Annotated in this window: 201 protein-coding genes and 12 pseudogenes (2 of these 213 only partly in view); 47 read left to right on the forward strand and 166 right to left on the reverse strand. The window is 58.9% G+C overall.

The features are described from left to right. From JW799_RS22350 to JW799_RS22390, 9 genes are all read right to left on the reverse strand, one after another. Window positions 1-792, reverse strand: the 5' portion of a protein-coding gene (locus tag JW799_RS22350) for a 23S rRNA (cytidine(2498)-2'-O)-methyltransferase RlmM (RefSeq protein ID WP_205431752.1). The gene continues 234 nt to the left of window position 1, outside the view; the window shows 792 of its 1,026 coding nt (coding positions 1-792); its start codon is at window positions 790-792; the stop codon falls past the left edge of the window. Window position 793: 1 nt separating this feature from the next. After that, window positions 794-1,567: an ABC transporter ATP-binding protein gene (locus JW799_RS22355; protein ID WP_205431755.1), complete on the reverse strand. Its 774-nt coding sequence runs from the start codon at window positions 1,565-1,567 to the stop codon at window positions 794-796. A gap of 96 nt (window positions 1,568-1,663) precedes the next feature. Beyond that, window positions 1,664-1,987 (reverse strand): thioredoxin family protein, encoded by a 324-nt coding sequence (locus tag JW799_RS22360; RefSeq protein WP_205431756.1) that lies wholly within the window; start codon window positions 1,985-1,987, stop codon window positions 1,664-1,666. Continuing rightward, window positions 1,984-2,337 (reverse strand): cyclic-phosphate processing receiver domain-containing protein, encoded by a 354-nt coding sequence (locus JW799_RS22365; protein ID WP_205431757.1) that lies wholly within the window; start codon window positions 2,335-2,337, stop codon window positions 1,984-1,986. Before JW799_RS22365 ends, JW799_RS22360 begins: the two co-directional genes overlap by 4 nt. Continuing rightward, entirely contained in the window at window positions 2,334-3,176 is an 843-nt protein-coding gene (locus JW799_RS22370; protein ID WP_080839593.1) for a deoxyribonuclease IV, read from the reverse strand. Before JW799_RS22370 ends, JW799_RS22365 begins: the two co-directional genes overlap by 4 nt. 3 nt (window positions 3,177-3,179) lie before the next feature. After that, entirely contained in the window at window positions 3,180-3,998 is an 819-nt protein-coding gene (gene mutM / locus JW799_RS22375) for a bifunctional DNA-formamidopyrimidine glycosylase/DNA-(apurinic or apyrimidinic site) lyase (protein ID WP_080839595.1), read from the reverse strand. A gap of 86 nt (window positions 3,999-4,084) precedes the next feature. Beyond that, window positions 4,085-4,921 (reverse strand): HAD-IIA family hydrolase, encoded by an 837-nt coding sequence (locus JW799_RS22380; RefSeq protein WP_205431761.1) that lies wholly within the window; start codon window positions 4,919-4,921, stop codon window positions 4,085-4,087. A 99-nt stretch (window positions 4,922-5,020) separates the two neighbouring features. Continuing rightward, window positions 5,021-6,394, reverse strand: a complete 1,374-nt coding sequence (locus JW799_RS22385; protein ID WP_205431762.1) for a ribonuclease H-like domain-containing protein — start codon at window positions 6,392-6,394, stop codon at window positions 5,021-5,023. Next, complete coding sequence (locus JW799_RS22390) at window positions 6,391-8,682, reverse strand: DEAD/DEAH box helicase (RefSeq protein WP_275901480.1); 2,292 nt, start codon at window positions 8,680-8,682, stop codon at window positions 6,391-6,393. Before JW799_RS22390 ends, JW799_RS22385 begins: the two co-directional genes overlap by 4 nt. Before the next feature lie 493 nt (window positions 8,683-9,175). Between JW799_RS22390 and tlp the strand changes: the two genes are divergently transcribed. Next, a complete protein-coding gene (gene tlp, locus JW799_RS22395) occupies window positions 9,176-9,400 on the forward strand; it encodes a small acid-soluble spore protein Tlp (protein ID WP_205431763.1) in 225 nt (74 codons plus the stop codon). A 118-nt stretch (window positions 9,401-9,518) separates the two neighbouring features. Here the strand turns inward: tlp and metH are convergent. Beyond that, window positions 9,519-12,955 (reverse strand): annotated as a pseudogene (gene metH, locus JW799_RS22400) (methionine synthase). 170 nt (window positions 12,956-13,125) lie between these two features. Between metH and JW799_RS22405 the strand changes: the two are divergent. Beyond that, the gene (locus tag JW799_RS22405) at window positions 13,126-13,665 is read left to right on the forward strand and encodes a 1,2-dihydroxy-3-keto-5-methylthiopentene dioxygenase (protein WP_080839605.1); all 540 of its coding nucleotides are present in this window, start codon (window positions 13,126-13,128) and stop codon (window positions 13,663-13,665) included. Window positions 13,666-13,786: 121 nt separating this feature from the next. On the opposite strand, the gene JW799_RS22410 is transcribed toward JW799_RS22405, so the two are convergent. From JW799_RS22410 to JW799_RS22420, 3 genes are read right to left on the reverse strand one after another with little or no spacing between them, the layout of a single operon-like run. Beyond that, window positions 13,787-14,584 carry an HAD family hydrolase gene (locus JW799_RS22410; RefSeq protein ID WP_205431765.1) on the reverse strand — a complete coding sequence of 266 codons (798 nt, stop codon included), beginning with the start codon at window positions 14,582-14,584 and terminating at the stop codon, window positions 13,787-13,789. Then, the gene (locus JW799_RS22415) at window positions 14,581-15,138 is read right to left on the reverse strand and encodes a hypothetical protein (protein WP_205431766.1); all 558 of its coding nucleotides are present in this window, start codon (window positions 15,136-15,138) and stop codon (window positions 14,581-14,583) included. Before JW799_RS22415 ends, JW799_RS22410 begins: the two co-directional genes overlap by 4 nt. Before the next feature lie 34 nt (window positions 15,139-15,172). Next, window positions 15,173-15,358 (reverse strand): DUF896 domain-containing protein, encoded by a 186-nt coding sequence (locus JW799_RS22420; RefSeq protein WP_080839611.1) that lies wholly within the window; start codon window positions 15,356-15,358, stop codon window positions 15,173-15,175. A 714-nt stretch (window positions 15,359-16,072) separates the two neighbouring features. On the opposite strand from JW799_RS22420, the gene lexA reads away from it, so the two are divergent. Beyond that, the gene (gene lexA / locus JW799_RS22430) at window positions 16,073-16,696 is read left to right on the forward strand and encodes a transcriptional repressor LexA (RefSeq protein WP_080839614.1); all 624 of its coding nucleotides are present in this window, start codon (window positions 16,073-16,075) and stop codon (window positions 16,694-16,696) included. 100 nt (window positions 16,697-16,796) lie between these two features. Further along, entirely contained in the window at window positions 16,797-17,021 is a 225-nt protein-coding gene (locus JW799_RS22435; RefSeq protein ID WP_080839616.1) for a DUF2905 domain-containing protein, read from the forward strand. A gap of 134 nt (window positions 17,022-17,155) precedes the next feature. Here JW799_RS22435 and JW799_RS22440 read toward each other — a convergent pair whose 3' ends face one another. After that, on the reverse strand, window positions 17,156-18,151 hold the full coding sequence (locus JW799_RS22440; RefSeq protein ID WP_176220881.1) for a metallophosphoesterase family protein: 996 nt from the start codon (window positions 18,149-18,151) through the stop codon (window positions 17,156-17,158). A 150-nt stretch (window positions 18,152-18,301) separates the two neighbouring features. Next, window positions 18,302-18,949 (reverse strand): GntR family transcriptional regulator, encoded by a 648-nt coding sequence (locus JW799_RS22445; RefSeq protein ID WP_080839619.1) that lies wholly within the window; start codon window positions 18,947-18,949, stop codon window positions 18,302-18,304. Between the two features lie 155 nt (window positions 18,950-19,104). On the opposite strand from JW799_RS22445, the gene JW799_RS22450 reads away from it, so the two are divergent. Continuing rightward, complete coding sequence (locus tag JW799_RS22450; protein ID WP_080839621.1) at window positions 19,105-19,281, forward strand: YjfB family protein; 177 nt, start codon at window positions 19,105-19,107, stop codon at window positions 19,279-19,281. A 67-nt stretch (window positions 19,282-19,348) separates the two neighbouring features. On the opposite strand, the gene JW799_RS22455 is transcribed toward JW799_RS22450, so the two are convergent. From JW799_RS22455 to mutS, 18 genes are all read right to left on the reverse strand, one after another. Further along, the gene (locus JW799_RS22455) at window positions 19,349-19,540 is read right to left on the reverse strand and encodes an H-type small acid-soluble spore protein (RefSeq protein WP_205431768.1); all 192 of its coding nucleotides are present in this window, start codon (window positions 19,538-19,540) and stop codon (window positions 19,349-19,351) included. Between the two features lie 136 nt (window positions 19,541-19,676). After that, window positions 19,677-21,005, reverse strand: coding sequence for a type I glutamate--ammonia ligase (gene glnA / locus JW799_RS22460; protein WP_080839625.1), 1,329 nt, complete (start codon window positions 21,003-21,005; stop codon window positions 19,677-19,679). 44 nt (window positions 21,006-21,049) lie between these two features. After that, window positions 21,050-21,466 (reverse strand): MerR family transcriptional regulator, encoded by a 417-nt coding sequence (locus JW799_RS22465; RefSeq protein ID WP_080839627.1) that lies wholly within the window; start codon window positions 21,464-21,466, stop codon window positions 21,050-21,052. A 136-nt stretch (window positions 21,467-21,602) separates the two neighbouring features. After that, window positions 21,603-22,856: a methionine gamma-lyase family protein gene (locus JW799_RS22470; protein ID WP_205431770.1), complete on the reverse strand. Its 1,254-nt coding sequence runs from the start codon at window positions 22,854-22,856 to the stop codon at window positions 21,603-21,605. A 22-nt stretch (window positions 22,857-22,878) separates the two neighbouring features. After that, window positions 22,879-24,213 (reverse strand): GTPase HflX, encoded by a 1,335-nt coding sequence (gene hflX, locus JW799_RS22475; RefSeq protein WP_205431772.1) that lies wholly within the window; start codon window positions 24,211-24,213, stop codon window positions 22,879-22,881. A 133-nt stretch (window positions 24,214-24,346) separates the two neighbouring features. Next, window positions 24,347-25,315: an AAA family ATPase gene (locus JW799_RS22480; protein WP_240353382.1), complete on the reverse strand. Its 969-nt coding sequence runs from the start codon at window positions 25,313-25,315 to the stop codon at window positions 24,347-24,349. Window positions 25,316-25,380: 65 nt separating this feature from the next. After that, window positions 25,381-26,055 (reverse strand): YdcF family protein, encoded by a 675-nt coding sequence (locus JW799_RS22485; RefSeq protein WP_240353383.1) that lies wholly within the window; start codon window positions 26,053-26,055, stop codon window positions 25,381-25,383. Beyond that, the gene (locus tag JW799_RS22490) at window positions 26,052-26,615 is read right to left on the reverse strand and encodes a ribonuclease FAU-1 family protein (RefSeq protein WP_080839633.1); all 564 of its coding nucleotides are present in this window, start codon (window positions 26,613-26,615) and stop codon (window positions 26,052-26,054) included. Before JW799_RS22490 ends, JW799_RS22485 begins: the two co-directional genes overlap by 4 nt. Before the next feature lie 98 nt (window positions 26,616-26,713). Next, window positions 26,714-27,157 (reverse strand): GNAT family N-acetyltransferase, encoded by a 444-nt coding sequence (locus JW799_RS22495; RefSeq protein ID WP_080839635.1) that lies wholly within the window; start codon window positions 27,155-27,157, stop codon window positions 26,714-26,716. An 80-nt stretch (window positions 27,158-27,237) separates the two neighbouring features. Beyond that, window positions 27,238-28,377, reverse strand: coding sequence for a penicillin-binding transpeptidase domain-containing protein (locus JW799_RS29400; protein ID WP_275901547.1), 1,140 nt, complete (start codon window positions 28,375-28,377; stop codon window positions 27,238-27,240). Continuing rightward, window positions 28,284-29,888, reverse strand: a complete 1,605-nt coding sequence (locus JW799_RS29405) for a transglycosylase domain-containing protein (protein ID WP_275901481.1) — start codon at window positions 29,886-29,888, stop codon at window positions 28,284-28,286. Before JW799_RS29405 ends, JW799_RS29400 begins: the two co-directional genes overlap by 94 nt. A 162-nt stretch (window positions 29,889-30,050) precedes the next feature. Then, window positions 30,051-30,293, reverse strand: a complete 243-nt coding sequence (gene hfq / locus JW799_RS22505) for an RNA chaperone Hfq (protein WP_080839638.1) — start codon at window positions 30,291-30,293, stop codon at window positions 30,051-30,053. Between the two features lie 28 nt (window positions 30,294-30,321). After that, window positions 30,322-31,344 carry a tRNA (adenosine(37)-N6)-dimethylallyltransferase MiaA gene (gene miaA / locus JW799_RS22510; protein WP_080839641.1) on the reverse strand — a complete coding sequence of 341 codons (1,023 nt, stop codon included), beginning with the start codon at window positions 31,342-31,344 and terminating at the stop codon, window positions 30,322-30,324. Beyond that, window positions 31,328-32,122 (reverse strand): class I SAM-dependent methyltransferase, encoded by a 795-nt coding sequence (locus JW799_RS22515; protein WP_080839644.1) that lies wholly within the window; start codon window positions 32,120-32,122, stop codon window positions 31,328-31,330. The genes miaA and JW799_RS22515 overlap by 17 nt, the downstream gene beginning before the upstream one ends. Further along, a complete protein-coding gene (gene mutL / locus JW799_RS22520) occupies window positions 32,119-34,266 on the reverse strand; it encodes a DNA mismatch repair endonuclease MutL (RefSeq protein WP_205431774.1) in 2,148 nt (715 codons plus the stop codon). The genes JW799_RS22515 and mutL overlap by 4 nt, the downstream gene beginning before the upstream one ends. Window positions 34,267-34,289: 23 nt before the next feature. Next, entirely contained in the window at window positions 34,290-34,583 is a 294-nt protein-coding gene (locus tag JW799_RS22525; RefSeq protein ID WP_205431776.1) for a hypothetical protein, read from the reverse strand. 2 nt (window positions 34,584-34,585) lie between these two features. Further along, entirely contained in the window at window positions 34,586-35,713 is a 1,128-nt protein-coding gene (locus JW799_RS22530; RefSeq protein WP_205431778.1) for a S41 family peptidase, read from the reverse strand. Next, window positions 35,710-38,508: a DNA mismatch repair protein MutS gene (gene mutS, locus JW799_RS22535; RefSeq protein WP_205431780.1), complete on the reverse strand. Its 2,799-nt coding sequence runs from the start codon at window positions 38,506-38,508 to the stop codon at window positions 35,710-35,712. Before mutS ends, JW799_RS22530 begins: the two co-directional genes overlap by 4 nt. A gap of 208 nt (window positions 38,509-38,716) precedes the next feature. Here mutS and JW799_RS22540 point away from each other — a divergent pair, with 208 nt between their 5' ends. Next, entirely contained in the window at window positions 38,717-39,832 is a 1,116-nt protein-coding gene (locus JW799_RS22540) for a citrate synthase/methylcitrate synthase (protein ID WP_205431783.1), read from the forward strand. Here JW799_RS22540 and JW799_RS22545 read toward each other — a convergent pair. The 3 genes from JW799_RS22545 to JW799_RS22555 all read right to left on the reverse strand — a co-directional run bounded on the left by JW799_RS22545 (window position 39,810) and on the right by JW799_RS22555 (window position 43,847). Continuing rightward, window positions 39,810-41,282: a putative amidoligase domain-containing protein gene (locus JW799_RS22545; protein WP_205431784.1), complete on the reverse strand. Its 1,473-nt coding sequence runs from the start codon at window positions 41,280-41,282 to the stop codon at window positions 39,810-39,812. The two genes, JW799_RS22540 and JW799_RS22545, sit on opposite strands and share 23 nt — an antisense overlap. 249 nt (window positions 41,283-41,531) lie before the next feature. Beyond that, a complete protein-coding gene (locus JW799_RS22550) occupies window positions 41,532-42,095 on the reverse strand; it encodes an outer spore coat protein CotE (RefSeq protein WP_080839660.1) in 564 nt (187 codons plus the stop codon). Window positions 42,096-42,323: 228 nt separating this feature from the next. Continuing rightward, window positions 42,324-43,847 (reverse strand): carboxypeptidase M32, encoded by a 1,524-nt coding sequence (locus tag JW799_RS22555; protein ID WP_080839662.1) that lies wholly within the window; start codon window positions 43,845-43,847, stop codon window positions 42,324-42,326. 127 nt (window positions 43,848-43,974) lie between these two features. Between JW799_RS22555 and JW799_RS22560 the strand changes: the two genes are divergently transcribed. Both JW799_RS22560 and JW799_RS22565 read left to right on the forward strand, forming a co-directional pair. Beyond that, window positions 43,975-44,319, forward strand: coding sequence for an iron-sulfur cluster biosynthesis family protein (locus JW799_RS22560; protein ID WP_139787299.1), 345 nt, complete (start codon window positions 43,975-43,977; stop codon window positions 44,317-44,319). Between the two features lie 45 nt (window positions 44,320-44,364). Continuing rightward, window positions 44,365-44,952, forward strand: a complete 588-nt coding sequence (locus JW799_RS22565) for a beta-class carbonic anhydrase (RefSeq protein WP_080839664.1) — start codon at window positions 44,365-44,367, stop codon at window positions 44,950-44,952. A 390-nt stretch (window positions 44,953-45,342) separates the two neighbouring features. Here JW799_RS22565 and JW799_RS22570 read toward each other — a convergent pair whose 3' ends face one another. Beyond that, window positions 45,343-45,885: a DUF309 domain-containing protein gene (locus tag JW799_RS22570; protein WP_080839666.1), complete on the reverse strand. Its 543-nt coding sequence runs from the start codon at window positions 45,883-45,885 to the stop codon at window positions 45,343-45,345. Window positions 45,886-46,003: 118 nt separating this feature from the next. Here JW799_RS22570 and JW799_RS22575 point away from each other — a divergent pair, with 118 nt between their 5' ends. Beyond that, a complete protein-coding gene (locus tag JW799_RS22575; RefSeq protein WP_080839668.1) occupies window positions 46,004-46,447 on the forward strand; it encodes a hypothetical protein in 444 nt (147 codons plus the stop codon). 6 nt (window positions 46,448-46,453) lie between these two features. Next, a complete protein-coding gene (locus JW799_RS22580) occupies window positions 46,454-46,732 on the forward strand; it encodes a DUF2653 family protein (protein WP_080839670.1) in 279 nt (92 codons plus the stop codon). 200 nt (window positions 46,733-46,932) lie between these two features. On the opposite strand, the pseudogene JW799_RS22585 reads toward JW799_RS22580, so the two are convergent. Further along, window positions 46,933-47,911, reverse strand: a pseudogene (locus JW799_RS22585) (aldo/keto reductase). A gap of 250 nt (window positions 47,912-48,161) precedes the next feature. Between JW799_RS22585 and JW799_RS22590 the strand changes: the two are divergent. Continuing rightward, window positions 48,162-48,800, forward strand: a complete 639-nt coding sequence (locus tag JW799_RS22590; protein WP_205431785.1) for a hypothetical protein — start codon at window positions 48,162-48,164, stop codon at window positions 48,798-48,800. Then, window positions 48,730-49,044 (forward strand): DUF6199 family natural product biosynthesis protein, encoded by a 315-nt coding sequence (locus JW799_RS30435; RefSeq protein WP_476695929.1) that lies wholly within the window; start codon window positions 48,730-48,732, stop codon window positions 49,042-49,044. Before JW799_RS22590 ends, JW799_RS30435 begins: the two co-directional genes overlap by 71 nt. 14 nt (window positions 49,045-49,058) lie before the next feature. Here JW799_RS30435 and JW799_RS22595 read toward each other — a convergent pair whose 3' ends face one another. From JW799_RS22595 to JW799_RS22630, 9 genes and pseudogenes are all read right to left on the reverse strand, one after another. Next, a complete protein-coding gene (locus tag JW799_RS22595) occupies window positions 49,059-50,324 on the reverse strand; it encodes a DinB family protein (protein WP_205431786.1) in 1,266 nt (421 codons plus the stop codon). A gap of 32 nt (window positions 50,325-50,356) precedes the next feature. Continuing rightward, a pseudogene (locus tag JW799_RS30320) lies at window positions 50,357-50,446 on the reverse strand (NAD-dependent epimerase/dehydratase family protein); the annotation flags it as partial. A 21-nt stretch (window positions 50,447-50,467) separates the two neighbouring features. Further along, window positions 50,468-51,064: a hypothetical protein gene (locus JW799_RS22600; RefSeq protein WP_205431787.1), complete on the reverse strand. Its 597-nt coding sequence runs from the start codon at window positions 51,062-51,064 to the stop codon at window positions 50,468-50,470. A 149-nt stretch (window positions 51,065-51,213) separates the two neighbouring features. Continuing rightward, window positions 51,214-51,840 (reverse strand): TetR/AcrR family transcriptional regulator, encoded by a 627-nt coding sequence (locus JW799_RS22605; protein WP_080839678.1) that lies wholly within the window; start codon window positions 51,838-51,840, stop codon window positions 51,214-51,216. A gap of 43 nt (window positions 51,841-51,883) precedes the next feature. Next, window positions 51,884-53,956: an MMPL family transporter gene (locus tag JW799_RS22610; protein WP_080839680.1), complete on the reverse strand. Its 2,073-nt coding sequence runs from the start codon at window positions 53,954-53,956 to the stop codon at window positions 51,884-51,886. A gap of 33 nt (window positions 53,957-53,989) precedes the next feature. Further along, on the reverse strand, window positions 53,990-55,135 hold the full coding sequence (locus tag JW799_RS22615) for an NAD(P)/FAD-dependent oxidoreductase (RefSeq protein ID WP_080839682.1): 1,146 nt from the start codon (window positions 55,133-55,135) through the stop codon (window positions 53,990-53,992). 4 nt (window positions 55,136-55,139) lie between these two features. After that, window positions 55,140-55,871 (reverse strand): methyltransferase domain-containing protein, encoded by a 732-nt coding sequence (locus tag JW799_RS22620; RefSeq protein ID WP_139787300.1) that lies wholly within the window; start codon window positions 55,869-55,871, stop codon window positions 55,140-55,142. Further along, the gene (locus JW799_RS22625; RefSeq protein WP_080839686.1) at window positions 55,864-57,027 is read right to left on the reverse strand and encodes a type III polyketide synthase; all 1,164 of its coding nucleotides are present in this window, start codon (window positions 57,025-57,027) and stop codon (window positions 55,864-55,866) included. The genes JW799_RS22620 and JW799_RS22625 overlap by 8 nt, the downstream gene beginning before the upstream one ends. Before the next feature lie 164 nt (window positions 57,028-57,191). Next, window positions 57,192-58,445: a copper amine oxidase N-terminal domain-containing protein gene (locus JW799_RS22630; RefSeq protein WP_176220883.1), complete on the reverse strand. Its 1,254-nt coding sequence runs from the start codon at window positions 58,443-58,445 to the stop codon at window positions 57,192-57,194. Window positions 58,446-58,700: 255 nt separating this feature from the next. Between JW799_RS22630 and JW799_RS22635 the strand changes: the two genes are divergently transcribed. Both JW799_RS22635 and JW799_RS22640 read left to right on the forward strand, forming a co-directional pair. After that, the gene (locus JW799_RS22635; protein ID WP_139787301.1) at window positions 58,701-60,008 is read left to right on the forward strand and encodes an acetamidase/formamidase family protein; all 1,308 of its coding nucleotides are present in this window, start codon (window positions 58,701-58,703) and stop codon (window positions 60,006-60,008) included. Between the two features lie 257 nt (window positions 60,009-60,265). Next, window positions 60,266-60,475 carry a hypothetical protein gene (locus JW799_RS22640; protein WP_080839690.1) on the forward strand — a complete coding sequence of 70 codons (210 nt, stop codon included), beginning with the start codon at window positions 60,266-60,268 and terminating at the stop codon, window positions 60,473-60,475. Window positions 60,476-61,350: 875 nt separating this feature from the next. Here JW799_RS22640 and JW799_RS22645 read toward each other — a convergent pair. From JW799_RS22645 to JW799_RS22675, 7 genes and pseudogenes are all read right to left on the reverse strand, one after another. Next, window positions 61,351-61,638, reverse strand: coding sequence for an alpha/beta-type small acid-soluble spore protein (locus JW799_RS22645; RefSeq protein WP_080839691.1), 288 nt, complete (start codon window positions 61,636-61,638; stop codon window positions 61,351-61,353). Window positions 61,639-61,840: 202 nt separating this feature from the next. After that, window positions 61,841-63,264, reverse strand: a pseudogene (locus tag JW799_RS22650) (FAD/NAD(P)-binding protein). Window positions 63,265-63,430: 166 nt separating this feature from the next. Then, on the reverse strand, window positions 63,431-64,531 hold the full coding sequence (locus JW799_RS22655; RefSeq protein WP_205431788.1) for a GerAB/ArcD/ProY family transporter: 1,101 nt from the start codon (window positions 64,529-64,531) through the stop codon (window positions 63,431-63,433). Between the two features lie 18 nt (window positions 64,532-64,549). Next, on the reverse strand, window positions 64,550-64,771 hold the full coding sequence (locus JW799_RS22660; protein WP_205431789.1) for a hypothetical protein: 222 nt from the start codon (window positions 64,769-64,771) through the stop codon (window positions 64,550-64,552). Then, on the reverse strand, window positions 64,768-65,976 hold the full coding sequence (locus JW799_RS22665; RefSeq protein WP_205431790.1) for a Ger(x)C family spore germination protein: 1,209 nt from the start codon (window positions 65,974-65,976) through the stop codon (window positions 64,768-64,770). The genes JW799_RS22660 and JW799_RS22665 overlap by 4 nt, the downstream gene beginning before the upstream one ends. A 40-nt stretch (window positions 65,977-66,016) precedes the next feature. After that, a complete protein-coding gene (locus JW799_RS22670; protein WP_205433078.1) occupies window positions 66,017-67,408 on the reverse strand; it encodes a spore germination protein in 1,392 nt (463 codons plus the stop codon). Between the two features lie 448 nt (window positions 67,409-67,856). Continuing rightward, on the reverse strand, window positions 67,857-68,120 hold the full coding sequence (locus JW799_RS22675) for a hypothetical protein (protein WP_205431792.1): 264 nt from the start codon (window positions 68,118-68,120) through the stop codon (window positions 67,857-67,859). Between the two features lie 229 nt (window positions 68,121-68,349). Here JW799_RS22675 and JW799_RS22680 point away from each other — a divergent pair. Then, window positions 68,350-68,817: pseudogene (locus JW799_RS22680) on the forward strand (ABC transporter permease subunit); the annotation flags it as partial. 313 nt (window positions 68,818-69,130) lie between these two features. Here the strand turns inward: JW799_RS22680 and JW799_RS22685 are convergent. Then, complete coding sequence (locus JW799_RS22685; protein WP_080839701.1) at window positions 69,131-69,397, reverse strand: hypothetical protein; 267 nt, start codon at window positions 69,395-69,397, stop codon at window positions 69,131-69,133. Between the two features lie 4 nt (window positions 69,398-69,401). Next, the gene (locus tag JW799_RS22690; protein WP_205431795.1) at window positions 69,402-71,549 is read right to left on the reverse strand and encodes an alpha-L-rhamnosidase N-terminal domain-containing protein; all 2,148 of its coding nucleotides are present in this window, start codon (window positions 71,547-71,549) and stop codon (window positions 69,402-69,404) included. Window positions 71,550-71,726: 177 nt separating this feature from the next. Between JW799_RS22690 and JW799_RS22695 the strand changes: the two genes are divergently transcribed. Next, entirely contained in the window at window positions 71,727-72,629 is a 903-nt protein-coding gene (locus JW799_RS22695; RefSeq protein ID WP_205431798.1) for an AraC family transcriptional regulator, read from the forward strand. A gap of 711 nt (window positions 72,630-73,340) precedes the next feature. Further along, the gene (locus JW799_RS22700) at window positions 73,341-73,781 is read left to right on the forward strand and encodes a hypothetical protein (RefSeq protein ID WP_205431803.1); all 441 of its coding nucleotides are present in this window, start codon (window positions 73,341-73,343) and stop codon (window positions 73,779-73,781) included. Between the two features lie 127 nt (window positions 73,782-73,908). On the opposite strand, the gene hisD is transcribed toward JW799_RS22700, so the two are convergent. The 19 genes from hisD to JW799_RS22795 all read right to left on the reverse strand — a co-directional run bounded on the left by hisD (window position 73,909) and on the right by JW799_RS22795 (window position 93,303). Continuing rightward, window positions 73,909-75,237 carry a histidinol dehydrogenase gene (gene hisD, locus JW799_RS22705; RefSeq protein WP_205431806.1) on the reverse strand — a complete coding sequence of 443 codons (1,329 nt, stop codon included), beginning with the start codon at window positions 75,235-75,237 and terminating at the stop codon, window positions 73,909-73,911. Window positions 75,238-75,359: 122 nt separating this feature from the next. Next, a complete protein-coding gene (locus tag JW799_RS22710) occupies window positions 75,360-75,731 on the reverse strand; it encodes a cupin domain-containing protein (RefSeq protein ID WP_205431809.1) in 372 nt (123 codons plus the stop codon). Window positions 75,732-75,772: 41 nt separating this feature from the next. Next, complete coding sequence (locus JW799_RS22715; protein ID WP_205431810.1) at window positions 75,773-77,035, reverse strand: hypothetical protein; 1,263 nt, start codon at window positions 77,033-77,035, stop codon at window positions 75,773-75,775. Window positions 77,036-77,058: 23 nt separating this feature from the next. Further along, window positions 77,059-78,000, reverse strand: coding sequence for a radical SAM protein (locus JW799_RS22720; RefSeq protein WP_080839716.1), 942 nt, complete (start codon window positions 77,998-78,000; stop codon window positions 77,059-77,061). Window positions 78,001-78,030: 30 nt separating this feature from the next. Then, a complete protein-coding gene (locus JW799_RS22725; RefSeq protein WP_205431811.1) occupies window positions 78,031-79,761 on the reverse strand; it encodes a thiamine pyrophosphate-binding protein in 1,731 nt (576 codons plus the stop codon). A 15-nt stretch (window positions 79,762-79,776) separates the two neighbouring features. After that, complete coding sequence (locus tag JW799_RS22730) at window positions 79,777-80,019, reverse strand: acyl carrier protein (RefSeq protein ID WP_080839719.1); 243 nt, start codon at window positions 80,017-80,019, stop codon at window positions 79,777-79,779. A gap of 25 nt (window positions 80,020-80,044) precedes the next feature. Then, window positions 80,045-81,019 (reverse strand): ABC transporter ATP-binding protein, encoded by a 975-nt coding sequence (locus JW799_RS22735; protein WP_205431822.1) that lies wholly within the window; start codon window positions 81,017-81,019, stop codon window positions 80,045-80,047. 12 nt (window positions 81,020-81,031) lie between these two features. Next, the gene (locus JW799_RS22740; RefSeq protein WP_080839723.1) at window positions 81,032-81,835 is read right to left on the reverse strand and encodes an ABC transporter permease; all 804 of its coding nucleotides are present in this window, start codon (window positions 81,833-81,835) and stop codon (window positions 81,032-81,034) included. 9 nt (window positions 81,836-81,844) lie between these two features. Next, complete coding sequence (locus tag JW799_RS22745; protein ID WP_205431823.1) at window positions 81,845-82,651, reverse strand: ABC transporter permease; 807 nt, start codon at window positions 82,649-82,651, stop codon at window positions 81,845-81,847. Window positions 82,652-82,675: 24 nt separating this feature from the next. Beyond that, the gene (locus tag JW799_RS22750) at window positions 82,676-83,608 is read right to left on the reverse strand and encodes a nucleotidyltransferase family protein (protein WP_080839727.1); all 933 of its coding nucleotides are present in this window, start codon (window positions 83,606-83,608) and stop codon (window positions 82,676-82,678) included. Continuing rightward, on the reverse strand, window positions 83,609-84,673 hold the full coding sequence (hisC, locus tag JW799_RS22755; protein WP_205431824.1) for a histidinol-phosphate transaminase: 1,065 nt from the start codon (window positions 84,671-84,673) through the stop codon (window positions 83,609-83,611). A gap of 31 nt (window positions 84,674-84,704) precedes the next feature. Next, on the reverse strand, window positions 84,705-85,799 hold the full coding sequence (locus JW799_RS22760) for a phosphotransferase (RefSeq protein WP_205431825.1): 1,095 nt from the start codon (window positions 85,797-85,799) through the stop codon (window positions 84,705-84,707). A 27-nt stretch (window positions 85,800-85,826) separates the two neighbouring features. Next, complete coding sequence (locus tag JW799_RS22765) at window positions 85,827-87,080, reverse strand: aspartate aminotransferase family protein (RefSeq protein ID WP_205431826.1); 1,254 nt, start codon at window positions 87,078-87,080, stop codon at window positions 85,827-85,829. Continuing rightward, window positions 87,073-88,101: a nucleoside-diphosphate kinase gene (locus JW799_RS22770; RefSeq protein ID WP_205431827.1), complete on the reverse strand. Its 1,029-nt coding sequence runs from the start codon at window positions 88,099-88,101 to the stop codon at window positions 87,073-87,075. Before JW799_RS22770 ends, JW799_RS22765 begins: the two co-directional genes overlap by 8 nt. 18 nt (window positions 88,102-88,119) lie before the next feature. Continuing rightward, the gene (locus JW799_RS22775) at window positions 88,120-89,199 is read right to left on the reverse strand and encodes a 2-oxo acid dehydrogenase subunit E2 (RefSeq protein ID WP_205431828.1); all 1,080 of its coding nucleotides are present in this window, start codon (window positions 89,197-89,199) and stop codon (window positions 88,120-88,122) included. 31 nt (window positions 89,200-89,230) lie between these two features. Then, the gene (locus JW799_RS22780; RefSeq protein ID WP_205431830.1) at window positions 89,231-91,195 is read right to left on the reverse strand and encodes a dehydrogenase E1 component subunit alpha/beta; all 1,965 of its coding nucleotides are present in this window, start codon (window positions 91,193-91,195) and stop codon (window positions 89,231-89,233) included. Window positions 91,196-91,250: 55 nt separating this feature from the next. Continuing rightward, the gene (locus tag JW799_RS22785) at window positions 91,251-92,024 is read right to left on the reverse strand and encodes a helix-turn-helix transcriptional regulator (RefSeq protein ID WP_205431832.1); all 774 of its coding nucleotides are present in this window, start codon (window positions 92,022-92,024) and stop codon (window positions 91,251-91,253) included. Between the two features lie 239 nt (window positions 92,025-92,263). Then, the gene (locus JW799_RS22790) at window positions 92,264-92,788 is read right to left on the reverse strand and encodes a hypothetical protein (RefSeq protein ID WP_205431834.1); all 525 of its coding nucleotides are present in this window, start codon (window positions 92,786-92,788) and stop codon (window positions 92,264-92,266) included. After that, the gene (locus JW799_RS22795) at window positions 92,785-93,303 is read right to left on the reverse strand and encodes a hypothetical protein (protein ID WP_205431835.1); all 519 of its coding nucleotides are present in this window, start codon (window positions 93,301-93,303) and stop codon (window positions 92,785-92,787) included. The genes JW799_RS22790 and JW799_RS22795 overlap by 4 nt, the downstream gene beginning before the upstream one ends. Before the next feature lie 191 nt (window positions 93,304-93,494). On the opposite strand from JW799_RS22795, the gene JW799_RS22800 reads away from it, so the two are divergent. After that, window positions 93,495-93,794 (forward strand): helix-turn-helix domain-containing protein, encoded by a 300-nt coding sequence (locus JW799_RS22800; RefSeq protein WP_275901548.1) that lies wholly within the window; start codon window positions 93,495-93,497, stop codon window positions 93,792-93,794. A gap of 68 nt (window positions 93,795-93,862) precedes the next feature. Here JW799_RS22800 and JW799_RS22805 read toward each other — a convergent pair whose 3' ends face one another. From JW799_RS22805 to rlmN, 14 genes and pseudogenes are all read right to left on the reverse strand, one after another. Continuing rightward, window positions 93,863-95,356, reverse strand: a complete 1,494-nt coding sequence (locus JW799_RS22805; RefSeq protein ID WP_080839746.1) for an MDR family MFS transporter — start codon at window positions 95,354-95,356, stop codon at window positions 93,863-93,865. A gap of 21 nt (window positions 95,357-95,377) precedes the next feature. Beyond that, window positions 95,378-95,956, reverse strand: coding sequence for a TetR/AcrR family transcriptional regulator (locus JW799_RS22810; RefSeq protein ID WP_275901482.1), 579 nt, complete (start codon window positions 95,954-95,956; stop codon window positions 95,378-95,380). 84 nt (window positions 95,957-96,040) lie between these two features. Next, on the reverse strand, window positions 96,041-97,660 hold the full coding sequence (locus tag JW799_RS22815) for an alkaline phosphatase family protein (RefSeq protein WP_205431836.1): 1,620 nt from the start codon (window positions 97,658-97,660) through the stop codon (window positions 96,041-96,043). Next, a complete protein-coding gene (locus JW799_RS30325) occupies window positions 97,609-98,199 on the reverse strand; it encodes a GerAB/ArcD/ProY family transporter (RefSeq protein WP_205433079.1) in 591 nt (196 codons plus the stop codon). Before JW799_RS30325 ends, JW799_RS22815 begins: the two co-directional genes overlap by 52 nt. 109 nt (window positions 98,200-98,308) lie before the next feature. Beyond that, a pseudogene (locus JW799_RS30440) lies at window positions 98,309-98,710 on the reverse strand (Ger(x)C family spore germination protein); the annotation flags it as partial. A 27-nt stretch (window positions 98,711-98,737) separates the two neighbouring features. Then, window positions 98,738-99,303, reverse strand: a pseudogene (locus JW799_RS22825) (spore germination protein). Further along, a complete protein-coding gene (locus JW799_RS30330) occupies window positions 99,282-99,581 on the reverse strand; it encodes a spore germination protein (protein WP_420830654.1) in 300 nt (99 codons plus the stop codon). Before JW799_RS30330 ends, JW799_RS22825 begins: the two are co-directional and overlap by 22 nt. A 147-nt stretch (window positions 99,582-99,728) precedes the next feature. Further along, complete coding sequence (locus JW799_RS22830) at window positions 99,729-100,544, reverse strand: DUF2935 domain-containing protein (protein WP_205431837.1); 816 nt, start codon at window positions 100,542-100,544, stop codon at window positions 99,729-99,731. A gap of 484 nt (window positions 100,545-101,028) precedes the next feature. Next, the gene (locus JW799_RS22835) at window positions 101,029-101,841 is read right to left on the reverse strand and encodes a polysaccharide deacetylase family protein (RefSeq protein ID WP_080839756.1); all 813 of its coding nucleotides are present in this window, start codon (window positions 101,839-101,841) and stop codon (window positions 101,029-101,031) included. 36 nt (window positions 101,842-101,877) lie between these two features. Beyond that, window positions 101,878-102,258: a LytTR family transcriptional regulator DNA-binding domain-containing protein gene (locus JW799_RS30335; protein ID WP_080839758.1), complete on the reverse strand. Its 381-nt coding sequence runs from the start codon at window positions 102,256-102,258 to the stop codon at window positions 101,878-101,880. A gap of 124 nt (window positions 102,259-102,382) precedes the next feature. After that, window positions 102,383-102,921, reverse strand: a pseudogene (locus tag JW799_RS30340) (accessory gene regulator B family protein). Further along, a complete protein-coding gene (locus JW799_RS22855) occupies window positions 102,896-103,582 on the reverse strand; it encodes a hypothetical protein (RefSeq protein ID WP_080839762.1) in 687 nt (228 codons plus the stop codon). The pseudogene JW799_RS30340 and the gene JW799_RS22855 overlap by 26 nt, the downstream one beginning before the upstream one ends. A gap of 126 nt (window positions 103,583-103,708) precedes the next feature. Beyond that, window positions 103,709-104,608: an immunoglobulin-like domain-containing protein gene (locus JW799_RS22860; RefSeq protein WP_205431840.1), complete on the reverse strand. Its 900-nt coding sequence runs from the start codon at window positions 104,606-104,608 to the stop codon at window positions 103,709-103,711. Between the two features lie 59 nt (window positions 104,609-104,667). Then, window positions 104,668-105,750, reverse strand: a complete 1,083-nt coding sequence (gene rlmN / locus JW799_RS22865; protein ID WP_205431841.1) for a dual-specificity RNA methyltransferase RlmN — start codon at window positions 105,748-105,750, stop codon at window positions 104,668-104,670. 285 nt (window positions 105,751-106,035) lie between these two features. On the opposite strand from rlmN, the gene JW799_RS22870 reads away from it, so the two are divergent. Then, a complete protein-coding gene (locus JW799_RS22870) occupies window positions 106,036-107,310 on the forward strand; it encodes a hypothetical protein (protein WP_338026315.1) in 1,275 nt (424 codons plus the stop codon). 175 nt (window positions 107,311-107,485) lie between these two features. After that, window positions 107,486-108,502, forward strand: a complete 1,017-nt coding sequence (locus JW799_RS22875; RefSeq protein ID WP_080839769.1) for an LLM class flavin-dependent oxidoreductase — start codon at window positions 107,486-107,488, stop codon at window positions 108,500-108,502. Between the two features lie 62 nt (window positions 108,503-108,564). Here the strand turns inward: JW799_RS22875 and JW799_RS22880 are convergent. Next, window positions 108,565-110,006: pseudogene (locus tag JW799_RS22880) on the reverse strand (nicotinate phosphoribosyltransferase). Window positions 110,007-110,119: 113 nt separating this feature from the next. On the opposite strand from JW799_RS22880, the gene JW799_RS22885 reads away from it, so the two are divergent. Next, the gene (locus JW799_RS22885) at window positions 110,120-110,458 is read left to right on the forward strand and encodes a helix-turn-helix domain-containing protein (protein WP_080839773.1); all 339 of its coding nucleotides are present in this window, start codon (window positions 110,120-110,122) and stop codon (window positions 110,456-110,458) included. Window positions 110,459-110,586: 128 nt separating this feature from the next. Here JW799_RS22885 and JW799_RS22890 read toward each other — a convergent pair whose 3' ends face one another. Beyond that, window positions 110,587-112,659 carry a sensor histidine kinase gene (locus JW799_RS22890; protein ID WP_205431842.1) on the reverse strand — a complete coding sequence of 691 codons (2,073 nt, stop codon included), beginning with the start codon at window positions 112,657-112,659 and terminating at the stop codon, window positions 110,587-110,589. Between the two features lie 122 nt (window positions 112,660-112,781). Between JW799_RS22890 and JW799_RS22895 the strand changes: the two genes are divergently transcribed. The 3 genes from JW799_RS22895 to JW799_RS22905 are packed head-to-tail and all read left to right on the forward strand — an operon-like array spanning window position 112,782 to window position 115,768. Further along, window positions 112,782-113,495: a response regulator transcription factor gene (locus JW799_RS22895; RefSeq protein WP_338026316.1), complete on the forward strand. Its 714-nt coding sequence runs from the start codon at window positions 112,782-112,784 to the stop codon at window positions 113,493-113,495. Between the two features lie 21 nt (window positions 113,496-113,516). Further along, window positions 113,517-114,386, forward strand: coding sequence for a class I SAM-dependent methyltransferase (locus tag JW799_RS22900; protein WP_205431851.1), 870 nt, complete (start codon window positions 113,517-113,519; stop codon window positions 114,384-114,386). 32 nt (window positions 114,387-114,418) lie between these two features. Then, entirely contained in the window at window positions 114,419-115,768 is a 1,350-nt protein-coding gene (locus JW799_RS22905) for a CapA family protein (RefSeq protein WP_205431853.1), read from the forward strand. 16 nt (window positions 115,769-115,784) lie between these two features. Here the strand turns inward: JW799_RS22905 and JW799_RS22910 are convergent, their stop codons facing one another. Further along, the gene (locus tag JW799_RS22910; protein WP_338026317.1) at window positions 115,785-116,312 is read right to left on the reverse strand and encodes a MarR family winged helix-turn-helix transcriptional regulator; all 528 of its coding nucleotides are present in this window, start codon (window positions 116,310-116,312) and stop codon (window positions 115,785-115,787) included. A gap of 206 nt (window positions 116,313-116,518) precedes the next feature. Between JW799_RS22910 and JW799_RS22915 the strand changes: the two genes are divergently transcribed. Further along, window positions 116,519-116,695 carry a hypothetical protein gene (locus JW799_RS22915; RefSeq protein WP_176220890.1) on the forward strand — a complete coding sequence of 59 codons (177 nt, stop codon included), beginning with the start codon at window positions 116,519-116,521 and terminating at the stop codon, window positions 116,693-116,695. 62 nt (window positions 116,696-116,757) lie between these two features. Here the strand turns inward: JW799_RS22915 and gyrA are convergent, their stop codons facing one another. From gyrA to nth, 8 genes and pseudogenes are all read right to left on the reverse strand, one after another. Next, a complete protein-coding gene (gene gyrA / locus JW799_RS22920) occupies window positions 116,758-119,229 on the reverse strand; it encodes a DNA gyrase subunit A (protein ID WP_205431855.1) in 2,472 nt (823 codons plus the stop codon). 10 nt (window positions 119,230-119,239) lie between these two features. Then, window positions 119,240-121,215: pseudogene (gene parE, locus JW799_RS22925) on the reverse strand (DNA topoisomerase IV subunit B). Window positions 121,216-121,465: 250 nt separating this feature from the next. After that, window positions 121,466-123,403: a stalk domain-containing protein gene (locus tag JW799_RS22930; protein WP_205431857.1), complete on the reverse strand. Its 1,938-nt coding sequence runs from the start codon at window positions 123,401-123,403 to the stop codon at window positions 121,466-121,468. Between the two features lie 187 nt (window positions 123,404-123,590). Further along, entirely contained in the window at window positions 123,591-125,390 is a 1,800-nt protein-coding gene (locus JW799_RS22935) for an ABC transporter ATP-binding protein (protein WP_205431859.1), read from the reverse strand. Then, window positions 125,387-127,174 (reverse strand): ABC transporter ATP-binding protein, encoded by a 1,788-nt coding sequence (locus JW799_RS22940; protein ID WP_205431861.1) that lies wholly within the window; start codon window positions 127,172-127,174, stop codon window positions 125,387-125,389. The genes JW799_RS22935 and JW799_RS22940 overlap by 4 nt, the downstream gene beginning before the upstream one ends. A gap of 288 nt (window positions 127,175-127,462) precedes the next feature. Continuing rightward, complete coding sequence (locus JW799_RS22945) at window positions 127,463-127,993, reverse strand: hypothetical protein (RefSeq protein ID WP_205431863.1); 531 nt, start codon at window positions 127,991-127,993, stop codon at window positions 127,463-127,465. Next, the gene (locus JW799_RS22950; RefSeq protein ID WP_205431865.1) at window positions 127,978-131,166 is read right to left on the reverse strand and encodes a dynamin family protein; all 3,189 of its coding nucleotides are present in this window, start codon (window positions 131,164-131,166) and stop codon (window positions 127,978-127,980) included. Before JW799_RS22950 ends, JW799_RS22945 begins: the two co-directional genes overlap by 16 nt. Then, window positions 131,163-131,882, reverse strand: coding sequence for an endonuclease III (gene nth / locus JW799_RS22955; RefSeq protein WP_205431866.1), 720 nt, complete (start codon window positions 131,880-131,882; stop codon window positions 131,163-131,165). Before nth ends, JW799_RS22950 begins: the two co-directional genes overlap by 4 nt. Window positions 131,883-132,352: 470 nt before the next feature. Here nth and JW799_RS22960 point away from each other — a divergent pair, with 470 nt between their 5' ends. Beyond that, on the forward strand, window positions 132,353-133,273 hold the full coding sequence (locus JW799_RS22960; RefSeq protein ID WP_080839798.1) for a transposase: 921 nt from the start codon (window positions 132,353-132,355) through the stop codon (window positions 133,271-133,273). Between the two features lie 585 nt (window positions 133,274-133,858). Here JW799_RS22960 and JW799_RS22965 read toward each other — a convergent pair. The 4 genes from JW799_RS22965 to leuC all read right to left on the reverse strand — a co-directional run bounded on the left by JW799_RS22965 (window position 133,859) and on the right by leuC (window position 140,338). Continuing rightward, on the reverse strand, window positions 133,859-136,570 hold the full coding sequence (locus tag JW799_RS22965) for an S-layer homology domain-containing protein (protein ID WP_205431867.1): 2,712 nt from the start codon (window positions 136,568-136,570) through the stop codon (window positions 133,859-133,861). A gap of 13 nt (window positions 136,571-136,583) precedes the next feature. After that, entirely contained in the window at window positions 136,584-138,116 is a 1,533-nt protein-coding gene (locus tag JW799_RS22970; protein WP_205431868.1) for an N-acetylmuramoyl-L-alanine amidase, read from the reverse strand. A 174-nt stretch (window positions 138,117-138,290) separates the two neighbouring features. Then, window positions 138,291-138,899, reverse strand: a complete 609-nt coding sequence (leuD, locus tag JW799_RS22975) for a 3-isopropylmalate dehydratase small subunit (protein WP_080839804.1) — start codon at window positions 138,897-138,899, stop codon at window positions 138,291-138,293. Between the two features lie 17 nt (window positions 138,900-138,916). Continuing rightward, a complete protein-coding gene (gene leuC / locus JW799_RS22980) occupies window positions 138,917-140,338 on the reverse strand; it encodes a 3-isopropylmalate dehydratase large subunit (RefSeq protein WP_080839806.1) in 1,422 nt (473 codons plus the stop codon). 166 nt (window positions 140,339-140,504) lie between these two features. Here leuC and JW799_RS22985 point away from each other — a divergent pair, with 166 nt between their 5' ends. After that, the gene (locus JW799_RS22985; protein ID WP_205431869.1) at window positions 140,505-141,431 is read left to right on the forward strand and encodes a LysR family transcriptional regulator; all 927 of its coding nucleotides are present in this window, start codon (window positions 140,505-140,507) and stop codon (window positions 141,429-141,431) included. On the opposite strand, the gene JW799_RS22990 is transcribed toward JW799_RS22985, so the two are convergent. Further along, complete coding sequence (locus JW799_RS22990; protein ID WP_205431870.1) at window positions 141,432-142,250, reverse strand: carbon-nitrogen family hydrolase; 819 nt, start codon at window positions 142,248-142,250, stop codon at window positions 141,432-141,434. Between the two features lie 334 nt (window positions 142,251-142,584). Here JW799_RS22990 and JW799_RS22995 point away from each other — a divergent pair, with 334 nt between their 5' ends. From JW799_RS22995 to mtnB, 7 genes and pseudogenes are all read left to right on the forward strand, one after another. After that, complete coding sequence (locus tag JW799_RS22995; protein WP_205431871.1) at window positions 142,585-143,763, forward strand: pyridoxal phosphate-dependent aminotransferase; 1,179 nt, start codon at window positions 142,585-142,587, stop codon at window positions 143,761-143,763. Between the two features lie 381 nt (window positions 143,764-144,144). Next, entirely contained in the window at window positions 144,145-145,254 is a 1,110-nt protein-coding gene (gene proB / locus JW799_RS23000) for a glutamate 5-kinase (protein WP_205431872.1), read from the forward strand. 43 nt (window positions 145,255-145,297) lie between these two features. Continuing rightward, complete coding sequence (locus tag JW799_RS23005; RefSeq protein ID WP_205431874.1) at window positions 145,298-146,545, forward strand: glutamate-5-semialdehyde dehydrogenase; 1,248 nt, start codon at window positions 145,298-145,300, stop codon at window positions 146,543-146,545. 86 nt (window positions 146,546-146,631) lie between these two features. Continuing rightward, a pseudogene (gene proC / locus JW799_RS23010) lies at window positions 146,632-147,514 on the forward strand (pyrroline-5-carboxylate reductase). Window positions 147,515-147,541: 27 nt separating this feature from the next. After that, window positions 147,542-148,777: a 2,3-diketo-5-methylthiopentyl-1-phosphate enolase gene (locus JW799_RS23015; protein WP_205431883.1), complete on the forward strand. Its 1,236-nt coding sequence runs from the start codon at window positions 147,542-147,544 to the stop codon at window positions 148,775-148,777. Next, a complete protein-coding gene (locus JW799_RS23020; protein WP_205431886.1) occupies window positions 148,774-149,457 on the forward strand; it encodes a 2-hydroxy-3-keto-5-methylthiopentenyl-1-phosphate phosphatase in 684 nt (227 codons plus the stop codon). The genes JW799_RS23015 and JW799_RS23020 overlap by 4 nt, the downstream gene beginning before the upstream one ends. Then, complete coding sequence (gene mtnB / locus JW799_RS23025; RefSeq protein WP_080839822.1) at window positions 149,454-150,110, forward strand: methylthioribulose 1-phosphate dehydratase; 657 nt, start codon at window positions 149,454-149,456, stop codon at window positions 150,108-150,110. Before JW799_RS23020 ends, mtnB begins: the two co-directional genes overlap by 4 nt. Window positions 150,111-150,224: 114 nt before the next feature. Here mtnB and dut read toward each other — a convergent pair whose 3' ends face one another. From dut to JW799_RS23145, 24 genes are all read right to left on the reverse strand, one after another. Then, on the reverse strand, window positions 150,225-150,668 hold the full coding sequence (gene dut / locus JW799_RS23030; RefSeq protein WP_080839824.1) for a dUTP diphosphatase: 444 nt from the start codon (window positions 150,666-150,668) through the stop codon (window positions 150,225-150,227). Continuing rightward, window positions 150,631-151,911, reverse strand: a complete 1,281-nt coding sequence (locus JW799_RS23035; protein ID WP_205431887.1) for an insulinase family protein — start codon at window positions 151,909-151,911, stop codon at window positions 150,631-150,633. The genes dut and JW799_RS23035 overlap by 38 nt, the downstream gene beginning before the upstream one ends. Window positions 151,912-152,051: 140 nt before the next feature. Beyond that, window positions 152,052-153,068: a polysaccharide deacetylase family protein gene (locus JW799_RS23040; protein ID WP_205431888.1), complete on the reverse strand. Its 1,017-nt coding sequence runs from the start codon at window positions 153,066-153,068 to the stop codon at window positions 152,052-152,054. Window positions 153,069-153,267: 199 nt separating this feature from the next. After that, entirely contained in the window at window positions 153,268-155,358 is a 2,091-nt protein-coding gene (gene pnp / locus JW799_RS23045) for a polyribonucleotide nucleotidyltransferase (RefSeq protein ID WP_420830695.1), read from the reverse strand. 190 nt (window positions 155,359-155,548) lie between these two features. Beyond that, window positions 155,549-155,818, reverse strand: a complete 270-nt coding sequence (rpsO, locus tag JW799_RS23050) for a 30S ribosomal protein S15 (RefSeq protein WP_080839831.1) — start codon at window positions 155,816-155,818, stop codon at window positions 155,549-155,551. 222 nt (window positions 155,819-156,040) lie between these two features. Continuing rightward, a complete protein-coding gene (locus JW799_RS23055; protein ID WP_338026318.1) occupies window positions 156,041-157,012 on the reverse strand; it encodes a bifunctional riboflavin kinase/FAD synthetase in 972 nt (323 codons plus the stop codon). A gap of 24 nt (window positions 157,013-157,036) precedes the next feature. Further along, the gene (truB, locus tag JW799_RS23060; RefSeq protein WP_080839835.1) at window positions 157,037-157,987 is read right to left on the reverse strand and encodes a tRNA pseudouridine(55) synthase TruB; all 951 of its coding nucleotides are present in this window, start codon (window positions 157,985-157,987) and stop codon (window positions 157,037-157,039) included. Next, window positions 157,984-158,976 (reverse strand): DHH family phosphoesterase, encoded by a 993-nt coding sequence (locus JW799_RS23065; protein WP_205431891.1) that lies wholly within the window; start codon window positions 158,974-158,976, stop codon window positions 157,984-157,986. Before JW799_RS23065 ends, truB begins: the two co-directional genes overlap by 4 nt. After that, entirely contained in the window at window positions 158,973-159,326 is a 354-nt protein-coding gene (gene rbfA, locus JW799_RS23070) for a 30S ribosome-binding factor RbfA (protein WP_080839839.1), read from the reverse strand. The genes JW799_RS23065 and rbfA overlap by 4 nt, the downstream gene beginning before the upstream one ends. 32 nt (window positions 159,327-159,358) lie before the next feature. Further along, window positions 159,359-162,163: a translation initiation factor IF-2 gene (infB, locus tag JW799_RS23075; protein WP_205431892.1), complete on the reverse strand. Its 2,805-nt coding sequence runs from the start codon at window positions 162,161-162,163 to the stop codon at window positions 159,359-159,361. Continuing rightward, entirely contained in the window at window positions 162,156-162,485 is a 330-nt protein-coding gene (locus JW799_RS23080) for a L7Ae/L30e/S12e/Gadd45 family ribosomal protein (RefSeq protein ID WP_080839843.1), read from the reverse strand. Before JW799_RS23080 ends, infB begins: the two co-directional genes overlap by 8 nt. Next, on the reverse strand, window positions 162,472-162,789 hold the full coding sequence (rnpM, locus tag JW799_RS23085) for an RNase P modulator RnpM (RefSeq protein ID WP_080839845.1): 318 nt from the start codon (window positions 162,787-162,789) through the stop codon (window positions 162,472-162,474). The genes JW799_RS23080 and rnpM overlap by 14 nt, the downstream gene beginning before the upstream one ends. A gap of 47 nt (window positions 162,790-162,836) precedes the next feature. After that, entirely contained in the window at window positions 162,837-163,937 is a 1,101-nt protein-coding gene (nusA, locus tag JW799_RS23090; protein ID WP_080839847.1) for a transcription termination factor NusA, read from the reverse strand. A gap of 24 nt (window positions 163,938-163,961) precedes the next feature. Beyond that, complete coding sequence (gene rimP, locus JW799_RS23095; protein WP_205431894.1) at window positions 163,962-164,423, reverse strand: ribosome maturation factor RimP; 462 nt, start codon at window positions 164,421-164,423, stop codon at window positions 163,962-163,964. A gap of 316 nt (window positions 164,424-164,739) precedes the next feature. Next, window positions 164,740-166,086, reverse strand: a complete 1,347-nt coding sequence (locus JW799_RS23100) for an ISLre2-like element ISTco1 family transposase (protein WP_080836672.1) — start codon at window positions 166,084-166,086, stop codon at window positions 164,740-164,742. Window positions 166,087-166,217: 131 nt separating this feature from the next. Further along, on the reverse strand, window positions 166,218-167,729 hold the full coding sequence (locus JW799_RS23105) for a methyl-accepting chemotaxis protein (RefSeq protein ID WP_205431896.1): 1,512 nt from the start codon (window positions 167,727-167,729) through the stop codon (window positions 166,218-166,220). Window positions 167,730-167,859: 130 nt separating this feature from the next. Then, the gene (ilvD, locus tag JW799_RS23110; RefSeq protein WP_205431897.1) at window positions 167,860-169,551 is read right to left on the reverse strand and encodes a dihydroxy-acid dehydratase; all 1,692 of its coding nucleotides are present in this window, start codon (window positions 169,549-169,551) and stop codon (window positions 167,860-167,862) included. A 19-nt stretch (window positions 169,552-169,570) separates the two neighbouring features. Then, window positions 169,571-170,236 (reverse strand): GntR family transcriptional regulator, encoded by a 666-nt coding sequence (locus JW799_RS23115; RefSeq protein ID WP_205431898.1) that lies wholly within the window; start codon window positions 170,234-170,236, stop codon window positions 169,571-169,573. A 277-nt stretch (window positions 170,237-170,513) separates the two neighbouring features. Beyond that, entirely contained in the window at window positions 170,514-170,918 is a 405-nt protein-coding gene (locus JW799_RS23120) for a DUF350 domain-containing protein (protein WP_080839167.1), read from the reverse strand. Beyond that, the gene (locus tag JW799_RS23125; protein WP_205431902.1) at window positions 170,915-172,246 is read right to left on the reverse strand and encodes a glutathionylspermidine synthase family protein; all 1,332 of its coding nucleotides are present in this window, start codon (window positions 172,244-172,246) and stop codon (window positions 170,915-170,917) included. Before JW799_RS23125 ends, JW799_RS23120 begins: the two co-directional genes overlap by 4 nt. 5 nt (window positions 172,247-172,251) lie before the next feature. Beyond that, on the reverse strand, window positions 172,252-172,524 hold the full coding sequence (locus JW799_RS23130) for a hypothetical protein (protein ID WP_240353387.1): 273 nt from the start codon (window positions 172,522-172,524) through the stop codon (window positions 172,252-172,254). After that, complete coding sequence (locus JW799_RS23135) at window positions 172,521-173,009, reverse strand: hypothetical protein (protein WP_205431904.1); 489 nt, start codon at window positions 173,007-173,009, stop codon at window positions 172,521-172,523. The genes JW799_RS23130 and JW799_RS23135 overlap by 4 nt, the downstream gene beginning before the upstream one ends. A 245-nt stretch (window positions 173,010-173,254) precedes the next feature. Then, on the reverse strand, window positions 173,255-174,433 hold the full coding sequence (locus JW799_RS23140) for a MalY/PatB family protein (RefSeq protein ID WP_205431906.1): 1,179 nt from the start codon (window positions 174,431-174,433) through the stop codon (window positions 173,255-173,257). 12 nt (window positions 174,434-174,445) lie between these two features. Further along, window positions 174,446-175,393: a substrate-binding domain-containing protein gene (locus JW799_RS23145; RefSeq protein WP_205431908.1), complete on the reverse strand. Its 948-nt coding sequence runs from the start codon at window positions 175,391-175,393 to the stop codon at window positions 174,446-174,448. Between the two features lie 126 nt (window positions 175,394-175,519). Here JW799_RS23145 and modA point away from each other — a divergent pair, with 126 nt between their 5' ends. Beyond that, the gene (modA, locus tag JW799_RS23150; protein ID WP_205431910.1) at window positions 175,520-176,368 is read left to right on the forward strand and encodes a molybdate ABC transporter substrate-binding protein; all 849 of its coding nucleotides are present in this window, start codon (window positions 175,520-175,522) and stop codon (window positions 176,366-176,368) included. Window positions 176,369-176,371: 3 nt separating this feature from the next. Next, entirely contained in the window at window positions 176,372-177,034 is a 663-nt protein-coding gene (modB, locus tag JW799_RS23155; RefSeq protein ID WP_205431917.1) for a molybdate ABC transporter permease subunit, read from the forward strand. An 87-nt stretch (window positions 177,035-177,121) separates the two neighbouring features. Here the strand turns inward: modB and JW799_RS28955 are convergent, their stop codons facing one another. From JW799_RS28955 to JW799_RS23190, 9 genes are all read right to left on the reverse strand, one after another. Further along, window positions 177,122-178,579 carry a putative bifunctional diguanylate cyclase/phosphodiesterase gene (locus JW799_RS28955; RefSeq protein ID WP_338026319.1) on the reverse strand — a complete coding sequence of 486 codons (1,458 nt, stop codon included), beginning with the start codon at window positions 178,577-178,579 and terminating at the stop codon, window positions 177,122-177,124. Further along, window positions 178,543-179,586 (reverse strand): MHYT domain-containing protein, encoded by a 1,044-nt coding sequence (locus tag JW799_RS28960; RefSeq protein ID WP_240353388.1) that lies wholly within the window; start codon window positions 179,584-179,586, stop codon window positions 178,543-178,545. The genes JW799_RS28955 and JW799_RS28960 overlap by 37 nt, the downstream gene beginning before the upstream one ends. A gap of 433 nt (window positions 179,587-180,019) precedes the next feature. Then, the gene (locus JW799_RS23165; protein WP_205431920.1) at window positions 180,020-181,222 is read right to left on the reverse strand and encodes an enolase C-terminal domain-like protein; all 1,203 of its coding nucleotides are present in this window, start codon (window positions 181,220-181,222) and stop codon (window positions 180,020-180,022) included. 26 nt (window positions 181,223-181,248) lie between these two features. Beyond that, window positions 181,249-182,064: an SDR family NAD(P)-dependent oxidoreductase gene (locus JW799_RS23170; protein ID WP_080839153.1), complete on the reverse strand. Its 816-nt coding sequence runs from the start codon at window positions 182,062-182,064 to the stop codon at window positions 181,249-181,251. Between the two features lie 111 nt (window positions 182,065-182,175). Beyond that, window positions 182,176-184,224, reverse strand: a complete 2,049-nt coding sequence (locus tag JW799_RS23175) for a sugar-binding protein (protein WP_338026366.1) — start codon at window positions 184,222-184,224, stop codon at window positions 182,176-182,178. Beyond that, window positions 184,125-185,450: a hypothetical protein gene (locus tag JW799_RS29795; RefSeq protein ID WP_338026320.1), complete on the reverse strand. Its 1,326-nt coding sequence runs from the start codon at window positions 185,448-185,450 to the stop codon at window positions 184,125-184,127. Before JW799_RS29795 ends, JW799_RS23175 begins: the two co-directional genes overlap by 100 nt. Window positions 185,451-185,511: 61 nt before the next feature. Continuing rightward, the gene (locus JW799_RS23180) at window positions 185,512-186,390 is read right to left on the reverse strand and encodes a carbohydrate ABC transporter permease (protein WP_080839150.1); all 879 of its coding nucleotides are present in this window, start codon (window positions 186,388-186,390) and stop codon (window positions 185,512-185,514) included. 13 nt (window positions 186,391-186,403) lie between these two features. Next, on the reverse strand, window positions 186,404-187,270 hold the full coding sequence (locus tag JW799_RS29800; protein ID WP_338026367.1) for a carbohydrate ABC transporter permease: 867 nt from the start codon (window positions 187,268-187,270) through the stop codon (window positions 186,404-186,406). A 77-nt stretch (window positions 187,271-187,347) separates the two neighbouring features. Further along, the gene (locus JW799_RS23190) at window positions 187,348-188,781 is read right to left on the reverse strand and encodes an ABC transporter substrate-binding protein (protein WP_205431924.1); all 1,434 of its coding nucleotides are present in this window, start codon (window positions 188,779-188,781) and stop codon (window positions 187,348-187,350) included. 177 nt (window positions 188,782-188,958) lie between these two features. Here JW799_RS23190 and JW799_RS23195 point away from each other — a divergent pair, with 177 nt between their 5' ends. Further along, window positions 188,959-189,945, forward strand: coding sequence for a hypothetical protein (locus JW799_RS23195; protein ID WP_205431925.1), 987 nt, complete (start codon window positions 188,959-188,961; stop codon window positions 189,943-189,945). On the opposite strand, the gene JW799_RS23200 is transcribed toward JW799_RS23195, so the two are convergent. The 4 genes from JW799_RS23200 to JW799_RS23215 form a co-directional block, all read right to left on the reverse strand. Next, window positions 189,938-191,707: a sensor histidine kinase gene (locus JW799_RS23200; protein WP_205431926.1), complete on the reverse strand. Its 1,770-nt coding sequence runs from the start codon at window positions 191,705-191,707 to the stop codon at window positions 189,938-189,940. The two genes, JW799_RS23195 and JW799_RS23200, sit on opposite strands and share 8 nt — an antisense overlap. Window positions 191,708-191,721: 14 nt before the next feature. Then, window positions 191,722-192,534 carry a response regulator transcription factor gene (locus JW799_RS23205; protein ID WP_080839142.1) on the reverse strand — a complete coding sequence of 271 codons (813 nt, stop codon included), beginning with the start codon at window positions 192,532-192,534 and terminating at the stop codon, window positions 191,722-191,724. Between the two features lie 135 nt (window positions 192,535-192,669). Then, window positions 192,670-193,401 carry a ZIP family metal transporter gene (locus JW799_RS23210; RefSeq protein WP_080839140.1) on the reverse strand — a complete coding sequence of 244 codons (732 nt, stop codon included), beginning with the start codon at window positions 193,399-193,401 and terminating at the stop codon, window positions 192,670-192,672. Between the two features lie 151 nt (window positions 193,402-193,552). After that, window positions 193,553-194,593, reverse strand: a complete 1,041-nt coding sequence (locus JW799_RS23215) for an iron-hydroxamate ABC transporter substrate-binding protein (RefSeq protein WP_205431927.1) — start codon at window positions 194,591-194,593, stop codon at window positions 193,553-193,555. 238 nt (window positions 194,594-194,831) lie between these two features. On the opposite strand from JW799_RS23215, the gene greA reads away from it, so the two are divergent. Next, window positions 194,832-195,308, forward strand: a complete 477-nt coding sequence (gene greA / locus JW799_RS23220) for a transcription elongation factor GreA (RefSeq protein ID WP_080840943.1) — start codon at window positions 194,832-194,834, stop codon at window positions 195,306-195,308. Between the two features lie 38 nt (window positions 195,309-195,346). On the opposite strand, the gene JW799_RS23225 is transcribed toward greA, so the two are convergent. The 5 genes from JW799_RS23225 to JW799_RS23245 all read right to left on the reverse strand — a co-directional run bounded on the left by JW799_RS23225 (window position 195,347) and on the right by JW799_RS23245 (window position 200,826). Next, window positions 195,347-196,498 carry a glucosaminidase domain-containing protein gene (locus JW799_RS23225; RefSeq protein WP_205431928.1) on the reverse strand — a complete coding sequence of 384 codons (1,152 nt, stop codon included), beginning with the start codon at window positions 196,496-196,498 and terminating at the stop codon, window positions 195,347-195,349. A gap of 204 nt (window positions 196,499-196,702) precedes the next feature. Then, window positions 196,703-197,329 (reverse strand): FMN-dependent NADH-azoreductase, encoded by a 627-nt coding sequence (locus JW799_RS23230; protein ID WP_080839136.1) that lies wholly within the window; start codon window positions 197,327-197,329, stop codon window positions 196,703-196,705. Between the two features lie 173 nt (window positions 197,330-197,502). Further along, on the reverse strand, window positions 197,503-198,162 hold the full coding sequence (locus JW799_RS23235; protein ID WP_080839134.1) for a response regulator: 660 nt from the start codon (window positions 198,160-198,162) through the stop codon (window positions 197,503-197,505). Continuing rightward, window positions 198,159-199,823 carry a GAF domain-containing sensor histidine kinase gene (locus JW799_RS23240; RefSeq protein WP_080839132.1) on the reverse strand — a complete coding sequence of 555 codons (1,665 nt, stop codon included), beginning with the start codon at window positions 199,821-199,823 and terminating at the stop codon, window positions 198,159-198,161. Before JW799_RS23240 ends, JW799_RS23235 begins: the two co-directional genes overlap by 4 nt. A 28-nt stretch (window positions 199,824-199,851) precedes the next feature. Further along, window positions 199,852-200,826: a 2-hydroxyacid dehydrogenase gene (locus JW799_RS23245; protein WP_205431929.1), complete on the reverse strand. Its 975-nt coding sequence runs from the start codon at window positions 200,824-200,826 to the stop codon at window positions 199,852-199,854. 180 nt (window positions 200,827-201,006) lie between these two features. On the opposite strand from JW799_RS23245, the gene JW799_RS23250 reads away from it, so the two are divergent. Beyond that, complete coding sequence (locus tag JW799_RS23250; protein ID WP_080839128.1) at window positions 201,007-201,456, forward strand: CBS domain-containing protein; 450 nt, start codon at window positions 201,007-201,009, stop codon at window positions 201,454-201,456. A 43-nt stretch (window positions 201,457-201,499) separates the two neighbouring features. Here JW799_RS23250 and nasC read toward each other — a convergent pair. The 3 genes and pseudogenes from nasC to JW799_RS23265 form a co-directional block, all read right to left on the reverse strand. Beyond that, window positions 201,500-203,643, reverse strand: a pseudogene (gene nasC, locus JW799_RS23255) (assimilatory nitrate reductase catalytic subunit NasC). A gap of 26 nt (window positions 203,644-203,669) precedes the next feature. Then, complete coding sequence (nirB, locus tag JW799_RS23260) at window positions 203,670-205,847, reverse strand: nitrite reductase large subunit NirB (protein ID WP_205431931.1); 2,178 nt, start codon at window positions 205,845-205,847, stop codon at window positions 203,670-203,672. A 40-nt stretch (window positions 205,848-205,887) separates the two neighbouring features. Further along, complete coding sequence (locus tag JW799_RS23265; protein WP_205431933.1) at window positions 205,888-207,150, reverse strand: molybdopterin molybdotransferase MoeA; 1,263 nt, start codon at window positions 207,148-207,150, stop codon at window positions 205,888-205,890. A 401-nt stretch (window positions 207,151-207,551) separates the two neighbouring features. Between JW799_RS23265 and JW799_RS23270 the strand changes: the two genes are divergently transcribed. Beyond that, entirely contained in the window at window positions 207,552-208,772 is a 1,221-nt protein-coding gene (locus JW799_RS23270; RefSeq protein ID WP_080839125.1) for a nitrate/nitrite transporter, read from the forward strand. Between the two features lie 126 nt (window positions 208,773-208,898). Here JW799_RS23270 and JW799_RS23275 read toward each other — a convergent pair whose 3' ends face one another. The 3 genes from JW799_RS23275 to JW799_RS23285 all read right to left on the reverse strand — a co-directional run bounded on the left by JW799_RS23275 (window position 208,899) and on the right by JW799_RS23285 (window position 210,261). Further along, a complete protein-coding gene (locus JW799_RS23275) occupies window positions 208,899-209,372 on the reverse strand; it encodes a glutathione peroxidase (protein ID WP_080839123.1) in 474 nt (157 codons plus the stop codon). Window positions 209,373-209,452: 80 nt separating this feature from the next. After that, the gene (locus JW799_RS23280) at window positions 209,453-209,956 is read right to left on the reverse strand and encodes a ferritin (protein ID WP_080839122.1); all 504 of its coding nucleotides are present in this window, start codon (window positions 209,954-209,956) and stop codon (window positions 209,453-209,455) included. Window positions 209,957-210,033: 77 nt separating this feature from the next. Next, on the reverse strand, window positions 210,034-210,261 hold the full coding sequence (locus tag JW799_RS23285; protein ID WP_080839120.1) for a DUF1450 domain-containing protein: 228 nt from the start codon (window positions 210,259-210,261) through the stop codon (window positions 210,034-210,036). 179 nt (window positions 210,262-210,440) lie between these two features. Between JW799_RS23285 and JW799_RS23290 the strand changes: the two genes are divergently transcribed. Then, window positions 210,441-210,857, forward strand: a complete 417-nt coding sequence (locus JW799_RS23290; RefSeq protein ID WP_205431934.1) for a hypothetical protein — start codon at window positions 210,441-210,443, stop codon at window positions 210,855-210,857. Window positions 210,858-210,924: 67 nt separating this feature from the next. Here the strand turns inward: JW799_RS23290 and JW799_RS23295 are convergent, their stop codons facing one another. The 4 genes from JW799_RS23295 to JW799_RS23310 form a co-directional block, all read right to left on the reverse strand. After that, window positions 210,925-211,611, reverse strand: a complete 687-nt coding sequence (locus tag JW799_RS23295) for a sulfite exporter TauE/SafE family protein (RefSeq protein ID WP_205431935.1) — start codon at window positions 211,609-211,611, stop codon at window positions 210,925-210,927. Then, on the reverse strand, window positions 211,595-213,820 hold the full coding sequence (locus JW799_RS23300; protein WP_205431936.1) for a heavy metal translocating P-type ATPase: 2,226 nt from the start codon (window positions 213,818-213,820) through the stop codon (window positions 211,595-211,597). Before JW799_RS23300 ends, JW799_RS23295 begins: the two co-directional genes overlap by 17 nt. Window positions 213,821-213,893: 73 nt before the next feature. Further along, a complete protein-coding gene (locus JW799_RS23305; protein ID WP_205431937.1) occupies window positions 213,894-214,772 on the reverse strand; it encodes a radical SAM/SPASM domain-containing protein in 879 nt (292 codons plus the stop codon). A 26-nt stretch (window positions 214,773-214,798) separates the two neighbouring features. Beyond that, window positions 214,799-215,218: a GNAT family N-acetyltransferase gene (locus JW799_RS23310; protein ID WP_080839110.1), complete on the reverse strand. Its 420-nt coding sequence runs from the start codon at window positions 215,216-215,218 to the stop codon at window positions 214,799-214,801. A gap of 211 nt (window positions 215,219-215,429) precedes the next feature. Here JW799_RS23310 and JW799_RS23315 point away from each other — a divergent pair, with 211 nt between their 5' ends. From JW799_RS23315 to JW799_RS23325, 3 genes are read left to right on the forward strand one after another with little or no spacing between them, the layout of a single operon-like run. Then, complete coding sequence (locus JW799_RS23315; protein ID WP_338026368.1) at window positions 215,430-216,209, forward strand: SDR family NAD(P)-dependent oxidoreductase; 780 nt, start codon at window positions 215,430-215,432, stop codon at window positions 216,207-216,209. 11 nt (window positions 216,210-216,220) lie between these two features. After that, complete coding sequence (locus JW799_RS23320; protein WP_080839104.1) at window positions 216,221-216,988, forward strand: SDR family NAD(P)-dependent oxidoreductase; 768 nt, start codon at window positions 216,221-216,223, stop codon at window positions 216,986-216,988. A 23-nt stretch (window positions 216,989-217,011) separates the two neighbouring features. Beyond that, a complete protein-coding gene (locus JW799_RS23325) occupies window positions 217,012-218,400 on the forward strand; it encodes a mandelate racemase/muconate lactonizing enzyme family protein (RefSeq protein WP_080839102.1) in 1,389 nt (462 codons plus the stop codon). Between the two features lie 72 nt (window positions 218,401-218,472). Here the strand turns inward: JW799_RS23325 and JW799_RS23330 are convergent, their stop codons facing one another. The 5 genes from JW799_RS23330 to JW799_RS23350 all read right to left on the reverse strand — a co-directional run bounded on the left by JW799_RS23330 (window position 218,473) and on the right by JW799_RS23350 (window position 223,525). Next, window positions 218,473-219,108, reverse strand: a complete 636-nt coding sequence (locus tag JW799_RS23330) for a copper amine oxidase N-terminal domain-containing protein (protein WP_139787285.1) — start codon at window positions 219,106-219,108, stop codon at window positions 218,473-218,475. A 200-nt stretch (window positions 219,109-219,308) separates the two neighbouring features. Next, window positions 219,309-220,313, reverse strand: coding sequence for a mannonate dehydratase (locus JW799_RS23335; RefSeq protein WP_080839098.1), 1,005 nt, complete (start codon window positions 220,311-220,313; stop codon window positions 219,309-219,311). Between the two features lie 82 nt (window positions 220,314-220,395). Beyond that, on the reverse strand, window positions 220,396-221,700 hold the full coding sequence (locus JW799_RS23340; RefSeq protein ID WP_080839097.1) for an ABC transporter substrate-binding protein: 1,305 nt from the start codon (window positions 221,698-221,700) through the stop codon (window positions 220,396-220,398). 77 nt (window positions 221,701-221,777) lie between these two features. Beyond that, entirely contained in the window at window positions 221,778-222,608 is an 831-nt protein-coding gene (locus tag JW799_RS23345) for a carbohydrate ABC transporter permease (RefSeq protein WP_080839096.1), read from the reverse strand. Further along, a complete protein-coding gene (locus JW799_RS23350; RefSeq protein ID WP_240353821.1) occupies window positions 222,605-223,525 on the reverse strand; it encodes a carbohydrate ABC transporter permease in 921 nt (306 codons plus the stop codon). Before JW799_RS23350 ends, JW799_RS23345 begins: the two co-directional genes overlap by 4 nt. A 330-nt stretch (window positions 223,526-223,855) precedes the next feature. Between JW799_RS23350 and JW799_RS23355 the strand changes: the two genes are divergently transcribed. After that, entirely contained in the window at window positions 223,856-224,761 is a 906-nt protein-coding gene (locus JW799_RS23355; RefSeq protein ID WP_080839093.1) for an RraA family protein, read from the forward strand. 102 nt (window positions 224,762-224,863) lie between these two features. Here JW799_RS23355 and JW799_RS23360 read toward each other — a convergent pair whose 3' ends face one another. Continuing rightward, window positions 224,864-226,033 (reverse strand): helix-turn-helix domain-containing protein, encoded by a 1,170-nt coding sequence (locus JW799_RS23360; protein WP_080839091.1) that lies wholly within the window; start codon window positions 226,031-226,033, stop codon window positions 224,864-224,866. 41 nt (window positions 226,034-226,074) lie between these two features. Beyond that, on the reverse strand, window positions 226,075-226,722 hold the full coding sequence (locus tag JW799_RS23365) for a GntR family transcriptional regulator (RefSeq protein ID WP_205431939.1): 648 nt from the start codon (window positions 226,720-226,722) through the stop codon (window positions 226,075-226,077). Between the two features lie 403 nt (window positions 226,723-227,125). Between JW799_RS23365 and JW799_RS23370 the strand changes: the two genes are divergently transcribed. Beyond that, window positions 227,126-228,274 carry an AI-2E family transporter gene (locus tag JW799_RS23370; protein ID WP_205431940.1) on the forward strand — a complete coding sequence of 383 codons (1,149 nt, stop codon included), beginning with the start codon at window positions 227,126-227,128 and terminating at the stop codon, window positions 228,272-228,274. Between the two features lie 163 nt (window positions 228,275-228,437). Here JW799_RS23370 and JW799_RS23375 read toward each other — a convergent pair whose 3' ends face one another. Together JW799_RS23375 and JW799_RS23380 are read right to left on the reverse strand one after the other, a co-directional pair. Continuing rightward, the gene (locus JW799_RS23375; protein WP_080839085.1) at window positions 228,438-229,553 is read right to left on the reverse strand and encodes an acyl-CoA dehydrogenase family protein; all 1,116 of its coding nucleotides are present in this window, start codon (window positions 229,551-229,553) and stop codon (window positions 228,438-228,440) included. A gap of 29 nt (window positions 229,554-229,582) precedes the next feature. Beyond that, window positions 229,583-230,137 carry a DUF4242 domain-containing protein gene (locus tag JW799_RS23380; protein WP_080839083.1) on the reverse strand — a complete coding sequence of 185 codons (555 nt, stop codon included), beginning with the start codon at window positions 230,135-230,137 and terminating at the stop codon, window positions 229,583-229,585. A gap of 142 nt (window positions 230,138-230,279) precedes the next feature. Here JW799_RS23380 and JW799_RS23385 point away from each other — a divergent pair, with 142 nt between their 5' ends. Further along, on the forward strand, window positions 230,280-230,686 hold the 5' portion of the coding sequence (locus JW799_RS23385; RefSeq protein ID WP_080839081.1) for a winged helix-turn-helix transcriptional regulator. 55 nt of this gene lie beyond the right edge of the window; the window shows 407 of its 462 coding nt (coding positions 1-407); it begins with the start codon at window positions 230,280-230,282; its stop codon lies off the right edge, out of view.

The raw sequence follows: 230,686 nt of genomic DNA on the forward strand, positions 1-230,686 counted from the left end.
GAGCAAATCGAACGCGCCGGGCGGAAACGACAGCTCGGCCGCATTGCGGCGCAAGTGCGCAAGGCCCGGATGGCCCGCCAGCGAATCCGCCATTTCGGCCGGATCGACCGCCGTGACGTGAAGCCCCCGCTCCAGCAATACCGACGTCCAGCCGCCGGGGGCGGCGCCCAGATCGAGCGCGCGGGAGAAACGTCCGAGCGGCAGCCCGAACGTCCGCTCCGCTTCCAGCAGCTTGAAGGCGGCGCGCGAGATCAGCCCCTCCTCCCGGCGGAACCGAACGGCGCCGCCCGGCCAGTCGGACAAATTATCCTCCGGAGCGGACAAGCCCATGTAAAGCGACTTTTTCGAGGCGTATACGGACAAGATCCAGCGAGTATCCCGCGCGGCGACTTCCGCTCCGGCCGCTTCGAGCGCCGGCCGCATCAAATCGCGGCCTTCGGCCGAGCCGAACGGAAACGGGCTGTCCTGCGATTTGCGGACCTGCACGGCGACGGTCGCGCCACGGACGCGATCGGCGCAGGAAGCCGCGAAGCCGATCATCGTTTCGGCGATCGAATCCGCGTCTTCGCCCAGCGCCGACTCCGCCTCGACCGGAAACAGATGCCGCAGAAAGATCGGCTCGTCCCGTCGGAGCTCCCTGAGCCACTCGTCCGGCGTCCGGCTCGGGCAGCCGATCCGGAACGTCTCGCCCGGCGCGATTCCCGAAACGGCAACCTCCGGATGCTTGCGCTTGAGCTCGTCCATCGCGTAAGGAGCGAAACCGGGATTGGCCGTTCCGATAAAATCCATCATCCTAACGTTCCTTTCCAACCTGAATCCAGGGGCGTTCGTCTTGCCAATCGACTTTGACGTCGAGATCGTAGGCGATGCGCAGCAGCTCGGTCGTCAGCACGTCCCGCTTCCGCCCAGAAGCGACGATGCGCCCTTCCGCCATTAACGCCACATGGGTGAACATCGGCGTAATCTCTTCGATATGATGCGTCACGTACAGCATCGACATGCTCCGGCGGGACAAGCGTTCCAGCGAGTCGAGGAATTTTTCCCGTTCGAACAGATCGAGGCCGGCGCAGGGCTCGTCCAAAATGAGCAGCCGCGGATCGGCCATCATCGTGCGGGCAAGCAGCGCTTTCCTGCGTTCTCCTTGCGACAGCGTCCCGAACGGCTGCTCGGACAGATGGGCGAGGCCGACCCGCTCCAGTTCTTCCCGCGCCCGCTCGCGCACGTCGTCCGACACCGCCTCGTAAACGCGCAAATAGGCGTTGGCCCCGCCTGCGACGATTTCCCACAGCGGATCGCGAAGCGTCAGCTTCTCGATGAGCGTCGTCCCGATATAGCCGATCTTTTTTCGCACTTCGCGAACGTCGACCTGACCGTATCGGTTGCCCAGCACGTCGACCGTCCCCGTCGTCGGAAACATGTAGCCGGTGATCATTTCCAGCATCGTCGTTTTGCCGCAGCCGTTGCGTCCGAGCAGCACCCACTGCTCGCCTTCCTTGACCGTCAAGTCGACTCCCCGCAGAATATCCCTCTGGCCGCGTCGAAGCGTCAGCTGCTTAAGTTCGATCATCTATTTCCTTCCTCTCCCCAATTCCAGGTACGATTGCGTTGCGGTCCGAAGAAGCCTGCCCGCCCAAGGCTTGACCGGCGGAGCAGGCATTGCTTCTTACAGCGCCTTGATCCGCAGCGGGCGGAGCAGCTCGACCAGCTCCTGAACCGAACCGAAGCGGTACGCGTTGCGTGCTTCCCCTTTGCGTTCCCATAGAAGCAGGCAAGGAACGCTCTGAATGCGGAACCGTTCGGCCAATTCCGGCATGACGTTCAAGTTCGCGGCGGCAATCGGCAATCCCGGAAGCACCTCGCAGGCCACGCCCAGCATCCGGCGGGCAACCGAGCAGGTTCCGCAAAGAGGCGTATGCACGAAAAGCGCGAACGGAGCCTCCGCCGCTTCCAGTTCCTTCCTCCATGACGCCGCGTCCCATTCCTTCATGCCCCGGCTCCGCCCTCGGCTTGCCGCGCGGCTGCCTCGAGCACGGACGCCGGCATCGGGCCGTCGTGCACGATGACGGCTGGCGGCTCGGCCTCGCGCAGCGCGCGGATCATTTGGGCCCTGCCCATCATGCTGGAGGAATGCACGTAGACCTCCTTCGGGTATATCGCGCGAGCGATCATCGCCTGCACGACCGCAAGCCCGTTCGGTTCGCCGTAGCCGAGCTCAAAATCGAGCGAAAGCAAATTGACGTCCTCCTCGGCAAGGAGCAGCAAGCACTCGTCTGCCGAACGGGCGGCGACGAATCCTTTCGGACAAGGCCGGACGTCGTCCAAAAACACGTTGATCATTCGGTATCCCCCACAATCGCCAGCTCTCGTACCCGCTCAATTTGCCTGCGGTGCGTTCCGTCCTCGTCCGCCGGCGTCTCCAGCAGAAGCGGCACCCGGCGGATTTCGGGCGTCCGGAGCAGGTTGGCAAAGCCCTCCGCGCCGATTTCCCCTTCGCCGATCCGCGCGTGCCGATCCCGCCGCATGCCCGCCGGATATCGCGAATCGTTCAAATGGACCGCGGCAAGATGTTCCCAGAATCCGGCCTCACGGCCCCTGGCGACGAACTCGTCCCAATCCGGTCCGCGCCAGTGGCCGCTTGCGAACAAGTGGCACGTATCGAGGCAAAATCCGATCGCTTCCGGCCGCTCGCACAGCTTGCGGACCGAAACGAGCTCTTCCGGGGTCGTCCCCATCTCCCCGTGGTCGCCGGCCAAATTTTCCAGCAGCACCTTTGCCGTCCCGTTCCACTGCCCGAGAACCTTGTTTAACCATTGTATGATATGGGTGTAGCCGAGCAAAGGGTCTTTACCCTTATACATGCCGAAATGAACGACGACCCCGATCGAGCCGCAGGCCTCGGCGATCGCCAAATCGTTCAGCGTGCTGCGGGCCATCTGCTCCGCTGACTCCCCGTCCGCCGCCGGATTGACCGGATAGGGGCCGTGCGCGACGGAAACGACCCCGTTATCGCGGCACCATAACGCGCAGCGCTGCGCTTCGGCGCGGTCAAACGCTTTGAGCTGCAGGCTGCGCGGGTTTTTCGGAAAATACTGAAAGGCGTTGCCGCCCATCGCCGCGGCCGTTCGCGCCGCTTCCCGGTATCCCCGCCTCGTGCTCACATGGCTGCCGACAAACATGCGTCAATGCGTCCCCTGGCAGCTCGGACAGTAAAACATTTTGCGCGAGGAAATCGTCGCAAGCTGAATCGTGCCGCCGCAGCGGGGACACGGCTCTCCCTCGCGGTCGTAAACCTTGCATTTATCGTCGTAGCCGCCGGTCAGCGTGTCGTTCGCGGTCAGCTTTTTGTCCATGTAGCCGCCCTCTTCGGCAGCCTCCGTCAGCACTTTTCGCATCGCATGATAAACGTTGCGTTTCGTATCGTCCGTCAAGGACGCAATGTCGGCGAACGGAACGACGCCGGCTTCGAAGCAAATTTCGTCGGAATAGCAATTGCCGATGCCGGCGAGCCATTTCTGGTCGACGAGAGCCGGCTTCAGCTTGCCGCGCTTCTTGGCCAGCTTCAGAACGAACGCCTCTTCCGTAAGCCGCGGATCGAACGGCTCCGGGCCGAGCTCGCGAAACTGCTCGATTGCCGCCTTGGCCGTTATCCGGTGAAGAAACCCCAGCCGAAGCCCGCCGAAAAACAACCGGTTGCCGTCTTCGAGCGCAAAGACGACCTGGAACCGGGAATCGTCCTTTTCCGCTTCCGTTCCGTAAACCAGATATCCGCCGAGCATCAGATGCAGCAGCAGCCGGTTGCCGTCGTCCAAATGGAACAGCAGGTATTTGGCGCGACGCTCCACGAACATGATTTTACGGCCGGTCAAAGCGCCGCGAAACGTTTCTTCGGGTTCGTTGATCGTTTTTTCGCGGTTGACGTCGACGTTCACGATCGTCTGACCGCATACGAGAGGCGAAAGCAATCGCCGATAAGTTTCCATCTCCGGCCATTCCGGCATGTTGAAGTCATTCCTTTGCTTTATGTTGTAAAAGTATGTAGTCCCCGTCGGAACGAAGCGTTCCGAACTGCCGGCGACCGCCCAAACTATCGATCGTTCGCTATCCAATCCGCCAGCTGATCGAGGTCGGCGCATACGCCGTCGGGCTTGACGTCCGCGTCCTCGCAGCGGATTCTCCAATCCGCTTCCGAGCACAAGCCGGTCAGCACGAGCACGGTCGGACTGCCGGCCGCCTTTCCGGCGGCAATATCGGTATGGGGGTTGTCGCCGATGACCCAGGCGTCCCCCGCGGATACGCCGGCACGGGCCAAGGCGTAATCCATCAAGATCGGAGAAGGCTTGCCGACGACGGTCGGCTTCGTGCCGGAAGCCGCCTCGAGCAACGCCGCAATGCTTCCCGCGCCCGGCAGCAAGCCGGTGCCCATCGGGAGCAGCCGATCGGGGTTGGTCAGCAAAAACGCCGCGCCGCGCAGCAAATGGCGCACGGCGACGGTCAGCCGGTCGAACGTGAGGGCGCGATCGATGCCTTGAACGACAAGCCGGGCGTCCGTCTCGTCCGCTTCGTCCAACAGCCGCAGCCCGGCTTCCCGAAGCGCCTCCCGGATCCCGTGCTCGCCGACGAGAAAGACCGGCGCGCCTGGATAATGCCGCTTGGCATATTCGGCCGCGGCCTGGGCCGACGTGACGACTTGGCCGGCAGACGCCGGAATCCCCATTTTATTCAAATGGTCCGCGACCTGTGCCGGCGTTCGCGTCGAATTGTTCGTGACGAACCAGCAAGGCAGGCCGATTTCCTCCATTTTCGCGATGAGCCTGTCCGCTCCCGGGATCGGCGTATCCCCTTTGTACAGGGTGCCGTCCAAATCGAACAGCAGCGCCTTGGGGAGCGTCCGTTCCGGCGGTCGAATCGGATATGCTTCCATGATGCCTGACTCTCCTAACTTGAAAAAATCGGGAACCGCGGTCCGTTCTTCCTACAATACCCCGATTGCGGGGAAAATGACAAGGGAACGGCGTTAAATTTAACCCCGATTTAACCCCGATTTACGCCTGAGCCGCTCGATTCTCCGCTGCAGCTCTTCCCGTTCCTGCCGGCTCCGGGCGGCGCCGCCCGCCGCAGGCGGTCGGCGAAGCGCCAGGTCAAGAGCCCGCTCGGCCAGCTCCAAAGCGCCTCCGTAATCTTTAAGCCGATGCTCGTAATGCATCGCCAGCTCGATATGGGCGTCGTACGACGGAATCGCGGCCCGCTCGGCGCGTTCGGCGGTCCGCCGCCACAGCGGAACGGCCAGGTCGAACCGGCCGAGGCGCTTGTAATGGGCGGCGACCGGGAGCCACCACCGGGCGGTTTGCGGTTCCTCGCTCGCGGCGAGCAGGGCGTACAGCCGGGCCGATTTTTTCGCGGCGCCGTGCGTTTCCAGCCATGCCGCCGTCCGGTACAGCTCCTCGGCCCCGGCCGGCGCCTCGAAATCGTCTGCGCCTTCCTCTTCCCCGTCTGCCAGCAGCGCACCGAAATGAACGGCCAGCGTCGCAAGCGTCAGCACGTCCCGCTCGTTATGCCGGTAAACCCCTTGCAAGCCATCGGCGTCGCCGTCGTTCAAAAACTGCATGTACAGAGCCGGAGCGAGCGAACCCGGTACGTCCTCGCCCCTGTCGATTTCTAGTTTTTCCTCTTCGATCCGGCTTAGTCGGCACGATTCGAGCGTATTGCGCCACAGCGCCCGGCAAGGGTGAAGAAAATCGAGATGGCCCGGCTCGGGACCGGTCCGCCTCCATCCGTTCAAAATAAACCGGTTGACGAGAACCGGCCAATCGAACGTGCGCCCGTTGTACGTCGCCAGATGCGTGCGGTTCGCCATTCGCCCGGCCAAGTAAGCGAGCATGGCCCTTTCCTCGCCGGGATGCCGGATGAGCGTTTGTTCGACGACGAACCGCCCGCTATCCGGTTCGATCCAGCCGATGCCGATCATGAACGGGACATTGCCGGCTCCGATGCCGAGCCCCGTCGTTTCGGTGTCGAGAAAAAGCAGCCGCTCCGGCTCGATCGGCCGATGGAGCACCGCTTCGTTCTGTTTGTTTTGCCGATCGGACACCGGCGCCAGGTAGCGCGCTTTCGCCTGCAGCTCGCCGAGCGCGTAGCGCCCGTGGCGGAAATGCAGCGGGTATTCGATTTTTCGCAGCAGAAAGCTGCCGTGGGCGTTGGTCTCTTCCGTCACGCCAAGACGGATGAACGCGGGATGCAAAGCCTCCGTTTCCGCTTGCCGTCCGCTTTCATATGTTTCCGCTCCCGCTTGCCGCCCGCTCACGTACGCTTCGGCCGCCGAGGCCGACCCGGTCGACGCCGCGGCTGGCGATTGCGGGCGCAGCCGCAGCAGGCGCTCCCTCAGTCCCCCGCTCACGTCGCCGCACCTTCCTTCGCATGGGCGAGCAGCTTCTGCGCGAGCTCCTTGCCGAGCAAGCCGACTTCCTCGATCGGCCCGACGCAAGCCGGGCAACCGCTCATGCAGCCGCAGCCGGCCATCAGTCGCCCGGCTTCGGCAAGCAGCTCGTCGTGCTTCTCGTACAACCGCTGGCTGAGGCCGATGCCTCCCGGGTACCGGTCATAGAAAAAAATCGTCGGCCGCTTCGAGTGCAGCGCCTTCACCTGCGGCACGACCCGAATGTCGAGCGGGTCGCACATCAAATGAAGCGGAGCGAGATGCACGAGCACGTTGGCGAGTCCGAGCAGCGCCATCTGCATGTCGTTGGCGGACAATCCCGCCTCGGCTTCTTCCGCGAACGAAAACCAGTAGCCGCTCGTGTGCAGGTTCTCCTCCGGCAAATGGATCGGGCCCGAGCCGATATTTTCATGCGTGCGCATGCGGATTTTTTTGAAAATCGTCGGGCGGCTCGTGACGGCCACTTCCCCGTACTGGCGCAAGAGCCGGCCCGATCGGCGCTCCAGGTCGACTTGCAGGACCTTCAGCTCGATCGCCATGTTGGCGTCCGTGAAGTAATCGACGTCGACCTTGCGCACGTACGCTTTTTTCTCCGGATAATCGAGCTTCTCGACCTGGTACTGCACGCCTTCGTGCAAATAGATCGCTTCCTCGTGAATAAGCGTCGGGGCGCTGAACCGGTCGACTTCGCCGATCACCTTGTGGCCTTCGGTCATGTCGATGATGACGAAATTTTCCTGGGCGGCCGACCGGAGCGATATATTGTTGGCGGGAAAAGCCTGCTCCATCCAATACCAGCGATCCCCCGTTTGATGCAGCACCTTCTCCTCGGCGAGAAATTCGAGCAGGTCCGTCAGCTTCTCGCCTCCGAACTTGTCGCCGGCCTCGAACGGCAGCTCGTAGGCGGCGCATTTGACATGATCGAGCAAAATCAGCAGGTTGTCGGGATGAATGCGCGCCTCTTCCGGCGGCCTTCCCAAAAAATAATCCGGATTCTGGATCAAATACTGATCGAGCGGGTTGCTGCTGGCCACCAGAAACGTGACCGAGCTCGTATGCCTGCGCCCCGCCCGCCCGGATTGCTGCCACGTGCTCGCGATCGAACCGGGATACCCGTTCAGCACGCACGCCTGCAGCTGGCCGATGTCGATGCCCAGTTCCAGCGCGTTCGTGCTGACGACGCCCCGGATTTCGCCGGTGCGCAGCCCGTGCTCGATTTCCCGCCGGAGCTTGGGCAGGTAGCCGCCGCGATAGCCGCGAATCGATTTCGGTCCGAGCTCCCTTTTGACCAGTTCCTGCAAATAGGTCAATAAGATTTCCACTCTCACCCGGCTGCGCGCGAACACGATCGTCTGGATGCCGCTTTTCAGCAGCAGCGCGGCCAGCCGCTGGGATTCGAGCACGCTCGATCTGCGGATGCCGAGCTGCCGATTGACGACCGGGGGATTATAAAACACCATATGCTTCTCGCCGGACGGCGCCCCGTTGTCGTCGACGAGCTCGACCGGCTCGCCGACAAGCCGTTCCGCGTGCTCCTTCGGATTGCGGATCGTCGCCGAGGCGCACAAAAACTGCGGATCGCTGCCGTAAAACTTGCAAATCCGCTTGAGCCGGCGAATGACGTTGGCGACGTGGCTGCCGAACACCCCCCGGTACGCGTGAAGCTCGTCGATGACGATGTACTTCACGTTCTCGAACAGTTTGACCCATTTCGTATGATGCGGCAATATGGCCGAATGCAGCATGTCGGGATTGGTGACGACGATATGTCCCGCGTTGCGGATCGCCTGCCTGACGGTCGGCGGCGTGTCGCCGTCGTATGTATGCGTCTTGATGTCCGCCTCCATCCGGTTCGCCAGCTCCTGGAGCTCCGCGACCTGATCCTGGGCGAGCGCCTTCGTCGGAAACAGGTACAGCGCCCGCACGCTGTCGTCGGCCAGCAAATGCTGAAGCACCGGCAAATTGTAGCACAGCGTCTTGCCGGACGCGGTCGGCGTGACCGTCACGACGTGCTTCCCTTCCCGGACCGCCCGGTAAGCCGCCGCCTGATGCGTGTACAGCTCATGGATTCCTTTGCTCCGCAGCGCTTGCTCCAGCTTCGGAGCAAGCCGCTCGGGAAACGGAACCGTTCGCGCTTCCCTTGCCGGCTGCGTATGCCAATGCGTCACGTTTGCCATGATTTCCGGGTGGCTTCGCAGCATGTCCAGCCACTCTTCCACCGTCGCCGCTTTCCCCGTCCATGGATTCATGTTGATTTCTCCCCCGCCGTTCGTTCGATATTTCCCATTGTACAGAATATACGTTCGCACGGCAACGCATCCGCGAGGATAAAGCTTTGTCGAATCGAACGAATTTGCCGACAGAAGACCGCAGGCGGGAATAAAAAAACTCTATTTTCTGACTATTCCGACACCGGATGTCGGGTCCTGCGCTTTCCCGGGAAAAGTTTTATTTCCTCGCGATCCCGAAAACGCTTAAACGATCCTCATGTCCCTCCAGCGCTCTCGTTTCCGCCCCTGTAAGTCCCCTTCTTTGCCGCCACGCGTCCGCATTACCGCCCAAGCAGTCCATCCAGTCCCCTTCTTAGCCGTCTGCGCTCCTTATCATCCGAATCGAACGATACATCGTTTCCTCCGACCGCTCTTTCCGCATAGAACGCGAAGCCATTAGTTATCCTATCGACGGGAAGCAGCCGCTTCCGAATCGATAACGAATCCATCACGACGGGAGGATGCACAAGCGATGGCAAAGCCGGACGACCGTTCCGATAACGTGGAGCATTTGCAGGAAGCCGTTCAACATACGATCGGCAATCTCGAGGAAGCCGAGGATTATTTGGCCGAGCACGCGGAGGAAATCAGCCCCGAAGAGGCCGAATCGATTTCCGACAAAAACGCGCGCCGGCGCAACAGCATCGAGCGGTACCGCAGCGAAATTAAAGACGAAGCGGAAGCCGGAGACGAGTAACGAACGTCCCGAGGGGCGATCGCTCCCCATTTATGCCCGCCCCCAAAAAAAGCCCCCGATCCTCAGCCTGCGCCTGAAACGCGCGGCGGCATGGGATCGGGGCATTTATTTTATGGCATTAACTTTTATCGACGTTAAAATATTTCGCTTCCGGGTGGGCGAACACCATGGCGGAGACGGAAGCTTCCGGCTCCATCATGAACCCTTCCGTCAGCTCGACGCCGATATCCTCCGGCTTCATTAAGGCGAACAGCGGCCCTTGATCTTCCAGGTCGGGACAAGCCGGATAGCCGAACGATACCCGAATGCCCTGGTACCTTGCGCCGAACCGCTGCTTCATCGTCATTTCCGCCGGGTCGGGGAATCCCCACAAGTCGCGGATGATCTGGTGTACGCGTTCCGCAAGCCCCTCCGCCACTTCCAGCGCGGACGCGGAAAGAGCATGGGAGCGCAAGTAATCGCCGCTCTTTTTCCACTCTTCGGCCTGCTCGCGCGCGCCCGGGCCGGCCGTGACGACCATGAAGGCGACCGAATCCATGATGCCGCTCTCGACCGATTTCAAAAAGTCGGACAAACACAGATAGGGCTCCACCGCTTGGCGCGGGAACGTGAACCGGTGCAAAATCCGCGAGCGGTCTTCCGGATCGTAAACGAGGATGTCGTTGCCCTCCGATTGCGCCGGGAAAAACCGGTACATCGCCTGGGGCTTCATCCAGCCTTCCTTTTCCGCATTCAGCAGGATGCCGTCGACCGTTTCCTTCAGTTGAACCGCCTTTTCGTCTCCTTTGGCGAGAAGCTCGTCGACGTTCCCTTTGAGGCCGAGGTGATGTCCCATCAGCATTTGCAGGTTGACGTACGGCAAAATGTGGGACAGCGGATAGTCGCGCAGCACATGCCGGTCGTAGTCCGGCGGCGAGAACACCGGCGCATCCGGCGAAATGTTGGACCGCCGCGCCCGGGTCAACTCCGGCTGCTCTTTTTTCTCCTCGTCCGCAAGCGTCAGCGTCGCCAAAGCGGCTTTATGCTCCTGCACCATTTGCTCGCGTTGTTCCGGATTGCTCAGCTTGTTGGCCAAATCCAGGCCGTCCATCGCGTCTTTGGCGTAAAGCACGATGCCGTCGTACTCGGGGCGATGCGCGTTTTCGTGAATTTCCGCGTCAACGCCGCCCCGCCGACGAGAATCGGCGCGTCGATGCCCGCATTGCGCAAATCCTGCGCGGTGAGCACCATCTGCTGGGCGGACTTGACGAGCAGGCCGGAAAGGCCGATCGCGTCGGGCTTCTCGGCCCGGTAGGCTTCGACCAGCTGCTCCGGCGGCACCTTGATGCCCAGGTTGACGATTTTGTACCCGTTGTTCGAAAGAATGATTTCGACCAGGTTTTTGCCGATATCGTGAACGTCGCCTTTGACCGTGGCGAGCATGATTTTGCCTTTGACGGCGGAATCGGCCTTTTCCATATGCGGCTCGAGATAAGCGACGGACGCCTTCATCACTTCGGCGCTTTGGAGCACTTCCGCCACGATCAGCTCGTTGTTGTTGAACAGCCGTCCGACTTCCGTCATGCCGTCCATCAGCGGGCCGTTAATGATCTCGAGCGGGCTGTACTTGGCCAGGGCCAGGTCGAGATCGGCAAGCAGGCCGTCCTTGCTCCCCTCCACCACGTATCCGGCCAGGCGCTCCTCCAAGGTCAAATTTTCGGCCTTCGCCTTTTTCTCGACTTTTTTGTCGCGGAACGCCGCCACGAACGCCGCAAGCGTCTCGTCGTTCGTGTTGTACAGAAGTTCCTCCGCAAGCTGCCGCTCCTCCGCCGGGATGGACGCGTAGCGCTCGACTTTCTCGGTGTTGACGATCGCGTAATCCAGGCCCGCTTTCGTGCATTCGTAGAGGAAAACGGAATTGAGCACTTCCCGGCCCGCCTCGGGCAAGCCGAACGAGATGTTGCTCAAGCCCAAAATCGTATGGCATTTCGGCATCGCTTCCTTGATCAGCCGGATGCCTTCGATCGTTTCCTTGGCGGAACCGATATATTGCTCGTCGCCCGTCCCGACGGGGAACACGAGCGGGTCGAAAATGATGTCCTCTTCCTTTAAGCCGTACTTGTTCACGAGCAAATCGCGGGACCGGACGGCCACCTCAAGCTTGTCTTCCCGGGTGATCGCCTGGCCGCGCTCGTCGATCGTGCCGACGACGACGGCCGCTCCGTACCGGTGAACGATCGGCATCACCTTCTCGAATTTCTCTTCCCCGTCTTCGAGGTTGATCGAGTTGATGATCGATTTGCCCTGAATGTACTTGAGCGCAAGCTCGATAACCGCCGGGTCGGTCGTGTCGACCATGAACGGGGCTTTCACCTTTTTCGTGACGAATTCGAGAAAACGCTTCATGTCCTCCGCTTCGTCGCGGTCCGGGTCCTGCACGCAAATGTCGATCACCTGCGCGCCGCTTTTCACCTGGGCGCGGGCAATTTCGGAAGCTTCCTCGTACTTGCCTTCCGCGATGAGCCGCTTGAACTTGCGCGAGCCCAGCACGTTCGTCCGTTCGCCGACCATATAGGGCCGGCCGCCGTCCTCCACGTATACCGTCTCGATGCCGGATACGGCCGGAGCGTGCGCGCCCTCGGGCTTGCGCGGCGCGACGTCCTTCATCGCTTCCGCCATGGCGGCGATGTGGGCCGGCGTCGTGCCGCAGCAGCCGCCGGCGACGTTGAGCCAGCCCTGCTCGGCGAACGCGCGGAGCTTTTTGGCGAGCGATTCCGGGGACTCGTGGTAATTCCCGTTTTCGTCCGGGAGTCCGGCATTCGGGTAGCAGCTGACCGCGCGGTCGGCAATGCCCGCCAGCGTCCGGATGTGATCGCGCATAAATTCCGGGCCGGTCGCGCAGTTCAGGCCGACCGAAATCGGATCGAGGTGCTCCAGCGAAATGTAGAACGATTCGATGCTTTGGCCGGCCAGCGTCGTCCCCATCGGCTCGATCGTGCCGCTGATCATGACCGGAACTTTGCGTCCCGCGGTTTCGAACGCTTGCCTGACGCCGATGCCGGCCGCCTTCACGTTAAGCGTATCCTGGCACGTTTCGATCAGCAGCACGTCGACGCCGCCTTCGAGCAGCGCTTCCGTCTGCTCCCGGTAGGAAGCGACGAGCTGATCGAAGGTGACGCCGCCCGTGACGGACAACGTCTTCGTCGTCGGTCCCAGCGCGCCCGCGACGTAACGCGGTTTGTCCGGCGTCGAATGGCGTTCGCAAGCTTCTCTAGCGATTTTCGCCGCGGCCAGGTTGATTTCCCGCGCTTTCTCGGGAATATCGTATTCCGCGAGCACGACGCTGGTCGCGCCGAACGTATTCGTCTCGATAATATCCGAACCCGCGGCCAAATAAGCCTCGTGGATTTTGGCAATGACGTCCGGCCTCGTAAGCACGAGCATCTCGTTGCAGCCTTCCAGCTCCTCGCCGCCGAAGTCTTCCGGGCCGAGATTTTCCTGTTGAATCATCGTGCCCATTGCACCGTCGAGTATCAAAATGCGCTTGGCCATCTCCTCTTGCAAAGACGGCTTCATATACGTTAAAGTCATAATTGGGCGACTTTCCTCCATCTGAAAAAATCGTTAACCTTTATACTACCAGAATCGGATGAACTCGGAAAGATGCTCGTATCACGTCGACAGGCGGCGAACTTTGGTTTATAATACAATTACTCTAATTCTTATGGGGAAAGAAGGAATTAACCATGGCTAAAATTCGCGTTCGCAATACGAACGAGTTGATCGAAGGAGAAGCGAATGTCGGCGCCTTCCTGGAGAAGCAAGGCGTACTGTACGAACACTGGGATCCGTCCAAGCTGCCGGAACGCCTGCGGGAAAATTTCAGCCTGACCGACGAGGACAAGCAAGAAATCCTGTCCACGTTCGACGCCGAAATTCGCGACCTGGCCGGCCGCCGCGGCTACAAAACCTGGGACATCGTCGCCCTCTCGGACGCTACGCCCAACATCGAAGAATTGCTGAAAAAATTCGAGCAAGTTCACACGCACACCGAAGACGAAGTTCGCGCCATCGCCGCGGGCGAAGGCATCTTCATCATCAAAGGCGACGATTCCGTCGGCTACTTTGACGTCATTCTGACGGCCGGCGACGTCATTTCCGTTCCGGAAGGCAATCCGCACTTCTTTACGCTGACGGAATCCCGCAAAGTCGTCGCCGTGCGTTTGTTCATCGAAACCGAAGGCTGGATCGCGCACCCGTTCCAGGATCCGGAATTCGTAAAATAATCCGGTCGGCTGCGACCTTAAGAGAACCGCACATCGAAAAAATCCCCGGCCCGCTCAAACCAAAGGTTTGACGGCCGGGGATTTTCTTTTCAAGAATCTGTTCGATCAAATCATCGATTCGTTAAGAGGACAGACGTTCGAGCAGCTTCGGGAGCTCCGTCAGGCTGGCGATTTCATACGCCGGCACGATCTCGTCGTCCCGGGTCGTCCCGTGGCGGTTAATCCAGATCGACGTCATGCCGATGCCGTTCGCCCCTTTAATATCCGTCGTCAGCTTGTCGCCGACCATAACGCCTTCGGACTTCTCGATGCCCAGCCGGCCGAGGGCGAATTCGAACAACCGGGGCGACGGCTTGCCTTCGCCGAAGTTTCCGGAAATGACGATTTCGTCGAAGTAAGGAACGAGCTCCGGAGCTCCGTCCAGTTTTTCCTGCTGCAGATCGGGCGATCCGTTCGTCAGCAGCAGAAGCTTGTACGACTTTTTCAGCTCGTCCAATACCTCGAACGTCTCGTCGTAAATGTGCGAACGCTTGCGCCGCTCCGACGCGAACATCTCGCCCAGTTCCGCGCCGAGCGCCGCGTTATCGACGCCGAGCGCGGCCAGCCCTCGGGTCCAGGCGTCCCGCCGGTAGCCCGGCGCGATTCCTTGCAGCTTGCGGAACATCGGGTGCTCGCCGCCGCTGAAATTCCCCCACAAGCCTTCGAACGGATTGATGCCGATCATTTGGGTAAAGGGATACGTTTCATAATTCTCGTAAAGTCCGCGCGCCTCGGCGCGGACCGCCGCTTCCAGCGCGTCGGCCGCCAAGCCCGCGCGCTCCGCTCCGCAGCTTGCGGTCGCTTCAAACGCTTCTTTGACGCTGCGCTCGTCCCACAGCAGCGTATCGTCCAAATCAAACAGTACCGCTTTGATCGTCATTTTCCGGTCCACTTCTCCTTATCGCTCTGCGCTTTGACCGTTTCGCGTTGCTCCCATTCGATCTTGTGCGCGATTGCATATTCCCGCAGGCGTTCGCCCATCTCCTCGATCGGGTAAAGGTTTTTGAAACGGGAAAACACCCAGTTTCCGCCTTTCACGGTTTCAACGATGATATAACCGGGCTGCTGCACGATTTTGCGGATTTCCGCCGGCTTCAACCGCTTGTACCCCGTAAAGCGCCGGGTTTCCAAAGCATCCTTCGCAATCGACAAATAAGGGCGACGCAAAAAATAAACCAACGCAAGCAGAACGTAAGCGACGACCGTCAGCCAAAACAGCGTCGCGTTTTGCTCGTAGGCGTCTGACCACGGCTGGGAGACGACAATAAAAAACGCCGCGACAAGCAGCAGTAAAATCGGCGCGAAATAGCTCCGTCCCTTGAATTTCTCGACTTTGGAACCGGCTGCCGACAACGCTTGCTTGCCTTCCTTTTTACGGCGCTTGTTTACCTGTTTCTGATTGCGTTCGATCATTCTCTCCCATGAGCGGGACATTCGGGCTCCTCCTTCGGCTGCTTCCAATCGTGCGTCAATGCTTGGGCGGCGGCGGTTCGTCGGTCCATTCGATGCTGTCCAGCTGCTGTCGAAACTGTTGCCTGATGTTGCCCAAATACTGGCGTCTCAGCTTATCGCGTTCGACTTTTTCCTCTTCCGTCAAACCGACCGATTTATGTTTTCGAGACAGCTCGTTAATTCTGGCGATCAGCTCCTGCATCTTGCGTTCACTCCCCTTCCGTTGCCGCTAATCCTTCTATATACTTTGACATTTTCTTTTGTCCGCTGTCAAGGCGAAGACAATCGAAAAAGGCCGCCCTCGTTTGCGGGCCGACCTTAAGATATACGTATATGACCGCGCGCCGTTTCCAAAACTCATGGAAGAACGTCGGCAGGTATGATCAATTTCTGCCCGTCGTCAATCGAGGAAGCCGAAAGGCCGTTTCGCTTCATAATGCGATGGACCGCGTCCCGGGTATCCATCCCGTCCTTCTTGAAATCCGACGCGATAGACCAAAGCGTGTCGCCGGACGAAGCGACAACCGACCTCTCGACGGCCGAGGCTTCCGGAATCGACTCCGGTTCGGCAAACGAGCGCAACAAGCTGAAGCCGGCAAATAAAACGAAGAAAGAAAAAAGAAAGAACAGAACTCTAGCCGCTTTGAAGGAACGAGTCGCCGTTGACGGACGAGAGCCTTCTCCTGCGGCATGCCGGTTGCGCTTATGTACAGAGCTATTGGTTGAATTCATTACCCATACTTGAACCATCGAGCTCACCCCAAACGTTTGTTCTGATCACAGAATAACACGAACATACGTTTGAATCAAGCATTTTCCGGAACATTTGTTCCCGGAGAACGAATGTTTGTGCGAACTCCGGTTCTATGTTATTATTTACTAAAGAGATCTTATTTCATTCGGGGAGGGCTTCGGCGTGTCGAAGATGTCGAATCGCCAGACAGCGATTTTGGAATTTATCAAGAACGAAGTAAGAGACAAGGGCTACCCGCCGTCCGTCCGCGAAATCGGCGAAGCCGTCGGCCTCGCCTCCAGCTCGACCGTGCACGGCCATTTGGATCGCCTTGAGAAGAAGGGCCTGATCCGCCGCGATCCGACCAAGCCTCGCGCCATCGAAATCCTTGGCGACGACGAGGAGAAGTTCGACCCGTTCGCGCGTTCGGTGCGCCACGTTCCGCTCGTCGGCAAAGTGACCGCCGGCGTCCCGATTACCGCCACGGAGAACATCGAGGAATATTACCCCCTTCCGGTTCATATGGTGGGAGATCAGCCGGTGTTCATGCTGTCGGTCATCGGCTCGAGTATGATCGAGGCGGGCATTTTCAACGGAGATTACGTTATCGTCCGCCAGCAGCAGACAGCCAACAACGGCGACATCGTCGTCGCGATGACCGAGGACGACGAAGCGACGGTCAAGACGTTTTACAAGGAGAAGGACCATATCCGGCTTCAGCCGGAGAACAGCACCATGGAACCGCTTCGGCTCAAGCACGTGACCATCCTCGGGAAAGTGGTCGGGCTTATTCGCAACTTCCATTGATCGGCCAAGCCCGCGCCAAGGCCTCATCCTCTTATCCGGCTTTTCCCGCCCGGGTTCCGAATCCGATCGCGGGGTCCAATTTCTGGGAATGGGTGATGCTGTGAATTCCATGCCGAAGCTGCTGATCGGCGCCGGCGTTCTGCTCATCGTCGTCGGGCTGATCTGGATGGTCGCGGGCCGGTACCTGAATCTGGGCAGGCTGCCCGGGGATCTATCGTTCGAGAAAGGGAACGTCCGCTTCTATTTTCCGATCGTCACCTGCATTTTGATCAGCGTCATTTTATCGGCGATCGCGTATGTCATCCGCTTGTTTACAAAGTCATAACATGCAAAAACACGCCCGTATCGGGCGTGTTTTTGCATGCGTTGTCCGGCATGGCGGCATACATGTCGCCAATGCCCCCGCGAGCGGCAAGCGTCTTTCGAAATCAGGAGCCGATATCGACCGGCTCCATCCGGTCATCCCTCTGTATGCCCGTGAGATCGAGGAGCGTAAGCTTCGATGCCGGTTACCCCGTCCAAATGCATGACCCGATAGGAAACGTTGCCGTCGCGAACATTCACCCACAACATGAGGTTGTCGTCCGCTCTTTCGGTTCCATGCGCGGCGGCTCCGGTGCGGCCCAACTGAATATAAGTGCGGTTGTCCTGACGCGAAAACTCGAGCGAGTGAAAATGTCCGGCAAAAACGGTATACGGCCGATCGCCCAGCAGCAATTCGATACGGGCGAATTCCGGGCTATCCGACTTCCAGCCCGGCTTGTGCATGCTGACGAACGTATGCCTTGCGTCCTCATTTTCGGCCAGCACTTTCTCGAAAAACGCCAGCTGCCGGTCGCCGATTCCGATACCTACTTTCGACATCTCCTGCAATTGGTCCGGGGTCAGGCGGCTGACGATTTCGTCGTAAAACTCCTTCATATAGTCCAGCGTGCGCTCAGGCTCGCGATGTACCTTTTCCGTCGCGCGCTTGACCAGATCGATGAACTCGTCCGACATCTCTTCGAACGGATCTTCCGTATTCAACGTCAGAAAAAGCGTATCGCCGACCCGAAACGCGTAGTAATCCGCTCCTTTGCGTTCGCGCCATACGTCGACCATCGCCTGCGTACCGTAATCGTGGTTGCCGACCGTCTGAAAGAACGGCAAGCCGGTCGCCGCGATTTGACCGTCGATATACTCCCATTCTTCGCGCGCTTTCGCGGCGTCCTTCCAGTAGCCTTCCACCAGGTCCCCGACAAAGAGGACAAAATCCGGCCTCAAATCTTTCAGCAGTTCCAGCGCTTGCTCGAACACTCCGGCGGTCATCATGCCGCTGCGGTCCCCCATAACGGCGAAGGAGAAGTTTCCGTTCAACCCTTCGGGCAATTGCCCGAACCACGGACGCTTGTCCGTGGCGAACCGGCTTTCGTCAATAAACATTTCGTTGCGCTTGCGATCCAATGAGGTCGTCATTTTCGTTACGCTTCCTTTCCGAATTTCAATATTGGCCATATAAACAGTGTGCAGGTTGTATGTAAGTTGTGTGTTAACGAACCGACTCCTTTTTGTTAAATTTTATAGAAAAAAAATAAAAAACGAGCTTCGAAAAGCCCGTCGTTCTCTTTATATAATTCCGTTCATAATCAAACTTTCATAAGTCACCGTATAAATTTCCAAAATCGCCGCTTTGGCCGCTTCCAGATCTCCCCTGACAAGCGCCTCGTACGCTTTCCGGTTCGATTCCAGCGATTTGCTCGGCTTATGCTGCGGGAATTGCTTGCGATAGGAAATGATTTTGAATAAAAATCGGCCTCTCGTCTGCTCGAGCACGCCCAGCATGTGCTGATTGTGAATCGTTCGAATGATCGTTTCGACAAACAGCAGAAAGCTTTCGTAATAGCCGGGGACGTCGTTGGCTTCCTTCGCCTCGATTTGACGCTCGAGATGGCTGCCGAGCGCCTGCAGGTCGAACGTCAACCCGCGTCTTTCCGCCGTGTTGATGACGTAAAGCTGCATCGAAATGAGCACTTCGATCATTTCCGCATATTCGCGAAACGAAATTTCCTTGACCATAACCCCGCGCCCGCGAAACGATTCGACGAACCCTTCCGTCACGAGCAAAGAAATCGCCGCCCTGATCGGCGTCCGGCTCATTTGCAGCTGCTCGGCAAGATCGTTTTCCGAGAGCAGCGTGCCGGGCAAATATTCCGCCGCGATGATTCTCCGGCGAAGTTCCTGATAGGCCCTTGTTTCCAATGTTGGGGGAGACATGTTCCGCACAAATCCTTTGCTTTTTTTAAATTAATGTTAGCAAAACGAACCGACATTTAAAAGAATGGAATTGTTATCCGAATGTTAAATGCATGTTAGAAACTTCATCTTTTGTTTAGCGCATCCGATAATGAATGCAGGGGGAGGTGGAACGAATGGACGTTGGAGCTCTATCGATCTCGTTAAGTCAATCCGCGCTCAAGCAATCGGTGGGGATCCAAGTGCTGGCGATGGCGAAAAACCAGGCGGAAATCCAGGGCCAAATGTTCGTGCAAATGGCGAGCCAAAGCCTCGATCCGAATTTGGGCGGCAAGCTGGATATTAAAGTCTGATCGGCAAAAAGAGGCCCCGCCCCGGCATCCGGATGCCGGGCGAGCGGCCTCTCTTTATTGCGCGTTCCTATTCCTCCGCCGGCTGTTCCGCCAGCTCGCCGACCGGCACGCTCAATTCCCGCTCCGGATGGTCCAGCGGGAACACGCGGGCCATTTCGGTGTCCTCGTCGACATGCTGGATGTAAACCGGAGTTCCGTCGAGCGTCACATTCGCCATGATCGGCGATGCGGCGATTTCCGATGCGCGCTGCGTGTTCATCCTATCCCCTCCTGTCCGCCTTTGCGGCGACGATTCCGTATCAGTATGGCCTTGGATCGGAACATCATGCGTCCGAGGCCGTACACGAAAAAATCCCCCGGCGCCGAAGCGCCAAGGGATTTCCATCGTTCGTTTCTCAATACGTCATCAAATATTGGTCCCGCTCCCACTGGTGAATTTGGGTCCGGTACATGTCCCATTCGATCGCTTTCAGCTCGTAGAAATAGCTCAACGCGTGGTCGCCGAGAGCGTCGCAGATGACTTCGTCGCGCATCAGCTCGTTCAGCGCTTCGTGCAGGTCGACCGGGAGGCTTGGAATGCCGGCGTCGATCCGCTCTTCGTCGGTCATAACGTAAATGTTGCGGTCGACCGGCGCCGGAAGGGGCAGCTTCCGCTTGATGCCGTCCAGGCCCGCCTTCAGCATGACCGCCAGGGCCAAATACGGGTTGGCGGCCGGATCGGGATTGCGGACCTCGACGCGCGTGCTGAGTCCGCGGGAAGCCGGAATCCGGATCATCGGGCTGCGGTTGCTCGCCGACCAGGCGACATAGCACGGCGCTTCGTATCCGGGAACGAGGCGCTTGTACGAATTGATCGTCGGATTCGTAATGACGGCCAGTCCGCGAGCATGGTGCAAGATGCCCGCCATGTATTGGCGCGCGACGGTGCTCAGGCCCAGCTTGTCGTTTTCGTCATAGAACGCGTTCTCGCTGCCGGTAAACAGCGATTGATGGCAGTGCATGCCGGAACCGTTGATTCCGAATAACGGCTTGGGCATGAACGTCGCATGCAGGCCGTGCTGGCGCGCGATCGTTTTGACCACTAACTTGAACGTCTGGATCTGGTCGGCCGCACGGATCGCGTCCGCGTATTTAAAATCGATTTCGTGTTGGCCCGGGGCGACCTCGTGGTGCGAAGCTTCGATCTCGAAGCCCATTTCCTCCAGCGTCAGCACGATATCGCGGCGGCAGTTCTCGCCGAGATCGGTCGGCGCGAGGTCGAAATAACCGCCCTGGTCGTTCAATTCGGTCGTCGGATTGCCTTTCTCGTCGGTCTGGAACAGGAAAAATTCCGGCTCCGGGCCGACGTTCATCGCGGTGAAGCCCATCTCGGCGGCTTCCTCCAGCACCCGTTTCAAAATGCCGCGCGGATCGCCCGCGAACGGCGTGCCGTCCGGCATGTATACGTCGCAAATAAGGCGGGCGACTTTGTCTTCCGTCACCCAAGGGAATACGACCCATGTGCTCAGGTCCGGGTACAAATACATGTCGGACTCTTCGATTCTTACATAGCCTTCGATCGAAGAGCCGTCGAACATCATCTTGTTGTCGAGCGCCTTCTCCAATTGGCTGACGGGAATTTCGACGTTTTTGATAATTCCCATCAAATCGGTAAATTGCAAGCGGATGAATCGAACGTTCTCTTCTTTGGCAATCCGCAAAATATCCTCGCGCGTGTAGCTCATGGGAACCTCCTCAAAAATTCTGGATTCTCAGATCGGGAAGACGTTTACTTGTTCTTGAAAAAACGCGACAGCTCGCCCTGAATGAGCGACACCTGCCCCGGGCGCTTGCCCTGCATCAGCTGCTGCTTCAGCATGCGGTGCAGCTGCGAATCCGACAGCTCGCGCCGCTTGACTTCGGTTTGCTCGTTTATGATCGTTCTGTCGTCGCTGTCTTCCCCTACCGGGATCATCACTTGCTTGATTCCGGCGATATTGACGCCTTTCTCGATTAGCGCTTTGATTTCCAGCAGACGTTCGACATCGTTAAAAGAAAACATTCGTTGGTTGCCTGCCGTCCGGGCCGGTTGAATCAATTCATGTTGTTCGTAGTACCGGATTTGCCGGGCCGTCAGGTCCGTCAGCTTCATGACGATGCCGATCGGAAACAGCGCCATATTCCTGCGTATCTCGTCCCCAGCCATAACATCAACCTTCCATCATCAAGCATAAATTTTGTAAACACTTCCATTGTACCCTCATTACAAATACGTGTCAAGGAATGTAAGGTTTAAGGCGTAAATTTCTTCTCGCAAATTGACGGATTCGTGTCGATTCCGGTCAGAGCAGTCCGCGTTCCCGCAAGTCCGATAACGCTTGATGGACCGCCAGCTTGACATGGGCGTACGTTAGGCCGCCCTGCATAAACGCAATGTAAGGTTCGCGGATCGGCGCGTCCGCCGAAAGCTCAAGGCTGCCCCCCTGCACGAACGTGCCGGCCGCCATAATGACCGGGTGCTCGTATCCGGGCATGTCCCACGGTTCGGGAACGACGTGGGCATCCACGGCCGCGGATTTCTGAATGGCCTGAACGAATGCGATCAAATGCTCGGCGGACGTAAAGCGGATCGCCTGGATCAGGTCGGTCCGATTGTCGTTCCAGGCGGGATGCGTCTCAAACCCGAGCGATTCGAACACGGCCGCCGCGAACACGCTGCCCTTTACCGCCTGGCTGACGAGCAGCGGCGCCATGTACAACCCTTGAAAAATCGATCGCGTCGTTCCGAGCATCGCGCCGACTTCGCCCCCGATTCCGGGCGCGGTCAACCGGTAAGCCGCCAGCTCGACCAGCTCGCGCCGTCCGGCGATGTAGCCGCCGCTTGCCGCAAGTCCGCCTCCAGGGTTTTTGATCAGCGATCCGGCGATCAGATCGACGCCGACTTCGGGCGGTTCCTTGTCCTCCGTAAATTCGCCGTAGCAATTGTCGACGAAGACGATCGCGTCCGGCTTGATCGCTTTCAACTGCCGAACCATCTCGCCGATCTCGGCGACGGTGAAGGAAGGCCGCCAATCGTAGCCGCGCGAGCGCTGAATGGCGAACACTTTCGTGCGCTCCGTCACGGACGCGCGAACGGCATCCCAATCCACGCTCCCGTCCTCCCGAAGCGGAGCGACGACCGAGCGGACGCCCCAGTCCGCAAGGGAGCCGGTGCCGTCCCCGGGCTTTCCGATCACTTTGTGGAGGGTGTCGTACGGCTTGCCCGTCACGAACACGATTTCGTCCTGCGGACGCACAACGCCGAACAGGGCGATGCCGATCGTATGGGTTCCCGATACGAAATGAGGGCGAACGAGGGCGGCTTCCGCTCCGAACGCCTCGGCGTATACTTCGTCCAGCAATTCCCTCCCCCGGTCGTTATATCCGTACCCGGTCGACGATGCGAAATGAAAATCGCTCACCTTGTTCCGTTGAAACGCCCGAATGACCTTCCACTGATTGCGCTGGGCGATTTCGTCGATTTCCTTCAATTTCCCCGCGGCATTCTCTTCCGCCGACTTCTCCAGGCTGTCCCATTGCCCGTTCCATTGTGCCATTGCTAACAAGCTCTCCAATCTTTTAGTCCGAACCGGGTTCGACCGGGTTTTCGTTCGTCTCTTTTTCTACGTTGTCCACTCGAAAAGGTTCCAACGGGCGCCCCCACTTTACCATATCGGCATGATTCAGCCGAATGTCGAGCAGCAGCCAATCGTCTTCCGTCCGCTGCTCCTTCACGTCGCCGACCCGGTAGGCAAGCGCCGCCAAGTCGCCGCGCGACGCGGGAATCCGCAACACGCACCGGTCGCCGGGCAGCGCGTCTTCCAGCTTCAGCAGCAGCCTGTCCAAATCCCGCCGATTCATTGCGCTGATGCGAAGCGCGTCGCCCCCGCCGCTCAGCAGCGGAAAATCGCTCGCCGATACGGCGTCGATTTTATTGTAAACGAGCAGAGTCGGCTTTGCCGCCGCCCCCAATTCGGCGAGCACCTGCTCCACCACTTCGCGCTGCCGGTCCCGCATCGGCGATGAAGCGTCAACCACATGAAGAAGCAAATCCGCTTCGTTCGCTTCCTCCAGCGTGGCCCGGAACGCCGCGACGAGATCGTGGGGCAGATTCTGGATAAAACCGACCGTATCGGTCAGCAGCACTTCTTTGCCGCCGGGGAGCCGCAGCGTCCGCGTCGTCGGATCGAGCGTCGCGAACAGCTTGTCCTCGGCCAGCACGTCGGCGTTCGTCAACTGCCGGAGCAGCGTCGATTTGCCGGCGTTCGTATAGCCGACGAGCGCGATCTGCACGACGCCGGCTTTTTTCCTTCTTTCCCGATGCAGTTCGCGGTGCGCGGTCACCTCTTGCAGTTGGCGTTTCAGCTCGCCGATCCGGTTGCGGATATGCCGCCGGTCCGTCTCCAGCTTCGTTTCGCCGGGTCCGCGCGTGCCGATGCCGCCGCCGAGCCGTGACAAATTTTTCCCGTGGCCGGAAAGCCTCGGAAGCAAATACGTCAGCTGCGCCAGCTCCACCTGCAAAATGCCCTCGCGCGTCTTCGCCCGCCCGGCGAAAATATCGAGGATGAGCTGCGTCCTGTCGATGATCTTGGCATCCAGCGCATCCTCGAGATTGCGAACCTGCGCGCCCGTCAGCTCCTGATCGAATATCGCCGTATCGATGTTCTCCTCGGCGATCCGGCGCTTGATTTCCTCCGCCTTGCCCTTGCCGACGAACCATTTCGAGTCGGGAACGTCGCGGTATTGCATCATCGTTCCGGACACTTCGACGCCCGCGGTTTCGGCCAAGTTCACCAATTCCGCAAGCGATTGCTCCGGATCGGAGCCGCTTCTAGCGCTGGCGTCGGTGACCAGGCTGACGAGCAGCGCCCGCTCCCGCCTTCCGGCGCCCGTTTCATATGTACTCGGCTTCATTAAAATCGAATTCCCCCAACTTCCTTCTGTCTTGACCTTTTACTAGCCGTCTTCTCCGATCGGGCCGGAATATCCGTCCCGGCGAAAGCCCGTTCGCCGGGAAGCTCGCGGCAGCGTCAACGCCGCTTCCGTCTCAAGGCTCCGCGCGCAAATCCTCGGGCCTTAGCGACAGCAGCTCCTGACGGCCGGGCGAGCCGTTCGGATATTGGTTCAGCAGCCGAACGGCCTGATTGCGGATCGCCCGCTCCAGCATATTGCGCACGAAACGCGCGTTGCTGAAATGATAGGGCGACTCCTGCTTTTCCGCGGCCATCAGCTGTCTCAGCTTGAACAGCGTTTGCGGCATCCAGGCGTAATCTCGCTGCTTGGCCATGCCTTCCGCGATTTGCACGAGCTGATCGATGGAGTAATCCGGAAACTCGATCCGAATCGGGAACCGCGACGGCAAGCCCGGATTCGTCATCAGAAACATGTCGATCTCCATCGTATACCCGGCCAAAATGAGAATAAATTGATTTTTGTAATCCTCCATCGCCTTCACGAGCGTATCGATCGCTTCCTTGCCGAAGTCTTTCTCCCCGCCGCGCGCCAGGCTGTACGCCTCGTCGACGAACAGCACGCCTCCTAGCGACTTCTTGACCAAGTCGCGCGTCTTCTGCGCGGTGTGGCCGATATACTCGCCCACCAGATCCGCGCGTTCGACCTCGACCAGATGGCCTTTGGTCAGCAGGCCCATCCCTTGAAACAGCTTGGCGAGCAGTCTCGCCACCGTCGTTTTCCCCGTGCCGGGGTTTCCTTTGAAAATCATGTGGTACACGTGGGCCGGATTTTGCAGCCCCGCGTCCACGCGAAATTGCGCGATTTGCAGCAGGGCGTAAATTTCGTAGACGAGCTCTTTGACGCTGTCCAGGCCGACCATCGCATCAAGTTCTCTCTGAAACTCCAGCCACGGTCCGCTGGTCGGCAGCGCCCGCGCGGCTTCCGCCCCCAACGCGCTTGCCGGCTCAAGCGAATCGTGCTTTCGCAGGACGACGTTGATTTGCCGGGACGGCCTTGCTGCGGCCGAATGCCGAATTTCGGACGTTTCTGCTCTCGTATTCAAACGCACTACCTCCGCCCCCGCCATAGTCGGCTTGTTGCGCCGCTATTTCAATGTATTCGGGCGGGTCACCCTCCATGCAACAGCCATTTTTGGCCGAGCCATTTCGTATAGGCGAGAACTTCGCGGGTGCGGTGGTAGCTCATTTGCAGCACTTCGCTTTCGGTCACGCTGACCTGAACCGGATCGTACCCGAGAAATTCGGCGATATCGCCGGCCCGGGAACCGTGATATTGGTGCGTGACGATGACGGCCGTTTTCCAGCCCCCCTCCTCCATGATGCTTTTGGAAAATTTCAAATTTTCGTAGGTGCTGGTCGATTTCGTTTCCAGCTCCATCGCTTCCGCGGGAACGCCCTTGTCCAGCAAATAGTTGCGCATTCCTTCGGCTTCGGTAATCGTTGCGCCGGAGCCGAGCCCGCCGGTAAGCAGCAGATGCCGAACCGTTCCGGCCCGATAAAGTTCGAAGGCATGATCCAGGCGTTCCGCCAGCCCCGGACTGGGCACGTCGTTCCACAGGCTGGCGCCGAGAACGATCGCCGTATCGGACTTCGCCGGAGCTCCTGCCGCCGGCTGCCCCTCGTAGCGGAAAATGACGACAAACAACGCGAGGCACCACAGCGCGAGAGCTGCCGCCCCAAGCAGAAAGACGCGCAGCAAAACGCGCAGCAGTCGGCGTTTGCCTCCTCTCGGCTTTCGCCGCATTCGGGAAAGCGGTCCGCGAACGTCAACGGATTCGTTCATTCCGGCTGCGCGGCCTCCCAGCCCAGACGCTTCAGCATCGTCGTCCGGTGCTGCCGGCTCAGGTCGAAGTAGGGAAACCGTTTCTGCCGGATCAAGGTCAGCAGCCTGTCGGCCGTCCTTTGGGCCATGACGGAATCGCGTTCGCTGATCAGCCCGTCGTCGAGGGCTTCTTCCAGCTCGTCTTCGTCCAGCAGCAGCGTCTCGCCCGTCGGCAACACCACGATGTCCAGATAAAGATCGTCGAACCAGGGAACCTGCTGGTCGGTCATGCCCTGGGTTTTGCAAACGTCGATATACCATTGGACGACTTGCCCTTTATCGTCAAACATCGTCGTCACGACGTAATGCTCCCCGCGCGGAAAATGCTGCATCCACAAATACCCTTTGTCCGCAATGCACATGCGCCGGCCGTTGTATTCCTTCCACAGCGGATCGCGCAGCTCGTGTATTTTGTACAGGGTCAGAAACCCGCGAAACGGCGGTTCGTCGAGCGGAAAACAGGCGTAGCTCTTCTTTAAAATCCGGCGCCAGTTGGCCCGGTCGGAAAATTTTCGTTTCATAGGCTTTCTTCGTCCCCGGTAAGCAGATTTAAACAAAGCTTACCACAACTTACCTCCCGTCACCAGCAAACGGAGCGAATCGGCCGTTCCGGCCTTGGTCAAACGAGGCTTTTTTCCATCCGGACATGCAAAATATCCGCGTCGTAAAAAGGCTCGCCGGAAATTGTAGCATACCCCAGCTTGCGGTAAAACATTTCGGCGGAACACTGGGCGTCCAGCACGGCCTTCGCGCAGCCGAGGGCTCTTGCCTCTTCCTCCATCGAAGAGACCAGCAGCCGGCCGACCGACTTTCCGCGATAAGCGGGCAAGACGGCAATTCGCTGAAGCTTGGCCGTCCCCGGCTCGTATTCGCGCCAGCGCGCGGTACCGGCCGGCCGGCCGTCGTCGTCGAGGGCCAGCCAATGATGGCACGCTTGCGGATTCTCGTCGTATTCGTCCCATTCCAGCCGTTCGGGAACGCCTTGTTCGTCCACGAACACGGCCTTGCGGATTGCTTTGCAATCGTTCAGTTCGCGTTCGTTCTCCACTTTTAAACCTCTCATCGTTTTGCTCCTTTGCTCAAGAAAAAGGGAACAAGCGAACGCTTGCCCCCGAATCGCGTCAACCTCCGGCTTCAAATCCGTTATGGCGAAGGCAGCACGTTCAACGCTTCTTCCGAATCGTTCAGCGGTACCGTACCCTGTTCGGGCGGCGGAGAAACGGTCGCGGGGTCCGCAGGCGCCTCGGATTCGATCGGGATATCTCCCCATGCTCCGTCGCCGCCTTCGTTTCCTTGCTCGCCGGTTCCGTTGCCGTTTCCTTGGCCGTTGCCGTTGTTGCCTTGACCGTTGCCGTTGCCATTTCTATTTCCATTGCCTTCGCCGTTGCCATTTCCATTTCCATTGCCTTCGCCGTTGCCATTGCCGATTTCGCCTTGGCCGTTCCCGTTCCCGTTCCCATTGCCATTCCCATTGCCATTGCCGTTCCCGTTGCCGGGATTCTCCGGCGGGAGCTGCTCCCCTTCGCCCTCGCCGTTTTCAGGCGGAAGCTCGAGGTCGCTCGTCACGGTGACGCTCACGCCGCTCGAAGGCTCCCCTTCGGCGTCGAGCGCCGAAGAGTACGCTTTGACGTAATACGTGTACGTTTTGTCAGGCAAAATCGCAAAATCGTCGAAGGCGGGCTCGGCCGATTCAGCCAACAGCGCGAAGGAGGCTTCCGACGCTTCCTTGCGGTAAATCTTGTACGTAATATTGTCGCCTTCCACCGGGCTCCAGGTCAATTCGACCGCGACATTCTGCGTATTGTATTGACCGGCAAGCCCGGTCACGGCGTCCGGCCCTTTCGGTTCCTCCTGGACGTCGCCGGCGTCCGGGAACGATTTTTTCTCGTAATTTTTCAGCACGGACGTCATGACCTCGGAGAAGAGCGAAGCGGCCTGGCCGCTGCTTTTCTTCACGTAATGCTCCGCGTCCGTCTTGTCGTAGCCCATCCACACCGCGGCCGTCAGCTCCGGCGTGAAGCCGACGAACCAGACGTCGCGGTTGCCGCCGGAATCGATCCCCTCGATGCCGAGCTGCGTCGTCCCCGTTTTCCCGGCGACGGTGCGTCCGCTCACTTTCGCGCTTTTGCCGGTGCCGCCCGAAACGACGCCTTCCAGAAGCTCGCGAACGTAGTAAGCCGTCTGCTCGCTCATGACGCGGTTGTCGCCGGGCGTTTCGATGGAGTAAACGACCTCGCCGGAAGAGTCGGTAATTTCCGAAATGGTGTGCGGCGTCTGCAGCAGGCCGCCGTTCGCGAACGCCGCATACGCGTTCGCCATCTGAACGGTCGTGACGCCTTCCGAAAGCCCCCCAGCGCGATCGCCAGATTGCGGTCGTTTTCCCCGAGCTCGATGCCGAGCTTTTTGGCGAAATCGACGCCGGTGCCGACGCCGATTTCGTTCAGCAGCCAGACGGCCGGCTGGTTGACGGAATCGCGGATCGCATCCTTCATGCTGATCGGGCCGACGTACTTGTTTCGGTTGGAGTCGGTCGGGCAATACTTGCCGTTGTCGTAACATACTTTATCGTCCCGCAGCGTCGACCACGGGTACCAGTCCCCGGTTTCGAGCGCGGGGCCGTAGGACACGATCGGCTTGAACGAAGAGCCGGGCTGGCGCTTGCTGTAGACGCGGTTCAGGTTTTTCGTGCTGTAATCCCGTCCGCCGGCCATCGCGACGATCGAGCCGTCGTGCTGGTTCATGATGACCATCGCGCCCTGCATCGGGATGTCGTCCACGCTCTCCTCGAAGTTGTCCGGGTCGGAGAACGCCTTCTCGACGGCCGCCTGGGCCGCCGTATCGATCGTCGTTTTGATCGTGTAGCCGCCCGTGAGCAGCTCTTCCTCGGTTTTGCCCAGCACGTCCTGCGCTTCCTCGACGACATAATCGAGAAACGCGGCGTATTGGGAGCTGTCCTCCGGCACGACGCTCGGATCGTATTCGACGGCCATCGCCTGCTGCTTCTCGGCCTCCGTTATGATCCCCTGGTCTTCCATGAGCGTAAGGACGACGGCGCGGCGATCCATCGATTTTTCCGGATTTCGCACCGGGTTGTACGTGTTCGGCGCTTTCGGCATTCCGGCCAGCGTCGCGATTTGCCACAGCTCCAGGTCGTTCAGATCGTCGACGCCGAAATAGTATTTAGCGGCCGTCTTGATGCCATATTGCCCTTTGCCGAAATAAATCCGGTTCAAATACAGCTCCAGAATCTCGTCCTTCGATTTATGGTTTTCGAGCGCCAGGGCGATCGAGGCTTCCGTGCCTTTGCGGAACAGCGTCTTGTCCGCGTTCAAAAAAATGTTCCTTGCGAGCTGCTGCGTAATCGTGCTCGCTCCCTCGACCGCGCTGCGGGCGATGATATCCTTGACGAGCGCCCGGCCGATGCCGAACAGATCGACGCCGCTGTGCTCGTAGAAGCGCTTGTCCTCGGTCGCGACGAACGCCTGCTGCAGCAGCTTCGGGATTTCGCTGATCGGGACGTACTCCCGGTTCCCTTCGAGAACGTACAATTTATCCAGCTCGTTGCCGTTGCTGTCGACGATGATCGTCGCTTTATCCATGTCGTTCAACTTGTTCATGTTTTGGCTCAAAATCCGTTCGCCGTTCAAAATGACGAGCAAATAGCCGAGGACGGCGCAAACGGCGAAAAACAAAAGGACGAACAGCAGCCAGATCCAGCCGGTTTTGCGCTTTTGCTTGGCTCCCTTCTTTCCGGAGCGCTTGGTGTTTTTCGCGGGCGGTGCGGTCTTGCTCATGGTGCGTTTCCCCCTTTTTAACAGTCGGTTTCTCTATTTTTCTCTCTCGCCGGACCAAAAGAAGGAGCAACCCGCCAAGGGGTTGCTCGGTGGCCGGTCTATTCGGTTAGACGTAGTGTGGGGGCGAAAAGTTTCATTTTCCGCCGTGAACGGGGTGCCCGCTCAGGCTTCCGAACCCGTGTCCTGCTGCTGGAGGGATACGTTGCGCTGCGGCATAAACGTGCTGATCGCGTGCTTATAGACCATTTGTTGGCGGCCTTCGCTGTCGATAACGATCGTGAAATTGTCAAAGGCGCGCACGACGCCGCGGATTTGGAATCCGTTGGTCAAATAAACCGTGACCGGGACGCTGTCTTTGCGCAATTGATTGAGAAACGTATCCTGGATATTAATGGACTTGTTCATTACCGGTAACCCCCATCGCCATAAAAGATTATTGACAAGTATATTCAAGATCGCAGAGAAACTTTCCTGCTATTATATCACAAATCTCCGTTAAAAGATTGCGGTCTTTTTCTTCCTTCTCGAGACTCACCCATTCAAGCTCTTTCATCCGTCGGAACCAGGACAGCTGGCGTTTGGCAAAACGGCGCGTATCCCGCTTGAGCAGCTCCACCGCTCCCTTGTAGTCCAGCTCCCCCGCCAGGTAGGACGCCATTTCCTTGTAGCCGAGCGCCTGCATCGACACGGCGCTTCGCGGCACGCCGGCCGCGAGCAGCCGCTTCACCTCATCCAAAAGTCCCTGCTCGAGCATTTCGTCCACCCGAAGGCCGATGCGCCGATACAGCTCGGCCCGGTCCATCGTCAGCCCGATCAGGCAGAGTTTGTAGGGAGAAGCTTTATCGTCGCCCCTCTGCTGGCTTTGCAGCTCGGAAAGCGGCCGGCCCGTCGTTTCATAGATTTCCAGGGCGCGGACGACCCGGCGCACGTCGTTCGGATGAAGCTTGGCCGCGGTTTCCGGATCGACGTCGAAAAGCTTGCGATGTAGCGCGTCGGCTCCGTGCTCCTGGGCCCAGCGGCTCATTTTTTCCCGAAATTCAGCATCGCCGCCTTCCTCGCGGAAGCTGTACCCGTAGCAAACGGATTCGACGTACAGGCCGGTTCCCCCGACGATAAACGGCAGCTTGCCCCGCGCGTGAATGTCGGCGATCGTCTCTTCGCAGCGCGCTTGAAAGTCCGCGACCGAAAACGGATCGGCCGGATCGAGAATGTCGATCATGTGATGCGGGATCCCTTGGCGATGCTCGGGCTCCAGCTTTGCGGTGCCGATGTCCATTCCGCGGTACACCTGCATCGAATCGCCGCTGATGATTTCGCAATCGAAGGCGCGGGCGACCGCGAGGCTGAGCGCCGTCTTGCCGACGGCGGTCGGGCCGACGAGCGCCAGCAGCGGCAGCCTCTCATCCTTGCCGGGCCTTGGTTTCCCGCTTGTCGTTGAGTCAGTCGTTTTCGTCATGAATCGAAATCACTCCATATGCGATCGCGGCGCCGGAAGGCCGGACGAGGCGGATGCCGAGCCGCGCGAATTGCCCGCTTTCGCGGTGCTCCTTCAGGACGATCCGCTTGCGGGCGACCCGGCGGGCTTGGCGAAGCGCCTCCTCCGCGAGCGGCTCGTCCTTGGCGTAAGCCCGAAGCGGCGCAAGGGAGCTTGCGGCCTCCACCGGCACGGTGAACATCGGGTCGAAATAGACGATGTCCACGCTTTTGTCGGGCATCGCCGACATATATTCGAGATGGTCGGCGCACACCGCGTCGATCCGCCGCATCGCTGCGTTGACGTCCGCCAGCTCGCTGTCGTACTCGCGCAGGCCTTCGCGCACGATGACGTGCAGCAGCCGCGACGCCTCCAGCGCCGTCACGCGCCCCTTCTCGCCGACGGCGTAGGACAGCACCAGCGAATCCGCGCCGAGCCCGGCCGTGCAATCCAGCACCGCGTCGCCTTCCTTCGCGTTCGCGGCCTCGACGAGCGCGTCGGTGCCGCCGTCCCTCAACCGCTTGACGCGGATGAACGCCATGCTCGGATGATAAAACAGCGGGGGCGCGTCGCCGGCGACGAAGCGCAAGCCGTCCGCGCCCGCGACGAGCACGCCGTCCCGGGCGTCGGCGTATTTGCGCCGCAATCCGGCCAGCGTCTCGCGCCTTCGCGGCGCGAACCGGCAGGAAAATTCGCCGGCAAGCCGCCTTGCCCTCTCGATCATCTCCCGATCGGGCCGCTCGGCCGTCGTTACGATCACGACATCACCCGCTTAAACATTTTCTCGAGCTCGTACGTCGTGAAGCTGACGACGATCGGCCGGCCGTGCGGGCACGTGTACGGCTGCCTGCAGTCGCCGAGACGCCGCAACAGCGCCTCCCCCGACTCCCTCGTCAGCGACTGGTTCGCCTTGATCGACGCTTTGCAGGACGTGAGGATCGACGCCTTTTCCCGAAGCTTCGGAAGGTCGACTCCCCGCTCCTGAAGCACCCATTCGGCCATCTCGCGGACGATGTCCGCTTCGTCCCCGTCCGGGAACCAGTGGGGAACCGCCCGTATGATTAAGGTATTCCCACCGAAATCCTCCATATATACCCCGACTTGCTCGAACAAGTGCAACCGGGTCCGGAGCGCCGCGAATTCGTCCGGCGCGAACGTAAGCGTCACCGGCAGCAGCAGCTCCTGGCTCGCCTCCTCGGGACGGCCGAATTTCTCGAAAAAATATTCGTAGTTGATCCGCTCGTGGGCGGCGTGCTGATCGATCAGGTACAGGCCGGTTTCGTTCTGGGCGACGATGTACGTGCCGTGCAGCTGTCCGATCCAGTGCAGCTCGGGAAACTCCGCCTTCGGATCCCGCTTCGGCGCCGCGTAGGCCGCTTCCCATACCCGTTCCGGAAGTCCGGACGCCTTCGGCCGGCCCGACCCGTCCGGGAAGAAGGCCCCGGTCCCCGCTTGCCTCGGGGCAGCAGCGGAGGCGCCTTGCCGCATTTCGCCGCCGAAAGCGCCGCTTCCGTCCGGCCGCGCCGCCCGCGGACGGCTGCCGCCGGCGCCCGGTTCCGGACGGCCTTCGGGCCCGCCGCCGTCCGCCGGTTGCCCGGCGGCCTCATAGGACGAGGCCGCTTCGGTTTCGCGGATGTGCGGCTCCGGCGAAGCGCCATCCGCGTAGCGGGCGGACATCGCGCTCCCGCCGAAGGCGGGCGGCGCGGTGCGCGCGAGCGACGCCAAGTCCGGCGTCGCGGCCTCCGCCGCGGCCGTTCCGCCGGCTGCCGACGCGTTCGGCGCTGCGGCCCCGGATGCGCCGGACTCGCCGCCCGACGCCGGCGACGGATCGCTTGGCGCTTCGCGGAAGCGCAGCTGCTCCTGTACCCAGGCGGGCGTCTTCGTCTGCCGCACCGCCGTGCCGGACGGGATGTACGCCTGCTCGCCGAGCGCCTGGCGCACCGCTTGCTCGACGAACGCGCGCAGCTCGCTTTCCTTGCTGAATCGGACCTCCAGCTTCGAAGGATGGACGTTCACGTCCAGCAAGGACGGATGCATCCGCAAATGAAGCACCGCCAGCGGGAAACGGTTGATCGGCAGCAGCGTATGGTACGCTTGCAGCAGCGGCTGCGTAACGGCGGCGCTGCGGACGTAGCGTCCGTTCACGAGCACCGTGATGGCGTTGCGGTTCGCCCGGGTTTCCACGGGCAGCGCGGCGAGCCCCGTCAGCCGATAGTCGGGGTGCTCGGCGGCAAGCGGCACCATCGCTTTGGCTGCCGCATTGCCGTAGATCGCGGCCACCACCTGCCGCAAATCGCCGTTGCCCGGCGTTCGGAGCAGAACCGAACCGTTGTGCGTAAATGTGAACGCGATGTCCGGCCTGGCGAGCGCCTGCCGGTACATGACGTCGGACAGATGGCCGAGCTCCGTCTGCACCGTCTTCATATATTTCAGCCGCGCAGGCGTATTGTAGAACAGCTCCCGGACGGTCATGTCCGTCCCCTGCCGGGCCGTGGCGTCCTCGTGCTTTTTGACGGCTCCGCCTTCGATTTCCAGCACCCGGCCGAGCCCGCCGGAATCCGTCGCGCTGACGCAGCGAACTTTCGCGACGGCCGCGATGCTCGGAAGCGCCTCGCCCCTGAAGCCGAGCGTCGCGATTTGAAACAGGTCCTTGCCGCTTGCGATTTTGCTGGTGGCGTGGCGCTCGAACGCCGTCGGCAAATCCTCGGCCATAATGCCGGAGCCGTTGTCCGCGATCCGCAGCAGCGCCAGGCCCCCGTCCTCCGCCGTCACGTCGACGGTCGTCGCTCCGGCGTCGACGGCGTTTTCGATCAATTCCTTCAACACGGAGGACGGTCTTTCGACCACTTCGCCTGCGGCTATCTGATTCGCCAGATGATCGTCCAACAGCCGAATGACTCCCATCCCGTACTCCCCCTTATTCCGCGTTATCCTTTATACCCGATCTTCAGCACCCCGCCGGCGGCCGAAAACGTCAGTCCGGAGTACCATTTGGCGAGAAGCCTGACATCGATATAGGAGGCGCCGCCTTCGCTGCGCATCCGGGAATCGCTCGTTTTGACCTTGTTCAAGGCGTTTTCCGATTTAAAAAACACCGTCTTCGAAGAGGAATCGTACGACACGCTCGCGCCGACGATCGCCGCCGCGAGCTTCGTGCCGACGTACCAAACGCCGCTCTGTTGGATCGCCGCCGAAGGTTGTCCCATGCGCACGCGATTCACCGTTACCGAGCCCTCGCCGATCGCGAGCGCGAGCGAGCCGCCCCCGCGGAACGGTAGCCCGCGATCAACTGTTCGGCCGCCCCCGCCACGACCGTATCGGGCGCCAGTCCCTTCCGGTCCACCTTGTAGCCTTTGGGCGTATAATATTCTTCCACCGTAACCTTGAGCACGCCGCCGGACGAAACGGGGATGATCTGCTGGACGACCCCTTTGCCGTACGTGCGGGTGCCGATCAGCTTCGCGATTCCGTAATCCTGCAGCGCCGCCGCGAACAGCTCCGAGGCGCTGGCGCTGTTGCCGTTGACGAGAACGCGGATCGGGTAGCTTTTGGACGTTCCTTCCACGACCATCGCCTTGTCGTTGCCTTCCCGGTCGATCATATGCGCCAAAACCCCGTTCTCGATAAACAGGGCGGCGATTTTTTGCGCTTGATCGGTGTAGCCTCCGCCGTTGTCCCGCAGATCGATCACAAGCCCTTTCATCCCCTGCCGCTCAAGCTTGTCAAGCTCGGCCGCGAACTTGTCGTACGCATCCGACGAAAAGCCCTCCAAATCCAAATACCCGATCCCGTCGCCCATCCAGACGCCTGCCGCCGTCGGCAGCTGCACCGGCTTGCGGACCATCGTGAATTCGTGCGAGCCGGAGCTACGCGTAATGCCGATCGAAACGCTAGAGCCTTCCTCGCCGAGAATTTCGCTTTGCGTTTCCGCGAACGTCTTGCCGGCGACCGATCGGCCGTCGACGGACACGATTTTGTCGCCGGCGCGTATTCCGGCCTGCTCCGCGGGACTGCCGCCGATCACGTCCTGGATGTAGACGGCTCCTTTTTCCTCGATGAGTTTGACGCCGATTCCGATGAATTTCTGCTCCAGGCTGCCGGAATAAGCCGTCCATTCTTCCTGGGTAAAGTATTCCGTGTAAGGATCGTTCAACGATTCGACCATGCCTTTGATGGCCGCTTCGTCCAATGTCGAATCCGCCGGCTTGCTTAAATGGTACTGCTCCAGCAGCTCGCGAACTTCATCGGATTGCGCGGAGCTTTCCGCGAATGCGGCGGCCGAAGGCCCCGCGGTCAAGGAGACCGCGAGCAGCAGCGACGCGAATCGGCGCCAAAGCGTCACCGGTTTCATTGGGCATCCCCGCTCTCTACCAATTGATTTTTGACGTCGTTCAGCCATTCCAGCGCCTGCAGCGGCGTGAGGCGCATGACGTCCACCTTGCGAAGCTTTTCCAAAATTTTGTCCCCGTGCGTTTGCGCCTTGCGCGGTTTGTCCGCCGGGGGAGCCGGCTCGGCGAACATCGACAGCTGCACCGGGCCGGCCGATGCTGCGTCCTCGGCTGCCAAGGCCGGCGGCGACGAAAACGCCGGCGACGCGGACTCGCGGATGCCGGATGGGCGGATGCCGCTCTCCCGTTCCGCCGCATCCGTCTCGCCCTGTCCGCTCTCGGCCGCCTCTCGTTCGGCGTTCCCCGCGGCGGCGGCCTCCAGCGAAGCCGCGGCTTGCCTTCTTGCCGGCGCGCCCGGCAAATTGGCGGTACCCCCCGCTTCGAGCAGATGATACGCCCTCGAGACAATCGAATCCGGGAGTCCCGCCAGCTCCGCGCAATAGATGCCGTAGCTGGAATCGGCCGCGCCGGGAACGAGCTTGCGCAAAAAGGTCACGCCGTCCTCGCTTTCCTTGACGGCCATGCAGCCGTTGCGCAGCCGGGGCAGCGTTCGCTCCAGGTGCGCCAGCTCGTGAAAGTGCGTCGAGACGAGCGCCTTGCAGCCGATGACGTCGTGCACGTACTCGATGACCGCCTGCGCGATCGCCATCCCCTCGTCCGTCGACGTTCCGCGGCCCAGCTCGTCGATAATGACGAGGCTGCGGTCGGTCGCCTGCTCGGTCATCACCTGGATATCCTTCATTTCAACCATGAACGTGCTCTGCCCGCCGACGAGGTCGTCCGCCGCCCCGATCCGGGTGAAAATCCGGTCGATCAGCGGCAGCTCCGCTTCCTTGGCCGGCACGAAGCAGCCGATTTGGGCCATGATCGAAATCATCGCCACCTGCCGCATGTACGTGCTCTTGCCCGCCATGTTGGGGCCCGTAATGAGCAAGATCGATCCGTCCTCAGCCGAAAGCGCCGAATCGTTGGCGATAAACGCCGTCCCTTCGGCGACCGCTTCGACGACCGGGTGCCGTCCTTCCCGAAGGCGAAGGCCGTAGCCGTCGTTCCACTTCGGGCGCACATACCGGCGTTCCGCGCTCACCTCGGCCAGCGATTGCAGCGCGTCCAGCGCGGCCAACTGCTCGGCCAGCTTCTGGAGGCGGGGAATTTCGGCGGCGATCCGGTCGCGCAGCGAGACGAAAATTTCGTATTCGAGATCGATCATCCGGTCTTCGGCTTCCAGGATGAGCGCTTCCTTTTCCTTCAGTTCGGGCGTGACGAACCGTTCGGCGTTCGCGAGCGTCTGCTTGCGCTCGTACCGGCCTTCCGGCAAAGCGCCGAGATTCGCCTTCGTCACCTCGAGATAATAGCCGAACACTTTGTTGAAGCCGATTTTCAGCGATTTGATGCCGGTCGCTTCGCGCTCCCGGCGCTCGAGCTCCGCGATCCACTTCTTGCCGTTCACGCTCGCCTCCCGCAGCTCGTCGAGCTTGGCGTCGAAGCCCGCGCGAATCAAGCCTCCTTCGCGCAGCGCGACGGGCGGCTCGTCGGCGATGGCGGCGGCGATCGCATCGGCGAGCTCCGCGCAAGGATCCATCGCGTCGGCCAGCCGGGCGAGCGGCCCGCCCGAAAGCTGGCCGCACAGCCCGCGAATCGGCGGAACCTTCCGCAGCGACGCCTTCAGCGCGTTCAGGTCGCGGGCGTTCGCCGTCCCGTAAGCGATCCGGCCGACGAGCCGCTCCAGATCGTAGACGTCGGCCAGCTCCCCGCGCAATTCCGCGCGCAGCATCCAGTTGCCGTGCAGCGCTTCGACCGCGTCCAGCCGCTCGTCCAGCATCCGCCGGTCCAGCAGCGGCTGGTCGATCCAGCGCCGGAGCAAGCGCGCCCCCATCGACGTCTTCGTCTGGTCGAGCAGCCACAGAAGCGAGCCTTTGCGCGAGCGGTCGCGCACCGTCTCGGTCAATTCCAGATTGCGGCGCGTAAACGCGTCCAGCGCCATGAACTGCTGCTGCTCGTACGGCCTGATCTTGCGCAAGTGGCCGAGCGACCGCTTCTGCGTTTCGCCCAGGTAGGCGATCAGCCGCGCGACCGCAAGCCGCCGCACCCGTTCGTGGCGATCCCATTGCTCCTCCGGGAACTGCCTGCGCAGCCGCTCGTCCTCTTTCCCGTCGAGGGCGCGTTCCGTGAACAGCAAATTCCGTCCCGAAGCCGCGGCTTCCCCGCGCATCGACCCGATCGCGGCCGCGTCCCCGACCGCCTCGAGCGGACGGTACACGTTCAGCTCGTTGCGGATGTTCTCCTTGCCGGCGGGAAAAGAAGTGACGTACATCTCGCCGGTCGTCAAATCGCAGGCCGCGAGCCCGAAGCGGCCGTCTTCCTCGGCCGCCCCGACCAGAAAATTGTTCGCGCCTTCGCCGAGCGATTTCGTCTCCATGACGGTGCCGGGCGTGACGATCCGGACGATTTCCCGCTTGACCATGCCTTTCGTAACGGCCGGATCTTCCATTTGTTCGCAAACGGCCACCTTGTAACCTTTTTCCACCAGTTTGACTATGTACGATTCGGCGGAATGATGGGGCACGCCGCACATCGGAATCCGCTCTTCCTGGCCGCCTCCGCGCCCCGTCAGCGTAAGGCCGAGCTCGCGCGAAGCCGTCAGGGCGTCCTCGAAAAACATTTCGTAAAAATCGCCGAGGCGGAAGAACAGGAGCGCGTCCCGCGCCTCCTCCTTGACGGCCAAATATTGCTGCATCATCGGGGTATAACCTGCCATCGAGAACCTCCAGCACGCGCCTGATTGTTTCAAAAATATGAATCTATTATAGCAAAAAAGACGGACATCCGCTTCAGGCCGCCGGACGCAACCGCGAAAGCAATTTTTGATAAATTTTATTTATAACATGGAAAGAAAATTATAAATTCCTCGAATCGATCGTTTCGAATATACTGTTATCAATTCAAATGAAAGAGGTGGGCAAAACATGGCCAGCGTTACCGGATTGGAAGGAATCGTCGCGGCGGAAACGGACATTTCCCTGGTCGACGGAGAGCGCGGACGGCTTGTCTATCGCGGGTACGAGGCGAAGGAGCTGGCGGTTTCCAAAAGCTTCGAGCAGGTCGCCTTTCTGCTGTGGAACGGAAGGCTGCCCGATGCGGCGGAAGAAGCGGATCTAAAAAAACGCCTGGCCGCTGGCCGGACGCTTCCCGGCGCCGTCAAGCGTTTGCTCGACCTGCTGCCCGATTCGGCCGGGCCGATGGGCGCGCTGCAAACCGCCATCGCCGCGATCGGCGCCATGGAAGGCGGCGCATGGCCGCCGTCGCCGGCCGAGGCCGAGCGGCTGACGGCCGTCGTGCCGACGATCATTGCGTACCGGGCGCGCAAAGCGGCGGGGCTCGCCGAAGTCGAACCCGACCCCGGGCTCGGCCATGCCGCCAACTACTTGCGCATGCTGACCGGACAAGCGCCCGCGGAAGCGCATGCCGCCGCGCTGGACGCTTATCTCGTCCTCGGCATGGAGCACGGGCTCAACGCCTCGACGTTCGCCGGACGCGTCATCCTGTCGACGCAAGCGGGCATGGGCGCAGCCGTCAGCGGCGCGATCGGCGCCATGGGCGGACCGCTGCACGGCGGAGCGCCGTACGAAGTGGTCGCCATGCTGGAGGCGATCGGGACGAAGGAACGCGCCGAGCCGTGGATGCGCGGCGTGCTCGAAAGCGGAGGCCGCCTGATGGGCTTCGGCCATCGGATCTACAAGACGACCGATCCCCGCGCGGAAGCGCTGCGCGAAGCGACGCTTCGGCTGACCGGCCGGGAAGCGTCGTTCGAACTGGCGCTTTTCGTCGAGAAGACCGCCGTCCGCCTGCTCGCGGAATACAAGCCCGGACGCCGCCTGCATACGAACGTGGAGTTTTTCGCCGCCGCGATTTTGCGCGCCCTGAAGCTTCCGCCCGAGCTGTTCACCCCGACGTTTACGGCGGCAAGAATGGCGGGCTGGACGGCCCACCTGCTGGAGCAGGCCCGCGTCAACCGCATCTTCCGTCCCCGATCGGTCTATACCGGCAACATGCCGGAACCTATCGAACCCGATCCGGTTTGAGCGGATGCTTGCCGCCTGCAAGAGCGATTTTCCATTTGTCCCGGAGGTCGGCGCTTTCGTCCCACCGTTTGTCCGCGGCGATGGCGCGAAACAGCGGATCGATATCGTCCTTGTAGCGGGCGTAGCCGCTCGTCGCCATGACGGCGCGGCGGACCCGTTCGAAGCCGGCGAGCAGCATCGGCCGGTCGCCGAAGTAGAAGGCGTCGCGCATCGCGTCATCGTCGAGCGGGCGATGCGGCGCAAGGTCGCGGGAGTGCTCGGCCGCCACCTTGGCGAGCGCCAGCGTGCCTCGCGCGAGCAGCGGCGACACGAGCCAGCTCGGCGGCACGCGGTACTCGAAGCCGCCGTGCGGCTTCGGGCGGAAATCGCCGAGCGCGCCGTACCGCGGCCGCCGCCGCCCGGCTTCCGGCGGCTCGAGCAGCCGCAGCGGCAAGGCGACGGCGTTGTCGAGCGCGCGAAGCCGCTCGCCCGTCAGCGCGACGCCGCTGAAATGCAGGTGCCCGCCGAGCGGAACGCCGCGGGCGGGCGCGGCTCCGGCGCGGAACGACACGTCCGCGCCGGCCGTTCGTTTTGCCGCGTCGGCGAGCAGCTTGCGCAGCCGCGCGGCGAGTACGCGCGGCTCCGCGGACGGCGCGGGCCTGAGCTCGGCGAGCGGCCAGCGCAGCGCGCCGCCGATGACGACGCTGTCGCAGCCGACGGCGCCGCCCGGCGCGAAAAAACGGGCCGCGGGTACCAGCTTCCCCCGCGGCGACAACAGCACGAATTCGGGGTCGGCCCCGAGCACGGCGCATGCCCCCACTCCCGTCTCCCGGCGCCACGCCTCCGCGAAGCTTGCCGCCGCATGGGCGAGCCGCGCCGCCGCCTCTTTCGCGCGGGGACGCAGCGCGGGGCCGATTTCGACGACCGCGCCTTGTCGGCCTCTGCCGTCCACCTCCCATTTGACCGTGCCCATATCGAGGCCCAGCGCGTAGAGCGCCCGCGCGGACGCCCGTTCCAACCTTCGCCCGAGCTCCCGTCCCGCTTTCGTTTCCTCCGGCCGGGGATCGATTTCGACCGCTTGCAGCCCGAACACCGTCACGGCAAACGCGCGCGCCGCCCGTGCAAGGCCGGCGTCCGCTCCCCGAAGCTCCCCGCCGCGGGCCGAAGCGCGGGCGGCTCCGGGCCGCGGCTTCCGATCGGAAAACGCCGTCCGGAAGCCTTCCCGCTCCAGCCTGCGGGCCGTTTCCGCCGCCCCCAGTGCCGCGGCCTTTTCGGCGTTCGCGTTCCAGAGCCAGGCTCCTTCCGCTTGTCCGGCCGGAAAGGCAGCCCGCCCCCCGTTCGGAATGACGGCGTCGCGAGGCCCGACTTTCTCCCCCGGCTTCCACGGGCGCAAGCCCGCGCCGGACAGCCCGCCGTCCGTCCCCCGGGCTCCGCACAGCCATACCGTCCCTTCCGCTTGGCCGCCGCTCACCGGTCTCCCCCTTCGCCAAAAGCGCGGGAAGGGCCGTCCCGTCGGCGAATCGACGCCGAAACCGGATGACCCTTCCCCGATTGCACCCCGACGCGTTGCGTTTCCTGCCGTCCGAAACTTCTCTTCCGCACGCCGAACGCTGACCGCGCCGCCCGAAATAGGCTGCCGATTTTTTTTCGACCGGGCATCCGCCCTCGACAATCCGCTCGCGTAGGCATAGAATTAAGTACCGCCCCTGACCCGGGCCGCTTACAAATCGTCTTCTTCCAGCAAATCCGAATCCAGATCGTCGAATTCGCCTTCCGCAAGTCCGAAGTCGGCATCCTTGTCTTCGTCCTCGAAGCCGGTCGGATCGACGACGACGACCACTTTCGTCTCGGCCACCATTTCCACGGCGAATTCGCGCTCCACGCGAATGAGCACCGAGGCGCCGTTCGAGCTGATCGTCGCTTCCACGCAATTCGGCTCCTGCGTCGCCTCGGCGGACACTTCCTCCGTGGACGAACGGTGCCTCGGATCCACATACGAGAGCGGAACGTGCTCTACATAGGAGATCGTTTCTTTGGCTACGTCGGTTTGCGAGTTTTTGCTGTAGGAATACCAGATGTTCACATCGTAAGAACCGACGATTTCAATGCCGTCCCCCGATTTGACCGCTTCGTACTGATGGTTGATGATCCAGGCCCCCAGAATGCTGGAAGGGTGGTGCGGCGGCGTCACGGTGTGGGTAACTGCCTGAAATTTCCGGCCTTTGCCGCAAACTGCTTTCGTGATGATTTCCCGTCGTTGCAGCCGTTTATCCGCAATAGCCATTCGATAGACCTCCTCCATACGTTTCAAGTCAATTAAGTCTATGCAGGACATTCGTCTAGAGTGACAAAAAAGTATCCGTGCATACGGGCCTCACTTTCATTGTATGACCCGGCTTCCAAGACATGACCAAGATTCGTAGATAAGGCGGGTTTTCGAACGGTCTTTTTTGAAGAAAAAAGGAACGCTTCGCCGCGCGGCGGCCGGAAGCGCTCCGATTCGGACATCGGTTCACAAACGGTAAATGTCCCGGTATTTCGTTTCCAAATAGTCGCACAAGTACTTCGATTGCAGCTTTTCCCCGCTGATGCGCTCGATGATTTCGGACGGCCGAAGCAGCCTGCCGAACCGGTATACCCGTTCCGCGAGCCAGCTTTTGAGCGGCAGAAGCTCGCCGGCGGCGATGTTCGCCGCAAGGTCCGGAAGCTCGCGCCGCGCGACGTTCATCATCTGGGCGGCATACATGTTTCCGAGCGAATAGGAAGGGAAATAGCCGAACGAACCGCCGGACCAATGCACGTCCTGAAGGACGCCCTCTGCATCGGTCGCGGGGCGGATTCCGAGCGCCTCCGCGTATTTCGCGTTCCACGCCTCCGGCAAATCGGCGACGCGCAAGTTTTCGTTGAACAGCATTTTTTCCAGTTCGTACCGAATGAGGATATGCAGGTTGTAGGTCAGTTCGTCCGCTTCGATCCGGATCAGCGACGGCTCGACGACGTTGATGCCGCGGTAGAACGCCTCGGCGTCCGTTCCTTCGAGCTGTCCCGGAAAATGCCTGCGCAGCTCGGGAAGATAATGCCGCCAAAATTCGCGGCTGCGGCCGACCATATTTTCCCACAAGCGGGATTGCGACTCGTGGATGCCCATCGACGTGCCCCCGGCCAGCGGCGTGCCCGCCAGCTGCGGCGAAATATTTTGCTCGTAGAGCGCATGGCCTCCCTCGTGGATCGTTCCGAACAAGGCGCTGGTCAAGTCCTGCGGCAAATAGCGCGTCGTGATGCGGACGTCCCCTGGGCTCAAGCCGGTCGCGAACGGATGGACGCTTTCGTCGAGCCGACCGGCGCCGAAATCGTAGCCCATTTCCTTCAGGACGAACAGGCTAAACCGCTTTTGCGCCTCCACCGGAAACGTTCCCCGCAGAAACGACGTATCCGGGCGAACTCCGTCGCTCGCGATCGCCTCCGCCAGCGGCACGAGCCGCGCCTTCAATTCGCCGAACAACCGGTCCAGCTCCGCCGTCGTCATGCCGGGCTCGTACATGTCCAGCAGCGTATCGTAGGGCGTGCCTTTTGCGCCCCACAGCTCGATAAACTGGCGGTTGAACGCGATGATCTTCTCCAAATACGGAGAAAAGCCCGGAAAATCGTTCTTTTCCTTCGCTTCCTCCCAAGCCGATTCGGCTTGGGACGTCAAGACGACATATTCCCGGTACAGCTCGGGCGGCAGCTTGCGGTTGCGCTCGAATTCCTTTTTCGTTTCCTCGACCAGCCGCCTGTCCGTTTCCTCCAACGCTTCGTATGTACCTGGCTCGGACAACCGCTCCAACAGCTCGCCCATCTCGTCCGACGTCGCGATCCGAAACATGTCGGAGGACAGCGTCCCGACGGCTTCGGATCTCAGCCCGATTCCTTTGCGGGGAGCCCCCGTCCGCATATCCCAATAGACGACTCCCAATATCTCCTCATACTGCTTCAGCTTGCGGGTCAATTCGTAAAAACGTTTGAGTTCTTCCGAACGAATGTTTGGCGTATCCATCCCGGTCCATCCTTTCCGTACTGGAGTCATCCCCCCTTGATCATACCCGTCGGGAAAACTATAATCAACATAGCGATCGGCTGCGGGAACGGTTGGGAAAAACGCCACGGCGGGAGGAGAAACAACGATGATCAGGATCGATTGGAGCGCCGAAGCCGCGGAAGCGTTGCGGGCCGAATTCGGGCCGGAGGGGCCCGTTTGGAAGCTGGTGTACGACTCGGAAGGCTGCGGCTGCGCGGTCAGCGGCGTGCCCGCTTTGTGGGCGGTGGAAGCTCCGCTTGCGGACGACGTGCAGGCCGAAGGAGGCCCCGTCCGGGTCTGGTACGAGAAACGCCACGAAGTGTTTTTCGACGAACGGATGCGAGTGGATTACGATGCCGCGGGACGCCGCTTCCGGCTGCTGAGCGACGGCCAAATTTACACGAACCGTCTTGCCGTCGTCGACCGGAGAGAAGTTCGAAACACGTTTTAATGGAAGCAGGAAGGAAATACGTTTTAAAAGGAAAGGTGAACGAGCATGCGGAGATTGGAAGAGGTTTTGGCCTACAATGAAGCGTTTGTCGAACAAAAAAATTACGAAAAGCTGACGCCCGGCCGCCAGGGCGACAAGCGGATCGTCGTCGTCACCTGCATGGACGCCCGGCTGACGGAGCTGCTGCCCAACGCGCTGAACCTGCACTCCGGCGACGCCAAAATCATCAAAAACGCGGGCGCGATCATTACGGCGCCGTTCGGCAACATCATGCGGAGCGTGCTCGTGGCGCTTTACGAGCTGAACGCCAACGAAGTGTTCATCATCGGCCACCACGATTGCGGCATGACCGGCCTCGATCCGAACCGGGTCGTCGGCCATATGCAGGAACGCGGCATTTCGAAGGAAGTCATCCAGACGCTGCGCCATTCCGGAGTCGACTTCAACCGCTGGCTCCAAGGCTTCGAAAACGTGCGGGAAGGCGTGGAAAACAGCGTGGGCATCGTGCGCAACCACCCGCTGCTGCCGCCGGGCACCCCCGTTCACGGGCTGATCATCCATCCGGCAACGGGCAAGCTCGAGCTCGTCACGAACGGGTACGAATATTTGGAGCGGCAATCGGAGGGAGCCTAATCCCCCTTGCTTGAAGCGGACCTGCCGGACCGTCGTCGCCCAACCCGCGTTTGCGGGCTCGCAGCGGCGTCGTTCGGTCCCTCCTCTCAGGCGGGGTTCTTTTTTTGGGGGGCGATGGTTCATGGTCCCATTCACGCGTATTTTTCTCCTTATCGGTATCCCCTTCGTTCAGAAGCTTCGCGCCGGTCGATCGCTCCCGCTTGCGGGTGCCGACAAAGTGCAGATCTACCCGCTAGCGATGCCGACAAAATGCCGCGCTCCCGGCTTCCGAGCCGGCGGAAGCCGTGCTGAGCGAAGGGGATGCCGATAAGAGCGGACGAAACGGAATTGCCGCCCGAACGTCCGCCTGACGGCATCCGCCGCCGTTCGAATCCGCTCCGCTCGCCGGATTCATTCGCCCTTCTCTCGCTTTGCGGCCTTCAGCTCGGCCGCGGCGGCGCGAGCCGAAACGACTTCGCTGCGGTCCCGCCGAAGGTGGCGGTGAACGATGTCGTCCGGAACGCGCTGCCGGGGCGTCGCCCAGCCCCAGCCTTTCTCTTCGCAGCGGGTGCGAACGAGCCTCAGCAGCTCCGGGTCCGCGATCGGCAGCTCGAATTCTTCATAGGTCGCATCGCCGCCGCTCCATGCCGTCAGCTTGTCCTTGATCATCCGCTCAAGTTCGGCGCCGTCAAGTCCCAGGCGGTCCATCAGGTCGGGACGGACTTCTCCGGACGCTTTCGCAAGAAGCTTGGCCGCCCCCGCCCCGTTCCCCCTTCGGGCATGATATTGGACGACGGCAAGGCGGATGAGCACCAGCCAGCAGACGGACCATTCGGAATCGGGCGTCTTTTTCCAATATTCCTCCATAATTTCATGGCATTCGAAAAAATCGCGCGAACCGAAATATTCCGCCAGGTATTCGATATATTCTTCCGGGTAACGGGAATTCGCCATTCGTTTTGCTCCTTCGAAAATCCATTTCGCGAATTATTATTTTTGAAACCGCGAACGATATGATCCGTATATCCATTATGACACCAACTATCACTTTTTGCAGGGGGAATCGCATTACATGTGGAAGAAACTTTTGCTCGTGCTCGGATTGTTCGCCTTTACGGTCGCGGTAACGGTTCCGGCCGACTCGGCCGACGCCGCGAGAAAATCGTTCGGCAAGAAGTCATTTTCGCAAACGCCTTCCAAAGCCCAGGATAACGTGCAAAGCAGCAACTCGGGAACCGGAACGAAGTCGTCCGGAACGACGGCCGGCTCGACCGCGACGCAAAAAGGCGGCTTTTTCAGCGGCGGCAGCTTCATGAAGGGCATGATGATCGGCGGTCTCGCGGGCCTGCTGTTCGGCGGCTTGTTCGGCGGAATGGGCTTCTTCGGCGAAATCCTCGGACTGCTCGTCAACGTGCTCGCGATCGTCGCGGTGATCGCCTTGATCCGCGCCGCATTCGTATACTTCCGGAAGCGCCGCGACGAGCAGCACCGCCCGCAAGACGCCAACAGGTGGTAATTGGCAATGCGCATTACGATGGACGAGATCGTAAACGCCGTTTGCCTGAACATGGCGCAGCGGTACGAAGTTCCCGTTACGGCCGTTGAAGTGGAGCTGTCGTGGGAAGAACACGAAGGCTTCACGGCCGAGACGTGGATCCAGGGCCGCAGCCGGTTTCTGGTGGAAGCGAATTTGAAGGAAGCGATCATGCGCTATATGGAAACGGAATACAACCAGCGCGTCTACTCTTCCCAAATTACGCTGCATGTCGATGACGAGGTGTGGGCGGAAATCTCGGTATGAACGCAGGACGGTCTTGCGGCCTTGGCGGCTGCAAGATCGTCTTTTTTTACATTGGCGGAATTTACAGTTCTTCACCTCGCTGAAGAGCATTGGGAAAGTTATGGCGGTGGAGTGCATCCCCGGGGATCAAAAAAGCTTTCCCGGACGGCGCGGAGGCCGATTTCGGGAAAGCTTTTTTAACGAGCTGCCTTTTGCGCGGTTTACCAGGCGTAGGCTTGTGGCGCCTCGCCGCCGGGACCGGGGAAAATTTCGTCCAGCCGTTCCAGCGTCGGCGCATCCAGCTCGATGTCGACGACTTTCAGCGCCGATTCCAGCTGCTCCTGCGTCCGCGGCCCGATAATCGGGCGGTCATCGCCGGGTGGAGCAGCGTCCAGGCGAGCGCGATGTTGGCCTCGCTTTCGCCGAATTCCCGCGCCAGCTTCTCGAACGCTTCCAATTGCGGCCGGTGCTTCGCCACGCGGTCCGGGTTGCCCGACCGGTTGGATCCGGGAAGGGGCCGCAGCGCGTTGCCTCCGAGCAAGCCGCCGTCCAGCGGGCTCCAGGCGATGACGCCGATGCCCAGCTCCTCGGCGGCCGGCAGAACCTCCAGCTCGGGCAGCCGGCACAGCAGACTGTATTTATGCTGCTCGGACACGAGTCCTAGTTTGTTGCGTTTCGCCGCTTCGTATTGCGCCTTGACGAGATCGCGGCCCGCGAAGTTGCTCGAGCCCGCGTATCCGATTTTGCCTTGGTACAGCGCGACGTCGTAGGCCTCCCAAATTTCGTCCCAGGAGACGTTGCGGTCGACGTGATGCATTTGATATAGCTCGACATGATCGGTCCGGAGCCGGCGCAGCGAGCCTTCCAAATGACGGCGAAGCTTATACGCAGACAGTCCCCGTTCGTCGTTCGGACCGTCGTTTTCGTCGCCCATGATGCCGTAAAACTTCGTCGCGAGCACGACCTTTTCCCGGCGTCCGCCGCCTTGGGCAAACCAGCGTCCGATAATTTCCTCCGTCCGCCCTGATGCCCGGCGCCTCCGTAGCCGTTGGCCGTATCGAAAAAGTTGATGCCCGAATCGAGCGCCGCGTCCATAATCCGGAACGCTTCCTTCTCGTCGGTTTCGGCCCCGAAATTCATCGTGCCGAGGCAAAGCTTGCTGACCTTGAGCCCCGAACGTCCGAGATACGTATACTGCATGTACTTATCGCTCCTCTCCCCATCGGAATTCCCTTCTATTGTAAGCGATTCGGGCATGGAAGCAAGAGGGTTTCTTGTCGAACGCGTTATTTTTCTTCCGGATGCTCTCGTCGGCCTGCCCATCCGCAGAAACGCTCCCCTCCATAGCCATGAAAAATGATGAATTTCGACTCTTTCATTTGTCCCTCTCCATACGGCTGCTAGTCTCATATTGATGATAAGGAACAACTTGAAGGGAAGTGGGATAAACTTGTACAAACGAGCTGTCGGAAAAACCGCGGAAAAAAGCAGGCAAACCCTGCGAAAAAAAGTTCAAGCGCCCGCAAAACGAACCGGAATCTCCGCCTCCGGCGTGAGCAGCATGCTGGTCTCCGCCCAAAAATCGTTGAATTCGCAAAAGCCCGCCGTCGTCAAGCAGACGAGAACCGTTATCCAAACAAATAGCAGTTGGGTAAACGCGCTTCAAATCGATCGAAACCCGGCATGGGTAGCGCCGCAGGCAGGCGGATCCTACGTTTGGGGACGAAACGACCCGAATGGACCGGCGGCCGCGGTCGCCAGAAGATTCCTGATCAACAGGGATATCGAAGAAATAGACAGCGCAACCTTATTTCTGGCCGTTGACAACTACGCCATCGTCTTCATTAACGGAAGAGCCGTCACGATCGATAACCCGCAGTCCAATTCCTCATTTTTTAATCCGGGAAGATCGTTCGATATCGTCCGCTTCCTTCGCAGAGGCCGAAACGATATCGTGATTGCCGCTTTTAATTTCCCTTCGAATGCGGACAGGTCCGCAAGCAATCCTGACGGCGTCTATGCGCGCATCGACGTTCAATTCGAATCGAACATCAATCGGACCCGTAAAACCTTGCAGCGCAAAAAGTGAAATCCGCACAGAAAAGTATCACCGTGCGCCCGGTTCGCCCGGCTTTTTGTTCCTGGGGCTGGCTCTGTTGATTTTCGGGCGGTGCGGCTATCGTTACCGGAAATTGCAGGATATTCTTTTTTCCTTGTCTTACAGGCTTTGGGTGAACGATCCCGAACCGAGCGACTTTTATTACTTCATGTGCAATGCGGGCGGACTGATCGTCATGATCGCATCCGTTTTCGTTGCCCTTCAAGCCTTCTGACGGGACCGGGCTTGCTACTGCTCCAGCCTTGCGAACGTGATGAAATCCACTTGGACGGGCTCCGCCGAATCGCCTCTCAGCGCCCGGTTGATTTGGCCGCGATGGTATTGGCCGTGCAGGGCGACTTGCGTCAAAATATCCCGGACGGAAGTTCGAAACGGGACGCCGCTCTGGTTCGCGTATTCGACCATCTCGTCCAGGTTGCGCTCCTCGAGCCGGCCGATATATTGTCTGTACTGTTTTTCGTTTTCCGCGAACATCTTTTTCAGCGTTGCCACGTCTTCCGCGTCTTCCCATAACGCATACTGCGTGCTGCCTCTCCCTTCCAGGCGGGAAAGCCATACTTGCTCCGCGACGGCAACGTGGCGGGCCAGCTTGAGAATGTCTTTGTTTTCGGTCTTGCTCGCGTCGAGCGCGTCCAGCATGCGCCCGTTCGCCCAATACAGATGATCCATCATTCGGCTAATCGTCTTCATTTTCGATTCCTCCCGTTGTTCCGATTCGATGGCCGACCCTTCGGCCGTCTCTCTCATGACAAGCTTAACCTGATCGAAATACGGTTTCAACCGATAATTTCCATGCCTCGGGGCAACCAGATCCATCTGCATCGCCTCCGCGAAAAAGGAAAGCGTTCCGTGCAGCCTTTTATGGAACGGCTTCAGCAGTCGGAGCGCGATGCGTACGATTCGCGGAGACAGCGAAACGATTCGGACCGGGCGCCCGACCGACCGGAAAGCAAGCTCCGCCAGCTCCCGATGGGTGAAAATTTCCGGCCCCCCCGCCTCCGCCTCCGTCTCCCGGTAATCCGGCGCAGCCGCCCGAACGCACACTTCCGCCAGATCCGCCCCATGGATCGGATTCAGGCGATATCGGCCGTCGCCGATCAGGAAGACGACGCCCCGTTCCGCCATGCGAAGCAGCCCGGCAAGGTCGGAGTAAAAACCGGTAGGCCTTATCACCGCATAAGACAAGCCGGAGGCGGCCAATTCGGAAACGAAACGTTCGCGAGCGTTCACGATGTCCAGATGAAGCATTCGCGAAGCTTCGTAAACAGAAACGAACAGAAACCGGGTCGCGGTTCGGCTCCGTTTCGCGGCTCGGAGCAAGTTGACGTTTCCTTGATAATCGACGTCGTCGAAGGCGAGACCGTCTTTTTGACGGGTGATGCCGACGGAAGAAAAGACGACGTCGATGCCGTCGCATACGCCCGCAAGCGTTTCGGGCCGCGTAATCTCGCCGACGAAGACGTCGTCCGCTTCCTCCCCGATCGCCGGCTCCAAATGGCCCCCCTCGCGTTCAGGCGGGCGGGATCGCGGACGAGCACCCGGACCCAATAGCCTTCTTCTTTAAAACGGCGGACCACGTAACGCCCCAAATAGCCGGACGCCCCGGCCACGAGCACTGTTTTCAAGGCATTTCCTCCTTACTTTCGGTAAGGCTCTTCCCTGACAAGATGGCCGTACACGATTTTGATGAACAACAGCGGCATCAGCCATTCGAAACCGGCGATCGGCTCGATCAAGTACCCGTTGACCAAAAACGACAGCATGATCAGCAGCATGGAGACGGGACGCTGCAAATAAAGTGGCGTTCGCAACACGGCGGCGACGGAGGCCAGAAACAGACCGTACCAGAGCAGGCCGAACGTCCAGTCCCGCTCCCCGAACAGCAGACCGGCGACGACGGGATGAACGTGGAAGACGCTGAACAGGACCGGATGCTTCAAAACAAAGCCGAGCTTGCCCTCCTTCTTCTTCGGCGGGGTATGGTAAAATCGCTTGCACGAATTCAGCGCGTTCGAAACGAGGCCGCCGCCGACGTCAAACGCGAGCAGGAGCGCGACGGCGAGCTGCAAGGCGTTCCATTCGACCGCGCCCGAATGCGCCAGATAGAGCAAAAAACAGGGGATCACGGCCGCGGAAAGAAGCCCCAACGCTTTCTCCGACGGATAAGCCCCCGTTCCGGAGGAGAAATCGGTTTTCCCGTCGTACTCCCATTCAATCCGAACCCGGCTTTTCACTTTTCCCCGCTCCTTCCCTGATTCACTGCAACATTTATGAGTGCACTCATATTTTGAGTATACTCGATGAACTCGCTTCTGTCATCCGGCATTTTCCGAACAAAAAAACACCGCCGGCCGAAAATGGCGCAGCGATGCTTGGCAGGCACTTACGGCGATGCCACATGCCCCGTCAAAATGAACGAAATCTGGTCGAACATCGTTTTCTTGAATTGCGCATAGGAATACCCCTCGATCAGCACGTATTGATTCATCAGCGTGACGACGCAGCCGAAGATGCAGGACGCCGCCAGATCCGCATCGAAACCCGCCATCCGCGCGGAAAACGCCTGTTTCTGGGCTTCCAGAAACGAACGCACCCGAACCAGCATCCGCTCGTCCGCCGCGAACAACCCCGCCCGCGCCTCCGCGCTTTCCGCCAAAGCGCCGCCATATACGATGGCAAAATAATCCTGCAGCATCCGTTTCTCCACGCGCTCGAACCGGGACAGCTCCCCGTCCAGCATGTCCACGATGGCCGCGGCCAGCCGACGAGGACTGGGATCTTCCAATTCGGCGCCGCGAAACGTCTCGATGGCGGGCTCGGGCATGACGGCCGCAACGAACAATTCGCCTTTGTTCCGGAAATAATTGAACAGCGTGCCCTCCGCGATGCCCGCTTCCCGGGCGATTTCGGCCGTGGTGACGTTCTGGTAGCCTTTGGCCGCGAACAGCGCCCCCGCTTGTTCCAGCAGCGTCTTTCTCGTTTCTTCTTTTTTCCGCTCCCTTAATCCCATATCGCTTCTCCAAATGAAAAATAAGAGTCATAGCCGTAGTATACTATCCCGGCGCCCACCAATTCCACTTGCCCAGCCATTTCATCAAGGCGGGGACGAGGATCATCCGGATGACGGTCGCATCGATGAAAATCGCGGCCGCGATGCCGATCCCGAGCTGCTTGACCCCCGCGACGTCGCCCGATGCGAACGGCGCCGTGACCGCTATCATGATGGCCGCCGCCGAAGTGATGATTCGGCCCGTCGAGGCCAAACCGACCCGGATCGCCTCGTCGTTGTTTCCCGTTCGCCGATATTCCTCGTAAATGCGCGACACGAGGAACACCCCGTAATCCATGCTGATGCCGAAGACAAGCCCGAATATAAAGACGGGAATCATGATCGCGACGGGACCCGGCTCCATGCCGAAAGCCCCCCGTTCGAACAGCCACGCCAAAATGCCGAACGAAGCCCCGATGCTGAGCAGGTTCATCCCGATCATTTTCGCCGGAAGTAGGACGGAGCGGAACGCGGCGGACAGGACGACGAAGTTTGCGGCAAAAATAAACAGCAGCGCGCGCTTCAGGTTTCGGAAAATCGCATCGTACACTTCCTGCTCATACTTCGCTTCGCCTCCGATCAGGTACCGGATATCGGACGTCTCTCCGTCCCGTTCCCGGCTGCGGAGCCAGTCCATCGTTTCCCCGGAGGCCGGTTCCCCGCCGACGGTCACGTAGAAAAGCAGCCGGTTGCCGTTCGCGTACGGCCGAGAAGCCTGGCGGGAAAAGACCGAATCGACCCGGCGAACGAACGGATCGGCCGCGAGGCGCTCCGCCAGCGCTTGCGCCTGCAGCCATTCCGCTTCGGTCAAGCGGTCGCCCCGCCCCTGCACGACGAAGTAGACTTGCGAAGCGGACGGCGGAGCGAAATTCGCTTCGAAAATCTCGGCGGCGATTCGGGAGTCGTAGCCGCGCGGCAAGGAAGCGGCATCCGGAACGGCGACCCTCATGCCGCTTAACGGCAGCAAGCAGCCGGCTAGCGCAAGCGAAGCGAGCAGCGCCATGCGGACGGGCCGCCTCAGCACGAAGCTCGGCCACGCGCGCCAAAGCGCCGCCGGCTCCCCGTTTCCGGCGGGCCTCCCGGCTTCGGCTGCGATTCGCGCCCGCAGCAAGGCAAGAAGAGCCGGAACGAGGGTGAAGGAAAGCAGCGCCGAGACCCCGAGTACCGCCATCGCCCCCGCCGCGACGCTTCGGAACATCGGCAGGGGAATGAACAGCGTCCCGCACAGGCCGACAAAAAAGCCGGCCGCCGAATAGACGACGGCCCTCCCGGCCGTTTTCGCAGTTAGAGCCCACGCCTGTTCGGGCGAAGCCCGAGCCGCTTCCTCCCGGAACCGGCTGACGAGCATCAGCGCGAAATCGATGCTTAATGCGAGTCCCGCCATCGGAATGACATTGAGCACGAAGTTGGACAGCTCGAGCTTGGTCCCGATCCAGGCCGTCATGCCCATCGCGACGGCAACCGCGACGACGCCCGTGATGACGGGAACGGCCGCGGAGACGGCTCCTCCGAAAGCGAAACAAAGAACGAGGAAAGCAAGCGGAACGCCCAAGAGCTCCGCTTTTCGCAAATCGCGCTCGCTTGCCCGGTTCACGTCCGCCTGGACGACGGCTTTGCCGGTCAGCGCCGCCGTCATGCCGCCGCCGGCCGGCAAGCGGCTTCGCAATTCCGCCAGCGCCGGCTTTAATTCATGGGCGGGCTGGCGAAAGACCAGAAGCGCGTATGCGACGTTTCCGCGGAGCATCCCTTCCCCGTCGAGCGGGGATACCGTTTCCGTCAGCCCGTCGATCCCTTGCAGCCGCGAAAGCGCATGCCGGATAAACCGGCGAAAGACGTCTTCCGGCGCATCCGTCCGGTTCTCGAAAACGACGATGACCGGATCCTTCGCGATATGAAAGTTCTCCTCCAATAATTGCTGCACCCGGGCGTGGCTTCCGTTCGGAGTCAGCCCGTGGTCTTTCAGCGCTTCGGGCAGCTTTTGGGCGTTCCATCCGAAGAAGGCCGCAAGCAGCAGCCAGATCAGAATGACGGCTTTCGGATGCCGAAACGGAACGACGACTAGCCGGCAACCGCCCATGGCCGATCTCCCCCGCGCAACGAAATGACGGACTTACGATCCGTTGTCTTTCCAGCGGGTCGCCCGAAAGGTGTTCTGCGCCAGCTTCGGCGCGAGACGTCCGATCGCAGGCAGCATCCGCGGCATGCCCGGCACGCCCACCAGCCATTGCAGCAGCCGTCCCCACCGCAAAGGCCCTCCGAATTCCCGCCGAATCGCGCATATGTATTCGCTCCGCCAGCGGGAGAGCGAAATTTCCCCCCGCAAATAGCGGTCGGCTTGGAAAACGCATCGCTGGGCCGAACGAAGCGCCATCGACATGCCGTCCCCGCACAGCGGCGGAAGCAGGAACGAAGCGTCCCCGATGTGGGGGATCCGGTCCCAGCAAACCGGCTTGCGGCCTAGCCCGACCGGAGCGACGGCCGCCTGCGCGCCGGGAACCGGGACGGCTCGGGCAAGCTTCTGCCGCAGCTTGGCGTTTTGGCCGATTGCCGCTTCCAGCAAGCCGGGAATCGACGTCGCCTTTCCATGAAACGCGTTCCGTTCGAGCAGCGCGGCCACATTGACGATCCCGTCTTCAACGGGGGAAATGCCCAAATAGCCTCCGGCAAAAAAATAGAGCTCGACGGCCGGCTCCGAAGGGATTCCCTGAAAATGAGACTTCACGCCGATGTAGGCGGTATTTCCGGTTTTCCCCGATCGATTGCCGAACAGCTCCGGCCGGCGATGGCCCCCCCACGCGGCGATGACGGCCCGCGCGTAATGCGTGACAACCTTTCCCCCCTGCCTCGTCTCGATCGCATAGCCCGCCTCGCGGGGAGCGACGGACAGCACCGCCGTCGCGGTCCGCACCTCCGCTCCCGACGCTTGCGCCGCGGCGTGAAGCGCGAAGTCGAGCGCATGCCGGCTGATCCCGAAGGCGCTGCCGGGAAGCGGGATTTCCACGGGGCGGCCGCGTTCGAAGGCCAAGCGCGCAAGATCGATCGGGCTCGGCCGAAGCGGCGTTACGGTGTCCCACAATCCCAACGCCTGCAGCGTTCCTTGTGCTTCCGGCGAAAGAAATTCTCCGCAAACCTTATGCCGCGGGAACGAATGCCGGTCGAGAAGGAGCGTGTCCCATCCCTTGTCCGCCAACGCTTTGGCGGCGGCGCTCCCGGCAACCCCCGCCCCCAATACGGCCACATCCCGAAAGCGCTCCATTCTCTCAACCCCGTTTGCCGGTTCCGGCTTCGTTTTTGCGAATGACGACGGCATAGCGGAACAAAGGCCGCCAGGAATAGAACGCGCCGGAAATCCCCAGCTCCGCTCCGAGCTCGTCCCAATCTTCCGGTCGAAAGCCCTTTGCCACCGACAGCGGACCGTCATTTCGGATATACCGGTTGCCGGACACAATTCTCGTCGCCAGCCAAACCGCGGTCCACGGAATCCAGTGCCGATGAATGTCGTTGATCGCGACGCCGAAGCGGGCGGACCTGAGCATGCGCCCGACCACTCGCGGAAGCTCGCTCGCCGCGAAATGATGGACGAACTGCGTTCCGGTGACGACGTCGGCGCAAGCTTCCGGCAAAGCGAACAAATCGCTTCTGATCGCCGTCACCCGCGGCTCGCGGCGAAACAAAAGCCTTGCCTCCTCGCAGGCTTCCTCCGTCCTGTCCGCCAGCGTGATCCGGAGGTCGATCCGGTTTTGATCCGCCCACCTTAGCAGGCGGCGGTTCACATCCCCCGAGCCCGCCCCGATATCCAGCAGCGTCCAGCGCCCCGGCCGGCCCGCTTCCTCCCATAATCGCCTGACGCCGTACAGGGTCGGCGAAGCGGCCCCGAACAGCCGGTTCAGCCTGCGAAGGTGCCGCAGGGCGACCCTCAGTTCGGTCCCTCCGCGCGAAAAATCGTCCATCAGCTCGGGCCGTTCGGCCCGCTGCCGCAAACGGTCAAGCAAGGGCGCCTCCGGCCGCCGCCGCGCCTTGGCCTTGCGGCATGACGGACGGCACATAAGCGAATTTGAGCATTTCCGCCGCGAGGCCGGGACCGAATGCCATGGCGAGTCCGATCGCGGGCCTCGCGCGGGATTCTTTTCGTTTTAACTCCCGCTTCATCTCGCGAAGCACGAATAAAATGGTGGCGGACGATACGTTGCCGTTTTGACGGAGAACCGTCCGGCTCGGCCCCGTTTGTCCGTCGTCAAGCTCCAGCGCCTCCTGCAGCGCGTCGACGATTCCGCGGCCCCCGGGATGAATCGCCCACAGCTCGGGCCGGGCGTCTCCGGCGCAAAACCGCGCGATCTCCGCGGGAATCCACCCGCCGATCCGCTTCGGAATCGCCGGGGAGAGGTACAGATCGAACCCGTAATCGCCGACTTCCCATACCATCTCCTCCGCATATTCCGGCAATAGAACGGATCGATGGCCGTCGAGCCGAAAAACGTCCCGGTCGTCCGGACCGGGACAACCGACGATGCAGGCGGATGCCCCGTCGCCGAAAAAAGAAGCCGCGTACAACGCCTCGCGCCCGGCGGAAGGCTGAATATGCAGCGTGCAAAGCTCGACGCAGACGATCAAAACTTTGGCGTCCGGCTGCCCCCTGACGACCTGCAGCGACAACCCTACGGCTTTCAAGCCGGCCGCGCATCCGAGAAACGTAAGCGGGATCCGGCTTGTTTCCGGCGAAAGTCCCAGTTCCCGGCTAATAACGGCATCCAGCCCGGGAAGAAACTGCCCCGTGCAGCTGACCGTAATCAGGTGGGTAATTTCGGATGCCTTCGCGCTGCCGTCCAGCATCGCTTGCCTGGCCGCTTGAAGCCCGAGCGGCACGGCTTCCCGCCTGTACGTCTTCATCCGTTCCGCGGTCGAAGGAGCCGGCTCGCCCGTTTGCGGAAAGTAGCGGCACCTAGATGCCGGTTCGAGCAAGTTCGGTTCGCACGTATAGCGCGTTTCCACTCCGCATTGCCTGAATATTCGCTTGGCCCAGCGGGCCGGATCGGAATTTTCGCCCAGCGCCTCCGCCAACCTTCGCGAAGTGTCAGATTGATCCAGCCGATAGTTCGGAACGGCCGTGCCGATGCCCAGTATGGCGATGTCCGGAGCCTCCCGGTCCATTCCCGCTCCCTCCTCTCGTTCCCGTTTTCAAAATTCTATTGCGTTAGCCGATTGCGCTCCGTCCTTTCCATCATTTTATTTGTACAGGCCCGGCGATATGACCGAAAAAAAAGAAAGAGCCGCCGGATCGACCGTTCCGGCGGTTCTTCGTAATGGAAGTCCTTCTACGCGGACGCAATCGCGATCGTCTTCAGCGTCTCGTCCCAATCGACCTTCGCGCCGAGCGCTTCGCTGACGAACCGGAGCGGGACCATCGTGCTGCCGTTCATCGTCCTCGGCGCCGCATCGAGCTTCGCGGCGCTGCCGCCGATTTTCGCGTTCGCGTTATCGAGCTGCAGCCAGATGGACGTCTCTCCTTTTTTGGCGGCGATCGACCGATCCGCGGCTTTCCAGACCACGGTGGCCCCGAGCTTTTCGAAAATCGCCCGCATCGGAACGAGCGTGTTGCCGCTGACGACGGCCGGCGGCTGCTCGAAAATCATGAAATCGCCGTCGACGACAACCGTAATCCAGTCGTCCGGAACGAGCGGCTCGAATTGAATGCCCGTTCCGGTCAGCTTCTCCCGCGCGGAGGACGCCTCGGCGATCGCTTTCTCGCGCTGCTGCAAAATCGAGTTTTTCGCGTTCAGCCACGCATCGCGAATGTCCCGCAGCGACTCGTTTTTCCTTGCTTGAACCGCTTTTTTCGTCTCTTCGATCCGCTTGCCCATATCGGCTTCCGCCTTGGCCAGCGCTTCGGCCATCAGCTTTTCCGCTTCGGCCAGGGAAAGGTCTCCGTCCTCGTAACGGTCCATGACGCTTCCGGCCGAATGGACGGACGAAACGTCTTCGAAAACGTCCATGACGCCGCCGGCCGAACTGGGGTTCACGTCGTCCTCGTACAGATCCAGGGCGCTGCCCGCCGAATTCGGATCGAGCTCGTCGTCGTACAAATCCGTCGCTTCGCCCGCGGAATCGGGATTCAAGCTGTCCTCAAAAAGGTCCATCGGGCTTCCAGCTTGATTCGGATCCATCGCGTCTTCGTACAGGTCCATCGGCTCGCCCGCGCGGTCCTTGTCCGCCGCCCTCTCGTACGCCCGGAACGCGTCGATGTTGTCGTCATAGCTTTGTTTCAGCTTTCGGATATCGTTTTCAAGAACGGACGTCATGTTGTTCAAATCCTCTTGGGCCAGCCGCAAAAGCTTGTCGTAGACCGCAGTCATTTGTGCGTGATACGTATCGTACAATTTTCGTTCTTCTTGGAGATAACGATTGTAGGTTTCGCGATGCTTTTGCTCGAACGCGTCGTATTGTCCGGTCATCCGGGCGATGAAATCCGCGTCCGCCGCCGTTGCGCAAGGAATAGCCGCACCGAAGCTTAACGCGAAAGCGATGGAAGCGATCCAAACCTTTTTTGCCGTCGGTCTTCTTTTGTTCATTGTTGCCCCTCCAAAAAATTCATGGTGATCGGCCGAGGATTTCGGCATTTTCCTATACATTCCATAATCATACAAGAAAAAATATTTGAGAAAAATAGGAAATCCGAGGGGAAATATGCAGATGCCGCTCGGCGCATCGCGACCAAGGTCCTATGCCTTTGAATCGATTAGCAGCATCATCCTGCCTATCCCCTGCCAAATTTTTCTTATATAATGAACGAAGCGGTACATTTCATAAACAGGAGGCCGGAATACATGAACCAAGCCGTAGAAACGTTGTTCGTCAACACCTTCACGGATGGCATTTTGGACCCTGAAAAAGAAATGCTGGGCCCGGTCAAGGACGGAGGCCGCATCATCGCCAACACGGCTCCCGGATGCTGGGGCCCGATGATCACGCCGTGCCTGAAGGGCGGCCACGAAGTGACGAAGCCCGTCTATGTCGAAGGGGCGGAGGTCGGCGACGCGATCGTCATCCATATCAAATCGATCGAAGTGACCTCGATCGCCACTTCGTCGGGGAACGACAAGCCGGTGGAAGGCCGGTTTCTGGGCGATCCTTTCGTCGCCGTGAAATGCCCGGAGTGCGGCACCCTGCATCCGGAAACGGTCGTCAAGGGCATCGGCCCGAAAGCGGTGCGCTGCTCCGGCTGCGATTCCGACATTACGCCTTTCGTTTTTACGAACGGTTATACGATTGCTTTCGATAAAGACGGCCTGGTCGGCGTCACGCTCCCGAAGGAAGCGGCCGAGCGGATTGCCGAGGACGGCCGCCGCTATATGCGAACGCCGGATCATTCGGTGCAAAACCCGATCGTCACGTTCGCCCCGCACGATCTCGTCGGCGTCGTGGCCCGGATGAGGCCGTTTTTGGGCCAGTTGGGCACGACGCCCTCCAAGGCGCTGCCCGATTCGCACAATGCCGGCGATTTCGGCTCGTTTCTCGTCGGCGCGCCGCATGCGTATGCCGTGACCGAGGACGAGCTGAACGAGCATCGCACGGACGGGCATATGGACATCAGCCGGGTTCGCGCCGGCGCGACCGTCATTTGCCCGGTCAAAGTTCCCGGCGGCGGCGTTTACCTAGGCGATATGCACGCGATGCAAGGCGACGGCGAAATTGCCGGGCATACGGCCGACGTCGCGGGAATCGTCCATTTGCAGGTTCGCGTGCTGAAGGGCGTGAACCTGGAAGGACCGATTTTGCTGCCGAACGTAGAGGATTTGCCCTATACGGCGAAGCCCCTTACCGCGGCGGAACGGCTCGCGGCAGAAGCGCTCGCGAAGGAATGGAAGCTGAAGAAGACGGAAACCTCGCTCCCGCTGTCCGTCGTCGGAACGGGCAAATCGTTGAACGAAGCGACCGACAACGGACTCGCCCGCGCGGCCAAGCTGTTCGACGTCACGGTTCCGGAAATCATGAACCGGGCCACGATTACCGGCTCGATCGAAATCGGCCGCCACCCCGGCGTCATTACCGTCACTTTTCTGGCGCCGAAGCGCTATTTGAAGCAGGCGAAGCTTTACGATGCGGTGGACGAGCATTATCGAGATCGGGAGTAAGCAAAGGGCCGTCCCGGGAGCCGCCGTACTCGGCTTCCGGGACGGCCCGGCGTATATCCTCAAGAAAAAACCGGGAGTTCGAAACCGATTGATGTCGAAACGTCAGAGCAAGGGCTCAAGCGCCGGTCGCTTTAATCCCGCGGATCAGGATGAAACTCCGGCCGCCCGGGCACTCTCGCCGCAGCTCGTCCTTGCTTTCCGGAGCATTTGCGGTTGCCGCCGTCCCCTACTCCTGAAGGTCGAATGCGGGTGCGGGTATGATGGAACGCTTTTTGGAAAAACTCTCCGAGACGGACATTTTTACCGAAAGCGAGGTGACGACGATGACGGGACGCAACAACAAGCCGGATAACGACGGACCGGCGTCCTCCCCTTCCCGGCTGGATCAATTCGGGGACAAGCTGGCCGACAACTCTGCGCATCTGCCGAAAAAGAAGAAAAACCGGCCGAACCCTGACCGGTGCTAACGCTGGCCTGGCACTGCCCATGCGAATGTAGCGTACCGGGTGCGCTACATGGAGGGAGTTTGGCGCAGACAAGGCGATTGTAGCGCATCCAATGCGCTACATGGAGGCCATTTCGCGCTGGCATGGCGAATTTAGCGCACCCAGTGCGCTACATGGAGGGAGTTTGGCAGCAGCGATGCGAAAGTAGCGCACCCGGTGCGCTACATGGGGGCCATTTGGCGCTGGCATGGCGAATGTAGCGCACCCGGTGCGTTACATGGAGGGAGTTTGACAGCAGCGGTACGAATATAGCGCACCCAGTGCGCTACATGGGGGCCATTTGGCGCTGGCATGGCGAATGTAGCGCACCCGGTGCGTTACATGGAGGGAGTTTGACAGCAGCGGTACGAATATAGCGCACCCAGTGCGCTACATGGGGGCCATTTGGCGCTGGCATGGCGAATGTAGCGCATCCAATGCGCTACATGGAGGCCATTTCACGCTGGCATGGCGAATGTAGCGCACCCAGTGCGTTACATGGAGGGAGTTTGGCAGCAGCGATGCGAAAGTAGCGCACCCGGTGCGCTACTTGGCCAACAAGACGACCGGCACACGACTCAGGACCGTTTGCGTGCGCTCGGAGGCGATGAAAGGAGTCATTTTTACTCTACTGCGTACGCTGCATGCGGATGGCGGGGTGAGGTGAGTCATCACGACTCAACTGGACCCGCGAAGAGCCGAACCGGCTTCAGATTGGATAACGCGAGCGGCGTTCTCATGCCACGCAAGCTGCCAGAGCGCTTTCGCACGGTGAAGTTTAACTTCCCGTCCCTATTTAAAAAAAGCATGGCGCCTTCCCCGGACGCTTGTCCCGGCTGCGCGCCATGCTCTTTCCCTTACTCCTTCGACCGCTTCGCGAGCTGCTCCTGGGCCAGCCGAATCAGCTCGCGCACCATCGGGCCGCCGATTCTTCCGCCGACGTTGCCGACCGATTCGGTCGACAGCTCCCCGTTTCCGCCGGGTTCCAGCGGAACGCCCAGCGAATCGGCGACTTCGTACTTGACGTCGTCGGGACGGTTCGGATCGACCCGGTATCCTTCCCGCTTCATCACTTCGGCCTTGAATTCCCGCAGCCCTTGCTCGGCTCCCGGTACGACATGCCGTCTGGACCCTCTTCTGGCCATTTTCGCTCCTCCTGCTTCAAGCATCATCCATCTTGCTTGTCGGGAGTTTCCCCGGAAAAGGAGGAGCTTATTCCCGGAGCTTCCGATTCGCGTTCGATTTCGCTTCGCGAAATAGCCGTACCGAAATTCGGGTTATAGAAGCCCCGGCTCCTCTCCCGTGTTCCGAAAGCTCGATCCGCGATTTCCGTTTGCGCGCATTCGGTCAAGCCTGCTCCGGTAGCGGCCATTCGCCGACAAACTCATGTTCGTTATAAGCGAAATAATGGCTTAAAATCGCGTCTCGGTCGTCCAGGAAAAGCTGGTCCGCGATCGCGGATACGATTTTCGGTATCGCGTATCTCATGCCGGAAAGCGCCGAAGCGGATACCCCGCAGCTGACGAGCGCCGAATACGTGAACGAGAACAGGCCGTGCAGCAGCGGCTTTCCTTCCTCGCCGCGGCTTAAAAACGCAAAGCCCGGACTGAGGTACGGATGGGCGTCCAGCAACGGATTGGCCGTTTCCGCCGGAGCCTTGTAACGATCGCCCCAACGCGCGATATGGCTTTCGACCAGCCGGAGTTCCGGACGCAGCGCAGGATCGGTCATCAAGCCGGTGCTGATAATCAGAAAATCGAACGCGAACTTGCCTTGAGGCGTCGTGACGACGGCCTGCTCGCCCGCTTCTTCCACATTCAGCCAAGGCGCGCCCAGGTGAAGGCGGAAGCCCGGCCAGGAAGCCGCACGGTTGAACGTATCGTTGGTCGGCGGCTGATTATGCTTGAAAAAATGGGAAATAACCGCATATTTTTCGGCATCCGACAGCGTCGGGAATCGTTCGATCATGCCCGAGCCTTCCATTTGGCGGATCGGATTGATGCGCGGCAGCTCCTGGCGCCGAACGAAAACGTGCGCCTCTCCCACGCCTTCCGCCAGCGCGAAGTTGGCATTGTCGAAGGCCGATGCCCCGCCGCCGAGAACGGCGATCTTTTTCCCTTTCAGCGCGGCGAAATCGATCGCTTTGGAGGTATGGGCATACAGGCGGGACGGCAAACGGTCGGCAATCATAGACGGCACGTGCCATTCCCCCCGCCCTGGATGCCGGTCGCCAGCACGACTTTGCGCGCAAGCAGCGATGCCGACGGCGCGCCCGCGCCTTCGACATGCAGGCGGTGAAGCCCTTCTCCGACGGGTTCGATCAGGTTCAGCTTGGTTTCGTTGAGAACCGGCAGTCCGAGCACCTTCCGATACCAGCGCAAATAATTCATCCAGTCTCCGCGCGGAATTTTGTCCAGCGCTTCCCAGCCCTCCGGGCCGAACTGCGCTTCCCACCAGGAGCGGAACGTCAAGGACGGGATGCCGAGGTCGATGGAGGTCAAATGCTTCGGGGTGCGAAGCGTTACCATCCGAGCGTACGTTTCCCACGGCCCTTCGGTTCCTTCGGGGTTTTCGTCGATGACGAGAATGTTCGAAACCCGTTCGCGCAGCAGGCCGAACGCGATGCCGAGGCCGCTTTGTCCCCCGCCGACGATCACGACGTCATATACGCGGCCGTCGGAATGACGACGCGGATGGACCCAGTTCGCCCCTCCGAAAGCCAAATAGGAAAGATCGCTTTTGACTCGTTCGTTCAAAGCTTCCAAACTCATATAGATCATACCTTTCATCGCAGACCGCAGGAGGCGAATTGATGTAATGAAACAAGACATCGAATGTGATTATGATCCTATCTTATCCGTTCTTGCGCGCGATTGAAAGTTTTGTGTGAGGTTTATTGTAATCGCGACTAAATTGTTGCGGGATATTTGTTCAAATTTACGATCTTCCCGACTTCGAAAGCTTCGTCCGGACGAGGCCGACCAAATACAGAACGAACGGAAACAGCAGCAAATAAAACAGCGAGTATCCGGCCCATACCTTTTGAATAATTTCCCCGACATAAACGGTATTGAGATAAGTATTCCAGGCGACGACGATAAACAGGACGGCCAAGGGGTAGATCAGGACGCTGTGGTCTTTCATGCCGAACAGGGTCCGCAATCCGTTCAGGATGGACAAAAAGAGCAGCGATATTTTAATGAAAAACGTCAAAATCCAAATGGTAATCAAAATGCCTTCGACCCTCTGGAAAAAATTACCTAAATTGATCGCCTTGGCCAGCGCATAGGCCGGAAAGGCGCTGTTTTCCGTCTGCTCGATGCCGAGGACAAGCACGCAAAGCAGCACGATGATTCCGAGAGCGAGCCCGCCGGAAAGCGCTCCTCCCAAGTATGCTTTCTCCCCGCCCTTCTTCTCCCCGGTCAGCGGAAAAAACATCAGCAGCACGACCAGCTCCTGAAACATCGCGGAGCGAAATCCGGCATTAACGACCGGTTTCCAGCCGTCCTCCATGACCGGCTTGATATAATTCCACTCGATTTGCGGAACGAGCGTCACGACGAGCACGAGAAAGAAAAAGACGATGCACGGAAACATCAGCTCGCCGACCCGGGCCAAAATGAGCGTTCCCAGGCGGGCGCACATAACGGCCGCAATCAAAAACAGGAGCTGAATCGCCTCAATCGGCGTTTCCGGCATCATTTCGGTGGACAGAAAAAAGCCCAGATTGCCGAGCAGCGTGCCGGTAAGAATGAGAAAATAGAACAAATACAGCAGCGTCAACGCTTTGCCCGGCCATTTGCCCAGCGCCGCTTCGTTGATTTCGAACATCGTTTTTCCCGGATATAGCCGGGCGAGCGCGATATACAGCGCAACCATGACGATATTGGTCGCCAGGCTGCATAAAGAAGCGATCCAGGCATCCTCCCTCGCTCCCTGGGCCAAACCGGCCGGCGTCACGAGAATGGATGTGCCGATGGTCAAGCCGAACGTTAAAACAAAAAATTGTCTTGCCGTCATCTCCATATGTTTGTTCATCCCGTCAGCTCCCGTGCTTTATGAAATCAGGCCGTTTACCGGCTGCATAACGGCGCGGACCCAATCCAGGGGCCTTAATCCCGGCCATTCGGCCCAGTCCGCGAACACCGACGCCAGCGCCAATCCCCATACGGCAAAGAAAACCGCGCTATCCCGCTTCGACCGGGTTTTCCTTGACCGGGTCAACTCCAATGCGGGAGTCGCAAGCAAAAACAGAACCAGGATCAGGCTCCAGATCACCGTTTGTTCATCTCCCGTTTCAGCGGCTGGACGATCGAGCCGGTCCGCCGGACTTTCACGTCGGCGCTTACGCCGATCTTGACCGATTTGAAGCGCTCGTCCCAATCGTCGCGATACTGCTTCCACGCTTTCGGATTTTGACGGTGAAGCGCCTCCCCGAAGCCGAAAATATCGGAACCGTACCTTTTTTGCGCTTCTTCGATATAATGCTCGACATTGCCGGATAATTTAAGCTCAAGCCGCTTTTCGATTTCCTCGACGCTGGAAGGCTGATGAAGATCGATCGTGCATTGCACGGCGTTGAGATCTCCTTCGACTTTTAGCTTAACGGTAAATTCGGGCTTTCCGTCCTTGCCGGTCGCGACATCGATCTTGCTTTTCGCGCGGCTCACGGCGTAACCGACGACGCCCCCTTCCGGACAAGCCACGAATCCCGCCGTGGACTCGACGTCATTCAACAGGTAATTGACCGCCTTGCTGGCAGGCTCGCCCAGCCAGCCGACAAGCCGGTCTCGCTTGAAGACGGCCAATCCGGCATGCTCGATCAACGTTTTCGGCGTTACTTCTTTTAAATCGTCCACGGACTCGCCGTCAGCCAGGCTTCCGCGCAACCGCACCCCGGACAAAACGGGGTTGGAGCCCCCCCTTTCGAGCTCCGTCACAAACTGCTGCAACGTCACCTTGCCGGTCGCGGCCCATTTTCGGTGAGAGATAAGAATGGACGTATACAAGGAACCTGCCGGAACGTGCTCGAAGGGCGTAACGACTTCCAGGATGTCCGATGCCTCGGCGTTTTTGGCGACCAGCATGAAAAAATCGGTGCGCAGCTGATGGCTCCGGGAGATGAAATCGAGCGCGTCGCTCACCCCGCGGCGGGCGAGCTTTTCCCCGAACACCAAAACACGGATATGCGACAGGTACAGCATGCGCGGCGCCATGCTCAGCATCCGCTGAAGGGCATCCGGAATCGTCTTCCCTACCGATCTGTAGGTGACGATGGGCGAGCTTCCCAACGGATTTCCCTTTTGGGTTCCGGTTTCGCTCGGATTCATGACCTGCGCGGACACGGCGTACCCTTCTTCGTGAAGGTCGATCCCGAGGGCCATGACGACGGCAAGCTCATTCAGTTCTTTGCGGCTCCAGCAGCCGGGAAGCGCCGCGAGGCTAACAATCAGGAACAGGGCAAGCGTTAGGCGAGCGTACATCGGCAACAGATCCTATCCGTTCGGGCGCCGAAGAACGAGATCACCCGAGTATTTTTTTTCGCGCCGCCCCGCGGCGCGACAGTCTGAGAAGGGCGTCTTTTTGGCTCTTTCGCCGGTAAGGGGCGAACGAGGTCATGTAAGGAATGCCCATCGATTGAAGGCTGCACAGGTGCAGGCCGAGCATGATCAGCGCGATAATGATCCCGTACAAGCCGAAGGAGGCGGCGATCCCCATCAATACGAAGCGCAGCATGCGCGCGGAAATCCCGACGTTGAAGGCAGGCAGCGCGAAATTGGCGATCGCCGTAATGGACACGACGATGACCATGGCGGCCGACACGAGCCCCGCCTCGACGGCAGCTTGGCCGATGACGAGCGTTCCGACGATCGAAACGGACTGGCCGATCGATTTCGGCAGCCGGATTCCGGCTTCCCGCAAGATTTCGAACGTGACTTCCATAAGGAGCGCCTCGATAAAAGCCGGAAACGGAACGCCTTCCCGCTGGCCGATCAGGCTTACGAGCAGGTCGGTCGGAATCATTTCCTGATGGAACGTGGAAATCGCTATATAGAACGAAGGAGTCAGCAGCGCGATAATGAAGCAAAAATAACGCAGCAGGCGAACCAGGCTGGCGAAGTCGCCGCGCTGGTAATAATCTTCGCTGGATTGAAAAAACTGCACGAACAACGCCGGAACGACAAGCACGAACGGAGTGCCCTCGACCAGAATGGCGATCCGTCCTTCCAGCAGGGCCGAAGCGATGACATCCGGACGCTCCGAGTTGAATACGGTCGGGAACGGACTGTAGCGGCGGTCCTGAATCATTTCCTCGATATAATTGCTCTCCAGCACGTTTTCCAGATCGATTCGGTCGAGCCGCCTTCTCAGCTCGTTCAGCACTTCCGGGTCGGCTTTTCCTTCGACGTACATGACCGCTACTTCGGTCCGGGTTTGCGTGCCCAGCTTTCTTTGCTCGATCCGCAAACTCGGATTCTGAATTCTGCGCCGGATCAAAGCCGTATTTTCCCGAAGCGATTCGGTAAACCCTTCCCTCGGTCCTCTTACGACGGACTGCGAGCTTGCCTCCTCGACGCCCCGCTGCTTCAGGTTTTCCGTGCCGACGAACAGCGCGGTTGCCGACCCGTCGACGAAAACGACCGTATTTCCGGCAAGCATTTGAGTTTCGACTTCGGAGAAGGCGTTCGTTTCGCCAACTTTTCCGAGCGTAATGGTGCGCGCCTTGAGCAGCCTAAGCAGCTTCTCCGGCGGCTCGTCCCCGAGTTCCGCGAACAGGGCCATGTCCCGATGGAAGGCTTCGATCAGAAAACGCGGGTCTCCCAGTCCTTCCACGTACGCGATGGTGGCGGGAAAGCGGCCGAGCGCGATTTCCCGATAAACGATGTCCGGGCTTTGTCCGAAACGACGGCGCATCCGATCCAGAAAAACAGGCAGCGCATCCGGCAAGTCTCCCCGAGGGGGAGCGGGATCTTTTTTTTTTGCTCATCTTGAATCCCCTCCTCCCTTTTCAGTATCGCCAGTTAAATAAATCCATATGCCGTTAAAAAACAGCCGTACTTTCAAGGCATAGCGACTGCATATTCGGAAAGTAATCCAGGATGACCCTAAAGAAAAACGCCCGATGGCGTCCACGGTAAGACGGCTCTCCCGAGTTTTCTCGATTGCATCCCGCTGTTTGCGTATGGCCCGTCGAAATGAGTCACCGCGACTCAACTGGATCGTTAGCGTGCGTGCGGAGGCGGCAAGATGAGTCATTTTTACTCAATTGCGTATGGATGTATGCGTATGGCGTGTCGAAATGAGTCACCACGGTTCAACTGGGTCGGCAGCTTGCGTGCGGAGGGGATGAGATGTGTCATTTTTACACAGCTGCATCCGGCTGAGCGGGGGATATGCTGGATTGCGCGCAGGATTCAGCGGGATGACGCAGGGGTCGGCAATCTTGATTGGATTTTATCCAACCAAAACCAGCTTTTACATGAAACTTTTTGGCTTCGTTGGATTTTGTCCAATCTGAGGAGACCTTTTCGGCGTTTTCGACCAAATTCCAAGTTCCTGGTTGGATAAAATCCACTCTAGGCAACGATTTCCCCGTTTTCCGCTTCCTTGATTGGACAAAATCCAACATAAGCCTCCCTAACGCTTGAGCGGTCCCCTTCCACCGCACCCTGAGCTTCCGCCAAACTTCTTTAGTAAGGTAAAGAACTTAAACATCCCGGGATAGGCCAAAAAAACCTTGCGCCGCAAAACGACGACAAGGTTAGGAGTGAGACTAGCGAGACTAGCGAAAATATCGTTCGGAACGGTCCGGTGTCCGATGATTACCCTTTCACGCTGCCCATCACGACAGCCCGACCGCCCTCGCCGCGCTCATGAAAATCGTCGCCGGCCTCGCCGTTCCGATCGTCGTCTCGTTGATGTTAAACGAGGTACGCAAGGAGTTCGTCAAGAGGGGCATCCATACGCTCGGCTTCCAGCCGGTCTACTTCCTCGGCGATAACGGCGTGTTACCGTTCGTGCTCGTCGTGTCCGACGTCTGGAAGGAATTCGGCTTCAGCACGATCGTGTTTCTGGCGGAGCTGACGGCGATCAACCCGGCGCTGTACGAAGCCGCCATTGTCGACGGCGCGAGCCGGTGGAAGCAGACGCTGCACATTACGCTGCCGGGCATGATGCCGATCATCGTCCTGATGGCAACGCTAAGCCTGGGCAACGTGCTCAACGCGGGATTCGACCAGGTGTTCAACCTGTACAGTCCACAAATTTACGAGAGCGGCGACATTATCGATACGCTCGTCTACCGGATCGGGCTCGTGGATGCGCATACGGCATACAAACCGGAAGTTGTCGAGCCCGATCCACTCGGAGCCGAAAATTCCTTTCGCCGGAATGAAGTGGAAGGCGATTGCGATGCCGAACATCAGCGTCATTTCGACTTGGCCCATTCGTTCACTTCGGCCGTCATCCGGTCGCCGCCGAGCTTCTTCCAGTCGGCGACGAATTTGTCGAACAGATCGATCGGCTAGCCCATGATGTTGCGCGTGAACGATTCTTCCTCGATTTTGTCGAGCGTCGCTTTTTTGGACGCCATCGTCGGCGTCGGCGCGCCGTAAAAACCGTTGCGGACGATCAGGTCTACTTCGACGTAATGATTGGTGACGGAGAACGAGCCTTCGACTCCGAATACCCGGTCGTACGCCCAATCAAGCGTTTCCGTGCCGCCTTCAGATAGTTTCGGATCCGGTTGTAATAGTCCGTCTCGGACTTCGAAATTTCCGTTTTGAGCGTTTCGGAACCGGACTCGTTCATCAGCAGGCTCAGCACGTAGAGCGGAGTCAGAACCAGCAGGAAGGTCAGGGCCAATTTTTTGAAAATCGTCAGCTCGTACAGAAACCGAAGCACGGACTTACCCCCTTAACAGCCGCATCCGGGATTCGCAGCCGTCAGGGGCCGAGAGCTCCACCTCGACTCCTTCCGGCGCGCGCACGTCAAGCTCGAACACGCGTCCTCCCCCTTCGTCCCTCATGCGCCAGGACACGTCGATGCGCCCGCCGGCCGGCAGCGGCACCGCCCCGCGCGCCCATTTCAAGTCGCCCGGCTGGGGCGAGACGCGAACGCGGCTCCAGCCGTCGGCTTCCTTGCGGACCCCGAGCACGCAAGCGCCCAGGAAGTAACCCGGCGCCGCCGACCAGGCATGGCAATGACTGCGGGTCAGCATGTTCGGGTTCGGGCGGTTTTCGGGGAAGTCCGGATACATCTCCCAGCACGTCGTCGCCTCGTATTCGATCATTTGGCCGAACTGCTTGCGCATGTCGTCGAGCATAATGTCGTAGCGGCCGAGAGCGGCCAGCGCCTCGTAGTAGAAGAAGGCCATGAACGGGCTGCCGATTTGCACGAACTGTTCCGGAGGCTGCGCCAAATATCCGGCCAGCCGTTCTTTGCGGTCGCCTTCGGCGACGCCGTTCAAATAAACGATGACCTGCGTCTGAAGGCTGAAAATCCCGGAGCGCCGCCCGTCCGCATGGATGCAATCGATATACGCCTGCTGCTCTTCGCTCCACAAATGCTCGTTGATCGCCTTAGCCAGCGCCTTGGACGCTTCCGCGAAGTCCTTCCCCCGTCGGATATACCCGGACCACTCCTTGCCGAAATCGAGAACGAACTCGGTATCTCCGTCCGGGTATATGGGCACGATCGCAGGCACTCGCCCGGCCATGCAGGCGGCCTGCAGCTCCATCGCAACGGGATGGCTTGTCTCGCTTCGCTTCCAGATGCTTTTCCCGAACACCGAATCGCTGGCGACGAGTTCGGGAGGGAACGGGCGGACCCATTCCGCAAAGCCTTGCAAATCGGCGGCCGAAGCGGCTTCGCGAAACCGTTCGTACGTTTCGAAACGCTCGAACGCCCCGGCGTCGAGCTCCTTCTCCCCGCCGAAGCCCGCGTAATCGTCCAGCGGCGAAGGCTGCTCCAGGTGGTCGATCGTCGTTTTCGCCGCGAACGGGCCGATCAGCGCGAAGGGCGACTCCGTCCCTTCGTCCGCAAGCGGCGACACCAGCTCGAACGGAGCCTCGCAATCGATGCCGAAATGCAGCCCCGTCCCGTGGTCCGTCCCCGCGGTCTCGATCCACACGAAGTTATCCCCTTCGCGCAGGCGGACGCGCGCATAGCGCTCGGGGCGCTGCCCCTCCATCTCGCTTGCCTTGAAGCGCCGTCCGTTCACGCCGATGCCCTTGAACGCGTTGAACCCGCTCAAGAAGCCGAACGTCGCATCCGCCGCTTCGCTCGCGCGGACGACGAAGGCGACGTAGCCGACGAACGAGACGTGGTTCGCGTGCAGGACGCTGTCCGGAAGCATGGCGTTCCGGATGTCCAGGCAGGTGGTCCAGGCGACCGGCTGCACGCGCTTGAGCGATTCGACCCGAATCGGCCATAGCGGCTCCTCGGTCAGCGGGGGAATATCGCTGGGCACGAGTTTCGGCCACGGCTCGCAGCCGGGCTTGCCGATCGCTCTCGCGCGTTCCCACCGCGCGGAATCCTTCTCTCCGACCGTCCAATCGCCGTCCCACAGGCGCGCGTCGACGCTCTCGGAAAAGCCGAGCTGGCACGACATGCGCGGCGTTCGCCGGTCGTAGCCGGCATGCGCCGCCGTCTCCCAGGAAGCGTCCGTGCCGATGACGGCGCGGCGGCCGTCTGCGAACGAAACGTCAAGCTGCGCAAGCAGCCCTCCTTTTCCCAAAATATATTGAAACGTCGACAAGCCGTAGCTCATGACGAGAACGGCGATCGTATTTGTTCCCTTCCGAAGCAGGTGCCCGACCGGATGGGTATTGTAGCTCTGTTCCGCCGGCCACGAACGGACCGGCCCTCTTCCGCACTGCGTCCCGTTGACGAACAGCACGTAACGCGCGTCCGCCGTGATGGCGATTTCGGCGGCGCTCGCCGCGGCATCGGGCAGCTCGAACGAGCGCCTGAAGCAGCGCCATTCGTTGCGCGGGCATTCCTCTTCCCCGCCCCAAATCCATTCCGCCTGCCACTTTCGTTCTTCCCGTTTCATCTCGTCCGTTTCTCCCTCCTCGAAACTGTAGAATCCATCCCCTATTCTACTCCGGGAATTCGGCAGCTTTTCAGGTCGCTTCGGACATATAATAGGGTTCAATCGGACAAAAATATTGCCGGAAGAGCGAATTTCGTCTACCATTTTGGAAAAAGAGCACAGGAGGCCGCCCCTGCCATGACCGTTCATCGCCCGATCCACGTCACGCCCGGGTCGCTGTTTTTCGCGCCCGAGCTTCCCATACACGCCAACCGCGCGACCGAATCGTTTCAGCTTCAGGAGCATACCCACGACTTTATCGAAATTTGCATCGTCGCGGAAGGAGAAGGCGAGCACTATATCGACGGCACCCATTTCAAGGTGGCGAGGGGCGACCTTTTCTATATTCCGGTCGGGGTTTCCCACGTGTTTCGCCCGCGGTCCGCTGCGTCCGACAAACGTCTTTTCGTTTACAATTGCGTATTCGCGAGCTCCGTTATGGAAGACGTCTTTCGCCTGTTTCCGCTCGAGCGCGGCATGCGGACTTTTTTCGGGGAGTTGGAGGAGAAAAAGCGGTGGATCGCGCTTCGCGACGCGGCCGGGGAAGCCGAACGAACGCTGCAGCGGCTTTTCGTGGAATCGAAGCAGCGGGCGGAAGGCTACTCCGCCCGCCTGTACGCGGGGCTGATCGAGCTGCTCGTGTTCGTTTACCGGCGCAGCCGTTCGGGCGCCTCGAGCGCCGCCTCCCGCGAGGAGGGCGGGATTCGCGAGCTGCTCGGCCGCATCGACCGCGACTGCGCCCGGACGTTCCGGGCCGGGGACATCGCGGCCGAGCTGGGCGTCAGCGTCCGGCAGCTGCAAAGGCTCGTCAAGTCGGCGTCCGGCATGTCGCTCGGCGCGTATGTTCAGGAGGCGCGAATCAAGGAAAGCTGCCGGCTGCTGGGCGAAACCGCGGACAAAATCGGCGCGATCGCGGCGGCCGTCGGCTATCAGGATTTGAAGTTCTTCAACCGGTTGTTCAAGCAAAGGACGGGAATGACCCCGCGGGAATACCGGAGGAGATCGGGCAAGACGGCGGCGCACGGCGACAGAGGGGAATGACGCGGACGGAGAAACTTGTCCCGTTTCCAACGCATCATCTTCGGCTGTCAAAAACGAATTGGCTGCGCTATTAAGTCTATGATATAATTATGGATAATTATTATATTTATACCCTTTATTCCCATTCATAAGGAGTGGTGTCGTCTGCAAAATAAACTGCCGCTGGGCGAATCGCCGATCATCGGGTACCAATACCAGGCCTATTCCCTTATGATCAGCTCCATGCACCCTTCTTTTTGGGGATGGTTTTGCTGCAACTATTTGCAACTTCGAATCAGGCCGAATGAGCGTCCGTTTAAATTACACCTTTATAAGTTCGGCGAAAACGGGTATAACACTCCGTTCTTAGAAGACTTATACCTTCCGAAAACACTGATTCTAAGGTACGTCGCTCCAATCCCGTTCCTTCTGGATCAGTTGTCCGACAGTCGCTACGTCATGACCTTCGTAGACGAATATTATATCCCTCATAGGGCGGCCTATCGGAAATTTCACCATAACCATGACATTTTGATATACGGATTCGACCGCGAACGGAAAGTCTTTTACGTTGCCGGCTATAATGAAAATCGAAGACTCGCCTTTACGGAAGTCGGTTTTTCCGAGTTCGAACGGGCTCTTCACATCGGCGTTTCGGAAGGGGCGTTGGGGAAATGGACGAACGGGTTGCATTTATGGAAGCTACGCTTGGATGGGGAGTTCACCCCGAATTTGAAAACGATTGCAGAGCTGATGGAAGATTATTTATTTTCCCGCAACACCTCTCTTCGCTACCGCTTGTACCCGGATTCGAGCGAGGATATCTTCGGGATCGGTACGTATTCTTGCATTTTGGATTACCTGTCGAAAATAACCGGGAAAGAGGATATGGATATTCGCGTTTTTCATACCTTTTACGAGCACAAGAAAAGCATGGTCATCCGACTCGGCCGCCTGAAGGACGTCTTTGGAGCGGCGATCGAAGCCGAAACGATCGAAGCTTTCCGATCCATCGAAAAGCAAGCCCTCATCGTCCGAAATCTTGGCTTGAAATATGAGTTCAACGGAGACAAAAAAGCGATTGACCGCATGGCAGGAATCGTGAGGCAAATTCGATCGGAAGAGGAACGGATTTGGAGCTTGGCGGTCGAACAGATCAAACGACTCCTATAACGTATGTTTCGCTTTTTACAAAAATAGGCTCCCCATACCGCAACAGGTTTCACCTGTCTGGCGTCAGGGGAGCGTATCGCCTGCGTTTAGGACAATCCTTCAATTGATACCGAAGCCGGACTGGTATTCACGACGAAGGGGCTTTCGTCAAGCGAATCTCCGCCGCTTTCACATGGGCGGGCAACTGTTCGTAAGTCCCCAGCTCCTTGATGATCGGATAAATTTCCCTCAAGGCGTCGTGGCTCAATTTCCCGATCGTCGAATATTTGATCATATCCTTCGCGGTGATTCCGGAGAAAATCCGCGCGTAGTGGTTGGTCGGCAGCACCGCCGTTATGCCGATTCCGTAATTCGCCGCGGAGAAAGGCGTGTTGTCGCCGATCAGAATTTCTCCCGCATTGCGGATTCGGCCGACAAGCTCCCGTTCCGCATCCTTGTCGCAGACGATCATCAAATGTTCCGGCGCGAACCAGTCCACGAATTCGCATGCCTGCCGCATATCCGGCGCGACCACGATCGCTCCCTTGCCTTCGGGGCCGAAGACGCGGCGCAGAAATTCCTTGCGCTTCTCTTCGAACTCGTCGATGCATGACCCAAGCAGCGCTTCGACCTTCTGCGCAAGGGACGAAGAGTTCGTCACGAGAATGGACGACGAATCGGGGCCGTGCTCCCCTTCGTTGATCAGATCGTAAGCGACCTTCAGCGGATCGGCGGTTTCGTCGGCCAGGATCATGCATTCCGTCGGGCCGATGCCGAGCACGCTTTTTTTGCCGTAGGTCATGGCCACGCTCATCGCGGCCGCGATCCCGCCGGGTCCGGGACCGAAGATGCCGTCGACCTCCGGTATGGATTCGGTTCCTTGAGCGAATCCCGCGATGATCGACACGCCGTTCCCGATGACGAACGAGTCCGCCCCGGCCAGCTTCGCGGCCGCCACCGTGCCGGGATCGCCGTTGCCGTCCTTAAGCGGCGGCATGCCGACGACAATGTTCGGGACCCCCGCCGCTTTGGCGGCGACGACCAGCATGATCGCGGTGGAGACCAGCGGACCTTTTCGGGCGGGAATCCAGATTCCGACCGATTGCAGCGGCCGGACGTTCTCGCCGATCACCGTGCCGGGCCGAATTTCCTTCTCCCAGGATTCGGGCAGAAGGGCCAAGTTCGCCTCCCGAACGTTGCGAATGGCGTGGTCGATCGCGGAACGGAGCGACGGCGAAAGCGATTCGACGCTCTGCCGGACGAATGCCTCCGAAAGAACGATCCGGTCGATCGCCACTTCGTCGAACTTCCGGGTCATCTCGAACACCGCGCGGTCGCCGTTCGCTCCGACATCGTCGAAAATGGCTTTGATTCCGTTCAGATCGTCTCTGTTGAACAGGGTTTTATGTTTTTTGAATCGTTCGGCCAACGCTTCTTGCTCGGCAGGAATGCCGTAGATCAGACTTTCTTTTGGCATGGATCGACTTCTCCAATCGCGGCGATTTGAATTCCTGTATAACTTTTACATAAGTTAATTATATTGCCGATTCTTCCGCCAGTAAAGCGCCCGGAGGCGATCCGCGGCGTTTTTTGCACCATCTAGCTTCGGTTCGTCAGTTTCTCCAGGTCCTCGCGAAAGCGAACGTCTTCCGCGTCCGATTCGACGACGTCCTCGGGATCGTAGCGGGGAAAGAGGATCGACAGAATGGCCGCGCTCTCCTTCTTGAAATTGATAAAACCGTGCGGAACGCCGCGCGGGACTTTAAAGACGTCGCCCTTCTCGAAATCGTGCCTGACGCCGTCGATATAATAGGAAATTTCGCCTTTGATCAATACGTAAACCTCGTCCGTTTTGTGGTGAATGACGGGTTTATAGCGGGCCAACGGTTCGATCTCGACCAGATCGATCACGCCGCCCTCGAAGCGAAACACCGTTTCATAGGCAAGCAAATCGGGGATGACCGTCTTCATTGCGTTCAACCCTTTCACTGGATTAGCGCTTTGGCAACCCGTTATGTTTTCGCGGCCGGCGCGAACAGGCCGAGCACATGCTTGGCGACGGTTTCCGCTCCGTCGTTTCCGAGCGCATGCATGAAAGACTGCCGCTTGGACAGAACGGCGTCCTCCCGGCTTGTGCCCACCAATCGTTCAAAACCGTTCCGTACGGATTGCCGAAAGGATTTCCCCCGCAAGGCTTCTTCGAGCATGCGGAGAAGCCGCCCCGTTCCCTCGATTTCCCCGTGGCGCGCCGTTTCGCGGCAGATTTCCTCGAATCCCTCCGTTACAGCCAGACGGTCCGCCAGCCCGGCATCGATAACGGCTCTCGTCTGCAGCACCTGGCTGTAGTTGGTCGGCGGCAGCAATAACGTCGGGATTCCGAGACCGAACGTTTCATAGATCGAAGTCAAGCCGGGGACGATGGCAATATAGTCGCTATTCTTCAACTGTTCCATGAAGGCGGAATGCGGGAAGCGGGCCGCCGTTAACGACGTTTGGCCGGCCTTGCGCGCAGGGATGATCGTTTGCAGCTTTTCCGGGCCGCAGATCAACACCTCGTCCAGCCCCGCGCCGCGGGCGGCCTCCCAGCCGATTTCGGCAATCTGGCGGGCGTATTCGACCAGCGCTTCCTCTCTCGTGTCCGGATTGAACAATCCGCCGGTGCTGATGAGCAGCCTTCTTCTCCGGTCGGCGCCGGGTCGCGGTCTCTCCAGAAGATGCCGATCGAGCAGCGGGGCGATTCGAATCGGATTGCGGATCGAGGGGTCGACCGGGAAATCGGTCAAATAAGCCTGCATCAAAAATTTGTCCGCGCCGGCGAGCAAATCCTGCGGCCGCTTTATCTGCGCAAGGCGGGCTTCGTTATCGTACAAACCGCGGATCGAATCGATCTGGGATTCGATCTCGGGATGCATCCAGGGCAAAATATCCACATATACGACCGGCACCCGCCGCTGCTTTGCAAAAATCGCCAAGACCGGGTTCGTGTTGACCAGCGCCAATGAGGCGCGCGAAACGACGTCCTGGATTTGTTCAAGCGCGGAGAAGCTCTCGGTATTGACCTCGACGATACGGTCGATGGCCGGATGACCTTGCAAAAATTCCAATGAGCTTCCCGTTCCGAGAAACACGATGTCGAACGATCGCTTTTCCGCGCCAATCGCATCGAGTATCGTGGAAACGGTCGAAGCCGGACCGTAGCAGTAGGAGCAAGCATCGACCAGGATATAGTCCGACGGCGCGGCGTCCGGCAATCTTCCGGCTGACAATGGCTTCACCTTCCCTCTCCCCGATCCGGGCTTCAATCGACCTTTCGGATAAGCGGCAGCGGGTTTTCGTAGTTCCAGATTTTCGAGAACGAGACCGACATGCACTCTTCGCATGTCGGATGCTTTTTGTAATCGTTGCCGAACGCGGCTCTGGCTTCCGAGGACAGGATTTCCTCCAGCGGCTGCTCGCTTAAATCGCCGTAGACGATGTCGTCGTCCGACGACATGACGCAGCAGGGAGTCACCTTGCCGTCCATCAGGACGTACAAGCCGTTGTTTACCCAAGGGCACCGGTGCTGCTGCGCGATATCGAAAGGAGCGTAAATATCGAGCCGTCCGTATTTCAGTCGCAGCAGCTTGACCTCATGGCCTAAACCCTCGCGCTGCCGGGCGGTTAAGTTCCCGTCCACCCCTTCCATCGGATAGAGCGGAATGAACTGAATCCCGCTGCATCCCGATCGGGCCGCGAACATGCACAGCGGCTCCAATTCCTCGATCGTCCGTCCGGAAACGACGGCGTTCAGAACCACGTTCAGCCGCGGATTGATGTCCTTGAAAGCCCGGATGTTTTCCGCGATCCTGTCCAGGCTCCCGCCGATGCGAACGGTTTTCCAATATTCCGGCTTCAGGCTGTCCACGCTAACGTACAACACGTCCGTCATCGGCAATAGGTTCGGGACCCGCCGATTCATCACCATCCCGTTCGTCACGAGCTGCACCGATAAATGCGGCATGCCGCTCTTCAACAACGAAACCATGTCCAGCAAATGCGGATACAGGAACGGTTCTCCGAATCCCTGGATGAGAACTTGCCGAAGCTCGGGCAGCTTCCCGAGCTCGAACACGATCCTCTCCATAAGCGGCTTGTCCATATGGTCGACGCTGTCGCCGTAAACGAGCGTTCGGGCGCAGTACGTGCATTTCAGGTTGCACGCCTTGGTAGGCTCGATTTGAACCCAATGAATGTGCCGCATCCATGATCCCTCCTTCTCCCGGGAACGCGTCTATTTGACCAGCTTCGATCCGAGCGATTGAGGCGGCTTCGCCTGCGGATCGACAAGCAATTCGACGAGATAAGGACCGTCGGTTCGCTTTGCCCGGAGAAGCGCCTCGACGAATTCCGTCTCCGAAACGGCTTTTGCGGCCGGGATCTTCATGGCGTTCGTCAGCTGCACGAAGTCGATATCGGGCATGTCGGTCCCGACGTATTCTTCATTGAAGATGTCCCGCTGCCAATGCATCTGGGTCCCGTATCCTTTATTGTTAAACACGATCCAGACGCACGGAAGGCCGTACTGCACCGCGCAACTGATCTCCTGCAGGTTCATCATGAACCCGCCGTCGCCGCATACCGAGTAAGCTTTCCCGCTGCCTTTGAGCACCGACGCGATGCCGACCGCCGCGCCGAGGGAGTAGCCCATCGCGCCCCATCCGTAGTTCAGGAACAACCGGTTCGGGTGCCGGATCTTCAGCGAAAGCATTCCCCAGTAGGCGTTTTCGCCCGAGTCCAGGATGACCGCGTCGTCGTTGTCCAAATATTCCGTCAGCAGCGAATACGCCTTTGCCGGATGCAGGTAGTTCGGATCGTTGCGGCTTTCCAGCACCCGGTAAGTCGGATAATAGCCGTGCAGGCTTTTTTGCTCCCGGATGAACCCGGTCGGATCCTCGAAAGCGAATCGGCTCCGGGCTTCCGGCATCGCCTGCAGCACGTCGGTCAGAGAACCGTGAATGAACAGCCGCGGCGTCAAATTTCGCCCCAATTCCCTGCGGTCGATATCGACATGGATCAATTTTTTGGCGATTTCTTCGTTCCAGCCCAGCGTCGTCAAATATTGCAGCGAAATGCCGAGGCCGACGATCAGATCGGACCGCTCGAGCAAATATTGATTCGCGACATCCTGCCCGTAGCACCCGATCATGCCCAGCGACAGCGGATGGGTTTCGTCTACGATGCCCCTTCCCCCCAGGCTGGTGCATACCGGAATACCGCAGGCTTCCTGCACCTGCCGCAGCCGTTCGACCGCCGTCGGTCCGGCGGCGTATACCCCCTGCCCGGCCATCAGCAGCGGGCGCTTGGCCTCTTGAAGAAGGGCGATCAGCCTCCGGATGGCGTCGCCTGCGACGGGCACGTCCGAAATCGGTTCGTCCAGGACGTCCATTTCGATGCCGGCGTTGCCGGAATCTTCGCACTCGAGCAAAAAATAATCCGTCGGAACGTCCAAATGAACGGGCCCCGGTCGGCCGCTGGTCGCGATCCGGTACGCTTCCCGGATCGCGCTTTCCGCATCGTCCCCTTTTTTCAGACGATAGCTCGTCTTGCACACGTTCCGGTAAATCCCCATAATATCCGGCGACCGGTTGACGCCGGAGCCTTCCTGGATGCCGCCTTTCCCGAGTTCGTCCGAAGCCGCTTGTCCGGTAATGACGATCAGCGGGATCGAATCGTAGTACGCTCCCGCGATTCCGGTCAGCAAATTGCTGGCCCCCGGTCCCGACGTGCTGATGCAGCACCCGCAGTTTCGCGTGATTCGGGCGTATCCGTCCGCCATATAGGCCGCTCCCTGCTCGTTTCGGGCGGCGATCAGCCTTAGCCCGTTTCTTCGGTTGATCGCCTGGAACAAAGGCAGTATGCGCCCTCCGGACACCCCGAAAATGGTTCCGATCCCCAGCTCCTCCAACGTCTTCGCCATAATGTCCGAGTTGGTCGTCCTGACGACCGAAGCCGCTTTCATCATTTTCTCCCGCCCTTTCTAATTAAGATAGCGTTCCAGCAGCTCCGTAATTTTACGAACGGTCTCGAAATTCTCGAACAATAAATCCTCGTCTTTTATTTCGATCCCGTATTTTTCTTCCAGCAGAACGATCATATTGATGATTTTGACGGAGTCCAATCCCATCGAGATCAGGTCGTCTTCCGGATCCAGTCGTCCGCCGGCAACCGAATCGTCCAAAATGCCGGTCAACATGCCCATAATATCCTCTTTCACGAACATCAACGGATTCCACTCCCTCGTCTCTCTACTTTTCGAGAATGTTCATCAAAATGCTTTCGATCGTATCCTCTTCCAGACGCAACGACGTAATCGTTTTCCCCTGGGCCGACAATAACGCGACGGCTTCGCTGGCCGGCAGCATCCGCTTGTCTCCTTCGATCGTCTGGACTCCGTCGAGGGCGGATACCAGCCGAAGCCCCGGGAAATCCAGCCGTAACGGTTCGGCGCAGCCGACGGCGATCGTATAGGTATAACCGAACGTATCCTTGAATCTGGCGACGGAGCCGTCGAAAAACAGCTCTCCTTGATGAATGAAAATGATCCGGCTGCATATTTTCTCGATATCCGACATGTCATGGGTCGTCAGCATGACGGTCACGCCGTCGTTTCGGTTGATTTCGGCGATGTAGTCCCGGATTTTGCTCTTGGCCACGACGTCAAGGCCGATCGTCGGCTCGTCCAAATACACGACCTTCGGATCGTGAAGAAGCGCGGCCGCAATATTGGCCCTCATCTTTTCGCCCAGGCTCAATTGCCTGACCGGCCGGTCGATAAACTCTTCCATGTCCAGCAATCGGGTATACATCTCCACGTTGCGGCGGAATCGCGTTTCTTCGATGCCGTACATCTTCTGATAAAGCTTGAAGCTGTCCGACATCGGCAAATCCCAAATGACGCGCGACCGCTGGCCGAACACGACGCCGATCTGCCTGGCGTTTTCCTGCCGCTGCTTGTAGGGGATCAGGCCGTCGACCTTGACCGTTCCCGACGTAGGCGTCAGCACGCCGGACAACATTTTGATCGTCGTCGACTTGCCGGCGCCGTTCGTTCCGATATAGCCGACGATTTCCCCGGGCTCGATCGAGAAGCTGATGTTTTTGACCGCTTCCTTGATGACGCGCTCCCGGCGGAACAACGATTTGACGTGGTTAATGAAGCCGGTCTGCCTTTTGTTGATTTCGAAATGCTTTGTCAGATTTTCGACTTCGATAATGGCCATGGACGTCTCCCGTTAAGAACCCGTACTCTGGTATTTTTTCAAATTCCGATTCCAGAACCGCACGCCGCATCCGAAGACGAGGAAGCCGACAACCGGGGTCAGGAATTGAAGCGCCGCGATCATCTCCCATTCCCCTTCCTTGTCCAACAGATAGTGGGCCGGATAGTAGTTGATAAAGGCGTAAGGGAGAATAAAGGTCAGCGCCGCCTTCAAGACGACCGGAAAGATCGAGATCGGATAGCGGATAAAATTGATGATTTCGAAAAAAAACAAGCTGATCAGCCGCTCGCCCCGAACGACCCGGAAGCTCGGCGCGGATAAGAACAGCATGCTTCCTCCCTGGATGAGGGCCCCGCCCAAAATGCACAGAATCAACATCAGGAGCTTCGCCGGCGTTAACGCGAGATCCAGGTTGGCGATGCTGACGGCGAGAACGACGAACGCCAACGCGAAATGCCGAAGGTAAACCGCGCTGAAGTTGGACATGATTTCGTACGCCAACGGGTGAACCGGCAGCGTTAGCGAGCCGTCGAAATCGCCGGATTGAATGCGATGGCTCAACGTCATGCAGCTGCCGAAAAAAAACGATCCGGCGATGGCATACGACATCAGCTGCAACGCATACAAAAAAACGATCTCGTCCCGGTTCCAGCCCAGAAGGGTTTGAAATTTGCTGACCAGAATCCACAGCAGCAAAAAATCGACGGCATACGAAAGCATCTGCGAAAAAGACGACAGCAAGAAGGCGCTTCTGTATTCGAACTCCTGCTTGTACTTGACCGCGACAAACGCTCTAAACGTCGAGAGCCATGCCATCCCGCACCGTTAACCTCCTTGGACGAATACCTTTTCGGCGGCTCGTTTCCAGACGATCTTTTCGATCGCAAGCAAGATCGCCATCCATGCGACCTGCATCGCCATCGTCTTGACGGCCTCGCTCGCGTCCAAGCCTAAATAAATTTCGATCGGCTCGAACGTGATATAGCGAAATGGCAGCCAATCGCACAGAACGGCCAGCCAATCCGGATAAAACCATAACGGCACCACCCCCCCGCCGAACAGCTTCGTCAAGCCGGCAATCAAAAAGCCGATATAGTAGGGACTGACGATCCAAAATGCCGACAGGCTCAAAATATAGATAATATGGTAGGAAATTAAAATGCCCATGACGATGGACGGTACGAACAACAGAAAATGCAGGGCGGATGCGGGTGCTGCGGCTCCGTACAGGAGAAACGTCGTCAAGATGGTAACCGTTCCGTAAAACAAAATATCGAACAGATTTTCGCCGATGCTTTCGGCAAACAGCTTCCATTTGAATTCCACCGGCATCGTAAAGTCGACGATAATGGAGCCGTCGCGGATCCGGTTGCCGATAATCGAGCTCGCTTCGAAATACGTGAAGTAGCCGACGACGCTGTTAATGATCACATAGGACATCATCTCCCGAAGCGTGATATCGACCGTTCCCGCTTGAATGAGCGCCGTCCAGAGACTTCCTTGCAAAATCGCGACGGCGAAGCCGTTCAGCATGATGAGCCATGCCTGGGAACGATAAACGAAGCGCTGGTGGAAGGCATATCGGACGATCATGCGGTAGAGCGGAAAGTTCCGGATCAAGGACGCTCCCATTTCTGCACCTTGTCTTCCAAGCGTCTACAATACGCCTGTGACCAGATTGATTTTCTCGATGTCGGCCGCCGTCAGCTCCGGCTCCAACAGCCCGAATAAATCCGGATGATCCAATCGGGTCTCGAAATCGATGTTCCAGGCTCTCTTTTCGCTTTCGGCAAGGCCGTACATCCGAAGGTCCCGAACCGCTCGGGGCGTCTCGAACCGCTTGGCGTGCTCGGCCAGCGCCTCGTCCCGGAAAACCCGATTCGTGTAATGGAAAAGATAGTACAGAATGCCGTCGAGGTCGTACGTTCGGCTGTATTCCAGCAGCTCGTCGATTCGGGTCTCCATATGCCGCTTGTAAAAGCAGTAAATGTCCTGGAACATATAGGTCGCGAACGGATTTTTCAGCTTGAAGCCGTAAATCGAGTTCATTTCCTTATAATGATGCAAGCAAAGCTCGATAAACGCATGCATTTCGGACAACGTTTTGACCGTCGTTCCATGCAGGTTCATCCGGACCGTATCCGACAGAACCTCCGAAAGAGCGATTCGCTTGCCGTCGTATTCTCCCCAATAAATGTCGACATTCACGTCGATATTCATCAGCCGGGTGTCGTATACATAGTAAAAAGGCGCGACTTGGTGGGAGCGGAGAAACATGATTTTCTCTCTGCGGGTAAGTTCCCTCGGATTGCCCCGTTCGTCGAACAACAGATTTCGAAAATGGTATTTATGCAAAATTTCCGTCACCCGGTTCAGCTGCTCCCGGGGCACCAGCAGGTCGATGTCCCCCGAATCGCGAAACCCCGGCTCGCCGTACGCCATTACGGACAGGGGCTCCCCTTTGATGACCGCATACGGAATGTCCTCCAGCTCTTCCGCGATCGGTTTGAATAAAGCGTACCATTCCGCGTTTTTTCGAAGGATCGAATCCTCTTGGATCCGCAGGTGTTCCGGATGTTGAACCTTCATTTAGACCCTCTCTCCCATCGTCAGCATCTTGAACGCTTCCGCGACCCGATTCATTTGTTCCCGGGTTCCGAACGATATGCGGATATGGTTGCGATACCCGAAGCCCGAAAGATCCCGAATCGCGATCTTGAATTGACGGTACATCCGCTCGACAAAGTCGGCGCTGTTTTCCATTCGGATCGTGACGAAGTTGGCCGAACTCGGAATATAGGGAATGCCGAGCTCCTCCAACGCCGTGCAGAACCATTGCTTGATCTCGTCGTTCCGCCGGACGACGTGCTTCAGATGCTCCCGGTCCCGAAAAGCCGCCAGGGCCGCCGCCGACGCGAGGCGGTTGAGATTGTACGGCAGCGCGTTGCGGCTGCTTTGAATCGCTTTCAGGTTTCGGTTGTTCGACAGAGCATAGCCGCACCTGAGGCCGGCAAGACCGTAAGCTTTGGAAAAGGTTCTCAAAATCAACGCGTTGTCGTGCCTTTTCACGATTTCTGCGCTCGCCTGTTCTTTTTCCGTATATTCGATGTAAGCTTCGTCCAGGACGAGCAGGGCGCCGTACCGCTCGCAAGCCTCGGCAAGGGGCCATAAGTCGCCGGGAGGGATAAACGTGCCCGACGGGTTGTGAGGGTTGCACAGAAACACCATCGCGGTATGCTCGTCAACCGATTCGCATAGGCTTCGCACCGTACGTTCGTCAATCGGGCATTCGACGAGCGACCTATTCGCCAATATCGCCGAATATTTATAGCCGCCGAACGTTTTTTCCGTCGTGACGACGTTAGGCCGCTCGCGATTCGCCAGCAAGGCTGTCAAAAAGATGAGCTCGTCCGTGCCATTCCCCAGAAAGACCGCTTCCGGATCCAAACGGTATCGGTTCGCGATTTCCGTTCGGAGCTCCAAATAATCGGCATCCGGATAACAATGAACGTTCGCGATTTCCGAATAAAGCGCTTCAAAGGCTTTCGGAGAGCATCGGTACGGATTTTCGCTAAGCGACAAACGGATGTCGCCGCCGTTCAACTTGGAGCCGCTGAAGATGGTAGGTTTAAATTCCGCGAGCTTGTTCGCCATGTGCATCTCCATTCTGCCGATCGATATTGGCCTAAACGCTTGTTTCCAGAAACTCGACCGCATCCAGCCGTTCCAACGCAGCCGCGTATCGCGTGAAGATTTGATCCGCATACCGGATTCTGAGTTCCAAATCGTAGTCGTCGGAGCCCAAATAATTGAGTTCCCGATAGAAATGGCACAGCAGCGATTTGCGGAAGTCGGCGAAAAAATGCTCGTAGCGATAAGACGTGCGCTGCAGCCCGGCCGCCGTATAATAGTGCCTGAGCAACCTGTCGCAATCGGCATCGTTCAGCCCGGGCTCCGCGTTTCCGACGAGAAACAGCGAAACGTCATAGGCCGCGTTCCCGGTTCGAGCCAACTGCCAGTCGATGACGGCCGCCAGTTCGTTCCGGGCGTCGAAAACGAGATTGTCGAGGCGCAGGTCGAAATGAAGCAACGATTGCGGACCCCGCTCGATTTCCAGCCATACGTCGATATAGCTGCGATTCATGGCATCGAACTTGCCTGCGAACGAGCGGGGCATCACGCCTTCGAAAAGCTGCCAGGCGTTGCGCCAATAGCGCCCGAATTTCTTCCGACTGAAGGACAGCTGCTCCGCCGACCATCCCTTCAGCGACGGACGGTAATCCTCGATCGAAACGAACCCGTGCCGATGAAATCCGGCCAGCTTCTCGAGAACGGAGGCCGCCGCGTCCGCCGAGCAGCCCTTGAACTGGTCGCCGACGGCAAAATCGCTTAAATCCTCCAGAACGATTACGAAATCTCCGGTTTCCTTGTCGTAATCGCTGTAGTAGCAGACCGGGTAAGGCAGCATTCGCTGTAAAGGCAGCACTTCGTTGTACGCATAGATCTCTCGTTCGTAGAAATTCAAATAGTTGAATACGTCTTTGCCGTCGTTGCTCTGGGTTTTGAGGATGAACGATTGCCGGCGGCATTCTCCGTCGCGGTCGTAATCCAGGACAAGCTTGTACACGCGGCTCGTCAAGGCGATCTTCGTCTTCATCGGCAGGAGATTGTAGCTCCTAAGCTCGGCCCCGGGCCGGGCCGCTTTCTTCAAAATGCGCTCGACGACCGATTCGCTGACAAGACGAACGGCAAGCGGGGTATCCGTCGGTTCCGCGTTCATGGCAAAGCTCCCTTCGTCCGGCCGAGGTCAGATCAATTGCTTGTTCGCATCCAGCACGCGGCCGATCGATTTATCGAACGCGGCCAACGTATGCTCCACTTCTTCGGCGCCGTGGGCGCCGCTCATGAACCATTGGGACAGCCAGGAGGAATTCGGATTGCTTCGCAAATCGCCTTTAAACAAGCTGACGCCGTTGTTCATCAGTTCTTCGATCAGCAAACCGTAAAGGGCAACATTGTTGCAGGTCAAAGCTTCGTAGCTGTTGGAAATGCCGGACTTCTCGGTGTAGTAAAATTGGAAGACGGAAGGAAAACCCTGCCAAATATGAGGGACGGACCGTTTGTTTAAAATGTCGTCGATGCCGGCGATCAGTTGGCTTCCGAACCGATCGAAGCGATCGTAGAGATCGCTGTTTTGAACGACGTCGAGGACCGTATGGGCGACGGCTACGGACAAGGGATTGGCATCGTAGGTAGCGGCCTGATATACCGAACCGTCTCCCAGGAGGCTCATGACTTCCGCCGTCCCGGCGCAGATGCCGATGGGAAGCCCTCCGCTGAACGCTTTGGAGTAGGTGACGATGTCCGCGTACACGTCGTAGTGCTCCTGCGCCCCGCCAAGGGCAAGGCGGAGCCCGGTAATGCACTCGTCGAAAATCAGCAGCGAGCCGTTTTGCCCGGTTTTCCGCCGCAGAGCCTGCAGGAAGCCTTCGGCGGGCGGAATCGGGCCCGCGTGACATAACACCGGTTCGCAAATGACCGCCGCAATGTCGTCCCCGTATTGACGGAATACTTCGTTCAGCTGCTCTTCGTCGTTCCATTCGATCGCGACGATTTTGGCGGCGTAATCGTCCAGAAGCCCTTTGTCGTAAGGAAGCTCCGGCACGAACCGGGCTATCTCCTCCGTAAACCATCCGTGATAATGTCCCCAGAACTTGACGATGACGCTGCGGTTCGTATAGCCTCTCGCCAGCCTGATCGCCAGATGAACCGCTTCCGAGCCGCTGTTGACCAGCCGCACCGCGTCCTTTCTGGCGAGCTTTTTGATCTTGTCGGCCAGTTCGTAGGCCAGCCGGTAATGATGGTCCCCCACGTTGACGCACTTGCCGGCCTGCTCCCGAATGGCCTCTACAATCCGCGGATGGGAATGCCCGAGAAGATGGCAGCAATTGCCGAGCAAATAATCGACGTACCGATTGCCGCGTTCGTCGACAATCCAGGCGCCGCTGCAGCGATCCACGTAAATGTTCGATTCGGAAAAACGGTTCGACAGGCTATCCAAGGCTTAACCCCTCCGTTTGGCGTTCCGGTTGGATATTCATCTTCCGGCAAAATTTCCGGAACGTCGTTTTATCGACCGCCAGCGCTCCCGCGGCGATGCGGCCGTTCGATCCTCCCGTGAGCAGCAGATGCTGCTCGTCCTCCGCGATGACTTCGAGGCGGGCGACTTCATGCTGCGTAAAGCGCGGATCGTAAACGACGACCCCGTCGATGCCGATACGCTTCATGCCGATAATGATCCGCTCCGAATCCGCGTCAAACGGCCGATAATCCATCACGCAAACGCCTTTTTTCGATTTGACCCAATTCACGAAGCTTTCCGCGGCATCGTCTTCGACTGGGAAAAACGGGGCGGCGGCAAACGAATGATCGGGAGGCAAATAGCCGATCAGGCCCAGCCGTTCGTTGCGGAAAACGCATGATTTGGCGATGCCGAACAGCACGCGAATCCGATCGTTCGCCAGTGCCTTGCAGCCCTCGATCGCCGTCAAATCGGCGCCGTAATCGAATAGTACGCCCGCCCAGTGCAACGAACTTCTCTCGTTCAGGTTCCGCAGCGCTTCTCCGACGTCGCCGTCGACTCCGCCCGCTTTGACGTTCAAATCGGCGTACTGCCCGTATTTGACGCAGTCGAGTTCGGGAAAGAGATATTGAAAATGCTCGTAATACTCGTTGCCGCAGTCCGGAGAGTGAATCAAATTTTCCATGTCGTTGCCGGACAGCCCGTATTCTCCCCGAATCCGCTGCTTGATCTCGATCAGTCTCGCGATGGCATAGGGTCCGCGGACCAGCAGCGCGATCACCTCCGACTTCGACATGTACTCGGCGTAGGCCTCGACGTCGAATTTGGTTACGATCCGGGTCAGGACATCCCGACGCTCCAGCTTCAGCGTTTTCGTTCGGACGACCTGGAGACCGTTCTCCGCGATCCGCCTGACCAATAGATCGTAAATCCCTCTTTTCACTCCGTCCGGCTTCAGCAGGACGATGCCGTGTTCCTTTTCCTCGGAAACTCTGTTCATGGCGCCTCCTTCCCGGAATCAGCCGTTATAGTGGCCTTCGATTTTATCCTTTAATTCCCGCAGGAACATGGCGGCTCTCTTGCCTTCGGTAACGCGATGATCGAACGAAAGCGACAAGGTGACCCGCCGCAGCCTGTCGTCGAACGAAGAGATGCCCAACGTCGCAGCCTGTCTCTCGCTGACGAGCGGCGCGAAAAACGCGACGCCGGTGTTGGACAGATCGCTGATCGTAAAGGTGCTTCCTTGCACATCCTGCGGTCCGACCGCCTTGCGGGCGTATTTCTTCATCGCTTTCATGACGGTGCTCTGGATTTCCGCCAAATCCATCCCCCGGACATCCGGCAGCTTCACCACTTTCAGCCCGAGGCCCATATCGATCGCCAGACCGATACGTACCGCTTGGTAGTAAGCGATGCCTCCGTTGGCATAGAACGCGTTCAATTCCTTGTATGGCTCCAGAAGCGCCGAGGCCCCTTGAATAACGACGGGCAATAAATAGCCGTTCGACTTTCGTTCGGGGAATCGGTCTACGAAGTCCACATGCGTATAGACCGTGCTGGAGACGCTCCCTTGCTTCAGGAAGCTGCCGATTTCCGCCTTTTTGACCGGGGCAAGCGGTCGATAAACGGTTTCGTCCGCAGAGGGCAAAGCATCCGCGCTTCTCCCGATGTCGGAAAGCGCTTGCTGCACGTCGCTCCTGCCGACCAAGTCCCGACCCCGGAATATCGACCGCTCCATCTCATATAACGAGATGAGCTCCAACGCCCCCTTCGAATAAATCGTCGCCTCGACGCCTCCTCCTTCCTCTTCGGGCGCTTCTTCGCGGCCGCGGCGCCCGGCGGAGGCTGCGAATGCTTTTTCCCCGTGAATTCTTGCCGCGACTTGCCTCAGTTTCAACGAAACGCCTTCCTCGCATAAATACTCGATATAGCCTTCGGCGCCCGCCTCGATCGATACGACGGCTTTCGACGCCTCGATTTCCAGAATCGTCTCCCCCGCTCGAATCCAGTCCCCGTTGCGGTGAAAAAGCTTCGTTACGCGGACAAATTCGTCGTTGACGAATTCCTGCGGAATGCAGATGTCTTGCAATACAGCCAAACCGTCGTCCCTCCGCTCCGTATCCATGATTTCAGCCGGGAATCCGTTGACGCCATGCAGCCTGGGATTTTCTTCCGATCGTTTCGATAATCCGGGTTCGGTTCACGAGAATGTCGGCCTCCAAATTTTTGTTGGACGGAATCGGACAAGGCAGCGAGGCGATCCTTTGAACGACGATTTTCTGTTCCGTTCGTTCGGACACGGCGGCGATGATCTCGCTTCCGATTCCGTGATGTCGGCTCCCCTCCTCGACGACGTATAAGTTCCCCGTCGTTTCGGCGGAGCGGACGATCACGTCGCAATCGATCGGTTTCAGTTTGGAAAGGATGAGCACTTCCGCCTTTACGTCGTGTTCGATAAATAACGGGACGATGCAATCCATCACCGCGTGGCTCGCTCCGCCATACGTCACGATGGTGGCTGTCGGAGGCGAAAGGACGGGGCGAATTCGGACGATCGGGTAGCCGTTGACGACGGCCTGCTCGGATTTGAAAGGGATCGGCGGCCTCGCAGCGACCGGCCGGGCATAGTCCAGCTTGTTCTCGATGACGATGACCGGCTCTTTTTCGTTGTCGAGAACGGACCTGTAGATCTGCCCCGGGTCCACGAACGAATTCAGCGCGACGACCTTGAGGTTGTCGACGGTCAGCAGCAGCTTGTCCAACGTTTGCGAATGCGTCGGGCCGTAGCCGCGCCCCCCTCCCATGGGCGTTCGGATAACGATCGGACACGCCGTCTGACCGTTGAACATATATCCGAACTTGGAGGCGTGGTTGACGATCTGGTCCATGCACAGCGTGATAAAATCGCCGAACATGATTTCCAGAACGGGCCGGTACCCCGCCATCGCCAGTCCGCTGGAAATGCCGGTGACGGCCGCTTCGCTGATGGGCGTGGAGAAGACCCTGCCGGGATATTTTTCGCTCAAGTCTTTGGCGACTTTAAACGCTCCTCCGTAAGGAAACGAGACGTCCTCGCCGATGAAAAGCAATTTCTCGTTGCGCTTCATTTCCTTTTCGAAAAACGAATGGATCCGATCGGCCTGCCGTTCGCCCGTTGCGGACAGCTCCGTCCAATCGCTTCGCGCCTCGCGCTCCTCCTCGCCGCTGAAGTATTCGCTCAAGCTCAATTCGCCGCCGGCTTCCGCTTCCCGGATCGTTTCGTCCAAATGCCGGTCGATATCGTCCACCAGCTCTCGATAAACGCGCGGATGCTCCTGCCGAAAAACGTGGATCGGATCGATCGCGGCATACCGCTCGACTTCGCTTGCATCCCGGTAATCGTCTCCCTTGGAATGCGGATTCAACCGGTACAAGTCGACCAGATGAAAGGCCGGCATGGATGCGTCCCGCACATAGTCCACGCTCGCTTTCGCATTGTCGAACAGCTGCTCCAGATGCCAGATATCGCTCTGGAACGTTCGAAGGCCGAAGCTTCTTGCCCGTTCCAAAATGTCGCCGGCGAGATGGTCCGCCAGTTTGGTGGATTGGGCGTAGTAATTGTTTTCGCATACGATCAGCAGGGGAAGCCGCCATTTGGCCGCGATGTTCATCGTCTCGTACAAAACGCCTTCCCCCAGCGTACCGTCGCCGATGAACGCCATGACCACGTTTTTCGCCGCGTTCAGCTTTAGCGCCATCGCGAAGCCGGCCGCGATCGGGACCATTCCGCCCTGAATGCCATTCGAAAAAAACTTGCGGTTGCAAAGATGCTGGCTGCCCCCGATCCCGCCGCAGGCGCCGGTTTTTTTGCCCATCAGCTCGCCGATCAGGCTTTTGCACTCTTTCGTGTAGGCGATATAGTGTCCGTGGCAGCGATGATTGGAAACGACGTAGTCGTCCGCGTCGATATGCCGCATGAACGCGACCGGCGAAAATTCCTGTCCGACGCAGGTATGAACGGTTCCATTCAGCTTGCCGAAGGAAAAGAGCTCCAGCAGCTTTTGCTCGGCCCGCCGGATCAAGATCGCTTCCCGCATGCATGCGATATCCGTCATGACGGTTCCTCCGAAGCGGCATGGGCCGGGAATTCAACCTTTCGGAAATCGAACCCTAACATGTATCCGCCTCCCGGAGCGATTTGTTCATTCGGTATTCGCTCGGCGTTACTCCGTAATGCTTTTTGAAATAGGTGGCGAGCTGGGATCTCGAGATGTAGCCGACCGATAACGTGATATCGTTGATGGACAAGTCGGTGTCGGCCAGCAGTTGCCGCGCCTTATCCACGCGAACTCTTTGCAGATGCTTCATCGGAGAGCAATGAAAGACCTTCGAATACGTGTTGCTCAAATAAACCGGATTGCACTGCAAGCTGTCGGCCAGTCCTTCCAACGTCAGAGGTTCGCGGTATTTCATGCGGATCGTCCGGTGAATCCAAATGAGACGGGGGTCTATCCTTCCGTGCGCCGGACTCGGTTTCGGCAAATTGAATTTTTGCAAAAGGGCGGTCAGCATGTCGCCGACGCTCTCGGAACCGGCGTCCGGGCACCGCTCGGACCAGGCATGGAGCGCTTCGGCGAACGTTCGGAACTCCGATTCGGTCTTGTCGCAGATGAGCGGGCGCATCGTTCTCAGCTGTTTCTTGTCTTTCGGGGCGAGCGCGGTCAGCTTGACCGTAACCGGCTTCGGCGAATGGTTTGCAATCGCGATCGCGCTGCCGATCGCCATGAAGCCGCCCGGCACGGCGTAGCTTTTGCCGTTTTTCTTGACGGTTATGGAATCTTCCGGCTCGATTACCAACAGCTTCGTCGCGTCCTCATGCCAGAGTTCCGAATATCCGGGAGTGATCGTCAGTCGAGGCATAGCGGCGTATACACTCCAATCCATCCTCTCACCTCCGAAATTTACATCCGGAAAATATTTTTACTTCATTTTAACGATGGCAATTACCTCACGCAATATAAATATGTATTAATCTGTAAAATTGATTCTCGTCTGTAAAATTGGCTGTTTACCCTTGCGATAAAATGAACGCATCGGCTCATGCCGGAGGGGAGAGGCGGGAACGCGGTCCCGATCGGAGGGAAAAATTGTCGATTTCAGGCGAGACCGCCGGATCGCGGACGCTAGCGGATTAGCATATCCCCGATGCGGCTAAGCTCGCTTTTTTCGTTTATTTCTATTTTTTTCAAAAGTTCGGTCATGAAATCGAGATTTTTTTTGTTAAATTTCACCGAATTTTTCAAATATAAATGATGTAAAATTCGAACATCCTTCCATACGTCTTGATAGCGCGAATAAGCTTCGCGATCCTCGATATAACCGATGTCCAGCAAATGCCGGATTCTTCGGAGCATAACGGTTTTATGGTTCAACAGCGTCTGGAAGGTCTTCATATGCAGCGAAGCTCCGGTTTCCGTCTGCGTTCGCAATCTGTCGGTCAGCAGCCGATAGATGCCGATCCCGAAGACGAGCTCGGACTGGTTCAGGTCGATCCCCAAATTGAAATTGGGAATCGCCGGAACCTCCGTTTTTCTGGAAAGCACGTAGTCCTCGAGCGCGCGGGCGAGATGCCGAGGGCTTAATTCGGGACGGATGCCGTAAGGACGATCCCGATACGGGAATCGGATCAGTTCCACCGTCCCGTTCATGCTTGTAACGTCCTGACCGACCGTCTTGAAGGCCTTTTCGAACAAGGCAAGCGGCACTTGCCGCTCTTTGGCGAATTTCGGGGGGAGGAGAAATAACCCGCGGCGAGAAGCGCGTCTTGCTCGGCATCGTAACCGTAGAACATCACGTGATGCGGATAATCGTACGTTTGGAATGCGGAGGTTCCGGGGATATAAAATTCATTGACCAGCGTGCTGAAGTAATAGCCTTGTTCGAGACAATCCAGCACGAAGCCCCGGATATCGGGAAACCATCGATTAACCTGATCGCGATGGAGCCGCGAAAGAAAAAGGTTGGGAATGTCCTGGGGGCGCGATGAGATGGCAAAGTGAATGAAGTCTGCCGTTTTGTCCGGAATCGCGAACAAATGAATGTAGTTGGCGTACACCCAATTCAGCATTTGCTCTTGCGTCAAGATGATCGATTGGACAAACGAATGCAAAGAATGAACGTCGACGATCGGGTCGGTTAACGGAAGGCATATGCTTCGGCTCATCCCCATCCCTCATTTCTATAAATTCCAGTAAAAGGATTCCCCCCTCATGTTATCCCTCCGTTATCCTGTCGTCAACTCCGGCGCTTGCGGCAAACAAACGTATGCCGGCCCCAATCCGGGGCGTCGGGCTTGCCCAGCAGCGCCGATCCCGGATAATAAGCGATGAACGCCATCTTCCCGCCCTTTGCCGCATGAGCGAACGCTATATGGAGCCGTTGACCGTTTCCGAACTGAGCGCCGTCGTCAATATGAGCCCGAGGCATTTCCAACGCTGCTTCAAAAGGCTGACGGGCCGATCCTTCTACCAAATGCTGCAGCATATCCGGCTGGAACGGAGCGAAAGCCTCCTCATCGACACCGACATGAGTGTCCAGTCGATCGCCCGCCACGTCGGAATTTCCGATCTGAAGCACTTTTACCACCTTTTTCATCAGAAATACGGCGTCACCCCCGCCGTCTTCCGCAAAAGGCTCGGCAAAGCCGACCTATAAGAACGAATCGCCGCAACAAAAAACCTTGCGCCGCAAGGACGCAAGGTCGGGAAATCCAGCTTGGCCGATTAGTGGTTGATCATCGCGGCCGGCTCCGCATTCGGAGCGTTCGTATCCTCGCGACCGGAATCCGTCGGCTTGGGCTGGCGCAGGAACAGGCTGAACGCGATGCCGAACGCCGCGACGCAAGCGGCGAGCAGAAACGTGTCTCCGTATCCCTGCACGACCGCCTGCAAAGGGTTGGCGCCTTCCGCGGCGGAAGCCTCATGCTCCTGGATTTGCGAGGTCAGGTAGCCGGTCAGCCCCGCGACCGCGAACGACACGACGACTTGCTGGGCCGCGGTCGTCAGCGGCGTCACCCGGGTGACGAGCCGGCGCGGCGCCGAGTTCAGGACATGCGTATTAAGCGGCATCATCGAGAAGCCCATGCCCAGCCCCATCAGGCCCAGCGAAACCATGATCGCGCCGGTGGCGGTGTCGACCGTAACCCGCGACAGCAAAAAGAGAGCGGTCGAGATGGCGGTCAGGCCGAAAAACGCGAGCGGCCGGGCGCCGATCCGGTCGAACAGACGGCCGCCGATGGGCATCCCGATGCCTGCGCACAACGCTTGCGGGAGCAGGATGAGCCCGGTTTCGAGGGCGCTGTAGCCTTTGACGGACTGCAAGTACAGCGGAACGATGATCATCGACCCGAACATCGTCAGCTGGACAACCCAGGCCAGCAAAATGCCGCGGGTGAAATCCGGGGAGCGGAACACGCGCAGCTCGAGCAGCGGCTGCTTTTGCCTAATCTCGACGAAGATGAACAGAACGAGCGCCGTGCCGCCGACGATCAGGCCGGTCAGCGTCTGCGCGGACGTCCATTCCGTCCCGCCCTCGCTGACGCCGAACGCCAGCATGGAAAACGCGATCGGCGCCAAGATCATCCCGAGAATATCCAGCCGCGGCGGTTCGAGGCGCTCGGCCTTCGGCAAAAACCGCATGCCCAAAATAAAGGCGACGATCCCGATCGGCAGATTGATCAGAAAGATCCAATGCCAGCTGACGGAATCGACCAGCCAGCCGGACAAAATCGGGCCGAGCGCCGGCGCCATCAGCATCGGAATGCCGAGCATCCCCATGATCGAGCCCCGTCTCTCCGGCGGAGCCAGCCGGAAAACCATCGCCATGCCGATCGGAGCGACCATCCCACCGCCGAGCCCTTGCAGCACCCGGAACAAAACAAGCTGGAACGGCGTCTGGGCCGCTCCGCACAGCACGGAGCCGATCGTAAAGAGCGTGATCGTCGTCAAAAACACCTGCTTCGCCCCGTAACGGTCGGTCAGCCACCCCGCGAGCGGGATGACGGCGGACAAAGCCAACGTATAGCCCGTCACGGTCCATTGAATCGTCTTCAGATCGGTCCCGAAATATTCGACGAGGCTCGGAACGGCGACATTGACGACGGTGCTGTCCAAAATTACCATGATCATGCCGACGATGATCGCCATCATCGCGGGCAGGATCGCTTTCAAAGAAAATTCGGCGCTCGGGCCGGAAGCTTGCGGCGCTGGATTCGACATCGGTTTCTCTCCACTCTCCCGTTATTTTTCTTTTGTATATTTGTAAAAGTAATGGTCAAAAAAATGCGAAATTTGCTCTTCGACCGGAAGGGAAGTCAGCAGCGGCTTGCTTGCGCCCTTCGTGTCCTCCCGACTGATGCAAGTCGCTTTGATGACGGGCGTGATGACCGCCGAAAAAATGTGCTGGATCATCAGCAGCAGCCGCTCCGGATCTTCCTCGCCCGTAATTTCCTTCAACAGCCCTCCGAACTTTTCCAGCCCGTGCGTCTTCAGAAACGTGACGTATTCGGTTTGAGAATCGAACAGGCTTTCCTGATCGAGCGCCCGCTTCAGGACTTGGGGCTGGTTTCGCATCGCTTTGACGTAATGCACGGTGAACTCGCGGAGCCGGTCGAGCGGCGCGAGTGACGCGTCGTCCAAAACGAACAGCGTTTCGCGAAGCGATTCGAACCGGATTTTCAGCGCCTCGTTAATCAACTTTTCCTTCGAGCCGAAATAATAATGCACGAGAGCCGAATTCGTGCCGGCCATTTCGGCGATTTTCCGCGTCGTGACGTTTTCGGCTCCTTGCGAATCGATCAATTCCTGCGTAGCTTCCAAAATTTTTTGCCGTGTCGTAAATCTGCACCCCCTTCTTTAACCAACGATTAAAACAACAGTTTAAATCATTGATTAAACTTACGCCTATTCCAAACGTTTGTCAATAGCCCCGTCTTGTCCGGTTACGAGCCGGATGAGATAAGGCTTCAGATCCACCATGCGCAAATATTGCGGCTTGCGCTCCGTCCCGGCGATCAGAAGCGGAACGAGCGATTCCGTCTTGCCGACGGAGCCGTGGCCGCCTCCGCCCTCGTGCGTCGGCGAGCTTTCGTCCGCCAGCTCGTATCCGGGCTTCGCCGTCACGACCAGATAGTCGCCTTCATGCGAATGCAAAGCGGCCGAAAGCTGCCGGAGGACATCGGGATAATACCCGTACTCCAGCGAATGCCGGGAAGCGTCGGTTTTCAAATCCAGAACTTTCGCATCCAGCTCGACGGTCCACGCCTGGCGGTAGCGGTCGACCAACGTTCCCCCGGCTTTATACCGGAGCTGCCTGCCGGTCCCGCCTTGGACGACGCGAATCCACTCCCGTTCTTTCCAGGCGACGAAATCGATCCGCGGCTCGCGACGAAGCGCCTCGGCAATGTCTCCCGACTTGCGGCCGGAGCCCAAATTGTAGACGTACGCCATCGTTTCGTTGACGGCGAGCACGATTTCCGTCTCGGCCGAGACGTCCTCTCCCGTTCGCAGCACGCGGTAATCCCGGAGCAAAGCGGGCAAGTCGATTTCGGAATTTTGTCCGGCCGGCAAAATTTGCGTCATTCCGCTGTCCCCGGCTACGACGATTACCGCCTCTTCCAACGCTTTTTCCGGCGACCCGAACGCTTGCAGCAAAGCCATCAGCTGCCCGTCCAGCTTTTTTACTCCTTCCAGCCCCGGCGGTCCGTCCTTATGCAGCTCCCTGTCCAGCTCGGGCAAATAGACGAACAGAAAATCCGGCAGCCGTCCGGTTCGAATCAAGTGCCTGACCGCGCCAAAAGCGAAATCGTGGCCGAAGCCAAGCTTGTTCGCCACGCCGTCGCCGGGGACGTTCTCCTCGCCTTCGAACGGATTGGACAGCGTTCCCAGCGTCAATAAATCCGGGCCCTTCACGCGAACGGTTTCGGGCAAGGCGGTCGGAACGTTCATCCATTTGGGAATCGAAAGAACATGCTCGGTCCGTCCCCGGTAGATGATGCCGTTGATCGAGCCCGATTTGTATCCCAGGCGCGCCAAGTCTTCATAGATCGTCGGAAGCTTCGGATTCAGGTGGCTGCCGTTCAAGCGAACCAACGCGTCGGCAAGCACCGGGTCGACCCCGAGCTTAAGCACCTCCATTGGACCGGTTCCGTAATTGACGATTTTTCGTTCGGCCGCCGAATACCAGACGAGTCCCGGTACGCGGTGCTCGTCGGGGTATTTGCCCGTCAGCAGCGAGCTGTCGATCGAAACGGACATCGTCGGAAAGGAGCTTACCAAATCCTTGTAATACTGCCCGCGCTCGATCAAAAATCGAAAAGCGGGCAGCTCCCGCTTGCGAACGCCCTCGTCGATCGCCTGCGGCATGAGCGAATCCGTCATCAGGAAGATCACTTTTTTCGTTTTTTCGCCTTTGGCGGATTTTGCCCGCAGCAAGTCCTGGGCGTCGGGGGCTCCCCTTTCGCACCCCGCGATCAGAAGCAGCGCGGCGGCTGCGAGAAGCAGCCGGAATCGTTTGCCGTACATAACAATCCCCTTTCAAGCATTCGAAGCCGTTTTTTAGCGTGAAGAAACGCCTTTTTTCGAAAATATCCCCTTCGCCGCGATCGTCGCCGCAAGCAGCAGCGGAATCCAGATTTGAAAGACAGGAAAATGAAATCGCAGATTATATTCGAAAGCGATCCAGATGTGGAAAATATAACTCGGCGAAGTAAACGTGAGCAGGTAGATGAACCCCCGGTCAGCAGCGTGACGACCCCATGGCGGCTGTTTTTCCATAAAGAAGAGAGTCCGAGCGCGGCTCCCAAATAAAAAGCGGTCATTTTCACGAACAGTCCGACATAAATCAGCAAAATGACCAAGGGGTCGACTCTTTCCAGAAAATCGGCGATTTCGATCAGACGAACGGCGCGCAATAACGGAAAGCTAGAAATGCTTGAAATCGACGGGTCGAGAATCGTCAGGATCAGGATATTGAAAAAGATCAAAAATCCGCCAACGAACAGATAAGACCATACGGAAATTTTCGCCAATCTTTTTTGCTCGTTCAAATGCTTCATAAACATAAGAAAGACGACGATTTCGCCGAACGGAAAACTGATTACTAGCGGATGCTCCTTTTGCCCCAGCCGGCTCCATTCCTTCGGATATTTTTATAAAAGACGTCGCCAATGCCGGCCGCGTCCGGCTTTCGGCCGGACGCAAAAACATATCGAGGATCTGGCCCACTCCTTGATCGCGAGCGACTTGTTCGCTGATGATGAGAGACGTATTGTGGGAGAAAAACAGTTCGCGGGACGTTTCCGAGCTTGACAACTGCATCGCTTCCCTCGGTGTTCTCCCTCTCGTCGAAAAGATGGTGATGGGGGACTGGTTTCCCGCCCCGCCTCCGCCCGTCTGGGTTGCGATCGATTGCGGAATGATGACTTGAAAGGAGACGACCCATCGGTCTTCGCTGCGGTCGATGGCCGTTGCGGCAACGATGCCGATCGAGTTCAGCTCCTTGCTGTCCCAGCATCCGGCCAGAAGGAGCGGAAACGCCAAAATCAACAATCGTAACGGGGACTTTCGGATCATCGTTCTCACCTCTTCCGCAAACCGTTTTCACTTGTCGTTCCGTTCGGGCGGATTCGGCCGAAGACTTTTCTTTTCCCGGACCGGGTTTTGCGGGCTGATCAAGCGGGGCCTCAAGATCATCGCCCACCAGGGCACGCGAACGAACACGTCTTTTTGATCGGTCGGAGCGAACGGAGCCAATGGCAGCATATAGGGAATGCCGAAGGAACGCAGTGCCGTCAGATGGATCAGCATGGCGATCAGGCCGGCCATGATCCCGAACAGGCCGAGCGTCGCGGCCAGCACCATGAAGCTGAAACGGAGCAGCCTCGTCGAATTGGATATGCTGACGGAAGGAGCGACGAAGTTGGAAATGGCCGTAAACGCGACCACGATAACCATCGCCGCCGACACAAGCCCGGCCTGAACGGCGGCTTGTCCGAGCACTAAAGCGCCGACGATGGACACCGCGGAGCCGATGGCGCGGGGCATGCGAACCCCGCTTCGCGGAGCACTTCGAAGGTAAACTCCATCGCGAGCGCTTCGACGAAAGCAGGAAACGGCACGCCTTCCCGTTGCGCGGCAAGGCTGATCAGCAGCGTCGTCGGCAGCATTTCCTGGTGAAACGTAGTGACGGCGATGTAAAAGGACAATCGTTCGCTACGCCGTGCAAATACATCACGGCAACCTCGGTCTGCGAGATGCGTCCGATTTTTCGGTTCACGACCCATAAGTCCGGACTTCGGAATTTGCGTCGGATTAACGCCGTATTCGTCCGCAAATTTTCCGTAAAGCCTTCCTTCGGACCGCGCCCGGGAATTTCCCCCGCCCGAAGCGGAGACGCTGTTGGCGCGTTTGCGTTTTTTTCGTCCGGAAAAAGGCCACATCGCACTGTTCCCCCCGCGCTGTTCGTCCCTTCTCAGGATGGCCCTTTTTTATTCCCCCTAAACTTTCCATCCTTTCGATTGGGATAAGCCGCCCATAAAAAAACACCCTCACCGCGGGGGTGTCGGGTGTTTCGTGCCGATCGTCGGGACCGCTACGCTTCGACGCGAGCTTCGGTTGGATCGCACTCGGGAAAGGGCAGCGCTCCCGTTTGCGCCAGCTTGATCAAATAATAGCATTCCTCCCGCGCCATATGGTCCGGCATCAACGGGCTGATGATGTCGAGCGCTTCCGCCTTCAGTTCCAGCTCCTCCAGCTCGTGCAAAAACTTGCGAAACAGCGCCATTTCGAGATCCACCTGCCTGTGGAATCGTCCCATGGCCGGAAAATCCTGCAGTCGGGTTCGCATGTAGCCCGCCATTTCGACCGCTTTCAAATAAAGCGCCTGGAAATGTTTTTCGAAGTCTTTGCTTTTATGCAGCAAATCCGCTTCTACCCGGTCGAGCCCCATCGCGATCGAGCCCGCGTGGCCGAACGCGTCCTGCAACCACAGCAGGTCATGATGCAGCGGATGATAAACCGGAACCGGCCGTCCGGCCAGCAACGCATCCAAAATACGGACATATTCCTCCAACTCGTTGACCATATGATTAAAAAAAGTAGGGGGCAGCGAAACCGTCACTTCCCCTTTAAGCGATCTCGCGAGCAAATCCAGTTTGAATTCGCGAAGCGCCATCGTCGCTTCATGCGCGGCCGCGTTAAGTCCGCTCAGGTCCGAACCGGGCCCGGCGGAACGCGCCGTCTCCAGCAGCCGGTCGAACTCGGCGATAAAACGCTGGGCTTGCGCGATGTCATTTTGCTCTTTCGGCGACAAGGCGTTGAAAATAAAACGCGAGTGGTCGCCCAATATTTGCAGCCAAAACCTGTGCTCGAAAAGAGCGGCCGCATGATCGTTTCCTTGCAGGGGCAATTGAACATCCTCCTTTTTCCGCAGGCATATACGGGCTACAACAATTTTATGTGCCGGCGCGGGAGGAGATTCTCTTTTTGCCGATTGGACGCTGCGATTTCGTATCCCCTTGTTTCAGCTCGGAGGATCGGACCTTCTCATCCCTCTTCGCCTCCCCTTATCCGTATCCCCTCCGCTCAGCAGCAGCCCTTCATCTTCTATGTGCTGCCCTATCCGTATCCCCTCTTCTCAGAAAGACGAAGGGGCAAAAAAGAACCCCCTTGCCTGAGCAAAGGGATATCCATAAACGGAACGTTGAATCGTGAGCAAATGAAGTTTTCCCGTCCATGCCCGAGAAGTAAAGTTCGGAGAACGGGTGCGGGCTTATAAAAAATACGTCTATAGCGGGAATGCCGCATTTCTGAACGAAGGGGATACCGATAAGGATGGTTTAAAACGAAATATACTCCTCTCCTCCCTCCCCTTGCCCGAAACCTTCGACCGTTTATACGAGGGTAATCTGCTGGCCGCTTTTGACCTCGATTACCGCTTCATCGGCGCGAATCCAAACGCTCTGGGCGGTCGGGTTGTAAACAAACTCCATCCCTGCCGAAAACCGAAGCTGCCGGTACGCTTTGAAATAATCGACGATTTCGATGTTCGTCGCATACCAGATCTCTTCCCGTCCGCCGACAAATTCGCAAAATTGCTCGATGAGCTCCCAGTTGTTATCCTGGTCGAACTCATAACTGTGGCCCCAAACGTACATTAAAATCAAATGCTGCGGCTTGTCGATTCCGACAAACGTTTCGGCATGCTCCATCAATTGCTGTTTATGATGGCACGTAGCTTTCCACTCGAGCCAATCGTCAGGCAGGCTGAAGCTTCCGGTCGTTTGCACGACGCGGGCATATTCGATTCCGAGGTGCGGAAGCATTTCCTTGAGTTGTTCCGAATAAGAACCGTTCGGATAGGACATGCCTCTGACCGTATAGCCGAACAGCCGTTCCAGTTTTTTGCGGTCTTCCATCACTTCGTGCACCATTTGTTCCCTTGGGCATCTCGCAATCGATGGATGCGTTAGCGTATGCGCCGAAACCTCATGGCCTTGATAAAGCGCAACGGCTTCTTCTTCCGTCAGTCTGCGTCTGGCTCCCGCTTGGCCGAACAGACCCGAATTAAGATGGAACGTGCCTTTTATTCCATGACGATTAAAAATGTTTACCAGCCGCTTATCGGCCTCGACAGCATCGTCATAACTCATCGTAAGCGCTTTATACTTTCCGTGCGGGTAACAAAGGTGGACTTTTGCAGACATGATTTCGACCTCTCTTCTACTTTGAAAAAAGCGAGACTAAAGCGTCCCGCTTTTGATTATTCGGACTTCCGGATAATATTTTTGCAGACGGGGAATATTGACTCGGGCTATCGGGCAGAAAACGCCTTCCGCTTCCGCGCCGAAATGAATTTGTTGCAAATCGCTGAAAATGAAATCAATTTTTCGGGCATTGGCCAAAACGCCTCGATCGACCTCTTCGAAGCCGGTGCCGTCAAGAAGTATTCTCCAATCCTGCAACGTCGATTGCAAAGTATATTCCCTACGGTGAATCCCGTAAAAATGAATGCACTTTCCGATAACCCGCAAAAAAAGCAAGTGTTCGAGCGGCAACAAAATGCGAACGCCCCTGTCGTGTTTGCTTTCTTTATAGATTACCGGGATTGAGAATAATTCCATGCCCCCACCTTATTCAGCGTCTTCAACGTCGGGATTACCGTAAAAAAATTTGGAAACTACGAGGAAAATCGCCGAGACAGATAAAAATAACGACAATTTTTTCATGGTTTTTTTCAATAGCATCTTACCCTCCTCCTTTCCGCGTAATTAAAGTTAAGCTTTGAAATAACGTAGAGACTACTGCTATTTGATTCAATGCAACGAAATTAATCGTTACAAGGATCACGGAAATCCATTTGAATGCCGTTTTTTGCTTGACATTTGAAAATTTTTGCCCATGTCCGGTGGGGGCAAGAAGCAAGACGAGAGCTAAGGACACGATATTAAGGGGGATTAACCAGATTTCCTCAATAGCCGGCATCATCGCAATCCCTATGGCGACCGCTGCGGTAAAAATGACGCATGCATCCATTTGCTTAAAATGCCAGCCCCTGAAAAATACCGCAACAAGCCTAAAACGGCCAAAGCTGCGATAGCTTCAGAAAATACGCCTAAAAAAATACCGCCGGCGGCCGTTAGCATAATAATGAAGATCATGCTGATCCAAAGCATAAGAGCAAAACGCAGCGTGCGTTCCGATACGCTCGGATCCGCTCCGTTTCTTTTCATATATCGGGCACCAGTTATCGATATATGCTCAACGATTCCAGTTTTGATCCGCATACTCTTGATCTTTCCTTTGTATCGTGGTTAATAGAATTGTCGAGACGATCAGCAAAACGACCAGCAAGAAAATGAACCATTCGAGATTGGAAAGCGAGTACCACGCGTAGGCGACGCTCATGGAAATCATGGAAAGAAAAGATGCCAGGCTTACAACGATTAATCTCTGACTCATTCGGCTCCAGTGAAACGGACTGTTCCGAGAAGTCGGAATAAACAAAAACCCAATTCTGTTTCTTTGAAAATAACTGCCTAGTACATAACAAACCAACGCGCAAAACACTTGAACCGAATAGATTTCGAAGCTCGTCTTGTCATCGAGAGAGGCTGAAGAAGCCGCTCCCGTCGCTATGGTCAACATGATGACGACTCCTTGAAAAACAGCGTACACAATGCTGAATGAACATAAAATAAAGCTCCAGATCAGAGGCGTATCAAACAGTAACCAAAAACAAAGCGCAAGGCATAACATCTGAATCATCGGAGCAAGCGGTATATCATAATGAATCATCAAGACGTAGGAAAACAGCGAACAGACAATGGAAGTAAATACGATTTGCGGCCAATAATGGGATACGGTGTAACGAAACAAAGCTAAAATAACGACGATTACGCCGATGTACTCGATTACGGAAATAGAGATAAATGCCAACGAAGACACGTTTACCCTCCGAATGACATAATTTTCATCGCCTTTCGTTCAAAATTAGTATAACCCAAATTTTAGTAGGGCGGGAGATGGTATTTTAAAAAAATCAAATCTTTCATATGTGACTAGCGGATCACGCTATTCGACCCGAAACTCGGCGTTCAGCGTTCGTTCGATCGGGGTCCCCATTCCTTCCACCGTTTTGGAGACGCGGTAAATCCCCGGCGCCAGATCCGCGATCCGAATCGATTGTTCCCAGGTCAGCCCGGAGGAAAGCTGAATTCCGATCGCGGGAACTCCCGTGTTTTCTTTCGCCGGCACCCCGGTCCACCCGTCTTCCCCGTCGCGCTCTAGCCGATAATCCAACCCGTAGAACAATGTCGTCCGGCCGCGGTTGACAAGCCTAACGACGATTTCGGCGTCGGCCGGATAAACGGCGCGATCCAACGCAAGATCGGCCGCGACTTCCTGAACGGGGACTTCGACGACGCTTGCAGCGGTATCTTCCACCGTCGAACCATTCAGAATTTCCACCGAAAAATAATAGCGGACATCTGCCTTTTCCGGAAGCTTCACCCTGAAGCCGGTATAGCCGTTCCAGGAGTCGAGATTTTCCAAGCTCTCTTCGACCGTTCGCACGTAAGCGTCGTTCCTGTCCCGCTCCGTCAATTTGTAGCGTATCGTTCGATCGGCCATTTCGCTTGTTTTGCCCGGTTCGACCGCCTGAACCCAGGCTTCCGCCGGCTCCCCCGGCCGCTTGAAGCCAGCCGAGATCGAAACGCCGATACCGCCTCCCGTTATCCACTTGCCGGTCGGCGCTTGAAATTCGCCGTAATCGGGCTCGAAGCTATGCGGCTCCGTTTCTCCCGAAACGACTTCTCCCATCGAAATCGGCGAATGATAGCCGACAACCGGTTCCGCTTCCGGTGCGGCGGCCCGGCCGTTCGAGCAGCCCGACGCCGCGAGCAGCGCGAAAGCCAGCGCCAGGAAAGGCATCGGCGCTGTTGTCCGGAAAAAAGAAAACTTTCGGCTCGACATAAAAAAGGCCTCCTTCCATCATGTTTACACGACGAGAAGAAGACCCTTAAAGTTGCATTTTAGCCGACGATTTGACGCTCCCGTTCGGTTCCGCTTCGCAACTGCTTGCTTCGCAGCTGCCCGCAAGCGGCGTCGATATCCGTCCCGTGCTCGATGCGCACGGTGCAGTTGACGCCCCGTTTTTTCAGCGTGTCGTAAAACGCGCGCACGGACTCCTGCTCGCTGCGCTGGTATTGACTGTGCTCGTCGACCGGATTGTACGGAATGAGATTGACCGTGACCTGCTTGACGCGATGCCCGATCAAATCCGCAAGCTCGGCGGCATGCTCTTTGCGGTCGTTGACGTCGCGAAGCAAAATGTATTCGAGCGTTATTTTCCGGTTCGAGCGCTCCAGGTAATAATCGACCGCCGGCATCAGCTTCTCGAGCGGAATGGCGCGGTTGATTTTCATAATTTTCGTCCGCAGCTCGTCGTTCGGCGCATGCAGGGACAGCGCCAGGTTCACCTGCAAATCGCTGTCCGCGAATTCGACGATTTTGTCCGCAAGTCCGCTGGTCGAAACCGTAATGTGGCGGGGACCGATCGCAAGCCCTTTCGGATGCTTGACGATCCGCACGAAGCCGGACATGTTCGCAAAGTTGTCGAACGGCTCACCGATGCCCATCACGACGACGTGCGTCACCTTTTCCCCCTTGCCCGCCCGGTCCAAAAAGAACTGGACGTTCATCACTTGCTCCACGATTTCTCCGGCGGACAAATCGCGGCTTTTGGCGAGCAGGCCGCTTGCGCAGAAGCTGCAGCCGATATTGCACCCGACCTGGGTCGTGACGCATACCGACAGTCCGAACTTATGCCGCATCAGCACGGTTTCGATCAAGTGACCGTCGGCCAGCCGGAACAAAAACTTGACCGTTCCGTCCGCCGATTGCTGTTTCGTATGCTCATTCATTGACCGCAGGAAAAAATGTTCGTCCAGCAGCCGCGCGCATTCCTCGTTGACGTCCGCCATTTCGGCGAAGGACGCCGCCCGCTCGCGGTAAAGCCCTTCCCAAACCCGGGAAGCGCGGTGCTTCTTGTGTCCCCGTTCCGCCAGCCAGGCCGCAAGCTCGTCATATGTCAATCCGTAAACGGACGTTCTCATGTTCGCTTAACCTCTTTTCCGTTGATGCTCCGCCTTTTATTGTCCCAGATTTTTGAGCTTTAAACAAGTGAAACGCAGGTGAAAGAAATGCTCACATGGTTATTGACACTTGCGGTGCCCGGTGCTAAGATCATTTCAATTCATACATATCTACTAGGATTTATTTCGAGGAGGAATGGTCTTGTACAACAAATCCGTTTTATGGCCGAAGCTGGGACTGGCCGCTTTTCTGTCCGTTGCCGTCGCGCTGCCCGGAACGGCGGCCAGTGCCGCCTCTCCCGCCCCGTGCAGTTCATCGCCGCCAAGGCCGAGCCGCAGGAAAGCCCCGCGGATTACGCCCTGTTTTTGAAGGACAAGCTCGGCATCTCGCTTCCCGAAACCGTTACGAAGGGCAGCTTCGTTTCGGCCGTCGCCGAAGCGCTCGCTCTCGTCCCTTCCGGCGAAGCCGTAGCGTTCGCCGACCTGGACTCGTCCAGCGCATACTATCCGGCCGCGGCCGCGCTGTACGAGAACGGAATCATCTCGTCCGGCTCCGTCCAGGCGGAAAAGGCGCTTAGCGCGGTCGGCGCCGTTCAGCTGGCGCTGAAAGCCGCAGGCCTCAAAGAGCTGGCGTACACGTATCCCGAGTCGAAGGTGAGCAAGGCGCTTGCCAAGCTGAATTTGTCCGTCGGCGTCGTCGGCCTGCAAGGAGGACAAGAACTGGCGGCCGCGGTGGATACCGGATTGCTGCCGGAAGCTTTTTACGGTCAGATCCGGCCGAAAGCCGCCGCTTCCCCTTCGCTGTCCTCCGTGCTCCTCGGCAAAGCGCTGGAAGCGAAAGGGCTGTACAAGCATTACCTCGGCTACGCGAGCGACGACGACATTTACGTCAAGCTGAACGACGCGTACCGCGCTTCCGATATCATCAAGTCGCCCGAATTGCAAGCGGTCGTCGACGAAGCGCTGAAGCAGGACCTCGTCACGGGCTACAACCTGAAGGACAGCCGCTACGACGCCAATTTCGTCGACTCTCTCGCGCTCGTCTACGGCCACTCCGATCTGACGCACGCGATTCAATTGATCGGGCTGTTTCGCAGCGAAGGCATCGAGGCCAAGATCCAGTTCGAGCCGAAAACGTCCGCCTTCATTTATTTGCAGGAATGGGGAGATCCCGGCGTATCCGACCTCTACGAAGTCGTTCAAATCGAAAACGGCAACTACATTCAATACGCCAAAGAATACGACATCGCCTTCGAATTCGAAAACGAAGCCGACAAAGCCCGCTTTAACGACATCGTGCTCGCCTATGCCAAGAAAAACAGCGACGATCAAAGCGGCCTGATCGCAAGCTCCTGGTGGCAGCCTCTGTATTATTCGCTGACGGAGCTTCCCGATTACCCGATCATTACGAACAACAAAATCGAAAACGGCCATTACTACGCGCAATCGTTTTCCCTGAAGGAAGATTCGGCCGACATTTCCGGCGCCTTCAAGCAAATCGATCCGAACGTCCGCGTCATCAACTACGACTTTTGGGTCGACGCCCCGTTTTACCGTTATTTGAACGGAGAGTCTTCCTGATCGGCTTAGACCGGCCGAACCGAACGACAAACCCAAAAAACGCCCTCCGGTCTCGCTCTGGCGAGCCGAGAGGGCGTTTTTTTCGGCTTCATCATTTGACACCGGATCGGACAAACTCTACAATGAAATCATTGTTAGTTCGATAAACGTCAAACATTAGCCGGGGTGAACGAGGATGTCATTGAAGCTCGGAATATTGGATCAGGCGCATATCAGCCAAGGGCGCGACGCTTCGCAAACGCTGCAGGAGACGTCCTTGCTCGCGCAGGAAGGGGAACGGCTCGGCTACAACCGGTTCTGGGTTACGGAACATCACTCGATGAAGGCGCTCGCCTCCTCCAGTCCCGAAGTGCTGATCGCCCACGTCGCCGCGAAAACGGAAACGATCAAAGTCGGTTCCGGCGGCGTCATGCTGTCTCATTACAGCGCCTATAAAGTCGCCGAAAACTTCCGGCTGCTCGAAGCGCTTTATCCCGGCCGCATCGATTTGGGGCTCGGCCGCGCCCCCGGAGGCATGCCGCTTTCCACGCGGGCGCTTCAGGAGGGCAAGCGGATGGATATCGACAACTATCCGACCCAAGTCGAAGATTTGACCGCCTATTTGCACGATGCCTTGCCGAGAGAGCACCGGTTCGCCGGTTTGCTCGCCTCGCCGTCGGTCGAAACGGCGCCCGAGCTGTGGCTGCTCGGCTCCAGCTACGGCAGCGCGCAAATCGCCGCGGAGCAGGGAACGGCCTATGCTTACGCCCAATTTTTCGGCGTTCCGGGCAGCGAAGCGTCGCTGCGGATTTACCGCGATTCGTTCAAGCCGTCCATCCTGAACAAGGAGCCGAAGACGCTCGCGGCCGTGCTCGTCATCTGCGCCGATACGGACGAAGAAGCCGACAAGCTCGCCACCGGCGCCGATCTGTTCTTCCTGTCGCTGGAGCAAGGGAAGCTGTTGTCCGCTTTCCCGTCCCTGGAAGCGTCGACGAACTACCCGTACACCGACTACGACCGCGAACGCATTCGTTCCACCCGCGAAAACCGCATCGTCGGTTCTCCGGAAACGGTTAAAACCAAACTGCTCGCCATGAGCGAGCGGCTCGGCGTCGACGAGTTTCTGATCGTGACGATGACGCACGACTTCGAAGCCCGGCTTCGCTCCTACCGTCTCGTCGCCGAAGCGTTCGGCCTCGCCGCTAAAGCCTGACCCAAGCTGCCGAAGGCTGCTCCGCCGGCAAACGCGCCCGGCGCGGGCAGCCTCGTTTCGTTTTAGAGCCGATGCTCGCGGATCAGCTCCATTTTCCGGTTCCAGACGGCCGGGCTCAAATCCACCGGGTACGGGGCCGGATTCAGCTTGCGCAGCGTCTCCGGCCAAAATAACGCCAGCTGCCGGCGGTGAAATTCGCGAATGGCGGCAAGGTCCGGGAGCTCGTACAGCTGCGTCCCTCGTTCGAAAATGCGCGTAAGCAACGGAATCGCTTCGTAGCGCTCGACGGTTTGCCGCATGTACGGGTGCACCGGATCGAACAGCTCGAGCGGTTTCCCCTCGCGCGCATCCGTTTCCCCGACGAATGCCACATAGTCGGCCATCGCTTTGCCCGTGCGGGGATCGACGATCCGGCAGACGTCCTTCGCTCCGGGCGTCGACACTTTTTCCGGGTTGCCGGAAATTTTGATGACCGGCTCCCACTTCCCGTCCCGCTCCCGCGCGACGAGCTTGTAGACGCAGCCGAGCGACGGCTGGTCGGCCGCGGTTATGAGCCGGGTTCCGATTCCCCAGCTGTCGATGCGAGCCCCCTGCGCCTTCAGCTCGGCGATCAGATGCTCGTCCAGCTCGTTCGAGGCGACGATCTTCACGTCGCCCAGCCCGGCTTCGTCGAGCATCGCGCGGGCGGCTTTGGACAAGTACGCCAGATCTCCGCTGTCCAACCGGATCGCGCGCAGCTTTTTGCCTTCGGCCGCCAGCCGCTCCGCCGTCCGAATCGCGTTCGGGACCCCGCTTTTTAACGTATCGTACGTATCGACAAGCAGCGTCACCTGGTTCGGCAGCGCGGCCGCGAATTTGTCGAACGCCTCCTGCTCGCTCGCATGATGCTGCACCCACGCATGGGCATGCGTCCCCGATGACGGAATGCCGAACATCATCCCGGCACGCATATTGGACGTGGCGTCGAACCCGGCGATGTAAGCCGCTCTCGCCCCCACACCGCCGCGTCCGCCTCCTGCGCCCTCCGGCTGCCGAATTCCATGAGCGCATCCCCGGGAGCGGCCAATCGGATTCGGGCGGCTTTCGTCGCGACCAGCGTTTGATAGCCGATAAAATTGAGCAGGGCCGTTTCCAGCAATTGGGCTTCGAAAACGGGGGCCTCCACCCGAACGAGCGGTTCGTTGGCGAACACGACGGCGCCTTCCTCGGCCGCCCACAAATGGCCGGTAAAGCGAAACGTTCGCAGCAGCTCGAGAAATTCGGGATCGTATCCTTCCTCTTGGCTCGCCAAATATGCGATCTCCTCTTCGTTGAAACGCAGACCGTTTATATAGGAAACGAGCCTTTCCAGCCCGGCGAACACGGCAAACCCGTTGCCGAACGGCAGCTTGCGAAAATACGCTTCGAACGCGACCCGGTCCCGATGGGAGCCGTTGCGCCAGTGCGCGTACATCATATTGATTTGATACTTGTCCGTATGAAGCGTCAAGTTTTCCGGTTTCATAGGCAGCCTCCCGAATTATCGACTTGACATGATACGTTTTGTATCATAAATTAGAATAGAAAACTTGGCGATCCGCCGTCTTAATTTTAAGATGCAAGGAGATCGATGTTCAAATGACCATGGGACACCGCCTGCGGGAGCTAAGGCTGAATCGGAGCCTCTCGCAAGAAGAAGTGGCGCGGCATATCGGCATTACCCGCTCGGCCTACAGTCATTACGAGATCAACAATCGCCAGCCCGTCTATGAAACGCTGATCAAACTAGCCGAATTTTTCGACGTGTCGCTTGACTACATTATTGGCGGAAACCCTTCCTCGCATCCCGAAGACGGGACGCTTTCGGCGGACTCGCAAGAGGTCCTTCGCTTGCTGAAAAAAATGAACCAGGAGCAGCGCAAGCAATCGATCGGCATGCTGACGGACATGGTCAACAAGGAGCGGGTTAACGGCTGAAGCCGGCGCCCGTTGGTTCAGGAATGTTTCCTCTTGAGCGCCAGCGCCCCCGCATAGACGCAGATAAGTCCAAGCAAGTACCCCTCGGCAATATCCGTCGCCTTATGAACGGGAAAAATGAAGCCGGCTCAGGAAGCCCCTCTCTCCGATAATTTCGCAAGCGGCAAATAAATCCGGAAGACGCAGCCCCCGCCCTCCAGGTTCGCCGCCGTGATCCGGCCGTCGTGCATTTCGACGATTTCGCGGGCGATGGAAAGCCCGAGGCCGCTTCCGCCGGAAGAAGAATGACGGGATTTGTCGTTTTTGTAAAACCTTTCGAATATATAAGGCAAATCGTCCGGTTGAATGCCGCTGCCCGTATCCGCGACGCTCAGCACCGCTTCCCGGCGATTGCCGGACAAGCCGAACGACAGCGTAATCGTTCCGCCGGCCGGCGTATGGCGAACGGCGTTATAGATCAAATTCGAAAACACGCGGTCCATCCGGTGCTCGTCGATGAAGACCCGCACATGTTCCTCTTCCGCTCCCGCTTCCAAAACGGCGCGAAACTCGAAGCCCTTGTCCTTCAGGTCCAGCTCGTATTCCTCGGTCAGCCGCTTATGCCAATGCGCAAGCCGGACGGGCCCGTAGGACATGCGCGCCTTCCGCGCTTCGAGCATCGAGAGCTCGAACAAATCGTGAATCAAATTGCTGAGACCTTCCACTTTGGACAGCATCGAGCGGACGATTTTGTCTTTTTGCTTTTCTTCGGTGATGATTCCGTCCCGCAGCGCCTCCAAATACCCTTGAAGCAGCGTGATCGGCGTCCGCAGATCGTGGGAAATGTTGCTGATCAGCCGTCTGCGCGACAGTTCCAGCCGCTCCAAATCCCGGTACGAGCTTTCAAGCTGCTCGGTCCGCTCGGCGATTCGTTCCTCAAGCCGATTGTTCCATTCGCGGAGTTCGAAAGACATCTGCTCCGCCCGCACGTAGGTGCGCGACAACCGAAGCGAAATGCTGAACGAGTTCATCATGATCAGAAACAGCAGTCCGAAGGAAACCAAATCGAGCGAGCGCCAAAAACCGTTGTAAATCAGAATATCGTTCAAAATCGTGGCGAGAAGCCCGGCGACGCCGACCAAAGACAGCCATGCGCCTTCCCGCCGGCGTATGCCCGCCGCGACGAGCGCGGCAATCGTCGCGATCGTGAGCACAATGACGTAGCCTTGATACACCCATATGAAGGAGCTGGACTGCAAAACGGGCAACAGCCATGTACCGATCGTAAGGCCGATGCCGACAACCGACGATGCGGCCCACAATTTTCGGGAAATTTCCTGTTCGTACATTTTTTGATAGTACATGAATCCGAACAGTCCGCTGAGCACGAACGAGGAATATTCCAGTTTCGCGGCAAGCGTCCAGGTCAAGCCGAAACCGGCCTCCAGCAGCATCCCTTGGCCGATGACGCTCATTCTCAAAGCGACGAACAGGCAGAGCAGCGCGAAATAAAGGTTGGCCGTCTCCCTTGCCCGAAGAACGAACAAGCCGAGATGGTACAGCCCTATCATGAGCAGCGAGCCGAACACGATCCACTCCTGGGCGTCCTGTTTAAACTCGAACCGGTGGATTTGCGCCGCCGTGCCCATGACGAGCTCTGAGCGGATTCCGCCCTTCCGGTGATGGAAATTCGCCACTTCCAGCGTCAGTTCGGTTTTTTCGCCCTTGCTGTTGAAATAGATCGACGTCGGGAGCTGATACGGAACGGTCGATTCGGAGCCGGATTCCGGCCGTCCCCGTTCGGCGAACAGCTTGCCGTCGACGAACAGCCGCATCGAAGTCGAAAGGTTCGGCAGCCGGATCGCGACCATGCCCATTTTCGGCGGATGGAGGATCGTCAGCCGGTAAACGCCCTTCCCCCGATCGTCGATTTTCAATCCGTTTTCGAGCGTTACCCCGCCCCATGTTCCCGGCACTTTAATGAACGACGGCTCCGGCTGCTCCCCTCGCGTTAGCCAGGAAAAAGCCCATTCCCCGTTCAACGGCAGCGCTCCGTCCGATTCGAACGACCAGTTTCTCAGGTCGAGAACGCCGTTCTCCGCGAGCGGCTCTCCCTTTCCCGCCCGGTCACCGCAGCCGCCCGCCAGCAGCAAACCGGCGACCATCAGGATAAAAACGGCAAGCTTTGTTGCCGGCATCTGTCGAACGTTCAACCCCTTCATCTTCCCTCTCCCGAATAACAAGAACTTAACTCATGGTAATCGCGCATTGATTCTCCGTCAACGCTTTAAGTATAATAAATTTCGTATCGTTGCCCAGATGGGGGCGAATGGAGGAGAAGCAAGTGAGCGGGACAAGCGCCGAAATCCTTGTCGTCGACGACGAGGTCGAAATAACCGAACTGATTTCGCTGTATTTGGAGCGGGAAGGTTATGCCGTCCATTCGACGGATCGCGGCGATGAAGCCATTCGAATCGCGGAATCGATTTTTCCGGATTTGATCATATTGGACGTTTCCCTCGGGGAACCCGACGGGATCGAAGTTTGCCGAACGCTCAGGGGCGGGCCTTGCGCTCATGTCCCGATTTTGTTTTTAAGCTGCAAAAGCGAAGACGCCGATATCGTGCACGGCTTGTCCGAGGGCGGGGACGACTACATCACCAAGCCGTTCAGCCCGAGCCAGCTCGTCGCCCGCGTGAAAGCCCATATCCGTCGCAGAAGAATGCGCGAGAAACTGCCGGAGCCGACGCCGATGTCGCTCGTTTTCGGGGACCTGGCCATCGACTTGCAGCGGTTGGAAGTCAAGCTCGCCGGGGACGTGATTCCCCTTTCCGTCAAGGAATTCGAGCTGCTTACGGTGCTGGCGCGGCAGCCGGATCGCGTATTTCCGCTGGACGAATTGTACCGGATCGTCTGGCATACCGACAGCATCGGGGACACGAGGACGCTGATGGTCCACATCAGCAACCTCCGCAAAAAAATCGAAGCCGACCCGTCGAATCCGGCATTCATTCAAACGGTGCGGGGCTTCGGCTACCGATTTAACTACAATCGATAAGAAAAGGAAGTCTACGAAAACATGCGGATAACGAAGGATTGGCAGGATTACGAGCTTTTGGACATGGGCGGCGGGGAAAAGCTGGAGCGCTGGGGCGAATTCGTGCTTCGCCGCCCCGACCCCCAGATCATCTGGCCCTTGGAGAAGGAAACGGCCGAGTGGCGCAACGCCGACGGACATTATTTCCGCAACTCCTCCGGCGGCGGGCAATGGCAGTTCCGCAAGACGCTCCCGGAAAAATGGACGATCGGCTACGGCCCGCTGAAGTTCCACATTCGGCCGACCAACTTCAAGCATACCGGCCTGTTTCCGGAGCAGGCGGTCAATTGGAAATGGATCATGGACCGGATCGCTTCGGCGAACCGCCCGATCCGCGTGCTGAATCTGTTCGCTTACACCGGCGGCGCGACCGTAGCCGCGGCAGCGGCCGGCGCGGAAGTGTGCCATGTCGACGCGGCGAAGGGGATGGTTCAGTGGGCCAAGGAGAATGCCCAGCTGTCCGGCCTCGGCGACGCTCCCGTCCGCTACATAACGGACGACGTGTTCAAATTCGTCCAGCGCGAGGAGCGCCGGGGACGGAAGTACGACGCGATCGTTATGGATCCGCCTTCTTACGGGAGGGGCCCGAACGGCGAAATGTGGAAGCTGGAAGACAGCCTGTATCCGTTTCTCCATTCGTGCCGGTCGATTTTGTCGGACAACCCGTTGTTCGTTTTAATCAACTCGTATACGACCGGCATATCCCCTACCGTCCTGCATAACCTTTTGCATATGGCGATCGGCGGCAAATACGGCGGAAAGCTGGACTGCGGCGAAATCGGCCTGCCGGCCACCCGCAGCGGACTAACGCTGCCTTGCGGAATTTACGGCCGCTGGGAAAGCGGCGAATAAAGCGGATCGGCTACGGGAGAGGAGTCCGAACGTTGCGAAATCGCATATTGCAGGTTGCCGCTTTGCTTTTCATGGCGCTGACGCTGGCCGCATGCGCGGGCTTGCGTCCGGCGTCGAATCCGCCGGACGCCCCCGCGGGATCCCCTTCGGCGTCCGCCCGACCGAGCGCATCCCCGACGGCTGCGGGCGCTTCGGCTTCGGCATCGCCGGGCTTCGCGGAAACGGCGCCGTCCGCCCCGTCCCCTTCGGGGACCTTCGGTGGCGAAGACGGCGGAACAACCGGCGAGCCCCCGCCGCCCGAGAAAGCGCCCGCCGCGACGGAAGCGAAGCTCGTGGCCGTCGGGGACGTTATGGTGCACAGTCCCCAGCTGCCGGCCTATTACGACGCTTCGACGGACGCGTACGACTTCACGCCCTGGTTCCGCGAGGTCAAGCCGCTGCTGTCCTCCGGCGATTGGACGATCGCCAACCTGGAGACCCCGCTTGCCGGAGCGGATTTGAACTATTCGGGCTATCCCCGTTTCAACGCGCCCGAGGAGCTTGCGGACGCCCTTGTCGACGCGGGCGTGCAAATCGTGTCCACGGCCAACAACCATACGCTTGACCGGGGCTTTGCCGGCCTGATGCGCACGCTGCAGAACGTTCGGCAGGCGGGGCTTATCCCGGTCGGCACGGCCGAATCCGCCTGGGCGTCCCGGCAACCCGTCATCGTCGAGCGCAATGGCATCCGGCTCGGGTTTCTGTCCTACACGTACGGGACGAACGGCATCCCGATTCCGAAGGATAAGCCTTACGCCGTCAACCTGATCTCGGAGGAGGCGATCGCCGAAGGCATCGATAAGCTCCGAGCCGAAGGGGCGGATGCGATCGCGGTCTCGCTCCACTTCGGCAACGAGTATCAACGGCAGCCGAGCGACGAGCAGCGAAGCATCGCCCGCGCGGCCATCGAGGCCGGGGCCGACATCGTGCTCGGCTCCCATCCGCACGTCGTCCAGCCGTACGAGACGATCGAAGTTCCGGACGCAAGCCGCGCGGACGGCACGCGGCGCGGCCTGATCGTCTATTCGATGGGCAACTTCATCTCGAACCAAACCGGCGACTGGAAAGACGTCGGCGTCATCATGGAAATATCCCTGAAAAAAACGAAAGCCCCGGACGGCACGGCCGTCACGGAGCTGAACGGCGTCATAGCGACGCCGACATGGGTGCTGATTCGCAAAACCGGCAAACAGCAGCTGAAAACGTACACCATCGTTCCCTTGGAGCAAACGCTTGCCGCCAAAAGCACGAAGCGGTGGAGCGCCGCGGAATACGCCCGGATGGAGCAGCTGCTGACGGGAATCCGAAAGCTGCTGCCCGCAGCCGGCGACGAAGCCGGCTAAACGGCGCCCCCGGCTGTCAGAGCGCGATTTTCTCGGCGCCGCGCTCCTCCCTGCCCCGCTTCCGCTCCTCCGCGGAAGCGGCGGCGGCTTCGCCGCCGCTCTCCTTCTCTCCGCCGCGCTCCGCCGCGGCCGCCTGTTCCCTCGTTCCGGCCACTTTTCCGATCAAGTACACGAGCAGCTGGCGATTGTGCGCCGACAGCCGTCCGAGCGAACGGTCGACGATTTCGCTGCGCACTTTGAGCCCCCGCTCCACCTCGTCACGTCCGACCTCGGTCATGCTGACCCATACGATCCGCCGATCCTGCTCGTCGCGAACGCGCCGCACCAGCCCGTTGCGTTCCATCCGGTCCAGCAGCGTCGTCACGGCGGCCGGCGTCGTCTCCAGGTGCGGCAGCAGCTCCGAAGGCTTCATCGGCTCGTGCGCCTGCAGCAGTTCCAGAACCTGCAGCTGTCCCGCCGTGAGGTGCGGGGCCAGCTCCGTCTCCATCTGGTGATGCCAATCTTTCGTGAGCTTCGTCCAGCTTCTCACAAATTCCGCTGCCATCTCCATCTCCTCCCACTCTCCTTTTCCCGAACGTTGCTTCTCTTTATATTATACGGGTTTCTCATGTCGAAAGATAGATTAACGCAATTAATGATTTACGACCTAAATCGCGGGAAACGGTGTCATTGCGACATGTCCCGACATATGCTAGTTATAGAGCTTGCGGAACAATCGGTTATTTTGGACAATCGGAAGGAGGCAAATATATGGGTTCGTCCGAGGAAAAAATACGGATGATCGGGCTGATGGCGAAGGAAGCCGGGCTCGTCGACGACCCCGCTTGGCTGCAGCGGCTGGAGGAGCCGGTGCCCTTGTGGGTCGTATTGGACATTTTGCTGCGTTGGATCGACCGTTCGGAATCGAAAGACGGACCGTACGATTGACGGTCCGTCTTCGCTTGTTCGCTTATGTCGAGTTGGCCGGTTTCGGCCCAAAATCGCGGGGATTAGCCGGTTTGCTCGTTTTGCAGCGGCTTTAGGAAGGCGTCGGCCAGCAAGTCCCCGCGATCGACCGCGAGCATCGACTTGCCGTGCGCCCTCCGGTCGTCCAGCGGCGCATCCTCGGACGAGAACCCGCCGGCCGCTCCCGCTTCCGTAACGGTCACCAATTCGACGGCTTCCTTGACATATACGGAAGCGATCAGCCGGGTGCCGTTCGGCTTCACCCGTTTGCCTTCCTTGAACTCGAACGTCTGAATGCCTTTGCCCCCGCGTCCCTGCTGCGGATAATCGAGCAGGAGCGTGCGTTTCGCATAGCCGTAATCGCTAAGCACGAGTATTTCGCCTTCGTCCCCCGACACCGGGAACCCGGCGACGACGGCGTCTCCATCCTTCAGCGCGATGCCGCGCACGCCTCCGGCCACGCGTCCCTGGACGCTTACGTCGTTTTCCGGGAAGCGGATGCTCATGCCGGCTTCCGTGACGAGCAAAATTTCCTGCGGCGTCTCGCAGCGATAGACGGATACGACTTCGTCCCCGTCGGCGACCTTGCACGCCGCGATGGCGATGCTGCGCGTCGTCGCGTAGTCCGCCAGCAGCGTCCGCTTCACCTGCCCGCGTCTCGTCACGAAGACGAGGGTGGACGGCTCATCGCCCTGCGCCTCCCATTCGCCCTGGCGGACGGGAATCGCGGCGACGATCCGGTCCTCCTTCGTCAGCGGCAGCAGATTGACGATCGCGGTGCCGGTATCTTTCCATTTGAACTCGGTGATCTGATGCACCGGCAGTTGAAAATACTGTCCCTTTTGCGTGAACAGCAGCAGCGAATCGAGCGTATTCAGCTGCAAGCTCCAGCGAATGACGTCGCCTTCCTTCACGCCGGAGCTGCCCAGGTCGCCGCCGGACCGCGTAAACGACAGCAGGCTCGTCCGCTTGACATAGCCTTGGCGGCTGAGCGTGACGAGCACGTCCTCGGCGGGCACCGTCACTTCCAGATTCACCTTCAGCTCTTCCACTTCGCCCTGAATGACGGAACGGCGGTCGAGGCCGTATTTGCCGCGAATTTCGCCCAGCTCGTCCTTGATGACGCCGCGCAGCTTTTTCGGGTTTTCCAAAATCGAGCGCAGCTGCTGGATCCGCTTCATCGTTTCGGCATGCTCTTTTTCCAGCGACGTAATTTCCAGATTGGTCAACCGATACAGCTGCAGCGTCAAAATGGCGTCCGCCTGGCGCTCGGAAAAATCGAACTTGCTTACGAGATTGTTCTGCGCGTCCTGGCGGTTTTTCGAAGCGCGGATCGTCTCGATGACGGCGTCGAGCAGGTTGAGCGCCTTGACGAGCCCTTCCAGGACGTGAGCGCGGTCTTCGGCCCTCTCCAGGTCGAACTGCGTCCGGTGCGTGACGACCTCGACCTGGTGCGCGATATAGGCGTCCAGCATCGCCTTGAGGCCGAGCTGCCGCGGCGCCTTGTTGACGATGGCGACCATATTGAAGCTGTACGCGACCTGAAGGTCGGTTTTTTTGAACAAAAACGCGAGAATGCCGTCCGCGTCGGCGTCTTTTTTCAGCTCGATGACGATGCGCAGGCCGTTGCGGCCGCTTTCGTCCCGCACCTCCGCGATGCCCTCCACCTTTTTCTCCAGACGGAGGTTGTCGATCGCGTTCACGAGCTTCGATTTGACGACCTGGTACGGAATTTCGGTAATGACGATTTGCTGCTTTCCGCCGCGCACGTCCTCGATGGCGGTTTTCGAGCGGATATAGATCCGCCCCTTGCCGGTTTCGTAAGCTTCGCGGATGCCATCCTCGCCCATAATGATGCCGCCGGTCGGGAAATCGGGCCCTTTGACGATTTGCATCAGCTCCGACGTCGCGATTTCCGGACGGTCGAGCACCGCCACGCAGGCGTCGATGATTTCGCGCAGGTTATGCGTCGGAATTTCCGTCGCGAAGCCGGAGGAAATGCCGCTGACGCCGTTCACGAGCAAATTCGGATACCGCGAAGGCAGCACGACCGGCTCCTTCGTCGTATTGTCGAAGTTGTCCTTGAACGGAACCGTCCGCTTTTCGATGTCGCGCAGCAGCTCCAGGGCGATCGGCGACAGCCGGGCTTCCGTGTACCGCATCGCCGCCGCGGGATCGTCGTCCATCGACCCCCAGTTGCCGTGGCCGTCGATGAGCGGGTGGGCCATTTTCCAAGGCTGCGCCATGCGCACCATGCCCTCGTAGATCGAAGAATCGCCGTGCGGGTGGTAGTTGCCCATGACGTCTCCGACCGTTTTGGCGGATTTGCGGTACGGCTTGTCCGGCGTATTGCCCGCGTCGTACATGGCGTACAGGATGCGCCTTTGCACCGGCTTCAAGCCGTCGCGGACGTCCGGAATCGCGCGGTCCTGAATGATATATTTGGAATAACGGCCGAACCGGTCCCCGACGACCTCTTCCAGAAATGCGGGTAAAAACTGTTCCAGCGAGCTCATCGCTTATGGATCACTCCTCGTATTCGGCAAAATCGACGTTGTCGATAATCCAGCGTTTGCGCGGATCGACCTTGTCGCCCATCAGCGTCGACACGCGGCGCTCCGCTTTCGCGGCGTCCTCGATGCGCACCTGCAGCAGCGTCCGCGTCTCGGGATTCATCGTCGTCTCCCACAGCTGCTCCGGGTTCATTTCGCCGAGGCCCTTGTAGCGCTGCAGCTCCGCCCTCTGCCGAATTCCTTCAAATAATTTTGCAGCTGCTCGTCCGTCCAGGCGTAGCGGACCGTCTCCAGCTTGCCCGACTTGCGGGTAATTTTGTACAGCGGCGGCTGGGCGATGAAAATCCGGCCCTCGTCGATCAGCGGCTTCATGTACCGGTAGAAAAACGTCAGCAGCAGCACCTGGATGTGCGCCCCGTCCGTATCGGCGTCGGTCATGATGATGATCTTCGCGTAATTGGACTCGGACACGTCGAATTCGGAGCCGATTCCCGCCCCGATCGCGCCGATGACCGCCTTGTACTCGTCGTTTTTCAAAATGTCGATCAGCTTCGCCTTTTCCGGGTTCATCGGCTTGCCCTTGAGCGGCAAAATCGCCTGATGCTTCGAATCGCGTCCCTGCTTCGCCGAGCCGCCGGCCGAGTCGCCTTCGACGATGAACAGCTCGTTGCGCGTATAATCCTTGGATTGGGCCGGCGCCAGCTTGCCGCCCAGGGAAGGGCTGTCGCTGCGCTTTTTGCCGCTGCGGATTTCGTCCCGTGCCTTGCGGGCCGCCTCGCGCGCCTTGGCCGCCTGCACGGCCTTGCGGATGAGCTGCTGGCCGACCTGCGGGTTTTCCTCGAGGAAGACGGCCATTTTCTCGGCGACGACCGCGTCGACGGCGCCGCGGGCCGACGCGCTGCCGAGCTGGTCCTTCGTCTGGCCGACGAATTCGACTTCGGCCATCTTGATGTTGATGACGGCCATCATGCCTTCCCGCAAATCGTTGCCGTCCAGGTTTTTGTCCTTCTCTTTCAGCTGTCCGATTTTCCGGGCGTACTCGTTCATGACGCGAGTGTAGGCGGTTTTGAAGCCGGTTTCGTGCGTGCCGCCGCCGCGCGTCGGGATCGCGTTGACGAACGAGGCGATCGTTTCGGTGTAGCCGTCATTGTACTGCAGCGCGACCTCGACTTCGATGTCGTCCTTTTCCGCGTAAAAATGCACGGCCTCGTGCAGCACCGTCTTGCCCTCGTTCAGAAACTGCACGAACTGGCGGGCGCCGCCTTCGTAGTGGAACGTTTCCTCCTGGCCGCCGCCGCGCTCGTCCTTCAGTACGACCTTCAGGCCCGAGTTCAAAAACGCGATTTCCTGGAGCCGCTCCGAAAGCGTATCGTAATTCAGGCTGATGTTGCCGTGGAACACCTTTTTGTCCGGCTTGAACGTGATTTTGGAGCCGGTCCGGTTCGTGTTGCCGACGACGACAAGGCCGGTCACGGGCTCGCCGACGTGCTCCTTGCCGTTTTCGTCGGTCCACGTTTCGAAGCGCATTTTATGTATTTTGCCTTCGCGGAAAATTTCCACTTCCAGCCACTCCGACAGCGCGTTCGTGACGGAGGCGCCGACGCCGTGCAGCCCGCCGGATTTTTTGTACCCGCCGCCGCCGAATTTTCCGCCCGCATGCAAAATCGTGAACACGACCTGCGGCGTCGGAATGCCGGTTTTGTGCATGCCGGTCGGAATGCCGCGCCCGTTGTCGAATACCGTGACGGAATGGTCCGAATGAATCGTCACTTCGATGCGCGAGCAAAATTTGGCCAGATGCTCGTCCACCGCGTTATCGACGATTTCCCAAACGAGATGGTGAAGCCCGGAAGAAGTCGTGCTTCCGATATACATGCCAGGCCGCTTTCGCACGGCCGTTAATCCTTCGAGTACTTGAATGTCGTCGGCGCCGTATTCCGCTCCGGCCTGCGCCGACGAATCGGTGAACAGGTTCAATTGTTCGGCCACAAAGGGTCCTCCTTGCTTTAGCTCTTCCCGCGTCCTTCCCGTTATTCTAATTCATTATAACTTGCTTCGTAAAGACGCCAATCTCGATCTCGAGGGCGCAAGCCCTTCGAACTCCCCATTTCACGATACCGCTTCTTGGCCGAAATCGCAAACGTTCGGGGCCGACGAACGGCAAAAAAAACCGCCGCGCCATCGTTCGCCGACGGGCCGCGACAGTTTCAGCTTTTCCTTGTTTGATCTCGGATTTTCCTTAATTGACGATCAACGTCACCTTGCCGTTGACAAACGAAACGAAGTTGAAGCTCGGGTAGCCCCACGTTTCGACCGTCGTGCCGCTGCCGGTCACGGTACTCTTCGTGACGGGCGTTCCCCAGGAGAGCAGGACCTGCTCCTTCGTCATGCCCGCGGAAATCTGGCCCGACTTGATTTGCGTCCAGACCGCTTGCGACCAGTTGTATTTTTTATACGGATCGTAATTCAAAAAATAATAGCTGTCCGCAAACAGATCTTCGACGTTGGAAGCAGGCATCGCGTACGACGTATACGACTTACCCGACGCGCTCTTGAATACGATGCTGAAATATCCCGTATCGTCAGGGACGATATCCGCTACCGTTACCTTCATGAAACGGTCCCACTGTTGAAAATAATTCACCCAATACGTGCGGCCGATAAACCGGGAAAGGCTGCCTTGAGCGGCCTTCTTCACGATTCCCGCCGTTTCGGCCGAAACGACGGTCAAGCTTGCTTGGCCGAACGAAACGGTCGCCTGCTTCAGCTTGGAGTCCCAGGCCGTTTTGGCGCCGAACGCGTCCGCGAGCAAATGGGCCGGAAACACGGCCATGCCGTTTTCCGTTCTCGGTGCCGCCTTGAGCTTGATTTTTTTCCCGTTTACGGCGGCGGTCGTGCTGCCAAGCGTCAACGTGACGGGAGTGTCTCCGACCCGTATGGAGAACGTTTTGCTGGTTGCCGCATAGGCGCTAGTGCCGCCGAGCGCTTTAAACGTCGATTGGACCGGCAAATAGACGATGCCGTCTTTCACGACGGAAAATTGCAAGGCGCTCTTTCCGCCGATCGACACGGACACCGTTTTAGAGGCGCTGCCCGAAGTTACGGTGACTTTCGCTTCGCCTACCCCGAGCGCCTTCAGCGTGCCGTCGGGCTGTATTTTCAAAAGGTAAGGCTTGTCGATGGCCACGTTCGCTTCGGACAGCGGTATTTTCTTTAACGCGCCGTTGGAATATTTCTCGGCGATGTCGATTTTGACCGCATCCCCGACGAGAACGGCCGATTGCGAAACGTTGACTTCGATCGACGCGACGTAAGGAGATTTCAATTCGCCGATTTCGCCGTTCTCGTAACGGACCCATGTGCCGTCCGTCCGCTTCGCGTAAAAGGAAAATTGCTCTTCGTCTCCGTACGGAACGGTCATTTCGGCTTGTCCGATGCCTTCGATCTGTTTGGTCAGCTTGTACCGTTCCTGGTACGCCCCGTTCGTCCACACCGTTCCGTCCTTCAGCGTGACGATCAGAATGTCGTTGGCGGCATAAGCGACATGCGCCGCAGCCGGAGCGGCCAGCTTCGTCGGAATCAGCTCGAACGTGTCCGCGCCGAAATTAAACCCTTCATACAGCGTGATTTCCCCGTCGTTGTCGAGGACCGCCGCACGATCCCCCGCGCTGGCGATCATGGATACGTTTTGCGGATTCGGGACCGTCGCTTTCAAATTTTTCGCGCCGACGCCGAGCAGGCGCCCATCCTCGGTAAGAGCCGCAAGCCCGTTATCTTCGGATATTCGGACGACCCCCGTCATGCCGTCGATTTTGCCGGCGCCGCTCCAGACGGTGCCGTCGCTTTTCAGCGCGAATCCGCGAGCGTTCAACTGCTTGATGCCCGTCAGGTCGGGATCGATCTCCGGCTTGCCGATGCTCGCCCACGTGACGAGTTCGCCATTCTTCGTCAAACCGTAACCGTACCCGTCCATGCCGGCAATCTCCGTCAAATCGAGCTTGTGTCGGACCGGCCCCATCAAATTGTCGATCCATAGCGAGCCGTCCTCCATAAGCAGCGCGTTGCCTGCGACATCGACAATTCGCTGCTCGTCCGCCGCCGAAGACACGGCGGGGGCAAGCCCGATAACGGCGGCCGACAGCATGGCGGCGGCGAGCACCCGTTTCACTTTACTCATTCGACTTATCTCTCCCTTTTTCTAGCTCAACCAGAAAATTGTAACACTAGATTCGCGACCTTTCTACTATTTTTTTGGTATGAATATCCTATTCCAAGTCGCGCCGCGGCAAAAAAACCTCGCCCTTTGCAGCATCCGAGCCGCAAAAGGCGAGGCTTCGTTTCATCTTGAACCCTAACGGTCAAGGTCAAGCGGACAAAAATCGGTACTGCGCGTCGATCAGGCCGCGATAATGGCCGCCGTGGCGCATCAACTGCTCGTGATTGCCCTGCTCGACGATCACGCCGTGGTCCAGCACGACGATCAGGTCCGCATGGCGGATCGTCGACAGCCGGTGCGCGACGATGAATGACGTGCGCCCTTCCAGCAGCGTGCCGAGCGCTTCCTGGATGCGAAGCTCCGTCTCCGTGTCGATGCTGGCCGTCGCTTCGTCCAAGATCAGGATGCGCGGGTCTGCGAGCAGCGCCCGCGCGAACGACAGCAGCTGGCGCTGCCCCATCGACAAGGCGCTGCCGCGTTCCTGCACTTCCGTATCGTAGCCGTCGGGCAGGTTCGCGATAAAGTCGTGCGCGCGCACCGAGCGCGCCGCCGCTTCGACCTCGGCGTCCGTCGCGTCCGGACGACCGTAGCGGATGTTGTCGCGAATCGTGCCCGAGAAGATGAACGTATCCTGCATGACGATGCCGATTTGCGAGCGAAGGTCGTCGAGCTTGACGTCCCGAACGTCGATTCCGTCGATCAGCACCCGGCCCTTCACCGTGTCGTAAAATCGGCAAAGCAGATTGACGATCGTACTCTTGCCCGAGCCGGTATGGCCGACGAGCGCGACCGTCATGCCCGGCTTGATGTCGAGATCGATGCTTCGCAAGGCCGGCCGGTCCGCTTCGTAGCCGAACTCCACCTGGTCGAACCGGACATGGCCCGTTACCGCAGGCAGCTCGCGGGCGTCCGGACGTTCCGCGACGACCGGCTTTTCGTCCAAATACTCGAAAATCCGCTCCGCGGAAGACATCGCGATCAGCAATTGCGAGTACATTTGCCCGAGCCGCGTAATCGGCTCCCAAAAGTTGCTTACGTAGGAAAAAAAGGCGACCAGAACCCCGACCGTGATTGCGTCGGTTCGAATCAAATGCGTGCCGTACAACAGCAGGATGAGCGTTCCGACGGCGGACGTCACTTCGATGATCGGGCCGAACAGCTGGTTGAGCGCCGATGCCCGGTTCCAGGAACGAATGCTGCTGTTGTTCATCCCTTCGAAAAATTCGGTATTTTCCTGCGCTTGGGCGAACGCCTGCGTCACGCGAATCCCCTGAATGCTTTCGTTCAAGTGCGAGTTGATCCGGGACTGCTTGATCCGCACCGTCTGCCAGGCGAAGCGCATCCGCTTGCGCAGCGAGGAAGACACGATGAACATGAGCGGAACCGTGATCATGACCGCAAGGCCGAGCTTCGGTTCGAGCACGAGCAAAATGACGGTAATGCCGCAAAGCTGGACGATGTCGATGACCGAGTTGACGACGCCGTTGCTGAACAAATCCTGCAGCGAGTTGACGTCGTTTGTCACCCGGACGAGCACCGAACCGGCCGGTCGTTTATCGAAAAACCGGAACGAAAGATTTTGAATATGCTTGAACAGCGTTTCCCGAAGATCGAAAATCACGTTTTGACCGATTTCGTTCGTGCGGCGTATCGTATATTGTTGCGCCCACCACCGAAGCCCGTAAAGGACGAGCATCGTCGCGACCAGAATATACAGCAGCGGAATGCGGCCTCCGTTGCCCGTGACGTCGAGCGCCTTGTCGATCGCGAAGCTGATGACAAGCGGTATCGCGAGCCGGGTCAGCATGCCGAACACCGTCATGACGAAGGCGACCCGGATCACTTCCTTTCGGTATGGCTTGACGAACGTGAACAAACGCCCCATTTGCTTCCAGTTGAACGATTTTTCAATGAGTACGTCGTCCTGGTATAAAAACTGCCGGCTCATCCCGTCACCCTCCTCGTATTCTCGGAGGCGTTCTCCGTCTCTTCGGGCCGATCCGCATACTGGATGCGGTACGTCTCCCGGTAAAGCCCCGGCACGCGGATCAGCTGCTCGTGCTTGCCGCGCTGCACGACGCGGCCGCGATCCAGCACGACGATTTCGTCCGCGTTCCGCAGGGAGGAAATGCGGTGGGCGATGACGAACGTCGTCCGGCCGGCCATCACCTTGCGCAGCGCGAGCTGGATTTGATGCTCGGTTTCCATGTCGAGCGCGCTCGTCGAATCGTCGAGGATCAGCACCTTGGGCCTTACGAGCAGCGCGCGGGCGATGGCGATCCGCTGCTTCTGGCCGCCGGAAAGCCCCATGCCGCGCTCGCCGACGATCGTGTCGTAGCCGTCCGGCAGCTCCATGATGAAATCGTGCGCCTGGGCCAGCTTCGCGGCTTCGACGATTTCCTCCATCGACGCGTCCGAGCGCCCGTAGGAGAGGTTTTCCTTGATCGTCGTCGAAAACAAAAACGTTTCCTGAAAGACGATCGCGGTCTGCTTCCGCAGCGTTTCGAGCTCCCAGTCGCGAACGTCGACGCCGTCCAGCGTGACCGCCCCTTCCCCGACGTCGTACGCGCGCAGGAGCAGTTGGACGATCGTGGATTTGCCGGAACCGGTTCCGCCCAGGAACCCGATGACGGAGCCCGGAGACGCGTCGAGATTGAAGTCGATCAGCGCGGCCGGCTGGTGATCGTGATTCGGATACCGGAAGCTGACTTTCTGGTAGCGGATGTGCCCTTTGACGGCGTCTCCTTCCAGCCGGACCGGGTGGTCGTTGTCGCGAATCGCGAAAGGCTTATGAAGCAGCTCCAAAAGACGCTCCCCGGCCGCCTTCGATTGCGTATAGTTGTTGATTTGGAAGCCAAGGTTCCATAAGGGCGCCACGATCATGCCGAGCATGAAATTCATCGAAATCAGGTCGCCGAGCGTCATCGCCCCGTAGATGACCCGAAGGCCGCCGACCAGAATGAGCACGGCCACGCAAATATTGGCGAGAAATTCGATAATCGGAAAATATTTCGCCCATACGCCGGCAAGATGCAAATGGTTGTCCCGGTATTTTTCGTTGCCGGTCGAAAACTTTTTCATTTCATGGTCTTCGCTCGCAAACGATTTGACCGTGCGAACGCCCATAATGTTTTCCTGAACGCTGACGGTCAGGCTGCTGATGGCCGCGCGGATCGAACGAAATACCGGATGGATCTGCTGTTCGAACCGGATCGCGACGAAGCCGATGACCGGAATTAGCGCGAGAATCAATAACGTCAGGGGCCAATCGATAATTGCCATCATGATGAATCCGAATACGAGCAGGAAAAACGTATTGAGCAATTGCGCGAAGCCGAAACCGATAAAGTTGCGGATCCCTTCGATATCCGCCGTCAAGCGGGACATCAAATCCCCGGTTCTGGCGGAATCGTAAAACGAGAAAGAAAGCTTTTGCAGTTTTTCGTAGCTCGCATTGCGCAGTCGGTATGCCAGTCTGTTGCCGAGCCTGCCTCCGCTGAACCCGTGAACGTACTGAAAAGACGCCTTGAGGACGACAAGGCCGACCGCCCCCAGGGCAAGTCCCACCAGCCCGTCGTATTGCCCTACGACGATCATGTCGTCGATCAATACGCCCAGCAAAAGCGGATACACGAGCCCGAGCGCGGTAGCGAATGCCAAGCCCAGCACCGATCCTGCGAGAAATCCTTTGTCCTGCCAAAAATACGCCTTTAAACCTCGGAAAATATCCAATTGTCGACTGACCTCCCTGTTGGTCGTTACCTCGGAAGTGTAACAGGATCGTCACACCCCTTCAAACGGCAGAAAAGGGGAATATCGTCCGCAAGCCGGAACGAACGCGGCTGAGCGGCCCGGAACGAGTTAAAATCTCCCATATGATCGGATTTAAGCCACGATATCCCCTATTTGATGTGAAAGCGGGTGCAAAATGCCGAAAACGAAAGAAAAGGCCCCTTCCCGATCGTTATTTTCGGGAAGAAGCCTGATTATGCGCACCCCGTTCCTTTGGCCGAGGCCGCCCTATTTTGCCGATCGCAGGACGGCCCATTTTTGTTGAATTTCCGCCCACATCCGCTCCTCGCCCGGCTCCCCGAGCGCTTGCTCGATTCCCTCCGCGAACGCCGCGAGCTCGGCGACCGCTCCGTCCGCCGCCGCCAGCAGGGAAGCGCCAAACGCCTCCTCCACCTTTGCGCTCCACAGCTCCTTCGTTTCGGCGAGCGCCCGGTCCGCCGCTTCGAAGAGCTCTTTTTCCAGCTCGGAACGAAGCGCAGTCCGGCCATCCTTCTCGAAAAAATGCTTCGGGCTGCGGAACGCGTTCCACAACCGGCGGCTGTCGGGCGCCTGAGCCGCCTCCAGCGGATCGGCCATCGGCAGCGTCAATTCGGGCTTCGGCGGCTGCTCCGGCGAAAACCCGTCCAGATCGGCGCGGGCGGCTTCCTCGGCCACCCTTTCCGAAATGCGCTTGTGCAGCGTTCCTTCCAAACGCAGCCCCGCCGCGCGCATTTCCTGAAGCAGGTCCTCCCCTACGCTGCGCTTCAAATCCGCCAGCAAGCGAGCAGCATCTTTTTCAGGTCGCGGCCGTCATCCTGCAAAACCGACGGATGAAACGCCGCGGCAAAAAAATCGTTGAACCGGTACCGCACCCGCTGGCGCAAATGGTACAGCTGATCGTTCGTCTCCTGGACGAGCGGCTGGACGGCCGTATCGTTCATCGAGCGAAGCAGCCGAGCTTTAAGGTCGGATGCCTCCTCCAGCATTTTCCGGCTGCGGGCTTGCCGTGCCGCCGCGTCCTCGCTCGCCGACCGGACGATCCGGGCCATAAGCGAATCGATCCGGTCGAGCTCCTTGTGCGCGGCCTGAACCGCAAGACCGCCGAGCTCTTCCCGCGAGAAACGGTGAAACGCCGTCTCGAACGCGGCGAGGCCGGAGGAACGCATGCCTTCGTCCGAGCGCGACAGCTTTGCCTCCAGCCCTTTCAGGCTGGAGACGGGGAACAGCCGCGGCTTGCGAATGCCGTGCTTGAGCAGTTGCGCCTCCACGTGGCCGAGGACGGCCTGCAACTCCTCCTCGGAAGCCGCCAAATCGGCCGCGTTGACGATAAAAAACATTTTATCCAGTTCGAATGCGTCCTTGACGCTGCCCAGCTGATTCAAAAAGCCGCGGTCCGCCTCCGTGAACGCATGATTGTAATACGTGACGAAAAGAACGGCGTCGGCGTCTTTAATATATTGAAACGAGACGCCCGTATGGCGCGCGTTGATGGAGTCCGCCCCCGGCGTATCCACCAGCACCGCGCCGCTGCGGGTGAGAGGCGCGTCGATGTGCAAATCGACCGACGCGACGAAGCACGAAGCCTCCTCTTCGGCCACGTACCGGCGATACTCTTCTTCGGCGACCTTCAGCTCACGGCCGAGCAGCGCCCCGTAGCGCGGCCATCCGGCCGCAGCCGCGTTCAGAAACGCAAGGTGCGGCCGCCCGCGCGGATGGAGCTCATCCGGCGACATTCGGCTCGCCAGCGCGAGCAGCGCTCCCGCATCGTCTCCGGCCGCCGCGATATCCGGCTCCGCGACGCCGAGCCGATGAAGCGAATGGCGGATGTCGTCCAGCATATCCTCGGCGGACTTCATCCGGATTCGCGCCGTGCCGTGAGGGAACGACTCGGCCGGCGGCACGATGCGGTTGATCGTCGCCGTCGTCGGGTTCGGCGAAACCGGCAGCGCTGGCAGGCCGACGAGACTGTTCGCGAAGGACGATTTGCCCGCGCTGAACGCGCCGAACAGCGCGATCGTAAACCGGCTCTCGCGGAATCTCTCCGCCTTCGCGCGCAGGCTCGCCGCCTGTTTGCGCAGCGGCGGCAGCGGCTCCAGCAGCTCGGCTGCGGCGGCAAGCAGCGCCGCCGCTTCCTTCGCCCCGCTCAAGGCGTCTCCGCCGGTCTCGCCGGCGGCTCCTTCATCCGACTGCCCTGTCGGCCGCGTCGATCCAGCTTCAAGCCCCGACGGAGCCTCGGCATTCGCTCCCGGCCCGTTCGCCGCGGCGCTTCCTTCATCCGCCGCTTGCAGCTTCGCCGCGCTTTCCGCAAGATCGGGAGCCTCCGGCCGGGGCAGCAAGCCTGGCGCAAGCGCGCTCGGCTCGGGCAGCATCGCCAGCAGCTCCGCTTCCGCTTCCCGTTCCTGCCGCGCCAGCTCCTCGAGTCGCCTTGCCCACTGTTCCTGCTGCGCCAGCGCTTCGATTTCCCGCATGGCTTCCCGCTCCGCCGCCAGGCGCTGCGGCTCCCGGGCCTCCTCCAGCCCGCCGTAAAACCGCAGCGCCTCCTTGCGAACGGACGCCTTCCGCTCGGAGCTCAATTCGGCGGCAAAGTACAGCGTCGCCTGGCCGTCCGCCCCGACGCCGGGCTTTACCCGCTCCCGCATCCATTCGGCGGTCGCTTCCGGAAAAGCAGTCGCGAGCTCGGCTTCGAGCGCCGCTCCTTCCCTTCCGGCAAGCTTCGCTTCCTTGCGCAGCAAATTGCGCACATGGCCGAGCAAATTCGCCCCGAGCTGCGAATTGAAATCGGTCGCCAGCTCGTTCCATCGGCGCTGCCGTTCCGCTTCCGTCTTCGCGGCGCCGGCGAACCAGCCCGCCTTAAAGCCTTGCTGCATGCTTTCCAGCGCGAGACGAGCCTTCTCCCGCGTTTCCGCGGGCGTCAGATTCGCATTGCTCAGCAGTTTATCCAGTTCGCTTCTGAATCCGTCCCTGCGCTTTTCCGTTTCCGCCCGCAAAGACGAAAGCTTCAACTCGAGCTCCTCGCGTCTTTTCGCGACAAGCCGCGCGCCTTCCTCCCCGCCCAAACGCTCCAGCAGCGATTCCCGCTCGATAAGATGCCGCTGCCTTGCGTTCTCGCGAAGCTGTTCCGCCAAATGCCGGGCGGAGCGATCCGCGCTCTGCAGCAGCAGCTCCTCGCGAAGCGGCTTCAGGCCTTCGATCACGCGAATCAGTTCGTTCCATTGCGATAACGGATGATCGGGCTCCCGCAAGGACAAAAACAGGACGCCGGCCGTTTCGATTCGCCAATTCGCAAGCGCCTGCAGCACCCCTTCGCGGAACGAGCGGAAGGCCACTTCCCGTTCCCGATGCTTGTCGACCTGGTTGACGATCAGGTAGGTCGGTTTTCCCCACCGATGCAAGGTTCGCAAAAAACGAAAATTCACTTCCGACAACACATGGTTATAGTCCGTAACGAAAAACACCACATCGGCCAGGTGAAGGGCCGATTCGGTTGCCGCCCGGTGCGCGCCGTCGGTCGAGTCGACCCCCGGCGTATCGACGAACGCCATATGGTCGCCCAGCAGCGGAATCGGATACGTGACGTCGATCGACGCTACCCCTTCTCCGTCGATCGCGAGATCCTTCAGCTGTTCCACCGGCAGCTCCGGCTTCGCGGTCACCGTGCCGTCGGCCGCGCGAAAAACGACGCGCGCCGCGGGCTTCCCGTTGGCGATCGTCACGACGTTCGCGCTCGTCGGAATCGGCGAGGACGGAAGCAGCCGCTCTCCGCACAGGGCGTTGACGAGCGTCGACTTCCCCGCCGAAAAATGGCCGCAAAACGCAAGCGTAACGTTTCCCTGCGCCGCCTTTTTCGCCAACTCGTCATATTTTTCCTTTAAAAGAGCGTCTCCGCCGGCCGCCGCTTTGTCGGCCATTTCTCGCAAAATATCCGCATACACGCGTTCGCTTATTCCGTTCACAGGGCCTCGCCTCCTTGCGCTTTCTTGGCTGCGGCTGCCGTTTTGGGCTGCCCTTTGGCCGACGTCTTGCGGCTGCGCTCTTTCATTCTCTTTTTCCCGTCCGGGCAAACGTCAAGCAAAGCGCAAACATCGCACTGCGGATTTTGCGCCTTGCAATGATATCTTCCAAAAAAGATAAGCCGATGGTGCGTGAGCGTCCATTCCTCCCGCGGCACCAGCTTCATCAGTTTCTTTTCGACCTCCAGCACCGAATCGTCCGGCTTGGCCACGGCCAGCCGTTTGGAGACGCGTTCCACGTGGGTGTCCACGGCGATAGCCGGAACGCCGAAGGCGTTGGACACCACGACATTCGCCGTTTTCCGCCCGACTCCGGGCAATTGCGTCAACGACTCGTGGTCGCTCGGAACCTCCCCGCCGAAACGGTCGATCAGCAGCCGGCAAAGCTTCTGTATGTTGGCCGCCTTGTTGCGGAAAAGCCCGATGCGGCGAATATCGTTTTCCAGCTCTTCCAACGGAACGCTCAAATAGTCTTCCGGATTACGATATTTTTCGAACAGCGTCGACGTGACTTTATTCACCGTTTCATCCGTACATTGGGCGGAAAGCAGCACCGCGATCGTCAATTCGAACGGGTTGCGATGATTCAGCTCGCAGTGCGCGTCCGGGAACATCTCCGCGATGACGTCCAGAATGTGTCTCATTTTAGCGGCATTCATGCAACTGGCTCCTTCTTCACGTGAAAAGCGACGTTCATTTTCATAAAGAAAGTGTACCGGAACTTGGGCGGATCGACAAGCATCGCGTGTCAAGTCGGATATACCTTCCCATCCCCCCGCTTATTCGTATCCCCTTCGCTCAGAGGGCGTGCGCCAGTATCCGAACGGTTGAACGCCTATCCGTATCCCCATCGTTCAGCGGGAGGTGCCCAATATTCGAACGGGTGACGCTTATCTGCATCCCCATCGTTCAGCGAAGGGGACCAATATTCAAACAGTTGACGCTTATCCGTATCCCCTTGTTTCAGAACTTGCCGCTGCGCAAAAATTTTTTATATTCCATGCCTCGATCAAGCCGATTTTTCACACCTTTTCATTCCATTTAACCCTTGAAACAAGAACGTTTGTTTGGTATATTTAAATCAGAACATTTGTTCCCGTTTGTAAAAAATGGAGGGAGCGATGAGAGCATGTTGGAGGAAGAACTGGCTTTCGAGCAATTTTGCCGACAATTTCGCACGGAGGATCAATGCATTGCCGCCTTGTATCGCTTCAAATGGCCGAACGGATTCCGCTGTCCCAAGTGCGGTCATTCCAGCGCCTATACTATTTCTACTCGCCGTCTCCCTCTTTATCAGTGCAGATCTTGCCGCAGCCAGACTTCCCTCATCGCGGGCACGATTATGGAAGGAAGCAAAACGGAGCTTCGGTTATGGTTTCAAGCAATTTTTCTTCATTGCCGTCCCGGCGGGATTAATGCGATGTCGCTGCGGGATATTCTTGGCGTTACATATAAAACAGCCTGGCTGATTTGCCACAAATTGCGTTTCGCGATGAGTCGGAGAGACGCGGAATTTTTGTTGAACGGAAACGTGCATATCATGAGCGCCATTTATGGCGAAAAACGGCACTTCTTCGCAACGCTAGACGAACACGAACACCCCATTATTATCGGGGCATCGATGGATTCGGAAGAGCGCGCCTTACATTTGAAAATCAAAATTCAGCCTAAATCCGTTAACGCTTTTCGGGCCTCTCGATGGGACGAAAAACTATTTATTGACGAATATGTCGATCAAAACGCGAATTGCGTGCTTTTCACCCCCGCAAATCAAAGCGATTCCAAGAGAAATCTGAGGCGGCTGGGATGGCGTGCTGAATGTTGGCTTATGGGCCGATTCGGCATGCTTGGCTCCAAGCACTTTCAGGCTTATCTGGATCATTTTTGCTACATGCAAAACCGAAAAACCGATACCCGCCTTGACTGCCTCTTAAAGGACTGCGCAGCCTTCAAGACCGTTACCTATCCGAAGCTTACGGGCTCTAACGCTTCTGCTCGTTATCGCAGGCTGAGGCAATTTTCGAATCAAAGGTCCAAAACCGCAATTTAAAATCGTAACCGGGCGTTGCTTTGAACACAGCCATTACAGCCATGACTGTGCCTTTTTGCAGATTTTTACGCCTTTTGTCCCTCCCTGGCTTCGCCTTTTTTCCTCCTCATCTCAGTATCGATAAGTCCCTCTTTCCCACGAAATTAAAAGGAAGGAACTAAGGGGTATTTATGGTAATTAAAGGGGATTGAATGAGATAAATAATGAAGTTAAGGAAGTATAGAGGTAGTAAGATCGTTTTTTCTGAGTCAAGGGGATACGGATAAGAGCATGCGAAAAGAAAATATAGCATTCGGAGGACAGCGGACGGAACGGCAAACAACGAATATTGAATGAAGAAGGACGAACAATGAACAATGAACATCGAACAAGCGAACATTAAACATTAAACATTAAACATTAAACATTAAACATTAAACATTAAACGACGATCATCGAGCGGCAAATTACGAAAGGCTATCGACGATCATCGAGCGATGAACGAGTGTCCAGTTGCCGAATGTTCGACCGCTAAGAAAAACGGCCGAGCCCGGAGCTGTCCGGACCCGACCGCTAAACTGATTTGCTGGCATTCGAGTTATCTATTTATTGCTTGACTACTTCGACGGCTTGGCCGCGAAGTGTGTAGATCGTGATGGCGTTGCCGTTAATGAAGCTGCCCGTCGTCAGCGTCGAGCTCGCGTCGTGAAGATAAGCTTGCGGATGAAGCCTGACGAAATTGTTCGTTTCCGAGATGGAGGCTACTTTCCAGTAAAGAAGATTTCCGTCGAAGCGGAAGAACGTTTTGGCGACTCCGGGAACGATCGTTACCACGTTGCGGTCCTGCTCGTCCTTGCGAACTTCGACGCGGTCGTTTACTTGGACGGAAGCAAGCGAGGATTGAACGACGCTATCCTTGTAAACGATTGGCGACGTTCCGACCGATTGTGATACGACGGCGCCGGAATTCGTTTGAATTTGCAGCGTGCCCGTTGCGGAATCGACGGCCGTCACTTTGCCGTAAACGGTCGGCACATATTTGAGAACGGTCGGCGTATTGCCGAGCATCGTGACGGTTGCGAACGAACCGGCGGCAAATTTGCCGATTCCGGTCGCGTTGCCGTTCTCGTCAAGGAACGACGTGCCCGTTCCGAGCGTCCACTCGTTCGTAACGCCCGAAGTGGATTTCAGCGCAATTTTGTTCGTCGCCGAATCGACCGAAACGACTTCGAATTGGACTTTCCGTTGAACGTAGATCGTCGATACGTAATCTTGCGTCGTATTGAGAATGGCCGATACCGTGTCGCCAACCGCGATATTGGAAAATGTCGGCGAGGTTTGACCGTAAATTTCGACTATCGGCGTCGTGTACGGAATCGTTACCGAGGTTCCGTTGGATTGCTGCAGCGTTAACGTTTTGGTCGTCGTGTTGTTCGCGGTCACCGTGCCCGTATACTTGGCGATAAACGTAATCTTGATGGCCCGATCGTCGATATAGCCGATGTCGATTTTTTTGTTTTTATAGAGCATGAGGGCGGCGGCCTGGGCATCGATCAAGTTGCCGTCCATATAGTAGCGTGTTGAATCAGTAATAAAAAATGCTTTGGGATTTCCTGAACTATCCTTGACAGTTAAAACTTTTGAGTCTGGGTCATAGTTAGAAGAGACGACCGCGCCGGCGATATTGACGACCGTGCTGTCGCTCACTTCGACGGAGGCCACTTTGCCTTCCCCGTTCAGCGTCATCGTCACGAGGTCGCCGCTCATCAGATCGGCGACGGTTGCATCCGTCAAGCCGTTGATTTTCACCGCAACGTTGTCGGCGTAAAATTTGAGAACGACTTCGTCGTCTCCGGTCTCCGTGTACTGGATCGTTTTGGCGCTCGTATCGACTTTAAAAATCGTTCCGCCGATCGTGCTGGCCGCAGGCGAACTGGTGATGACGATCGAGGTTACTTCTCCGTTCGAAACCTCATAGGAAATCGTGTCGCCGACTTTCAATACTTCTGCGCCGACATAATTGCCGTCCTTCTGATATTTGGCGGTGGCCGATGCCATACGGGACTCGGCAATTCCCGTCGTCTCGTCTTTAACGGTCAGCGACCGGTTAGCCGCATCCCACGAAACGACCGTCCCTTGGCCGCTTTTGTTGACCGTCGATTGGCCCAGCGAGATGGATACGATTTTTCCGTTCGGGCGAATGGCATCGATGCTCAGATTGACATTTGCATCCGCCGGCAAATCGGCAAGCCGCAAGGCGTTATTTTCCGCGTCGGTCACGACCGGCGGAAATTCCGGATCGTAATCGTACGTGGCCACTTCTTCTCCGCTTAACAGCGAAACTTGATATTTCGTCGTATTGACGACGATCAGCTTGCCCTCGACCGTTTTGACCTGGGGCGTATCGTCCGTTTGCTCGACGTAAGCGGCGCCGCCGGCACCGTCGCCGATGACGAGCGCCTTGCCGTACAGCGTAAGGCTGTCGACGGACGTCAACTTCTCCGAATCGAAGCGAGAGAACAACGTTTTATCCGAAACGGCATATGTCGTCATCGATCCGTCCGCATGAAGCATCGTGAGCTGACCCGCCGAAATGCCGATCCAGATTCCCGAAGCCTGGCCGGGATAGGCCGTTTCGACCAACGGTTCGGCCCGGCTGATCAAGGTCGCGGCCGTCGCGCGGGAAACCTTGCCTTTCGGATCGAACTTGTTGCCGTCCGTTCCCTTGACCAGGCCCAGGCTTACGGCAGCGTTAACGTAGCCGAGCAAGGCCGTGTCGATGGCGGAATTATCGTTGAACGTTGTCGCCCGGTCCTTTGCCGCTGCGGCATCCGCTTCCTTGCCGACCGCGCGCACGAGGAGCCGAGCGATCCATTCGCGGGTAGCCGGCGTTGCTCCCCAGGAAGATCCGGACTCTTTTTCCGCCAATGCGTATTCTTCGTTTCGATTGATGAGTCCTTGCGTAAATGCGTAATCCACATACGAGCTAGCGTAATTGCTCACCTGGAACGTGCTCGGATAGGCAACGACTTTATCGCTGTCGACTTCGCTTTCCAATCCGAGCAATCGCAGCGCCATGATAACCGCATCCTGACGGGTAACTGAACCGTTCAAATCGAATTTGCCTTCGTTGCCTTTCACGATTCCTTGCAATGCCAGCTTGGCGATATGCTTCTCCGCCCAGTGCCCCGAGGGGACGTCGCTGAACGGCGTCGTTGCCGCCGAAGCGGACGGGCTAGCCGCCACCGCTCCCGTCCATACGAGCGCCAGCATGACGATCAATGTAACCCATTTTTTCCCGTTTGCCGCGAGCGCCATCGTCTCTTCTCCCTTATGCCAGATTCAAATACGTTTTGATTGCGGTAGCCAGCCCTTGCGCCAACCTGTTTTGAAAATCCTCCGTGAACAATTGCGCCTCGTCGGAGGCGTTGGACAGGTACCCGGCCTCGTACAATACTGCGGGCATTTTCGTTTCCCGCGTTACATAATAATTGGCCGTGCGCAGCCCGTTATCCTTCAACCCGCCCGCCGGAACGGCGTATTGATGAATCGCTTCGGCGAACGCTTTGCTGTCCGCGCGGGTATAATACGTTTCGCTGCCGTTGATGGAAGGCGAATTGCTGTTGGCGTGCACGGACAAGAACAAATCGGCGCCGATCGAGTTGGCCAAATTCGCCCGATCCGCCAGCGTCGGGTACGTATCGTCCGAACGGGTCAGCACGACGTTCAGCCGAGATTCCGTCGCGAGCAGCGCTTGCAGCTTGAGCACGACCGACAGGTTGAAATCTTTTTCCCTTTTTTTCGTAATGCTCGAAGCGCCGGGATCGGAGCCCCCGTGACCGGCATCGATCACGATCGTATATGCGGATTTCTCCGGCGCCGAAGGCACCTGCACGGACGGCGACGTCAACGCGATTTTCAATTGCCGGCTCGTCAGATCGTTCGTCATTTCGAATCCGGATGCCTGAGTGAGATCGAGCACGAAACGCAGCGTCGGCGGTTCGTCCGAAAACTTGGAGTAACGGATTTTTTGCAATACGGCGTGTCCTTCCACGACAAGCTCGCCGGCCTGAACGTTTGGATCGGCGGCAAAGCCGGGACTAAACGATGGTCCGAATGCCGAATACGGGATATCGACGATAATCCGGTCCGGACCGGTAAGCGTAGAAATTCGGGGCTGAAGGATGCCTTCGTATGTAAAAATGACGGCTTCGTTTTCGAACCGCACTTCGTTGACCGTGCCGGTATTCGCGGACGGCTTCGTCACGGTCCCGCCGCCGTTTCCGTTCTCTCCGCCCGGCGTTTCGCTTCCGCCGGCGTTATCGCCGGGCGCTTCCCCCGCGCCGGTTCCGTCATCGGGGTCGACCACCCCGACCGTTCCTCCGTCCGGAGGAGGCGATTCGGCCGGTTCCTCTCCGGTCGTTCCGCCGCTGCCGTTCGCGCTGTAGAGAAACGCGGACTTGGCGACGTTGTCCCAATACACTTGCAGACCGAACGCCTCGCCGGTAAAACGCAGCGGAATGAGCGTCGTGTTCGACTTGGCGACCGGCGAAGCCAGCATCGTTTGTTCCGCTCCGTCGACCGTCGCGGTCTTCTTGCCGATCGTCATAACGACGACCGACGTGCCGTTATTGACGGTGACTTGCTTCGTGTCTTTGTTGTAATCGACCGTATACCCGAGATTTTCCGTCACGATCCGAACCGGAACCATCGTAAAATTGCCGATAATTTGCGGCGGTTCGGTCGGTTCCAAAACTTTGCCGTCCAGGATGAGCTTAGGGGTAACCGTTTGCGCGGTAGCGGCCCCAGCCGTCAGGAACAGCATGACGATGGCGACAAACAACAGGGACGTCCAATTTTTCATGCTTCACCTCGGTGTACGAAATCTCTTTTCAGCTACCGGAAGAATGCGTTCTCACTCCGGGCTTGTCCATGAAAAATTAGACGTGAATAAAAGGTAAAAGTTGCGAGAATAATAGGAAAAAAAGGCCCTTTGTCCCGATTTCTGCCGAACCGGGAACAGAGGGCCTATGAGTGATTAAAACGTATTGGCAAGCCGCGCCTTATGCTGCATCTCGTACTCCGCGATTTTGTCGTCATGCTGAAGCGTAAGCCCGATGTCGTCCAGCCCTTGGAGCAGGAACTGGCGGCGATGCTCGTCGAGGTCGAAGGAAATGGCCAGCCCGTCTTCGTCGGAAATCCGTTTGTTCTCCAGATCGACCGTCAGGGAGTAGCCTTCCTTGGCGTTCGTCTTCTGGAACAGTTCCTCGACTTGCTCTTCGCTCAGCTTGATCGGAAGAATGCCGTTTTTAAAGCAGTTGTTGTAAAAAATATCGGCGAACGAAGGCGCGATCACGACGCGGAAGCCGTAATCGAGAATCGCCCAAGGCGCATGCTCCCGAGAGGAGCCGCAGCCGAAGTTGGCGCGGGAGATCAGGACGGAAGCGCCCTGGAACCGCGGCAAGTTCAGGCTGAAATCGGGAATCGTGGCGCCCTGTTCGTCGAATCTCCATTCGTAGAACAGGAACTGGCCGAAGCCGCTCCGTTCGATCCGTTTCAAAAATTGTTTGGGGATGATGGCGTCCGTATCTACGTTCACGCGATCGACCGGGGCGACAAGGCCCGTCAATTTGTCAAATGGTTGCATCTGTCCGTGCCCCTTTCTTAAGCCGTTACTTCGGATTCGAATTTCCAATTGCGGACGTCGGTGAACTTGCCCGTAACCGCTGCCGCTGCCGCCATCTCCGGCGAAACGAGGTGCGTCCGTCCGCCGCGGCCTTGGCGGCCTTCGAAGTTGCGGTTCGAAGTCGACGCGCAACGCTGTCCGGGCTTCAGCACGTCCGGGTTCATCGCCAGACACATCGAGCAGCCCGCATCGCGCCATTCGAAGCCCGCTTCGATGAAGATCTTGTCGAGACCTTCCTTCTCGGCCTGCAGTTTGACGCGCCCGGAGCCGGGAACGACGATCGCGGTCACGGTCGGCTTGACTTTGTAGCCTTTCGCAACTTTCGCGGCGGCGCGCAGGTCTTCGATCCGGCCGTTCGTGCAGGAACCGATAAACACATAGTCGATCGGGATTTCCGACATCGGCGTGCCCGGTTTCAAGTCCATGTATTCCAATGCTTTTTCCGCGGCTTTGCGTTCGTTTTCCGTCGGGAGCTGTTCCGGGTAAGGAACGGTCGACGTAATGCCGGTACCCATGCCGGGGCTCGTTCCCCACGTAACTTGCGGCACGAGCGTCGAGACGTCGAGATCGACGACCGCATCGTACTCGGCGCCTTCGTCGCTGACCAGCTGCTTCCATTGCTCGACCGCGCGGTCGAACGCTTCGCCTTGCGGCGCGTACTCGCGTCCGCGCAAGTAGTTGAACGTCGTTTCGTCCGGCGCGATCAGGCCGGCGCGGGCGCCGCCTTCGATGGACATGTTGCAGACGGTCATCCGCTCCTCCATCGACAGGGCGCGAATCGCTTCGCCCGTATACTCGATGACGTAGCCGGTCGCAAAATCGGTGCCGTATTTGGCGATGAGGCCGAGGATCAAGTCTTTGGCCGTAATGCCCGTCGGACGCTGTCCGATAAAGCGAACCTTCATCGTCTTCGGCTTTGCCTGCTGCAAGCACTGGGTAGCCAGCACGTGCTCGACTTCGCTCGTCCCGATGCCGAACGCGAGCGCGCCGAACGCGCCGTGGGTCGACGTGTGGCTGTCGCCGCAGACGATCGTTTTGCCCGGATGCGTGAGGCCCAGTTCCGGCCCCATGACGTGCACGACGCCTTGGTCGATCGTGTTCAGGTCGTAAAGCTTGACTCCGAACTCTTTGCAGTTGTTGGTCAACGTGTCGACTTGCTGCTTGGAAATCGGATCCTTGATGTTGAAACGGTCCCGGGTCGGAACGTTGTGATCCATCGTCGCGAACGTCAGGTCCGGACGGCGAACCTTGCGGCCGCTCATGCGCAAGCCTTCGAACGCTTGCGGACTCGTCACCTCGTGCACGAGATGCAGGTCAATGTACAAAATGCTAGGTTTCCCCTCTTCCGAGTGGATGACGTGATTGTCCCAAATTTTCTCGAACATCGTCTTTTTACTCATGATTTTCACCCCGTCGTGGTCTTGTTCGTGAACGTTATGTGAACAATTAGGTTTAAGATGACTCTATCATAACACCGCGGCACTCATTGTTCCAACATATAATATCTATAAGGTTGATAGTTCCATGTTATAATATGGGTACTATTCGATCGCCGGAGGAAAGAAAATGGAATTCCGCTTGCTCCAGTACGTCATTCAAATCGCGGCCGAGCGCAATTTTTCCCGCGCCGCCGAAAAGCTGCACATCGCCCAGCCGTCGCTCAGCCAGCAGCTGTCCAAGCTGGAAAAGGAGCTCGGCGTGCTGCTGTTCAAGCGAAGCACGAACTCGGTCGAGCTCACCCATGCCGGCTCCGTCTTCGTCGACAAGGCGCAGCGGATCGTCGACATGACGGAGCAGCTGCGCCGCGAAATGGAAGACATCGCGGACTTGCGCAAAGGCCGGATCGTCATCGGCAGCCTTCCGATGACGGGAACGCACGTGCTCCCGCTCGTCATTCCCGCTTTTCGCGCCGCGTACCCGGACATCGAAATCGCCCTCGTCGAAGAAACGTCGGCGGAGCTCGAGCAGCTGACCGCGAGCGGCGGGACCGACGTCAGCGTCCTGTCGCTTCCGCTGGTCGAGCAAGCGCTGACGTACGAGCCGATCATGGAGGAAGGCCTTCTGCTCGCCGTTCCTTCCGAACACCGCCTTGCCGCCCGTCGCGCCGGCGAACCCGTCGCGGTGGAAGAGCTGCGCGAGGAATCGTTCGTGCTGCTGAAAAAAGGGCAGGGCTTTCGGGACATTTCGCTGCGCATGTGCAGAGGTGCGGGGTTCGAACCGAAAATCGCCTTCGAAAGCGGCAATATCGAGACCGTGCAATCGCTCGTCGCCGCCGGCCTCGGCATCGCGTTCGTGCCGGAGATGGTTACCCGCCAGTCGGGACAGGGACTCGCGCCCAAGTATGTGCCGCTCCTGGGCGCGCCGACGCGCACGCTCGTCATCGCCTATCGGAAGGGCCGCTATTTGTCCAATGCCGCGGAAGCGTTCATCTCGACGATTCGCCGCGTCATCGGGGGCACCGAAAGCGGGAGAAGCGGCTCCGGCGGCGGCTAATCAAATCTCGTACAGCGCGGGACGGCGGTCGGCAAACACCGGGATCCGTCCCCTCACTTCGTCGACAAGCGCCAGGTCGAGCTCGGCCGTCACGATGGTCTCGTCCTCGCCGCCTTCGGCGATCACTTCGCCCCACGGGTCGATAATCATGGAGTGGCCGAAAAACTCGCTCGTCCCGCTTTTGCCGACGCGATTGCAGGCGACGACGTACATCTGGTTCTCGATCGCCCGCGCTTGCAGCAGCGTCCGCCAATGGTGGAGCCGCGGGTGCGGCCATTCGGCCGGAACGAACAGCACCTTCGCGCCGCCCAGCGCCAGCATTCTCGACAGCTCCGGAAAGCGGATGTCGTAGCAGATCATCGCGGCCGCGGCGGTCCCTTCCAGCTCGAATCGTCCCGGCCGGTCGCCCGCCTCCAGGTGCAAATGCTCGTCCATCAGTTGAAACAGATGGATTTTCGAATATTCCGCCGTAACTTCTCCCTTGCGGTCGAAGACGTAGACGGTGTTGGTCACGCGGCCGGAACGGTCCGTCCCGCCTTCGCGGAGATTCGCGATCGATCCGGCAACCACGTTGACGCCGTGCTGGCGGCTGAACGCGGATACGAACGCCTTCGTGCGGGCCCCTTCCGGATCCGCCAGCTCGCCGATCCGATCGAGCGCATACCCGGTGTTCCACATTTCCGGAACGAGCAGGACGTCCGGCTTCGGATCCGCGGTTACGGCCTGCGCGAGCATCCGCTCCGCGCGCTCGAAATTCCGGTCGGGGTTTCCCGCTTCTATATGCATTTGAACAAGCGCGACGCGCATTTTGCTGCTCATTCGGCAGTCCTCCTGTTTGATGTTCATTCATGGCGGCTATGGCGACGATTCGCCACGAACCGTAACTTTCGCAGCGTGCAACCATCGCAGCACGCAACAAACACAGCACGCACTCATCGTAGCGCAATTCGAAGCCCGGCGGCAAGCGCCTTTATTCCTTCTTTTCCGATTGCTTTAACTTCAGGCCGTATGCTACATTTTAAAATATGCGATTTCAGTCCCGCTTGTCTTCCGGAAGTTCATTATTTATCATGATAAAATGTCGAGATCACATGCCGGGCAACGCGCGACGTGGAAAATCGGTCTCAACTTAGCTGGAGTGTGAATAGAACCCATGGTCAAAACGATAACGCCGGCGCAGCGCATTCAAGAGCTGCCGAAGCAATTTTTCGCCGCGCTCGTCGCGAAAGCGAACGCCCGGGCCGCAACCGGCCGCGACGTGCTCAATTTCGGGCAGGGCAATCCGGATATGCCGACGCCTCCGCACATTGTCGAAGCCTTGAAGCAAGCTGCCGACAATCCGCTCTACCACAAATATCCGCCGTTCCGCGGCTTCGCCTTTTTAAAGGAAGCGATCGCGAAGCGTTACAAAGACGATTACGGCGTCGAGCTGGACCCCGAAACCGAAGTGGCGGTGCTGTTCGGCGGCAAAACCGGCCTGATCGAAATCAGCCAATGCCTGCTCGACCCCGGCGACGTCGCGCTCGTTCCCGACCCCGGCTATCCCGATTACTGGTCGGGCGTCGCCCTTGCGGGCGGAACGATGGCGTTCATGCCGCTGCTCGCGCAAAACGGCTTTTTGCCGGATTACGAAGCGATTCCGGCGGACGCGCTGGCCAAAGCCAAGCTGATGTTCCTCAATTACCCGAACAATCCGACTTCCGCGACCGCGACGAAATCGTTCTATGAGGATACGGTCCGATTCGCCGAGGGAAACGGCATCGTCGTCGCCAGCGACTTTGCCTACGGCGCCATCGGCTTCGACGGCAAGCGGCCGGTCAGCTTTCTCGAAACGCCGGGCGCCAAGGAGGTCGGCATCGAGTTTTACACGCTGTCCAAAACGTACAACATGGCCGGCTGGCGGGTCGGCTTCGCCCTCGGCAACCGCGACGTGATCGAAATGCTGAATCTCATTCAGGACCACTATTACTGCAGCCTGTTCGGCGGCATCCAGGAAGCGGCGGCGGCGGCGCTGACCGGTCCGCAGGACTGCGTCGCGTCGCTCGTGCGGACGTACGAGCGGCGCCGGAACGCGCTGTACGACGCGCTCGCCGAATTCGGCTGGAACGCGCCGAAGCCGGCCGGCTCCTTTTTCTGCTGGCTGCCGGTGCCCGAAGGCTACACGTCCGCGTCGTTCGCCGATCTGCTGCTCGAGGAGGCCGATCTCGTCGTCGCGCCCGGCATCGGCTTCGGAACGCACGGTGAAGGCTACGTGCGGCTGGGCCTTCTCGCCTCCGAGGAGCGGCTCGAGGAAGCCGCGCGGCGGATCGGCCGGCTGCGGCTTTTCCGCTGACGGTTCCTTTACAACCGGCGCCGCTCGTGCTATGCTATTTTCACAAGCAAGCCGCCATTTTGGCGGCGACGGATCGGTAAACGCAACGAAGGGAAACGAAGCGTCAACGGGCCTGTCCAGAGAGCGAATTCGCCTGGCTGCGAGAATTCGCCTTGCCCCCCGCTTCCCCCAGCCCTGAGCGGCCGGCGACGAGCCGGACAGTTCCCTCTGTTACGGGGAATCCAAGCGGATGCGGCCTTGCGCGTGAAGGCGGCATCAATGAAGGTGGTACCGCGGAAGGCAACTTTCGTCCTTTAGTTCAGGGCGAAAGTTTTTTTGTTTTTCCGACCGGCATGCGATGGCATCGATGAAAGAAAGCTATGAGCGAAAGGACTGTTTTCCATGACGCAACGGATCGTCGTCAAGATCGGCAGCAGCTCGCTGGCGACGAGCGAAGGAGGCCTCAGCGGCGAACGCGTCCGGTTTTACGCCGGCGAATTGGCCGCCCTGCACAAGCAAGGCGTCCAGGTGCTGCTCGTCACCTCGGGCGCGGTCGCCGCGGGCTTCCGGCAGATCGGCTATGCCGTCCGACCCAAGCAGATTCACGAGAAGCAAGCTGCCGCGGCCGTCGGCCAGGCGCTGCTGATGAGAGCATACCAGGAAGCGTTCGAGGAGCACGGCATTTCCGCCGCGCAAATCTTGCTCACCCGGCCGGATTTCGCAAGCCGCTCCCGCTCCAGGTACGCGCATCGGACGATCGAAGAGCTGCTCAGGCAGCGGGTCGTGCCGATCATCAACGAAAACGACACAGTCGCGGTCGACGAATTCAAATTCGGGGATAACGATTCCTTGTCGGCGCTCGTCGCGAATTTGGCGAAGGCCGACAGCCTGTATATTTTGACCGACATCGAAGGGCTGTACACCGCCGACCCGCGCAAGGATCCCGAGGCGAGGCGCATCGAACGGGTCGAAGTCATCTCCGAGGACTTGTACAAAATCGCGGGCGGCGCCGGTTCGGCGGTCGGCACCGGCGGCATGCGCTCGAAAATCGAAGCCGCCCGCATCGCGATGGGCGGCGGCGTCGCCACCTTTATCGGCCGGGTCACCGAGCCGGGCGATTTGGCCGCGGCGGCGGGCGGAACCGGCCGGGGCACCTACTTTGCGGGCTCGCTGCACTCGCTCCCGGCCAAAAAGCAGTGGATCGGCTTTTTGTCCGTCCCGCAAGGACGCATCATCGTCGACGACGGAGCCGTCGCCGCCCTGCTGCACAAGGGATGCAGCCTGCTGCCGGCTGGCGTGCTTCGTGCCGAAGGGGATTTTCACCCCGGAGACGTCGTCGAGGTGGCCAACGCCGAAGGCAAAACGCTCGGCCGCGGCGTGTCGAATTACGACGCCTGGCAGCTGACCGCCGTTGCCGGACTGTCCAGCGAAGAGGCGCTGCGGCGGGTCGAAGTCGCCCGGGTCGAAGTCGTTCACCGCGACGAATGGGTGACGACGCTCGTCAAGCAATGATCAGGCACTTGATACGATCTATTTCCCACAGGAGGCGAACCGAATGAGCGAAGTGAAAACGAAAGCGGGACTGGCGCAGGACGCCGCCGCGACGTTGAACAAACTATCGACCGAACAAAAAAACGAAGCCCTGCTGCGCATGGCCGACGCGCTGATCGCCGCGGAAGCGGACATTCTCGCGGCCAACGAAGAGGATTTGCGCCGCGGCCGGGAAAACGGCACCGCTCCCTCCATGCTCGACCGGCTGAAGCTGACGCCGGAGCGGATCGCCGATATCGCGCAGGGCTTGCGCGAAGTCGTCGCGCTGCCGGACCCGGTCGGCGACGAGCTGGAGCATATCGAACGCCCGAACGGGCTTCGCATTCAAAAAATCCGCGTTCCGCTCGGCGTCATCGGGATCGTTTACGAATCCCGTCCCAACGTCACGGTCGATGCTGCGGGTTTGTGCCTGAAAACCGGCAACTCCGTCGTGCTGCGCGGCGGATCGGCGGCCATTTCCTCGAATAAGACGATCGTCGAAGCGCTCCGCAAGGCGCTCGCGGATACGGCCGTTCCTCCCGAAGCGCTGCAGCTGATCGAGGACACGAACCGAGCGTCCGTCGACGAAATGCTGAAGCTGAACGGCCTGCTCGACGTCGTCATCCCCCGCGGAGGCGCGTCGCTGATCCAAAACGTCGTGCAAAACGCGACCGTGCCCGTCATCGAGACGGGAGCCGGCATTTGCCATACGTATATCGACGCCGGCGCCAAGGCCGCGATGGCCGAAGCGATCGCGCTCAACGCCAAGGTGCAGCGCCCGTCGGTGTGCAACTCGATGGAGACGCTGCTCGTTCACCGCGAATTCGCGGAGGCGCATTTGGCCGCCCTCGCCGAAAGCTTCAAGAGCAGCAGCGTCGAGCTTCGCGGCGACGATCGCGTCCGCAAGCTCGTGCCGTGGGCGAACGCCGTAACCGAGCAGGATTTCGCGACCGAGTACAACGACTACATTTTGAACGTCAAAATCGTCGATCGTTTGGATGAGGCGCTCGAGCATATCCGGAAATACGGCACGAAGCATTCCGAATGCATCGTGACGGAAACGCCCGAACATGCGGAGCGCTTCCTGCAGGAGGTCGATGCGGCCGCCGTGTATCACAACGCGTCCACCCGCTTCACGGACGGGTTCGAATTCGGCTTCGGCGCCGAAATCGGCATCAGCACGCAGAAGCTGCATGCCCGCGGACCGATGGGCCTGCCCGCCCTCACCTCGACGAAATTCAAAATCGTCGGCAGCGGTCAAATACGCAAGTAATAGATGAAAAATAACGGCGGCCGAAGTGACGACGGAAGACTTAATACTTGAGGCTGAAGGCCGCCGGCAAAATTGGAGTGTTTCAAATGTCCGAACAACGCCAAGGGAACGTCTCCCCTCTCGCGAACGTCGATTTATGCTTTTACGGGGCCGGCTCGATGGCCGAAGCGATCGTTCGGGGACTTACCGCTACCGGGGCCGCGTCCCCGGAACGAATGACCGTCCTGAACCGGCAAAACGCGGCCCGCCTGGCCGAACTGCGGCAGCTGTACGGGGTTCGGCCCGCGGCAACCGATGCCGAGAAGCGGCAGGCGCTCGCCGGAGCCGGCGTCATCGTGCTGTGCATGAAGCCGAAAGACGCGGCCGAAGCCTTGCTCGGCCTTAAATCCTTTCTGCGCGAGGATCAGCTGATCGTTTCGGTCATCGCGGGATTGTCGATCGAAACGATCCAGCTGCTGCTCGGCAGACCCCAACCCGTCGTTCGCACGATGCCGAACACGTCCAGTACGATCGGCCTCGGCGCGACCGGCCTCAGCTTCTCCGAAACCGTCGCCGCCGAAGGCCGCGCCCTGGCGCTTGCGATGTTCGACGCCGTCGGCATGACGACGGTCGTCGAAGAGCGGCTGATGGAAACGGTCACCGCCGTTTCCGGAAGCGGTCCCGCCTACATCTATTACATGATGGAGGCGATGATCGCGGCGGGCGTCGCCCAGGGCTGTCGCCCGAAGCCGCGCACGCGCTAACCGTGCAGACGGTTCGCGGCGCGGCCGAAATGGTCCGGCAAACCGGCGAATCCCCGCCGACTTGCGCCGGAAAGTGACCTCGCCGAACGGTACGACGCAGGCGGCGATCGAAACGATGGACCGCCTCGGCTTCGTCGAGACGGTCGGCCGGGCGCTCGACCGCTGCGCGGCGCGGGCGGCGGAAATGGGACAAGCGATCGCCGAAGATGCGCTGAGCCGGAAATAAAGAACGAGAAGAAAGCAGGGATCTACGATGAGCGAAAACCAAGCCTACACGACGGCCACATACCGGCTGTTCGACGATAAAGCCGATTTCGCGAAAAAAGCGGAAGGCATCGCCGTCGGCCTTACCGTCGGCAGCTGGACCGAACTTCCCGAAGTTGCAAAGCAAAAAATGGAAATGCACCTGGGCAAAGTCGTTTCCATCGACGCTCACGAGCCGGACAACGCCGCTCCCGGCGAGCGCTACGCCGACATTACGATCGCGTACCCGGAATTGAACTTCAGCCGCGATCTGCCGGCGCTGCTCGTCACCGCATTCGGCAAGCTGTCGATGGACGGACGCATCAAGCTGCTCGACCTCTCCCCTTCGGCCTCTTTCCTCGGCGCGTTCGCCGGTCCGAAATTCGGCATCGAAGGCGTCCGCGAGCGGCTCGGCGTGTTCGACCGTCCGCTGCTCATGAGCATCTTCAAATCGGTCATCGGCTACGACCTGCCGAATTTGCGCGAGCAGTTTTTGCAGCAGGCGCTCGGCGGCGTGGATTTGATCAAGGACGACGAAATTTTGTTCGAAAATCCCCTCACGCCTCTGGAACGCCGCGTCGAAACGTGCGTCGAAGCGGCCCGGGAAGCGGAAAAAACGACCGGGCAAAAGCTGATTTATTTTACGAATTTGACCGGTCCGACGTTCAAGCTGCGGGAAAACGCGCTGAAGGCGATCGACGCGGGCGCGAACGGCCTGCTGTTCAACGTGCTCGCCTACGGCTTCGACGCGCTGGCCGAGCTGGCCGCCGATCCGGCCGTCTCCGTTCCGATCGCGGCTCACCCGGCGATGGCCGGCGCGTTTTATCCGTCGCCCCACTACGGCATCGCCGCGCCGCTGCTGCTCGGCAAGCTGACGCGGATCGCGGGCGCCGATCTGTCGCTCTTCCCTTCGCCCTACGGCTCCGTCGTCATGCCGAAGGAGGAAAATCTCGCCGTCCAGGCAGCCCTCGTCGACCCCGCGCTGCCGCTTAAAAAGGCGTTCCCGGTTCCGTCGGCGGGCATTCATCCGGGACTCGTGCCGCTCATCATCCGGGATTTCGGCGGAGAAGTCGTCGTCAACGCCGGCGGCGGCGTTCACGGCCATCCGCAAGGGGCCGCGGCCGGCGGACGAGCCTTCCGGCAAGCGATCGACGCGGTCGCCGCCGGGGCGTCTCTCGAAGCGTACGCGGCCGACCGCGAAGAGCTGCGGCTCGCGATCGAGCGTTGGGGGGTCCGCCACGCATGAGCGCGACAGACGTACGTCCTCCGGTGCTGTTTTGCGATTTCGACGGCACGATCACGATGAGCGACAACATCGTCGCGATCATGAAGCATTTCGACCCGCCCGGCTGGGAGCCGATCGTGAAGGACATCGTCGCGGAAAGGAAAAAGGTGCGCCAAGGCGTCGGCGAAATGTTCGCCCTGCTGCCCTCGTCCATGCGGGAGGAAGTGACGCGGTTCGTTCTCGAAAACGCCGGCATCCGTCCCGGGTTTCCGGAGCTGCTGGCTTGGTGCGAAAAGAACGAAGTCGATTTTTTCGTCACGAGCGGCGGCATCGATTTTTTCGTGTATCCGCTGCTTGCGCCGTTCGATATTCCGCGGGACCATATTTTTTGCAACGGAAGCGATTTTAGCGGGGAACGCATCCGGATTACGTGGCCGAACCCATGCGATGACGATTGCGACAATGCCGGCGGCTGCGGCATGTGCAAAACGACGATCATTCGCCGCTATCCGCGCGAACAGTATCGGCGCATTCTGATCGGCGACAGCGTCACGGATTTTCCCGGCGCGAAGCTGGCCGATCTCGTCTACTCGCGTTCGCACCTGACGGAAAAATGCCGCGAGCTGGGGCTCCCCCACGTCCCGTTCGAAACTTTTCACGACATCGTGGCACATTTGGAACAAGGAGACTGGAAACGATGAGCGAAGTTGCCAAGCAACCGATTCTTCTGGAGGACAAGCAGCGGGTTTACCGCGAGCTGTCCGTCGTCAAGTCCGATTTCGCCGCCCGCGGCTGGTTCCCGGGCACGAGCGGCAACCTGTCCATGCGCGTCGGCGATTTCTCGCCGGAAGCCTTTACATTCGCCGTCACCGCAAGCGGCAAGGACAAAGCCGCCTCGACCCCCGAGGACTTCCTGCTGGTCGACCAGACCGGCAAGCCGTGCGAGGAAACCCGGCTCAAGCCGTCCGCGGAAACGCTCATCCATTGCGAAATTTACCGCCTGACCGGCGCCGGCGCCATTTTTCACATCCATTCGGTGTTCAACAGCATCGTGTCCGAGCTGTTCTGGGACCGCAAAGCCGTCCCGGTCGAAGGCGTCGAGCTGATCAAGGCGTTCAACATTTGGGACGAGGAAGCGGTCATCGACGTGCCGATCGTCTCCAACTTCGCTCACATCCCGAGCATCGTGCCGGAAGTGACCGAGCGGCTCGACCCGCGCATTCCCGGCATCCTGCTGCGCAAGCACGGCATTTACGCGTGGGGACGCGACGCCTTCGAAGCGAAAAAGCATCTCGAAGCGTTCGAATTCCTGTTCGAATACGTGTACCGGATGCAGTTGGTGCGCGGGAAATAAAAACGAAACGAAAAAACGGCCGGAATCGGCCGCTTCATTGTCCGCAAACTCGCTTTTCGGAAAATGAGCGGCCGTTCCGGCCGTTCTCTTTTCGAGACGAACGCCGCTTGCGCTTTACGTCCCGGTGTGGCCGAAGCCGCCCGCTCCCCGCACCGTTTCGGAAAGCTCCTCCACTTCGGCAAACCGCACTTGCGGCACCGTTTGAAACACCATTTGCGCGATGCGCTCGCCGCGGTTGATCGCGAACGGTTCCCGGCCGAGGTTGATCAGCAGCACCTTCACTTCGCCCCGGTAATCCGCGTCGATCGTGCCCGGCGAATTAAGGCACGTAATGCCGTGTTTGTAGGCCAGCCCGCTGCGGGGCCGCACCTGGGCCTCCAATTCGCGGGGCATCGCCATCGCAAAGCCCGTCGGGATCAAAGCCCGCTCTCCCGGCCCGAGAACGACCGGCTCGGTTACGGCCGCGTGAAGATCGAACCCCGCCGCCCATTCGGACATTTTTTGCGGGAGCGCGATGTCTTCATTCCCCGGCAGCCGCTTCAACTGTACTGGATACAATGAATTCCCTCCCGATTCCTTCAAGCGCTTTCTCCTGTCCGCCGACCAGCGCGATCGAACAAGGTTCCGCCATTACTTTTTCCAGCATGCCTTTAACGTCTTCCATCGAAATCGAATCGATGCGCTCGAGCATTTCGTCGAGCGTGAAATGCCTTCCCAGCATGAGCTCGTTTTTCCCGATGCGGTTCATCAGGCTGCTCGTGCTTTCCAGGCTCAAAATGAGATTCCCTTTAAGCTGTTCCTTGCCCCGGACAACCTCCGCCTCGGTCAGGCCCTTGTCTCTCAGCTCCTGGAGCATCTCCATCGTCAAATCGTAAACGTCCCGCGTCTGCTTGGGCGCGGTGCCCGCGTATACCGTCAGCAGGCCGCTGTCCGCATAGGACGTATGGTAAGAGTAAACCGAATATGCGAGGCCGCGCTTTTCCCGGATTTCCTGGAACAGCCTGGAGCTCATGCCGCCGCCGATCGAATTATTGAGCAGAATCATGGCATAAAGCTTCGGATCGTCGATCGCGCAGCCCGGAAACGTCAGGCAGAGATGATTTTGCTCGGTTTTCTTCTTATGAAACAACGCATCGGAACGAAATTTCGGCGCATGCAGCGCGGCGTCGGAGCCGCGAACGTCGAAATGCCCGAAATGCTTCTCGAGCAGCTCCAGCACGCTTTCATTGACGTTGCCCGCAAGGCTGACGACCGTATTTTCGATCCGGTAGCGGTCCTTCATATAGCCGCGAAGATCCTGCGGCCCCATCGCGTTCAGCAGCTCGGCCGTGCCCAAAATCGGGTAGGCGAGCGGATGGTCGCCGAAGGAGGCCCGGGAAGCCAAATCGTGGACCGTATCGTCGGGCGTGTCTTCGTACATCGAAATTTCTTCGAGGATGACGTTCTTTTCCTTGGCGAGCTCTTCGTCCGCCATCTGCGACCTGAAAAACATATCCGACAGCACGTCGACCGCGATCGGCAAGTGCTGGTCCAACACTTTGGCGTAGTAGCACGTATATTCCTTGGACGTAAACGCATTGACGTTGCCGCCGATGCCGTCGAACCGGTCCGCGATTTCCTTGGCGGAAAAACGTTCCGTGCCTTTGAACAGCATATGTTCGATAAAGTGGGAGATCCCGTTGTTGTCCGGCGTTTCATTGCGGGAACCGGTCCGGACCCAAATTCCGAAAGCGACGGAACGGCTGGTCGGAATCGATTCGATCATGACGCGCAGGCCGTTTTTTAATTGATATTTGTTCACCCATTCTCCCCCTACTGATCAGTAGTAACACTATACCAAATATCGACAAGCGTCTCAACCGCGCGGACGGGAGAATCCGACACGCGGCCAAACGAGACGCCTGCCGAACGACGCGAACAAAAGCCGGCCAATCGCCGCGCCTATGCGGCCGGACGGTCTTCCGTTCGCGCCGACGAGAGCGTATCCGTCACCGTGCCCGGCTCCAGCCCCTTTTCGCGAACGGCGCGGATGATGCCCGCGAGCGCCTGCTCCGTCGTCGAAGTCGGATGCATGAGAATAAGCGTTCCGGGCTCCGCCTGGGCGGAAACTTTGGCCACGACCCCGGAGGCGGGGGGCTTTTTCCAGTCGATCGTATCGAGCGTCCACAGCACCGTTCGCAGTCCCAGCCCGGATGCCGTTCGCACGGTCAGCTCGTTAAAGTCGCCCGACGGCGGCGCAAACCATTTATTGCTCGTCCCGAGCCCGTCTCTCAGCAGCGCCTCCGTCTTCGCAATCTCGCTTCGTTGGCGCTCGGCGCCAAGCCGGCTCATGTTCGGATGGGTATACGCATGGTTGGACGCCTCGTGGCCCGCTTTCACGATTTCCCGGGCTTTGTCGAGATTTTTGCTCAGCCAGGTGCCGTCGAAAAAAAACGTCGCTTTCGCCTTTTCGTCCGCAAGCGTCTTTAACATCGAAGGCAAATATTCGTCGCCCCAGGCGACGTTGATCATCAAACCGACCATCGGCTTGTTCGGATTTCCGCGATAGACGGGAGCCGGCTCCAATTGATCCAATTGCACCGCGGGCTCAAGTTCGCGGAACACCCACGGAAATCGGCCCGGCTCCCCGCCCGGACCGAGTCCAAGCTCTTTCGCCCGCGCCAGCGTGGCGTCGATGTCCACTTCCCGGCCGTTGTAGCCGGGGATCGCTTTCCACACCCGGTCGATTTTCGCGTCGACCGGCGGTATCGCGAGTTTCGGCGCTTCCGCTTTTATCCATTCCGCAAGACCCGCAGGTCCCGCGTCGGTCTTCTCCAGCCCGCCAAACGCGATGGAGGCGGTTTTGTCGCTTTTTACGGCTTGTACATAAGGCGCGATCGGACCGTAGCGGCCGGCGGCCAACAGCGCCGCCAGGCAGACCAGCAGCGCCGCCAGCCGAATCGGCGACGTCGTTCGCATCGGATTCCCTCCTCGTCCGCGCGCGGGCTCGCGCGCTTCAATCCAGGACAACCCGTGCGAGGCAGCGAGTTTCCTCGCCTCCATCTTATGCCAAATCGACTTAAATTATGTACGAGACCTAAGGCGGGCCGATCTTATCGCAAACATGAAAAAAGAGACTGACGGTATCGGTCTCTTTTCAGCAGGTATTCGGTTCGCCTTAATTGGCAGGAACTTGCGGGGCGCTCGCGTTCAGCAGCACTTTGCGCGACAGGTTGATGCGTCCCATCGAATCAATTTCCGTGACTTTGACTTCGATCTTGTCGCCGATCGCGACGACGTCCTCCACTTTCGCCACCCGCTCGTTCGCCAGTTGGGAAATGTGAACGAGTCCGTCCTTGCCCGGCAAAATTTCCACGAAGGCGCCGAATTTTTCGATTCGCTTCACCGTTCCCATGTAAATTTCGCCGACGACGACTTCTCGCACGATGCCTTCGATGATCGAGCGCGCTTTCTCGTTGGCCGCCGCGTCGGAGGAAGCGATGTAGACGGTGCCGTCCTGCTCGATGTCGATTTTGACGCCGGTATCTTCGATGATCTTGTTGATGATCTTGCCGCCGGAGCCGATGACGTCGCGAATTTTGTCCGGATGGATTTTCATCGTGACGATTTTCGGCGCGTACGGACTCAGCTCTTTGCGCGGTTCCGCAAGCACTTCCATCATTTTGCCGAGAATGAACATCCGGCCTTCCTTCGCTTGCTCGAGCGATTGCGTCAGGATGGAGCGGTCGATGCCGTCGATCTTGATGTCCATCTGAATCGCCGTCACGCCTTTGGCTGTGCCCGCCACCTTGAAGTCCATATCGCCGAGATGGTCTTCCATGCCCTGGATATCGGTCAAAATGGAGAAGTGGTCTCCGTCCTTGATCAGCCCCATCGCCACGCCCGCTACCGGCGCCTTGATCGGCACCCCGGCGTCCATCATCGCGAGCGTGCTCGCGCAAATGCTTGCCTGGGACGTCGAACCGTTCGATTCCAGCACCTCGGATACGAGACGAATCGTATACGGGAATTCGGATTCGTTCGGAATGACCTTGAGCAGGGCGCGTTCGCCGAGCGCACCGTGCCCGATTTCGCGGCGGCCCGGGGGACGCAGCGGGCGGGCTTCGCCGACCGAGAACGGCGGGAAATTGTAGTGGTGCATGAACCGCTTCGACTCCTCGAGTCCGATGCCGTCCAAAATCTGCACGTCGCCGAGCGGGCCGAGCGTGCAAACGCTGAGCGCCTGCGTCTGGCCGCGCGTAAACAGACCGGAGCCGTGCGTCCGCGGCAGCACGCCGGTGTCGCCGGAGATCGGACGGATTTCATCGAGCTTGCGGCCGTCCGGACGCACTTTGTCATGCGTGATGAGCCGGCGGACTTCGTTTTTGACGATGTCGTACAGCACTTCCTTGACGTCGCCCAGCTTCTCGGGAGCATCCGCGTATGCGTTCGCGAAGTGTTCCACCGTCTCGGCGTTGATCGCGTCGATCGCTTCCTGCCGGGCATGCTTCTCGGCGATTCGCACCGCCTCGACGAGGCGATCCTTGGCGTACGCGTTTACGTCCGCTTCCACGGCTTTGTCGACGGCGTGCAGCACGACTTCCATTTTCGGCTGGCCGGCTTCCGCTTGGAGCTGCTCGATCGTCGCCACGATTTTTTTGATTTCTTCGTGCCCGAACATGATCGCTTCGAGCATTTCCGTCTCCGGCACCTCGTCGGCTTCCGCCTCGACCATCATGATGGCGTCCTTCGTGCCGGCGACGACGACGTACATGTCGCTCTTCTCTTCCTGGGCGACCGTCGGGTTGATGACGAACTGCCCGTCGACCCTTCCGACGATGACGCCGCCGATCGGTCCGTTAAACGGAACGTTCGAAATCGACAATGCGGCGCTCGTGCCGATCATCGCGGCGATTTCCGGCGAGCAGTCCTGATCGACGCTCATGACGAGATTGACGATTTGCACGTCGTTCCGGAAGCCCTCCGGAAACAGCGGGCGAATCGGACGGTCCGTCAGCCGGCTGGCCAGGATCGCCTTTTCGCTCGGACGTCCTTCCCGTTTGATGAAGCCGCCCGGAATTTTCCCTACGGCGTAAAGACGCTCCTCATAATTGACGGTAAGCGGGAAAAAATCGAGATCCTTCGGCTCGGACGATGCCGTTACCGTCGACAGAACGACCGTTTCGCCGTATTGGACGTAAATGGCTCCGTTCGCTTGCTTGGCCAGACGACCGGTTTCCAGAACGAGCGGACGACCGCCAAGCTGCATTTCTACACGATGTACCAAGCATATCCCTCCTCTATTCGGCCTTATGTACTTTCGACACACTTTCATTATTTCCTGCCGGAGTCATCTTAAGAACCGTTTCTTCGGTTCGCTCGCTCAATTAAAAAGCAACCCGGTGCCCGTCGGGATCGTTCCCGTGCGACACGACAGGTTGCTTCTTGCAACGCGCAAATTAACGGCGCAGGCCGAGCTTTGCGATCAGAGCGCTATAGCGGTTGACATCTTTGTTTTTCAGGTATGCCAGCAGCTTGCGCCGTTGGCCGACCATCTTGAGCAGACCGCGGCGGGAGTGGTGATCCTTCTTGTGCTCCCGGAAGTGGCCCGTCAGGTTGTTGATGTTCTCCGTCAGGATAGCAACTTGGACTTCCGGGCTCCCGGTGTCCGAAGGGTGCGTCTTGAATTGCTCGATCAGTTCTTGCTTGCGTTCTTGCGTCAGTGCCATCCTCGTTCACCTCCTTGTTCGTTCGAATCGCCATTGGCCCAGCTGGCGCCGGTGAGAGCAAACGGCCAAGCCAAGGTTCCAAAATACCGCTGCATATGCCGGAGCATAGGCAACAACTATCAGTATAGCATAGGACGAATGCCGGTTACAATGGCGCGGTCAAGTTTTGTTCGTTATCGACGAAGCGGGCGATCGGACGCCAGCGTCGCTTTCGCCCGATCGCTAGGCGAGCGAGCGCGTCTCGGCCAAAATTTCGCGGGCTTCGTCCGCGTCCCGTTTGATTTGCAGGCTCAGTTCTTCGAGCGAGCCGAACTTTTTCTCCGGGCGAATGTACTTGACAAACTGCACGGCAAGCTCGCGGCCGTAAAGATCCCCGTCGAAATCGAACAAATGCGCCTCCAGCTTCGGTTCCCCGCCCGCTTCGTCGACGGTCGGCCTGATGCCGACGTTCATGACGCCTCCGTATTCCGCGCCGCCGTCTTTTGCCCGGACCGCATAGACGCCGTGGCGCGGAAGCACGTACGGCTCGTCGGCCGAAAGATTGGCCGTCGGAAACCCGATCAGCCGCCCGCGAGCCTGGCCGTGCACGACCGTCCCCGTCAGTTCGTACGGCCGGCCGAGCAGGAGCGCCGCCCGGTCGCAATGGCCGTCCGCCAGCTCGGCGCGGATGCGGGTGCTGCTCACCTTGGCCCCGTCGAGGTATACCGGTTCGACGACTTTAACGTCGATGCGGCCTCCGGCCAGCTCCCGAAGCGTGGCGGGATCGCCCTGCCCCCGGTGGCCGAACCGGAAATCGAACCCGACGACGACGGTCGAAACGTTAAGCGGCGCAAGCAGGCTGCCGACAAACTGCTCGGCCGTCACTTGCGAAAAGCCCAAATCAAACGAAACGACATAGACGATGTCCACGCCGAGCTCCGCGAAACGGGCCGCTTTCCGATCCAGCGGCGTCAAAATCGTGTTGTATTGGTCTTTGCCCAATACGACGCGCGGATGGGGGTCGAACGTAAGCGCCGCCGAGCGTTGTCCCCGGTCCCTGGCGAGCGAGACGGCTTTCTTGATCACTTCCGAATGGCCGAGATGGACGCCGTCAAAAAAACCGATGGCGAGCGAGACGCCTTCCGGCTTTGCGGCTTGCTCCGGTATGTCGAAAGCTTGCGCCACAGTCGAAAAAGAAATGTCATAACGTTCCACTTGCTGTCCTCCTGCCATTTCCGACTACCGAACGGCCTGTCCGTTTTCGTCCGCCGGATGAAACACTTTGACCGGACGAAGGGAAGCTCTTTCGGCATCGGCGTCGAACAATCCGAGAAAAGCTCCGTCCTCGCGGTACAGTCGCCACAGTCCCGGCTGCTTCGGCTCCGGATCGAGCGCTTTCGCCTCGATCGTCTTCCCGTTCAGCGCGTTTCTCGCTTCGGCAAAAGAAGCCCTGGCGCTCGGAAGAAAGCCGAGCAGCCGGTCGGCCGGGATAAACTTCTCTTCCAGCGCTCCGTCCTGCTTCAGCTGCGCCATCCGTTCCAGCGTCAGGCAATCCCGCTCCGTCAGCCCGGAGCTCTCCACGCGCTTCAGCTCGGCCATGACGGCCGGCACCGCAAGCTTGCGGCCGATATCGACGCATAGCGTCCGTATATAAGTCCCTTTCGAGCAGCGAACCGAAAAGCGAACCTCCGGATGCGGTCCCGCCGCGTTCAATTCCAGCACTTCGATGCCGTGAATCGTCACGGGCCGGGCTTTGCGCTCGACCGTCACGCCTTGCCGCGCGAGCTCGTAAAGCCGCTTGCCGTTCACCTTGACCGCCGAAACCATCGGCGGCGTCTGCTCGATGTCGCCGACGAACGACCGGATCGCCGCAACGATATCCCCTTCGGTCAGATGATGAACCTCCGCTCGTTCGACGACCTGTCCTCCGGCGTCCTCCGTATCGGTCGCGATGCCGAACCGGAGCGTCGCTTCGTACGCTTTCGGCATCTCCTGCAAATATTCCACCATCCGGGTTGCCCGTCCGACGCAAATCGGCAAAACGCCCGTTACGGCGGGATCCAGCGTGCCGGTATGCCCGATCCGCCGGACGCCGATAATGCGGCGGGCTTTGGCCACGACGTCGTGGGAGGTCCAGCCGGCGGGTTTCCAAACGCCGAGCACGCCTTCGTACGAATGGTTGCCGTTCATGAGCGTTTGGCCTCCAAATCCGCCCGCAGCGCCGCCAGCACCCGTTCGATCGCCTCCGCGAGCGGCGCCGCGATCCGGCAGCCGGATGCCCGGATATGGCCGCCGCCTCCGAATTGCTGCGCGACGGCGGCGACGTCGACGAGGCCCGCCGAGCGAAAGCTCACTTTTACGCCTTCGTCCGCAAACTGCTTGAACAGCAGCCCGACCTCGACGCCCTCGATATTCCGCGGATAGTTGACGAGCCCCTCCAAATCTTCGTTCGAAGCGCCCGTCTCGGTCAAATCGTCGGCAGTGACCCACAGCCAGCCGATTTTCCCGTCATCGCTGAACGCAAGGCGCGACAGCGCCCTCTGGATCATGAGCATTTGTCCCATCGTCATTCGCTCCAGCAGCCGCTCCGCCAGCGCGGCGCCGTCCGCTCCCGCGGCAAGCAGCGAGGACGCGATTTCCATGACGCGCGGACTCGTATTCGAATACCGAAAGCCGCCCGTGTCGGTCATCAGCCCGGTATACAGGGCCGTCGCCATTTCCGCGTCCGGGGTCAGCCCCATCGCGTTCATCAGTTCAAAAACGATCTGAGCCGTCGCGGCGGCGTCGAAATCGAGCAGGTTGACCGTCCCGAAGCCGTCGTTCGTCGCATGGTGGTCGATGTTGAGCAGCTCGCGATCCGGGGCAAACCATTTGGCAGCTTCCCCGACGCGGCCGAAATCCGCGCAGTCGACCGTGACGACATGCTTGAAAAGCTTCATGCCGCCGTCGCCGGCCGCCGTCGCGATGTCTCCGCTTCGCCACAAATACGACAGCCGCGACGGAACCGGCCCGTCGTTGTACATCGTAAATCGCTTGCCCAACCGATCGAGCAGCCATCCGATCGCGACGGTGGAGCTGATGGCGTCGCCGTCCGGCTGTACGTGGGCGACGACGAGAAAATCGTCGCGCTCCCGCAAAAAACGCGCCGCCGCCTCGAATTGCCCGGACCGATCGTTCATTCTCCGCTCTCCCGGTTGATTTTTTGCAGCAGCGATTCGATATGGCTGCCGTATTCGATCGAATGGTCGAAGCGAAATTCGATTTCGGGCGTGTGGCGGAGTCTCATTCTCCGCCCGAGCTCGCTCCGGAGGAAGCCCTTCGCCTTGCCGAGCGCGTGCAGCGACGCTTCCTTCTGCTCCTCGCTCCCGAGAATGCTCAAAAACACCCGGGCCAAAGATAAATCGTTCGTAACATCCACCCCGGTAACGGTGATGAATCCGATGCGCGGATCCTTCAGTTCCGTCTGGATCAGGGTGCTGATTTCCCGCTTTATTTCCTCGCCGACGCGTCCGACGCGAAATTTGGCCATGCCTGCTTCACCTCATGCCGCCAGCCCTTACGTCAAGGCTGGACAGATTCCATTACAAAGGCCTCGATCACGTCGCCGATTTGAATGTCGTTGAACTTCTCGAGCGTCAAGCCGCACTCGTAGCCTTCCGACACTTCCTTGGCGTCGTCCTTGAACCTTTTGAGCGTATCGATTTTCCCTTCGTACACGACGATTCCGCCGCGGACGAGCCGCGCTTCGGCGGTGCGGGTCACCTTGCCGTCCGTGACCATGCAGCCCGCGATCGTGCCGACCTTGCTGACCTTGAACGTTTCCCGGACTTCGGCGTGCCCGATGACCTTCTCCTTGAAGACCGGATCGAGCATTCCCTTCATGGCCTGCTCGATTTCTTCGATCACCTTGTAAATGATCCGGTGCAGGCGGACGTCGACCTTCTCTTGTTCCGCGAAGGCCGCGGCCCGCGGCTCGGGACGGACGTTGAACCCGACGACGATCGCCGACGAAGCGAGGGCGAGCGTAATGTCCGATTCGGTAATGGCGCCGACGCCGGTATGAATCGCCTTGACGCGCACGCCTTCGATCTCGATTTTCTCGAGGGAGCCTTTCAGCGCTTCGAGCGAGCCTTGCACGTCGGCCTTCAGGATGACGTTGAGATCTTTGATCTCGCCTTCCTTGATCTTGTTGAACAAGTCATCCAGCGTAACCTTGGAGTTGGACTTGAGCGTTTCCTGGCGCGTTTTGATCGAACGCTTTTCGGCGATTTCGCGCGCCTTCCGCTCGTCCTCGAACACCATGAACGGATCGCCGGCTTGCGGCACTTCCGTGAGGCCCGTAATTTCGACCGGCGTCGACGGTCCCGCTTCCTTGACGCGTCGGCCGCGGTCGTTCGTCATCGCCCGGATGCGTCCGAACCGGTCGCCGGCAACGAACGCGTCGCCCACTTTGAGCGTTCCGTTCTGGACGAGAATGCGGGCGATCGGGCCCTTGCCCTTGTCGAGCTCGGCTTCGAGTACCGTGCCGCGCGCGCGTTTGTCCGGATTCGCCTTGTAGTCGTTCACTTCGGCGACGAGCAAAATCATTTCCAGCAGGTTGTCGAGGTTCAGGCGCTGCTTCGCGGACACTTCGACGAAAATCGTGTCGCCGCCCCACTCTTCCTGCACGAGACCGTATTCCGTCAGTTCCGTCTTGACTTTATCCGGATTCGCGCCGGGTTTGTCGATTTTGTTGACGGCCACGATAATCGGAACGTTGGCCGCTTTGGCATGGTTGATCGCCTCGACCGTTTGCGGCATGACGCCGTCGTCGGCCGCGACGACGAGAATCGTAATATCCGTTACCTGGGCGCCGCGGGCGCGCATCGTCGTAAACGCTTCGTGACCCGGCGTATCGAGGAACGTGATCTTCTTCCCGTTGACTTCGACTTGATAGGCGCCGATATGCTGCGTGATGCCGCCGGCTTCGCCGGAAGCGACCTTCGTCTCGCGAATGGCGTCCAGCAGCGTCGTCTTCCCGTGGTCGACGTGGCCCATGATCGTGACGACCGGCGGGCGCTCGAGCAGATCGTCCGGATCGTCGTTCTCTTCGATCGTCTCGAAGTTCGTGTCCTCCACGACGATCTTCACTTCGGTTTCGACCCCGAACTCGCTCGCGACGAGCAGCACGGTGTCGAGATCGAGATCCTGGTTGATCGTCGCCATGACGCCGAGGAAGAGCAGCTTCTTGATGACTTCCGACGCGTCCTTGTGCAGCAGCTTGGCGAGCTCGCCGACCGTCATCTCGCCGCGGACGATGATTTTTTTCGGCGTGTTGTCGATTTTTTCGCGGGGCGGCTGGTTGTTGCGGTTTTTCCCGTTTTTGCCGCCTTTGCCGCGCGATTTAAAGTTCATCCGGCCGTCGTCGAACCGTTTGCCGAAATCGTTCTCCTTGCGCTTGCCGCCGGCGCCCCCGTTGCGGTTGAAATCCTCGCGGCCTTTGCCGCCGCCCGGACGCGCGCCGCCGCGGCTGCCCGCGGGAGCCGCCGCCGCTGCCGGCGGAGCCGGAATGCGCGCGCCGAAGCCGCCGCCCGCGCCCTGCGGACGACCGCCGCCTTGACCTTGCGGGCGATTGCCGCCGCCTTGGCCTTGCGGACGGTTGCCGCCGCCCTGTCCTTGCGGGCGGTTGCCGCCTTGACCCTGCGGGCGGTCGCCGAAGCGATTGCCGCCGCCTTGCCCCTGGCCCTGCGGACGATCGCCGAAGCGATTGCCGCCCTGCCCTTGGCCCTGCGGGCGATTGCCGCCGCCCTGCCCTTGGCCTTGCGGACGGTCGCCGAAGCGGTTGCCGCCCTGCCCTTGGCCCTGCGGGCGGTCGCCGAAGCGGTTGCCGCCCTGTCCTTGACCTTGCGGACGGTCGCCGAAGCGGTTGCCGCCCTGCCCTTGGCCCTGCGGACGGTCTCCGCGGCCGCCCTGATCATGCGCGCGCTCGCCTTGCCGGCCGCCCGCGCGGTCGCCTTCCGCTTGCGGGCGCTCGCTTTGGCCGCTTTGCGCCGGCTGCGGCTGCTCCGCTTGCGGCGGCTTCGGCGCCGCCTTCACGGCAGCTCCGTCTTCCGCCTTGCGGCCGCCCGCCGGAGCGTCCGGACGAGCTCCGCCGCCGGCCGGCTTCGACTGCGCCATTTTGGCCGCCGCGTTCGCTTTAACGTCGCGGAAAAACTTCTCGACGGCGTGAACCATGTTGTCTTCCATGACGCTCATATGGTTGTTCACGGGCAGATTGACCCGCTTCAGAATCGTTATGATTTCCTTGCTGCTCATGTTGAGCTTTTTGGCGTATTCGTATACGCGAACCTTATCCTTGTTGTCTTGCGTCTCTTGTTTATTAGTCAATATTGTCCACCTCCGAATGTTGAACCCAGCCGCTTCGAATCATGTCGGCAAAGCCTCGATCCGTCACGGCAAACAAAACGCGCTCGGGCTTGCCGACGGCGCCGCCCAGCTCGTACCGCGTATATCCGATCAATAGCGGAACGTTGTAGCTTGCGCATTTGTCCGCCACTTTTTTACGCGTCAGCTCCGATGCGTCTTCCGCCAGCAGCACCAGCTTGGCATCGCCGGAGCGTATGGCTTTTTGCACGATTTCTTCCCCGGATGCCAGCTTCCCCGCCCGCATCGCGAGCCCCAGACGGGACAGCGCCTTATTCGTCGTCATCTTCGTCCGCCAGCTCCTTTGCCGCGTTGAACTCGTCCTGCACCTTGATGAAGTCCGCTTCCAGCCGATCGTAAATTTCCGGCGGCACCGTCGTTTTGAGCGCCCTGTCGAGCGCCTTGTTTTTTTTGGCCAGCTTGAAGCAGGAGGATTTGCCGCACAAATAGGCGCCCCGCCCGGGCTTTTTGCCCGTCATGTCGATCAGGATTTCCCCTTCGGGCGTGCGGACGATGCGGATCAGCTCCTTCTTCGGCATCATATCCTGCGTGGCGACGCATTTGCGCAGCGGAATTTTACGTTGCTTCATCGTCCTCTCCCCCTGTCTTGCAGCTATATGAACGGCCGGATCTGCGGCTAGTCGATGGTCACGCTGTCCTGATGCATCACTTCGCCGGTCAGCGTCCGCGGCCTGCCGTACTCCTGCTCCGCTTGCGTCTCGCTCTTGATATCGATTTTCCAGCCGGTCAGCTTCGCCGCGAGGCGCGCGTTCTGCCCTTTAATGCCGATGGCGAGCGACAGCTGGTAGTCGGGCACGATGACCCGGGCCATTTTTTCCGCTTCGAACACGATCACTTCCAGCACCTTGGACGGGCTGAGAGCGTTCGCGACGTACTCCTCCACGAACTCGGACCAGCGGACGATGTCGATTTTTTCGCCTTTCAATTCGGTGACGATCGTCTGCACGCGAACTCCTTTCGGGCCGACGCACGAACCGATCGGATCGACTTCGGGATTGCGGGAATGGACCGCGATTTTCGAGCGGAAGCCCGCTTCCCGCGCGACGGAGCGGATTTCGACCGTGCCGTCGAAAATTTCCGGAACTTCCAGCTCGAACAGCCGTTTCAGCAGTCCCGGATGCGTGCGCGACAAAATGATTTGCGGCCCTTTGCTCGTGTTTTCGACTTTCGTAATATAAGCCTTGACGCGCTCGAGCTGCTTGAATTTGTCCGTCGGCATCAGCTCGGTCAGCGGAAGGGCGGCTTCGACCTTTCCGAGATCCACGTACAAGTTGCGCGTATCCATCCGTTGAATGATGCCGGTGACGATGTCCTGTTCCTTGTCGACGAACGCGTTGTAAATCAGCCCCCGCTCCGCTTCCCGGATGCGCTGGGTGACGACCTGCTTCGCCGTTTGGGCGGCGATGCGCCCGAAATCCCGCGGCGTCACCTCGATTTCGGCGATATCTTCGAGCTGGTAATGCGGGTTGATCGCACGGGCGGCTTCGATCGAAATTTCCAGGCGCGGATCGAGCACTTCCTCGACGACCGTCTTGCGCGCGTACACCTTGATCAGGCCGGTCGTTCGGTTGACGTCTACCCGCACATTCTGGGCGGTATTGAAATTCCGCTTGTAGCTGGAAATCAGAGCCGCTTCGATCGCTTCGATGAGGACATCTTTGCTGATGCCCTTCTCGCGCTCGATTTCGGAGAGCGCTTCGATAAATTCCATGCTCATGTGAAGATGATTCCTCCTTCGGGATTAGAACACAATGGCCAGGCGAGCCGAAGCCACTTTATCGTAAGGGATGGCCTGTTTGCGGTTTCCGATCGTCATCCGGATCATCGCCCCGTCAAAACCGTCCAGCCTTCCTTCAAATTCCTTGGCGCCGTCTACCGGCTCGTATGTCGTGATGAAGACATGACGACCGACCGCTTTCGCCACATCCTCGGGCTTCTTCAGCGGCCGTTCCGCGCCCGGGGAACTGACTTCGAGAAAATACGCATCCGGTATCGGATCCGTCTCGTCCAGCTTCGCGCTTAAATATTCGGAAATGCGGCCGCAATCGTCGATGTCGATGCCGCCTTCCTTGTCCACGAATACGCGCAGGAACCAATTGCCGCCTTCCTTCACATATTCCACGTCCACCAGTTGGAAGCCGTTCTCTTCCAGATACGGCGTCGCCAGCTCCTCGACGGCGGATTTGATTTTCGGTGCGCTCAAATGTGTGACCCTCCCGATTGCTTCAAATGGATCGTCCGCTTTCCGCCGCCGCGCATACCGAAAAAGGCCCTTGGCAAAACGGAAAGAGTGGGTTTCCCCACTCTTCTGCAGACAGTGATATCCACATGATTACCAAAAATAATATACCATAACCTGTCGCGGGCTGGCAACCTGATTTTACCGTCCGTCAGTGTCAAGCTAGCGTGGGCAGTCATTTAAGATGCCTGGAACGCGAACCCCGAAGGAACCTCTTCCTTGTAAGCGCTTTGCTTCGTTCTTTCATCAAACACAAGTGATTTGTCAGAATTTTTTGCCGTTATCCGCGAAGTGCTTTGAGTGCCATACCCGTTGTGCTGCTTTGCTTCGGTCCTTGCAGCATGCGAATCATTCCAGCGATACAACCCTTGACCGGTTGCGTCACGTTCTTGAGCAATTGCCGCATGTTTATCGACTGCTGCGGCGTTGCCTGCTTACTCGCTTGTCCTTCAACCGTTCTTACCACCGTGCCCGCTTCTTGAATCCTCATCATCGTCCTCAGCATCGCCCTGACGCCTCGCTCACTCCAACTGTACCCGCCACGCTTCGTCCGCTTGGCGAATATACGCATCTGCGATTCCGCGCTTCCCATCGGGCGCATACCGCTTGTGTCGATCCCCTTCGCCTGGAGTGTTTTTCGGTAGTCGTCCAAATGCTTCTCATGCCGCTTTAGAAATCTTTTATACGGCTTCCAATCCTTCCGGTTCTCTTCCGCTATCTCTTGCTCCGACACGCCTTCCAGGACCGCCATAAGCGCGGCTGCATCCTGTTTGGCCAAAGACCGTCTCACGGTCTCCCACACCTGCGGCAAATGACCAACAAAGCGTTTCAAATCACGCGCCACATGAAAGCGGTCCAGCATGTACAGACATTGGTGAAAGTAGGATGTACATTCCCCGATCCACGCCGCGCCGTCTCCGTTCACCACAAGCCACGTGTTCTCGTCGATTTCGTAACGCTCCACCAGAAAGTCCCCGAACCCTTCCCAGAAGTCGCCGCCGCTCGTATGCAGGTAATGCTGTTTGTTCTTCAGCTGTACCCGCTTGCCGTTCTTCTCCCAGCCTTCGTGTACGACTGCAATTGCGTTCTCCATCCCGCGCTTTTTGCTCCGCTGCAGCTTCGTGTACAGCCCATCCACTTCCACGAACAGCACGCGGGCAGCGCGCCGTTTCACCGCTGGCATCGGCTGTTGCGCACGCTCCATCAGTTTTTCCCTGATCGCTTGGTGGCTCAGCACATTGTAGCCCAAAAGCTGCTCCAGCCTCTTTGCGCTGTCCCGGTACGACGGTCCTTGGCTTGCGAATGCGATTGCTGTCTCTTCCAAATGCGGACTGACTTTCCCGCGCCCTTCGAATTGCAACAGCTGATCCAGCAGATACACGTGTTTGCCGCTTCTACGGTCACAGTACAATCTCCGCTTAAAGCGCACATTCCCGAACACTGTGTTGACGCTTGTTTCACGCTCGTCCTTTACTCGATAACGCTCTCGGTCCCGTTGCTCCAGGATCTGCTGATCCAGCGCCTCCAGTACCTGCTTCATCGCACGAGCGAATTCCTCCTGCATTTTCCGGAAAATCCATTGCTCAATCTCTTTCATCGTCGGCATTGTTGTGGTAAAGTGGCTCACAGGAGCTTCCTCCTTCTTGGTGTGTTGTGCGCAAACATCACTTTACCAAGGGAGAAGCTCTTTTTCTATATCCGCTTTTTCCAATTCCTACACCCACAGAGATTTTACACTATCCCGGCAATCGAACGCGTCTACGGCTCAAACTGCTTTTGCAACTCCTGGCTGAGTCCGTTCAGCCGCTTGATCTCGTGATCGACCTCCATCGCCGCTTGAATCAAGATGTCGCTTTTCGCGGACAACTCGTCCATCGCCGATATCCCTTGTTCGATCACCGACGCGATCTGGTTCATCTCGCCGGTAACCGCGGAGGAACCGTTATTGACGGCGGTTATCGTCTCGTAAACGGTCGAGATAAACTGCCGCAGCCGCTCGATCAACTGCCGGATTTCCCGAAAATCGTCCGCGAACTCCATGATAAACGCGCTGGATTGGCGAACCGCCGCCTGTCCTCGTTCGACCAGCGAAAAGTTGAACCGGCTTTCATCCTGAACGGAGGTCAGCATGTCCTGGATTTCGTCGGCCGCGCGGCGGCTTTGATCGGAAAGCTTCCGGATTTCGTCCGCCACCACGTTGAATCCCCGGCCGTGCTCGCCCGCTCTCGCCGCCTCGATCGTGGCGTTCAAGGCAAGCAAATTCGTTTGCTCGGCGACCTCTTGAATAAGCCCGATCATGCTTTGCGCCCGAACGACCGATTGCTTCAAGGCGTTCATCGATTCGAAAATTTCGGCCATCGACCGGAGCACCTCTTCGTTTTGCGCCTGCAGCCGAACGACTTTCTCATGGCTTTCCGCCGCCGCCTCCTCCGTCGCCGCCGCGTTTCTTCGCATTTCCTCCGATGAATCGATCGCGTTTTGAATGGAACGGTTAATCGTATCCAGGCTGGTCTCGATCTGCTCGACCGACAAAATCTGGTTTCCCAAACCCCCGATCACTTCTTCGAACGCAGCCATCATCTCCCGGTTTATCCGCACGTTCGAATCGGACTTTCCCGTCACGATTTCCGACGAAGCGCGAATGTGGTCCGACAAGCCCTCGACCTGCCGGATCAGGCGGCTCCGGCTTTCTTCATGCCGCCTTTTCTCCTCTTCCAGTTGGGCCGTAATGGTTTGCTTCGACCGGATTTGCAGCATCGTGGCGCTCGACGTCAGAATAAGAAATCCCGCATGGACGACCAGCATCAAAAAAGGATAGGAATCGGTCCCGAACACGAGCCGCGGCGCGAAAAAAAAGCCCCAAACATGCTGAACGGCGAACAGGGCGGTCATCAACGAAACGAGCTTGATATTTTCAAAGTAGGCGACGGCGGCGATCACCATAAAGATGGAGAAGTGGAATTCGACTCCGCCGCCGCTCCCGCTGATCATCGAGATGCTGGAAAACGTCAGCGACAACGTAATGACAAGCGGCAGCAAACGATGATCCCGATTGCGCAAAAAAAGGAACACGCCCCATCCTAAAACAAGCATGGAAACGATTAAGAGCGCGTATTGTCCCCCGGCCGGTCCCGGAGCGGCCGTAGCTTCTCCGTGGCCCGTTCCGTGCCGGAACGGATCCATCGTTTGCGCGAAAATGAAGATCGCCGCGTTGATCGCCGCGGCGGCGAAGGCCAATTGAAGCATCAAGCGATTTTTTTTGTCTTGCATGAAAATGGGTTCTTCCTCTCGTTGAAGTCGGTGTGTCGCTCTATTAAAGAGGATACATTGCCCATCTGAAATATTTTTGAAAAAAAAGAAACCGCCCTTTCGTCGGGCGGTTTCCGATGCTCGCGGCGACTCACGGGAACAGGTCCGTTACCGCTCCCTTGGCCGCGGAAGACACGAGCTTCGCGTATTTGGCCAATGCGCCGGAGGACGCTTTCAGCGGCGGCGCGCTCCAGGCGTCAGCCCGACGTTCCAACTCCTCTTCCGAAACCTCGAACGAAAGTTTCTGCGTTTCGCTGTCGATCGTTACATTATCGCCCTCTTGAAGCAGCGCGATCGGACCGCCGTCTTGCGCTTCCGGAGCGATGTGGCCGACGACGAAGCCGTGCGACCCGCCCGAAAATCTTCCGTCGGTCAGCAGCGCGACTTCGCCGCCCAGGCCTTTGCCGACGATCATGGCCGTCACGGAAAGCATTTCGGGCATCCCCGGGCCGCCCTTCGGTCCGCAATAGCGGATGACCAGCACGTCGCCTTTGCGGATTTTGTCTGCGACGATCGCTTCCGTCGCCGCTTCCTCGCTGTCGAACACCCGTGCGGGTCCGGAAAATCGCGTCTTCTTCATCCCGGACATTTTCGCGATCGCGCCTTCCGGCGCCAGGTTCCCCCGGAGCACGACGAGCGGCCCCGTCGGCTTCAGCGGCCGCTCGAACGGCTGAATGATCGCCTGCTCATCGCTCAGCGGCGCCGCGTCTGCCAAATTTTCCGCCAGCGTTTTCCCCGTTACCGTAAGGCATTCGCCGTGAAGCAAGCCTTTCTCCAGCAAAAGCTTCATGACGCCGGGCACGCCGCCGACGTCGTTCAGATCCTGCATCGCGTATTTGCCGCTCGGCTTCAAATCGGCCAGATGCGGAACTTTGACCCGGATGCGCTCGAAATCGTCGTACGTCAAATCCACCCCGACCGAATGCGCGATGGCGATCAAATGCAGAAAAGCGTTGGTCGAACCGCCGAGCGCCATGACGACGGCGATCGCGTTTTCGAACGCTTTTTTCGTCATGATATCCTTCGGATAAATCCCTTTTTCGAGCAGTCGGAGCACGGTTTTCCCGGCTTCCTCGCATTCCGCCGCTTTATTCGCGGAAATGGCGGGAGCCGAGGACGAACCGGGCAGGCTCATGCCCATCGCTTCCGCGGCCGCGGCCATCGTATTCGCCGTATACATGCCCCCGCAGGAACCGGGACCTGGACAAGCGCTGCATTCGACTTTGTGCAGCTCGTCCTCCGTCATTTTGCCGTCGTGATATTTTCCGACCGCTTCGAACGCGGTGACGATATCGACCTTCCGTCCGTCCATATTTCCGGGCTGAATCGTTCCTCCGTACACGTAGACGGCCGGCAAATTCAGGCGGCCGATCGCCATCAGGCAAGCCGGCGTATTTTTGTCGCAGCCGCCGATCGCCACCACGCCGTCGAAACGCTCCGCGTTCGTCACGATTTCGATCGAGTCCGCGATCGCCTCCCGGCTCGGCAGCGAGAAGCTCATCCCCGCGTGCCCCATCGAAATGCCGTCGGACACCGTTATCGTATTGAAAATAAGAGGTGCGCCCCCGGCCTGCCTTGCCCCTTCCTTCGCGCGCTTCGCCAAATCGTCGATGTGCATGTTGCAGGGCGTCACTTCGCTCCATGTGCTGGCGATGCCGATCATCGGCTTCCGAAAGTCCTCGTCCCCGAACCCGACGGCCCGAAGCATCGCGCGGTTCGGAACCCGGTTGACGCCTTCGCTGATCACCTTGCTGCGAATCCGCAAATCTGGATTTTCAGTCATTTTATTCATCCTTTCCGCTTTAGATTAGCGCGTGCAGCTCGTGCATCGGACGGATCAGGTTTTGCTTCATCATGCCGGATGCCAGCCCGGAATCCCGCTTTTCGAGCGCGGATATAATCGCGGCATGCTCTTCCACCGATGCCTGCGTCGCCGTCACGGGCTGCTTGAGGAACACGTACTTGAATCTGCGAATGTGAATTTGCAGCGATGCGCTGTAGGATGCGACGTACGGATTGTCCGACGCGTCCACGACGACGTTATGGAACTGCTCGTCGAATTCCATCGCCTGATAAGGCCTTTCGCTTTCGATCGCCTCCGCGAACCGGGCGTTGAGCTCCTTCAACGTCTCGATCTGTTCCGGCACGATCAGGCGGGCCGCATCCTCGGCCGCCAGCGCGTGCAGCGCCGCAAGCGTCGGATACAGCTTGAATATATCTTCCTTCTCGATGCTCGTGACGCGCGTTTCCTTGCCGGGAAACATGGCGACCAGGCCTTGCACTTCCAGCAGCTGAAGCGCCTCCCGGATCGGCGTCCGGCTGACCGCCAGCGATTCCGCAAGCTCCGCATCGATCAGCTTTTCCCCCGGACCGAGCGTCCCGTCGATAATCCAGCGCTGGATTTGGGAAAATACGCGTTCCTTGGCCGACATTCGAATCGGCGACGAAAAATTGGGCGGGATCGGCATTCGGATCCTCCTTTTTGAATTTGTTATATGCAATATATCGCATACATATATTGATTTCAATAGTTTTTTTCCGAGTTTACTCAATCGCGTGCCTCTGTTTGCGTTTGGATGCTTGAAATGAGTCACCGCGACTCAACTGGATCGCGCGAGAGCAGCAAAACTTCTTTCGGAAGACGAAGAACTTATCCATTCAGATAGGCAGCACAAAGCCCGCCAGGCTTCGCCTGACGGGCTCGCAATTTTTAACCTATTCCCGCATTTCCGGCAGCGGCGTCCGTTACATGAGAAACGTACCGATGACGATCGACGTCCCGATGATGATCGATCTCAGAAGTTGGGCGACGGCCAGATTACCTTTGGCGATTTCGTCGCAAACTTTGAATTTCGGCGTCAGGAAATCGAAAATCAAATAGACGAGGCATTGAATGACGATGCCGACTCCGGACCAGACGATCATGGCGAGCCAGTCGTCCGAGCCGAAGGACACCATCGCGACGATGATGCAAAGCCCGAGCAGCTTGCTTCCCATGTACAGCCCTGCCGCTTCGTTGCCTTTGGCGATTTCCTCGCCGTCGTCGAATCGGGTCAGCTTGCCGAACGCGAACGCTCCGACCAGCAGCACGATCAGAAGAATGCCGATCCCGATCGCCACGTTCAATAAATCGATTCCAAAATCTTTCATCCCACTGTTCCTCCCTTATGGATTATCGCCGGACAGTAATACGCCATATCCCCCGTAATTTTGCCGCCAACCCGGGGCAGCAGTCCGCAATAGCGCCCGCCGACGACAAACGCCCCCGTCAGCAAATAGCCGGTATACGGCCCGTCCTCCGTCTCGATCGTAAGCTCCTGCATCGGAAATAGCCGCTGGTACATTTTCGGCTGGCGCTCGTAATATTGCCGCGTTTCCGGCGTCTCGCCGTCTTCGGCGCCCCACTCGTCCAGAAGGAGGCGCCCCGCGTCGTCATACAGGGCCGTCCCTTTGCCCTCGCGTCCCCAATACCCTTTGGCGACGTAGGGCGTCCCCGTCCGAACGAAAAGCGTATTCTCGTAATATGCGGGGAGCAAATACGTTTCGATCGTCTTCGCGTCTTCGGCATCGAACAGCTGAAATCCGCAGTACGCTTCGGTTTCGTCCCGGCGTTCGTACAACGACCAAATCAAAGCCATGAATCCTTTGCTCTGCGTTATAATGCTCTGCGCCGGATTGATCAGTCCGAGCTTGCCCAACTCGACCAGCTTCAGCAAATGGCGGCCGACCGGTTCCCCCGTTGCCTCCTCGGTATCGTGAACGAGATATTCGAGCGGGTACAGCCGGTACAAGATCGAAATTCGCTCGCCGTTCAAATAAAGGCCGTCGCCCGGCACGATTTCCAGTTCCTCCAGGGGAGCGTACGCCGTGCGATAACCCGCTTCGCCGACCGCGTTCCGCACGTACTCGGCGTTGATCCGATCCTCCAGATGCCAGCCGTAGCTGGAAAAAACGATCAGCCCGTCGAGGCCGTTCGAGCGGTAGTGTTCGATAAGCTCTGCAAAAGCGGTCCGTATCGCCGATCGCATCCCTCCGGACGTCGCGGGATGCGGCGAATGCCGCTTCGCCAGCTCGCACGCCAAATAAGCCGTTTCCGGGACGCCTGTCGGCGTATCCGTATTGTTTTCGATGCATTTCATTCCCGCCTCGTTCACGATCCAGTCCTGGCGAGACAGGCCGTGAAACGGAACCTCCACCCGGGCTGCGGCGAGCAGCGCGGGATGAAGGCCGAGGTACGTTTTCAAAAAGGAATCGGGCAAAAAACGCTGGGCGAACCGCAGCGCTTTCCAAAACACGTTGTCGACGCTCTCGGCCGCCGCGCGAATCGCTTCGACCTCCGTCTCCCCGTAATGAACGAAGGACGGCACGCAGTACTCCTTGCCGTACATCCGGTGGTAGGGAACGGCATCCGCAAGCTCGTCCCGGAACACTTCGTCGTGGGAAAGTCCGATTCGGCTTATCCGGTTTATCCGACTCATGCGGCCTAGCCTCCCGAACTGCTCGTACCGCCGCTGCCGAAGCCTTTGAAGGCGCTTTTCTTGGACTTGGAGCCGTAATAATAGCCGCTGCCGCCGTCATCGTCCTCGCACACTTCATAATCGTCGTCGCAGTCGTCCGCCAGCGAGCCGCATCCCGTCAAGGCGACCGGAACGCTGAGCAGCAGCGCGAACGTAAGCATTTTCGTCCCGTTTCCCGCTCCTTTTCGAGATTCGTTTTCCCCGGCAGAGGCATGCAAAGATTCTGCCCTATCCTTCATCGGACGATGTCCTCCTTCATATAAAAGACAACCTTGTTTCGGTCCGCGTCAAAAACGGAATAAATCGTTTCGTGCGTGCGGCCGTTAGCGACGACATAATGGTCCAGCAGCAGCCGGGCGATTTCGAGCGGGTCTTCCGGCGCCGCGACGGGCTCCCCGCGGCGGAACCTGCGCCCGTCCCAATGCAGAAATTCGGCTTCGGGAGCAGGCGCGGTGTCGCAATGCTCCGACAGCGGCGGCTCGATTTGCGGCCCGTACTTCTCCAGCTCGCGACCTTCGAACGGCTTGACGTAAATCGTATGCAGCCGTCCTTCTTCGGACTCGTGCGAGGAGTGCTCGAACAGCCGATTTCGCAGCACGGTCGCGTTGACCAGTTTTCGCATGAACAGGTCGTCGCTTCCGACCGGCAGCTCCAGCAAATCCCGGACGACTCTCTCTTCCGCGTTCGACCATTCGCAATAGCGCAGCATGCGGACGATGGACATCGTTAGCGCGCTCCTTCCGTCATTTTTCGGTAAACTTCCGTATCGCAAACAACGCATAGCCTTGCATCATAATCGGCCGATAATCTCGAGAATCCATGCTAATTATACGACAAGCAATAAATCCGTTAGCTTTAAATTTTTCTAAAATCGACAAAAAACTCCCGCCTTCTTCGGAAGGCGGGAGCGTTCGCGCCGGTCCCTTAACCGGCAATATATCATTTGTTGTGTCCAGCATGTCGGGCCGCTTACCAGCCAAACGTCCGGCCGATCCGGCTCAGCGCCTCGTCCAGGATGCTTCGCGGACAGCCATAGTTAAGCCGCATAAAGCCTTCCCCGCCTTCGCCGAAAATCGGGCCGGGGCTAAGCAGCACCTTCGCTTCCTGCTTCATCCTTTGCTCCAGTTGCTTGTCGTCGCCGGACAGATCCCGGAAGTCGAGCCAAGCCAAATAGCCGCCTTCCGGCTTGAGGTAACGGACGGACGGCAGCGTCCGGGCCAATTCCTCCGCGATTCGCTGCGCGTTTCCGTCCAGGTAAAGAAGCAGCTCGTCGAGCCACTGCTCCCCTTCCGGAGAATAGGCCGCCGCCGTCGCCGTCAATCCGAGCACGTTCGCTCCCCCTACGTGGAACAAATTCAGCTGCTTGTCCAGCTTCTTTTTCAGCTCGGGATTCGGAATGATCAGGTTGGAGGTTTGCAGGCCCGGCACGTTGAACGTTTTGCTTGGCGCCGTGCAAACGATCGACAGCTCCGCGCATTCGTCGCCGAGCGAAGCAAACGGAATGTGCCGCGAGCCCGGCAAAATCAGATCCCCGTGAATTTCGTCGGAGACGACGACAATGCCGTGTCTGCGGCAGATGTCGCCGACCTGGCGAAGCTCCTCTTCTTTCCAAACGCGGCCGACCGGATTGTGCGGACTGCACAAGATGAGCAGCTTCGTTTCCGGGTCGGCCGCCTTGCGCTCCAAATCCGCCAAGTCCATGCGGTAGTAGCCGTTTTCCGAAACGAGCCGATTGTTGAACAACTTCCGGCCGTGGCTTTCGACCGCCTCGCGGAAGGGCCCGTAAACGGGCTCCTGAATGATGACGCCTTCTCCCGGCTCCGTAAGCGCCAATACGAGAAAATTGAGCGCGGGCACGATCCCCGGCGTGATCGTGATCCAATCCTTTTGAATGCTCCACCCATGACGTTTCCGATGCCAGTAAATAACCGCGTCGTAGTAGGCCGAATCGGCGAACGGATAGCCGAACACGCCGTGGGCGACCCGCTCCTGCAGCGCGGTCCGAACCGCCTCAGGCGCGGCAAAATCCATATCCGCCACCCACATCGGCAGCGTGCCGTCCGCTTTTATGAACGATAGAAATTCCGGGTCCCATTTGACCGACCTCGTGCCTTCCCGCGGGATGATTCGATCGAATTGTTCCTTCATGATGCGATCCTCCTATGTCTCGAATAAAATCGTCCCGGTCAATGACAGATCGTAGCCGGAAATGGCTCCCAGCTCCTGTCTGAAGGCGTCCGACCGCAAAATCGAAAGCAAGGCTGCGATCCGGGACTCGTTTTCGGGCGTTTTTAACGCGACCAGATCGTAACGTTCCCGGATGAGCGGAATGAAGTCGACCTGCCCGACGATCGCCGCGGCCTTCTCCGCCCCTACGCCGACATCCGCATCGCCGGAGGAGACTTTGCCGGCGACGCCGATGTGATTCGTCTGCTCGTCGCCGTATCCGGCGACCGCGCCCGGCGAAATGCCGCGAAGCCGAAGCTGCTCGTCCAGCAGCACCCGGGCTCCCGAGCCCTTTTCCCGGTTGGCAATCCGCAGCCCGGGCCGCCCAAGGTCGTCCCAATTCTCGATCTTGAGCGGATTTCCGGCCCGTACGTAAAAGCCTGCGTTTCGGACGAGCAGATGGACGACGATATAAGAAAAACCGGTCAAAATTTTGCGGATGTAAGGCAAATTGTATTCGCCCGTATCGCCGTCCAGCAGGTGCGTGCTGACGATGTCCGCTTCTCCGCGGTACATCGCGATCAGGCTGTCCAGACTCCCGGCGTAAGAGCGCAACGGACGGCCGAATTCGCCTCTCTTTTCCAAATAGTTGGCCAAAATATCGAGACTGACGTCCTGCCCCGTAATGACGAACGGACGACCGGCCGCGCTCGCCGCCGGAATCGAACGGGCGGCGTTGTCGGGAGAAGGCTGAACGCTTCCGCTCATTTTCCCTTTCGCTTTCCGTTTGTACGCCTCCAGATCCGAAGCATCCACTCTCATCTGCTTGCCGACTTTATAGGAAGGCAGCTCGCCTTTTTTGATGAGATCGTATACGGTGAGCTTGGAGATTTTGAGCAGCTTCGCCACTTCTTCCGTCGTGTAGGATGTGTCGCTTGTCATCGGAACGCCCCTTTGCCGAAACCTCGATAAATCCCATTTTACCATATTTACAGGATCAAAGAACGGAAGATATAATATCATCAATTATAACTAAATATAACTAAACATCATTTTGGAGGGCATTTCATGTTCAATTTCGTTAAAAACGGTTCCGCTCTTTGCGCTCTTCTCGCCTTCGGGCTGCTTGCCGCCTGCGGTTCGAATGCGAACACGGCCGGCCCGAACGGACCCGCAGCCGAATCTCCCGCTTCTACCGCCGAAGCATCCGGAAAAACCGTCGAGCTCACCGTTTCCGCCGCCGCGAGCCTGACCGACGCGCTTTCCGACATCGAGCGATCGTTCGAAGCCGCGCACCCGAACATCCGCATCGGCTTCAACTTCGGCGCATCCGGCGCGCTGCAGCAGCAAATCGAGCATGGCGCTCCGGCCGATCTGTTTTTCTCCGCCGCCGCCAAAAACATGCAGGCGCTCGTGGACGGCGGCTATATCGAAGCCGACCGGCAAACCGATCTGCTCGCGAATTCGCTCGTCGTCATCGTGCCTGCGGACGGGACGGCGACCGTTGCGCAAGAAAGCGATCTGACGCGGGACGCGATCAAGAAAATCGCCGTCGGCATTCCGGAAAGCGTGCCGGCCGGCAGCTACGCCAAGGAAGCGCTGACGCGCGCAGCGCTATGGGACGAGCTGCAGCCGAAGCTGGTGCAGGCCAAGGACGTGCGTCAAGTATTGCAGTACGTGGAAACGGGAAATGCGGATGCGGGCTTCGTCTACCGGACCGACGCCATCGGCTCGGAAAGCGCCCGGATCGCCTTCGAAGTCGATCCGGACGCTTATTCCGCGATCCGCTATCCGGTCGGCATCGTCAAGACGACGAAGCATGCCGCCGAGGCGGAACTGCTATACGATTACCTGCTGTCCCCGGAGGCCGGCGAAATTTTCGAAAGCTACGGGTTTGCCGCGGCAGGGCGGCCGTAGCCGATGATCGATTGGCAAGCCTTCTGGGAGCCGGTGCGCCTTTCGCTGCAGGTGGCGCTCCTGTCCGGCATCGCCGCTCTCGTCCTCGGCACCGCCGCCGCCTGGCGGATGGCCGGAGCAACGTTTTTCGGCAAAAGCCTGCTGGAAACGGCGTTCATGCTTCCGCTCGTGCTGCCTCCCACCGTCGTCGGCTTCATCCTGCTCGTCGTGCTGGGGCGTAGAAGCCCGATCGGGAAAGGGATCGAATGGCTGGCTTCGGCCCCGCTTCTGTTTACATGGTGGGCGGCGGTCGTCGCTTCCGTCATCGTCGCGTTTCCGCTTGTTTATCAAACGATGAAAACCGGCTTTTCCTCGATCGAACCCGAGCTCGAGGATGCCGCGCGCTCGGCCGGCGCCGGCGAGTGGCAGGTTTTTCGCTACATTACGCTTCCGCTCGCCTTCCGGTCCCTGCTGACCGCGTTTATATTAGGGTTCTCGCGGGCGCTCGGCGAATTCGGCGCGACGCTCATGATCGCCGGCAACATTCCCGGCAAAACGCAAACCGTGCCGACCGCCATCTATGTCGCCGTCGATTCCGGCAACACCGGGATGGCTTGGGCATGGTCGGTCGCGATCGTCGCGATTTCCTATGTCATGTTGCTGCTGGCGGGCAGAAAAACGCGATAACGCACCCGGCTCTGCGAAAGGCAGCGCGCGGGTGCGTTTTTTCTTGACGACTGTCCTTTAAGGCGGCGAAGCCGTTTTTACTTCGGCTTACGTGTCTTTCCGAAATACCGGTTTTGCGGTCGTCCCGCGCTGGGGCAGGAAAAAATCGCGTTCGACGTCCCCCGCCGCCAGGGGCCGGCTGTAGTAATAACCCTGGATTTTCCGGCAATCGTTGGCGGTCAATATATCGAGCTGGTCCTTCGTCTCGATGCCTTCGGCGATGACTTCCATGTTCAGGTTTTGCGCCATCGAAATGATCGTCGCGACGATCGCTTTGTCTTTATTGTTGAACGTGATGTCGCGAATGAAGGAGCGGTCGATTTTGACTTTATGAATCGGCAATTGCTTCAAATAACTGAGCGAGCTGTACCCCGTTCCGAAATCGTCCAAGCTGATCCGCACGCCGATTTCCGTCAGCTCGTTCAGGATTTCAATCGTTATTGAAGGGTTCATCATCATGCTTTCCGTGATTTCCAGCTCCAGATACCGGGGTTCAAGCCGGGTTTCCTCCAAAATCTGCCGGATGTAGGTCGTCAAATGCGGCTGATGAAATTGCTGCGAAGACAAATTGACCGATACGGGAATGAGAGGCCCCCCCGCATCGTGCCATTCCTTCATTTGCCTGCACGCCTCGCGAAGCACCCAGGTGCCGATCTCGTAGATCATGCCCGTTTCTTCGGCAATGGGGATAAACTGTCCCGGCGACACGACCCCTTTGACCGGATGCATCCATCGCACCAGCGCTTCGACGCCGATCATCGCGTCGTCCTCGGTGCGGATTTGCGGCTGGTAGTGAAGCGACAGCTCTTTGCGTTCGAGCGCCTTGCGCAAATCGGCTTCGATTTCGACCCGCGATTGCAGTTGCGAGTTCAGCTCGGACGAGAAAAAGCGGAAGCCGTTTTTCCCGCGGTTTTTGACCTCGTACATCGCCATATCCGCGTTTTTCAGCAATTGAACCGCATCGGTTCCGTGATCGGGGTACAACGCGATCCCGATGCTGGCCGTCACGTAAAAATCGTTGTCCTTCAGACGGTACGGAAGGCCGAGCGCAGCCACGATCCGCTCCGCCAGCTCCTGCATCTGCTCGATCCGATGGCCGTCGAACAGCAGCGTAAATTCGTCGCCGCCCATTCGGGCAAGAGTAGCCTCGAACCCGTCCATGCAGCGTTGAATCCGTCCGCACACATCCTTAAGCAGCTGATCGCCGTACGTATGGCCGAGCGAGTCATTGATCAATTTGAACCGGTCGATATCCAGGACCATGATGGCAAAGCCGGTCTGTTGCGCCTTTGCCGAATCGATCTTTTGCGCAAGCAAGCGGTCGAACATCCGGCGGTTGGGCAAACCCGTCAGCTCGTCATGATAGGCCAGGTGATAAATTTGCTCCTTGGCCCGCTTTTCCGTCGTAATGTCCCGGAACATAATGTAGGTTCCCGCCGCCTGATCGTCGACCGCGATCGGGACGTTGCTCACGCTGAGCTCCAGCCTTCGCCCGTCGCCGCGCACGATGGCGGTTTCCGTATTGAACGAGCCCCCCGGAAGGCCTGTTCGAACAGCTTCGCCAGTTTGTCGCGTTCCTCCTCCGGCGCGATGGAGAGGAGCACGGAGGCCGGCTTATTGTAAAAATAAGACGGCTTCATTCCGGTAATGGCGGAAGCTGCCGGATTGAATTCGACGATCTTCCCCTCCATATTGACGAAAATAACGCCTTCTTGCGTATTCTCGTAAAGCGATTTGTAGCGTTTCTCGCTGCGCTTCACTTCCGAATTTTTGCGGGCGAACCGATTGGAAATGACGATTCCGCCAAGCGACAGACCGAGGGTCAAAATCGTACCGGCGACGATGACGTAAGCCAGCAATTGCTGATCGAGCACCATCCCCGAAGCGAGCGCCGACTTTTCCCCGTGTTCGAAACGGGCGGCCGCCATCCCCGTATAATGCATGCCGACGACCGCCGCGCCCATAATGAGGCCGCTGCCGGCTTTTTTCCAGCTGTCGCGCTTCCCTTGCCCTTGCCGGAAATAGAACGCCAGCCACAGCGCCGCGTACGACGCGGCCAGCGCGATCGCGATGGAAGCCGCGAACAGCAGCGGATCGTAGGTGATATCGATGAGCATGGCGCCCATTCCGATATAATGCATCGCCGATATGCCGGTCGCAAGCAGCGTTCCGCCGATGAACAATTTGCCGAGCGACAAGCTGCCCGTACCGACGACGTACAGAGCGATAAAGGATGCCGCAATCGCGGCCAACACGGACACGAACACGAGCCACAAATCGTAGGCAACCGGAACGGGAAGCGAGAAAGCCAGCATGCCGACGAAATGCATCGACCAGATGCCCATGCCCATGGCGACGGCTCCGAAAAACAGCCATAACCCCCGTACTTTTCCCTTCGTCGCGTTGATTTTCCCGGCCAGATCCAACACGGTAAACGAGGCCATGACGGCGACAATGTAGGAAAAAATAACAAGCGCGGGATCGTAGGTACCGTGAACGTGAACGTGCTCCATCTTTTACTTCCTCTCTCGAACCGTGCTGGCGGATAAAGTCGAATGTTGTCCTTCATTGATCTAACTTCTTCTGACAAGGCAATTCAATAGGTCTTTGGACCTTATTGTACATGACGTTAATGAAACATTTCTGAAACGTTCGATGGGCAAACCCGCTCCCCGACCGATACGAAGGGGATTCCGCATTGTGCTTGCTTGCGGAAAACAAAAAAGGAGCCGCGCCGATCGGCTCTCGTTCTTTGGCCGATTGGCGCAGCTCCGCATTCCGATCCGGCCGCAAAACAGCGGCAGGACCGCTCTCCCGGCATCGCGATTTGTCCCCCGCCAGCTCTGCCGGATTAAAGCGGTCTTTTCGGCTTTCGCGAACGGACAATCCTTCGATCGGCTAAAAATTCAACGCAGGCCTCCCCAGGCCTCCGACTTCATTCGCCCGCTACGGCCGGGCGGAAGTGCCGTCGGGCAGCCTCGCCAGCGTCCAGTCCGGCAGCCGGTTGACGCACGGATATTGCGCCGCGAGCGCTTCGTCGATGTCGACGCCGAGGCCCGGCTTGTCGTTCGGATAGGCGTATCCGTCCCGAAGCTCCGGACAGCCGGGGAACACTTCCCGGATCCGGTCGGAAAAACCGTACCATTCCTGCACGCCGAAATTCGGAACGCACAAGTCCAGATGGAGGTTCGCCGCATGGCCGACCGGCGAGACGTCCCCGGGACCGTGCCATGCCGTGCGCACGCCGAACGCCTCGCCGAGCGCGGCCAGCTTGCGAGCCGGCGTCAGTCCGCCGATCGCGCTGATATGCACGCGGATGAAATCGATCAGCGAGCCGGAGATGAGCGGCGTCCACTCGCGCGGGTGGGTGAACAGCTCGCCCATCGCGATCGGCGTCGCGCTCTGGCCGCGAATGGCGGCGAACCCGTCCAACTGCTCGGGCGAAAGCGGATCCTCGAGGAAAAAGAGCCGGTACGGCTCGAGCTGCTTGGCAAGCCGCACCGCTTCGATCGGCGGGACGCGCTCGTGGACGTCGTGAAGCAATTCGATCTCGAAGCCGATTGAGGCGCGCAAATGGTCGAACAGCCGGGGAACGCTACGCGCGTACGCGTCCGGGTCGTAATACGCGCCGGGAAGCGCGCCGGCGGGCGAGCGGATCGTCTGGCCGCGGCCGCCGTAGCCGCCAAGCTGGCAGCGAACGTAGCGAACCCCTTGCTCCATGAAGCTCCTCGCATTCTCTTCGACTTCCCGTTCGTCCCGTCCGTCCGCGTGCCGGTAGACGGCCGCCGCTTCGCGGCATTTGCCCCCGAGCAGCTCGTACAGGGGCATTCCGGCCCGCTTCCCTTTAATATCCCACAGCGCCATATCGACGCCCGACAATGCGTTGTTCAGCACGGGGCCGTTGCGCCAATACGAGCTGACCATCGCCGTCTGCCAGATATCCTCGATTCGCTGCGGATCCTTCCCGATCAAAAACGGCTTCAAATAGTGCTCGACCGCATTCGCCACCGTCAAATACCGCTGGGTGAACGTCGCGCAGCCGAGCCCGTAAAGCCCCGGCTCCGACGTTTCGATTTTGACGACGACCAGATTGATCCCTTCGGGCGCGGTCAAAATCGTTTTCACGTCGCGGATCGTAATCTCTCCCATATCCTGTGCGTCCTCCTCTTCCGATCTTAATCGGCGAACGGCCGGCCCCAGCCGTAGCCGGCTTCCGGCGACACGTCCTCGGGCATGCCGGGGACGATCAGCCCGCCGTCCACCCGCAGCGTCGTTCCGGTCACGTAGGCGGCCTGCTCCGAAGCGAGCCACGCGCACGCTTCGCCGATGTCGGCCGTCGTTCCGGTCCGGCCGAGCGGAATTTTCCGGCCGATCGCCTCGTACCAGCGTCGGACGTCTTCCCCCTCCCGGGAGGCCGTCGCCCCGGGCGCGACGCAGTTGACCCGGATGCCGTACGGCGCCAGATCGAGCGCCGCCGATTGGCTTGCCCGGGTCAGGCCCGCCTTCGTCGCGCCGTATACCGCGTCGCCCGGGTGCGCGCGCTCCGCCCGCGTCGATGTGATATTGACGATGCTTCCCCGAATGCCCCGCTCGACCATATGCGCCGCGGCGGCCTGCATCGCCAGCAGCGGCGCCCGCAAGTTCAAATGAACGAGGCGGTCGAATTCGCCGGGGGTAAGCTTTCGCACGTCGGAAAACCGTGAAACGCCGGCGTTGTTGACGAGAACGTCGAGCCGTCCGAGCTCGCGGACCGCCTCTCCGACGAGCGCGGACGGGGCCGCCGCTTCGGTCAGATCGCACGGCCGAACGAAGCACGTTCGGCCGAATTCGTTCCGAATCCTGGCCGCAACGGCATTCGCCTGGTCCTCTTCCCCGAAATGGCTTATCGCGATGTCGTAACCGCGCGAAGCGAACGCGAGCGCGACGCCTTTGCCGATCCCGACCGCTCCGCCCGTGACCAGCGCCGTCTTCGCCGTCTTCGATTCGTTCATCCGGTCGATCCCTTCCTTTCGTTCATGCGAACGGTCCCTTCCTTTCGTTCATGCGAACGGTCCCTTCCTTTCCTTCGCAGCGCGCCCCGCAGGGCGCGCTCCGGTTCCGCCTTAAGGCTGCCTCTCGAGCCGGATCGCTTTGAACAGTCCGCCGTCCTTGCTTCCGCCGATGCCGCCTCCCCATTCGATCCAGCCTTTCCGACCCTGCACGTCGTTATCGTTTACGAGAACGGAAAAGCCGAGCAGTCCGTCTTCCGGCAAAGCCGGCGCCAGCTCCGTCCACGGAAGAGCCAGCTCGTAAACCGTTTCCTTCGTTTCCTCGTTTCGCGTCACGGCGATCCGCGCGTTTTCGACCAGTCCGACGTGCAGTCCTTCGTCCGCAATCCAGCGATAAAGCTGCGGACCGCTTCCGGTCAGCGCCATCCCGTATTCGAACCATTGTCCCCGTTCGCCCGGCATCCCTTGGGAGACGGCAAACTGAATGCTGTCGCCCTGCCACATCGTTTCGCCCGCCGCGGTTTGCGAGAAGACATCGTCGCGGACGGAGGCGGACAAGTAGAAGTTTTCGTCGTCCCACGTGCCCCAAATGTTCCCGCTCAAATCGTCCGCGCCGGCGTAGCCGTTCATCTCTACCTCGCCTTCGCCCGCGAGGTCGATCGGCGCGACGCCGGCAAAGTCGTCTAGCTGGCCGTCCACGTTGACGGCGCGCAAGGGGAACGGCTTCATGTCTTCCTCCGCGGCGAGCCGAATTTTTCCTTCGAACGCGGAGGAAGGCGCATTTTCGAAATTCAGCTTCAATTGCACGCCGTACGTCTCGCCCGCCGGGAGCGCGGGCACGGGCAAATCCGTTCCTCCCGCCGCGCCGGCCGGGATCGGAACGGATAAGGCTTCCGTTCCCGACCGCTCGCCGATTCGCCATTCGATGCCGCTCATCTCGATCGGCTCGTCAAGCGAATTCGCGACGTTCAGCCGAAGCTTATCCTGACCGTCGACCCGCACATGCTTGACCGCAAGCCTCACCGGGTTCGCGATTTCGACCTCCGTCCGAAGCTTGCCGACCTTGTTCCCGTTCCGGACGATATACCCCGTCACCGTTTTCGTTTGCGGGGTATCCCGTCCCGGGACCGTGAAATCCAAAACGGCCGTCTCGTGCGGCATGACGTCGATGTCGTAGACGGCGCCTTCCACCGAAAGCTGCGCCTGAATCCGCCCGCGGGGCGGCTCCGAATTGTCGACGGCGAGCGACACCGCCAGCGGCGCTCCCGTCGCCGACAAACTTCCGGTCAGGGCGAACTTGCTTCCTTCCGAGATGGAGCCGATCGCCCCTTCGATATAGACCGGAGATTCGGTCAGCGTCAAATAGACGTACCCGTTCAGCGGATAAAGCGTGTCCTCCGTTCCCATCAAATCGGTCACCTTAACCGGCGCGTCCGTTTCGATTTTCGCCTGCTTCGGCTCTGTCGACCAGACGACGCGGGCGGCTCCGACAGCCCCTTCGAACAAATAGCTGTGGATCCCTTCGCCGATCGGCTCCCGATGGGAGAACGCCTTGCCCGTCAACTGCCGGGTCATCGTCGCGTAGGAGACGTATGCCGGCTTGGGCGCGTATTTGCCCTTCGGATCCTCCGCATTGCGCACGATGCCGAAGTTGTGCTCGTTATACGTTTCGTTCACTCCGTCGTTCATAAAGTCGTACCAGAACAGCTTCTCGACGCCGGACGCCAGCGCTACGACGTGGCTGCGGACGATATACTCCGCCTGCCGGCTTTCGCTGACGCCTCTCGCGTCCGCCTGCGTCGGCCAGCCGATTTCCGTAATCCAGATCGGCTTCGGCCGGCCGCCGTTATACTCCATGATGAGCGCCTGCAGGTCGGCGAGCGCATCCGCCAGACCTTCCGGAGCGCCCGGATACCGGTACGGATGGACCGAAACGACATCCATATAGTCCAAACCGCCGCGGCTGAAGACGTCCTCCAGCCAGTTCAGCGGGATGCCCGCGGTCGCCGCGCCGGCGACCGTAACTTCCGGCCGGGCCGCCTTGATCGTCTCGTACGTCTTTTTCAACAATTCGTAATAATTTTCCGGCTTCGAATCGGCCGGCCCGTCGCCGCGGTCGCCGAAACCGATATTGAATTCGTTATAGACCTCGACCCATTCGATTTGCTCCTCGAAATGCTCCGCGACCGCCCGTCCGTAATTCGCGTAACCTTCTCTTCCTTCGTCGGAATACGGCGTGCTGTTGTTGTCGTAGAACGGATTTTCATACGTGAGGACGATGAGCGGCTTGATGGCGTTCGCTTCCGCGCCGGCCATATACGTTTCGAATTTGCCCGCGAACGCATACGTCCCTTTCGGCTTCTCCACCGATCCCCAGTACATTTCGTCACGGATATTTTTCGTCCCCGCTTTTTGCAGCAGCGGAAGGAGATCGGGGTTCCAGGACTGCCCGAAGTGCGTCGCCATGCCGAACGGCGAATCCGGGACCGCGCCAAGATCGAACGGGGCAGGACGGCAAGGGAAGTCGTCGCTTCCCGGAGCGGGCTTCCGCCGCGCAGCGCCGTCACGTTCACCGTATAGTACCCGCTCTCGAGCCCCGCAAGCGCAATGTTCGCGTAACCGCCGCCGGTCGGATCGGTTTGTACGGATACCGGATTGCCCCAATAATCGTACACGGCCGACACGACCGAATCGCCCGATGTCAGCGCGCGCAGCGAGACCGGCTCGCCGACGGCGAAGACGTTGCCCGGGCGATCCTGCTGGAGTTCCAGATCGGGCACCGTCGCGGTCATGACGACGTCGTCAAACCGAATGACGCCGCTGTTCTTTCCTCCCGTCAATCCGGAACGGTCGAAAACGAAGGAAATCTGCTTGGCGGGCGAATGCCATACGCCGTCGTTCGCGCCTCCCCAGTGGCTGTATTGCGTCCCGCCGTCGAACACGCTTATGGATATGCGCTGCCAGTCGGACGTAGACTGCAAGGAGATTCGCTGCTGATGCACCTGTCCGGTCTCATCCGTCATCCGAAACCCCAGCCGGCTGACATCGGACGTTTTGACCCAGAACGACAGCTCCAGCGCTTCGTAAGCCGGAAGCGTCCGGGTAAGCGCGACGTAGTTGCCGCCGCCTGCGAAGTTCCCGGTCAGCTTGCCCGAGCGCGCTCCGGAACGAAAGGATGCCGGGTCGCGGACGAAGTCGCCCTGCGCCCCGGGAAATTCCGAACCGAGCGACAGCGTCCAGCCTTCCTCGGCCTCGAAACCGCCGAAGACGACCTCCCTCGTCAAGGTTTCGGCGCTGGCTCCGACCGTGGCCGGGCCGAACGACCCTATTGAAGCGAATACGAAGAAGGAGACAAGCAACATCGCGATTTTTTTCGTTCGAGCCGCCATTCTTGTCCATTCTCCTCTCGAAATTCTCAAAATGGTATCGATTGGATTCGATTCGCTAGCTTCAACCCCGGATGCCGCTGAATGTAAAGCCCTGCATGATGTATTTTTGAAAAACGAGAAACAGGATCGCGGGCGGGATGATGGCGTACGTCAGCGCGATAAACTGCACGTCGAGCGGAGCCGCCGATTTGAGATTGAAAATCGCGACGATCACCGTCCACATGCCGCTGTCCTTCAGCACCATATACGGCCAGAAAAAATCGGCCCATGCCGCGTTGACCGTAAAAATCGTAATCGCCATCATGACCGGAACGCTTAACGGCACGACGATCCGGAAAAAAATCGCCAGCCTCGTGCACCCGTCGATTTTCGCCGCGTCGATGAGCGCCTGCGGGATGCCCTCGAAGAATCCTTTAAAAATGATCGCGTAGAAAGCGTTCGCCCCCGCCATCATCCACAACGGGAGAAACGAGTCGGTCAGATTGCCGAGCAGCGGAAAATCGATAATGGTTTTGAATATCGGCACCATGCCGAGCGTATTGGGCAGCAGCATCGTCCACAGGACGAGCACGAACACGAATCTGCTGCCCGCCGGCTTCAACACGGCCAGAAAATACCCCAGCAGCCCGTTGAACAAGACGGAGAAGACGACCGTGCCGGCCGTAAGAAGAAGCGTGTTGGCGTACAGCCGGGCAAAATTCAGCTCTCTCCACGTATCCGCCAGCTTGTCGAGCTGGAACGTGCGGGGAATCAAGGTCGGCGGAATCGCGAAAAACTCCTTGATATCCTTGACGCTCGAAGCGAAAATCCAGAGCGGCGGAAGCAGACAGACGAGCGAAATGATCGCCAGCGCCGCGAGCAAAAGCGCGTACAGCAGCCTGATGCCGGGCCGTTTGTAGTCCAGCTTGCCGATGATGCCGACGAAGTCGCGCGATTTCATGTCGGCCCCCTTTCTAGTCCTCGTTCGACCGCTTGTTGATCCGGAAGTAGACGGCCGTCAGCGCGGCCAGAATGACGAAGGTGATGACCCCGACCGCAAGCGATCTTCCGGCTTCGAAGTAGCGGAACGCGTAGTGGTAGCTCGTCAGCATGAGCGACATCGACGCATTGTTCGGCCCGCCCTCCGTCATCGTCAGCGGTTCGTACAGCACTTGGAACACGCCGATGATTTGCAAAATGAACATGATCCCGATGATGTGCGAAATTTGCGGGATCGTAATATGGCGAAGCCGTTTGCGGATGCCCGCGCCGTCGATGGCGGATGCCTCGTACAGCTCGTGATTGACGCCTTGCAGGCTGGCAAGGTACAGGATGACCGTCCCCCGAACGCCCGCCACGTCATCGTCACGATAATGAGCGGGATCGTCAGCGAGGAATTTTGCAGCCATTGCGACATCGGCAGCCCGAGCGCGTCGAGCAGCATGTTCAACAGCCCCCCGGGACCCGGATCGAACAGAAACATCCACAGCAGCGCCGCGGCCACTCCCGGCACCATGCCGGGGAAGTAGACCGCGAACTTGAAAAAGGATTGCATGTGCTTCATTTCGTTGATCATGACCGCCACGGCGATCGGCACGAGAAAACCGATGACGAGCGACCAGAACACGTAAAGAAACGTATTGACCAGCGTCTGCTGAAAAACGGAATTGCTGACGACGTCGATATAATTTTGCAATCCGTTGAAGCGGACGGCGTTGTACCCTTTCGTTTCGAAAAAAGACAGGGCGAAGCCGGAGACGATCGGCTGCCAATGAAAGACGACGAAGAAGAACAGGCTGGGCGCGATCAGCAGCCACGAGGGGACGTCCCGATGAAGCCATCGTTTCCAGCCTGCCGCAGCTTTGGCCGTTTTCACGGCCGCCGCCGCCCTGATGCCGGGTTGCGCGCTCATGCCCGATCAACCCTTCGCTTTGTCGAGATAATCCCGCTGGAAGTCGGCGACCGCCGCGTCGAGCAGTGCTTTCGGATCGGCGTTTTCGTCGGTCAGCACCGCCTGTACGACCGCGTCCAGCGTTTTGTACAGCTCCTGGGCGTTGACCGGCTCTTCCGGGCGAATCGTGACGCCTTCGTTCTTCATATAGTCGGACCAAAGATCGAGATTGACGTTTTTGTGCTTTTGCCGAATCGCGTCCTCCGCCTGAACTCTTTCTTCGTTGATCCAGGCCTGCATGCCGTGCGGCCCGACGATCCGGTTCAGCTTCCGGTCGGCGGCCAGCGACTCCTCGAGCCCTTTCAACGATTCTTCGCTCGCCTCGGGCGAAACGCCCTTGATTTTCAGCCACTTGAAACCCGCTTCGATCTGCTCCGGCGTGCTGTTGTTCGCGAACATGAACAGACTTCCGCCGGTCAGGGACACCCTGCCCCCAGGTCCGGCCGGAACGGCGGAGACGGCCAGATTGTCCTTGTTCATTTTGTAGTCGTTGATCGGGTTGTTCATCCAGTCGGACGTACCGAACGCCATCGCGACCTGATCCGTTCCAAACAGGCGGTACATGTCGTTGACGTCGACAAGAACGTTGTCGGGCAGCACGTCATATTTCCATTTCAAGTCCTTCATATATTGCAGCGCCGCCACCGCTTCCGGGCTGTTGAACACCGCCTGCCACTTGCCGTCCACCTGCTTTTCGAACTCGGCCCCGAACGACCAGGCGATCGTCATGAACTGCCAGCCGCCCTGGTTGTTTTTGGTCGGGAAGAAAAAGCCCGCCTTGCCGGTTTTGTCCTTGATGATTTTGGCCGTTTCGGCCAGCTCTTCGTATGTCCGCGGGAATTTGGGCACGCCTTTGTCGTCCAGCAATCCCGCCTCCCGGAACAGGTTGACGTTGTACCACATGCCCATGTAGTAACCGCTTACCGGAACGCCGTATATTTTGCCGTCTTTTTTGACCAGCTCGAGCATCGCCGGGTTGAGCGCCTCCGTATAGCCCAGCCGATCCATATACTCGGTAATATCCGCCGCGTACCCGGCGTTCATGATTTTGGGAGGCTCCGTAAACCACGTGCCGAACAGGTTCGGCAACTGGCCGCTTTCGGCCTTCGGCAAAAACGTGTTCGTGTCGTAAGTGAAATTTTCCGTTTTCATCGATATGTCCGGATTTTCCGCCTCGAATTTCGCCTTCCACTGCTCGAACTGCTCCAGCCGCTGATCCTGCGGTTTCGGCCAATCCCCGTTGTGAAACACGATTTCCTTCGCTTCCTGCCTGCCTCCCGTTCCGGAAGCCGACGGCAAGGCCGTTCCGTCCGTTCCGCCGTTTTCCGCGCTTCCTCCTCCGCAGGCGGATAAGGCAACCGTCATCGCCGCTCCCAAAGCCAGCCATCTCCATGTTTTCATGCCTGTCGTTTTCCCTCCCCAAACCGATTTCTTGCTCGCAACGTTGCTAAGTAAATGTTAGCGTTTACATTCGAGAATGAACATACGGGAAAACTGCAAAAAGGTTTAAAATGGTGCTGCGTTTCCTGTTATAATCGAAGTGCTTGAGCAAGCGCTTTCAGGGAGGCGGAAAACGTCATGTTCAAAAAGTTTTCTCGGCGGATCGCGCTCATTACGATCGTTTCCGTTTCCGCTTTTACGGCGGTCGTCGGAGCGCTCGCGTACGAATGGGCGAAGCGGACGGTCGTTTCCGAGTTTGCGGCGATTTCGGCGAACTCTTTTCAAAGCTCGTTCGAGCTGCTTGAGCAATTTTTGAACGCGACCGGCGAAACGGCCAAAATGATCGCCAACAATCCGAACCTGGCCGTTGCCGTCGGCAGCCCGAACGCGTTCGGCGAAGCGTCCCTCCTGCTCGACAGCCTCGCGTACGGCGCCGACTTGAACATTCGCGGCATATCGCTCTACCGGCCGGATGGAACCGTTTACGCGATGAGCGGAATGTCGAATTTCCCCCCGTTCGAGCAATTGGCGGCGGAAACGGCCGTCCGGCGGTTTCTGGACGATCCGGACCGCCAGACGATGTGGGTTTCCCGGTACCGAAACCTTGCTTCCTACTACAACTACCGTTATGTCGAGAACGGTACATTCAGCTTGCTGCTCAAAGGGGCGTCGGTCCGGGAAGCGATGACGGGAACGGTCATGGTGTTCGATCTGGAAACCGTCGCGCTGTTCGACTTTTTCGTCACAAACAATGCCCTTTTCTCGCAAAACCGGTTATTCCTCGTTCGCGACGGTTCCGACATCGTCCGATACGCCTCGGGTCCCGGCGAGGAAGCGATCGAGGCGGACGATTTGCGGCGGCTGAACGAAAGCCCGGGCGGGCGCTTCGTTTCGATAGGCGGCGACCGGCTCATCCTGCACGAAACGATTCTCGGCTCCAATACGAAAATCGTCGCGGCCGTCCCGCTGACCGGCTCGCTCTCCCGCCTCGAGCCGCTGAAAGGAGCGGTACTCCTTCTGGGACTCGTCTCCGCCGCCGGGGCCGTTGCGGCGGCCATTTGGCTTAGGGCGAGCATCGTCCGGCCGTTGAACCAGCTCTACCTGAAAATGAAATCGCTCAAATGACCGCGGCGGCCTTGCGCGGGCGCTCCTCTTCGCCGCATTTCGCCTTCACCTTGACCAGCGAAACGGTGCCGCTGCCGGGGGCGCTGCGGATTTCGACCCCGTAGCCCGCGCCGTACTCCAGCCGAATCCGCTCGTTCACGTTGCGAATGCCGTACCCCCCGCCCTTGTATCGGGCCGGCCTGCTTTCGTCGTCCAGCTCGCGGACGTCGAACCCCGCGCCGTCGTCGCTTACTTCGAACAGCAGCTGATCCCCTTCGCGATACCCTTTGACGATGATGCTGCCGCTTCCCCTCTTGCGGCTGACGCCGTGCTTGATCGCGTTTTCGACGAGCGGCTGGATGATGATTTTCAGCAGCCGGAGCGGAAGAATGTCCTCGGCGATCTCGTACCGGACCGCGAACTTTTGCGGGAAGCGCTGCGCTTCGATGGCGACGTAGCTTTTCACGATGCCGATTTCCTCCTCGACCGCGATATACCGATCCCCTTTATGCAGGCTGAGCCGATAAAAATGGGCGAGCGCGATGACCATTTTTTCGATTTCGCTTTGGCGGTGAATTTTGGCCAGCCAGCCGATCGCATCGAGCGTATTGTACAAAAAGTGCGGATTGATCTGGGCTTGAAGCGCGATCAGCTCCATCTCCCGCTGCCGGTCCTTTTCCTCGTTGTTGCGCGCGATCAGTTCCCGGATGCGGACGACCATGTCGTTAAAGCTGTCTTCCAGCGTCCGCAGCTCGTCTTTCGGATTCCGGTACGGCGCGACATAGTCGGCCGTCCCGGCAAATTGCACGATCCGCCGGTTCATCCGCCGGATCGGCCGCAAAATGCCCTTGGCCGCATAAAGCGAAATCGCCACCGCGAGGCCGATCGCGGCGATTTGCAGCAGCAGCGAATACTGCTTGATTTTATTGACGTTCGCCAGCAGCTTTTCGTCGGAGACGATGCTGACGATTTTCCAGTCCAGCCCCAAATTGCGAAAGCTGCCTTCCAGCGGGTGGACGGCGACAATCGAAGGGCTGCCGACGAATTCCGCTTTTTTGAAGCTTTGCCCCGCCTTCATCGCAAGCATTTGCTTATCGAACAAGGTCGTGCCGACTTTGCCGTCATCCGGGTAGGACAGCACGTATTCGTCGTCGGCCACGAGAAACGAATACCCGTGGTCTTCCACGATAACCTTTTTCAGCACGTTCCGAATCGCGCTCTCGCGGATATAAACGACCAAATAGCCGATGTTTTGGCCGGTATAGAAGCTCTGGTATTTTCGCCCCAACTGCAAATAGGCTTCGCCGCCGGCGTCCTTCCGGATTTCTCCCCAAACCGGAGTCTGCGACCGCTCGATTTCGTTCAAGTACGATCGATCCGGGAGTCCGACGCCCGATTGCCCGGAATACGGGTAAAATCGGCCGTCCTTCGTCGCGATGACGACTTCGCCGACGATTTCGTCGTCGATGGCCATCGTGTCCAGGATCGCCGCCAGCTTCGTCCGGGCCGCTTCGCTCTCCTGCCTCCCGCTTTCCGCCGTATCGTAAATTTCATCCTCCGTCAGCAGTCGGACGGAAAGCATATGGACCTGGTTGAATAAAAACTCGAGGCTGGACTCGGTTTTTTCCTGGTTGATTTTTACGTATTCGTACATAAAGTCTTCGACGATCGCTTGCACGGCCATTCGGGAAATTTGAAAAACGAACATGGAGGAGGCGAGAAAGCAGACGAGGAGCAGCCAGAAAATCCGGCTGCGGACGTTCATGGAACCCAGCTTGAGCATGGCCGCCCCTCCGTTCAATCGTAAAAGGAATTTTTGATATAATCCCGCGGGGTCGAATTCGTATGTCTCTTGAACAGCTGGCTGAAGTAGCGCGGGTCCCGGATGCCGACCCGTTCGCACACTTCGTACGTTTTATACCGTCCGCTCCGAAGCAGCTCTTTCGCTTTTTCGATGCGGCATTCGGTAATGTAATCGTTTACAGTTTTGGACGTGGCGTCTTTGAACGCGTGCATCAAATAGGAAGGACTGACGTAAACCTCGTCGGCGATGCGCCTTACCGAAAGATCTTCCGCAAAGTGCGACTCGATGTAGCGTTTCGCGTCTTCCACGGCTTTCACGCCGCTGGCCGTCTTGCGGTTCCGCAGCGCTTTCAGCAGAACGGCGAGATCGCCGAGCAGCTTCTGCCGGCTGAACCTTTCGGACAAACGCTCCTTGCGGATCGTTTCCCCTAGCTTGCAAACGGCGGCGATAAATTTGTCGTTTTCGACCGGTTTGAGCATGTAATCCGAGGCGCCGTGCGCGATCGCGCCTTTGGCGTATTGAAAATCGTCGTAGCCGCTAAGCACGATGATTTTGGAGCCGATTCCGCGCGCCCGCAGCCGTTCCATAAAGCCGAGGCCGTCCAGAAACGGCATGCTCATGTCGGTAACGATAATGTCCGGCCGATGCCTTTCGGCCAGTTCAAGCCCGGTTTCGCCGTCCTCCGCTTCCCCGATCAGCTCGAAGCCGTGCCGCGGCCAGTCGATCGTCGTGCGCAGGCCGTACCGGACCAAATACTCGTCGTCGACGACTAATATTTTCATCCGATCTTGCTCTCGCGCGTTCATCCGGTCCCCCTCCTTTCCGAATACCGCTTTCTATTCTAGATACTCGCTTAAAACCCTTTTTCAGTCAATACGAACCGAACAAAAAACCCGGCGCGTACAGCCGGGGTCAATCTTCCTTGCGGGACCGTTCTGTCGTCATCCGAACCAGAAGCTGATATAGAGCATCATAAGCAGCCCGAATATAAACGAATACGTCGAAGGCCGCTCGAACCCGTGGCCATGGCTTTCGGGGATGAGTTCCTTGTAAGCGATAAACAGCATCGCTCCCGCGGCGAAAGCGAGTCCGCCGCCGATCATGCTTTCGACGTAGCTGGCCGTAAAATAGCCGGCAACGGCGGAAACGGCCTCCATCAATCCGGTCAAGACCACAATCAGAAAGGACTTCAGCTTGCTTGCGTTCGAACTGATGAGAAACACGGCCAAAATGAGTCCTTCGGGAATGTTTTGCGCGCCGATCGAAATCGCGACCATCGGCCCGAGCCCCGCGTTCTCGCTGGCGTAGCTGAATCCCGTGCTCAGCCCTTCCGGAATGTTATGGATGAACAAGGCGATAATGACGAGCAACGACTTCGAGTCGAAGGACTGAATGCGCGATTCGTTCTCCACGTCGATGTGCGGGATGTTTTTCTCGATCAGGTCGAGAACGATAATGCCGAGAAGCAGGCCGACGGTCAACGCCGCGATTCCCGATTCCTCGATCGCCTGCGGCATCAGGCCGAACGTCGAAGCGGAGACCATGATTCCCGCCGTGAAGGCCACGAGGATGTCCTTCCATTTTTCCGACAGCTTGCGGATGAAAAAGATCGGCGCGGCACCGAGCACCGTTGCCATAGCTGAAATAATACTTCCGATCAAAGCCGACGCCACAACGAAGCTCCTCTCCTTGCAAAAGATCGTCTCGATGGCATTATACCAGTTATTCCCGCGGCTTCAAATAACGTTGCCGCCGTTTTTTCCGCCGCGGTCGGAAACGAAAAACCGCCATGCGTTTGCACGACGGTTCGGTTCGGATTCGGATTTACTTCTTGTTCGCTTCCGTCCGCTCGACGATCATATCAACGAACAGGTCGATCTGTTCGGTAATCGCGATCGGGTCGTAGCGGTAAAACGTATCGAAGTCGTTCATGAACAAATGATTGTTTTTGACGGCGTCCAGGTTGCTCCACACCGCCGATGCCTGCAGATTTTCGAGCGCCTCGCCCTTCTTTTCCGGATCGTAAACGGTCAGGAACATGTAATCCGCCGCATACTCCGGCAGAAGCTCCATGGAAAGCTGCAGCGTCTGATTGTCGTTGCTGTTCTTTTCCGGCATCTTCAGCTTCAGGGCGTTGTACAGCGCCTGTCCGCCGCGGCCCGCGTTGTCCCCGAACGTCCACAGCTCGCCTTTGTCGGTCAGCTCGTAAATGCCGAACGTCGCATTCTCGTCGACGACGCCTTTCAGCCTTTCGCGCCCTTCCGCCGCTCGTTTCTCGAACTCCGCGATGAACGCCTCCGCTTTGTCGGGCGCGCCGACGAGATCGCCGAACAATTCGACGGTTTCGTAAATATTCGTCGCGGTTCCGTATGGAATATGGACGGTCGGCGCGATTTTGGACAACGCTTCGTAACTGTCGTCGTACATGACGACGATCAAGTCCGGCTGAAGCTCCAGCACCTTCTCCACGTTCGTCGGATAACCGACGTCCTGCGTGTTCGCCAGCAAATCCTTCAAAAACGGATTGTCGAACGCGGTCGGCTCGACGCCGATGACGTTTGCTCCGACCGCCAGCAGCTCGCCGCCGTAATAATCGGTAACGATGCGCTGCGGCTTGGCCGGAATTTCGACGACGCCCTTATCGGTCTCGTAGCTGCGGGTGCCTTCCGCTGCGGCGGATGCCGAAGGAATCGCCGTTTCTTCCGCCGCCTGCGATGGCGACGCCGAAGCCGTCGCCGAAGCCGTCGCCGAAGCGCCCGGAGACGCCGGCGAATTGCCGTTGCCCGTTCCTCCGCATGCCGATACGACGAAGGATAACGACAGCAGGATGGCACCCAGGACGAATGCCGGTTTTCTTTTTGCCAACTTGTGAACCCTCCCACCATTCTCGCAATGATTCGATGATCATTTCCGACTTATAGATAATGATAATCATTGTCAATTAGGAATATAGCAAACGATGCGAGCCGCTGTCAATAAAATAGAGCCGCTCCGCCGCTTGAAATTCAAAGCGCGATACGGCAAAATATTTGTATAGCGTCGGCAAACGAACGGCAGAATAATCCTGTTTTCGGAAGCAGACCCGTATAAAGGAGATATGAACGTGTCGAACGAAGAAATCATTTTAACCCCGGAAGGGCTCGCCAAGCTGGAACAGGAATTGGAGGAATTGAAAACCGTCAAGCGCAAGGAGCTGGCCGAACGGATCAAAATCGCGCTCAGTTACGGAGACTTGAAGGAAAATTTCGAATACCATTCGGCCAAGAACGATCAGGCTTTTGTCGAGACCCGCATCCTCACCGTCGAAAAGATGCTGAAGCACGCCCGCGTCGTGCAAAATTCGGATTCGTCCAGCGTACAGGTCGGATCCGTTGTCGTGCTGTACGATGAGGAATTCGACGAAAACATCGAATACAAAATCGTCGGCCCCTCCGAAGCGGACGTCGCCGAGCAGAAGATCTCCTACGAGAGCCCGGTCGGAAAAGCGCTGATGAACAAAACCGTCGGCGACGTCGTCCATGTGGACGCTCCGATGGGGGTCATCACCTACAAGGTGCTGGAGATCAAGGCGAACGCCTGACGCCCGAATGACAGCGCTTCTCCGTCCGGCTTTCGAACTTATAGCTTTTTAAAGTCGCCCTGCATGATTTTGCTGACCAGGCCGCTCCATTTCGGATTGGCCGGGCAGTATTTTTTTGCGATTTTTTCGATCGTCGTCAGTCCTTTTCCCATGTAGCTTTTGGAAATCAGCTGCCCGAATTTTTTCACGCTGTCCCCTTTCGTCTCGAAGCTGAAAGCGCTTTTGCTCTCGGAACCGCTGACGGCGTTCAACCCGAACAAATTGTTTTTCTTCTTTGCCAGATTGCTTTTGCCGTTGCCGCTTTCCAGCTTCATGACCGCAATCGTGAAAAACGCGTTGATTCCGTACTCTTCTTCGATTTCCAAAATCACTTCTTCCAGATCGTAGTCGGCCAGGGCCGTCCCTTCGAAAATCGTCTCGATATGGCGCACGGTCAAGCCCGATTTCGATTTCACCTCATGGGTCGGTTTGGCGGGCTCCGCGGGAGGCGGCTCGGGTTCCGAAAGCAAAGCCTTGGGTTCCGCGGACGTCTCGGGTTCCGCGGACGTCTCGGGCCGCGGCGGCGCGGCGGCCAGGGCGTCCGCCGCAGCAGCTGCCGTTCCCGGCAACGCGGCTGCGGGTTCCGCTGCGGCCGCCGGCTCGCTTTTTTCCGGTTCGGCCGGCGTGGCGTATTCGCCGTAGACGTAGCCGCCCGTTTGCAGCAGCAGCCATCCGTTGTCCGTCGTCTTGACGACCTGGACGAGATCGCCTTTTTTAAGGACGTTTATGATTTTTGACGTTGAATATGCGTTCGCGCGAACATTGAGGAAATACGCGGTCACTTCATATGTAGGAAGAGAAATTCGGGGCGGTTCCGCAGCGGGATTCGGATCGGAGTGGACGGCTTCGGCGGGCCGTTGAGCGGTCGATTGGGCTGTCGGTTGAGCGGTCGGTTCCGCCTGCACGGGCCCGGGCGGCTCGTCCGTCGAAGGGGATCCCTCTTTCGCCGGCAGCGTGACGGCGGAGCCGAAGGCGGCGGGCAGCACCCCCGCGCCGGTCAGGGCAGGCGATCGGCCGTTCGGCGAACCGGTTTTGCCGACGGTCGGCGCCGCGGCCAAATTATCGGAATGAAGGAAAAAGGCTCCAACTAACAAGATTAAGGTTAACGTAAGCACACTTACAGACAAATAAGCGTTCTTTGTCATTCGCATGCTGCACCTCTTTCTCGGTTTATTGTGAAGCGTCTTTTATTAGGATTGATTGTACATACTCACGGTTAAAAAGCTTGTCAAACGATCAGAAAGGATCGATTGTTTATTTGTCGAAAGCCTATAAATGAGAAGATCTTCATTTAGAACACAAAAAAACCGCTTTTCAGCGGTTTTTTTGAAAACGATGAACGAAATTGCGGAACTTTAGAAGCCGACGGCGGCTTTTTCGGCGTTGGCGATGCCTTCGGCGACGATCGCTTCCGCTTTGTCCGGCATTTGGTTGTGGCCTTCGACGATGACGTTCGTGAAATCGGTGACGCCGAAGAACATCATAATGTTGCGCACATAGTTCAAAGACATTTCGGCGGCCGCGGAAGGACCTTCGGAATAAATGCCTCCCCTTGCGTTAAGCAGCGCGACTTTTTTGTCCGGAATGAGGCCGACCGGGCCTTGCTCCGTATACTTGAACGTTTTGCCCGCTTGGTAAATGTAGTCGATGTACGTGTGCAGAACGGCCGGAATCGTCAAGTTCCAAAGCGGGAAGCCGAAAACGACTTTGTCCGCGGCGAGAAATTGATCGATATATTTGCCCGCTACCTCAACGGCCGCTTGCTCCGCCGGCGTCAGTTCCATCCCCCGCGCAGCCTTGAAATTCCCGCTGATCATATCCGAGTTCATGTACGGCAGTTCTTCTTTAAACAGGTCGAGTTCGATGATCGTATCTTCCGGATGGCTTTTCCGGTAGCTGTCCAGAAACGCGTGATACAGCTTCACGCTGACGGCTTGTTCGATCGGCCGGTCGTTTGCTTTTACGAACAATACGGTACTCATAAATCGTTCCCTCCAACATCCCTAATCTTTTTATTTGTTACTTTCTTTATTTTATATAGTTCGTTGCCGCCGTTCATCGGAAATTAGACCGAAAATAGGCGCAAAAAAAATCCGCCGAAGGCGGAGGACCGGTCTTACGACCAAGGTCTGAGACGGTCGTATTCGTTTGTGCGCTATTCCCTGTCGCCGAGCTTTTGCACCGCATAGAGCGCCGCCTGCGTCCGGTCCGCGAGCTGAAGCTTGCTCAAAATGCTGCTGACATGGGTTTTGACCGTTTTTTCGGCGACGACCAAATCCCGCGCGATTTCTTTATTGCTCAAGCCTTTCGTCAGCAGGCGCAGCACTTCCGTTTCTCTCGGCGTGAGCGTTTCGATCGCCTCGCGGCTTTGAAGCTCGGTCATCGGGGCAAGCCCGGGCGACAGTTGGGAAAGAAGCGCTTCGGCGATGTCGGGATGCAGCTGGATATTTCCTTTATACGCGCTTCGGATCGCTTCGGCCAGCTGGTCGGGCTCCGCGTCCTTCAGCATGTAGCCGACCGCTCCCGTCCGCAGAGCGGGCACGATGTGGCTGCGATCGGAAAAGCTGGTCAGGACGAGCACCTTTATTTCCGGATGCCGCTCCCCGATGATGGAGCTGGCCTCGATTCCGTCCATTACCGGCATGTTCAAATCCATGAGCACGATATCCGGCCGCAGCTGCTCGGCCTTTTCCACCGCTTCCTGCCCGTTCTGCGCTTCCCCGACGATTTCGAAGTCGGGCTGCATGTTCAAAAAGAAAGAAATGCCCTTCAAGACGATCTGATGATCGTCGGCGAGTAAAATTTTGATTTTCACCGTTGCTCCCTTTCTTCGATGCACTTCGCTTCAATGACGTTGACGGGAATGGTCACTTTGACGACCGTCGGCTTGCCTTCCGCGCTTTCAATCGAAAGTTCCCCGCCGAGCGCTTCCGCCCGTTCGCGCATCGACCTCATGCCGAGCGAGTATCCTCCGGGTGTCTTATGCGGGACGAACCCTTTGCCCTTGTCCATAATTTCCATCGTGGCGGATCGCTCCGACTTTTTTAGCCGAATGTAAGCGGCGTTCGCTCCCGAATGTTTTTTGACGTTGTTGAGCGCTTCCTGCCCGATGCGCCAAAGCGCCTCCTCGATCGATCGGGGCAGCGATTTGACGCCCTCCGCCCGCTCGTACACGATCAGGTCGATTTCCTGTCCGTACCGCTTCAACGCCGGCAGCAGCCCGTTCTCCAGACCGGCCGGATGAAGCTGCCAAATGAGCGCCCGCATTTCCTTCAGCACGTCCTGCGACAAATGCCGGATTTCCTGCAGCGACTGCAAGACGACCGGCTCCCGATCGCCGAGCACCGTTTCCGCTCCCTTCGCGAGAAACGAAAGCGAGAACACCTTCTGCATGACCGAATCGTGCAAATCGCGCGCGACGCGGTTTCGCTCTTCCATGCGCGCGAGCTCGCTGCGTTCCTCGTACAGGCGCAAATTTTCCACGCTTAGCGTAAAATGGTCGCCGAGCGAATACATGAAATCTTTGTGGCACTCGTCGAATTGGCGCGGATTCGGACTGCCGATGAACAGGACGCCAAGCGAATGATTTCGGATGCGGAGCGGAATCGCGGCGGCCGACGCGAACGGGGGGATTCCCCCGTCAATCGCTCCGCTTTCGGCCGCACTGCCGTTTTCCGGGAGGACGACGAGCCGGTTGTCGAGGTAAGCCTCGTGGACCGGTCCGGCCAATTCCGCGGGCAAAGGCGTCCAGCCGGCTTTGGCCCTGGCGTCCGCATATTGCGCATGCAGCGCAAGCTGCCGCCCTTCGGCGAGAAATAGCGACACGTGGGCCCAGCCGAACGTTTTCCCGATAATGTTGACCGCCTGCGCCGGAAGCTCGCGGATATCCTGGATGGAGTGAAATTCCTGAATGACGTCGCCAAGCTTCGCGTACAAATACGCGCTCCGCTCTTGCGCCTGATACAGCCGGATCCGCTTGATGGCGGTTCCGATCTGCAGCGCGACCGCCTCCAGCAGGGACAGCTCGCGCTTCGAGAACCGTTCTTTTCCCGCTTCCGCGACATTGAGCACGCCGAACCGGTCTTCCCCCGCGACGAGAGGAACGGTCGCGTGATGCGATACGCCGGCCGTATCGCCGAGCTTGTGCTCCACCGCGTAGGCGATGCGCGAACATTCGATAATGTTTACCGCGCGATGCAGCCGGTTTTGCCGGAACCGCTCCATGCACCAGCATTCGTCTCCGCACATGACCGCCCTTCCGTCGGCTTCGAGGGCGGGCGGGAGATGGCGGGCGGCCGCGCAGCCGTCGTTGCGGACGTCGTCGAGCAAAAAAATCCAGCCCGTCGAAAAACTCGTCACCTTCAACAGCTTGTCCAGCGCTTCGTTCAGCATATGATCCATATCGTTGGTCGTATTGATCAGTTCGGCGATTTCCTTGAGCGCCGCCAGCTCGTTTTCGCGTATTTCTCCGGTCATGCCGCGCACTCCCCCCTTGCCTGGCGTTTTAATCAAGGAGCTCCTTGACGACGTTCGGAGGTTGGCGGCCGCCGAGCGCGGCGACCAGATTTTCGGCGGCGAGCCGGGCCATGTCCGTTCTCGTGCTTTGCGTAGCCGAGCCGATGTGCGGCAGCAGCACGGCGTTGGGAAGCTTCGTCAGCGGATGGCTGTCCGATATCGGTTCTTCCTGATAGACGTCGAGCCCCGCCGCATAAATCCGGCGGTCGCGCAGCGCTTCGAACAGCGCTTGCTCGTCAACGGTTTCGCCGCGGGACGCGTTGACGAAGACGGCCGTTTTTTTCATGAGGTCGAATTCATTTTTCCCGATCAAATGGCGCGTATCCGCCGTAAGCGGCGTCATCAGCACGATAAAATCGGCTTCCGCAAGCAGCTCCTCCATTGTCCGGTACCGCGCGCCCAGCTCCTCCTCCGCATCGGGCTTGCGGGTACGGTTATAATAAAGGACGTTCATGCCGAAGCCCCATTTGCCTCTCCGCGCCACCGCTTCGCCGATCCTCCCCATTCCGATAATGCCGAGGGTGCGGTGATGGACGTCGAGTCCGAACAGGCTCGAGCCGTCGGCCGGCGACCATCGTCCCGCCCGAATCCGGGCGTCCAGCTCGGCAAACCGCCGCGCGGCGGCCAGCATGAGGCCGAAGATCAGATCGGCGACCGTTTCGTCGAGGACGCCTGGCGTATTGGTTCCGACGATGCCCCGCCTCTTCATTTCGCCGATGTCGAAGTTGTTGTACCCGACGCCGATGTTGCTGATCGCCTTAAGGTTCGGCGCATGATCGAGCTTTTCCCGGGTGATTTTATCGGACGTTGTCGTCAACAGGCCGTCGGCTTCCGCTAGCCGCCGCAAATATTGTTCCTCGGGAATGGGAACGGAATCGTTCCACATGAAATAATCGCAATGCTCCGCTATGTAAGTTTCGACCTCGGGCGGGACCGCCCTGGGAATAAAAACGCGAGGCTTCAATCCGATCAGCTCCTCCGAATAGGCTCCTGTTTCGTTCGACTCTAATGTACCGCTCGGGCGGCCGTTTCGCAAGCCGGGAGGCGGATGTCCGTGGACTCGGTTGATCGCGTATAGTAAAATGTTCTTCACAGCGGATAACAAATTTTGGGAACGCTCGCATCCAAACGGGGGGGTTAAACGGTGCAAGCGCACGAGATCATGGTCGCCCGCGTCTATAAAGCGAAGGAAACGGACTCCGTCCGCTCCGTCATCGAGAAGTTCATCGAGTTCCGTATCGGCGGGATGCCCGTCGTGAACGAGCGGAACGAAATCGTCGCCTACATTAGCGACGGGGACATCATGCGCTATTTGGGCCGAAACCGCAATTCGATCAGCGACTTCGTCTATGCTTACGCAACGTTCAACGGCTTTGCGGACAGCTTCGACGACCGCACCCGAAGCCTGCTCGAAACGAACGTCATGGCCATCGCCCGCAAAAAGGTCATAACGGTGGCCTGGGACGAGGAAATCGAAAATATCGCGGCGATTCTGGGGAAAAAGCAAATCAAAAAAGTGCCCGTCGAACGCAAAGGGGCGCTGGTCGGCATCATCAGCCGCGGCGACGTCATTCGCCATGTGTTCAAGCCTTGAAGAGCCGCCGCGCGTTCTGGCGATCGCGAGCGGCTCCGGGAGCTTAATCCGGCTCCGCGCCGGCTTGCTCATCTTTCCAGGAACGGATGCGGACGGCCGCCGTTTTGAAATCGGGCATTTTGCAAAACGGGTCGAGCAGCGGATTCGTCGCTTTGTTGACGTTTTGGACGGAGCCCCAGTGCATCGGGACGAACACGGTATCCTCCCGGATGTCCCGCGTCACGCGGCCGCGGACGACGAAGCTCCCCCGGGGGACTCCACGCGCACAAGTTCTCCGTCCGTCACCCGATACTTGCGCGCCGTCTCCGGATGGATTTCCATGACGTTTTCCAATTCGCGCGCCGCCAGCGTCGGACTTCTTCTCGTTTGCACGCCGGTCAAGTAATGCGAGAGCAGGCGCCCGTTCGTGAGCGTGATCGGAAACTCCTCGCTCGTGCGTTCTCCTTCGGGGCGTTGATCGACCGGGATGAAGACAGCCTTTCCGTCCGCATGGGCAAACGTATGTTCGAACAGCCGCCCCGTGCCGGGATGTTCGGTCGACGGACAAGGCCAGTAAATTCCTTCCTCCCGGCGCAGCCGTTCGTACGTAATGCCGTAATAATCGGCGATGCCGCCCTTGCTTGCGAGCCGCAATTCGTCGAAGATGTCCTCGGCGCTTCCGTACGAGAACAAATCCCCTTTGCCGAGCAGCTCCGCCAGCCGGCAAAGCACCCGCCAATCGTCCCGGGCTTCCCCAGGGGCCGGTCGGCCGGGTTCGCGCAGCAGAACGCGGCCTTCCAGATTGGTCAACGTGCCTGCGTTCTCGAGAAACGACGTGACCGGCAGCACGACGTCGGCCAGCTGCGCCGTTTCCGACATAAACATGTCCGCGACGACCAGAAAATCGAGCTTGCGCAAACCCTCCTCGACAAAATCGGCATTCGGATTCGAAACGATCGGATTCGAGCCCATAATGAACAGCGTGCGGATGTCCCGGCGATGGACAAGCTCCATCATTTCGTAAGCCGACACGCCTTTGCCGGGCAGCTCCTCCGGGCGGACGCCCCACACGCCGGCCACGTACTCGCGGTCCTTCTCGTTTTCGATCAGCCGGTAGCCGGGCAGCTGATCCGCTTTCTGTCCGTGCTCCCGCCCGCCCTGGCCGTTTCCTTGGCCGGTAATGGCGCCGTATCCGCACCCTTTTCGGCCGATTTTGCCCGTCGCCAGCACGATATTCAAAAAGTTGCGCACGGCCATATGTCCGTCCGCATGCTGCTCGACGCCTCTCGCGGTGCAAACGATGCCGGTCCGCGCTTGCCCGAACGCCTTCGCGGCCCGCGCGATCGCCTCCTCGCCGACACCCGTGATTTCCGCGATTTCCGCAAGGCTCAGGCTTTGGACGTGCCGCTTAACCTCCTCGAAGCCGTTCGTCCGCAAGCGGATAAACGCCTCGTCCGTCAGGCCTTCCTCGACGATCGTCTTCAGCAGGCCGCTTGCGAGCGCCGCGTCCGTGCCCGGCTTCGGTTGCAGATGAAGGTCCGCGAGCGCGGCCGTCGCCGTCTTCCGCGGATCGATCACGATGAGGAAAGCTCCGTTTTCTTTCGCCCTCGTAAAATATGGCATGAGCGTGGGCTGGCACTCCGCCACGTTCGTGCCGGCCAGAATGATGCATTCGGCGTGCGGAATGTCGGCCAGCGGGAACGTCAGCCCCCGGTCGACCCCGAACGTCTTGACGCCGGCGGACGCGGCGGCGGACATGCAAAACCGTCCGTTGTAATCGATATAGCGCGTCCCGAGCGCAAGCCGGGCGAATTTGCCGAGCAGGTAGGCGGATTCGTTCGTCAGCGAGCCGCCGCCGTATACGCCGACGGCATCCGCTCCGCAAGCCGCGCGCGTCGAGCGGAACCGGTCCGCGACCGCGGCGAGCGCCTCCTCCCATGTCGCCTTCTCGAACCGGCCGTCGACTTTGACGAGCGGCTCAAGCAGCCGTTCCTTGCTTAACGCGTGCTGGTACGAATGGATCCCTTTTACGCACAGCCGGCCTTCGGAAGCGGCGTTCGCCGCCCCTTCGATCCGGTAAACCGGCCGTTTGCCCGGCTCGATCTGCTCGATGATGTCCAGTTTGCATTGCACGCTGCAAAACGGACATTGCGAGCGGCTTACGCGCCGCCCGGCGTTTCCCGATTCCGCCTGAATCGTCCGTTCCATGTTTGCCGTCGCTCCTTCCGTTCCAGTCATCGAACCGCCGCCTCCTCCGCATGCGTAACCGATTCATCCGCGCCTGCGCTTCGCATGGCGCCAGTCCGTTCCGCTCTCCAGCTGTCGAGCCATTCTTCCCTCGTCTCCGGGTCCAGCAGCCGTTCGCGTACGGCGGACAGCCCGACCCGGTCGATCCATTCCCAAACCGCTTCCCCGTAAAAAGCGGTATGCCGATACCATTGGACGCAGGCAACGGCCATGTCCAGCGCCAGCGCTTCCGGCAGCCCGGCGGCAACGAGCTGAGCCGGCTTGACCGGATGCTCCGCATGCCCGCCGCCGTACAGCTCCCAACCGGCCGGCGCGGACAGCAGGCCGAAGGCGCTGACGAGATGGCCGACCGGATCGTTCGCCCCTCCCGAGACGGCGGCTTCCGCCGGAGCGGGCAGCCTCAGCCCTTGAAAGCTGGCTTCCAGCTCGCTTCCGAGCTCCGGCGGCGTCAAGACGAACGCTTCGCCGGACGCGCTCGCCCGAGCCGAGCCTGTTCTGACGCGCAGGCCGGGCGAACGATCCCCGTTCGCCCGGGTAACGCTAGACAGGCCGGCCGGCGCGAAAGCCGCTTTTTCCAATTCGATATAATAGCGGAGCGCGCCGCGGCAAGTCGGACATCCGGACGGCCGCTTCCAGCCCAGCGCCGCCATCGCTTCTTCCGCGCTGTCGAACGTTTCCGCCCGAACCGCCTCCTTGATCGCGGCATGCCCCATGTCCGCGCACCCGCAGACGGCGGGCTCCGGCGTCCCGCCGCCGCCCGGGCCGGCGGCTTCGGCCAGCCGGATCAGCGCGGCGACGAGCGGCCGGCAGCCGCCGCAAGAACCGGAAGCCTTGGTTTTGTCGCGCACCTGCTCCACGGTTTTGGCGCCATCCTCCCGAATCGAGCACAGGATGGCGCCTTTCGAAACGCCGTTGCAGGCGCAGACGGCCCCCGAATCCGGCATCGCTTGCGCCGCCTCCAGCGAGCCGTCCGCTTCGGCCGGCTTCTCCTGGCTCAGCACCGAAACGGACGCGCCGCGCTTCAGCAAATCGAGCAGCCGCGGACCGTCCGACGCGTCTCCGTACAAAATAGCTCCGGCCACCTTTCCGCCGATCGACGTCACCTTCCGGTAGGTGCCGCGAACGCCGTCGTACGCCTGGTAGGCCGTCTCCGCTTCCTGCTCCCCGATGAGGCCGGCCGAAAACATTTCGACTCCCGATACTTTCAGCTGCGCGAACGGGATCGAGCCGGCATACGGCTCCGTCGGAAGCCCGCACAGCGTTCTGGCGAGCACCTTCCCCTGCTCGTAAAGCGGGCTGACAAGTCCGTACACGATGCCGCGGTGCTCCGCGCATTCGCCTACCGCGTATACGTCCTGGACGTTCGTCTGCAAATAATCGTTCACGACGATGGCCCGGTGCGTCGCGATGCCGCTTTTTTCCGCCACCGCGACGTTCGGGCGAATGCCGACGGCCACGACGATCAAATCCGCCGCCAGCTTCGTCCCGTCGGAGAACAGCAGGCCTTCCGCCTTTTTGCGCCCGGCAACCTTGACCGTCTGCTTTCCGAGCAAAAAACGCATGCCCTGGCTTTCCAGCTCTTTGCGCAGCATTTCCGCGGAAACGCGGTCGAGCTGCCGGTTCATTAAATAAGAAGCGTTATGGACCACATCGACCTGCATGCCCAAATTGAGCAAGCCGCGGGCGGCTTCCAGGCCGAGCAAGCCCCCGCCGATGACCGCGGCCTTCGTTCCCCGCTTCGCCGCCTCCTTGATCGCGTCGCAATCGTCGATCGTCCGGAATCCCGTCACTCCCGGCTTGTCGATGCCCGGAATCGGCGGAATGAACGCGGTCGAGCCGGTCGCGACGATAAGCCGGTCGTACGGAACGGTCATGCCCGATTCCGTTCTGACGCGCCTCTCGGAAACCAGAATCCGCTCCACCGTCTCGCCGGCGTGCAGCCGGATGCCGTTCTCTTCGTACCACGACCAATCGTTTAAAATAATTTCGCCGTTCGACGCGCTGCCCTGCAGCACTTTGGACAGCAGGATGCGATTGTAGTTCGGTCTCGGCTCGCTGCCGAAAACGGTGATCTCGTAAGCGTCCGGGGACAGCCGGACGATCTCCTCCACGCATTTGATCCCGGCCATTCCGTTGCCGATGACGACCAGTTTGTTTTTCTCCAACGTCCTTCCCCTCCCTATCGCCGGGTTTTCTACGGGTTTTCTATCTGTTCAAACGCAGCACGCGCACGCGTTCGCCACGTTCCGCGCCGCGGCCTCCGGCCGGAATCAAAGCCAGCGCATTGGCGTCGGCAAAGGCGGCCATGTTGCCGGATTTGTCGTTTCCGAGCGGCGCCACGAGGCAATTGTCTCCGAATATCTCGGCCCGGCAGCGAATATAGCGCGGATAAGGCGACGGTTTGGCGACGGGATCCAACAATTGTCCGACCGTCCATTCGTTCATGTAATCGGTTCGTCCGGTGCGGCTGACGACAAACGGCTTGAGCAGCAGCTCCATGCCGGCGAAGCAAGCCGACGGATTGCCCGACAGGCAGATCACCCGCTTTTCTCTGTAAGCGTACGCCGAGGTCGGCGTTCCCGGCCGCATCGCCACCTTCGTAAAAAGCGGCGACGCGCCGATTCGGTTCAGCGCCCGGGCGGCATGGTCGTACTTGCCGACTGAAATGCCCCCGGTCGTCACGACGATATCCGCTTTGCGCAGCGCCTGTTCGAGGCCGTGCGCAATCGCCTCCGGATCGTCCGGCAGCGGCTCGCGCCGGGTGACCGAAGCGCCGAGCTCCTTCAGCCGCGCTTCCAGCATGAACCCGTTCGCATCGTAAATCCGGTACGGGGTCGGCGGCTGATCCGGCCCGATCAGCTCGTCGCCGATCGGAAAAACGACCGCCTTCGGCTTCGCGTAAGCCTGCACTTCCGTGCAGCCGAAGGCGGCAAGGAGGCCGATCTCCTTAGCTCCGAGCGGCGTGCCCCTGGTCAGCACCGTCTTGCCCTTCGGGATGTCCTCCCCGGCTTCGGCGACATGTTTGCCTTCCGGCGAAGCCCGGTCCACGCGGATCGTCCCGTTCGCGTCGTCTCCGGATTCCAGGACGACCGTCTCTTGCATGACGACGGTGTCGTACTCGTCGGGAACCGGCGCGCCGGTGAATACCCGAAGCGCGTTTCCGGCGCCGATATTTCCGTCGTTGCCCGCATCGTCGCCCGCCTTGATTTCGCGCGCGACGGAGAGCCGCGCGGGACGCTCCGGCGTCGCCGATGCGATCGACGCGGCCCGGACGGCGTATCCGTCCATGGCCGCCCTCCGGTACGGAGGCATCGGGAACGGACTGCGAAATTCTTCCGCCAGCACTCTTCCGGAAGCTTCTTCGATCGGCACGGGCTCCGATAGCGGAACGTGCGAAACGGAGCATAACAGGTCAAGCGCCTGCTCGACCGTAACATGAAGTGTAAGCATCTGTATCGTATTGGACATGGTCAGCGCCTCCCATCCTGTCTTCTGAACATAAAAAGCCCGTCCTATATCGGATAGGAGCGGGCTTCGTTGCCGGATCGGACGGCACCTCGTTGTGCCGATCGCTTATTTAACTATAAATATAACATATAGGAAACCCGTTCGATTTGTCAATATAAATGACACCCGATCGCGTGAAAAGTCCGCAAAGATTTTTTCGGTTTTTTTGTGATACGTGCAGGTCATATATATTGACACGGCGTTGACGCATCCCTATAATACGAATTGGATCACAATGCTGTGACCGACGATAACCCGGCGAACACAATGAAGTGTCGCCTTGGCAATGGAGCCGCTGCTGTCCGAACGGACGGCTTGCGGCTTTTTGCGTTTTCAACTTATAAATCGAGGAGAGAAACGGTATGGAGAGAAACGGATTTTGGAAAAGCGGTCATAAGCCTTCCTTGTTCAGCGCGTTTTTGTATTTCGATGTAAGCTTCATGATCTGGGTGCTGATCGGCCCGCTCGCCGTCATCATGATGAACGATTATCCGATGAGCGCCGTGCAAAAAGCGAACCTGGTCGCGCTTCCCGTATTGGGAGGCTCCATTCTTCGGCTGCTGTTCGGTTTCCTGACGGACTACATCGGGCCGAAGCGGACCGCGCAATTCGGGATGCTCGCCTCGATGGTGCCGCTCGTATGGGGCTGGCAGTTCGTCGACTCGCTTGGCGAGCTGTACGTCGTCGCGATCCTGCTCGGCTTCGCCGGCGCGTCGTTCGCGGCCGCATTGCCGCTCGCGAGCCGCTGGTATCCGCCGCAGTACCAAGGGCTTGCGATGGGAATCGCGGGCGCGGGCAACAGCGGAACCGTCTTCTCGACCTTGTTCGCCAACCGTCTGGCGCAGCATTACGGCGGCTGGGAAGTCGTCTTCGGCCTGGCGCTCATCCCGATCGTCCTCGTCTTCCTGATCTTTACGTTCATCGCCAAAGAGAGCCCGAATCAGCCGGCCCCGAAAAAAATGTCCGAATACGCGAACATCCTCAAAAAGAGAGATACGTGGATTTTCTGCGCGCTCTACAGCGTGACGTTCGGCGGGTTTGTCGGCATGTCCAACTACTTGACGATCTTTTTCAACGAACAATACGGACTTTCCGCGGTGCGGGCCGCCGACTTTACGACCGTCTGCGTCATCGCCGGCAGCCTCTTCCGCCCGGTCGGAGGCTTTCTGTCGGATAAAATCGGCGGGATCCGCATGCTGATGTTCCTGTACGCGGGAGCCGGCATTATGCTCGCCAGCGTGTCTTCCCTCCCTCCGCTGGCCGTCGTCATCGTCCTGCTGTTCATCGGCATGATGTGTCTGGGCGCCGGCAACGGCTCCGTGTTCCAGCTCGTGCCGCAGCGGTTCGCCGACGAGATCGGCCTCATTACCGGAATCGTCGGCGCGGCCGGCGGCGTGGGCGGCTACCTGCTGCCGCTCGTGCTCGGCAGCCTTTACGAGGCAACCGGTTCCTATACGCCGGGCTTCCTCATTCTCAGCGGCATCGCCTTCGCCTGCCTGCTCATGCTGCTCATCGTCCAGGGCGCCTGGAAACGCGCCTGGATCGGCGAAGGCGGCAAGGCGAAAGTCGAGGCGGCGGGTTGACCGTCCCGCGATACGTCAGCTTTCATGACAAAAGCGACAAAAGGCTGTTCCCGATTCGGACGATCGTCCGATCGGAAACAGCCTTTTCGATAGGCGGCCCGCTATCGCATGCAACCGCGATTCGCGTCAGCCGAGCAAACTTCTGATGTCGTCCTCGATTTCCGCCGGCGTCACCTGCGGATCGATGCGCTTCACGACTTCGCCGTTGCGGTCGATCAAAAATTTCGCGAAATTCCATTTGATGTCGAATTGCTCGGCCGGGCCCCGGCTGGTCAGATAGGCGAACAGCGGATGCGCGTTGTCTCCGATCACTTCGACCTTGTCGAACATCGGGAACGTCACGCCGTAGTTGAGCGTGCAGAAGGCCTCGATTTTATCCGCGGTTTCCGGCTCCTGCTCCTTGAATTGATTGCACGGGAAGCCGAGCACGACAAGTCCCTCGTCCTTGAACTGCTCGTACAGCTTTTGCAGTCCTTCGTACTGCGGCGTCAGGCCGCATTTGCTCGCCGTGTTGACGATCAGCAGCGCCTTTCCCTTGTACTCCGCCAGCGTCGTTTCCTTGCCGCGAATCGTCGTAACCGTAAAATCGTATATCGACATGTCGAATCCGCCTTTCCCCTTATAAATTGAAGGACCCGCTTGGGCAGGTCCCGGCATGAACGTTCAGGCGACGCTTGCGGTCATTCGGCCGGAGGCGTAAACGAGCGGGAAGCGAATTCGCTGTCCATCATGAAGAAAGCGTTGCTGTCTTTGTCGATCCGTTTCAGCTTCTGGATGATGTTGTCGAACAGCGCTTCCTCTTCCACCTGTTCGTCGATGAACCATTTGAGGAAATACATCGTCGCGTGTTCGCGTTCGTTCAGGGCGATGTCGGCCAAATGGTAAAACTTCTTCGTATTCGCCTGCTCGTGCGCATAACCGTGCTCGAACACGTCGAGCATCGAGTCGTACTCGTTCTTCGGTTCCGGCAGGGCGGCGAGCGTGGCGCGGCGTCCGCGGTCGTTCAGGAACTTGTATATTTTCATGGCATGGAACCGTTCTTCTTCCGCTTGCACGATGAAAAAGTTGGCGAAGCCGTCCAGACTTTCCCCGGAGCAATATGCGGCCATGGCCAAGTACACATGCGCTGAATAAAATTCGAAGTTCATTTGTTCGTTTAGAGCTTTCGCCAGTTCGTCATTCATCGCCTATGCACCTCTGATCAGTGGAATAGCTCTAGTTTAGCATATCCCGGTTCATTGCAACATCCATTATTTCCAAGTCAGCGGGATTCAATGAGCTCCGTTAACCGTTCCGTCAAAAGTTCGGGCGTCGGGGCGCTGACGATGCCGGATTTGACGAGCGCGAAGCATTCCCGTTTGCACGTCTTGCAGTTGCCGAGGCAGTCTTTCTTTTTCATTTCGATTTCGGCGTACGCGCCTTTCAACCGCTTGTAGACGGGCTTCGTCCCGTTTTTGAAATTCCGCTCGCAAAATTTGATTTTTTTCATGCTTCGCACCCCTCGAGCCCATCGGCTGATGATCACCACCTAAATGATAATGATAATCAGTCACTCCGTCAATAGCGGACGGGCCGGCGCGATTCGACCGTATGTTCCCGGGATTTCGAACATAGGTTGGAATTGAAGCCCACAGCGAATTCAAGCCGGACGGAGGTGCCGCGGCCGCCGTGAAAAAAATCGTTTTTCCCTTGCTTTTGCTGCTCGCCGTCGCCGTATTTGCCGTTTACCGCTCCTCCCTTGCCCCGCCCGCTTCCGCTGCGAACGCCGCGTTCGAAAACGACAAGCTGAGCCTGAATATGACAAAAGCGCAGACGGAAGTCCGCGCCATGGAGGCGGTCGCTTTCGAAATCCGGATTTCCGATCTGCAAAACGGACCGGTCGGCGGCGAAGCGGCGGATTTGCAGGTGCGGTTGTCGATGCCCGGCATGTTTTGCGGGATTTTGCCCGCCGAAGTGACGGAAACGCGGCCCGGCGTTTACGTTGCAAGCGGCATGCCCGTCATGCGCGGGGAGTGGCAGGCCGAGGCCGTCTATCGATCGGACGGCGAAACGATCCGGCTCCGGCTTCCTTTCAAAGCCGCGTAAGGATTTATGAGGGCGGGAGCGGAGCGAGACGGGAGAAGACGAACGGCCCCGCCCCGGTCTTCTCCCGTCACCAGATCCACGGGTGGATCGAAGGAATCCATCCGTTCGCGCTCATGCCCTTCATGATCGACAGGATGCCCATGACCGCGGCCAGCGCCGTCCCGGCTTTCCGCATCGCCCGGCGCCATTTCCGGCCGATGCCTCCGGCCGAAAGCCCGGTCAGCAGCAAGACGGGAAACGTCGCAAGCCCGAACGTCAGCATGAGCAGAAAACCTTCCGCCCACGAGCCGGAGGCGGCCGCGTTCATTTGCATCGCGTACGTCAGGCCGCACGGCAGCAGACCGAGCAGCAGGCCGGTCAAAAAAACGCCCGTCAGCTCGAAGCGCAGCCGCAAGCGGGCGAAAGCGCCGAGCGCCGCGTCGTGGCCCGGCACGGTCCGGCGATGGAGCGGCAGCGTAAAGCGGCGAAACGTCCACAGCAGAATGAGCGCGCCGCCGAGCATGCTGGCGATGCCCTGAACGCCGACGAGCCCGCCCGCCAGATTGACGAAAGAACCGGCCGCCCCCATCGCCGCGCCGAGCAGCGAATACGTCGCCACCCTTCCGGCGTTGTACGCGAGGATCGCCTTCAGCGGGGATCCTTTGGCGTTCAGCGCGAAGGAGGAGACGATGCCTCCGCACATGGCGAAGCAGTGGGGAGCGCCCATGATGCCGGAAAGGGCGGCAAGCGCAAACGTATCAGCCGACATGGGCATCGCGCCGCCGCCCCCCTTCCTTTAACCGATGCAGCCGCAAGGCGTTGCCGACGACGAGAAGCGAGCTCGCGGACATGCCGATGCAGGCCATGCGAGGGTCCATGAAGCCGAACGCGGCGATCGGGACGGCCGCCAGATTGTAGACGACGGCGAGCATCAGGTTTTGCCGGATGTTTCGGATCGTGCGGCGGCTGATCGCGATCGCCCGCGCGATGCCGGTCAGCTTGTTTCGGAGCAGGACGACGTCGCCGGCCTGCATGGCGGCGTCCGTCCCTCCGCCCATCGCGATCCCGATATCGGCGGCGGCAAGCGCGGCCGCGTCGTTCATGCCGTCGCCGATCATCGCGACCGTGCGCCCCTCGCGCTGAAGGCTCCGGACCAGCTCCAGCTTCCGCTCCGGCTGCACGCCCGCGAACAGGCGGTCGATCCCCGCACGGTCCGCGATGTAACGCGCGGTTTGCTCCTGGTCCCCCGTCACCATCCACACGTCGGCCGACCGCCTCAGCAGCCTCACGGCTTCCGACGCCTCCGGCCGCAAGCGGTCGGCCAGCTCCAGCGCGCCTTCGAGCCTCCCGTCCGCCGCGACGTAAAGCACGGTCGTTCCGTTCCTCGGAACGGCGTCGGCATAACCGCTCATCCGAACGCCCTGCGACTTCAGCCATCCGTAGCTGCCCACGCATACCTTTTTTCCCTCGACGATTCCCGCGACGCCGCCCGCCACCGTTTCGGCGACGCGTTCGGCGGGCGGAACGACGAGCCGGTTCCGGAACGCGGCTTGAACGACGGCCTGCGCGAGCGGGTGCGCCGAAGCCTGCTCGACGGCCGCAGCCGTCCGCAGCAGATGCATTTCTTTGCCGGGAGCGCTCCGGACGGCGGCGAGCGTCGGCTTGCCTTCCGTCAGCGTGCCGGTCTTGTCGAGCAGGACATGGTCGACATGCTGCAGCGTCTCCAGCGCCCGGCCTTCCTTGAACAAAATGCCGGACTTCGCCGCGATTCCCGATCCGACGAGAATCGAAAGCGGCGTGGAAAGTCCCAGCGCGCACGGGCACGCAATGATGAGCACGGCGAGCGCATGCTGCAGCGCAAGCGCGTGGGAGACGTTCCCCGGCGCCGGAAGCGCGATCCAGGCGAAGAACGTCAATGCGGCGCATACGAGCATCGCAGGCACGAAATAAGCCGCCACGCGGTCCACCTTCCGCGCGATGAGCGGCTTCGAATTTTGCGCTTCCTCGACCAGATCGATCATTCGCGACAGCCGGCTGCCGTCCGTCCCGCTGACGGCTTCGACCGTCAAATCTCCGTTCGCGTTTCTTGTGCCGCTGTATACGCGATCGCCGGCATTTTTGACGACCGTCGCGCTTTCCCCCGTCAGCAGCGACTCGTCGACGTCGGCCCGGCCCGAGACGACAATGCCGTCCGCGGGAATCCACTCTCCGGTCCGGACCGATACCTTCGTTCCTTTTCGCAGCGTTTCGGCAGGCACCCACTGCTCCTCGTCCGTATCCGCCAGACGGACAAGACGCACCTGCAAGTCGTAGAGCGCGTTCAAATCTTTCAGCGCCCGGCCTTTGGCGACCGCTTCCAGCAGCTTGCCGAGCAGCAGAAACGTCAAAATCATCGCGATCGTATCGAAATAGACGGGGAGATGGCCGGCATGTCGGCCGGCTTCCGCCAGCGGATAACGAAACAGTTGGTAATGGCTGTAAAAATAGGCCGCGGATGCGCTGAGGGAAACGAGAACGTCCATATTCGCCGAGCGCCCTTTCAGCGCCTGATAGGCGCCGTTATAGAACGGATAGCCGACGCCGAACAGCAGCGCCGTCGCCACGATCCATTGAAAGACGGGCGATTGGAACAGCGGCGGCACCCAGACACCGCCCTCCCCGGCGATATGGCCGAGCATCGCCCACAGAAGCGGAACGGACAACGCCGCCGACAAGGCGAAGCGGCGCAAGTAAGAGCGGACTTCCGCCCGCGAACGCGCGGCCGGGTGAGCGCGGCCGTCGATCGCTCCGTAGCCCAGCTGCTCGATGCGGCCGTAAATCGCCTTCAGCTTCGTTTGCTTCGGTTCGTACTGAATCAGCGCCTGCGCCAATGCCAGATTGACCGAGACCTGCTCGATGCCGTCCATCCTGCGGAGCGCTTTTTCGATGCGGGTCGAACAAGCCGCGCACGTCATGCCCGTGATGTAAAGACGGGTCGTCGCCATGGGTATCTCCCTCCCTATCCATACATTGTATGGACAAAGGGCGGGCGGCAGAATGAAAACCGGCGGACGGATTTTATGTGCCGAACCGTTTGCGGTAGCCGCATTTGCGGCAAAGCTCCTCCACCGCTTCCCTGCGCGAGAAGCCGTCGACGATCCGCTTGGCGCGCTTGCTTTCGACGATGTCGGAGAACGGCTGCACGTGGATGTTGCCCAGGTTGATGACGCCCTCTCCGTCCAGACAGCACGGAACGACCGTGCCGTCGACGAGAATGCCCGCCTGGTTGCGCATGCCGTAACAAAAGCCTTTGCCGTCGTCCTCCTCGGCGTTCAGGTCGGGCCAGTCGAATTCGATATCCGGATTCAAATAAAGCCGGTCGGCGATTTTGATCCCTTTTCCCGGTTCCACTTTCTCTTCGATGCGGTAATCGAGGCCGAACTCCCGCTCGACGATCGAGAGAACGGCCCGGTTGCGGGCCCGTTCCGCATGGGTCGCGTTGTCCGGATGCAAATTCCACAGCCGAAGCGAAACGATCATCTCCGTTTGCGCAAGCGCCTCCTTCGCGAACGACAGAACGCCGCGAACGTATCCTTCTTTGTCGGTCGACCCCGGATGTCCGTCAAAGCTGTGCAGCGAAACGTTCATTTGGCGAACCGCCGGCTTTCCGAGCAGCTTGTGCTTCGTTTTCGGCAGCAGCGTTCCGTTCGTCGTAATATTCACCTTGAAGCCGCGCTCATGGCTGATGTCGAGCAGCTCGTCGATTTTGGGGTGCATGAGCGGTTCGCCCTTCAGATGAAAATAAATCGAGTCGGCATACGGCTTGATTTGCTCCAATCGGTGAACGAACGCGTCCGTTTTGATAAAATTCGCCTGCCGTTTCGTCTGCGGGCAGAACGTGCAGGCCAAGTTGCACACGCTCGTAATTTCGATGTAAAATTTTTTGAATTTTTTCATTCCGCTCCAGCTCCCATTTGTGACGCTTAGCCTTCGACCTCGCAGTCGTATGTGCAACGAAATCTCTCGACGCCGGGATATTTCTCTCCCAGACTTTCGATGGCGAAGCCGACGCTGCGATAAAAGTCGACCGCATCCGCGTCCGTTTCGGCCACAATCGCCCGCGGGTTTTTCAGCCCGATCAAGGACAGCAAAATCGCGGTCCCGTACCCTTTTCCCCGTCGTTCCGGAAGTACGGCGATATGCCCGAGAAGCAGCTCTCCCGTCCCGTTCATCCGAAATCCGGCGATGCCTGCCAGTTCGTCGTCCTTGTAAAAGCCCGTCAGCTCCATGCTTTCGTCGTTCCGATAGGCTCGCGCGATTTCCTCCGCATCGTCGTAGGCCGCCAGCTCGAGCAAGTCGCGAACCCGCGGCTCGTCCAGCCTGGATTTGATATCGATCAGCATTCGCATAATCTCCGATTCTCGTATTAGACTCGCGCCGGACGGTCTTCCGCCCGGCCCGCTCCGTTACCATTATACCTCATCGCGAACTTTTGAAAAAAACAAACAAAATTATAATTTTTACGCCTCGCCGCCCGCCTGCCGCAAGACGTATCATAGGGATGTTCGATGATAGCGCTTGCCGGACCGGCGGCGTTTCCGGAGGTGATGGATCATAAGCTCCCAACCTGTCGTTTTTGTAAGCGATGCGGACAGCGATTCCGGAAAAGCGGTGTTTCTCCGTTTTGCCCGGGAAGGCGCGCGTCTCGTTTTGAACAGCCGCTCGTCGGGAGCGGCCATCGGCGCGGAGCTGGAGGCCGCGCGGGAGCAAGGGGCCGACGTCTGCGTGGTCGACGGGGATTTGAGCGATGGCGCGGAAGTCGAGCGCGTCCTGCGGCTGGCGGAACGGGAATCGGGACCGATCGGCGTGTTCGTTCACAATCCGGATCTGCTTATTCCCGCGGCGGTGGAGACTTGTGCCGAAGAGATTTTTCTGGACGTGATGAACGCCAACGCCAAAAGCGCCTTCCTTTGCGTACAAGCCGTCGGCAAGCGGATGGCGGCCCGCGAAGCCGGCGCGATCGTGCTGGTAACGTCGGTTCATGCCGAAAAGCCGACCGGTTCTTCGTTTGCGTACAGCGCGTCCAAAGGAGCCGTGAAGATGCTCGCCAAGGAAGCGGCCGTCTTTCTCGGCCGCTTCGGCATTACCGTCAATACCGTCGAACCGGGCGCGATGGAGGGCGACGGCAGCAGGTTTCGCAGCTCCGTTTCGGCGCTGTACGAGGATTACGAATATAAAGTGCCGAATGCCGTCCCAGGCGCCTGGGAGGAGCTCGCTCACGTCGTTTCGTTCCTCGCGTCGGATCGCGCCCGCTTTGTGAACGGTACCGACATTCGCCTGGACGGCGGTTTTCTGCTTCACTATATGGACCATAAAATGAAACGGCCGAAATGAGGTGACCCCGCATGCTCCTGACAGGTAAAACGGCGCTCGTCACCGGAGCGGGAACGGGCATCGGCCGGGGCATCGCGATCGAACTGGCGCGGCGCGGCGCCAAGGTGGCCGTCCACTACAACGCCAGCGAGACCGGAGCGCTCGAGACGCTGCGGCAAATTCAAAGCGCTGGCGGCGAAGGGCTGACGGTCCGGGCCGACGTCGCGGAGAAAGCGGATATCGGCCGCATGGTCGAAATCGTCGAGGACGGCCTCGGCACCGTCGATATTCTGGTGAACAACGCCGCTCTTCAGCTGAACTATGACCTGTTCCGGCACGACGAAACGACGTACGACCGGTTGATGAACATTAATTTGAAAGGCTACTGGCAGTGCATGCAGGCGGTGGTCCCCGGCATGAAGCGCAAGGGACGCGGACGCATTATCCTGATTTCTTCGGTCCATGCCAAACGCCCGACCGATTTCGATCCCGTTTACGCGATGACCAAGGGCGGCATCCGGATGCTCGGCAGGGAAAGCGCGATCGAGCTCGCCCGGTACGGCATAACGGTCAATGCGATCGAGCCCGGCGCCGTCGACGTCGGAAAATACGAAGTTCCCGCCGGGCTGACGCCGGAAGAAAGAGCGAGCCGAGAGCGCAGGCATCTGATCAAATTCCCGCTCGGCCGGGGCGGTTTGCCCGCCGACGTGGCGAAGCTGGCTTGCTTTATCGCGTCGGACGAAAGCGATTATTTGAACGGGGCCGCCATCCGTCTTGACGGCGGCAGCATGCTGCTTTAAATAACTTTACGGGAGTGAACGAATTGGCGAACAATCCGTCGTACGAGGAAACGCTGGCCCATGTCCGCACCCATTCCAGCCCTTCGCAGCTGCGCATCACCGATATCCGGTTTACGGATATCGTCGGGGCCCCGTTCCACAGCAGCCTGATCAAGGTGTACACGAACCAGGGGCTCGTCGGATTCGGCGAAGTGCGCGACAACGCGGACAAAGTGTACGCGCTCATGCTGAAAAGCCGGCTGCTCGGCGAAAATCCCTGCAACATCGACAAGCTGTTCCGGCGCATCAAGCAGTTCGGCGGGCACGCCCGGCAAGGGGGAGGCGTCAGCGGCCTGGAGATCGCCCTTTGGGATCTGGCCGGCAAAGCGTACGGCATCCCGATCTACCAAATGCTCGGCGGCAAATTCCGCGACCGGATCCGCATGTACTGCGATACGGCCGTAACGGGCAGGGACACCGGCAAAGCGATGGGCCAAGCGCTGAAGAAACGGCTGGAGGACGGCTTTACGTTTTTGAAAATGGATCTGGGCATCGGCCAAATCATCGACGAACCGGGCACGCTCAACGCCCCGCTCGGCTTCCTGGAGGAAATGCGGGAGCTGTCGCGCAAACGGTACCGGATGCAGGCCGACAGCCGATCGGAGGAAGAAAACCGGGAGATCGTCAATCGTCACTACGATATTTACAACATCCCCCACCCTTTTACCGGCATTCACGTGACGGAAAAAGGACTCGACATGCTGGAGCAGTACGTCGCCGACGTTCGGGACATTATCGGTTATCAGGTTCCGCTCGCGATCGATCATTTCGGCCATATCGGGCTCGAAGACTGCATCAAGCTGGGCCGAAGAGTCGACAAGTTCAACCTCGCCTGGATGGAAGACATGATTCCGTGGCAATATACCGAGCAATATGCCCGCCTTTCGCGCGCGATGACGACGCCGATCTGCACGGGGGAAGATATTTATTTGAAGGAAAATTTCCGGCCGCTGCTCGAAGCGGGAGGCGTTTCCGTCATTCATCCCGACGTCCTGACGGCCGGCGGCATTCTCGAGACGAAAAAAATCGGCGACATGGCGCAGGATTACGGCGTCGCGATGGCCATTCACATGGCCGAAAGCCCGATCGCCTGCCTCGCCGCCGCCCATGTCGCCGCCGCGACGGAAAATTTCCTCGCGCTGGAATACCACTCCTGCGAGGTCGACTGGTGGGACGACATTATCGTCAGCGGCAAGCTGCCGAACAAGCTCGTCCAGAACGGCTTTATGACGATCGTCGACGCGCCCGGCCTCGGCATCGACGATTTGAACGACGAGGTGCTGGCCGCTCACCTGCATCCCAGCAACGCCGCCGTCTGGGAGTCCACGGACGAGTGGAACGACCACTACTCGAACGACCGGCTGTGGAGCTGAGCCGAATGAAGCCGCAGAAAGAGGGCAGGCGCGCCGCGCCTGCCCTCTTTTTCGAATATGACGCCCTTTTCGTTAGGACATCGTGATCCGAATCTTGCCTTCCTTCTGCAGCCAATCGACCTTCGCTCCGAGAGACTCGCTTATGAAGCGAAGCGGCAGGTAGGAGGTTCCGCTCGTGCCGAACGGATCGTTCTGCAGCTTGACGGGCGATCCGTTCAAGGCGGCGGTTCCGTCTTTTAAGTTCAATTGTACCGTCACGGATGAGGTTTGTTCGGTTGCGGCCCGCTCGAGAGTCGCGATTTTGTTCGTTTCGTCCCATGAAATTTTCGCTCCGAGCTTCTCGAAGACGGAACGAAGCGGAACGAAGGCTTGCCCGTTGCGGGTGATGACCCCGTTTGCAAGCGCGATCGATTCTCCGTTGAGGACGACTTCGACCGGCGGTTGGACTTGAACGGGCGTCAAATATTCGAACTCGTAATCGCCGACGCCGAGATTGGCGTTTTTATTGAGCCCCCATCCCCATAACGTGCCGTCGGTCTTCTGCATGAGAAGATGCTTCGAAGCCGGCTTCAAGCTGCTTACGTCCGTCGCGATCAGCTTGAACTCGGCATTGGCCGGCAAATTCTCGAGCTCGATGGACGTCTCGTAGACTTTGCCCGATTCGGTTAGAGCGAAAAGGGAGCGATTCGAAACGAAGGCCTCTTTCACGTTGTCGATCCCCGTTAACCGGATGGGCGCGGGCTGCTTGTTCAAAGTAGAACGAAATTTTAGAAATTCTTTAGCGAAGCAACGGTTTCCCAGGACGAGAAAAAGCCCGGCCTCCAAGCCGGACTTCCCGCATCCATGCGAACTTTCCGCTAATTTTCGGCGTATGATGCCGCCGCGGCCCGGTCGGCGACCGTTCGGCCTTACGACTGCGCATTGACGGATGCGTCCGCCGCCGCCGCCGCCCGTTCTTTCGACGCCGCCTCCATCAGCCCCGTAATGTACCCGACGCCGAACAGCCGCCCGAGCAGCTCGTAGCCGGGATTGGCGTTGTCCTCCCCCTCCATCGTCGGAACGTGGTCCGGACGCGCCGGCCCGTCGTATCCGACCTCGTAATATGTTCGCATTGCTTCGAGCATGTCGGTTTTCCCGTCGTCGTGGAACGTTTCCTCGAACTTTTCCGCCGTGCCGCGGACGTCGCGGAAGTGCACGAAAAACAGCTTGTTTTGTCCCGCGAATCTGCGAATGACCGACGGGATGTCCTCTCCCGCCGTCGCGAGCGTTCCCTGGCATAACGTAATCCCGTTGCACTCGCTCGGCACGAGGCGAATCGCCCGTTCGAGCGCGTCGGCGCTCCGTAAAATGCGCCCCACGCCGCGGATCGGAGAAATCGGCGGATCGTCGGGATGGAGCGCAAGCTTGACGCCCGCCGCTTCCGCGACCGGCACGATCTGCTCCATAAAATAGTGCAGGTTTTCCCACAGCAGCGACTCCGGCACGAGACCGGCCTCGGTCAGCGGAGCGTTCGCCATGAGGCTGTGATCGTAGCTGGAGACGAGCGCGCCTCCCCTCGTCCGGGTCGTCGTCGAAGTCCGGAACCAGTTGAACTGCGCCATAAAGTTGTAGCACAGGACGGGAATGCCGACGGCGCCCATATTGGCGACGAATTCCTTGAACGTTTCGATTTCCCGGTCGCGCCCTTCGGTTCCGAGCTTGATATGATTGCTCGGCGGCATCGATTCGATGACGGCGAGCGCAAGACCGAAGTCCGCGAATCGCTGCTTCATGCGAAGCAGCGGCATCAAATCCCACGGCTGTTCGGTTTTCTCGTCCCGCGCCAAGCCCGACACCGCGTAATTGACGTTCATTTGCTTCGCCAGATGCCAAAGGCGGTCCGGCTTGGAACCCATGAATTCGGCCAGCTTCATCCCGTATTCTCCTCCTTTTGACCGCAGCTAGGTACGGAAGTCAAGTCTTATCCCGCGAACCGGCGAGAGCCGGCTCGCTCGCTCAGCCTCCCGCTTTCGCGGCCAGCTCCTTGCCCATTTTGTCGATCTTTTCGAACGCTTCCTCGATCGATTGCTGGCCGAACGTGACCGCGTCCATTTCTTTTTTGTACGTGTCTACCCACTCCGAGAACCCCGCGGCCGGCGAATAGAACGGCAGCGCCTTGTCGACGGACAGATCGTACAGCTCCTTGCCGAGCTTATCCTTCGCTTCCATCGTCGGCTCGAGTTCCTTGTACACCTCCGGATTGATCGGAATGCCGCGCGTCAGCCCGAGCGCTTTTCCGGCTTCCGGATCCGTGATGAACCATTTGACGAACTTTTTCGCCTCGTCCATGTTTTTGGAGTTCGCGCTGACGCTAAGGAAAATCGTCGACTGCGCCCAGCCGCCGCCGGCCGGTCCCGTCGGCATGTTGACGACGCCGACCTTGCCCGGCATCAGCTGCTCCAGCGCGCTGACCGAACCGGTCGTCGCTCCGCGGGTCATGACCGTGCCGGATGCCATCGGGTCGGCCTGCGGATCGTTTTCCAGAAAGGCCGCCGATTTGTCGGCCGGCGGGACGATGCCGTTTTTCCGGAACTCATCGTACGTTCCGTAAAACTCCATGAACAACTCGCGGTCAAGCGTAAACGTCTTGCCTCCGTCCGACATGATCGGAGGTTTGCCCATCGCCGTCTGATAGTAGTTGAAGCCGTCCCACGTCGTCGTGTCGCCGATCGGATACTTGCCTTCGGGAAGCTTCGCCTTCGCGTCCTCCGCCCACCGGAAAAACTCGTCGTACGTCCAGTCTTTATGCGGCAGCGGAATGCCGTACTGCGCCAGCTCCTCCTTGTTGTACGCCATCCCTTGCGAGTTCAGGCTGAGCGGGATGCCGTACAGCTTGCCGTCGATTTTCATGTTTTCGATGACGCCCGGATCGACGATTCCGCTTAAATCCACGTCCGTCAAATCCGCCAGCTGCCCCCTGGATACGTACTCCTGAATATAGGCCGCATCCATTTGCAGGACGTCGGGAATCGTCTTCGAGGCGGCCAGCGTCGGCAGCTTTTGCCAATAGGCTTCCCACGCCATGAATTCGGGCTTGAAGGCGACGTCCGGGAATTGCTTGCCGTAAATGTCCAGCGCCTGCTTCGTCGCCTCATGCCGCGCGTCCGTTCCCCACCACATGATGCCGAGCGTCGTCTTCCCGCCTTCAGCGCCGTCTCCGCTTGAGCTCGAATTGCCCCCGTTTCCGCCGCTGCAGGCCGACAGCGCAAGCAGCAAAGCGGCCAGCAGCGCCGCAAGCGAAAAACTGACTTTTTTCCTCATCCTATCGCTCCCCTTTCAATAATGGTAAAACCCGTTCCCTTCCCGGCCGAAGGCTCTCCGAACCGGACCGGTTCCTGCTACCCCTTCAAGCCTGTCGTCGCGATCCCTTCGACGAAGTGCTTTTGCGCGAACAGGAAGATCAGCGCCGACGGGACGACGGACAAAAGCGACATCGCCAGCAGCTGGCCCCACTGAATTTCGAATTGGTCGATGAACATGCGAAGCGCAAGACCAACGGTGAATTTTTCCACCGAGCTGAGGTACAGCACCTGGGAGAAGAAATCGTCCCAGCTCCAAATGAAGGTAAAGATGGCGACGGTGACGAGCGCGGGCTTGATAAGCGGAAACACGATGCGGAAGAAAATGCCGTATACCGAAGCCCCGTCGATTTTGGCCGCTTCGTCCAAATCCCGCGGAATGCCGCGAATGAACTGGACGAGCAAGAAAACGAAGAACGCCCCCCCGCCGAAAAAATGCGGAACGACCAGCGGCACGTAGCTGTCGACGAAGCCCAGATTGTTGAACAAAATATATTGCGGCACGACGGTCACTTGTCCGGGAAGCATCATCGTCAGCAGCAGGATCGAAAACCAGAAGCCTCTCAGCTTGAACTCCAGCCGCCCGAAGCCGTAGGCGACGACGGCCGCCGTCAGAACGCCGCCCGCGACGTTGAAGAGCTCCATCAACAGCGTGTTGCCGAAAAAATGAGCGAACGTAAAGTCGCCGGAAAAATGCCACCCTTTGCTGTAGTTCTCCCACATCGGCGTCTTCGGCCACAGCGAGGGCGAGCTGAGCTCCTCGGTTTTTTTCAACGAAGCTCCGACCCACCAGATGACCGGATACAGCATGATCAACGAAAAGACGGTCAGCCAAACGTGATTCAGCAGCCGGGATTTGCGCGAGCTCATTTGGGCCTCCCCCCCTCCGATTCGTAGAACACCCAGTAGCGGGAAGCGAAGAAATTGATCATCGTCAGCAGGGCGACGATCGTAAGCAGGATCCAGGCCAGCGCCGACGCGTAGCCCATCTGGTAATGCTTGAACGCCTTCTCGTACAGAAACAGCGCGTACATATAGGTGGAGTTGACAGGACCGCCCTTCGTAATGATGAACGCCGAGGTGAACGTCTGGAAGGAGCCGATTACGCCCAGGATAAGGTTGAAAAACATGACGGGCGACAGCATCGGAAGGGTGATGTTCCAAAATTTGCGGAGCTTGCCCGCCCCGTCGACGGAGGCCGATTCGTACAATTCCTGCGGAATTTGCTTGAGTCCGGCCAGAAAAATGACCATCGTGGAGCCGAATTGCCACGTATTGAGCAGAATGAGCGTTCCGAGCGAGGTGCTCGGATTCGAGATCCAGCCGATCCCCTCGATGCCGAACCAGGCCAGCACCTGGTTGATGTACCCGTCCAGGCCGAACATATTGCGCCAAAGCGCCGCGACCGCGATGCTTCCGCCGATGAGCGACGGGAAATAAATCGCCGTGCGGTACGCGTTCATTCCCCGCAGGCTTTTGCTCAGCGCCATCGCGACCAGCAGCGAAAAGATCAGCTTCAGCGGAACGGAAAACAGCACGAACAGAAACGTCACGCTCAGCGATTTCGTAAACGTCGAGTCGTCGGTGAGGATGCTGCGGTAATTGTCCAATCCGGTCCAAACCGGATCCTCGAGCAGCGAGTATTCCGTGAACGACAGGTAAAACGACTGCGCGATCGGCCATAGCGTAAGCAAAAGAAAGCCGATCAGCCAGGGCGAGATGAAAATGTAGCCTGCCGCGTTCGTCTCCCTGCTCCGCTGCTTGCGCCGAAGTCCCCCCGTCCGCATGTCCCCGCGTATCGCATCCGTTCGATTGGCCATGCATTCGCTCCTCCTTCCTTGCGGCCCGCAACCTGGCGATTGCGGTGTAAACTCACTTTAACGAAAGCGATTTCATAAATGAAGGAGACGAATTTACGAAATTGTTTGATTTTTTTGGAGCGCTTTCATCGGGCGTCCGCGAACGGTTTCGAGACCGCATCCGAGGTGGGATTATTTATAGCAGGACGAAAATATAGCGAAAAATCGTCTCATCGACAAAACGCGATTTCTCCCTAACAATAGGGGTAAGCAACCGGCTGCAGGCTCCAGTTACCAATCCGGAAATGAGGTGCGAACATGAAATTCGATCATGCCGAAGATATTGTGCAATTGACGCCTCTGTGGACGGGCGAGAGGTTTCCGAACGGAAGGCCGAAAGTGCCGGACGACATCCTGAGACGAATTCGCAAAATTACGCTTGAAGAAGCTTGGGGCCCTTTATGGCACCGGGGCTATGCGTTCCAATTCGAAGGCGATTTCAAAATCGTCCACCCCGATCGAATCATGGTCGGCCGGGCCGTTACCGCCGTCATGGTTCCCAAACGTCCCGATCTGCACGAAACGCTGCTGAAGTACGGACACGAGCAGGAGGGCCGCCGGGGCTTTTTCAATCAATGGGTCATCGATTCCTTGACGGAAGACGATGTCGTCGTCGTTGACATGTTCGACAAAATTCATATGGGCACCTATGTCGGCGGCAACCTGTCCACGGCGATTTCGACGCGCACCAAGCGCGGGGGAGCCGTCATCTGGGGAGGCATCCGGGACAACCAGCAGGTCGTCTCCATTCCCGACATCAACATTTATTACCGGGGCAGCGATCCGACGGCGATCGGCGACGTGACGATGGTCGGCATGAACGTTCCGACCCGCATCGGCAAAGCGATCTGCCTGCCGGGCGACGTCGTGCTCGGCACGCCCGCGGGCGTCATCTTTATTCCGCCGCATCTCGCGGAGCTGACGGTCGTCCAGGCGGAAAAGTCGCAGGTAAGAGACGTCTTCGGCTTCGTCCGGCTGAAGGAAGGCGTCTACTCGACCGCCCAGATCGACGCTTCGTGGACGACGGCCATCTGGAACGACTTCGTCGAGTGGTTCCGGACCGACGAAGCGGCGGCGGACTACCGCCACTTGACGTGGGACGCGGAGCTCGAAGACGCCCGCAAGCAGGAAAGGGACGGGCCGCAAAGCGACGTTCGCCTGTAGCCGCTTCTCCCCCGCCTTTTGCGATCAGATCATTAAAAGGACTTCGGCGCCCGCCTTGGGCAAAAGCCGAAGTCCCTGCTTTTATGCCCGCTTTCCGGCCGTCTACTTTGCCGCGGATTCCCGGTACTCGCTGGGGGAAACGCCGACCTTCTTTTTGAAAATTTGGCTGAAGTACCGCGAGTCGTGATAGCCCACCTTCTCCGCCACCTCGTAATTTTTGTAATGCGTGGACGCCAGCATCTCCTTCGCCTTTCCGATCCGGATGTCGGTCAAATGCTCGATAAACGTTTTGCCCGTATTCGCCTTGAACAGCAGGCTCAAATAGGCCGGCGTCATGTACACCTTCCGGGCGATGCTCTGCAGGGAAGCGCTGCCGTACTCCGATTCCATATAATGCAGCGATTTCTTGATGATGCTGCGGTGGCTTTCCTTCTGGTTCGGGAGCGTAAATTCCCACAGTCCCTGCAGAAATTGACTTACGTACCGCTTCATTTCGTCCAGCGTTTCCAGGCGGATGACGGACAAAATGTCCGAAGAGTGATAAGCGCTTGCATCCTTTTCGTCGGCCAGCATCCGTTTCTCGATCCCGAGCAGCAGCCGGATCGTCCATTCGTACAAGCTTTCGATATCCAGATAACGGTTCTGCAGCACGCTCTCGTAGCAATGCTCCACCGCTTCCTCGATTTCCTCGTGGGACACCGCCGCTTTCAACGTATCGTACAGCGTTTTCTCCACGATCTCCGGATCGCTGCGGACCGGCTCGAACGGCCGGAGGTTGTTGGCGTACAGCACTTGGCCGGTCCCTTTGTAAAATTTGTAGCGAAGGGCCGTCGAAGCCTGCCCGTACGATTGATGCACGTCCCCGAGCTGGCCGCAGGGCCGGCCGACGCCGATATTGACCGAGCAACCGAAACGGTCGGAGAGCTTTCGCTGCAGCTTTTCCAGCATCTCCGACTTCGTCCAGGAGAACAGCAGCGCGACCCGGTCCTCATCGTCGACGAACGCGACGCTCCCGGCGCACGCTTCCTGCTGTACGGCATCTCTCGCCGCTTCGGCCCGCGGCCTTGCGCCCGTTCCCTCTTCCCGCTTCGCGACGGGCTCCACCAGCGCGACGGCCGGGAACGTGAAATAGGGGTTTACGGACAGGCGGGACATCTTCTCCTGAAGGTCCGCCTTCGGCCTCAGCCGGCCCGACACGAGCTCGCGCAAAAACCGTTCCCTCACCCAGGTCATCGCCAAATCGTCGTTGTACAACATGAATTCACTCCGCATGCTCTTTTCCCCTTTGATAAGGCTTCGAACGAGCCGTGGCGTCAATCCAGATGAATGATCTTGTACGAGTGCATATGTTCGACAAATGCTTTTTCCGCCGTTTCCGGGTTTCCCGACTTCAAGGCGTCAATGAGCAGGCGATGCCAATCGGCCAGCCCGTCGGTCGTATAATAGCGGTTGGATATCGCCATGAACCGCATGATCTTCGTTCGCATATCGTTCCACAGCCCGAGTATCGCCTGATTGTCGCAGCGCCGGTAAAAAAAGCCGTGAAACTCCATATCGAGCTCGAGGATTCGCAGCGTATCCCGCATTTTGTTGGCGTCGTCCATGCCGGAAACGGTCCGTTCCAAAAACGCGTAGTCGCCGTCCGTCATCCGCGGCATCGTCTCCCGCACCGCAAAGCCTTCGATAATTTCCCGCAAGACGAAAAGATCCCGGATTTCCTTGGACGTAATATCCGAAACGACGGACCCCTTGTTCGGAACGCCGTTGATGAGCCCTTCCTGCTTCAGCCGTTCGAGCGCTTCGCGGACGGGCGCCTGGCTGACCCGGAATTTGCGGGCGATGTCCAGCACGATAAGCCGGGTACCGGGCTGAAGCTCGCCCGCGAGAATCCCTTGCTTCAACCATAAATAAATGTGCTCGCTGATCGAGTGCATCGAGAGATTCGGTTCCTGTTCAGCCATCGGTTCAACCGCTCCATTCCGAAGCATTATCGATTATCGATAATCGATAACGTGCCGCAAGATTTGTAACCGCTTTAAATTTAATCGTCACCTCGTTTCGCGTTGCGTCGTTACCTGCTTTTGATTTCATTATATGGAGCTCGGCCGGAATCGGCAACCGATTATTTTGCAAGAAAATGGCGAAACGGCGGTTTCCCGGCAAGCCTTTCCGTTGTCGACCCGCCCGAAGTTCGCCGTGCGCCTTCGCTTGCGATTTGCAACCCGAACGCGCGTCCCCCGTAAAAAAACGTGAAGAGATCGCGGCCTGCGGCCGCCGATCGCCGGAATTGGTTTTGCGAAATGGCAGCGCTATAATAGGAAACAAGGCTTGTTCGCAAATCGACAGGGGGCAAAGAAACTCGCAATGGAAACGCAACGCGTCTGGTCGGAGAAGCTCCGATCGTTTTTGTTCAACAGCAAATTTGTCGGATTTCTGTTTGTTTTGCTGCTCGTCGGGTTGAACATTCTCGTTTTGAGCAAAATTTCCTATGTGTTCCACCCGATCGAAGTGCTGTTCAAAACCGTGGCTCTGCCGCTGCTGCTGACGACCGTCGTTTATTACCTGCTCAATCCGATCATCGACTATTTGGAAAAACGGAACGTCAAACGAATTTATAGCATCTTGGCGTTATACCTGCTGATCGCCGGCATCATTACGCTCGCCGTCACGGCCGTCATCCCGCTTGTCCGCCAGCAAATCGCCAGTCTGGCGTCCAACTTCCCCCATTATTTCGAGCAATTCCGATTGCAGATCGAAGAGTGGCTGGGAAGCGACTTTTTCGAAGGCATCCAGGAAACGCTCAACTTCGATCCGGCCCAACTGACCGCCAACATTTCCGAGCGGGCCAGCTCCATTTTGAACAATACGTGGTCGAGCGTCGGCGGCATCGTCGGGACGATCACGGAAGTCGTTTTGTCGATCGTCACCGTGCCGTTCATTCTGTTTTATTTGCTGAAGGACCGCAAAAAATTGACCCCGTTCGCGCTCGGCTTTGTCCCGACGAAGCTGCGGGACCGGTTTTTGACCGTCATGCTCGAAATGAACCATCAAATCAGCTCGTACATCCGCGGACAGATCATCGTCAGCTTTTGCATCGGCTGTCTGCTGTACATCGGTTATCTGATTATCGGGCTCGATTATTCGCTTACGCTGGCCATCGTGGCGGCCTGCACGAGCATCGTGCCATACCTCGGGCCCGCGATCGCCATTACGCCGGCGCTCATCGTCGCGCTCGTCACCTCTCCGATCATGCTCGTCAAGATGATCGTCGTCTGGACGGTCGTGCAGCTCGTCGAGGGCAAGTTCATTTCGCCGCAAATTATGGGCAAGACGCTTAACATCCATCCGATCACGATCATTTTCGTCATTTTGACGGCGGGCAATTTGTTTGGCGTTCTCGGCGTCATTTTGGCGGTTCCCGGATACGCCGTGCTCAAAATCGTCGCCACCCATCTGTTTCGCTGGTTCAAAGCGCGCTCGGGGCTTTACGAGTCGGAAACCGCGAACCGCTAGCGCCGAATCCGCCTCCCCTGCGCGTCCGAGGCCGGCATTTCCCTTTGCCCGAACGTTCCGTTCGCGGGGGATGCCGGCCTTTTTGCCGCCTTGCGACCCATCTCCGCCGACCGGCCGCCAGTTCGTCGTTATCGGGCTTGAAGGGATGAATGGCGCTTCCCGCTCATGAGGGGATCGTCCCCGAGAAGGCGCCCGACTGCCGCATTTTCTCCAAATGCTTGATCGTCGGCGTAAGGTTGGCGAAAAAATACGCCTCGCGCAGTCTTCTCGAAGGAGCGCTGTTTCGCAAATACGCCGAGCCTCCGCCATGCAGCATGTCCGCCTGAACGGCCCGAAGCGCCAAATACGCCGTCTTCAATCGAAGGCCGAGCAACTCCTGGACGACGTCTCCCGATTCCGGACGTTCCGTCGATGCGAGCCGGTACGTTTGCTCCCTCAGCTCCCGCAGCTCGTCTTCGAGCGTTTCCGGCTGCTCCCGGAGAAACCGGTTGCAGCCGCGCTGCTTGTCCCGAACCCGCTCCATCGAGCGGATCGAGGCGTCGATCACGCCCAGGCCCAGCGGTATTTGGTACAGGATGAAAAGCGGGCGAATCCGGGCGACGAAGGCGTCGGCCTCCTCCGCGACGATCCAGCTTCGCGGCGCGAGCACGCCGGAAAATTCGCACGCAAAGGTGGCGCTCCCGTTCAAGCCGAGATAGCCGATTCTCTCCGTGCGCTTCAGCCCTTCGGCGGCGCAAGGGACGAAGGCCATCACGCGCCGGCTGTCCCCGAGCGACGCGACGACGCCGAACCAATGATCGTCCGCCAAATTCGAAACCATAGGCAGCGTGCCGCTCAGCCTGTACCCTCCTTCGGCGACTTCCGCTTGCAAAATCAACTTGTCCATGCCGGCGTAGAACTTCATCGGATTGGACAGCCCGGTTCCGCCGAGCAGCTTTCCGTTTTCCAATTCCGGAAGCAGCCGCTGCCTTAAAAACTCGTTGCCGGACCCGCGCACGTACGTCAAGGCCGCCAAATGGCACCACAGGTTGAAGCCGGTCGTCATGCATATTTTGGAGGTTTCCTCAACCAGACGAACGCCGCGGGCGCGGATTTCGCCCGGCGAAGCGTCCCGGGAATCCAGCAGACCGGCCGCCCCGAGCGACTTCAAATAATCGGCGGGATAAAACGACTCCGCGTCGATCCGTTTCACATGCGGCGCCAAATGCTCCCGAATCAGCGCATCGACGACGTTTTTTCGCCTTTCGTCCGCCGAAACCGTCTTTTCCGACGCAGCCAATGACGTTCCTCCTTTCGTCGCAACGTTTTTTAATCGACTCTCGACGGCTTCGATTGGAGCGCGGTGATGGCGTCGATCGGCGTTTGCACCGCGTTTCTCGCCCTGACGACCGCCGCCTCGTCCGGAGCCCGATAGAAGCAAAGACACTTGGACATGTCTTCGCATACGTACGTACGCGAGAACGTCACCTCGGGCACTTCGGCATAATGAACCGAATTCCGTTTTTTGCGCTCCAAATACTGCTCCATCGTCAAATCCTCCGGAATGTTCCATTCGACCAAATAATCGATCCCGTCCGGCTGCCGTTTGACCGCTTCCAGCTCGCTGCCGACCAGGCGCACCGGCTTCAGCAGCGCGACGGGGACGCCGGCCCGCTCAAAAACGGCTTCGACGGGTGCGCCCTCCCTGCCCTCGCCGGCTTCCAAAATCAAAAACGATCTGCCGAAGTCCCGGGCAACCTGCACCTCGACGATGCGGACGCCGGCCGCGCCCGCTTCCTGTTCCAGCCTCGCAAGCGAGGTTTTCAAGCTTTGCTCGTTTCTCTCGGAATCGCCGAACACGGATTCGATCAAATAAAGGGACATAGGGATTCTCTCCTTTTGAAAAAATGAATGGCAATCGAACAAAGAAAGGCGAAATCGACAACGCCGCTTAATGCGACTATAATTTACTTAGTATAAAAAGTTAACTCTGTATCCCTGCGAAACAAGCCCATTGGAGGTCCGCATGAAAGAAAGATACGATCTGCCCTGCAATATCGCCCAATCGCTGAACGTCATCGGAGACCGCTGGACGCTGCTCATCATTCATGAAATTTTGGTCGGCCGCTCGACCTTCAACGAAATCAAGAAAGCGCTGGACGGCCTCTCGTCCAAGCTGCTGTCCGACCGGCTTAAATATTTGGAGGAACAGGGGCTCGTCGAATCCGCCCTCTATTCCGACCACCCGCCTCGTTACCGGTACAGCCTGACCCCGAGCGGCAAAGATCTGGACGACGTTTTTTACGCCCTGATCGTCTGGGGAAAACGGCATTTGCAAAAATGTTATAAAAAGCTGACTCACCGCTCCTGCGGCCACGAGGTTCGGGTATCGTACCGGTGCGACCACTGCGGGCGGGAAGTCGAAAAGGCGGA

Origin of the sequence: Cohnella algarum (assembly GCF_016937515.1) — a bacterium.
GTDB classification, from domain to species: Bacteria; Bacillota; Bacilli; order Paenibacillales; family Paenibacillaceae; genus Cohnella; species Cohnella algarum.

What these genes read in the sequence shown, in the direction of transcription:
- JW799_RS22645 (WP_080839691.1), bottom strand. Translation starts at nt 61,638, where the DNA reads ATGGCCAGAAGAGGGTCCAGACGGCATGTCGTACCGGGAGCCGAGCAA.
- rlmN (WP_205431841.1), bottom strand. Translation starts at nt 105,750, where the DNA reads ATGAGAACGTCCGTTTACGGATTGACATATGACGAGCTTGCGGCCTGG.
- JW799_RS23340 (WP_080839097.1), bottom strand. Translation starts at nt 221,700, where the DNA reads ATGAGGAAAAAAGTCAGTTTTTCGCTTGCGGCGCTGCTGGCCGCTTTG.
- JW799_RS23350 (WP_240353821.1), bottom strand. Translation starts at nt 223,525, where the DNA reads ATGCGGACGGGGGGACTTCGGCGCAAGCAGCGGAGCAGGGAGACGAAC.
- leuC (WP_080839806.1), bottom strand. Translation starts at nt 140,338, where the DNA reads ATGAGTAAAAAGACGATGTTCGAGAAAATTTGGGACAATCACGTCATC.
- JW799_RS22630 (WP_176220883.1), bottom strand. Translation starts at nt 58,445, where the DNA reads ATGAACAAAAGAAGACCGACGGCAAAAAAGGTTTGGATCGCTTCCATC.
- JW799_RS22780 (WP_205431830.1), bottom strand. Translation starts at nt 91,195, where the DNA reads ATGACGGATATCGCATGCATGCGGGAAGCGATCTTGATCCGGCGGGCC.
- JW799_RS23145 (WP_205431908.1), bottom strand. Translation starts at nt 175,393, where the DNA reads ATGACAAGCGACACATCCTACACGACGGAAGAAGTGGCGAAGCTGCTC.
- JW799_RS22785 (WP_205431832.1), bottom strand. Translation starts at nt 92,024, where the DNA reads ATGGATTGGAGTGTATACGCCGCTATGCCTCGACTGACGATCACTCCC.
- JW799_RS22410 (WP_205431765.1), bottom strand. Translation starts at nt 14,584, where the DNA reads ATGACGATCAAAGCGGTACTGTTTGATTTGGACGATACGCTGCTGTGG.
- JW799_RS22365 (WP_205431757.1), bottom strand. Translation starts at nt 2,337, where the DNA reads ATGATCAACGTGTTTTTGGACGACGTCCGGCCTTGTCCGAAAGGATTC.
- JW799_RS23140 (WP_205431906.1), bottom strand. Translation starts at nt 174,433, where the DNA reads ATGAAGGAACAATTCGATCGAATCATCCCGCGGGAAGGCACGAGGTCG.
- JW799_RS23240 (WP_080839132.1), bottom strand. Translation starts at nt 199,823, where the DNA reads ATGACCGGAGAAATACGCGAAAACGAGCTGGCGGCGCTCAAGGAAATC.
- JW799_RS22380 (WP_205431761.1), bottom strand. Translation starts at nt 4,921, where the DNA reads ATGGAAGCATATCCGATTCGACCGCCGGAACGGACGCTCCCCAAGGCG.
- pnp (WP_420830695.1), bottom strand. Translation starts at nt 155,358, where the DNA reads ATGCAGCTTGGCGGTCGTCCGCTCGTTCTGGAAACCGGTCGTCTGGCC.
- JW799_RS22710 (WP_205431809.1), bottom strand. Translation starts at nt 75,731, where the DNA reads ATGAAGACGGTCATCCCCGATTTGCTTGCCTATGAAACGGTGTTTCGC.
- JW799_RS22915 (WP_176220890.1), top strand. Translation starts at nt 116,519, where the DNA reads ATGGGTTCGTCCGAGGAAAAAATACGGATGATCGGGCTGATGGCGAAG.
- JW799_RS29405 (WP_275901481.1), bottom strand. Translation starts at nt 29,888, where the DNA reads ATGAGCAAGACCGCACCGCCCGCGAAAAACACCAAGCGCTCCGGAAAG.
- JW799_RS22440 (WP_176220881.1), bottom strand. Translation starts at nt 18,151, where the DNA reads ATGACGACCTCATTGGATCGCAAGCGCAACGAAATGTTTATTGACGAA.
- JW799_RS22550 (WP_080839660.1), bottom strand. Translation starts at nt 42,095, where the DNA reads ATGGCTATTGCGGATAAACGGCTGCAACGACGGGAAATCATCACGAAA.
- JW799_RS23195 (WP_205431925.1), top strand. Translation starts at nt 188,959, where the DNA reads ATGTTCAAAAAGTTTTCTCGGCGGATCGCGCTCATTACGATCGTTTCC.
- JW799_RS22490 (WP_080839633.1), bottom strand. Translation starts at nt 26,615, where the DNA reads ATGAAACGAAAATTTTCCGACCGGGCCAACTGGCGCCGGATTTTAAAG.
- JW799_RS23335 (WP_080839098.1), bottom strand. Translation starts at nt 220,313, where the DNA reads ATGAAGCTGGCCGAATTCATGGGTTCCAAGCCGGACCGCCTTTGGCAT.
- JW799_RS22745 (WP_205431823.1), bottom strand. Translation starts at nt 82,651, where the DNA reads ATGGGAGCGTCCTTGATCCGGAACTTTCCGCTCTACCGCATGATCGTC.
- JW799_RS22565 (WP_080839664.1), top strand. Translation starts at nt 44,365, where the DNA reads ATGCGGAGATTGGAAGAGGTTTTGGCCTACAATGAAGCGTTTGTCGAA.
- JW799_RS23120 (WP_080839167.1), bottom strand. Translation starts at nt 170,918, where the DNA reads ATGAAAGATTTTGGAATCGATTTATTGAACGTGGCGATCGGGATCGGC.
- JW799_RS23205 (WP_080839142.1), bottom strand. Translation starts at nt 192,534, where the DNA reads ATGAACGCGCGAGAGCAAGATCGGATGAAAATATTAGTCGTCGACGAC.
- JW799_RS23380 (WP_080839083.1), bottom strand. Translation starts at nt 230,137, where the DNA reads ATGTCCCTTTATTTGATCGAATCCGTGTTCGGCGATTCCGAGAGAAAC.
- rbfA (WP_080839839.1), bottom strand. Translation starts at nt 159,326, where the DNA reads ATGGCCAAATTTCGCGTCGGACGCGTCGGCGAGGAAATAAAGCGGGAA.
- JW799_RS23230 (WP_080839136.1), bottom strand. Translation starts at nt 197,329, where the DNA reads ATGAGTACCGTATTGTTCGTAAAAGCAAACGACCGGCCGATCGAACAA.
- JW799_RS23295 (WP_205431935.1), bottom strand. Translation starts at nt 211,611, where the DNA reads ATGCCCATGTCGGCTGATACGTTTGCGCTTGCCGCCCTTTCCGGCATC.
- JW799_RS22885 (WP_080839773.1), top strand. Translation starts at nt 110,120, where the DNA reads ATGACCATGGGACACCGCCTGCGGGAGCTAAGGCTGAATCGGAGCCTC.
- JW799_RS22370 (WP_080839593.1), bottom strand. Translation starts at nt 3,176, where the DNA reads ATGTTTGTCGGCAGCCATGTGAGCACGAGGCGGGGATACCGGGAAGCG.
- mutM (WP_080839595.1), bottom strand. Translation starts at nt 3,998, where the DNA reads ATGCCGGAATGGCCGGAGATGGAAACTTATCGGCGATTGCTTTCGCCT.
- JW799_RS22455 (WP_205431768.1), bottom strand. Translation starts at nt 19,540, where the DNA reads ATGAACACGCAGCGCGCATCGGAAATCGCCGCATCGCCGATCATGGCG.
- JW799_RS22935 (WP_205431859.1), bottom strand. Translation starts at nt 125,390, where the DNA reads ATGAGCCGGCAGTTTTTATACCAGGACGACGTACTCATTGAAAAATCG.
- JW799_RS22485 (WP_240353383.1), bottom strand. Translation starts at nt 26,055, where the DNA reads ATGAACGAATCCGTTGACGTTCGCGGACCGCTTTCCCGAATGCGGCGA.
- JW799_RS22760 (WP_205431825.1), bottom strand. Translation starts at nt 85,799, where the DNA reads ATGAACGCGGAACCGACGGATACCCCGCTTGCCGTTCGTCTTGTCAGC.
- JW799_RS22910 (WP_338026317.1), bottom strand. Translation starts at nt 116,312, where the DNA reads ATGGCAGCGGAATTTGTGAGAAGCTGGACGAAGCTCACGAAAGATTGG.
- nusA (WP_080839847.1), bottom strand. Translation starts at nt 163,937, where the DNA reads ATGAGCATGGAATTTATCGAAGCGCTCTCCGAAATCGAGCGCGAGAAG.
- JW799_RS22530 (WP_205431778.1), bottom strand. Translation starts at nt 35,713, where the DNA reads ATGAAACCGGTGACGCTTTGGCGCCGATTCGCGTCGCTGCTGCTCGCG.
- mutL (WP_205431774.1), bottom strand. Translation starts at nt 34,266, where the DNA reads ATGGGAGTCATTCGGCTGTTGGACGATCATCTGGCGAATCAGATAGCC.
- JW799_RS23365 (WP_205431939.1), bottom strand. Translation starts at nt 226,722, where the DNA reads ATGGCTGAACAGGAACCGAATCTCTCGATGCACTCGATCAGCGAGCAC.
- JW799_RS22415 (WP_205431766.1), bottom strand. Translation starts at nt 15,138, where the DNA reads ATGTCCCGCTCATGGGAGAGAATGATCGAACGCAATCAGAAACAGGTA.
- JW799_RS23170 (WP_080839153.1), bottom strand. Translation starts at nt 182,064, where the DNA reads ATGAACGAATCGAAGACGGCGAAGACGGCGCTGGTCACGGGCGGAGCG.
- JW799_RS22730 (WP_080839719.1), bottom strand. Translation starts at nt 80,019, where the DNA reads ATGTTCGTGAAAGAGGATATTATGGGCATGTTGACCGGCATTTTGGAC.
- JW799_RS22860 (WP_205431840.1), bottom strand. Translation starts at nt 104,608, where the DNA reads ATGTCGAGCCGAAAGTTTTCTTTTTTCCGGACAACAGCGCCGATGCCT.
- JW799_RS22985 (WP_205431869.1), top strand. Translation starts at nt 140,505, where the DNA reads ATGGAATTCCGCTTGCTCCAGTACGTCATTCAAATCGCGGCCGAGCGC.
- JW799_RS22690 (WP_205431795.1), bottom strand. Translation starts at nt 71,549, where the DNA reads ATGAAACGGGAAGAACGAAAGTGGCAGGCGGAATGGATTTGGGGCGGG.
- JW799_RS23270 (WP_080839125.1), top strand. Translation starts at nt 207,552, where the DNA reads ATGGAGAGAAACGGATTTTGGAAAAGCGGTCATAAGCCTTCCTTGTTC.
- JW799_RS22815 (WP_205431836.1), bottom strand. Translation starts at nt 97,660, where the DNA reads ATGTACGGCAAACGATTCCGGCTGCTTCTCGCAGCCGCCGCGCTGCTT.
- JW799_RS23285 (WP_080839120.1), bottom strand. Translation starts at nt 210,261, where the DNA reads ATGAAAAAAATCAAATTTTGCGAGCGGAATTTCAAAAACGGGACGAAG.
- JW799_RS22725 (WP_205431811.1), bottom strand. Translation starts at nt 79,761, where the DNA reads ATGATGAAAGCGGCTTCGGTCGTCAGGACGACCAACTCGGACATTATG.
- JW799_RS29800 (WP_338026367.1), bottom strand. Translation starts at nt 187,270, where the DNA reads ATGGCTTCATCGGGACGTCCCCTCGTGGCTGCTGATCGCGCCCAGCCT.
- JW799_RS23305 (WP_205431937.1), bottom strand. Translation starts at nt 214,772, where the DNA reads ATGAAAAAATTCAAAAAATTTTACATCGAAATTACGAGCGTGTGCAAC.
- JW799_RS23130 (WP_240353387.1), bottom strand. Translation starts at nt 172,524, where the DNA reads ATGAAGGATAGGGCAGAATCTTTGCATGCCTCTGCCGGGGAAAACGAA.
- mtnB (WP_080839822.1), top strand. Translation starts at nt 149,454, where the DNA reads ATGAGCGAAGTTGCCAAGCAACCGATTCTTCTGGAGGACAAGCAGCGG.
- JW799_RS23015 (WP_205431883.1), top strand. Translation starts at nt 147,542, where the DNA reads ATGAGCGAAAACCAAGCCTACACGACGGCCACATACCGGCTGTTCGAC.
- JW799_RS30435 (WP_476695929.1), top strand. Translation starts at nt 48,730, where the DNA reads ATGCGCGCATCGACGTTCAATTCGAATCGAACATCAATCGGACCCGTA.
- ilvD (WP_205431897.1), bottom strand. Translation starts at nt 169,551, where the DNA reads ATGACTGAAAATCCAGATTTGCGGATTCGCAGCAAGGTGATCAGCGAA.
- JW799_RS22575 (WP_080839668.1), top strand. Translation starts at nt 46,004, where the DNA reads ATGTGGAAGAAACTTTTGCTCGTGCTCGGATTGTTCGCCTTTACGGTC.
- JW799_RS22625 (WP_080839686.1), bottom strand. Translation starts at nt 57,027, where the DNA reads ATGGACCGGGAGGCTCCGGACATCGCCATACTGGGCATCGGCACGGCC.
- hisD (WP_205431806.1), bottom strand. Translation starts at nt 75,237, where the DNA reads ATGCCAAAAGAAAGTCTGATCTACGGCATTCCTGCCGAGCAAGAAGCG.
- JW799_RS23225 (WP_205431928.1), bottom strand. Translation starts at nt 196,498, where the DNA reads ATGCGAATGACAAAGAACGCTTATTTGTCTGTAAGTGTGCTTACGTTA.
- JW799_RS23320 (WP_080839104.1), top strand. Translation starts at nt 216,221, where the DNA reads ATGCTCCTGACAGGTAAAACGGCGCTCGTCACCGGAGCGGGAACGGGC.
- JW799_RS22635 (WP_139787301.1), top strand. Translation starts at nt 58,701, where the DNA reads ATGAACCAAGCCGTAGAAACGTTGTTCGTCAACACCTTCACGGATGGC.
- JW799_RS22805 (WP_080839746.1), bottom strand. Translation starts at nt 95,356, where the DNA reads ATGTCGAATCCAGCGCCGCAAGCTTCCGGCCCGAGCGCCGAATTTTCT.
- JW799_RS30335 (WP_080839758.1), bottom strand. Translation starts at nt 102,258, where the DNA reads ATGGAATTATTCTCAATCCCGGTAATCTATAAAGAAAGCAAACACGAC.
- miaA (WP_080839641.1), bottom strand. Translation starts at nt 31,344, where the DNA reads ATGACGAAAACGACTGACTCAACGACAAGCGGGAAACCAAGGCCCGGC.
- JW799_RS22610 (WP_080839680.1), bottom strand. Translation starts at nt 53,956, where the DNA reads ATGGGCGGTTGCCGGCTAGTCGTCGTTCCGTTTCGGCATCCGAAAGCC.
- JW799_RS23020 (WP_205431886.1), top strand. Translation starts at nt 148,774, where the DNA reads ATGAGCGCGACAGACGTACGTCCTCCGGTGCTGTTTTGCGATTTCGAC.
- JW799_RS22495 (WP_080839635.1), bottom strand. Translation starts at nt 27,157, where the DNA reads ATGAGAGGTTTAAAAGTGGAGAACGAACGCGAACTGAACGATTGCAAA.
- JW799_RS23105 (WP_205431896.1), bottom strand. Translation starts at nt 167,729, where the DNA reads ATGCAAGACAAAAAAAATCGCTTGATGCTTCAATTGGCCTTCGCCGCC.
- JW799_RS22750 (WP_080839727.1), bottom strand. Translation starts at nt 83,608, where the DNA reads ATGAAGGTTCAACATCCGGAACACCTGCGGATCCAAGAGGATTCGATC.
- modB (WP_205431917.1), top strand. Translation starts at nt 176,372, where the DNA reads ATGATCGATTGGCAAGCCTTCTGGGAGCCGGTGCGCCTTTCGCTGCAG.
- JW799_RS22890 (WP_205431842.1), bottom strand. Translation starts at nt 112,659, where the DNA reads ATGAAGGGGTTGAACGTTCGACAGATGCCGGCAACAAAGCTTGCCGTT.
- JW799_RS22640 (WP_080839690.1), top strand. Translation starts at nt 60,266, where the DNA reads ATGATGGAACGCTTTTTGGAAAAACTCTCCGAGACGGACATTTTTACC.
- JW799_RS23345 (WP_080839096.1), bottom strand. Translation starts at nt 222,608, where the DNA reads ATGAGCTCGCGCAAATCCCGGCTGCTGAATCACGTTTGGCTGACCGTC.
- JW799_RS22405 (WP_080839605.1), top strand. Translation starts at nt 13,126, where the DNA reads ATGGCTAAAATTCGCGTTCGCAATACGAACGAGTTGATCGAAGGAGAA.
- JW799_RS22800 (WP_275901548.1), top strand. Translation starts at nt 93,495, where the DNA reads ATGAGCGAACGCTATATGGAGCCGTTGACCGTTTCCGAACTGAGCGCC.
- JW799_RS22740 (WP_080839723.1), bottom strand. Translation starts at nt 81,835, where the DNA reads ATGGCATGGCTCTCGACGTTTAGAGCGTTTGTCGCGGTCAAGTACAAG.
- JW799_RS22770 (WP_205431827.1), bottom strand. Translation starts at nt 88,101, where the DNA reads ATGAACAGAGTTTCCGAGGAAAAGGAACACGGCATCGTCCTGCTGAAG.
- JW799_RS22990 (WP_205431870.1), bottom strand. Translation starts at nt 142,250, where the DNA reads ATGAGCAGCAAAATGCGCGTCGCGCTTGTTCAAATGCATATAGAAGCG.
- JW799_RS23370 (WP_205431940.1), top strand. Translation starts at nt 227,126, where the DNA reads ATGGAAACGCAACGCGTCTGGTCGGAGAAGCTCCGATCGTTTTTGTTC.
- JW799_RS22655 (WP_205431788.1), bottom strand. Translation starts at nt 64,531, where the DNA reads ATGAACAAACATATGGAGATGACGGCAAGACAATTTTTTGTTTTAACG.
- JW799_RS22420 (WP_080839611.1), bottom strand. Translation starts at nt 15,358, where the DNA reads ATGCAGGAGCTGATCGCCAGAATTAACGAGCTGTCTCGAAAACATAAA.
- JW799_RS22670 (WP_205433078.1), bottom strand. Translation starts at nt 67,408, where the DNA reads ATGCGCCGTCGTTTCGGACAAAGCCCGGACATCGTTTATCGGGAAATC.
- JW799_RS22450 (WP_080839621.1), top strand. Translation starts at nt 19,105, where the DNA reads ATGGACGTTGGAGCTCTATCGATCTCGTTAAGTCAATCCGCGCTCAAG.
- JW799_RS23165 (WP_205431920.1), bottom strand. Translation starts at nt 181,222, where the DNA reads ATGGGAGAGATTACGATCCGCGACGTGAAAACGATTTTGACCGCGCCC.
- JW799_RS22960 (WP_080839798.1), top strand. Translation starts at nt 132,353, where the DNA reads ATGTTGGAGGAAGAACTGGCTTTCGAGCAATTTTGCCGACAATTTCGC.
- JW799_RS28960 (WP_240353388.1), bottom strand. Translation starts at nt 179,586, where the DNA reads ATGGAGCACGTTCACGTTCACGGTACCTACGATCCCGCGCTTGTTATT.
- JW799_RS22615 (WP_080839682.1), bottom strand. Translation starts at nt 55,135, where the DNA reads ATGGAGCGCTTTCGGGATGTGGCCGTATTGGGGGCGGGGGTTGCCGGG.
- JW799_RS22470 (WP_205431770.1), bottom strand. Translation starts at nt 22,856, where the DNA reads ATGGCACAATGGAACGGGCAATGGGACAGCCTGGAGAAGTCGGCGGAA.
- JW799_RS22360 (WP_205431756.1), bottom strand. Translation starts at nt 1,987, where the DNA reads ATGAAGGAATGGGACGCGGCGTCATGGAGGAAGGAACTGGAAGCGGCG.
- JW799_RS23200 (WP_205431926.1), bottom strand. Translation starts at nt 191,707, where the DNA reads ATGCTCAAGCTGGGTTCCATGAACGTCCGCAGCCGGATTTTCTGGCTG.
- JW799_RS23275 (WP_080839123.1), bottom strand. Translation starts at nt 209,372, where the DNA reads ATGTCGATATACGATTTTACGGTTACGACGATTCGCGGCAAGGAAACG.
- JW799_RS23005 (WP_205431874.1), top strand. Translation starts at nt 145,298, where the DNA reads ATGAGCGAAGTGAAAACGAAAGCGGGACTGGCGCAGGACGCCGCCGCG.
- JW799_RS23360 (WP_080839091.1), bottom strand. Translation starts at nt 226,033, where the DNA reads ATGCGGAGTGAATTCATGTTGTACAACGACGATTTGGCGATGACCTGG.
- tlp (WP_205431763.1), top strand. Translation starts at nt 9,176, where the DNA reads ATGGCAAAGCCGGACGACCGTTCCGATAACGTGGAGCATTTGCAGGAA.
- JW799_RS23135 (WP_205431904.1), bottom strand. Translation starts at nt 173,009, where the DNA reads ATGTCCATCGTCCGCATGCTGCGCTATTGCGAATGGTCGAACGCGGAA.
- mutS (WP_205431780.1), bottom strand. Translation starts at nt 38,508, where the DNA reads ATGGCAGGTTATACCCCGATGATGCAGCAATATTTGGCCGTCAAGGAG.
- glnA (WP_080839625.1), bottom strand. Translation starts at nt 21,005, where the DNA reads ATGAGCTACACGCGCGAGGATATTTTGCGGATTGCCAAAGAAGAGAAC.
- JW799_RS22965 (WP_205431867.1), bottom strand. Translation starts at nt 136,570, where the DNA reads ATGGCGCTCGCGGCAAACGGGAAAAAATGGGTTACATTGATCGTCATG.
- JW799_RS22605 (WP_080839678.1), bottom strand. Translation starts at nt 51,840, where the DNA reads ATGGGATTAAGGGAGCGGAAAAAAGAAGAAACGAGAAAGACGCTGCTG.
- JW799_RS23040 (WP_205431888.1), bottom strand. Translation starts at nt 153,068, where the DNA reads ATGCGAACGACGTCGCCGATTCGGCTGGCGGCGCTGCTGGTCTGCCTG.
- JW799_RS23280 (WP_080839122.1), bottom strand. Translation starts at nt 209,956, where the DNA reads ATGAATGACGAACTGGCGAAAGCTCTAAACGAACAAATGAACTTCGAA.
- JW799_RS23080 (WP_080839843.1), bottom strand. Translation starts at nt 162,485, where the DNA reads ATGACGACGAATAAGGCGCTGTCCCGTCTGGGGCTCGCGATGCGGGCG.
- rpsO (WP_080839831.1), bottom strand. Translation starts at nt 155,818, where the DNA reads ATGGCACTGACGCAAGAACGCAAGCAAGAACTGATCGAGCAATTCAAG.
- JW799_RS22795 (WP_205431835.1), bottom strand. Translation starts at nt 93,303, where the DNA reads ATGAGCCGAAGCATATGCCTTCCGTTAACCGACCCGATCGTCGACGTT.
- JW799_RS23125 (WP_205431902.1), bottom strand. Translation starts at nt 172,246, where the DNA reads ATGAGTCGGATAAACCGGATAAGCCGAATCGGACTTTCCCACGACGAA.
- JW799_RS23300 (WP_205431936.1), bottom strand. Translation starts at nt 213,820, where the DNA reads ATGGCGACGACCCGTCTTTACATCACGGGCATGACGTGCGCGGCTTGT.
- JW799_RS30325 (WP_205433079.1), bottom strand. Translation starts at nt 98,199, where the DNA reads ATGTTTATGAAGCATTTGAACGAGCAAAAAAGATTGGCGAAAATTTCC.
- JW799_RS23190 (WP_205431924.1), bottom strand. Translation starts at nt 188,781, where the DNA reads ATGAAAACATGGAGATGGCTGGCTTTGGGAGCGGCGATGACGGTTGCC.
- JW799_RS22665 (WP_205431790.1), bottom strand. Translation starts at nt 65,976, where the DNA reads ATGTACGCTCGCCTAACGCTTGCCCTGTTCCTGATTGTTAGCCTCGCG.
- JW799_RS22735 (WP_205431822.1), bottom strand. Translation starts at nt 81,019, where the DNA reads ATGGCCATTATCGAAGTCGAAAATCTGACAAAGCATTTCGAAATCAAC.
- JW799_RS23115 (WP_205431898.1), bottom strand. Translation starts at nt 170,236, where the DNA reads ATGCCGATCCCGCCCAATTTTTCGTCGCCGATTCGAATGTCGGCCAAG.
- hisC (WP_205431824.1), bottom strand. Translation starts at nt 84,673, where the DNA reads ATGGCGAACAAGCTCGCGGAATTTAAACCTACCATCTTCAGCGGCTCC.
- JW799_RS22445 (WP_080839619.1), bottom strand. Translation starts at nt 18,949, where the DNA reads ATGTCTCCCCCAACATTGGAAACAAGGGCCTATCAGGAACTTCGCCGG.
- nth (WP_205431866.1), bottom strand. Translation starts at nt 131,882, where the DNA reads ATGAATGCCGCTAAAATGAGACACATTCTGGACGTCATCGCGGAGATG.
- JW799_RS22580 (WP_080839670.1), top strand. Translation starts at nt 46,454, where the DNA reads ATGCGCATTACGATGGACGAGATCGTAAACGCCGTTTGCCTGAACATG.
- JW799_RS22555 (WP_080839662.1), bottom strand. Translation starts at nt 43,847, where the DNA reads ATGGATACGCCAAACATTCGTTCGGAAGAACTCAAACGTTTTTACGAA.
- truB (WP_080839835.1), bottom strand. Translation starts at nt 157,987, where the DNA reads ATGAACGGCAACCATTCGTACGAAGGCGTGCTCGGCGTTTGGAAACCC.
- JW799_RS29795 (WP_338026320.1), bottom strand. Translation starts at nt 185,450, where the DNA reads ATGGCGGCTCGAACGAAAAAAATCGCGATGTTGCTTGTCTCCTTCTTC.
- JW799_RS23355 (WP_080839093.1), top strand. Translation starts at nt 223,856, where the DNA reads ATGAAATTCGATCATGCCGAAGATATTGTGCAATTGACGCCTCTGTGG.
- JW799_RS22560 (WP_139787299.1), top strand. Translation starts at nt 43,975, where the DNA reads ATGATCAGGATCGATTGGAGCGCCGAAGCCGCGGAAGCGTTGCGGGCC.
- JW799_RS23065 (WP_205431891.1), bottom strand. Translation starts at nt 158,976, where the DNA reads ATGAACGATCGGTCCGGGCAATTCGAGGCGGCGGCGCGTTTTTTGCGG.
- JW799_RS22875 (WP_080839769.1), top strand. Translation starts at nt 107,486, where the DNA reads ATGTCATTGAAGCTCGGAATATTGGATCAGGCGCATATCAGCCAAGGG.
- JW799_RS22465 (WP_080839627.1), bottom strand. Translation starts at nt 21,466, where the DNA reads ATGGCTGGGGACGAGATACGCAGGAATATGGCGCTGTTTCCGATCGGC.
- JW799_RS22390 (WP_275901480.1), bottom strand. Translation starts at nt 8,682, where the DNA reads ATGAATCCATGGACGGGGAAAGCGGCGACGGTGGAAGAGTGGCTGGAC.
- hfq (WP_080839638.1), bottom strand. Translation starts at nt 30,293, where the DNA reads ATGAACAAGTCCATTAATATCCAGGATACGTTTCTCAATCAATTGCGC.
- JW799_RS22995 (WP_205431871.1), top strand. Translation starts at nt 142,585, where the DNA reads ATGGTCAAAACGATAACGCCGGCGCAGCGCATTCAAGAGCTGCCGAAG.
- gyrA (WP_205431855.1), bottom strand. Translation starts at nt 119,229, where the DNA reads ATGAGCTCGCTGGAACAGTTTTTACCCGCATTTCTGGAAGAGGTCGTC.
- JW799_RS22790 (WP_205431834.1), bottom strand. Translation starts at nt 92,788, where the DNA reads ATGAACGGGACGGTGGAACTGATCCGATTCCCGTATCGGGATCGTCCT.
- JW799_RS23180 (WP_080839150.1), bottom strand. Translation starts at nt 186,390, where the DNA reads ATGAAATCGCGCGACTTCGTCGGCATCATCGGCAAGCTGGACTACAAA.
- rnpM (WP_080839845.1), bottom strand. Translation starts at nt 162,789, where the DNA reads ATGAAGCAACGTAAAATTCCGCTGCGCAAATGCGTCGCCACGCAGGAT.
- JW799_RS22835 (WP_080839756.1), bottom strand. Translation starts at nt 101,841, where the DNA reads ATGTCTGCAAAAGTCCACCTTTGTTACCCGCACGGAAAGTATAAAGCG.
- hflX (WP_205431772.1), bottom strand. Translation starts at nt 24,213, where the DNA reads ATGAAGCCGAGTACATATGAAACGGGCGCCGGAAGGCGGGAGCGGGCG.
- modA (WP_205431910.1), top strand. Translation starts at nt 175,520, where the DNA reads ATGTTCAATTTCGTTAAAAACGGTTCCGCTCTTTGCGCTCTTCTCGCC.
- proB (WP_205431872.1), top strand. Translation starts at nt 144,145, where the DNA reads ATGACGCAACGGATCGTCGTCAAGATCGGCAGCAGCTCGCTGGCGACG.
- JW799_RS23310 (WP_080839110.1), bottom strand. Translation starts at nt 215,218, where the DNA reads ATGCTGATCGATATCAAATCCAGGCTGGACGAGCCGCGGGTTCGCGAC.
- JW799_RS22540 (WP_205431783.1), top strand. Translation starts at nt 38,717, where the DNA reads ATGGCCAGCGTTACCGGATTGGAAGGAATCGTCGCGGCGGAAACGGAC.
- JW799_RS22930 (WP_205431857.1), bottom strand. Translation starts at nt 123,403, where the DNA reads ATGAGTAAAGTGAAACGGGTGCTCGCCGCCGCCATGCTGTCGGCCGCC.
- JW799_RS22570 (WP_080839666.1), bottom strand. Translation starts at nt 45,885, where the DNA reads ATGGCGAATTCCCGTTACCCGGAAGAATATATCGAATACCTGGCGGAA.
- JW799_RS23265 (WP_205431933.1), bottom strand. Translation starts at nt 207,150, where the DNA reads ATGTCCAATACGATACAGATGCTTACACTTCATGTTACGGTCGAGCAG.
- JW799_RS22970 (WP_205431868.1), bottom strand. Translation starts at nt 138,116, where the DNA reads ATGAAAAATTGGACGTCCCTGTTGTTTGTCGCCATCGTCATGCTGTTC.
- JW799_RS22695 (WP_205431798.1), top strand. Translation starts at nt 71,727, where the DNA reads ATGACCGTTCATCGCCCGATCCACGTCACGCCCGGGTCGCTGTTTTTC.
- JW799_RS22720 (WP_080839716.1), bottom strand. Translation starts at nt 78,000, where the DNA reads ATGCGGCACATTCATTGGGTTCAAATCGAGCCTACCAAGGCGTGCAAC.
- JW799_RS22355 (WP_205431755.1), bottom strand. Translation starts at nt 1,567, where the DNA reads ATGATCGAACTTAAGCAGCTGACGCTTCGACGCGGCCAGAGGGATATT.
- JW799_RS22900 (WP_205431851.1), top strand. Translation starts at nt 113,517, where the DNA reads ATGCGGATAACGAAGGATTGGCAGGATTACGAGCTTTTGGACATGGGC.
- leuD (WP_080839804.1), bottom strand. Translation starts at nt 138,899, where the DNA reads ATGCAACCATTTGACAAATTGACGGGCCTTGTCGCCCCGGTCGATCGC.